A 220,220-nucleotide genomic window follows, 5' to 3' on the forward strand; every position below is an offset into this window, starting at 1 on the left:
GGGTGGGGAAGATGCGCCGCAAGCTGCGCGTGATCTCCGAGGGCGCCTACGACCGGGAGACGCTGGCGGGGCTGATCGAGATCCAGGAGCGCACGGCCGAGCGGGTCGCGAAGGCGCCGGTGCTCAGCCCGCTGGAGGCGTCCGACCGGGAGGACCTCCTCTCCGACTGGCTGGACGACCACGGCGTGACCGAGGGCTGGCGGATCGCCCCGACGTTCGTGCAGGCCGGACTGGATGTGGACTGGCTGGAGCAGGTGGCCGCGGCCGTGGACGAGGAGACGCTGCCCAGCGCGGTCGGCTGGCTCAACTACACCGTGGAGACCGAGCTGCTCATGGACGAGATCCAGGACAGCGCGGCCCGCATCTCGCACCTGGTCGACGCCGCCAAGCAGTACTCGCAACTCGACCGCGCCCCCTTCCAGGTCGCCGACGTGCATGAACTCCTCGACAGCACCCTGCTGATGCTGTCCGGGAAGCTCAAGGGCATCCGGGTGGCCAAGGAGTACGACCGCGCCCTGCCCCGCGTCCCGGCGTACCCGGCGGAGCTGAACCAGGTGTGGACCAACCTCGTGGACAACGCGGTCGCGGCGATGCGCGAGGCGGACGGGGAGGGCACGCTGACCGTGCGCACGGCGCGGGAGAACGACCGGCTGCTGGTGGAGTTCGGCGACACCGGCCCCGGCATCCCGGCGGAGATCCGCGACCGGGTGTTCGACCCGTTCTTCACCACCAAGCCCGTGGGCGAGGGCACCGGGCTGGGCCTGGACATCTCCTGGCGGATCGTGGTCAACAAGCACCACGGCAGCCTCCGGTTCGAGTCCGAGCCGGGCGACACCCGCTTCCAGGTGCTCCTGCCGCTCACCGCTCCCGCCTCCGGCCACCCACAGGAGGAGCCCGTATGACCACCGAACACGCCATCGACCCCAGCGTGCCGCCCTCGGGCGCGGGCTGCGCCGAGTGCGACGCCGCCGGCGGCTGGTGGTTCCATCTGCGGCGGTGCGCGCAGTGCGGCCACGTCGGCTGCTGCGACAGCTCGCCGGGACAGCACGCCACCGCCCACTTCCAGGCCACCGGGCACCCGGTGGTGCGCAGTTACGAACCGGGCGAGGACTGGTTCTGGAACTACGCCACCAACGAGCTGTACGAGTCGGGGCCGTCCCTGGCGCCGCCGGTCAGCCACCCGGCCGGCCAGCCCGCCCCCGGACCCGCCGACCGGGTGCCGGCCGACTGGGCGCGGGCCCTGCACCGCTGAGCCGCCGCGCCCCGCCCGCCGCCCCGGGAACCCGCGGGCCCCGCCCGTCGTTGTCCGGACACCCCCACACCGGTCGGACGACGACGAACAGGGCGGTGCCATGAGCGAGTTGGTCCCCGGCGGCAACATCCGGCTCCCGGGCGGTGCGGTGACCGTCCGGGTGCCGGGGCCGTTCGACGTGTCCGCGCTGATCACGGACGACGGCCGGAAGGTGTCCGGGGACGCCGACTTCGTCTTCTACAACCAGCCCGCCGCGCCCGGCGCGCGGCTCGGCGGCGACACGCTCGTCGTCGACCCGGCGGCGCTGCGCGCGGGCGCCACCCGGGTCACGGTCGCCGTGAGCCCCGAGGAGCCCGGCACCCCGCTCAGCGCCCTCCCCGCCCCCGTCCTGGAGGTCACCGGCCCCGGCGGGCGCGCCCTGGCCCGCTTCCGCCCGCCGCGCCCCGACCGGGAGACGGTGCTGCTGCTCGCGGAGATCTACCGGCGCGGCGACGGCTGGAAGCTGCGCGCCCTCGGACAGGGATACGCGGACGGACTGGCCGGTCTCGCCCGGGACTTCGGCGTCGACGTGGAGGACGACGAGGGCGCGGTGTCCACCCGTACCGCCCCGGTCGTCACCGGCAGGGCGCCGGTCAGCCCCGGCACGACGCCCCAGGCCGCCCCGCGGACGCACCCGGTGGTGCCGCCCCGTCCGGCGGCCCCGCCGTCCGCCGGGGACGACTTCCTGACCCTGGTCAACTCCGCCCGCCGGGCCGCCGGTTCGCCGCCGGTGTCGCACGACGGGCGGCTGGCCGAGGCGGCCCGGGAGCACGCGCGGGCGATGGCGCGCGGGGGGCGTCTCGGCGTCGAGGGCCCGGACGGCGTCTCCGTGCACCAGCGCGTGGTCCTCGCCGGCTACCCGTACCTCACCGTCGGCGAGCACCTGGTGTCCGGGCCGCTGTCCGTCGACCGGTTCGTGGGCCACTGCCTGCGCCACGAGGCGGCCCGCCGCACGGTGTGCGACCCGGCGTTCACGCATGCCGCCGTCGCCTCCCGCGAGGGCGCCGGGGACACGTACTGGACGGCGCTGTGGGCGCGTCCGCTCACCCCGGAGGGCCTGGACCGCACGGTGGCGGAGGTCGTCGAGCTGACCAACCGGGAGCGCACGCGGGCAGGCCTGCGGCCGCTGTCCCGCGACCCGCTGCTGGCCACGGCCGCGCAGGCGCACAGCGCCGACATGGTGGCGCGCGACTTCTACGCGCACACCGCGCCCAACGGCAGCAAGCCCTGGGACCGGGCGGCCGCCGCGGGCTCCCGGTGCCGCACGGTCGGCGAGAACATCGCGTGCGGGCAGCGGTCGGCCGCCGAGGTGGTGCGCGGCTGGATGAACAGCCCGGGGCACCGGGCGAACATCCTCAAGCCGGAGTTCACGCACATCGGCGTGGGCTTCGCGGGCGGCGGCCGGGCGGGCACGTACTGGACCCAGCTGTTCGGCGGCTGAGCGCGCGGCCGGATCCGGTGCCGTGTCGTACACGCCGGCTTCTGGCGGGGGCGGAGCCGGCCGGGTGAGGATGGCCCTCATGAAGGGTGACCTGTTTTCCAGTGAGCACATGGTGCAGCCGGCCACGGCCCCGGGCATGGCGGTGGAGAACGCCAAATGCCTGCGTTACACCGTCGACGGCGAGATGCTCGCCCGCCAGGGCGCGATGGTCGCCTACCGCGGCAACCTCCAGTTCGAGCGCAAGGGCCAGGGCGTGGGCGGCATGCTCAAGCGCGCGGTGACCGGCGAGGGGCTGCCGCTGATGGCCGTGCGCGGGCAGGGCGAGGCGTGGTTCGCGCAGGAGGCGCAGAACTGCTTCGTCGTCGAGATCGGCCCCGGCGACGAGTTCACCGTCAACGGCCGCAACGTGCTGTGCTTCGACGCCACGCTGTCCTACCGCATCTCCACCGTGAAGGGCGCCGGCATCACCGGCGGCGGCCTGTTCAACAGCGTCTTCACCGGGCACGGCAAGCTGGGCCTGGTCTGCGAGGGCAGCCCGCTGGTGATCCCGGTGACGCCGCAGAGCCCGGTGTACGTGGACACCGACGCGATCGTCGGCTGGACGGCGGGCCTGTCCACCTCGCTGCACCGCTCGCAGTCGCTGGGCTCGATGCTGCGCGGCGGCTCCGGCGAGGCCGTTCAGCTGGTGCTCCAGGGGCAGGGGCACGTCGTGGTCCGGCCGAGCGAGGCGCCGCCGCACAAGGCGCAGCAGCGCTGAACCGCGTTGACCCCGGCCGCCCGCCGGGTGAGGCTGGGGCACGGCGCGGATCACGCCCCCCGCGCCGGAAAGGTGACAGTCGTGATCGAGATCGCCGACATCGAAACCGCTGCCGAGCGGATCGCCGGGCACGTGGTGCGCACCCCGACCGTGCCGAGCCCCGGTCTGTCGGCACTGCTCGGTGTGCCGGTGACGGCCAAGCTGGAACTGCTGCAGCACACCGGGTCGTTCAAGGTGCGGGGCGCGGCGGCGAAGCTGCTGGCGCTGAGCGAGGCGGAGCGGGCCGCCGGGGTGGTCGCGGTGAGCGGCGGCAACCACGGCATCGCGCTGGCGGTGACGGCCGCCGCGCTCGATGTGAAGGCGACCGTGGTGATGCCGCGTTCGGCGCCCGTGCGGGCCGTGGAGATCGCGCAGGCGTCGGGCGCCACGGTACGGGTCACGGACGACATGGCCGGGGCGTTCGCCCTCACCGCCGAGCTGCGGCAGGAGGGCCTCACCCTGGTGCACCCCTTCGACGACCCGGTGGTGATCGCCGGTCAGGGCACCGTGGGACTGGAGTTCGCCGAGGACGCCGGTGAGCTGACCGACGTGCTGGTCAGCATCGGCGGCGGGGGCCTGATCTCCGGGGTCGCGGCGGCGCTGCGCGCTCGCCGGCCCGGGGTGCGGGTGTGGGGCGTGGAGACCGAGGGGGCGCAGGCGATGTCCGAGGCGCTGGCGGCGGGCGGCCCGGTGCCGGTCGCGCTCTCCTCGATCGTCTCCACCCTCAGCGCGCCCGCCGTGTCGCAGCTGACGTACGACCATGTCGCGGAGCTGGTCACCGAGGTGCTGGTGGTGCCGGACCGGGACGCGGTGCGGGGCTCGCTGGACCTGGCGGACCACGCCAAGGTGTGGGCGGAGCCGGCCGCGGGCTGTCTGCTCCCGGCCGCCCGCAGGGTGCTGGAGCGGGCCGGCGAGGACGTCCGCCTGGGTCTCGTGGTGTGCGGCGGGAACGCCACCACCGCCGACATGGCGGCCTGGACGGACCACTTCTCCCTGCGCTGAACCCGGCGGTGCGTGAAGGGCGTCGCGCCCGGCGTTGAACGCACCGGCCCCTTCCTCGCGTATGAGGGGGGACGGAAGTCAGCGGTTCGACGAGGGATCACCATGGGCTGGGCGCACGCCTCCACCGATCGGCCGGTCGCCGGCCGCTACCGGCTGGTCGAGATCACGCACCGCGAGACCAACCGGGTCAGCTGGTACGCCGACGATCTGCGGACGGGCCGGCCGTGCCTGGCCACCCGCATCGAGCTGCCGGCGGACGCCGCGGAGGGCGTGCGCCACGCCTCCTCCCGGATCCTGCGGGCCACCGAGAACGTGGCCCGGCTCTGCCCGGACCGGATCGCGGGCGTCGTCGACGCGGTCGGTGAGGGCGGCTGCCTGTGGACGGTCACCGCCTGGATCGACGGCACCCCGCTGGACGAGGTCCTGCTGCAGCACGGCACGTTCACGCCCGCGCGGGCGGCGCGCGTCGGCCTGGACCTGCTCGACGTGCTGGACGCGGCGCACGCGGAGGCCGTCACCCACGGCGAGCTGAGCCCCGGGCAGCTCCATCTGCGCGAGACCGGCCCGGTGGTCGTCACCGGTTACGGGGTGGCCGGCACGACGTCGGCGCCCCGGCTCACCGCGCCGTCGTACGCGGCGCCGGAACAGGCTCGGAACGAGCAGGTCGGCCCGGCGGCCGACCTGTGGGCGCTGGGCGCGATCCTCTACACGATGCTGGAGGGGCGCCCGCCGTTCCGGGACCGGGGCAGGATCGCGGCCACCCTGCGCGGGGTGGACCGGCTGCCGCTGCGCCCGCCGGTGCGCTGCGGGCCGCTCACCGAGGTCGTCACGGGGCTGCTGCGCAAGGAGCCCCGGGAGCGCCCGGGCCGCCAGGCGGTGCGGGACGTGCTCACCCGGGTGCTGCGCGAGGCCCCCGGCGACGGTGCCGAGCCGGGGGAGGCGTACGCGCCGGCCCGGCGGGGGTGGACGCGGAAGGGCGTGCTCGTCGGCACGTCCCTCGCGGTGGTCACGGTGACGGCGGCCGTGGTCGCGGCGGCGACGGGGCTGCCCGGCGGCGACGGCCGGGCCGGCGCCGGACCCGCGGCGTCGGTGTCCGCGTCGGCCGGAGGGACCGGTGCGGCGGACACCGCCCCGCGCGTCCCGCCGTCGTCGGGCGCCGCCCCTCCGTCGTCCGCGGCTCCCTCGCCGTCCCCGTCGTCCTCCCCGTCGTCCTCCGCGTCCCGGACCGCCTCACCGTCCCCGTCGGATCCCGGCGCCCTGCCCGCGGGCTTCCGCACCTACCGGGCGCCGGAGGGGTTCTCCGTCGCGCTGCCCGAAGGCTGGGAGCGGCAGCGGACCTCCCGCGCCACCCGGCTGTCCTACCGCGTCACCTTCGGCGCCGACGACGACCCGCGCACCCTCGCCGTCACCTACAGCGAGCGCGTGGGACCGGACCCGGTCGCCGTGTGGCGGGACACCGTGGAGCCGGGCCTCGCGCGCGCCGGCGCCTACCAGCGGATCGGCGCCATCGAGCCCACGACGTACCTGGGCCGTGAGGCCGCCGACATGCAGTGGATCACCACGGGCGACGGCGCCCCGGTGCGCACCTTCGGCCGCGGCTTCCTGCTGGGCGACGGCCGGGGCTTCTCCCTGCGCTGGACCACCCCGGCCGCCGACTGGGCGAGCGCGGACAGCCAGGAGGCCCTGCGCACGGTGCTTCGGACCTTCCGGCCCGGTACGGCGGGCTAGCCCCGCGGGGCGCGCAGCGCGCGCAGCGGCCAGGGGACCAGCGGTGTGGTGAGCCAGTGCGCGCGGAAGGTGCGGTCGGTGAGGGAGCAGGTGACGCGCAGCCGGTGCGGGGTCTCCAGGAAGGCGATGTCGGCGGTGAGGGCGTCCGGGCCGTCCCAGCCGCCGGTCACCGCGACCGGCACCCTGCCCTCGGTGACGGTCCAGTCCGTGCCGGTCCAGCGGGCCGCCAGCCGGTGGCCGTCCTCGTCGAGGGTCAGCGTCCAGCCGCCGTCCTCGTCCGCCGTCAGCTCGGCGGCGGTCAGCTTGGGCTGCCCGGCGCAGAGCCCGCCCTCCGGGGTGAAGGCCGCCCCGGACCAGTCGCCGGTCCCCCCGGCCGGTGCGGGGGCGCCGTCCGTCGCCGGCAGGGCGAGGCGCTCCAGGCGCTCGCGCAGGGCCGCGTCCTCGGCGTCGCGCCCGGTCAGCGGGGCGTCGCCGAAGGCGGGCAGCAGGTGCCGCCACACCAGTTCGAGGTAGCGCTGCATCTCCGCGGTGGCCGACGTCGCGGCGATCACCGCGTCGTGCTCGGGCAGCACCAGGCAGTACTGGCCGTAGGCGCCGTCGCCGCGGAAGCCGTGCCGGCCCCGCCAGAACTGGTAGCCGTAGCCCTGGTCCCAGTCGGAGCGGTCGTCGCCGCCCATGGCCCCGGCGGTGTCGATGTGCGCGCGGGTGGCGCGCTCCACCCATCCCTCGGGCAGCAGCCGCTCTCCCTGCCAGACGCCGTCGTTCAGGTACAGCAGTCCGAAGCGCGCTATCGCGTCGGTGGTGGTGTGCAGCCCGGCGAAGCCGATGTCGCGTCCCGCGCGGTCGCGGGACCACAGCGCCTCGCCGATGCCCAGCGGGTCGAACAGCCGCGGCCGCAGATACTCCACGAGTGTCTGCCCGGTGACCCGCTGCACGATCGCGCCGAGGGTGTACGTACAGGGCTGGTTGTAGGTGAACAGGGTGCCCGGGTCGTGCTGCGGCGGCTGGAGCAGGAAGCCGCGCACGGGTTCGGCCGGGTCGGCGCCGAACGCCTCGTCGACGGTCTCGTGGTCGTGTCCGCTGGCCATGGACGCCACGTGGCGCACCAGCATCGACCGGCTGCGCGGGTCGGTGATGTCCGCGTCGATCTCCGGGAAGTACGACAGCACGGGGGCGTCGAAGTCGATCAGCCCTTCCGCCTCGGCGAGCCCTGCGGCGGTCGAGGTGAAGCTCTTGCTGAGCGAGTACAGCAGATGGGGGCGCGCGGCGGTGTAGGGCGCCCACGACCCCGAGGCCACGACGCGGCCGTGGCGCACGATCGTCAGTCCGTGCGGCTCGATGTCCGGGTCGGCCTCGAGTGCGTCGAGGAAGGCGCGGACGCCGGACGCGTCGACGCCCTGGGTCGCGGGGTCTGCGGTCGGAAGGGCTCGCTGGGTCATGGGGGCATCCTGCCCGGGGCACGGGCGGGTGATCCACCGTTTTCGCCGGTCGCCGCGGGGGACCCGGACGCCATGGTGCGAATCGGGTACACGATGATGACCGAGCAGGCCGGGCCGCGTGAGCTGGTGGAGCACGTGGTGCGCGCCGAGGAGGCGGGCTTCGACTTCTCGGTGACCTCGGACCACTACTTCCCGTGGCTGTCCGAGCAGGGTCACTCGCCGTACGCGTGGAGCGTGCTTGGCGCGGCCGCGCAGGCCACCTCGCGGATCCCGCTGATGACGTACGTGACATGTCCGACGATGCGCTACCACCCGGCGGTGGTGGCGCAGAAGGCGGCGACGATGCAGCTGCTGTCGGGCGGCCGGTTCCGGCTGGGCCTGGGGTCCGGCGAGAACCTCAACGAGCACGTGGTGGGCGGCGGCTGGCCGCCGGTGGACGTGCGCCACCGGATGCTCGAGGAGGCGGTGGAGATCATCCGCGCGCTGTTCGAGGGCGGTCATGTCAACCACCGGGGCGAGCACTTCGACGTGGAGTCGGCGCGGCTGTGGGACCTGCCGGACCAGCCGCCGCCCCTCGGGATCGCGGTGTCGGGGAAGCGGTCGTGCGCCCTCGCGGGGCGGCTGGCCGACCTGGTGATCGCCACCGAGCCGAAGCCGGAGCTGCTGGAGGCGTTCGACCGGCACGGCGGCGAGGGCAAGCCGCGGGTGGGCCAGCTTCCGGTGTGCCACGACCCGGACCGGGACGCGGCGGTGGAGCGCGCGCACGCCCAGTTCCGCTGGTTCGGCAACGGCTGGAAGGTGAACTCCGAGCTGCCGCACCCCGATGCCTTCGCGTCGGCGACGCAGTTCGTGCGCCCCGACGACGTCGCCGCGTCCATTCCCTGCGGCAGCGACCCGGACGACTTCGTCGAGGCGGTGCGCCCGTACGCCGAGGCCGGGTTCACGGAGGTCGCCCTGGTGCAGATCGGCGGGGAGTCGCAGCCGGCCTTTCTGGACTGGTCGGCGAGGACCCTGCTGCCCGCGCTCCGGAAGGCCTTCGGCTGAGGGTCTGTGCGTGAGGTGTGACGGATTCACCCGGAGAGCTGAGCATCTCGCGGGGATCCGGGGTACTAGAGGGCTCTACGTCGGTACGTCCCGGAGGCACCTCGTGAACTCGTTCGTGCACAAGACCCTGGTGGTGGAGCTCCAGGCGGGCGACACGGAGCGCTTCCCCGTGCTCGCCCACCTGAGCTACGACCCGTCGGACCCGTTCGCCGTCACGGTCGTGTTCACCCTCGACGGCCGGGTGCTGGCGCGCTGGCAGCTGGACCGGGAGATGGTCACCGACGGTCTGACCCGCCCGGTCGGCATCGGCGACGTGCGGCTGCGCCCGCAGGTCCGCGGTGTGGGGCGGGAGCTGCGCATGGAGTTCCTGGGCGAGGCGCGCGCCGACGGCGGCCGGCACCACGCGGTGGTGTTCGCCTGGGCGGAGGCCGTCGGGGGGTTCCTGACCGAGACCCACCGGATCGTGCCGCCCGGGTGCGAGGAGGTCCGGGTGGACGACTTCCTCGCGGACGTCTTCGCGGGGAGCTGAGCCGAGCCGGGGCGAGCTCCCCGCGCTCCTTCAGGAGTTCAGCGCGTGGTGTGGCGGTAGCGGGCCCACATCGGCAGCCCGAGCCAGCACAGCAGGTACCAGCACACCACCCCGGCCACCAGGTACGGCACGTAGTCGTCGTGGGTGGCCACCCGCAGGATGAGCAGCAGCGAGGAGCTGGTGGTGACCAGCAGCAGCGCGAGTCCCAGCAGGGTGAGCCGTGAAGCCCACCGCACCGCCTGCGGTTTGATGCGCCGTCCGCTGACGAGCCGGTGCAGCGACACCGGTCCGATGAGCGCCCCGGTCGCGCAGGCGCCGAGCACCACCGTGACGATGTAGATGGTCTTGTCGGCGTCGGACAGGTCCGCGTAGGTCGGGGTGAACACGACCGTCAGCAGGAAGCCGAACAGGATCTGCACGCCCATCTGGGCCACGCGGACCTCCTGGATGAGCTCGGTCCACATCCGGTCCGCTCTCTCCTCCTCGGTCTCGTTCCGCCCTCGGCGCCTGCTCCCGCCCTGCTCCGTGTCCGGCACGGTGCCTCCTTCGATCGGGTCTCCCCTTTCGGTTTCCCCGAAAAGGGAGCCTCCTCCCACCGCCGGTTTGGCGGCGCGGGGCACGGTTACACGGTCGGCGACACGACCAGGCCGGACGAAAGTGGGACATATGTCGGACACCCAGCTCACCGTGACACTCAGCGGCGGGGACGCCGACGACGCCCGGGCGGTCGTCGGGGCGCTGGAGGGCACGTTCGGACCGCCGCAGGAGCGGCCCTCGGACACGGACGCGACCGTCCGCATGGCGACGTTCGGCGGCGAGGGCCGGGGCACGGGCGCGGGGCGGGCGGACACGCGGCCCCTGTCGGAGCCGGTGACCGTCACCGTGCAGGGCACCCCGGAGGCGGTGCGCCGGGCGAGCGACGCGCTGGCGCGGTCCTTCACGGCCCGCGACGAGGGCGCCGCCGCCGGCGACCAGGAGCAGGAGCGTCAGCTTCTGCTGGAGTCCTGACGCACCCTCGCTACCAGCGGCTCTCCACCTGCTCGCGGATCCGCCGGTCGTACAGGCCGGCGATCGCGGTGAGGGTGGCGTCGGACAGCTCCGGCAGCCGGGCGGCGGCCGCATTGGCGCGGGCCTGCTCGGGCGAGCGGGCGCCCGGGATGACGGTGGTGACGCCGGGCTGCCGGACGATCCAGCGCAGCGCGAGCTGGGCCGGGGTGTATCCCTCGGGGGCCAGCGCGGCGAACTCGGCGGCGGCCTCCACGCCGGTCGCCCAGTCCACGCCGGAGAAGGTCTCGCCCTGGTCGAAGGCCTCGCCGTGCCGGTTGAAGGTGCGGTGGTCGTTCTCCGGGAAGACGGTGTCCTTGGTGTACTTGCCGGACAGCAGGCCGGAGGCGAGCGGGACGCGGGCGATGACGCCGACGCCGGCCTCGCGCGCGGCGGGGAGCACCTCGCGCAGCGGCTTCATGCGGAACGGGTTGAGGATGATCTGCACGCTGGCCACGTTCGGCCGGGCGATGGCGGTCAGCGCCTCGGCGCAGGTCTCCACGCTCACGCCGTAGGCGGCGACGCGCTCCTCCTCGACCAGGGTGTCGAGGGCGTCGAAGACCTCGTCGGTGGAGTAGACGGGGGTGGGCGGGCAGTGCAGCTGCACCAGGTCGATGCGGTCGACGCCCAGGTTGCGCCGGGAACGGTCGTTCCAGGCGCGGAAGTTGTCCAGGACGTAGTTCTCGGGGATCTGGTCGACGCGGCGGCCCATCTTGGTGGCCACCAGCACGTGCAGGTCGGGCCGTCCGCTGAGGAACGAGGCGATGGTCTGCTCGCTGCGCCCGTCGCCGTAGACGTCGGCGGTGTCGAAGAAGGTGACGCCCGACTCGGCGGCGGCCTCCAGCACCGCGAGGGCTTCCTTGTCGTCGACGTCGCCCCAGTCGGCGCCGAGCTGCCATGTGCCGAGGCCGATCACGGAGGCGTGCTGACCCGACCTGTCGAAAGTGCGCTCTTCCATGCCGGTCAGTCTGTCATCCGTCCCGGCCCGGCGACCGGCGGCTCCCCCGCCGGAGCGGCGGCTCAGGCGCCGACGGCCGTCCGGCACTCGGGGTGGCCCCAGCCCTTGTCGTTCTTGGCGATGGGCTCGCCGGCCGCGTACGTCCGTCCGCACGGGCAGCGGCCGGGGAACTTCGCCTTGATGGTGCGGGAGGAACCCCCGGACCTGCGGGCCGGCTTGGCGCCGCCCGAGGCGCGGCGGGCGGAACCGCCGGAGGACGGGCGCGGGACGGACGGCGGCGGCTCGGGCGAGCCCTGTGCGCTGCCCGCGTCCTGCTGGGCGGAGGCCGCCTGGCCGGCGGCGCGGTCGGCGAAGTCGTTGAGCCGGTCGCCGTCGACCTGGTGGGCGGGCACGTAGCGGAACTCGACGGAGCGGTCCTGGAGCAGGCCGTCGATGCGGACGACGAGTTCCTGGTTGGCGACGGGCTTCCCGGCGGCGGTGCGCCAGCCGTTGCGCTTCCAGCCGGGCAGCCAGGTGGTGACGGCCTTCATGGCGTACTGCGAGTCCATCCGCACCTCGAGCGTCACGCCGGGGTCGGTGGCCGCGAGCAGCCGCTCCAGGGCGGTGAGTTCGGCGACGTTGTTGGTGGCGGTGCCGAGGGCGCCGGCTTCCCAGCGGTCCGGGGTCCCGGAGCCGTCCGCGATGACCCAGGCCCAGCCGGCCGGCCCGGGGTTTCCCTTCGAGGCCCCGTCGCACGCGGCCACCACACGTTCACCCATGCGCCCGATCATGCCATGACCGGGCGGGTGTCCCGGTTCCGCTCAGTCGACGGTGCTCGTGCCCGGCATCTCCCCCGTGGTCCTGGTGAGGTCGATGACCGAGAAGTGGGCGCCCTGCGGGTCGCTGATCGCCGCGAACCGGCCGAACGGCGAGTCCATCGGCCCGAACCGCAGCACCCCGCCGCGGTCGGTCGCCCGGGCCACCGCCGCGTCGCAGTCGTCCACCGCGAAGTACACGTTGATGTACGGCGGCACCTCGGGCGGGAAGTCGTCGGTCATCCGCATCCGGCCGAGGACGCTGCGCTCCCCCAGGTCGTAGAGGCGGAAGTCCGTCTCGCCCTCGAGCTGCTTCGAGCGGTAGGAGAAGACGGCGGGGAAGAACGCGTCGGACTTCTCCGCCTCGCGGGTGAAGACCTCCGCCCAGCAGTACGCGCCCGGCGTCCCCGTCGTCCGGAACCCCTCGTGGGTGCCGGCCTGCCACACCCCGAAGACGACTCCGCCGGGGTCGCGGGCGAGACACATGGTGCCGTAGTCGGCCACCTGCACGGGCTCCATCAGCAGTTCGCCGCCGTGCTCGCGGATGCGGGCGGCGGTGGCGGAGGCGTCCCGGGCGGCGAGGTAGAGGCACCACTGGGAGGCGCCCTCCTGGCCGGGCATCGGCGGGACGACGGCGGCCACCGCCTTGCCGTCGGCGTACGCCTGCGTGTAGCCGCCCTGCTCGGACGACGTCTCGCCGAAGGTCCAGCCGAGGACGTGACCGTAGAAGTCCTTGGCCGCGTCGAGATCGTCGAACATGGCGTCGGCCCAGCAGGGGGTTCCTTCCGGTGGTGCGGCCATGGCTGCGGCCCTCCGCGTCACGGGTGGTCTGTCGTCTCCTCACGCTAGCCACGGCCGGGCGGACCCGCGCGCCGGACGTCTTCCGCCGGGGCGCGGTCTGTGCTTGCCTGGTGAGCCGTTTCGCCGGCCGGGCGGGGGACGCCGAATGCGCAGAGCGTGGACCGTGACCGTGGCGGCGCTCGCCGCCGGGCTGCTGGGGGCGTGCACCGATCCGTCGTCGGCGCCGGGCGCGCCGCCGACGTCCGCCGCGGCGCCGCGGCCGTCGGCCACCACCCATCAGCGTCCGGCCGCCTCCCCGGCCCCGTCCCCCTCCGTCGAACCGCCCACGGTGTTGTACCTCGGGGACTCCCTGGCCGTGGAGGCCCAGGAGGTGCTCGGCCGGGAGCTGCGCCGGCAGGTCCGCGCCCGGTACACCGCCGCTCCCCACTCGGGCACCACGCTGTGCGACTACCTGGAGGGCACGGGCGGGCGGTCCCTGGTCCCGCCGCGGGACAAGGCGGCCACGCTGGTGCGGGCGCTGCGCCCGGACTACGTGGTGCTCCAGTTCTGGGGCAACGCGTGGGGCTACACGCCGTGCATGGACGGGATCACCCATGACGCCGCGCCGGAGCGCTACCTGGAGCGGTACGCGGCGGACGCGCGGCGGCTGACGGAGCAGATCGCCGAGGCGGGCGGCGACCGGCGGCCCCGGATCGTCTGGGTGCTCCAGGGTCCCGACCCTCTCGTCCCGGACCGGGTGCGCCGGGTGAACGGGATCTACGAGCGCCGGGCGGCCGCCTCGGGCGACCTGGTCGCCGACGCGGGCCGGGCGGTGACCGCGCCGGGCGCCCGTCACGCCTGGACGCGGTACGTGCCGTGCGACGCCGTCGAGCGGGCGCACCCGGACCTCTGCACCGATCCGGCCCGCGGCCGCACGGCCCTGCACCGCGCGGACGACCCGCTGCACTTCTGTCTCGCGCCCACGACGTCCGCCCCGCGGCCGTGTCCGGTCCCGTCCCCGGGCGTCCTGCGCACGGCCGGCGAGATCGCCCGCGTGGTCACGGAGGACGCGGGCGGGCCGGGGTGAGCGCGGGGCGGCGCGGGGCCGGGAGCGTGCACCGGCCCCCTGCCGTCGTCACGCCTCGCCCGCGTACGCCTTCTCCAGCTCCGCGACGTCCAGCTTGCCCATCGTCATCATGGCCTTCAGCGCGCGGTCGGCCTTCTCGCGGTCCGGGTCGCCGATCATCTGCGTGAGCCGCTTGGAGTTGACCTGCCAGGAGACGCCGTAGCGGTCCTTGAGCCAGCCGCACGGGCCGTGCTCGCCGCCGCCCTCGGCCAGCTTCTCCCAGTAGTGGTCGATCTCCGCCTGGTCGTCGCAGTCGAGCTGGAAGGAGATCGCCTCGTTGAACGTGAACTCCGGCCCGCCGTTCAGGGCGACGAACCTCTGGCCGTTGGCCGTGAACTCCACGGTGAGCACGGAGCCCGCCTCGCCGGGGGTGGCGTCGGTGTTGCGGACCACCTCGCCGAGCTTGGAGTTGCCGAACACGGAGACGTAGAACTGCGCCGCCTCCTCGGCCTGGCCGTCGAACCAGAGGCAGGTGGTGAATCCGTCGGTGTCCATGAGTACCTCCCGGGTGGGGCGTTCCCCTCGGGAACGCGGTCACCGGTGCAGACCGTCGTGGGCGGCGGAACTCATCGGTGACCCGCACACCGGCCGTCACGGCCTGTCCGGGGCCGCTCTGCCCTGGGCGAATCTGCCGCGGGCAGAGATTCCCCCGGCGGCGGGTCCCGCGCGCCGACAGTGGACGCACACGGCCGTCCGGCCGTGCTCCGACCAGTGATCCACGGGAGCGTCCATGTCACCACTCACCGCCGGCCCCCGGCCGGCCGCACCCCGCGCGGAGGACGGCGACACCCCGCCGACCCGCTTCGACGACCACCTCGCCGCCCAGTTGCTCGCCCAGCGGATCGTGCTGCTCGGCACCCAGGTCGACGAGGTGTCCGCCAACCGGGTGTGCGCGCAGCTGCTGCTCCTGTCCGCCGAGGACCCGCGCACCGACATCAGCCTGTACATCAACAGCCCCGGCGGCTCGGTGCACGCGGGGCTCGCCATCTACGACACGATGCGGCTGATCCCCAACGACGTCGCCACCCTGGCCATGGGCTTCGCGGCCAGCATGGGGCAGTTCCTGCTCTGCGTCGGCGCGCCCGGCAAGCGCTACGCCCTGCCCAACGCGCGGATCATGATGCACCAGCCGTCGGGCGGCATCGGCGGGACCGCCGCCGACATCGAGATCCAGGCGGAGAACCTGGAGTTCACCAAGCGGACCATCGAGCGGATCACCGCCGAGCACACCGGTCAGACCCCGGAGACCGTCTCGCGGGACGGCGACCGGGACCGCTGGTTCACGGCCGAACAGGCCCGCGCGTACGGAATGGTCGACCGGGTGCTGGACTCGCTGGACGACGTCCGTCCGGCGGCCACGCGACCCAGGATGGGGCTGCGCTGATGGGGACGTACACGATTCCGAACGTCGTCGAGCGCACCGCGCGCGGCGAGCGGTCCTACGACGTGTTCAGCAGGCTGCTGGCCGAGCGGATCGTCTTCCTGGGCACGGAGATCGACGACGGCGTCGCCAACGTGGTCGTGGCGCAGCTGCTGCATCTGGAGTCGGAGGCGCCGGAGAGCGAGATCGCGGTGTACCTCAACTCCCCCGGCGGCTCGTACACCTCGCTCATGGCGATCTACGACACCATGACGTTCGTCCGGGCCCCGATCTCCACGTTCTGCGTGGGGCAGGCGGCGTCCACGGCGGCCGTGCTGCTGGCCGGCGGGGACCCGGGGCGGCGGTTCGTGCTGGAACACGCGCGCGTGCTGCTCGGCCAGCCGGCCTCCGGCGGGATGCAGGGCACGGCGTCCGACCTGGCGCTGCGCGCGAAGGAGATGACGCGGATCCGCGCGCAGGTCGAGGAGGTGCTGGCCCGGCACACGCACCACGACGTGGCGACCCTGCGGGCGGACATGGACCGCGACAAGGTGTTCACCGCGCAGGAGGCCGTGGCGTACGGCCTGGCGGACGAGGTGCTGACCCGGCGTCCGGCTCCGGTCTGAGCGGCCGCCGGGCCGTGGAGCGCTTCCCGGTCAGGCGGCCAGGCAGAGCCCGTCGTGCGCGGAGCCGTTCCGCACGGCGCGGGCGGGGACGGCGGACCGGCGCGACGTGACCCGGACCAGCTCCGCGTGCGTACGGGCGAGCAGATCGCCGAGGCCGAGGCCGAGCGCCCCGGCGGCGGCCGCGAGGACCTCCGAGGACGCCTCCTTGCGGCCGCGCTCCACCTCCGACAGGTAGGGCATGGAGATGCGCGCCGCGTCGGCGACGTCCTTGAGGGTCCGCTCCTGGGCCTGCCGCTCCTTGCGCAGCACGTCGCCGACGAGGTGGCGCCACAGCGGCTCCCTGGGCGCGGCGGCGGGCGGGGCCGGCGGGCCGGAGGCGGCCGGGCCGGGTCGCAGGGGAATGACGCGGGCTTCGTTCGGCGTGTGATCGGTCACGTCCTCAGCCTAGGAATCCCGCTCCCGCGGGCAAGGGAGCGGGATTCCGCCCTGAGTGAAGCCGGAAAAGCGGACGGATTCCCTCCGCCCTGATGGTGCTGTGCCGCACCCGCGGCCGTACCATCGGACGAGCAGGTGTGACGGCCGGTGCGCACCGCGTCCCCCCGAGCGGTCCGGCGCCTTCCGGCCACGGAGAAAATCGACGGGCATAGGTCCGCGGAACCGGGGTAGTCGAGTGACCCAGTCGCGTGGCAGCCATGACGTTCGTGGGGAGAGGGCAATGAGGACCGCCGTGATCCGGTCGCAGGAGCGGACCGTCGACGGGCATACCAGGGCCGGCGCCGTCGACGAGGACCTTCGCGGTCCCGGCGACCCGCGCGCCGTCGCGCCCCACGACGCCCGCGAGCTCTCCCGGCAGTTCTTCCGCCGCCTCGCGGAGCTGGAGGAAGGCACCCGCGAGTACCAGTACGCGCGCAACACGCTGATCGAGATGAACATGTCCCTCGTGCGCTTCGCGGCCGGGCGGTTCCGCGGCCGGGGCGACGACATGGAGGACGTGGTCCAGACCGGCATGATCGGCCTGATCAAGGCCATCGACCGGTTCGAGCTGTCCCGCGAGGTCGAGTTCACCTCCTTCGCGCTGCCCTACATCGTCGGCGAGATCAAGCGCTTCTTCCGCGACACCACCTGGGCCGTGCACGTGCCGCGGCGGCTCCAGGAGCTGCGTGTGGAGCTGGCCAAGGCCCGCGAGGAGCTGTCGAGCCGACTGGACCGCGAGCCCACCGTCCCCGAGCTGGCGACCCTGATGAACATCAGCGAGCAGCAGGTCGTCGAGGGGCAGATCGCCGCGAACGGCTACAACTCCTCCTCCCTGGACGCCGCGCTCACCGGGGACGGCCCGGAGCACGGCGAGGCCGTCCTCGCCGACTTCATCGGCGTCGAGGAGGAGCGGCTGGCCCTGGTGGAGGACTTCCACGCGCTGGCCCCGCTGATGGCGGAGCTGAGCGACCGGGACCGCGAGATCCTCCACATGCGGTTCGTCGAGGAGGCCACGCAGGCGGAGATCGGCGAGCGGCTGGGCTGCTCGCAGATGCACGTGTCCCGGCTGATCAAGCGGATCATCACCCGGCTGCGGACCGGCATGCTCGGCGAGCTGGGCTGCGCCTGACGACCGCCCCGACGGCACACCGAAGGCGCCCCTGACGGTCCCGGTCCGGTCCAGGGGCGCTGCTGTGGGAAAGGGCGCGCCGCCGGTCAGCCGCCGGTGAGGTCGATCACCGCGCGGACGCGTTTGCCGACCGGTACGCGCTCCACGCCGACGTCCCGCGCCAGCGCGCGCACGATCTCCAGTCCATGGCGTCCGATCCGCTGCGGGTCGCGCGGGAACACGCGGGGCAGGGTGCCGTTGCTGTCGTAGACGGCCACCGTGAGGGTGGTGTCCGTGCCCTCCAGCTCCAGGATGTACGGCCCGTCGCTGTGCCGGTCGGCGTTGGTGACCAGCTCGCTCACCACCAGGAGCACGGCTCCTTCCGCCTTGGCGCCGATCGTGGCGCACCACTCGGTCCTCAGCTGCTCGAGGAACTGTGCCGCGACATGCCGCGCCTCGGCGATGCACCCCGGCTCGCCGGTGAAGTGTGCCGCCCGCCGCAGCGGTTCCACGGGCACGTCGAAACCAGTCGGTATCACTACCCCGTCCAAGCGATAGGTCATGCGTTTCCCTCTGCGACGCCGGGCCGGCCGGACGATCCGCACCGGTCCTGGTACCCCGAGTCGGCCGGGGCAGTCCTCCTGATCCGCGTCCGGATTTCCCGGGGCCGCGGACCCGCGCGGACGGACCCTGCCGACGGGCGGGCGGGGAGGACGCTGCTTAGCGTGCACACGTGAGCGCACACTCCCCTTCTCCTCCGCGGTCCCCCCTTCACGGCTGGATTCCGGCGCTGGTCGCGGTGGTCGGGTCACTGGCCGCGATGACCGCGGTGGCGGCGCTGGGGGTCTGGGCGGCCGGGGCCGCCGACCTCCCGGAGGGCGCCTTCGGGCCGGTGCTCGCCGCCGTGCTGGTGCTCGCCGTCGGCGGCACGGTACGGCTCTCCGGGGACGCCGGCGGCCTGGCCGGGACCGAGGGCGGCCTGACGGCGATCCCGCTGACCGTCACCCTCACCGGGGCGCTGCTGCTCGGCTGGTTCTTCCTGCGTCCGCTGCGCCGCCGCACGGTGGTGGGCGCGCCCGGGCTGGCGGGGTGGGCGGCGCGGATCGCCGTGCTGTGGCTGCTCGCCGTCCTGGGTCTGGCTCTGGCGGCGCGGCGCACGTTCGAGGTGTCGCTCGGGGACGACCTGCTCGGCGACCTGGGCGAGCTGTTCGGGGTGACGCCCGTGGTCGGCTTCGCCGCGGACGTGCTGCCGACCGTGCTGATCGGCCTGGTGTGGCTGGCGGGCGTGCTGGTGGTGGCGGTCCTGGTGTCGCGCGGCGCGCCGCTGCCGCCCGAGCTGATGCGGTTCCAGGCGGGGGCGCGGCCCGCGGCGCGCGCGACGCTGGGGCTGCTGCTCGCCGCCGTGGCCGTGGCGCTCGTCGTCGCCCTGGTGGTGGCCGCCACCGAGGGACACACGGCCGAGACGTTCGCCGTGATCCTTCTGGGGCTGCCCAACGTGGCCTGGCTCGGGCTGACCGTCGGGCTGGGGGCGACCTGGGAGGGCAGGGTGGAGGGGCCGTTCGGACTGCCCATGCCGCAGGTGCTGGACGAGGTGCTGCGCACCCCGGACGTCTCCGAGCTGAACCTGGGCTCGCTCGTCGACCACGACGGCGGCCGCTGGTGGTGGCTGCTGGTGGGCGCCGCGGTGCTGGTGGCGGCCGCGGCCTGTTTCATGGCGGCCGCCTCCCCCGCGCGGGTGCCGCCCTGGCAGCAGGCCCTGCGGCTGGCGGTGGCGCTGGCGCTGGCGGTGCTGACGATCGGGCCGACGGCCCGCGTCTCCGCGCGGATCGGCCTGTCGGTGCTCGGCATCGGCGACCTGGGCGAGGGGCTGACCGGGCAGGTGCTGCTGGAGCCGCAGCTGTGGGGCGCGCTGGGGCTGGCCCTGCTGTGGGGCCTGGTGGCGGGCTTCGCGGGCGCCTGGGCCGTACGGGGTGTGCGGCGGCGCAGGCGCTGAGGAGCGGTTCTGTCTCAGGCGACCGGGACGCCGAGGACACGGGCGGCCCGCTGCATCCGCAGGGCGTCGACGGACTCGGCGAGGAGTTCGTACTCCGTGGTGTCGTCGCCGGTGGCGACCCGCACCATCCGTCCGGCGGCGAGCGCCTCGGCCACTTCCTCCTGCCGGTCGACGTCACCGCACCAGGTGCGCAGCACGGTGGGCACGTCGGTCACGTCGTCGGCCACGGGGACGAGCGCGCCCGGGGGTAAGTGCTCGGCGTCGGGCTGCGGGTCGAGCCGCTCGGCGATCCACAGGGCGCGGTCGCGCAGCCACCACAGGGCGAGCGCGAGGGTCGGCGCCCGGTAGGTGCCCAGCGGCACCCCGATGCGCCGGCCGTCGCAGACCCCGTACGCCGTGACGTGGCAAAGGAATTCGTCGTGCACGTTCCCTCCCCCGCTGCGTGCTCGCCCGCCGGTTCCGGGCCGGCTGCCCGCTCCGTGGCTCGCGTGCTGTGCGTGAGGGCGCCGTCGCTCGGGGTGAAGCGCTCTCGTTGTCGAGTATGTTCACCGCTGAAACACTGTCACCATGTGTTTCCGGCCAGTCTCCTGGCATATGCGCCCCGCTTCCTGGCCGAAACGGCACGGGTCCGCGCATCACCCGAGGTGACCGCCGTGCGGCCGGTCCCACGGGGAGGAACGCACCGGCCGCCGCCCCCGTGCGGGGGACGACGGCCGGTGACGAACGGGGCTACGGCTCGACGATCGCGTCGATCCGCGCCAGCTCCTCCTCGGAGAAGTCGAGGTTGCGGGTGGCCGCGACGCTGTCCTCCAGCTGCCGCGGGCTGCTCGCGCCGACCAGGGCGGAGGTGAGGCGGCCGCCGCGCAGCACCCAGGACAGGGCCATCTGCGCCAGGCTCTGGCCCCGGGCGGACGCGATGTCGGCGAGCGCGCGCAGCCGGCCCACCAGCTCCTCGGTGAGGGCGTCCGTGTCGAGGAAGGGGCTGTCGCTCGCGGCCCGGGAGTCCTCGGGGATGCCGTCCAGATAGCGGGAGGTCAGCAGGCCCTGCTCCAGCGGGGAGTAGGCGATCGACCCGACCTGGAGCTCGTCGAGGGCGTCCATCAGCCCCTCGTCCTCCGGGCGCCGGTCGAGCATCGAGTAGCGCGGCTGGTTGATCAGCAGCGGGGTGCCCAGCTCGCCGAGGATGCGGGCGGCCTCCCGGGTCTGCTCGGCGTTGTAGTTGGAGACGCCGACGTAGAGCGCCTTGCCCTGCTGCACCGCCGTGTGCAGGGCGCCCATCGTCTCCTCGAGCGGGGTGTCCGGGTCGAAGCGGTGCGAGTAGAAGATGTCGACGTGGTCGAGGCCCATGCGGCTCAGGCTCTGGTCCAGCGAGGACAGCAGGTACTTGCGCGAACCCCATTCGCCGTACGGCCCCGGCCACATCAGGTAGCCCGCCTTGGTGGAGATCACCAGCTCGTCCCGGTACCGCGCGAAGTCGGCCTTCAGCGCCTCGCCGAGGACGGACTCGGCGGCGCCGGGCGGCGGGCCGTAGTTGTTGGCGAGGTCGAAGTGGGTGACGCCCAGGTCGAAGGCCCGGCGCAGGATGGCCCGCTGGGTCTCGACCGGGCGGTCGGGACCGAAGTTGTGCCACAGGCCGAGCGAGAGCGCGGGGAGCTTCAGGCCGCTGCGTCCGGCGCGCCGGTAGGGCATGTCCGCGTAACGGTCGGGGTGTGCGGTGTACAACGCGACTCCAGGGGGTTGGCACACGTCGAGACGTTCGTCGTGGCGGTTCGTCGGACCGCCCGTCCACTCTGTCGTGACCTGCGGGGAGTGGTCCAACAGGAGAATCCGATGGAATTCAGCGGCTACGCTTCTCAATCATGGAACTGCGCCATCTCCAGCACTTCGTGGCCGTCGCCGAGGACCAGCACTTCACCCGTGCGGCGGAGCGGCTGATGGTCTCCCAGTCGGGCCTGTCGGCGTCCGTCCGGGCGCTGGAGCGCGAGCTGCAGACGCCGCTGTTCGTGCGGACCACCCGCAGGGTGACGCTCACCGAGGCGGGGCGGGCGCTGCTCGCGGAGGCCGAACGCATCCTGGCACAGGTGCGGGCCGCGCACGAGGCGGTGGCCGCGGTGCAGGGGGTGCTGCGCGGCACCCTCGCGGTGGGGACGGAGCAGTGCATCGCCGGGGTGAACGTGGCGGAGCTGCTCGCCGCGTTCCGGCGGCGCCACCCGGGCGTGGAGATACGGCTGCGGCAGTGGGGTTCGGCCGCGCTCGCCGAGGAGGTCGCGGCCGGGCGGCTGGACCTCGCCTTCGCCTACCGCACCGACGCCGACCCGGACCAGCTGCGCGCCGTGCCGCTGACCGGCGAGCCGATGACGGTGCTGTGCCACCCCCACCACCGGCTCGCCCGCGCCGGGGCGCCCGTCACCCCGCGGGACCTGGCCGACGAGGTGTTCGTCGACTTCCATCCCGACTGGGGTCCGCGCCGCGCCACGGACGCGGCGTTCGCGGTCGCGGGCGTACGGCGCACGGTGGCGCTGGAGGTGAACGACGTGCACAGCCTGCTCGACCTGGTCGACGAGAACCTCGGCGTGGCGGTGGCGCCGAGCCACTTCCGGCACAAGCGCCCCTCGCTCACCGCGCTGCCGCTGAAGGACACCGGCGAGGCGGCGTACGAGACGGTGGCGCTGGTGCCGTCGCCGCGCGCCACCAGCCCGGCGGCGCGGGCGCTGATGGAACTGCTGGACACCGGGGCGCGCGACGCCGGGAGGTGAGCGAGTCTGGAGGCATGCATGCCAAGGACATCCTCATCGACGGCTTCGGCCGCGTCCGGGAAGAGGTCCACGCCGCCGTCGGGGGCCTCGGCCCCGACGAGCTCGCCGCCCGGCCCACGCCGGAGGCCAACAGCATCGTGTGGCTGGTGTGGCACCTCACCCGGATCCAGGACGACCACGTCGCGGACGCCTTCGGCCTGGAGCAGGTGTGGCCGGCCGACGGCTGGGAGAAGCGGTTCGGGCTCGGTCTGCCGCGCGGCTCGACCGGGTTCGGGCACACCCCGGCGCAGGTCGCCAAGGTGCGCGTCGACTCCCCCGACCTGCTGACCGGCTACCACGACGCCGTCCAAGCGCAGACCCTGGGCGCGCTGCGGACGCTCACCGCGAAGGACCTGGAACGCGTCGTCGACGAGAACTGGGACCCGCCGGTCACCCTGGGCGTACGGCTGGTCAGCGTCCTGTCCGACGACCTCCAGCACGTCGGACAGGCCGCCTACGCCCGCGGGCTGCTCGGGAGCACGGCGTCGTAACCGGGCAGGACGACGTCCCGGATCAGCGCGACGCGCTCGTCGTACGGCAGGAACGCGCTCTTCACCGCGTTCAGGGTGACCGTGCGCAGGTCCTCGGCGGTCCAGCCGGCCTGCTCCGCCAGCAGGGTCATCTCGCGGGTCATGGTGGTGCCGGAGACCAGGCGGTTGTCGGTGTTGACGGTGACGCGGAAGCCGAGGTCCTTCAGCGGGGTGATCGGGTGCTCGGCGATCGAGGCCGCGGCGCCGGTCTGGAGGTTGGAGGTGGGGCACATCTCCAGGGCGATGCGGCGGTCGCGGACCCAGGAGGCGAGCGGGCCGAGCTTGCCGCCCGCGAGGTCCGGGATGTCCTCGGTGATGCGCACGCCGTGCCCGATGCGCTGGGCGCCGCACACCTGGACGGCCTGGTGGATGCTGGGCAGTCCGTGGGCCTCGCCGGCGTGGACGGTGAACGGCACGCTCTCGCGGCGCAGGTGCTCGAAGGCGGCGAGGTGGTCGGCGGCCGGGAAGCCGTCCTCGGCGCCGGCGATGTCGAAGCCGACGACGCCGGCGTCCCGGAAGGCGACGGCCAGGTCGGCGGCCTCGCGGACCCGGTCGAACATCCGCATGCCGCACAGCAGCGTGCCGACCCGGACGGGCGTCCCGGCGGCGGCCGCCTTGGCCATGCCGGCGGCCAGCCCCTCCTGGACCGTCTCCACGACCTCGGCCATGGTGAGCCCGCCGCGGGTGTTCAGCTCGGGGGCGTAGCGCACCTCGCCGTAGACGACGCCGTCGGCGGCGAGGTCCAGGACGTACTCCTCGGCGGTGCGCAGCAGGCCCTCGCGGGTCTGCATCACGGCCAGGGTGTGCTCGAAGGTGGCGATGTAGCGCACCAGGTCGCCCGAGTCGGCGGCCTCCACGTACCAGGCGGCGAGCTCGTCCGGGTCGGTGGTGGGCAGGCTGTGGCCGACGGACTCGGCCAGCTCCACGACCGTGGCCGGGCGCAGGCCGCCGTCGAGGTGGTCGTGCAGGACCGCCTTGGGGAGGCGGCGGATCGTGTCGGCGTCTATGCGCGTAGATGACATGGCTGGCGGTTCCTCGGCGTGTGGTTCGGCGTGATGGATCAGTCGGCGGACTGGAGCAGGTCCCAGCGGTTGCCGTAGAGGTCCTGGAAGACGGCGACCGAGCCGTACGGCTCGTGGCGCGGCTCCTCCAGGAAGGTCACCCCGGCGGCCGTCATGCGGGCGTGGTCGCGGGCGAAGTCGTCGGTGTGCAGGAAGAAGCCCACACGGCCGCCGGTCTGGTCGCCCACCCGGGCCCGCTGCTCGTCCCGCGCGGCGCGGGCCAGCAGCAGCGCGGCGCCGGTGTGCCCGGCGCCGGGCTCGACGACGACCCAGCGGCCGCCGTCCGGCCGGGGCGTGTCCTCGGCGAGCCGGAAGCCGAGGGACTCGGTGTAGAAGCGGATCGCCTCGTCGTAGTCGTGGACGACGAGGGTGACCAGGGCAATGCGTCTCATCGTCACCTCTCGCAGGGGTTGACCGGAGAGGTTATACGTAAAACTGCGGGAAACGCCAGTCCCGCCCCGACAGCTGTGCCGGGGCGGGACTGGCGTTTCCCTCACGGGTAGGTGTAGGTGTTCAGCGCGTCGACGGCGGCCGCGGGGTTGCCCAGGTCGTAGCGGTCGACGGCGAGGTACGTGGGCTTCTTGCGGGCGGCCGGCTGGCAGAACCGGCGGGCGCGGTCGGCGAGCTTGGCGTTGTCGGTCGCGACGGTGGAGGCGACGGCGGCGTCCCGGAAGTGGTTCATGACGAAGAGGGGCCGGAAGCCGGGCTCGGTGCGGGTCAGCGGGATCGTGGTGTTCGCGTCGTACCAGCGGCTGTAGCAGGACCAGTCGGAGGAGCCGACGCCCGGTCCCATGGACCAGTGATTCTCGACGGTCCACTCCCGCTGGTACATCACGCCGAAGGTGTCCCGCGTCAGCCCGGCCGAGCGGTCGGCCTCCCGGCTGTGGTCGGTGAAGATCAGCAGCCGGTGCCCGTCTGCGGCCAGTTCGCCCGTCGTGGGCCAGCCGTTCTCCCGTACCCCGGTCCGGTCAGGGCGGTACAGCACCTCCGACAGCCCTTGGACCCGGTCCAGTTCGGCGCGCAGGACGCCCGGGTCCACGTAGTCCTCCAGGAAGACGGTGACGAACTCGTCCGGGCGGGCGCGCAGGAAGTCGACGATCCGCTGGAGGTCGACCCACAGGGCGACGGGTCTGCGCACCAGGGTGCAGCTGTTGTGGCAGAGGATGGCGCCGTCCGGCGTCTGGTGGACGTCCAGCATGAAGCCGCGGACGCCGTCGGCGAGTTGCTGCTGGATGCCCCGGCTCTGGTTGGGGAAGAGGTAGACGAAGGGCGGGGCGAAACCGCCGTCGACGCCGTTCGCGTAGGCGTTGTGGGCGGTGAGGAACGTGACCTGGTCCAGGGTGCGTTGCCCCCGCGGCGGCATCGGGCCGCCGGGCGCGTCGGCCGGGGTGAGGTACCAGGCGGCCAGGTCGCCGGCGCCGCTGCCGACGGACAGCGGGGCGGGGTGGGTGGCGCCGGCGGGCTTGGGCGCGACGGTGAGGCGCCGGTCGGCGCCGGGGTCGGCGAGCGCGTACCGGTCGGCGCCGAGTGGGGTGATCTGCCAGCGCGCCTCGGCGGCCGTGCAGGAGACGGTGCGGGCCCGGTCGCCGGCCCGTCCGAGGCAGGAGCCGGGGCTGTCGGTGTTCTCCAGCAGGTGTCCGGCGCCGTCGGGGCGCAGGGTCCACTGCTGGCGGTCCTCGTTGCCGCGCGGGCGGTGCTGTTCGACCGTTCCGGAGGCGTCGGCGGCGTTGAGGCCGGTGACGACGCTCTGGACGTAGTACGTGCCGGGCGGCGGCACGGCGTCGGCGCCCGCGGCGGGCGCGGGGGTCACGGCCGCCGCGGCGAGCGCGGCGGCCGTGACGGCGGTGGCGAGCAGGGCGTGGGGGGTGCGCATGCGGTTCCCTTCGTCCGGAGGGGCGGGCCGTGCACGGGGGCGAGGCCCGCCCCGGAGTTAGGTCAGGTGCATGACACCACGCCGCGCCGTCCGCGTCAGCAGTACAGGTTGCCGCCGGGGGTCGTCCCGAGGATCTGGGTGAACTGCTGGTACTTCGTCACCCGGCTCTGCACCTGCGCCGGGTTCCTGCCGTCGCACTCCAGGGAGCCGTTGATGCTGCGGATCGTCTGGCCGAAGCCGGCGCCGTTCACCATGGCGGCGTGGCCGGTCATGGTGCCCGGACCGGACTGCGTGTTCCAGTACCAGAGGGCGGTCTTCCAGGCGACGGCCGCGTCGTTCTGCACCAGCCAGGGGTTGCCCAGCAGGTCGATGCCCAACGCGTCCCCCGCGGCCTTGTAGTTGAAGTTCCAGCTCAGCTGGATCGGACCGCGCCCGTAGTAGGCGGCCTGGCCGGCCGGGCATCCGTACGGCTGGCTCCAGTCGCAGTAGTGCGGGTAGTTGGCCTGGTTCTGCTCCACCACGTGCACCAGACCGCCGGTCTCGTGGCTGACGTTGGCCAGGAAGGCGGCGGCCTCCTGCTTCTTCACCGTGTCGCTGCCGGTGTTGGCGAAGCCGGGGTAGGCGCTCAGCGCGGCGGTGAGGCCGCTGTACGTGTAGAAGGGATTCCGGTTCGGGAACATCTGGTTGAACTGCGCCTCGGTCACGACGAAGTTCCCGACGGGCGTCCCGGGCCCGTTGTCACAGGCGTAGGGCTCCCAGTACCAGGTGCTGATGGTCGGGTCGTAGCCCGGGTTGGCGTGCTCGGCGATGTACGCCTTGCCATCGGTGTAACGGACGACGGCGCCCGCCTCGTACCACTGTCCGGCGACCCAGGCGGGGTAGCTGGAACAGGCGGCCGCGGCGGCGGCCGAGGCGGTGCCGGCCGCGGCGGGGAGCAGCAGCGGCGCGCTGCCGGCGAGGACGAGGGCGGCGGTCACGGCGGCGATACGACGTCTCGACAAGGGATCAACTCCTTCGCGGAACACGGCCGCTCCCGCGACGAGGACATGCCGGGGCGAGGCCTCGCCCGCACGCGCCGACGGGGCCGGTCACGGCGTGGGGGCGGCCGTGGTGGGGGGTGTGCAGCACACTCAAGCGCTTTGGTCTGTACCAGTCAAGGGTTTAGACCAGTCACCGTGGCGCATACATGCCCACGCGGCGGCGTCACGAGATGCGGCGGCTCGCCCTCACGGCGCCGGCCGGCCTGCCATGATCACTCGATGGCCCGCCGCGCACGCCGTCCCGGCGGCCCGGGCCGCACCCGACCGCCCGACAACGGAGAAGGACCCCGCATGCGCAAGCTCGTCCATTACGTCGCCATCACGCTCGACGGCTTCATCGCGGGCCCCGACGGCGCGGACCCCACCGGCCCGGACGGCTTCTGGCCGATACCGGAGGACTACGTCCAGCACCTCGCGGCCGAGTATCCGGAGACGCTGCCCGTCCACGCCCGGCAGGCGCTGTCGGTCACGGCCGAGGGCACGCGCTTCGACACCGTGCTGGAGGGGCGGCGCAGCTACGAGATCGGCCTCGCGGCCGGCATCCCCGACGCCTACCCCCATCTGCGGCACCTCGTCTTCTCCCGGACCCTGACCGAGAGCCCGGCCCCGGCCGTCGAACTGGTCGCCGACGACCCGGTGGCCACCGTGCGGGAGCTCAAGCGGCAGGAGGGCAAGGACATCTGGCTGCTCGGCGGCGCCGAACTCGCGGGCTCCCTGTACGCCGAGATCGACACGCTGATCCTCAAGGTCGGCCCGGTGACGATCGGCGACGGGATCCCGCTGTTCTCCCGCAAGGCCGCCTTCGACCCGCGCACCTGGACGCTCGCGGACCACACGGTGCTCAAGGGCGGCGCGGTGTTCCTCACGTACACACGGACCGGCGAGTAGCCGCCGGCGCGGGGCCGGCGGCCAGGCGCTCCGGGCGGGCCGCTCCCCCCCTACACATAAAGGAGAAATAAGAGCACAATGGGACTAACGCGGCGCTTACCGCATACCGCACCAGCCGCGGCCAGGCCTGCTAGTCGAAGGAGACGACCATGGCCAACGTCTCTCACCAACGCGGAGATCTCTCCAGCCATCCGGACGCACCGGAGATGCGGGCACGCTACGAACGCGTCCTCGGCAGCCGTGACGTGGCCTTCGTGGACGGGCCGGTGTTCCTGCTCGGCCTCTACTGCGCGGTGTCACCGTGGATCCTCCACTACACGACGAGCCAGCCGCCGCTCGTGACGCACAACCTGATCGTCGGCATCGCGATCGGTCTGCTCGCCCTCGGGTTCACGGCGGCCCCCTCGCGCATGTACGGCCTCAGCGGAGCCATGTGCGCGCTGGGCATCTGGATGATCATCTCTCCATGGGTCGTGGGCACCAACCCTGATGCCGGGGTGATCTGGAACAACGTCGTCATCGGCGCCCTCACCGTGATCCTGGGCACGGCCTGCGCCGCCACGGCGGCCAGGGCGGCATCCAAGTCGTCGTAGAGGCCCGACCCCCGCTCCCCCCGGCCGGTCCGCGTCGCCTCGCGGGCCGGCCTCTCTGCGACTGCCGCCACGGGCAGCGGGAAGACGCTCCTCAGCGGAGGACAGGGAAAGGGGAGACATGGAGATCGACGGCATCATCAGCGCCCTCGTCATCGGCATCGTCATCGGCGTCCTGGGCCGCCTGGTCGTCCCGGGCCGCCAGCGCATCGGCATCCTGTGGACCATCCTCGTCGGCATCGCCGCCGCCCTCATCGGCTCGGCCCTCGCGTCGGCGCTCGGGGTGGCGGACACCAACGGCGTGGACTGGGTGGAGTGGCTGATCCAGATCGCCCTCGCGGCGGTGGGCGTGGCGGCCCTGGACCGGGCGAAGCTGAACCGCTGAGACGCGGCGTCCTTTCCGGCGGCGGTGGCTGTCCCACGGGCGGTGACGTTTCACGCCTCGTGGGACAGCCACCGTTCGTGCGCGTCCCCCCGGCCGGGTCCCGGTCTACGGGGCGTAGACGTACGGTGTCGTCACCGTCAGCTCGGTGAAGCCCAGGCGGCTCAGGATGGGGCGGCTCCGGGGGGACGCGTCCACATGGAGGCGGGAGTAGCCGCGGGCGGCGGCCATACGCGCCCGGTGGGTGATCAAGGCGCGGTAGACGCCTCGGCCCCGCCACTCCGGCACCGTGCCGCCGCCCCACAGGCCCGCGAAGCTCGTGCCCGGGGTCAGTTCCATGCGGGCCGCGCCGACCGGGACGTCGCCGGCCAGGGCGAGGACGGCGACGACCGTGTCCGGGGTGCCGGTCAGGGCGTCGAGCAGCTGGCGGCGGAGGCGGGACGCGTCGTCGCCGAAGGCGCGTTCGTGCACCTCGGCGACCTGGTCCACGCCGGTGCGGTCGGTGACCGGGAGGACGCGGACGCCGTCGGGGACCTCCGCGGTCAGCGCGAGCGCGTCGATCTCCGCCGCCATCAGCGTCTCGTCCGGCCCGGGCGTGAAGCCGGCCGCCACGAGACGCCGGCCCAGGTCCGCCGGGAGGTCGTGGGCGTACAGCTTCCACTCGAAGGGGAGGCCCCGGGCCGTGTAGTGCGCGATCTGCTCCGTGATCGCCGCGTCCGCCTCCTCCGCCGAGGTGAAGCCGGACCAGACGACTCCGTTCCAGCCGTGTGCGGGGGCTGTGCGGCGTACCACCCGGCCCACGCGTTCCACGACGTCGTCGGGGCCGTCGGCGTGGGCTCCCTGGCGTGTCTCGCGGTCGTAGAGGGTGAGCAGGGCGGCCGGTGCGCTGGTGGAGGGCATGGCGGGAGTGCATCATCCGCCGGTCGCGGCGGCAACGGATTAAGGTGGCCGGCGATCACGCCGTCGAGAGGACGGCCGGAGGGACGGGACGACGACCATGGCTGTGCGGGACGACGAACTGCCGTACCTGCGGCGCTGCGTGGAGCTCGCCGCCGAGGCGCTGGAGGCGGGCGACGAGCCGTTCGGGTCGGTGCTGGTGTCCGGGGACGGCACCGTGCTCGCCGAGGACCACAACCGGGTGGCCTCCGGCGACCGCACCCGGCACCCCGAGTTCGAGCTGGCGCGCTGGGCGGCCGCGCACATGACGCCCGAGGAGCGGGCCGCCGCCACCGTCTACACCTCGGGCGAGCACTGCCCGATGTGCGCCGCCGCCCACGCCTGGGTGGGCCTGGGACGCATCGTGTACGTCGCCTCCTCCGAGCAGCTGACGTCCTGGCTGACGGAGCTGGGCGCGGCCGCGCCGCCCGTGCGGCCGCTGCCGGTCTCCGCGATCGCCCCGGAGGTGACCGTGGACGGGCCGGTGCCCGAACTGACCGACGCGATCGCGGCGTTGCACCGGCGGTTCCATCGGCAGGGCGACTGACGCGGCCCGCCCCCGGTCCGGCCGGCGCGGCGGACCCGGGGGCGGGGGGAGCGTTTGTGTGAGGGCGGTCAGACGCCCGCGCGGAGCCGGGCGCGGCGGTAGAGGGCGACTCCGCCCAGGAACATCGCGGCGCCGCTGGCCAGCACCGGGAGCGTGTGGTCGGCGCCGGTCTCGGCGAGCGCGACCTGCTCCGCCGGGGCCGCGTGCCGCGGCGCCGGGGCGGGCAGCGTGCGGGCCGGCACGGTCCGCTCGGGCTCGGGCTCCGGGTGCTCACCAGGGGTGTTGACGGAACTGTTGTCCGTCGACGGGTTGCCGATGCCGACCACGTTCACGCTGTTCCCCGTCACGTTGACCGGGGCGTGCACCGGGAGCTGCACGCCGTTGCCGGACAGCAGGCCCGGCGAGCCGTGCGCGTCGCCCTCGGCGGAGGCGCCGGACACGCCGGAGGCGCCCTGCGCGGAGCCGGACGAACCGTGCGAGGCGTCCTCGTGCCGTACGTCCTCGTTGACGCAGGTGTTGCCCGCGGCCGGGTTGAGGAGGCCCACCACGTTCACCGTGTTCCCGCACACGTTCACCGGGACGTGCACCGGGAGCTGAACGCTGTTCCCGGACGCCACTCCGGGCGATCCGGCCGCGACGCCCTCCGCCCCGGAATCGGCGTACGCCGGCATCGCCACGGCCATCGCGCCGGACGCGGCGGCGACGGCGATCACACCGTTTCGGGTAACCCTTCGCATAGGTTCCCTGCCCTTCCAGACTTGGTCGCGAGCGTTCGCCCGCCACCGGATAGAACGCGGACGTGGCATCCGGGTTATGGCTCCTCCGTATGCCGCAGCCGGTTCACCCCATAGGGGGTCCCGGGGTTCGAACCTCCGGCAAAGCGCGTCGAACTCCCGGTGCCCGAACGCGGGGACGCGGGCCGGTCACCGGCGGCGCACGGCCGACGGGCGGGCGCGGCGGGGCCCGCTTATGGTGGGCGAGGGCGCCGGTCGGGGCGCCTTGGGAGGCTTCGATGCTGGGCGAGCTGTCCGAGCGACTCCGGGGCGGTCACCACGCGAACGCGCTGCCGCCCTCCTTCCGGCGCGGCGCGGCGGCCGGAGCGGCCGGGCTGGTCCTGCTGGCGACGGGTCTGACGGCCACCGCGCGCGACGAGCCCGGCCTGAGCCGCTTCTACGACCAGAAGATCGAGTGGGCCGCCTGCGAGGGCACGGAGCTGCCGCAGGACCTCCAGTGCGGGACGGTCACCGTGCCGCTCGACTACGCCGACCCCGGCAAGGGCACCCTGGAGCTGGCGCTCGCCCGCTACCGCGCGTCCTCCGACGACCCTCGCGGCTCGGTGCTGCTGAACTTCGGCGGTCCGGGCGGCTCCGGGGTGCAGGGCCTGGCCTACGGCCGCGAGGACTTCCTCGGTCTGACCGACGACTACGACGTGGTGTCGTTCGACCCGCGGGGTGTGGGCCGTTCCTCCCCCGTGAGCTGCGGGGCCGATGCCACCAGCCGCGCGCTGGAGGCGACCGGCGGCGAGGAGACGGACGATCCGCGCGACGCGCTGCGGCAGTTGCGCGAGGTGGCGGCGGAGTGCGAGAAGCGCTCCGGGCCGGTCCTCGCCCACATGGGCACCGTGGACGTGGCCCGCGACCTGGACGTGATGCGCCAGGCGCTGGGCGACAGGAAGCTCAACTACCTCGGGTTCTCCTACGGGACCCGGCTCGGCGCGGTGTACGCGGCCCGGTTCCCCGACAAGGTGGGCCGGATGGCGCTGGACGGCGTGGACACGCTCACCGAGCCCCTGGCCGAGCAGGGGCTCGCCGGCGCGCGGGGGCAGCAGACGGCGCTGGAGAACTTTCTCGCCTGGTGCACCGAGGAGCTCGCCTGCCCGTTCGGGCAGGACGCGCGCGCCGCCCGCGAGCAGGTCGTGGACCTGGTGCGCTCCCTCGACGACACCCCGGTGCCGACCGACTTCGGCTACGAGTTCACCGGCCAGGACCTGGCCGGCGCCCTCGCGCAGGGTCTCTACACCAAGGAGATGTGGCCGGTGCTGCAGCAGGCGCTCGCCCAGCTGATGGAGGACGGCGACACCAGCGGTGTGGAGTCCCTCGCCTCCGGCGGGATGGCACCCGCGCCCGCCCCGGCCCCGGCACGCGACGACGAGCCCCTCGCCGACGAGGAGGACATCCCCCTGGACAACCTCCCGGCGGCGCTGATGGCGGTGAACTGCGCCGACGACCCCGACCGTCCGGACGAGGAGCAACTCACCGAGGAGCTCACCCGCTTGCGCGCCGCGTACGAGGAGGCCTCCCCGGTGTTCGGACCGTACCGGCTGGCACAGGTGGTGCTGTGTCACGGCCGTCCGAAGGGGACCGACTACATCCGGGAGAAGGTCAAGGACCTCGACACCCCGAAGATGCTGCTGGTCGGCACCCGCGGCGACCCCGCCACCCCGTACCACTGGACGGAGCAGACGGCGAAGCGGCTGGGTCCGTCGGCCGTGGTGCTGGACAACCGCAACGACGGCCACACCGGCTACGGTTCGTCCGACTGCGTCCACCGCAAGGTCGACGACTTCCTGCTCTACGGCTCCCTGCCGCCGAGCGGGAGTTCCTGCGGCACGGAGGACGAGGACCGCATCTGACGCGGTCCCCGCTACCCGGAGGCCTCCTCGGCACCGCCCGCCTCGTCCCTGTCCGCGTCCCCGCCGGGCCGCAGTGCCCGGGCGGCCTCCCCGGCGTCCGGCACGGACACCGCGAGCCGTACGAACGGCGCCGGGGGCCGGAGGTCCAGGAGCACCACCGGGACGCCCGCCCGTACGGCGACGAAGTCGCGACCCCGCACATGCTCCCGCTCCCCCACGCAGAACCGGCCCGGCCGGCAGCGCCCGACCACCGGCGTGCCGCGCATCGCGCGCCACCAGTCGGGCTCCACCCCGGTCGCCGCCACCCACGCCCGCGGCACCCGCACCGCGCGGCGGCGTGCGAGCAGCGCCTCCCGCCACGCCAGCCGGACGACGACGGTCCACCCGTCCGCGTCCCGCTCCACGACCAAGCGCGCCATCGGCGGTCACCTCCCCCACCAGCGTGCACCCGCGGCCCGCCGGACCGCCGTGCGCCCGGCGGGCGCTTTGCCCCGAATGCCCTACCGCGGATTCCGCCCTATGGTGCTGTCATGGAGCACGATCTGAGTCCCTCCGCCCTCGCCGAGCTTCGCCGGCCGCGCCCCTACCCGGCGGTGTCGGTGCTGACGCCGACCCACCGCCGCGACCCGCTGAGCACCGAGGACGCGGTGCGGCTGCGCACCATGGTGGCCGAGGCGAAGAAGAGGCTGGAGTCCGATCCCGCGGTCCCCCGGGACCGGCGCGCCGACGTGGCCGCCCAGCTGGACCGGGCCCTGGCCGAGGTCGATCTCGCGCACACCGAGGACGGCCTGGTCATCTTCGCGGCCCCGGGCGAGCACCAGGTGTGGTCGCTGGCGCGCAGCGTCCCGGAGCGCGTGGTGCTCTCGGACACGTTTCTGACCCGCAACCTGGTCTCCGCGCAGACGGCGGAGCGCCCGTTCTGGGTGCTGTCCGTCGCCGCCGACCGGGCCACGCTGTGGAGCGGCGGCCCGGACCGGGTGACGGAGGAGCGCGCCGGCGGCTTCCCGCTGATCCGCGAGGAGCCCAACTTCGACCCGGAGCGGCTGGAGCGGGTCGGCGACCAGCCCAGCAGCTACCGGGACGAGGACACCCGCCGCTTCCTGAAGGAGGCGGCCACGGCGCTGACGTCCCTGGTGCGCGCCCATCCGAGGCCGCTGTACCTCACCGGCGAGCCGGCGGCGCTGTCGCTGCTGTGCGAGTTCGGCGGCGCCTGCAAGGACGCCGTGCAGGTGCCGCGCGGCGGACTGGTGCACGGAACGCCGGAGATGGTGTGGCAGGCGGTGCGGCCGGTGCTCGAGGAGCAGGACCGCAGGCGGGCCGAGGACGTGGCGCGGGAGCTGGAATCCGCGCGCAGCCGCAAGGAGTTCGCGGCCGGTGTCGACGAGCTGTGGCAGAACGCCCGCGAGGGGCGGATCCGGCTACTGGCCGTCGAGGAGAACTACCGGATCACGGTCCGCGACGACGGCGAGCATCTGATCGTCGCCGAGGACGGCGACCTCGACGCCCGCGAGGACATCGTGGACGAGATCGTCGAGCAGTGCCTGGAGACCGGCGCCGAGGTGCGTTTCGTGCCGGACGGCGCGCTCGGGGACGCGCAGGGCATGGCGGCGGTGCTGCGCTACTGACGGGCGGGGGTGGTACGCGGAGCGACCGCCGCATACCACCCTCGAACGAACAGCCGAGTATCGAACAGGTGAGTGAGCTGGACAGGGCTGCCTGACGGCCCGTCAGTTCACTTGCGTACCATGGGAGTTGGGGCGTCCGGCGAGCACCGGGTGACTACCTCGCGGTAACTCCGTGAAGACGGTGGCATATGCCAAAGGCACCACCTTATCGTGTGTTGCCGAATCCCTTACAGGCCGTGGCGGGCTGTGCAACAGTCGTAACGGTCCCTCCGCCCGCCCGAAGGCCGTATCGTCCCGCATCGGAGCCCGTCATGCCGTCCCCCCTCTCCGCGGACCGCCCCGCCGCCCGGCCGCCGGGATGCGGCCCGGTCGACGCGCTCATCTCGCAGACCCGGCGGCTCAAGGGCGAGGTGGACGCGGTGCGCCGGGACACCCCGGCCGACGCGGGAGATCCCCGGGAGCGGTGGCGTCGCGCGCTGTACGACCTGGCGATGCACCAGCTCGACGACCTGGACGAGCACCTGGCGCAGCTGCGGGACGACCCGCCGCCCGCGCCCGGCGCGTCCGCCGAGGAGTCGCCCGCGCCGTCGGCCGCGCCCCGCGCCTCCCTGCTCAGCCGGGTCGGCAGCGCGGAGTGGGACCTCCTCACGGACGAGGTGAGCTGGTCCGGCGAGCTGTACCGGATCCTCGGCCGCGACCCGGCCGCTCCCCCGCTCACCCTCGACGAACTGCCCTCCCTCGTGTGCGACGAGGACCGGCCGCGACTGACCGAGATGGTCACCGGCTGCCTGGTCGACGGCCGCCCCATCGACGGGGAGTTCCGCGTGGTGCACGCGGACGACGGCATACGGACCGTGCACATGATGGGCGAACCGGTGCTCGGCGCCGACGGCAGCACCGTCTCAATGTGGGCGGTCCTGCGCGACGTCGGCGAACTGCGCCGCTGCCGGAGAACGGTGAGCGAGACCCGTGACTCGCTGCACCGGCACCGGCACGCCGCCGCGCGGAGCGAGCACCGGCTCGCGGTCGAGCTGCAGGAGGCCGTGCTTCCGGCGTGGCACGGCTCCCTGCGGTTCCCGCGGCGCGGCTCACGCGCCCTGGACGTGGCCGCCGCCCAACTGCCGCCCTCCGCACAGGCGTCGGTCGGCGGCGACTGGTACGACGCCCTCGAACTGTCCGACGGCGCCACCCTGCTCGGCGTCGGCGAGCTGACCGGACACGGCGTGGGCGCCGCGTCCGGCGTGGCCATGCTGCTCGGCGCGGTCCGGGGCATGGCGCTGGCCGGCACCGCGCCCGGCCCGCTCCTTGACTGCCTCGACCGGCTGCTCGACACCACCGCCCAGCCGGCCCTGGCCGGCGCCATCTGCCTGCGCTACCGGCACGACACCCGCACCGCGGTGTGGGCACTGGCCGGCCTCCCCGCCCCGCTGCTCTACCGCGGCCGGGCGGGGCGGGCGCTCGACGCGCCGCAGGGTGCGCTGCTGGGCGCCGCCCCGGGCTCCGTACACGGGCAGGCCGAGGAGACCCTCGAGGTCGGCGACCTGCTCCTGCTGCACACCGACGGCCTGGTGCCCGGGCACACCGGGACGGCCGCCGTCCACCGGCTCCTCGCCCTGGCGCCCCGGTTCGCCGGGGGCCGTTCCGCCCAGGACTGCGTCCGGGAGGTCGTACGGGAGTTCGGTGAAGGGGAGCGTGCCGAGCACGCCTGTGTGCTGGTGGCGCGCGTCGCCTCCTGACGGGGGCGTACGCGTGACAGGTGGCGCGTGACCCTCAGGCCCGCGCGGTCCCGCCCTTGCCCCGCGGTCTGGGCAGCGTCAGCTCGATCTCCTCCCGCAGTTCCTTGATCCGCGGGTACGAGGCGTACTCGGCGGTCAGCCGGTACATCTGGCGCAGCCGGTCCCAGGTGCGGCGCGAGGAGTTCTGGCCCATCGACACCAGGGCGAGCCGCGCGAAGCGGTCGGCCTGCTCGGGGTCGTCGGCGATGAAGCACGCGGAGGCCATCGACAGGAAGTCGAAGATCTTCGACCGCTGCTGGGCGTCCACCCGCAGGGCCAGCGCCTTGTCCGCGTAGTGCTGGGCGTGGACGGCCGCGCCCGGCTCGAACTCCGCGAGCGTGCGGTAGGCGAGGGCCTGCATGCCGTACAGATCCGCCTCGTTGAACAGCTGCATCCAGTTCGGCGGCGGCACGTCGCCCTTGTCGGAGACGAACAGGTCCTCCGCCTGGCCCAGGGTGCGGCGCATGGCCTGGCCCTTGCCCATGGACGCCTGCGCCCAGGCCTCGATGGTGTGGAACATGGCGCGGGTGCGCGGCAGGACCTGCTCGCCCGAGCCGGACTGGGCGAGCTTCATCAGGTCCAGCGCCTCGTCGGGCCGGCCCAGGTGCACCATCTGGCGGGCCGCGCGGGACAGCGCCTCGCCGGCGCGCGGGCGGTCGCCGCCCTCCCGTGCCGCGTGGGCGGCGATGACGAAGTACTTCTGCGCCGTCGGCTCCATGCCGACGTCGTGCGACATCCAGCCGGCGAGGACGGCGAGGTTGGCGGCGACGCCCCACAGGCGCCGCTGCAGATGGGGCGGGTGGTGGTAGGCGAGCATGCCGCCCACCTCGTTGAGCTGTCCCACGACCGCCTTGCGCTGGAGTCCGCCGCCGCGGGCGGCGTCCCAGGCGCGGAACACCTCCACGGAGCGCTCCAGTTCCTCGATCTCCTGCGACCCGATGGGGGCGGCCTCGTAGCGGTCGAACCCGGCGGGTTCGGCGTGCAGGGGATCGTGCAGGCGGGGGGCGTCTGCGGTCAGGGCCGGATCGGTGTGCAGCCAGTCGTGCATGGCGCTGCTGAGTGCGGAGCCCGCGGTGAGGGCGGCGCCCGCACCCACCAGGCCGCGTCGGTTGAGCATGAGGTCCATTCCCGTGAATTCGGTGAGGACCTCGGCCGTCCGCTCGGGCGCCCACGGCATTCCGTCGGGATGTTCCGCACTCCCGGCGCGTGGCCGTTTCCCCGTACGCCCGTGCCGGACCAGACCGAGATCCTCGATGGTCACGACACGGCCGAGACGCTCGGTGAACAGAGCCGCCAGCACCCGCGGCACCGGATCGCGCGGGATCTCTCCCATGTCGATCCACCGCCGCACCCGGGAGGTGTCGGTCGCCAGCTGCGGATGGCCCATGGCCGCCGCCTGCCGGTTCACCAGCCTCGCGAGTTCGCCCTTGGACCAGCCGGCCAGGCCGAACAGGTCCGAGAGCCGGGTGTTGGGTTGTCCGCTCACGTCAAGCCCCCAGGTTCTCGGCTGAGTTGACAGTAGCCCGGTGGGGTGTGCCGGGCGACTATTCGCCAGGGTTCGCCAGGGTCCGCCAGATGGTGTGCCAGGGGCCCTCGGGTGTCGAGTAGGAACGCGCCACCACGACCCCGTCGCCGCAGGGGCATTCCCCCAGGGTGCGGCCGGGCGGCCGGGTTGGGTGGTGCGCTGACGTCGCAGGCACACGAAGGGATCTGTATCACCCATGTACGCAGCATCGTCCTCCGTGTCCGCCCCGCCCCGGCCGCTGCGTCCGCGTCCGTCGGACAGCGGCCCCTACCTCGCCCCCGCGCGCCCGGCGGCCCCCGTGCTCGGCGCGGGCAACGCACGGCGCCTCGCGGGACCGGGCACCCAGCCGCTCAGCGGGAGGCTCGACCTGTCCGGCGCACAGGGCGCGCAGCTGCGCACGGCGCTCGCGTCGGTGCACCGCATCTGTCCGGAGTTCGCGCCGGTCCAGGTGCTGCGCCGCACCGGCCGGTCGGTCCTCCTGGTCGGCACCACGGGCCGCAGCACGGCGGTCGCCAAGTGCTTACTGGACCACTCCCCCGCGTGGAGCGAGCGCATCCGGCACGAGATAGCGGCATACCGCTCGTTCGTCCGGCAGCGTCCGCCCGTACGGGCGCCCCGGCTGATCGCAGCGGACCCGGACAACTGCACGCTCGTCATCGAGCGCCTGCCGGGACGAGTGGCGGCGCTCCAGCGGCATCCGGCTCAGGCGCCGCCGAGGGCGGACATCAGGGCGGCACTCGGCGCGATCTGCCGGCTCAACTCCTGGCGGCCGCCCGCCGGGACGTTCCACGCGCCGCTGGACTACGCGGCCCGCATCAACCGGTACCACGAGCTGGGTCTGCTCACCGACCGGGACCTCGGGGACCTGCAGAAGCTGCTGCACGGCATCGCCGTGGCGACGGGCCGGCAGGGCATGGGGCAGTTCTGCCACGGCGACGCGCTGCTCTCCAACATCCTCATCTCACCGGCCGGTCCGGTGCTGGTGGACTGGGAGCACGCGGGCTGGTACCTGCCGGGCTACGACCTGGCGACCCTGTGGTCGGTGCTCGGGGACGCCCCGGCGGCCCGGCGCCAGATCAGCCAGATCGCCCAGTCGGCCGGCCCCGCCTCGCGCGACGCGTTCCTGGTGAACCTGATGCTCGTGCTGACCCGGGAGATCCGCACCTGCGAGACGGCCGTGCAGCGTTCGATGCACGAGCCGGCGGCAGTGCCCGCGGGGGGCCAGCCGGGCGGCGTGCCGTCCGGTGAGGAGCAGCGGCTGCTGCTGCGCCGGCTGCACGACGACTGCCAGATGGCCCGCAAGGCCGTGCGCGCCGCGGTCGGCACCCGCTGAGCCGCGCGGCGCGACCGCCCCGCCGACGCCCGTACGACTGCCCGCAGGCGACGACCGCCGCGGGCAGTCGGGCCGTCCCGGGGCAGGGACGGTATACGGCCACATACGGCCCTCGCACGAGGGCGGGCGGGGACGCCACCGGTGTAGACCGCTGACGCGCCGCAGGTCCGCCGGGGCCCGCCACGAAACCTCGCCACACCCCGATTGACAAGGGAATTCGCCTCCTCCTGGGCATGATTGACGGATCATCGGCCTGCCGGTACCACTGACGGGTCGCACGACCGTCCCCAGGAGGCTGCATTGCGAGATCTCGCCACCGAGCCCGGCCGTGCGGCCGGGCCGTCCCAACGCGCCGTCCGGGGCGCCCTCGGCGCCCTGGCCGCGGCCGCGTTGACGCTGCCCCTGCTGGGCGCGGCGCCCGACCCGGCCCCGCCGGCCACCGCCCGGCTGCAACAGGCGTTCGCCTCCGCGGCGGCCGCGTACGACGTCCCGGAGAGCGTGCTGCTGGGCGTCTCCTATCTGCAGTCCCGCTGGGACGCGCACGGCGGCGCCCCGAGCGTCACCGGCGGCTACGGGCCCATGCACCTGACCGACGCGCGTACCGCGCTCGCCTCCGCCGGGCACCACGCGACCGGGTCCGAGGACCCGCGCGGCGACGACGCCCGTCCTACGCTGCGCCCCTCGGACCTCGGCCTGGACACGGCCGAGCTGCCGGACCGGCTGACCACCCTGCCGAGGGCGGCCCGGCTGACCGGCCTGGACGCGCAGACGCTGCGCGAGGACCCGGCGGCGAACGTGGCGGGCGGCGCCGCCCTGCTGGCCGAGGCGCAGCGCCGCCTGGGCGAGCCGGCCGGCGACGACCCGGCCGACTGGTACGGAGCGGTGGCGCTGTTCTCCGGCGCCGACGATCAGGCCTCGGCGACGGCGTACGCGAACGAGGTGTTCGCGGTGATCCGGGACGGCGAGGAGCGGGTCACGGACGCCGGGCAGCGGGTCGCCCTGGACCCGGACCCGGACCTGGCGCCCGACCCCTCGGCGCTGGAGCGCGCCGGGCTGCGCGAGGGCTCCTCGGCCGGCACGGAGTGCCCGCGGACGGTGTCCTGCGAGTGGATCCCGGCGCCCTACGAGGAGTTCGGCGACGGCGACTACGGCAACCACGACCTGGGGAACCGGCCCGCCTCGCAGCGGATCCGGTACATCGTCGTGCACGACACGGAGGGCGCCTGGGAGGGCGTCCTCGACATGGTCCAGGACCCGACGTACGTGTCCTGGCAGTACAGCCTGCGCTCCACCGACGGCCACATCGCGCAGCACGTGAAGGCGAAGGACGTCGCCTGGCACGCGGGCAACTGGTACGTCAACGCGGCGTCGATCGGCCTGGAGCACGAAGGATTCCTCACCGACCCGGACGCCTGGTACACGGAGGCCATGTACCGGTCCTCGGCCCGGCTGGTGACGTACCTGGCCGGCAAGTACGGCATCCCGCTGGACCGGCAGCACATCCTCGGCCACGACACGGTGCCGGGCACCACCACGGCCACCATCCCGGGCATGCACACCGACCCCGGCCCGTACTGGGACTGGCGGCACTACTTCGAGCTGCTCGGCAGCCCGCTGAAGGCCACGGGCACGAAGAACTCGGGAGTCGTCACGATCCGGCCCGACTACGCCACCCACCGGCCCGTCTTCACCGGCTGCGAGACCGCAGGGGAGCCCTGCGCCCCGCACGGGTCGAGCGCGGTGCGGCTGTACTCCGACCACGACGTGAACTCCCCGCTGATCAGGGACGTCGGCCTCGGCTCCACGCCCACCACCGGGGTGAACGACCTGTCCTCGCGGGTGTCCACGGGCCAGCAGTACGCGGTGGCGGACCGCTGGGGCGACTGGACGGCGATCTGGTACCTGGGGCAGAAGGCCTGGTTCCACAACCCGGCGGAGAACCCGGTCGCCGTGCCGGCCAGGGCGAGGATGATCACCCCGCGCGAGGGCCTGGAGTCCGTCCCCGTGTACGGGCGCGCGTACCCGGAGGCGTCGGCCTACCCGCCGGGGGTGCCGGCGCAGACCGTGTCGCCGCTGCCGTACAAGGTGCTCGCCGGGCAGCGGTACGTGACCGGCGGCAAGGTGCCGGCCGAGTACTACTACGCGGTGACCTTCGACCCGGCCTCGCACCAGGTGGTGCGCGGGAAGGAGCAGTACTACGAGGTCCAGTTCGGCCACCGGGTCGGCTTCGTGCGGGCGGCGGACGTGGCGGTGGTGTCGTCGTAGCGCGGGAGCGCCACCACGCGGCGGGCGCCCTCGGACCCATGAGGTCCGGGGGCGCCCGCCGTCGTCCGTGGGTGGGGTCAGCCCTGCTGGAACAGCTCCGCCGGCAGCGGCTTGAGGAGGGCGTACAGGTCGTCGGTGATCGGGCGGTCCCAGGCGGCGATGGTCACCAGGACGTTGTCGCTACGGTCGAACTGCACGCAGGAGATCCGGTTCTCGGACAGCTTGACGCGGCGGACGATCAGCAGGTTGTCGCCCTGCATCACGGGCACGTCCTCCGTGCCGACGACGGTGACCTCCTCGTCGTTCTCCAGCGCCAGCAGCAGCTGACCGACCTCGAAGGGCACCTCGCCCTCGGGGACGTCACGCGCCGGGGAGCCCTCGGGGAGGTTGCCGATGATCATCGCGGGACCACGGCCGCCGAACAGGTCGTAGCGCAGGAAGACGCCCTGGCAGGTTCCGTCGGGGGCGGGCAGCAGCCCCGCGCCCAGGTTGCCGGGCCAGTCGCCCGGGTCCATGGCCAGTACGTCGAAATCGGGCCCGGCGGGTGTGGCACTACGGCGGCGGAGGAACGACATGCCGCCATGGTACGTGGCCGGTACGCGATGCGGACGGTCGGGCGGAAGCCTCGTGGCCCCCTCCGGGGCCCGGTCCGGCGGTCCCCGGGTCACTCCTCGGCGGGTGCGGGCGGGACGACCGCGACCGGGCTCCGCGCGTGGAGCAGGACCGCCTGGGTGACCGAGCCCATCATGCGGGCGGGCGCGAACAGACGGCGGCGGTGGCGGCCCACCACGACCACCGAGGCGTCCGAGGACTCGCCGACCAGGTGACCGGCGGCGTCCCCGGGCAGGACGACGACCTCGGCGGCGACCTCCGGGTGCCGCTCGCGGCAGGGGGCGAGCAGACCGTCGGCGAGGACACGCGTCTCGTGCTCCATGGCCTCCTGGTCGACCTGCGCGGGCACCACCTCGCCGGGCAGCAGCACCGTCTGCAGCGGCCACGGGTACGCGGTGACGACGCGCAGGCCGGTGCGGCGCAGGGCGGCCTCGGTGAAGGCGAACTCCAGCGTCGCCGTGTCGGGGCTGTCGGCGCTCACCCCGACGACCACCGGGCCGTCCTGGTGCAGCGGCGCCTCCTCCTCGCCGCCGCGCCCCGGGCGGGGCACCACGACCACCGGGCACCCGGCGTCCCTGGCGGCGGCCAGGGAGTTCGACCCGAGCAACAGGCTGGCGAAGCCGCCGCGGCCCCGCGAGCCGAGCACCAGCAGCCGGGCCTCCGTGCCGGTCTCGGGCAGCAGCGCGCCCGGCACGCCCTCGGTGACGACGTACTCGACGGACGCCGTGCCGCCGAGTTCGTCCACCCGAGCGCGGGCCTGCGCGAGCACCGGGTCCTCGTCCGCGCCGGGGGGTCCGGCGTCCTGTGCGTCCTGCCGGGTGCGGGGCGGGTCCGCGCGGACGTGCAGGACGCGCAGGGTGGCCCTGTGCCGCCGGGCGGCGTCCAGGGCCCACTCCAGGGCGCGCAGTCCGTCCGAGGATCCGTCCACCGCCGCGACCACCGGCTGGTCGTCCATGTGCCTCGCCTCCGGATACGGCATCGGGTCCGCGCCGTTCCCTGGCGGTCCGGCGTGGCTCTCTGCTGATCACGTGTCCGGAAACGCGCGCGGCACACGTCGCGGGGCGGGTCGGGTCAGGTCAGGTCGAAGTCGCCCTCTCGCGCGCCCGACACGAAGGCGCCCCACTCGGCGGGGGTGAAGATCAGGGAGGGGCTCTCCGGCCGGCCGCTGTTGCGCATGGCGATGAAGCCCTCCACGAAGGCGATCTGGACATCGCCCAGACCCCTGCTGCCGGACTGCCACTGTGCGTTGCTGAGGTCCAGCTCGGGCTTGTCCCAGCCCGTGAGCGGGCGCTGCTGGGTGGTGCTCTCGGCCACGTCCGTGCTCCTCCCGGTTGTCGTCCGCGGCCAGCCTAGCGAGGGGTGTGTCCTGCGGACAGTGCACGTGAGGGGGGCGTTGCGGGCGCCACGCCCTTGGCCCCGTCCCTTCGGGAAAAGTGCAGGCCGGGCTCTTGCACCGGGCGGGGGCCGGCTGCGTTACTGGGGCCCGTGGCAAGCGACCGAATGATCGGTCGTCCGGAATGGGATGGTGAAGGGAAGGTCCTGATGACTCAGGCGGCGGACCTGCTGGACCCGGCGGAGCGGCTCGACCTCGACGGGTTGCGGGCCCTCCAGCTGGAGCGGCTGCGGAACTCCTTGCGGCACGCGTACGAGAACGTGCCGTTCTACCGGGAGTCCTTCGACAAGGCGGGCGTCCACCCCGACGACTGCCGTTCGCTGTCCGACCTGTCCCGCTTCCCCTTCACCACCAAGGCGGACCTGCGGGAGAACTACCCGTACGGGATGTTCGCCGTCCCGCGCGAGCGGATCCGCCGGCTGCACGCCTCCAGCGGCACCACCGGCCGCCCCACGGTCGTCGGGTACACGGAGAACGATCTGTCCATGTGGGCCGACATGGTCGCCCGGTCGCTGCGCGCGGCGGGCGGCAGGCCCGGCGACGTGGCGCACATCGCCTACGGGTACGGCCTGTTCACGGGCGGCCTCGGCGCCCACTACGGCGCCGAGCGGCTCGGCTGCACGGTGATCCCCGCGTCCGGCGGCATGACGTCCCGGCAGGTCACGCTGATCCAGGACCTGAAGCCGTCGGTCATCATGGTGACCCCGTCCTACATGCTGACCCTGCTCGACGAGTTCGAGCGCCAGGGCGTCGACCCGCGCTCCACGTCGCTGCGGGTGGGCGTCTTCGGCGCCGAGCCGTGGACGGAGCACATGCGCCGCGAGATCGAGGAGCGGTTCGCGATCGACGCGGTCGACATATACGGGCTGTCGGAGGTGATCGGCCCGGGCGTGGCGCAGGAATGCGTGGAGACCAAGGACGGGCTGCACATCTGGGAGGACCACTTCTTCCCGGAGGTCGTCGACCCGATCACGGGCGAGGGGCTGCCCGAAGGCGAGCAGGGCGAGCTGGTGTTCACCTCGCTCACCAAGGAGGCCATGCCGGTCGTCCGCTACCGGACCCGGGACCTGACCCGGCTGCTGCCGGGCACGGCGCGGGTGTTCCGGCGGATGGAGAAGGTGACCGGGCGCAGCGACGACATGGTGATCCTGCGCGGGGTGAACCTCTTCCCGACGCAGATCGAGGAAATCGTGCTGCGCACCCCGGGCGTGGCGCCGCACTTCCAGCTGCGGCTGACCACGAACGGCCGTATGGACGCGCTGACGGTGCGCGCGGAGGCCCGCCCGGACGCGGACGCGGCGACCCGTGAGGCGGCGGCCCGGTCCATCGTGCAGGCGGTGAAGGACGGCATCGGCGTCTCGGTCGGGGCGGAGATCGTCGACCCGGAGTCGCTGGAGCGGTCGGTGGGCAAGATCGGGCGCATCGTGGACCTGCGGGAGCGGCGGGACTGACTCGCGCCTCTGTCCACAGCCATTGACATCCGACACCCCTGACAGGAAAGTTTCATCCGGCGCGGCGATCTCCGGAAGTTACTTTCAGACGGCTCGGGGACAGGACTCGGGAGGGTGGACGGATGGCGAACGCGAGAGGGATGAGCCGGCGTCAAGTGGGCGTGGGGGCGCTGGCGTTGGGGGGTGCGCTGGCGTTCGCTGCGCTGCCCGCGGATCAGGCCGCCGCGGCGCCGTCCCGCGGGGGCGGCCGTCCCGCGCTGCGGCACGGGTCGGCGCGGGAGGCCGGGCTGCTGCCCGCGCCGCTGAGGCAACTCGTCGCCGACGCCGAGGCGTTCCTCCAGCCGTCCCCGCGACACCCCTGGTACGCGGGCGCCGTTCTGCTCGCCGGGCGGGGGCACACGGTGGCGCTGCACCAGCCCATCGGCATGGCCGTGCGCTACCAGGCGTACGACGAGGAGACGGACACCGGTGTCGAGTTCCCCGCGGACCGGCAGATCCCGATGGCCGAGGACACCGTCTTCGACCTGGCGTCGGTGTCGAAGCTGTTCACCTCGATCCTCGCCGTGCAGCAGATCGAGCGGGGCCGGCTGGCGCTGGAGGCGCCGGTCGCCTCGTACCTGCCGGACTTCGGCCGGGCCGGGAAGCAGGACGTGACGCTCCGCCAGCTCCTCACCCACACGTCCGGGTTCCGCGCGTGGATCCCGCTGTACGAGGCGCCGACGTACGAGGAGAAGGTGCGACGCGTCTACGACGAGGCGCTCGCCGCCCCGCCGGGCACCGCGTACCTGTACTCCGACCTGAACCTGATCTCCCTGCAGCTGGTGCTGGAGCACGTCACCGGCCGGCCGCTGGACGTGCTGCTCCGCGAGGAGATCACCGAGCCGCTCGGCATGCGCCGTACCCGCTACAACCCTCCGGCGTCCTGGAAGCCGAAGATCGCGGCCACCGAGGACGCGCGCAAGCCGTGGTCCGGGCTGGACCGCGGGCTGGTGTGGGGCGAGGTGCACGACGAGAACGCGTACAGCCTCGGCGGGGTCGCTGGCCACGCCGGTGTGTTCTCCGACGCGTGGGACCTGGCGGTCCTCGCGCGGACCCTGCTCGACGGCGGTGTCCACGGCCGGAACCGGATCCTGCGCCCGGAGTCGGTGGAGCTGATGTTCACCGACTTCAACACCGCGTTCCCGGGCGACGAGCACGGTCTGGGCTTCGAGCTCCACCAGCACTGGTACATGGGCGCGATGGCCACCCCGCGCACGGCCGGCCACACCGGTTTCACCGGCACCGCGCTGGTGCTCGACCCGACCACCGACTCGTTCCTCGTGGTCCTCGGCAACTCCGTCCACCCGGTGCGCAGATGGCGCTCCGGTTCGGCGCCCCGGGTGGCCGCCGCCAACCAGCTGGCCCGCGCGGTGCCGGTCCGCCCCGCCCGGGGACGCACGGCGTGGTTCTCCGGGATGGCGAGCGCGGCCACCGCGACCCTCGCCCTGCCGGCGCTGGACACCTCGTCCGGCGCGGCCCGGCTGAGCTGCGCGCTGTGGTGGGACACCGAGCCGAGGGCCGACGTCCTGGTGCTGGAGGCCTCGGCGGACGGCGGGACGACCTGGGAACCGGTGCCGTTCACGACGCGGCGGCGCGGCGCCGGTCCTGAGCAGCACCCCGGGGGCACGGCCACCGGCTGGTCGGGCCGCGTCTGGCACGATCTGACCGCCGATCTGCCGGCCGCGCCCGGCCTGGTCGTGCGCTGGCGGTACACCACGGACCGCCTGTACGTCGGGCGCGGCGCCTACGTCGACGGAATGCGCGTCGAGAAGGGCCGGCGGCCGCTCTTCGACGAGGCCCGCCCCGCCGACGCGGCCCTGCTCCGGGCGGAGGGCTGGAGCCGGGAGGACGGCTGAGGCGGACCCCGGCCGGCCGGGCCCTCAGGCCTGGCCGGCCTCCAGCACGGCCATCGCCGCGTTGTGCCCCGGCACCCCGCTGACCCCGCCGCCGCGCACCGCTCCGGCGCCGCAGAGCAGCACATTGGCGTGGGCCGTCTCCACGCCCCAGCGGCCGGTGCCGTCCTGGGCGTGGGGCCAGGACAGGTCGCGGTGGAAGATGTTGCCGCCGGGCAGCCCCAGGTCGCGTTCCAGGTCGAGCGGCGACTTGGCCTCGATGCAGGGGCGGCCGTCGGCGTCCGTGGCGAGGCAGTCGGCGATCGGCTCGGCCAGATGGGCGTCGAGCTGGGCCAGCGTCGACGTCAGCAGCTCCTCGCGCACCGCGTCGTTGTCCCGCTCGAACAGCCGCGCGGGGGTGTGCAGTCCGAACAGGGTGAGGGTCTGGTAGCCCTGCGCCGCGAGCTCGGGCCCGAGGATGGACGGGTCGGTGAGCGAGTGGCAGTAGATCTCCGAGGGCGGCGCGTCGGGCAGCCGGCCCGCGGCGGCCTGGGCGTGCGCGGTGGCCAGCTGCTGGTAGCCCTCGGCGATGTGGAAGGTGCCGGCGAACGCCTCGCGGGGGTCGACGGAGCTGTCGCGCAGCCGGGGCAGCCGCTTGAGCAGCATGTTCACCTTGAGCTGGGCGCCCTCGGCGTGTGGCGGGGGCGTGTCGCCGGTGAGCCGCGCCAGCTCCTCCGGGGAGGCGTTGACGAGGACGTGGCCCGCGGTGACGACGCCCTCGCCGTCGGCCGTACGGTGGGTGACCTCGGCGGTACGGCCGTCGGTCTCGATGCGCACGGCCTCGTGGCCGGTGGCGATGACGGCGCCGGCCGCGCGGGCGGCTTCGGCGAGCGCGTCGGTGACCGCGCCCATTCCGCCGACCGGGACGTCCCAGGCGCCGGTGCCGCCGCCGATGACGTGGTAGAGGAAGCAGCGGTTCTGCTTGAGGGACGGGTCGTGGGCGTCGGCGAAGGTGCCGATGAGGGCGTCGGTGAGGACGACGCCCCGCACCAGGTCGTCGGAGAAGCGCTCCTCGACGGCGACGCCCAGGGGCTCCTCGAAGAGGATCCGCCAGGCCTCCGCGTCGTCCACCGTGCGGCGCAGCTCCTCGCGGGTGGGCAGCGGCTCGGTGAGGGTGGGGAAGACCCGGCGGGCGACCCGGCCGGTCAGGTCGTAGAAGCCCTGCCACGCCTGGTACTCGCGGTCGGAGCCGGTGAGCCGGACGAACGCCTCACGCGTGCGCTCCTCTCCGCCGCCGACGAGCAGGCCGGTGGGCCGTCCGTCGCGCTCGGTGGGCGTGTACGAGGAGATGGTGCGGGTGCCGAGCCGGACGTCGAGCCCCAGGTCGGTGAGGATCTTCCGGGGCAGCAGGCTGACCAGGTACGAGTAGCGGGACAGGCGTGCGTCGACGCCGGCGAAGGGGCGGGTGGAGATCGCCGCGCCGCCGGTGTGGTCCAGCCGCTCCAGCACCAGTACGGAGCGCCCGGCACGGGCGAGATAGGCGGCGGCGACGAGACCGTTGTGGCCTCCGCCGACGATGACGGCGTCGTACGTCCGGGACTCCTGGGCTGCGGTCATGCCTCTTCGTAACACGTGATGATCGTCCGCGGCCAGAGGGGACCGGGGGCGGACGGCCGGGAGCGGAGGAGAAACGGACTATGCGCCTCCGGCCAGCCCGTGTCCGCGCGGCGACGCCAGCCGTCCGTACAGGTCCGCCGCCTCCCTGAGGTGGCCCAGGCGCTCCAGGCAGTGGGCCTCGTCCTCCCGGGCGGCGAGCGTGTCGGGGTGGTCCGGGCCGAGGGCCCGTTCCCGGGCGTCGGCCACCCGCCGGTACTCGGCGAGCGCGTGCGCCCAGTCGCCCAGCCAGCCCAGCGCGACGGCGACCTCGCGGCGGCTGACCAGGGTGTCCGGGTGCTCCGGGCCGAGCACCCGCTCGCGCAGGGCGGCCACCTCCCGGGACTCGGCGAGGGCGTCCGTCCACCGGCCGAGCCGGCCGAGGCTGACCCCGGCGCCGTGCCGGGCGCGCAGCGTCTCGGGGTGGTGGGGGCCGTGCACCCGGGTGCGGTCCGCGACCAGGCGGCGGTACACGTCGAGGGCCTGACCGGCGCGCCCGAGGCGGCCGAGGCCGACGCCCATCTCGTGCCGGGCGGCGAGCGTGTCGGCGTGGTCGGGACCGAGCACGCGGGTGCGGACCGCGGCCACGTCGCGGTAGGTGTCCAGGGCCTCCTTCCAGCGGCCCAGGCGGCCGAGGACGTAGGCGGCCTCGCACCGGGTGACGAGGGTGTCGGGGTGCTCGGGGCCGAGCACCCGGGCGCGCGCCTCGGCCACTTCGCACGCCATGGCGTGGGCGTCCTCCACGCGGCCGAGTCTGCTGAGGCTGAGGGCGAGGTTGTGCCGGCAGCGCAGGGTGTCGGGGTGGTCGGGGCCCATGGTCCGCTCGCGGGCCTCCAGCACCGACAGGTACACACGGTGGGCGTCGGCCGGGCGGCCCAGCCGGGCGAGGACGTACCCCATCTCCTGACGCGCGGCGAGGGTGTCGGGGTGGTCGGGTCCGAGGACGCGGATACGGGCCTCGGCGACGTTCTTGTAGGCGCGCAGGGCGTCGGCGGGCCGGCCGGTGCGGCCGAGGGCGAACGCCGCCTCGTAGCGGCTGGCGAGGGTGTCCGGGTGCTCCGGGCCGAGGAGGCGCTCGCGTTCGGCGGCGATCTCGCCGTGCAGCTCGCCGGCCTCCTCCCAGCGGCCGAGGCGGCCGAGGCGGAGGGCGGCGTGGTGGCGCTCGGCGAGGGCGGTGAGGACGGTCGGCGAGGGGGTGGGCCGGGGGTCGTCGGCGGAGGCGGGCGGCGCGGCTCCGGCGACGCGGACGGCGTTCACCCCGCGGCTCCAGGACGGCAGCCGCTCGGGGCGTCCCGCCGCGTCGGCCGTAGGTCCGGGGGACGGCCCGCGTGCGGGACCCGGGAGCGCCGGGCGCCCGGCCGTGCCCGGCGCGGACCGTAACTCCTCGATGCGTCCGGCCAGTTCGACGGCGCTGTCCGGACGGTCGGCCGGGTCCTTGGCCAGCAGGTCGAGGATGACGCGCTCCAGCCGCTCGGGCAGCTCCGCGCGGTGGCGGCGCGGCGGCCGGGGCGGGGTGTCGCGGTGGCCGACGAGGACGGCCCAGGGGTCGTCCAGGTCGAACGGCGGCGCCCCGGTGGCGATCTCGTAGAGCACGCATCCGAAGGAGTACAGGTCGCTGCGCCGGTCGACCTCTCCCCCGGCGATCTGTTCCGGCGACATGTAGTGCGGGGTGCCCATGGCGACGCCGGTGCCGGTGAGCCGGGAGGTGAGGCCGATGTCGTGCCCGAGGCGGGCGATGCCGAAGTCGCAGATCTTCACCGTGCCGTCGTCGAGCCGCACGATGTTGGCCGGCTTCAGGTCGCGGTGCACGACGCTTTGGCCGTGGGTGTAGGCGAGGGCGGCGGCGACCTGGGCTGCCACCTCCACCACCTCGTCGACGGGCAGCGGGTGGTGCTTGTTGTCCTCCAGGAGCCGGCTGAGGTCACGGCCCTGGAGCAGCTCCATGACCAGGTGGAGCACGCCCTCCGACTCGCCGAAGTCGTGCACCACGGTGATCCCGCGGTGCTGAAGCGAGGCCGCCACCCGCGCCTCGCGGCGGAACCGCTCGCGCAGCACCCGCCCGGACGTCGGGTCGCGCTGCGAGCCGAGCGGGTCGAGGAACTTCACCGCGACCTGTCGGCCGAGCGCCTCGTCGCGCGCCCGCCAGACCTCCCCCATGCCGCCGCGTCCGATGCGGTCCAGCAGCCGGTACCGGCCGCCGATCAGCCTTGTGCCGTCCCCCATGTCCTACGCCGCCCCCGTCGCAGTCCGTCCGGCCTCCCCCTGTCTCGTCCAGTATGGCGACAACCCGTCCGCATTCGTACGGGGCCGGGCGGCGGCCGGGGCGGGGCGGAAGGGTGGGTCAGTCGAGGGTGTCGAGGAATTCGGTGCAGGCCCGGGCGCAGGCGCGGCAGGCCTCCGCCGTGCGTTCCGCGCCGGGGTGCCCGTCGAAGACCTGGGCGCTCTCCAGGCACACCTGACGGCACCACTCGACCTGCATCCGGATGGTGGCCTCGTCGGCCTGGTTCTGCTCGGACAGCACCCGGCAGGTCGCGTCGCAGACCTCCGCGCACATGATGCCCTTGCGTCGTACGAGTTCCTGGTTCTCGGCGCCGTCGGGGTCCACGAGGCCGGCCCGGCTCGCGCAGGCCCGGGCGCACTCGGTGCAGGCCTGGGCGCAGGCGAACCGGTCCTCGAGGAACCGGAACAGCTCCTCCTGCGATGTCGTCGTCACACCGCGCGGGTTGCCGATGTGCGGGGCGTCAAACCGTCGGACGTCGAACACGGTCTGGTTCGGGGCGGGGTCCCGGGGTACCCGCGAGGACATGATGAACGCGATGGAGACAGCCGACCTGGCGGCGGGACGCGGTGCCATGGGCGCCGGTCTGGTGGTGGCCGGGATCGTGGTCCTGGCGCTGCTGATCGGCATGTTCCTGTTCGGCAGCCGCAGGGTGCGCGCCAACGACTCGCGCCGGCCGCGGCCCGAGGAGCAGCCCCGGATGCCCGAGGGCGGTCCGGTCCGTGAGGTGCGGGAGCACCGGGAGCCGGAGGAGATGCCCCGGACCGACGAGCGGCTGACCCCGCACGAGCTGAAGGGCCACGGCAACGCCGGCACCCGCACCGGCGCCGGTGAGGGGCGTCCCCGCTGGGACGAGGGCGGCAGCGGAGGCTTCGGCAGCGGCGGGCCCGGCGCCCACTGACCCACGGCAACGACGACGGCCCCGGCATCCGCCGGGGCCGTCGTCGTGTCAGCGGCCGAGGTCGACCGGGGGATGGCCGGAGCGCCCGCCCTGCGCACCTCGGCCAGCAGGTCCGGCAGTTGCGGCGGCCACGACGGCTCGTGACCGGCCGTCAGTTCGGCCGGCGAGCGCCACCACGGACACAGCACGCCGTCCTCGGTCATGAGGTCGGTCCACCCGGTCTCCTCCCGCGCCTCCCGCCCGGCGGCCTCCAGCGGTGACCCGCCCGGTTCCGGCTCCAGCACCGCGACGCGTGCTGCTCGTCCGGGCATGCGCGTTTCGGGACGTGAGGCGGGTCACAGCTGTTCGCTGCATCGTTTCCCCCTCCCCAGTGCCTTCTTCCAGGTGCAAGGGCTTGTACGGACACGGGGCGGTAAGGGATGCAGCGGTTTCGGGCCGACGGCTTCGACGAGTTCGTGGCCGCCCGCTGGTCGGCGCTGCTGCATGTCGCGCGTCTGCTCACCGGCGGCGACCGCCAGCGCGCCGAGGACCTGGTGCAGGAGTCCCTGGTGAAGCTGTGGTTCGCCTGGCCGAAGGTCGCCGAGCAGGCGCCGGAGGCGTACGTCCGTCAGGTGCTGGTGCGGCTGGCCGCCCGCTCGGCCCGGCGGCGCTGGTGGGGCGAACGCCCCGTGGGCGAACTCCCCGACCGGCCAGGACCGGGCGACGTGTCCGCGGCCGTCGCCGAACGCTCGCGCCTCGAATCGGCCCTGGCCCTGCTGACGCCCCGGCAACGGGCGGCCGTGGTGCTGCGGTACTACGAGGACCTGCCCGAGGGCCAGGTGGCGCAGGCGCTCGGCTGCCCCGTGGGCACGGCCCGCTCCCACGCGTCGCGCGGTGTGGCGCGGCTGCGGGAGATCCTGTCCGACTCCGCCCGGCCCGTGAAGTGAGGGGAGCAGCGATGGACGACTTCGAGCGCGAGCTGACACGCATGATGCGCGAAGGCCGGGCGCACACCCCCTTCGACCCCGGGCGCCGCGCACGCCTGTACGAGGGCATCCGGGCCCGCCGCCGGACACGGGTGCTGGTGCGGGCGGGCGGTTCCGCCCTCGCGGTGGCCGGGCTGAGCGTCGGTCTGGCCTTCCTGCCGCACCTCGGCTCCGGCCCCGCGCCGGCCGACCTGCCGCTGCCCGCGACCGGGTCGACGGCTCCCCCGCGCTCCGGTGGACCCACCGGGACCGCGTCCGGCACCGCGGAGCCGAGCACGTCGGCGCCGCCGACCCGGGGTACCGGGGCCGGTACGCCGGGCGACACCCCCCCGGGGACGACCGAACCGGCCACGACGGCCCCCGGCTCGACGCCCTCGGGACCCGTGTCCCCGCCGGCGACGGAGCCGGGAACCTCCGGGCCCAGCCCCGGCAGCACCCCGACCTACCCGCCGCCGAGCGGGTGACGCCGCACGGGCGGCCGTAGGCCCGGCCCGGCTCTCCGCACCCCTCCGCCTGCCGCACCCCGGGCCACCCGACGGGCGTACTTGGCATGCCCATACCAATCCCACCGTCCCCTCGACCCCAGGCGTACGCCGGAAAAGGACCCCGTCATGAGAACCGTCCGGCGGCCCGCACCGCCCCTCGAGCCCGTGCTCCCCCACCCCGAGCCCGTCCTGGAGGTGGTCGTGCCCGTGCACAACGAGGAGCACGACCTCGAACCCTGTGTCCGGCGGCTGCACGCCCACCTCGCGGAGACCTTCCCCTACCCGTTCCGGATCACCGTCGCCGACAACGCCAGCACCGACCGGACCCCGTGGATCGCCGCCCGCCTGGCCGCGGAACTCCCCGGCACCCAGTGGGTGCGGCTGGAGCAGAAGGGACGCGGACGCGCCCTGCACACCGCCTGGTCCCGCTCCCCCGCCCCGGTGCTGGCGTATCTCGACGTGGACCTGTCCACCGACCTCGCGGCGCTGCTGCCGCTGGTCGCCCCGCTGATCTCCGGCCACTCGGACCTCGCGATCGGCACGCGTCTCGCCCGTGGCTCACGGGTGGTGCGCGGGCCGAAGCGGGAGATCGTCTCCCGCTGCTACAACGGGCTGCTGCGCGGCACCCTCTCGGTGGGGTTCACCGACGCGCAGTGCGGTTTCAAGGCGGTCCGGCGGGAGGTGGCCGAGCGGCTGCTGCCGCTGGTGGAGGACCGGGAGTGGTTCTTCGACACGGAGCTGCTGGTGATCGCCGAGCGGGCCGGGCTGCGCATCCACGAGGTGCCGGTGGACTGGGTGGACGACCCCGACAGCCGGGTGGACCTCCTCCCCACGGCACTCGCGGACCTGCGCGGCATGGCCCGGCTGGGGCGGGCGCTGGCGCGCGGCCGGCTGCCGCTGGCCGCGCTGGGCGGCGCCGGGACGACGGCCGGCGCCGCCACGGTCCCGCCGCCCGGCCGGCTCGCGCAGCTGCTCCGCTTCGCCGCCGTGGGGGCCGCCGGCACGCTGCTGCACCTCGCCCTGTACGTGCTGCTGCGGCCGGCCGCCGGGGCCCAGGCGGGCAACGCGTTCGCCCTGCTCCTGTGCACCGTCCTCAACACCGCCGCCAACCGGCGCTTCACCTTCGGCGTGCGCGGACGCGCGGGGCTGCCGGCCCACCATCTCGGCGGCCTGCTGGCCCTGCCGGCCGGTCTCGCCCTCACCGGCGGTGCGCTGGCCGTCCTGCGCCACACGGCCCCGGGCGCCGGTCCCGGAACCGAGCTGCCGGTGCTGGTCGCCGCGAACCTCGCCGCCGCCCTGCTCCGCTTCCACCTGCTGCGCGCCTGGATGCTCCCCGGCCGCGGCTCCCGCCGTACGACAGGGACCTCCGCCTCATGAGCAGCACGACGACCCGCCTCCCCGGACCGGGGGCGGCCCCCTCCGCCGCGCCGTCCGAGCCCGCGCCCGGTCCGCGTCAGCGGCTGCGCCGCCTCGCCGCCCGCCTCGGACCCGTGCTCGCCGTGTACGGGGTGCTCAAGCTGGCGGGCTTCACCGTGTTCCTGGCGCTGTTGGACACGGCCGGCGACTTCCGGGAGAAGCACCCCCGGTTCGGCGGCGGCGCGCACCCGTGGGACGTGCTGGGGAGCTGGGACGGCTGGTGGTACCAGCAGATCGCCCTGCACGGTTACGACCCCGCCCTGGAGCCGGTCCCCGGGGCGACCGGGCTGATCACGCTGGAGGGCAACTCGGCGGCGTTCTTCCCGCTGTACCCGGCGCTGATGCGGCTGGTCTCGGAGGTCACCGGGCTCGGCCCGTACGGCGCCGGGATGGCCGTGTCCGTGGTGTGCTCGTTCGTCGCCGCGCTCGGCATCCACGCCGTGACGGCGCGGCTGGGCGGGCGCCGGGCCGGGCTGGTCGCCGTCGGCCTGTGGGCGGTGTGGCCGGGGTCCGGCACGGAGTGGGCGGTGTACTCCGAGTCGCTGTACACGGCGCTGGCCGCCTGGGCGTGCTGGGCCGTGACGACCCGCCGCTGGGCGGCCGCCGGGGTGCTGGTCCTCGCCGCCGGGCTGACCCGGCCGACGGCGGTCGCCCTGGTCGCGGCGCTCGCCGTCGCGGGCCTGGTCGCGGTGGTCCGGCGGCGGGAGGACTGGCGGCAGCCGCTCGCCGCCGTGGCGGTCGCCCCGCTGGGCGTGGCCGGCTATCTGGCCTGGGTGGGGTACCGGATGGGCGACTGGGGCGGGTACACCACGCTCCAGGAGGGCGCCTGGGGCCACACCTTCGACTACGGCCGGCACAGCCTCGACGTGCTGACCTCCGTGCCGGTGGGCCACTTCGACTACCTGTTCGCCATGCCGATGGAGGACACGATCGGCGTCGGGGTGGTGCTGCTGGTGCCGGTGCTGACCGTGCTGCTGGTGCGGCTGCGGCCGCCGTCCGTGCTGGTGGTGTACACGGTGCTGTCGTACCTGACGGTGATGGGCACGCAGCAGTACTTCGGCAACGTCTCGCGCTATCTGCTGCCGCTGTTCCCGCTGTTCGTGCCGCTCGCCGTGGCCATGCGGCGGCTGAGCGGGCCCGTGCTGACCGCGGTGCTGGGCACGGCGGCGGTGGCGTCCGGGTCGTACGCCGGGTACGTGCTGTTCGAGCTGGGTGTGCCGTAGGCCCGGTGGCGGGGCGGGCCGTCCGCCGCCGGGTGGGCGGCAGCCCCGCGCAGTACGCTGAGCGCAGTCGGCCACCGGGAGCCTTCGATGGGGAAGCGCGGGAAGCACGCACGTCGATCCGTCGCCGCCGCGACCGAGCTGTGCGATCTCTGCGCGAGAACGTTCCCTGCTCAGGAGGCGGTGTGCGGTCATGTGGCCGACTCCTCGGCCGTGCATCCCGACGACCCACTGCACGACGGTCTGCGCCGCGTCACCGCGTGCTGCGAGGCCCACCTGGAGCTGGTCCGCGCCGCCTACCGGCAGCGGCCCTTCGTCCAGGAGGAGCTCTGGGCGGGCAAGATCAGCCGCGTCCTGACGTCCCGCCGCCCGGTCCTCGCCCTGAGGGAACTGGCCTGCCGTACGGGGCTGGACGAGCACGACATCCGCAGGGCCATCGCCTGGCACAACGAGCGGCGGCGGCGCATGGACGCCTGACGGCCCGCGCACAGGACCGCGGCCCCGGCCGGACAGATGTCCGGCCGGGGCCGCGGGGTGCCGGCGGAGCGGGCGTCAGGCCGTGGCCGGGGCCGCCGGGCCGACCAGTTCCGTCAGGACGTCCTCCATCGTCACGAAGCCGATGACCTTGCCGTTCTCGCCGACGGCCGCGGCGAGATGGCTGCCCTCCGCGCGGAGCGCGGTGAGCGTGTCGTCGAGCGGGGTGTCGATCCGGACCCGGGTGACCTTGTGCAGCGCGGTGCGCGGGAACGGGCGGTCCCGTTCGGTCACGCCGAGGGTGTCCTTGATGTGCAGATAGCCCAGGAGCGCGCCGTCGGGGCCGGTGACCGGGAAGCGGGACAGGCCCGCCTCGGCGGCCACGCGCTCCAGGCGTGCCGGGGTGACCGTGTGGTCGACGGTGTGCATCCGCCGGGCCGGGACGAGGATCTCGCCGACCGGGCGGGTGCCCAGCTCCAGCGCGTCCCGCAGCCGCTCCCCGTCCGCCGGGGTGAGCAGTCCGGCCTCGCTGGAGTCGACGACCATCCGGGCGAGCTGGTGGTCGGTGAACACCGACTCCACCTCGTCCTTCGGTTCGACCCGCAACAGCCGCAGCAGGACGTTGGCGAAGGCGTTGATGCCGAACACGAAGGGCCGCAGTGCCCGGGTCAGCCACACCAGCGGCGGGCCGAGCAGCAGCGCGCTGGGCACGGGCGCGGCGAGCGCGATGTTCTTCGGCACCATCTCGCCGATCAGCATGTGCAGATACGTGGCGAGGGTCAGGGCGATCACGAACGCGATCGGGTGCACCAGCGCGTCCGGGACGTTCAACGCCTCGAACGGCGGCTCCAGCAGATGCGCGATGGCCGGTTCGGCGACCGCGCCGAGCACCAGCGAGGACACCGTGATGCCGAGCTGAGCGGTGGCCATCATCGCGGACAGGTGTTCCAGCGCCCAGAGGGTCATCCTGGCGCGCTTCTCGCCCGCGAGGGCGCGCGGCTCGATCTGGCTGCGGCGCACCGAGATCAGGGCGAACTCGGCGCCCACGAAGAACGCGTTGGTCAGCAGGGTGAGAACGCCGATGGCGAGCTGCAGGACGGTCATCGGGCCTCCTCCATGACCTCGTCGCGTACGGGGGCGGGGGCGGTGACGCGTATGCGGTCGGCACGGTGGTGCTCGACCTCCAGCACGTCGAGCCGCCAGCCGTCGACGTCCACGGAGTCGCCCTTGACGGGGATCCGGGCCAGGCGGGTGGCGATCAGTCCGGCGACCGTCTCGTACGGGCCGTCCGGGGCGGTGAGGCCCAGGGCGGTGAGCCGGTCGATACGGAGGCCGCCGTCGGCCTCCCACACCTCGCGGCCGTCGGCCGTGGGGAGTGCGGGCGCCAGCTCCGGCACCTCGACGGGGTCGTGCTCGTCGCGGACCTCGCCGACGACCTCCTCGACGATGTCCTCCACGGTGGCGACGCCCGCCGTGCCGCCGTACTCGTCGATGACGACGGCCATGGCGCGGTGGGCGCGCATGCGCTCCAGCAGCCGGTCGGCCGGGAGGCTGTCGGGGACCAGCAGCGGCGGTGTGGTCAGCTCGGTGACGGGCGTGGTGGCGCGCCGCTCGGGCTCCAGGGCCAGCACGTCCCGGATGTGGACGGTGCCGACGACCTCGTCCAGGCTGTCGCGGTACACCGGGAAGCGGGACAGGCCGGTGGCGTGGCTGAGCGCGGCGGCGTCGGCGGCGGTGGCGTGCGCCTCCAGGGCGCGGACGTCGACCCGCGGGGTCATCACGTTCTCGGCGGTCAGCTCGCCCAGGTGCAGGGTGCGTACGAACAGCTCCGCCGAGTCCGCCTCCAGGGCGCCCTCGGCGGCGGAGTGCCGGGCCAGCGCGCTCAGCTCCTCGGCGGTGCGGGCGGACGCCAGCTCCTCCGCGGGCTCGAGGCCGAAGCGCCGCACGAAGCGGTTCGCGGTGCCGTTGAGGTGGTTGATGAACGGGCCGAAGGCGGCCGTGAAGGCGCGCTGCGGTCCCGCGACGACCTTGGCGACCGCCGCGGGACGCGAGATGGCCCAGTTCTTCGGGACCAGCTCGCCGATCACCATCAGCACCACCGTGGACAGCGCCACGCCGAGCAGCGTCGCCACGGTCGGGGCGGCGGAGCCGAGGCCGGCCGCCCGCAGCGGGCCGCGCAGCAGGGCGGAGAGGGACGGCTCGGCGAGCATGCCGATCACCAGGGAGGTGACGGTGATGCCGAGCTGGGCGCCGGACAGCTGGACCGTCAGGCGGCGTACGGCGGCCAGCGCACCGGCCGCGCCCCGCTCACCGGCGTCGGCGGCGCGCTCGAGTTCGGCGCGCTCGACGGTGGTGAGGGAGAACTCGGCCGCGACGAACACCGCGCAGGCCAGCGTCAGCAGCAGGGCGAGCAGGAGCAGCAGGATCTCGGTCACCGTGCCACCCCCGCTCCCTGTCGGGCCGCATGACGCGGACTGCGGGTGGTGGCACGGTTACTACTGGGAGGATCACCCATCGGGGGACCGTCGCTCCTTTTCGAACAGTACGAAGATGTGTGGAAGCAGAATGGACTGCTTCCACACCAACTGTAAAGGACCCGCAAAACATCCCGCTCGCGCGTGCGGGTCAGGGCCGGGTCAGCCGTCCCAGGTCCAGTCGGTGACCTCCGGCAGGTCGGTGCCGTGTTCGCGGATCCACTCGTGGTGGCGCAGCCGTACGTCCTCCATCCGCTGCCGTACCGCGGCGGCCCGCACCGCCAGGCCGGGGACGCGGTCGATGACGTCCATCACCAGCCGGTAGCGGTCCAGGTCGTTGCGGACCACCATGTCGAACGGCGTGGTCGTGGTGCCGATCTCCTTGTAGCCGCGCACGTGCAGGTGCGGGTGCCCGGTGCGGCGGTAGGCGAGCCTGTGGATCAGCCACGGGTAGCCGTGGTACGCGAAGATCACCGGCTTGTCCGCGGTGAACAGGCCGTCGTACTCGAAGTCGGACATGCCGTGCGGATGCTCCTCGCGCGGCAGCAGACGGGCGATGTCGACGACGTTGACGACCCGCACCGCCAGCTCGGGCAGATGCCGGCGCAGCAGCTGCGCGGCCGCCATGACCTCCTGGGTGGGGACGTCGCCCGCGCAGGCCAGCACCACGTCGGGTTCGCGGTCGCCGGTCTCGGTGCCCGCCCAGTCCCAGATGCCGAAGCCGCGCGCGCAGTGCGCCTTCGCCTGCTCCATGGTCAGCCAGTCGAAGCAGGGCTGCTTGCCGGCCACGACGACGTTGACGTAGTCACGGCTGCGCAGCACGTGGTCGGCGACCGACAGCAGGGTGTTGGCGTCCGGCGGCAGGTAGATCCGTACCGCCTCCGGGCTCTTGTTGATGATGTGGTCGACGAAGCCGGGGTCCTGGTGGGAGAAGCCGTTGTGGTCCTGGCGCCAGACGTGCGAGGTCAGCAGGTAGTTCAGGGAGGCGATGGGGGCGCGCCAGGGCAGGCGGCGGGTGACGCGCAGCCACTTGATGTGCTGGTTGACCATCGAGTCGACGATGTGCACGAACGCCTCGTAGCAGGAGAAGAGGCCGTGCCGGCCGGTGAGGAGGTAGCCCTCCAGCCAGCCCTGGCAGGTGTGCTCGGAGAGGATCTCCATCACCCGGCCGTGCCGGTCGAGGTCCTCGTCCACGTCGAGCCTGTCGGCCTGCCACGCCTTGCCGCTGGCCTCGTACACGGCCTGGAGGCGGTTGGAGGCGGTCTCGTCGGGGCCGACCAGCCGGAAGTCGCGGCGGTCCGCGGTGGCCCGCATGACGTCCCGGAGGAGGTCGCCGAGGACGCGGGTCGGCTCGTGCATGGTCGCGCCCGGCTTGTCGACCGGGACGGCGTGCCGTTCCAGCGGCGGCATCGGCAGCTCACGCAGCATCAGCCCGCCGTTGGCGTACGGGGTGGAGCCGAGGCGGCGGGCGCCGGCGGGGACGCAGGCCAGGACGTCGGCGCGGGGGCGGCCGTCCTCGTCGAACAGCTCCTCCGGCCGGTACGACCGCAGCCACGCCTCCAGCTGCCGCAGGTGGTCGGGGTTGTCGCGGACGCCGGACAGCGGCACCTGGTGGGAGCGCCAGGTGTTCTCGACGGGCAGCCCGTCGACCTCGGCGGGTCCCGTCCAGCCCTTCGGGGTGCGCAGCACGATCATCGGCCAGCGGGGGCGCCCGGTCGCGCCGTCCTCGCGCGCGGCGCGCTGGACGGCGGCGATGCGGTCGAGGGCGGTGTCCATGGCGCGCGCCATCGCCCGGTGCACGGCGGCCGGGTCGTCGCCGGTCACGTGGAGCGGGTCGTGGCCGTAGCCGCGGAGCAGCGCGTCCAGCTCGTCGCCGGGGATCCGGGCGAGCACGGTCGGGTTGGCGATCTTGTAGCCGTTGAGGTGGAGGATCGGCAGGACGGCGCCGTCGTGGACGGGGTCGAGGAACTTGTTGGAGTGCCAGGAGGTCGCCAGCGGCCCGGTCTCCGCCTCCCCGTCGCCGACCACGCAGGCCACCACCAGGTCCGGGTGGTCCAGCGCGGCGCCGTACGCGTGCGACAGGGAGTAGCCGAGCTCGCCGCCCTCGTGGATGGAGCCGGGGGTCTCGGGGGCCACGTGACTGGGGACGCCGCCGGGGAACGAGAACTGCTTGAACAGCCGCGCCATGCCCGCCGCGTCCCGCGTGACGTCGGGATACGTCTCCGTGTACGACCCCTCCAGCCAGGACCCCGCGACCACCGCGGGCCCGCCGTGCCCGGGACCCCACACGCACAGGGCGTCCAGCTCACGGGCGCGGATCACCCGGTTGAGGTGGGTGTAGACGAGGTTGAGACCGGGCGACGTGCCCCAGTGGCCGAGCAGCCGCGGCTTCACGTGCTCCGGGCGCAGCGGCTCGGTGAGCAGGGGGTTCGCCATGAGGTAGATCTGGCCGACGGCCAGGTAGTTCGCGGCGCGCCAGTGCGCGTCCAGCGTCCTCAGCTCGTCGTCGCCGAGGGGGGCGGAGGCCTGGTGCCTGTCGACGGACATCGTGTGTCCTTCCGCGTCGGGGGGTCTCAGTTGCCTGAAGGTCGGTGTGCCTGAGGGTGCGTACCCTCCTCACCTTCCCCAGGAGGCGGGGCTCCCGACAGGGCCACGTGAGCCATCTGCGGCCCCCCGGCCTCAGTCCCCCTCCTCTCCGTGCGGGACCACCGCCACCGGGCAGGCGGAGCGGTGGAGGGCCGTGTGGGTGACGCGACCGAGGTGAGGGCTCAGGCGGCCCTCGTGGCGGCGGGCGCCGACGACCAGCAGGTCGGCCGTGTGCGAGGCGTCGACGAGGACCTCGCGTGCGGGCCCCTCGACCGTGCGGGCGTGGACCTCCACGCCCGCCGGGACGTCCGCCAGAGCGGCGTGCAGTTCCTCGGCGGCCCGCTTCTCGTGCAGGTGGGCGGCCTCACCGGCCGCGAGGGGGAGGTCGGTGGTCTCGTACGCCGGGCACCGCCAGGCCCGTACCGCCTCCAGGGGCACCCCGCGCCGGCGGGCCTCGTCGGCGGCGAACCGCAGGGCCGCCGGGTGCTCGCCGACGCCCACGACGACCCGGCCGCGCACCGGCGGCACCGCCTGGCTGTCGTGGCTGCCGCGCAGCACCACCACCGGGCAGCCGGCCTGGGCGGCGACGGCCAGGGCCACCGAGCCGAGCAGCACCTCGGCGACGCCGCCCCGGCCGCGCGTGCCCACGACCAGCACGGACGCCGTGCGTGCCGCGCGCACCAGCGCGTACTGCGGCTCGTCCGGCACGACCTCTTCCTCCACCCGCAGGCCGGGGCGGCGGGTGCGCACCCGCCGGGCGGCGTCGGCGAGGACGCCTCCGGCGGGCGGCGGCGGGACCGTCGCCTCGGCTCCCGGGTACCGGTCCGGCGACGCCGCGTGCACCAGCCGCAACGGCACCCCGCGCAGGTCGGCCTCGTCGGCCGCCCAGTCGACGGCCCGCAGGCTCGGCGCGGACCCGTCCACGCCGATCACCAGCGGCCACGAGGGGTCGGGCGCGGTGACGCCTTCCGGCTCCATGGTCATCGAATCCTTCCGCACGGCGGTCAGTCGTGCGCGACGACGGCGACGGGGGCGGTGGCGTGGTGCAGCACCGCGTGGGTGACGGGCCCGATGTGCGCGCCGACCGGGCTGCGGCGGACCCGCCGGCCGACGACGACCAGCGAGGCGTCGCCGGCGGCCTCGACGATCCGGACGGCCGCGCTGCCGGCGCGGGACACCTCGGCGACCTCGACGTCGGGGAACTTCTCCCGCCAGGGGCGCAGCACCTCGGCCAGGGCCTCGGACTGCTCCCCGCCCAGATCGGCGGCGAGCGCGGGGTAGGCGGGGAGGGCGTAGGCGTAGTACGGCGGGACGGTCCAGCCGTGCACGGCCTTCAGCACGGCGCCGCGGCGGGCGGCCTCCTCGAAGGCGAAGGTGAGGACCGTGCCGTTCGGCTTGTCCGTGTCGACGCCCACCACCACGGGCCCGGCGGCCTTCGCGGACGTGGCATCCCGGACGAGGACGACCGGGGTGGTGGTGTGCGCGATCACCACCATGCCGACGGAGCCGACGAGGAAGCCGCCGATGCCGCCGAGACCGCGGGAGCCGAGGACGAGCAGGTCGGCGTCCTTGGCCACCTCGGGGATGATGTCCATGGGGCCGCCGGGGATCTGTTCGGCGACGACCTCCAGTTCCGGGTGGCGCGCCCGCAGCGTCTCGCCCGCCTCGCGCGGGAGACGTTCGGCGCGCTGCCGGAAGGTGCCGTCGGCCATGAGGTCGGACTCGGCGATGTGCCCGGGGATCGGCTCCCGGACGTTGACCAGCCGCAGCGGCAGACCGCGCAGCAGCGCCTCTCGGGCGGCCCACTCTGCGGCGGCGCGGCTCTCGGACGAGCCGTCGTAGCCCACGGTGACGTTGCGGAGCATGGGATCCACCTCTCGTTTCGGGACCCCTCTGCGTCGGGCGCCCCTCCGCCTCTTACGATCCCGGCACGGCCTCCCCCACGGCAGAGGCCGCCGGTCCCGACCGCCCGGGCCGTTGGGCCCTCCGTCCGGGGCCCGCCCGGACCGGGGCGGCGACCACCCGCCCTCACGGCTCCGCCACGAACGGCTGCTCGGTCCAGATGATCTTTCCGGCCGCCGTGTGCCGGGTGCCCCAGCGGTGGGCGAGCTGGGCGACGATCATCAGGCCGCGGCCGCCCTCGTCCGTGGTGCGGGCGTGGCGCGGGCGCGGTGAGGTGCCGCTGCCGTCGGCGACCTCGCAGATGAGGCCGCGGTCGCGGATCAGCCGCAGGGAGACCGGCCCGGAGGCGTGCCGGATCGCGTTGGTGACGAGCTCGCTGACGATGAGTTCCGTGGTGAACGCCAGGTCGTCCAGGCCCCACTCGGACAGCTTCCGTACCGCGGCCGTGCGGGCGGTGCCGACCGCCGCCGGGTCGCTGGGCAGGTCCCAGGACGCCACCCGGTCCGCCGGCAGCGACCGGGTGCGGGCCAGCAGCAGCGCCGCGTCGTCCGGCGGCGGCCCGGTGAGCAGGGTGTCGACCACGCCCCGTCCGATCTCCCGCAGCGTGGGGCGGGGCACGGCGAGGGCGGCGCCCAGCCGGGCGATCCCCTCGTCGATGTCCCGGTCCGGGGTCTCGACGAGACCGTCGGTGTAGAACGCCAGCAGGCTGCCCTCGGCCAGGTCCCACTCGCACGACTCGAAGGTCAGGTAGCCGAGCCCCAGCGGGGGCCCCGCGGGCAGGTCGAGGATCTCGGCGGTGCCGTCCGGGGTGACGAGGACGGGCGGGAGGTGTCCCGCGCGCGCCATCGCGCACCGCCCGCTGACCGGGTCGTACACGGCGTACAGGCAGGTCGCGCCGAGGAAGGCGGCGCCCGCGGCGGCGGGCTCCTGGTCGTCGTGGGCGCCCATCAGCCCGATGACCAGGTCGTCGAGGTGGGCGAGCAGTTCGTCCGGCGGCATGTCGAGGTTGGCGAGGGTGCGGACCGCGGTGCGCAGGCGTCCCATGGTCGCGGCGGCGTCCATGCCGTGCCCGACGACGTCGCCGACGACGAGGGCGACCCGGGCGCCGGACAGCGGGATGACGTCGAACCAGTCGCCGCCGACGCCGCTCGGGGCGTCGGCCGGCTGGTACCAGGACGCCACGTCCACCGCGGACCCGCCGGTGAGCGCCTGGGGCAGCAGCGCCTGCTGCATGGCGCGGGCGGCGGTCCGCTCACGGGTGTAGCGGCGGGCGTTGTCCACGGCCACCGCGGCGCGGGAGACGATCTCCTCGGCGAGCCGCACGTCGTCGTCGCCGAACGGGCCGGACCGTTCGGTGCGGGCGAAGGTGGCCACGCCGAGGGTGACGCCCCGGGCCTGGACCGGCACGACCATCAGGGAGTTGTAGCCGTACTTGAGGATGGACGCGCCGAGCGAGGGGTCCTCGGTGACCCAGGGGCTGGTCTCGCGGTCGAGGGTGCGCTCGACGAGGGTGCGGCTCTCCAGGAGGCAGCGGGTGACGGGCGAGGAGGGAGCCCGCCGGACGGCCTCCCCGAGGGCGAGGCTGCCGCCGCAGCCTCCCTCCCTCGCCGACGCCTGCCCGGCGCGGCGGATGACCGGGGACAGGCCGACGGGTCCGGGCGCGGGTTCCTCGCCGCGCATCACGGTGTCCAGCAGGTCCACGGCGACGAAGTCGGCCACGTCCGGCACGGCTTCGTCGGCGAGTTCCTGCGCGGTGCGGGGGACGTCGAGGGTGCTGCCGATACGGGCGCCGACGTCGTTCAGCAGGGCGAGTCTGCTCTGCGCCCGCCACCGCTCGGTGACGTCGACGACCATGTACAGGACACCCACGGTGGTGTCGTGGCGGTCGGTCACACCGAAGAACGACACGGAGACCGCGCGGGCGTCCCTGGGTTGCTCCTCCTGGCTGCGGAACTCCCAGTCCATGACGGGCTCGCCGGTCTCCAGCACCCGCAGCATCTGCTCCTCGAAGAGCCGGTACTCGGCGGTCGGCCGCAGTTCGCTCAGCCGCCGTCCGATGCGCCGTTCCAGCGGGATCAGCTGGGCCAGAGGTTCGTTCACCCACACGAACCGCAGGTCCGTGTCGAGCATGGCCAGGCCGACGGGCGCACGCGTGAGGAAGGGGGTGAGCACCACGGAGCTGGTGCCGCCGCCGGGCATCCGCCAGAAGGCGCGTTTCGGCGGCCGTCCGACGTACCGGCCGAAGACGAGGGCGGCGACCGTGGCGACGAGGACGCCCGGGACCATCTCGTAGACGCCGGTCTCGAGCGGGCCGAGCAGCGGGTTGACCCATTCCCACGCCAGGACGGTGCCGGCGCCGGCGACGATGCCCGCCATGGCGCCGGCCCAGGTCATGCGGGGCCAGTACAGCGAGAGCAGCACCACAGGGCCGAAGGCGGCCCCGAATCCGGCCCAGGCGTGGGCGACGATGTTCAGCAGCCCGCCGCCTCTGAGGGCGATGACGTACGCCACCACGATGACCAGGACGACGGCGGCGCGCCCCACCCATACGAGCAACCGGTCGGGGGCTCTGCGGTGGAGGAACGCCCGGTAGAAGTCCTCGGTGAGCGCCACGGAGGACACCAGCAGCTGGCTGTCCGCGGTGGACACGACGGCGGCGAGCACCGCGACCAGCATGATCCCGGCGATCCACGGGTCGAGGAGCAGACGGCTGAGCGCGATGTACACGGTGTCGGGGGCGGACAGCGCCGGGGACAGCTCGCCGATGCCGGCCAGGCCCACGAGGGTGGCGCCGGTGAGGACGAGGACCACCCAGCCGGTGCCGATGCGGCGGGCCGCGGGGATGTCCCGGGTGCTGCGGATGCTCATGAAGCGGGCCAGGATGTGCGGCTGGCCGAAGTAGCCGAGCCCCCAGGCGAGCAGCGAGACGATCGCCAGCACCCCGAGCGGCCCCTCGGGGGTCCAGGACCCTCCCGAGTACGCGACGCGGGAGCTGAACTCGCGCAGCGCGGGCTGTCTGCCGTCGAGGGTGTCCCCGAGCGCGCCGAAGCCGCCGAGGCGCGCGATCGCGACGGCGGGCAGCACGACCAGGCCGAGCAGCATCAGCGCGGCCTGGAGGACGTGCGTGAGGCTCACCGCGAGGAAGCCGCCCAGGCACGAGTAGATGACGATCAGCAATCCGGTGAGGGTGACGCCGACGGTGAAGCGCAGGTCGAAGACGGTCTGGAACAGCAGCCCGCCGGCCACCAGGCCGCTGCCGACGTACACGGTGAAGAAGACGAGGGTGACCGCGGCGGAGACCAGCCGCAGCATGCGGGTGCGGTCCTCGAACCGTTCCTCCAGATAGCCGGACAGAGTCACCGCGTTCCCGGCGCGCTCGGTGTAGGTGCGCAGGCGTGGCGCGACGAACAGCCAGTTCAGGTACGTCCCGACGACCAGGCCGACGGGGAGCCACACGGAGCCGAGCCCGGCCGCGTAGACGGCGCCGGGGAGCGCCAGGAACAGCCAGCCGGACATGTCGCTGGCGCCCGCGGACAGCGCGGCGACCCAGGGACCGAAGCGGCGGCCGCCGAGGGCGAAGTCCTCGAAGGTGTGCGTGCGCGTGTAGGCCCGGATCCCCGTCCCGATCAGGGCGAGCACGTACAGGACGAACGTGGCGATGATCGGCGCGCTCAGCTGGAACATGTGGTCCTCGCCCGGAAGTCCCGCGATGCGCGGCACACCCTCGGTCCGGCGGGCAAAACATGACTTCGGCGCTAAATCTACTCAGGTCGGGCGGGTGCAACCAGGGGAACGCCGGTTCCGGGACCTCCGGCCGTGCGGTGGAAGGAACCTTCGGCTCCCTCGGCCGGCCGTGCCTGCCGTGACCGGGACGGCGGGTGACGCGAAGGGCCCGGGGCGCCTCACGGCACCCCGGGCCCGGTGCGCCGCCGTCAGCGGAGCCAGCGGTGGCGGGCGACGACGGGGACGCGGGCCCACAGACGGCCCAGACCCCACACCGCGCCCGCGCCCGTCGCCGCCAGGGCGACGAGAGCCGCCGCGTACACCAGGTGGTAGTCGGCGAAGGGGTTCGTCGACATGCTCGGTGAGCCGTCGGACAGATGGCGGGCCGGCGGCCACTCCGCCATCCACATGAGCGCCATCATCAGCGTGCCCGCCGCGGCCGCGGGCCACAGCGCCACGCCCGCGAGCAGCGCGGCCCCGACGCCGAGCAGCCCCAGCATGAACAGCCAGTCCGCCCAGGCCGCCCCGGCCCAGGCGTGGAACGTCGACTCCAGCGGCCCGACCGCCACGGAGGACAGGAAGCCCTTCGTGGGCGAACCGCCGTCGATCCAGCCGCGGCCGGACTGCGTCGCGTAGCCCAGCCCGAACGTCTTGTCGACGAAGGCCCACAGGAAGACGAAGCCCGTCAGCAGCCGCAGCCCGGCGAGCGCGTACGCGCCCGTCGCCGCGTGGGTGCCGTCGGCGGACGACGGCCGGTGGAACACAGGCGAGCGGTGCGGGTGATCGTGGACTGCCATGGTGTCCGTCCCCTCCCAGGAACTGCCCGACATCTGAACGCTTCTCGTTGCGTCTTCAATGTCTCGCCGCCGGGGCGCGCGCCCCAGGGACCGCGGGTCCCGGGCCGGGCCCGAACGTCCCTGGGAGGAGGGGGCGGAACGGGGGCGTCACTTCCCCCGCAGCGCGGCGAGCGCACCCTCGAGGTTCGTCCCGCGCGGGCGGTTGTGGGGCAGCTTGCCGAGGACGACGGCCATGCCGCAGGTGTCGGTGAGGGCGGAGAAGACCAGCCCGCCCGCGATGCCCGCGGAGAGGAGCTGGAACGCCGGGTGCACCAGCAGGCCGAGCACCAGACCGAGCAGCACCAGGGTGCCGGCGGTGAAGCGCACCTGGCGCTCCATGCCCCACACCGCGCGGGTGTCGCAGGCCACGGGACGCTCCAGGTCCCGCCCCTCGGACGCCCATGCGGCGGTGCCGCCGGCGAGGGTGGCGGCGGGCACACCCTCGGCGGCGATGAGACCGGACGCCTTCTCCGAGCGCGCCCCGGAGGCGCACACCACGAGGAGGCCGCCGCGCTCGGCGGCCTGCCGGATCTCCGGCAGGGCGCGCTTGACCTGGTCCAAGGGCACGTTCACGGCGCTGGGCAGGTGCCCGGCGGCGTACTCGGCGGGGGTGCGGACGTCGATGACGGTGAAGTCGTCCAGGCGGGCGGCGGCCTGGACGACGGTGAGGGTGTCCGGGGTGACGGGGGTGGTCATGGCGGGTGGGTGGTCCTTCTCGGTCGGCGGTCGACGGGACGGCGGAAGCGGACAGAGTACCCCACGGGGTATTTCGTCCGGGAGTGGACGTGGACCGCCACGGGCCTGCGGAGGTGCATGGCGGATTGACGCCCGCCCCTGTACGACAACGAGCTTTGAGGCCGCTCGCCGCGCGCCCCCCGCTTCCGCAGGCCGACGTCAGTGCGCCCGCGCCGGGCGGTACGGCGGGGAAGCCTCCGCCGACGCCGAGGCCGGTGACCGCGCCGAGCCCCGCTCCCGCGCCGGCCGCCCGGCCGCGGGGAGCCGCCGGGCGGGGAGCCGGCCGGGGAGCCGCGGAGCGTGGCCGTCACGGCGGCGAGGCCCGCCGTCAGCGCCGCTGCGGGCAGGTGCCCGGAGAGGCCCCGGCCCACAGCATGGCCGGGGACCGGTCGCGGCCGCGAAGAGGTGTGCGGCCGGTGCCGTCCGGATCTCAGGTGTGCGGGACGACGGCCAGGGGGCAGCGGGCCTGGTGGATCACCGCGTGGGTGACGGGACCGGTGCGCGGCAGCGCGGGACGGCCGGGGATCCGGTGCCCGACGACCAGCAACCGTGCGTCGAAGGCCGCCTTGAGCAGGGCGCCCGCGGGTTTGCCCTCGGCCACCGTCTCCACCACCTCGACGTCGGGATACTTCTCCCGCCAGACCTGGAGCACGGCGGACAGGAAGCGCAGCCACTCCTCGGCCCGCTCCTGGTCACCGGCCGGGCCCGGGCCGGCCGCGCCCAGGGTGAGCCGGTCGGGCGCGCGCCAGGCGTGCAGGGCGCGCAGCCGCGCGCGGCGCCGGCGGGCCGCCTCGAAGGCGTACGCGAGCACCTCGTCGCAGGGTTCGATGACGTCCACCCCGAGCACGACGTCCCCCCGCCCGTCGCCGCCGGCCCCTGTCCTCTCCCCCGCCGCGTCCGTCCGTACGAGCACGACGGGACGGGTGGCCCGCGCCACGACGCCGAGCGAGACGGAACCGGCGAGGAGACCGGCGACCCGGCCGAGCCCGCGCGAGCCGAGCACCAGCGGATCGGCGTCCTCCGCGGCCCGCGCGAGGGCGGCGGCAGCGGGCCCCTCGGCCTGCGCCTCGCGCACCCGCACGTCCGGCCGGACGGTGCGGACGCGTTCCGCCGCCCTCTCCAGGACCCGCGGCGCCGGACGGTGGCCGGCGGAGCGGGTGGTGTCCGCACCGCCCTGCCGCGGATTCCGGTCCCGTACGTGCAGCAGCCGCAGGTCGGCACCGCGGCGCGCGGCCTCGCGGGCGGCCCATTCGGCGGCCGCGAGACTCTCGGCGGAACCGTCCACACCGACGACTACCGGCGACTCCATGACATGCACCTTTCGCTCGGAGCGTTCCCCCGCCGACGCCCAGCGTCTCCGGGGGCGGTGGCGGAAGGGGAGGGGCCACCAGGTCCCGGCCCGGGTCCGACAGGCCCCGGCGGCGACATCTCGGACATCCGGGCCGTTCGGCCCTGCTCCCCCTGCCCCTGGGGCCCTGGGATCCCCGCGGCGGGCGCCGGAGGCTGAACACAACCGCTCCCGGCGAGGGTCCGTCCCGGCCGCCGGCACCCGACACAGCCAGGAGGTTCAGCGATGAAGACCACCGAGGTCGGCGCCGTGATGACCACGGACGTGGTCACCGCCGCGTACGGCACTCCGCTCAGGGACGTGATCCGCGCACTCGGGGAGCACCGCGTCGGCGGCCTCCCGGTGACGGACGAGGAGGACCGGGTGATCGGCGTGGTCTCCGCGTCGGACCTCACGCGGTCCCGCCCGCACGCGGCGGGGCCGGACGGCACGACTCGCCCCTGGTGGACCCGTCTGCCCCGCAGGGTGCCCGGCCTCCGCCGGGCCCGCACCGCGGGCGTCGTGATGACCGCCCCCGCGGTCACCGTGAGGGCGCGTGCCACCGTCACCGAGGCGTCCTGGCTCATGACCGGGCACGGCGTCGAACGGCTGCCGGTGGTGGACGACGAGGAGCGGCTCGTCGGCATCGTGACCCGCAGCGACCTGCTTCAGGCCGTGCTGCGCACCGACGGCGACATCGAGCGCGCCGTGCGCAGGGACGTCCTCGGGACGACGCTCTGGCTGACGCCGCGGGCGCTCGCCGTCACCGTGGAGGACGGCGTGGTGACCCTCACCGGCCGGCTGGAGCGGCGCAGCGACGTCGACATGGCGGTGCGGGCGGCGAGCCGGCTCGACGGTGTGGTCGCGGTCGTCGACCAGCTGTCGTACCGGGTCGACGACCGGCGTCCGCGGTCGGCCGGAGCGGCGGCCGAGGCCGAGGAGCCGGTCGCCGGGGCGTGACCGGCACCGGTGCCAGGGGTTCCGGGGTACCCGGGTCCCACGACACGTTCCCGGGACTTCCGGCCCTGTGCCCCGCGTCCGCCGGAGTCGGACGGTGGAGGTGAAGCGGCCGGCACATCCCGGGCCGCTCGGCTGAGGAGACAGTCATGTCGCACACCCTGGAATGGAAGACCCGTCTCTACCTCTTCGAGGAGGACGGAACGACGACGGCGCGCGCCACCCTCGACACCGGGACGACGGTCCTCACCGGTCACGGCGCCGCCCACCGGAACCCGGCGGACGCGGACGTACCGGAGATCGGCGACGAACTGGCCGCGGGCCGCGCCCTGCGCGACCTGGGCCGTCAGCTCCTCGACATCGCGGAAGGCGACGTCGGGAGCGCGGACGCGCGGAGCCACGCGGAGGCAGGCCCGGTCCTGGGCTGGTCCCTGTAGCCCGGCCGCCCCCGCGTCAGGACGGACATCGGATCGAGGATCTGCAGGCCCGGATGGACCGGCTGATGCAGACCACGTTCCCCTTCCCCACCCACCCGCTCTCGGAGATCGGGGACGCCCCCTGGGCGCCGCTCGCGGACGTGGAGGACACCGGGGACGCGTACGTGATGGAGCTGGAGCTCCCTGGTGTCGAGAAGGACCACATCACGGTGGAGCTCACCCAAGGCGGCCTCGGCGACGCCCCGCCGCATCGAGATCACGGGCTGACCGTCCGGGGGCCGCCTGAAGGTTGCCCGCGCGGACCGGGCGCCGCCGGTGAAACCCGGCGACGCCCCCTTGGAACGCACCGGCGCAGGGCCGATCCTGAGCTGTGACCGTATCGCCGGCCGAGATCGTCCGGCCCGCCGGACGCCGTCTCGCGTGCCCTCTCCGGGCGCAAGGCCGATACTGCCCCTGTGGGGCTCCTGCCGGTACGCGGTCGCCCCGCGACAGCTCAGCAGCACGGACAGCTCCGACAGCTCGGCACCGCCCGACCGGCGCCACCGGTTCGACGACCCACCTGCTCAGCCCCCAGGAGGTACCCATGAAGATGCTGATCAACGTTCCGGAGACCGTGGTGGCGGACGCGCTGCGCGGTATGGCGGCGGCCCATCCCGAGCTGACGGTGGACGTGGAGAACCGGGTGGTGGTCCGGGGGGACGCCCCGGTGGCGGGCAAGGTGGGCCTGGTGTCCGGCGGCGGTTCGGGGCACGAGCCGCTGCACGGCGGGTTCGTCGGCCCCGGCATGCTGTCGGCGGCCTGTCCCGGCGAGGTGTTCACCTCCCCGGTGCCCGACCAGATGGTGCGGGCCGCGGCGGCCGTGGACAGCGGCGCCGGGGTGCTGTTCATCGTGAAGAACTACACCGGCGACGTGCTCAACTTCGACATGGCGGCCGAACTCGCCGAGGACGAGGGCGTCCAGGTCGCGAAAGTTCTGGTCAACGATGACGTGGCGGTGACCGACAGCCTGTACACGGCGGGCCGCCGGGGCACCGGGGCGACGCTGTTCGTGGAGAAGATCGCGGGCGCGGCGGCCGAGGAGGGGCAGCCGCTGGAGCGGGTGGCGGCGCTCGCGAAGCAGGTGAACGAGAACTCCCGCAGCTTCGGCGTGGCGCTCAGCGCGGTCACCACGCCCGCCAAGGGCGCGCCGACGTTCGACCTGCCGGCCGGCGAGCTGGAACTGGGCATCGGCATCCACGGCGAGCCGGGCCGCGAGCGGCGTCCGATGATGACGTCCGGCGAGATCGCCGACTTCGCCGTCGGCGCGATCCTCGACGACCTCACCCCGCGCAACCCGGTGCTGGTGCTGGTCAACGGCATGGGCGCCACGCCGCTGCTGGAGCTGTACGGCTTCAACGCCGAGGTGCAGCGGGTGCTCGGCGAGCGCGGCGTCCCGGTGGCCCGGGTCCTCGTCGGCAACTACGTCACGTCCCTGGACATGGCGGGCGCCTCGGTCACCCTCTGCCAGGTCGACGAGGAGCTGCTGCGCCTGTGGGACGCGCCGGTGCGTACGCCCGGGCTGCGCTGGGGTATGTGATCCACCCGGGAAAGATCCACACCGGGGCCGGCGCCCCGGTCACCTACCACGCGAGGAGTTCCCGTGCTGGACGCCGACTTCTTCCGCCGTTGGATGACGGTCACCGCCGCATCCGTGGACCGCGAGGCGGAACGGCTCACCGCCCTCGACTCGGAGATCGGCGACGCCGATCACGGCAGCAATCTGCAGCGCGGATTCCGGGCGGTGAAGGACGCGCTGGAGAAGGAGCCGCCCGCCACGCCCGGGGCGGTGCTCACCCAGGCCGGACGCCTGCTGGTGTCCACGGTGGGCGGCGCGTCCGGTCCGCTGTACGGGACGCTGCTGCGCCGCACCGGCAAGACGCTGGGCGAGGCCGCCGAGGTGGACCGGCAGCAGTTCGCCGAGGCGCTGCGGGCCGGGGTGGACGCCGTGATGAAGCTGGGCGGAGCAGCGGCGGGCGACAAGACGATGATCGACGCGCTGCTCCCCGCGGTGGACGCGCTCGGCGAGTCGTTCGCGGCGGCGCGGGACGCCGCGCGGGAAGGCGCGGTCGCGACGACGCCGATGCTGGCCCGCAAGGGCAGGGCGAGCTATCTCGGCGAGCGCAGCATCGGACACCAGGACCCCGGCGCCACCTCGTCGGCGCTGCTGATCTCCGCGCTGCTGGACGCCGGACCCGGCGACGCGGAAGCGGGCGGCGGTGAGTGAGGTGAGCGACGAGAAGCTGGTCGGGATCGTCCTGGTGTCGCACAGCGCGGCGGTCGCGGCCTCCGTGGCGGAGCTGGCGCAGGGGCTCTCCGGCGCGGGGGCGTCGGTGCCGGTCGCGCCCGCGGGAGGCACCGGGAGCGGCGAGCTCGGCACCAGCGCGGAGCTGATCGCCGCGGCGGCGGCGTCCGTGGACCGGGGCGCGGGCGTCGCGGTGCTGACCGACCTGGGCAGCGCGGTGCTCACCGTGAAGGCGCTGCTGGCCGAGGGCGACGAACTTCCCGGGAACACGCGGCTGGTGGACGCGCCGTTCCTGGAGGGTGCGGTGGCCGCGGTGGTCACCGCCTCCACGGGCGCCGACCTCGCCGCGGTGGCGGCGGCGGCCTCGGAGGCGTACGGCTACCGGAAGGTGTGAGGGGCCCGGGGCGGTCCCGTACGCGGGTCAGTCCGCGGCGTCGACGAACTCCCGCGCGAGACGCTCCCCTTGGGTCTCCGCGGCCTCCCGGTCCTCCAGCGGGGTGACCCGGCTGTCCTTGAACACGATGTACGTCACCCCGGACGGAGTACCGCCGGAGCGCGGGTCCGGGTCGATGCCCAGGGACGTGGCCGCCGCGTAAGACGCCTCGCCGATGATGTCGGCCGGACCGGTGTCGCCGACGACCGCGTAGCTGACCCGGTCGTGGTAGACCACGGCCGCGACCGATCCGCCGCGCACGCCGTGCTCGCGGTAGTCCCAGATGCCGCTGGGCGCGGGGACCACGACGTAGGGCAGCTTCTCGGAGCTGAGCGCGCGGCCGTCGGACTGCGCGAACGCCGTGGACGAGGAGAAGTTTGGGTCGGTGCCGGCGTTGCAGTGGCGGCCCGGGCGGCCGTCGCAGTCGATGTCCATGTCCGCCTTCCAGTACACCGCCTCACGCGTGCCGCACACCGGCACGGTGGCCGCGCGGCCGCGGTCCTTGCGGTAATGCCCCTGTGAGACGGGGGTACAGCCGCTCACCCTGGCCAGCAGGTCGGCGGCGGTGACGGGGGCGGGGGAAGCGGGGGCGGAGGCCTCGGAGCCCGACGGGGCGGGGTCGGGGGCCGTAGGGCCCGGAGTGGCCGAGGCGGGGGCGGGCGTGGCGGAGCCCGCCGTCGTCGCGGAGCCGGAGGCCGCGGCGTCCGAGGTCGCGGGGCCGGCGATGCCGGGACCGTGCGTCCCCGGTCCCGGGGTCGCGGAGCCCCCCGGCCCCTCCCCCGGCGTCAGCACCTCCCGCGTCCCGTCCCGGGCGACCGGCTCGATGCGGTCCCGGTGCGGTACGGCGACGTGCGTCAGGGCGGTGGGGAAGGCGGAGCCGGCGGCGACGCGCCGCGCCTCGGCCCTGGACGGACGGATGTGGACCGACTCCGCGGCGGAGGACGCCGAGGGGGCCAGCAGTGCCACGCCGGCCACGGCGACGGTGAGCGTCTGGACACGGGACACGGTCAGATGAGCCTCTCGTCGGGAACAGGGACGCACACCCAGGGAACTTTGCCCCATTTCGTCCCGTCGCGAGGAGGGTGACCGCCCCGAAAGGGGCCGGACGGGGCACCCGGACACCGCTGGAGGCGGAGGGCGCCGGAGGCCCGGGCGCGCGTCGGCCCGGACCGTCCGGCCTCCCGTGGCGGCGCGGGATCAGCGACGACAGCGGTCCGCGCCTCGGGCCCGAACACGCGGTATTCCAAAGGCGGTTCGGTCCGTTTCGTGTTCAGGATACGTAACCCGCCGCCGCGTTCGACCCGCACCATCCCCTTGATGTGGGCGCGTCAGTGGGCTCATATTGGTACGGACCTTTGAATGGACCGGTCCTCCGTGGACCCCCAGGAGGCGAAGTCGTGCGTGGCGTTACCCCAACCGCGTCATCCGGCCGCCTGCTCGCGCTCTGCGCGGTCGTGCTGCTGGCCGTCTCCTGCCGCTGGGGCGGTCAGGACGACCCCGGCGGCGAACGGCCGCCCGGGGCGCCGACGGGTGTCACCGCGGAAGCGGGCAGCTCCACCAGCGTCCACGTCATGTGGAACCGGGCCGCCCCGGCGGGATCCGAGGTGACCGGCTACGAGGTGTACCGGGGCCCCACCAAGGTCAAGGACGTACCCGCTTCCACCCACATGGTGGACGTCACCAGGCTCCGCCCCGCCACCACCTACGTCTTCACGGTGCGCGCCCGGGACGCGGACGGGCGGCTCGGACCGCCCAGCCGGGAGGTGCGGGCCACGACCCCCGCGGCCGTCCGGGCGGACACCGCGCCGCCCACCGGTCCCGGGGACCTGGAAGGACGCGCGGCCGGCAGCCGGGCGGTCCAGCTCTCCTGGACCGCGGCGCGGGACGACCGCGGTGTGGTGTCGTACACCATCTACCAAGGGGATTCGCCCATCCACAGTGTGGGCGGGAACCAGACGGCCGCCGTGGTGACGGGGCTGCGGCCAGGCACCCGGTACGTCTTCACGGTCCGTGCCAGGGACGCGGCGGACAACCTCTCGCCGCCCGCCCCCGCCGTCCGCCTCACCACGGCCGAGGGCGCGGACGGAGGCGCCACGGCCACGGCGCCCGCCGACTTCCGCGCGACGACCCGGAGTTCGGGCGGGGCCTACTACATCGTGCTCTCCTGGACGCCGCCGCGCGTCGACGGGACCGTCGCCGAGTACGAGGTCCGGCTGGACGGACGGCCCGTCACCTCACTGGTGTACGGCGGCGCGGCGCCCCGCGACCGGGCGACGTACCGCTTCTACGCGGGCGAGGAGGCGGGGGTCACGCACCGGATCCGGATCAGGGCGCTGCTGCCCGACGGCACCTGGGGCGCCTTCTCGGCCGAGCGGACGGTGACGACGGGCGCCGGCGGGTGACGCCGGCACGGCCTCGCTGAGCCGCCCGGAGGACGCCGTCACCTGCACGGATGCAGCCGGAGTGCGCGGCGGGCGGGCTGCCCGTTGGCTGGCGTCGTGGCGGCACGGGCGCTCCCCGACCTCGGCGGCGCAAGGGATGTACCGCCGGCCGTGCCGCCGGAAGGCAGTCCACATGAGCATCTCGAAGCCTCTGCTCCGCCTCGGACCGACCGTGGCAGCCGCCGCCGCGCTCGCCCTGATGCCGGCCGGACCGGCGGCCGCGGACGGAATCTCCGTCAGCACCACCGGGAACACGGTCTCGGTGAGCACCACCGCGTGCAGCCAGATCAACGGCCACTGGGGCACCGCCTCGCTGCTCAGCAGCGGTCAGGCGAATTTCTCGCAGGGCCGCCAGGTGGCGCTGTCCGGGACGTCCGCGGGGCAGTCCGCGGCCTGGTCCAACGTCAGCGCGGGCACGTACACGGTGATCGTGGTGTGCTCCAACGGCAGCACCGCGGGCACCCAGTCCGTGGTCGTGTCCCCGGCGCCCAGCCCCTCGGTCTCCCCCACGGCGTCGCCGTCCCGCGGTGTGATGGGCGGTGTCGGCGGCGGTTCGAAGGACTACGGCACGGTCACGGCGGTGGCGGGCGGCGCGCTGGTCGGCGCCGGTGTCCTCGGCACGGTCTGGTACCTGCGCCGCCGCACCACCGCCCGCCCGGGCCACCTGTAGACCCGGCGCCGGCCACCCACGTCCGATGCGCTCCGGCCGGGCGGCCGGCGTCGACTCCCGCGCCCCTCAGGGGCGCGGGGAACGGCGCGACCAGCCCCCACGCACCCGCACGTGGCCCTCTACTCCGGCCGGCCCGGCGCATCCGGCATCTCGGCGAACTCCGTCAGCGCGTGATCGAGCCACTGCGTCCAGAAGGTCTCGAGATCGATACCTGCCCGCAGCACCAGATGCCGCAGCCGGTCCTCCGGCTCATCCCTCCCGGGAGGAAAATCCCGCCGCTCGATCTCCCGGTACGTCTCCAACTGCCGTGCGTGCAGTTCCCGATGACGCCGGAGATCGTCTTCCAGCCCCTCCGTCCCCACCACGGCAGCGGCCCGCAGCCGTAGCAGCAGCGCGTCCCGGTGCGGCTTCGGGTCCTGGGACGCGGCCGTCCAGCGGGCCAGTTCCTCCCGTCCCGCCGGCAGCACCTCGTACGCCTTCTTCTGCCCGCGCGCGGGCTGCTCCGAGGGGAGGGCCCGGATCAGGCCCTCCCCCTCCAGCCTCCCCAGCTCCCGATAGATCTGCTGATGCGTCGCGGACCAGAAGTAGCCGATCGACCGGTCGAAGCGGCGGGTCAGCTCCAGGCCCGACGACGGCTTCTCGAGCAGGGCGGTGAGGATCGCGTGCGGGAGTGACATGCGCTCATCCTAGGGACGGGCCGCGCCGGCCCTAGAGGGCCGCCGCGAGCTCGGTGCCCTGCTTGATGGCGCGCTTGGCGTCGAGTTCGGCGGCCACGTCGGCGCCGCCGATGAGATGGACGGGGCTGCCCGCCGCGACCAGCTCCTCGTAGAGGTCCCGGCGCGGTTCCTGACCGGTGCACAGCACGACCGTGTCGACCTCGAGGACGGTGCTCTCGTCGCCGACGGTGATGTGCAGTCCGGCGTCGTCGATCCGGTCGTAGCGCACGCCGGGGACCATGGTGACACCGCGGTGGCGCAGTTCGGTGCGGTGGATCCAGCCGGTGGTCTTGCCGAGCCCGGCGCCGACCTTGGAGGTCTTGCGCTGGAGCAGGTGGACGGTGCGCGGCGGGGCGGGCCGCTCGGGGGCGGCGAGGCCGCCGGGCGCGCGGTAGTCGAGGTCGACGCCCCACTGGCGGAAGTACGTCTCGGGGTCCTCGTGCGCCTTGTCTCCGCCGTCGGTGAGGTACTCGGCGACGTCGAAGCCGATGCCGCCGGCGCCGAGGATCGCGACGCGGTCGCCGACGGGCGCGCCGTCGCGCAGCACGTCGAGGTAGCCGACGACGCTCGGGTGGTCCACGCCGGGGATGTCGGGGAGGCGGGGGGTGACGCCGGTGGCGACGACGACCTCGTCGTAGCCGGTGACGTCGCCGGCGGTGACGCGCGTGCCGAGGCGGACGTCGACGGCGAGGTCGGCGAGGCGGGTGCGGAAGTAGCGCAGGGTCTCGTCGAACTCCTGCTTGCCGGGGACCTTACGGGCGACGTTGAGCTGCCCGCCTATCTCGCTCGCGGCGTCGAACAGGGTCACGTCGTGGCCGCGTTCGGCGGCGGAGACCGCGCAGGCCAGGCCGGCCGGGCCGGCGCCGACGACGGCGACGCGCTTGCGGCGGCGGGTCGGCGAGAGCACCAGCTCGGTCTCGTGGCAGGCGCGCGGGTTGACCAGGCAGGAGGTGATCTGGCCGCTGAACGTGTGGTCGAGGCAGGCCTGGTTGCAGCCGATGCAGGTGTTGATGGCCTCGGGGCGGCCGTCGGCGGCCTTGGCGACGAAGTCGGGGTCGGCGAGCATCGGGCGGGCCATGGACACCATGTCCGCGGTGCCGTCGGCGAGCAGCTGCTCGGCCAGCTCGGGGGTGTTGATGCGGTTGGTGGTGACCAGCGGGACGGACACCTCGCCCATGAGCCGCTTGGTGACCCAGGTGTAGGCGCCGCGCGGGACGGAGGTGGCGATGGTGGGGATGCGGGCCTCGTGCCAGCCGATGCCGGTGTTGATGATCGTGGCGCCGGCCGCCTCGACGGCCTTGGCGAGGGTGACGACCTCGTCGAGGGTGGAGCCGCCGGGCACCAGGTCGAGCATGGAGAGCCGGTAGATCAGGATGAAGTCGTCGCCGACCGCCTCGCGGACACGGCGGACGATCTCGACCGGGAAGCGCATCCGGTTCTCGTAGGAGCCGCCCCAGCGGTCGGTGCGGTGGTTGGTCTGCCGGGCGATGAACTCGTTGATGAGGTAGCCCTCGGAGCCCATGATCTCGACGCCGTCGTAGCCGGCCTGCCGGGCGAGGCGGGCGGCGCGCACGTAGTCGTCGATGGTCCGCTCGACGTCGGCGTCGGTGAGCTCGCGCGGCGGGAAGGGGCTGATGGGCGCCTGGACCGGGCTCGGGGCGACCAGGTCCCGGTGGTAGGCGTACCGGCCGAAGTGCAGGATCTGCAGGGCGATGCGGCCGCCCTCGCGGTGGACGGCCGCGGTGACGACCCGGTGCTGCTCGGCCTCCTCGTCGGTGGTGAGCTTGGCGCCGCCCTCGTAGGGGCGTCCCTCGTCGTTGGGGGCGATGCCGCCGGTGACGATGAGGCCCACGCCGCCGCGGGCGCGCGCGGCGTAGAACTCGGCCATGCGGGAGAAGCCGCCCTCGGCCTCCTCGAGACCGACGTGCATGGAACCCATGAGGACTCGGTTGGGCAGCGTGGTGAAGCCCAGGTCCAAGGGGGTCAGCAGGTGGGGGTAACGGCTCATCTGGCCCTCCGTGCGCGGTGTGGTGCCTGTAGTTGTAGGGCACGCGCACCGGCTTATGCAACTAGTTGCACAATGGAGGTGACGGAGGGCACAGCGTTCCGGCTCGCTCGTCCGCCGCACTCACCTGCTCTCGAGGCGGACGTGCAGTTCGCGCTCCTGGTCGCCGGAGACCCCGCTCAGTTCGCTCACCCGGAACAGGTCGTCCAGCGTGCTGCGGAACCGGTCGATCGCCCAGTAGCCGCCGTACACGTCGGCGTCGACCGAGGAGGACAGCCGTGCGGGCCTGGCCTTCCCCTCGCGCGCGTCGGCCACGTCGAACGTGCCGAGCCACACCGTGGGCCGGGTCTCGTGCAGTTCCTCGGGCACGTCGTCGGCGCACCGGTCCGACGAGAAGCAGGCGCACAGGGTGTCGAAGACGATCCGGGCGTCGTCCTTGCCGCATCCGCTGATCTCGACCGACACGGATTCCGGGTGCTTGGGTTCGTTGACCATCGTGATCGCTCCTTCCGTGGTCGCACCGCCGCCCCCGCCCTCCCTCAGCAAAGCACCGCACACCGGAACGCACTACCCGCGCGCCCCCCGCGCGCTCCTCCCACGGTGACGCGGCCGCCGTCACCGGCGAGGATGGGGGGAGCGCGGGAACGGGACGGCGGGAGCGGCGGAAAATCGCCCTCGCGCGCGGTACAACAAAGGGACGGCGGCGCGGCGACGGCGTGCCGCGGACTCGGCGAAGGCGGGGCGTGGGATGAGCGCAGCGTGGTCACTCCCGGCCGGCGGGGACGGTCCGGCGCGTCCCAGCGGGCTGCTCGACGTCCTGCGCGTGGCCTCGGTCGTCCTGGACGCCGAGGGGCGGATCGTGCTGTGGAGTCCCCAGGCGGAGGAGCTGTTCGGCTACACCGCTCAGGAGGCGCTGGGCCGGTACGCCGCCCGGATCATGGTGCACGAGGAGCACCTCGACCTGGTCAAGAAGCTGTTCGCCGAGGTGATGCGCACCGGACGGAGCTGGGCGGGCGCCTTCCCGATCCGGCGCAAGGACGGCGGGACCCGGCTGGTGGAGTTCCGCAACATGCGGCTGCTGGACGACCGGGGGCAGGTGTACGCCCTCGGTCTCGCGGTCGACCAGTCGACAGTGCGGCGCCTGGAGCAGGACGTGGCGCTGTCCACCCGGATCGTCGCCCAGTCCCCCATCGGACTGGCCGTCCTGGACGCGGAGCTGCGCTATGTGTCGGTGAACCCGGCGCTGGAGCAGATGAACGGCCTGCCGGCCGACGAGCACCTGGGCCGCACGATGCGGGAGACGCTGCCGCTGGTGGACGCGGCGGCCATCGAGGAGGCGGCCCAGGAGGTGCTGCGGACCGGGCGGCCGGTGGTGGACCGGTCGATGACCGGCCGTACCCCGGCCGATCCGGACGCCGACCACGCCTGGACGGTGTCCCTGTACCGGCTGGAGAACACCCTCGGCACGGTGCTGGGCGTGGCCGTGTCGGTGGTGGACATCACCGACCAGCACCGCGCGAACGCCGAGGCGGAGACGGCGCGCCGGCGGATCGCGCTGATCGCCGACGCCTCCGTACGGATCGGCACCACGCTGGATCTGGACCGCACGTCCGGCGAGCTCGCCGACGTGGCCGTCCCCGAACTGGCCGACGCGGCCGCGGTGGACCTGCTCGACGCGGTCGTACGGGGCCGGCGCACCGTCCTCGGCCCGGCCGAGCCGGCGCTGATGCGGGCGCTGGCGGTGCGCTGGGCCGGCGCGTCCGACGTGGTGCCGGCCGCCGACCCGCCGGGCCGGGTGATCCGGTACGCGCCGGACCGGCTGATCACCGAGTGCGTGCGCACGGGGCTGCCGGTGATGGTGCCGCAGGTGAAGGACGAGGACCTGCTGCGGATCGCCCGTTCCCCCGAGGCCGCCGAGATACTGGCCCGGGCGGGCGTCCACTCGTACCTGGCCGTGCCGCTGATCGCGCGCGGGGAGGTGCTGGGCGCGCTCGACCTGATCCGCACGCGCGATCCCCGACCGTTCGACGAGGACGACCTGCTGCTCGCCCGGGAGCTGGCCTCGCGGGCGGCCTTGCAGATCGACAACGCGCGCTGGTACCAGAACGCCCGCGACACCGCGCTCACGCTCCAGCGCAGCCTGCTGCCCAGCCATCCGTCCGTGACGGGCGGTCTCGAGGTCGCCTCCCGCTACCAGCCGGCGGGCGCCACCAGCGAGGTCGGCGGCGACTGGTTCGACGTGATCCCGCTGGACGGCGACCGTACGGCGCTCGTCGTGGGCGACGTGATGGGCAGCGGCATCCCGGCCGCCGCCACCATGGGCCGGCTGCGCACGGCCACCCACACCCTGGCGTCCCTCGGCCTCGACCCCGCGGTCCTGCTGGAGCACCTGAACCGGATCACCGTGGAGCTGGACGAGGCGATCGCCACGTGCGTCTACGCCGTCCACGACCCGCGCGAGCGGCGCTGTGTCATCTCCAACGCGGGGCATCTCCCCCCGGCCCGCATCCGCGCCGGCCGGACGCCCGAGCTGCTGGACCTGCCCACGGGGGTGCCGCTGGGCGTGGGCGGGGTCGCCTTCTCCACGACCGAGGTGGACCTGGAGCCGGGCGACCGCCTCGTCCTCTACACCGACGGCCTGGTCGAGACCCGCCGCGACCCCCTCGACGCCCGCCTCGACCGCCTTCTCACCCTGCTCGACACCCCGGCCCACTCCCTGGACGAGGTCTGCGAACTCCTCCTCCGCACCCTGCACGAGCCGGACAACTTCGACGACGTGGCGCTGCTGATCGCCCGGGTCACGGCACCCGGGTACTGAGAACGCGGGACGCGTCGGGGGCGCCCACGAGGGGCCGCCCACGGCGGTGGCCGGACGCGCGGGGCGGCGGAGGCGGGACCTGCGGGGCTGAGGGCGACTCCTGGCGGGCGGCGGGGGCGGCCCGGGCGGATCGCGCGAGCGGAGGGCGTGGGTCGCGGACGGGACGTCCCACTCCCCCGAGAACGCACACCCGTCGAGCAGCCGTACGTCCGGGTGGACCGCGGCGGCGAACCAGGCGAAGCCGCGCGCCTGGGCGGCGGCCCGCAGGCCGAGCACGGGCAGCGGCCGGCGCTCCGCGAGCACCTCGCGCGGATGCCGCGGCAGCGTGAAGCGGCGGGCTCGCGGGCCGGCCGGTCCGCGCCCCGGGGCCCCCGGGGGAGGCCCCGAGGCGCGGGGACGCCTGGCGCGTCACCGCGTTGTGCGCCCCTCACAGCCGTGTGCCGATCACCACCTGGGCCGGGCGGTCCTCGCAGACCTCGACGTATGCCTGGAGACCTGCCCCGATGAAGGCGGACAGGGCCCTTCGGGCCTGGTGCGGGCTTGTCTCGACCAGGAGCCGGCCGCCCGGCGCCAGCCACGCCGGCGCCTCCGCGGCGACGCGGCGGAGGATGTCGAGGCCGTCGGCGCCGCCGTCGAGGGCGACGCGCGGCTCGTGGTCGCGGGCCTCCGCCGGGAGGAGGGCGATCTCGTCGCTGGGCACGTACGGGACGTTGGCGGCGAGGATGTCCACCCGGCCCCGCAGCCGTGCGGGCAGCGCGTCGAACAGGTCGCCCTGGTGGACGTGTCCGCCGAGGGACGCGACGTTGCGCCGGGCGCAGCGCACGGCGGCCGGCTCGATGTCGGCGGCGTGCAGGTCCACCGTGCCGAGCGCGGCCGCCAGCGCCGCGCCGACCGCGCCCGAGCCGCAGCACAGGTCCACGACGACGGAGGCGTCGGGCGCGAGGGCGAGCGCCTGCTCGACGAGGAACTCGGTGCGTCGGCGCGGCACGAACACGCCTGGTTCCACGAGGATCCGCCGGCCTCCGAACTCGGCCCAGCCGACGACGAGTTCGAGGGGCAGTCCGGCGGCGCGGCGGTCGACCATACCGTCGACGGCGCACGGATCGCCGCCCGCCGCGGCGAGGATCATGTCGGCCTCGTCCTCGGCGAAGACGCAGCCGGCCGCGCGCAGCGTGGCCGCGACCGCGTCACGGGACGGGAGGGCGGGAGAAGAGGGGGAAGGGTCGCAGCGGTGGGGCAAGAGCCTGGCCTTTCGGGAGCCGAAGGGCGCTCTCGGAGTCACCCGCTCCGGGTGGACCGTGTCGCTCGGACGTGAGAGCACCTGACCTGACTAGCGGTAATGGGTCTCACCTCCTCGGTGGACGGCCGGGTCGGTCCGCGGCCGGACGGCCACCCTATCCGACGATCACCGCGGCGGGTACGGCCCCCGCACAGGACGGTCGCGGACCGTCACGGGCCCTCCCCGTGCACGGCGCCACACCGCCCCGTGCCGTGCGAGCGGCGGGCACCCCGTACCGTGGAGCGCGGAAACGCACCAGCACCACCCGCAACGGAAAACGCCGATCACGTGAACATCACCCGAGGCTTCACCGGCCGTCCCCGCGCGCACAACCCCGGGCTGCCGCCCGGCCAGTACGACGCGCGGGACGAATGGCCCGTCCTGTCCGCCGAGGTCACCCCCGACCTGGCGCCCGAGGACTGGACCTTCCGGATCGACGGCCTGGTGGCCGAGGACCGCACCTGGGACTGGGAGCAGGCCCACGCGCTGCCCGCCGACGCGTACGAGGGCGACATCCACTGTGTGACCGGCTGGTCGAAGTTCGGGGTGCGGTTCGGCGGTGTCTCCCTGGACGCCTTCCTGGACCAGGTCCGTCCGCTGCCGTCGGCCACGCACGTGGTGGCGTACGCGCACACCGGGTACACCACGAACCTCCCGCTCGCCGACGTGACCGGCGGTCGCGCCTGGATCGTCTGGGAGTACGGCGGCGAGCCGCTGCCCGCCGAGCACGGCGGCCCGGCGCGGCTGATCGTGCCGCACCTGTACTTCTGGAAGAGCGCCAAGTGGATCGCCGGGCTGCGGCTGCTGGACCACGACGAGCCGGGCTTCTGGGAGGGCAACGGCTATCACGCGCGGGGCAACCCGTGGGAGGAGCAGCGGTACTCCGGTGACTGAGCAGATGACGCGGCCGACGGCGCCGGCCACACGCTTCGCCGTGCCCGGGCGCATCGGCGTGAGCGAGCGGACCGCGTCGGTGTGGCGGACGGCCACGCTGACGGAGATCCGCCGGGAGACGCCCCGCGTGTCGACCTTCCGGTTCGCGGTGCCCGGCTGGCCGGGGCATGTGCCCGGCCAGCACCTGATGGTGCGGCTGGTCGCGGAGGACGGGTACACGGCGCAGCGCCACTACTCGATCGCCTCGGCGCCGGACGACTCCGGGCACATCGAGCTGACCCTCGACCATGTGCGGGACGGCGAGGTCTCCGGGTGGTTCCACACGGTGGCCCGTCCCGGGGACCGGATCGAGATGCGCGGCCCGCTCAGCGGCTTCTTCGCCTGGCCGGGCGACCGGCCCGCGTTGCTGCTGGGCGCCGGCTCGGGCGTGGTCCCGCTGATGTCGATGGTGCGGCACCACCGCGCCCGCGGTCTGACCCTGCCCCTGCGCCTGCTGGTGTCGGCGCGTGGTCCGGAGGACCTCATCTACGCGGACGAGTACGGGCCGGAGACCACACCGGTGTTCACCCGGACCGCCCCGGAGGGTGTGGCCGTCGGACGTCTGGCCGCCGCACATGTGGCGCCGCTCCTGGCCGAGCAGCCTCCCGGTGGGTGGGAGGCCTATGTGTGCGGCTCCAACTCCTTCGCCGAGCACGCCTCCAGGCTGCTGGTGGCCGCCGGCCAGCCCGTCGAGCGCATCCGCATCGAACGCTTCGGCTGACCCGGTCCCACCCGTACGCCGGACCTGCGGACGGCGTCGTTTCGCGCGCCCGCCGCCGGGGCACCCGGCCCGGACCTGTTCCGCGGGTGCCGTGAGACGCGCCCCGGAGCCGCTGGGTCCGCCGCCCCGCCCGGCCTGTCACCCTCCTCGGCCGCGGTGGACGGCGAGGGGAGGCAGAAGATGCGAACGCGGGTGCTGTCCCGGCGGCGGCGCGGCCCGCTGTGCCGCCGGTCGGACGTCGTCGAGGCGTGGACGGCCGTGGCCGTGGCCGTGCTGCTGTGCCTGACGGTTCCGTCGGCGGGCGTGCTCACCACCCGGTGGGCGTACGAGGACGCGCGGGCGGCCGCCGACCAGCAGCGCGCCGAACGCCACCGGGTGCGCGCCGAGGTCCTGGAGCGCCCTTCGAGGGCACGCCCCCCGTCGGAGGCGGAGTCCGGTTCGGAGCGGCGGCGCGCCTCCCGGGCGGCCGTCCGCTGGGCGGACCCGGACGAGGGCACGCGGACGGCCCTGGTGCGGGTCCCGGCCCATGCCCGCCCGGGCGACCCGGTGCACGTCTGGCTGGACTCGCGGGGCCGCGAGGTGCTGCCGCCGGTCGACGACGCGTCGGTGTGGCAGTACGGGGTCGGCATGGGCACCCTGGCCGGAGGCAGCACGGCGGCCGTGCTCCTGCTCGCGCACCGCGCGGTGCGGCGGGTGGCGCTGCGCCGCCGGCTCGGGGAGTGGGAGCGGGACTGGGCCCGCACCGGACCGCTGTGGACGCACCGCGGCGTCTGAGAGCCCCTCGCGCCCCTGCACGGAGCAACCGCTTTCCAGACCGTCCACCAGCGCCTTCTCCGCCGAACCCTGGCGAGGCGCCGCATGATCCACGTACCGTGTCCTCGCTTCGCACGGTCCCTTCACGAAGGCGGTCCCAGATGGCCCTGTTCGACCTTTCCCTCGACAAGCTGCGCACGTACCGCAGCGCGTCCACGGAGCCCGAGGACTTCGACGCGTTCTGGTCCGGCACGCTCGACGAGGCGCGCCGGCACGACCTGGACGCGCGGTTCGAGCCGGTCGACACGGGACTGACGACCGTGGAGGTCTTCGACGTGACGTTCGCCGGGTTCGGCGGCCACCCCGTCAAGGGCTGGCTGACCCTGCCCGCCGGCGCCGGCGCGCCGCTGCCGCTGGTGGTGGAGTTCGTCGGGTACGGCGGCGGCCGCGGGCTGCCGCACGAGCATCTGCTGTGGGCGTCCACCGGGCGGGCGCACTTCGTGATGGACACCCGCGGCCAGGGCAGCGCGTGGGGCGGGGGCGGGGGCACCGAGGACCCGGTGGGCTCCGGTCCGGCGTTCCCCGGTTTCATGACGCGCGGCATCGACGCCCCGGAAACCTACTACTACCGGCGGGTGTTCACCGACGCGGTGCGCGCGGTGGAGGCGGCGCGGTCGCACCCGCTGACCGACGCGAGCCGTACCGTGGCCATGGGCGGCAGCCAGGGCGGCGGCATCACGCTCGCGGTGGGCGGCCTCGTCCCGGACCTGGCGGGCATCGCGCCGGACGTGCCGTTCCTGTGCGACTTCCCGCGCGCCACGACCCTCACCGACCGCAACCCGTACCGGGAGATCGGCAGCTTCCTCAAGACGCACCGCGGCCGCGCGGCGGACGTCCGGCGCACCCTGTCGTACTTCGACGGCGTGCACTTCGCCGCCCGCGGCACCGCGCCCGCCCTGTTCTCGGCGGCGCTGGAGGACCAGACGTGTCCGCCCTCCACGGTGTTCGCCGCCTTCAACGCCTGGGCGCACGAGGACAAGACGATCGAGGTGTACGACTTCAACGACCACGAGGGCGGCGGCCCCTACCAGGAGGCGGCGCAGCTGCGCTGGATGCGGGACCGCGCCTGACGTACCGCACGGTTCCGGCCGAACTGCCGGACCGGCCTTCCCTGTTGGTGTAGACCACTGCTAGATCTGGTGGCTCAACGGGCCCGCACGGCCACGGAACGTCACCTACAGGAGGGCGCGGCATGGCCCGCACCACCCCGCACCAGCATGTCCATCCCCGACGGACCCTCGGCGACGGGGAGCCGCTCTACCGGAGGGTCGCCGCCGAACTGCTCGGCGAACTGCGCACCGGCGCCGTACCGCCCGGCGAACGGCTGCCCGGCGAGCGCCAGTTGGCCGAGCACTTCGGGGTCAGCAGGGAGACCGTACGGCAGGCGCTGCAACTGCTGCGGCGGGAGGGGCTGGTCGCCACCGACCGGCGGGGCAGCCATGCCGCGCTGCCGGGCGTGCCGGTGGAGGCGCCGGCCGCCGCCGGTTTCCCGCTCGGCGCACGGCAGGCGGGGCGGGACACGGTGGCGCGGGCCACCGTCGCCTGGGAGGTCCCGCCGCCGGGCCACGCGGAACCTCTCGGGCTCACGCCCGGCCGGCCCACGCTCGTGCACCGGTACTGGTCCGCGTCGCCCGGCGGGCGGGAGCGGCGCACGGCGGTGACATCGTTTTCCGCGGTGGCGCTCGCGGAGGTGGAGGAGCTGGCCCGCTACCGCGACCGGGCCGACGGCACCGGCGCCGCCGAACTGCGCCGGACCTACGACTGGATGCGCCGGGCGGGCCTGTCGCTGCACCACCGCGACACCATCACCCGCATCGCGAGCACCCCGTCGGTGCGGGTCACCCGGCAGGTGCACGACCAGCACGCCCGGCCGCTGGAGCTGACGGAACTGGTGATGGACGCCCAGCAGGACGTGCTGGTCTACGAGTTCATGGTGCCGGCGGCGGTCTGAGGGGCCATCGGCTCGCGCACCACGCGGGCCTGCCGGGCCGCCGCGAGGAGGCGCCGGTCCGCCGACCACACGGCGCTGTCGTCGACCGCCCAGCCACCGCCCGCGTGGTCGGTGCGGATGCGGACCAGGCTCCAGCCGTGCGCCGCGCCGTCGTCGAGGGCGTCGGTGAAGTGCACGGTCATCTCGGCGGTCGGGACCGGGCGCGGGGTCTTCCAGCGGGCGTAGAGAGCGGGCGGCAGGACGTCCGCGAGCGTGGCGACGGCCGCCGCGTCCACCGGCCGGTCGTCCCGGAAGCGCACCCACGCGACGAGCACGGCCCGGGGGCCGCCGGCCAGCGGGAGGTCGGCGGTGGCGGGGCGTATCTCCAGCTGGCGGGCGAAGAGCGCGAGGTCGGCGGGGAGTTCGACGGGGACGCAGTCGTCCGGGCCGGGCACCTCGGGGGCGGTGAGCCCGGCGTGCGCGGGGCCGCCGCGGCCGGTCCCGAACAGCGCGGAGCCGAGGACGACCGGCTCGCCGTCCTGGTGCCCGGTGAAGAGGCAGGTGGCGGTGCGCCGGCCGGCGGCGGGCGCGGTCCCGGAGAAGCGCAGCGGACCGGTCCCGACCGGGGCCAGGTAGTGCGTGGTCAGCGAGCGCACCGGCCGGTCCCGGCCGGCGAACGAGTCGCGTACGGCGGTCAGCGCCGCACCGGCGACCCAGCCCCCGTGCATGCCCTCCCAGGACCACCAGCGGGGGTCGGTCTGCGTCGCGTCATAGGCAGTCGTCGTCACGCGAGCCACTCTAGGCGGGTGAGTTGGAAAATCCAACTGATTCGTGGAATCTGCGTGTGAAGAGCAGACTCAGGAGGTGAGCGGCGGCCCGGCCTCCCGCTTCTCCGCCACGATCAGCCGCACCTTGGGGCTGCCGTCCCGTCTGCGGCCGAACTCGGGGAGAGCGAGGAACTCCACACGGAACCCCGTGCGCTCCAGCCCGCGCCACAGGTCGCCGAAGCGCACGGCGCGGTAGTACATGACGAACGGCGGGCGCCACACGGCGTTGCGCACCCGCATGACGGCGTCGAACCCGAGCAGCATCGCGTGGGCGAGGGAGCCGGGCCGGGGCGGCGCGACGACCGGCAGGACGAACCGGCCGCCGGGCCGCAGCACCTTGTGCACCTGCGCGAACAGCCGCGGCAGCTCGGACGGCAGGAAGTGTCCGAGCGCCCCGAAGCTGACCACGAGGTCGAACTCCGGCCCGAACGGCAGCGCCCGCGCGTCCGCCCGGACCCAGGACACGTCGGGGCCCTCGGGCCGCCTGCGCGAGCGGGCGACCTCCAGCATCCCGGCGCTGAAGTCCACGCCGGTGACGGGGTCCCGGCACACCTGACGCAGCACGTCGACGCCCGCGCCGGTGCCGCAGCACAGGTCGAGCCCGGTGCCGTAGGGGCCGGACTCCAGCAGCGCGGCGACGGTGGCGTCCAGCACGGAGTCGGGGGTGCGGAAGGGGGTGTGGTCGAACTTCGGGGCGAGAAGGTCGTAGCCGCGCTCGACGGACGACAGCGCCTGGACGGCCAGTTCGCTCAGTCGGGGGCCTTCGGGGCTGAACATCCGCCCAGCCTAGAGCGCGCTCTCCGCGGTCGCCCCGTGAATCTCGCGTACCGGGGGCGAGCCCGGTCGTCGGGCCGCCGCAAGCCGGGCAGCGCATCCGAGTGCTCGCGCGCGGCTCCCGGCCGGGGCAGCACGGTGTTCGGGCTACCCCTTCCTACGTTTGCGATATGACTATCGGATTTGCTTCGCGGGCTGCCGTGTCGGGGTGCGTGCTCTGCGCGGCGGGCCTGCTGGCGCTCGCGCCCGCCGCGGCGACCACCGGTCCCGGCGTCGACCCCGGGCCGCGGACGAGGGACGCGCCCGCGTCCCTGCTGTACCGGCCCGGCACGCACGTCCGTCCGCGCGCGGGGGCGCCCGAGGTCCCGGACCTGTCCGCCCGCTCCTGGCTGGTCGCAGACGCGGACACCGGCGCGGTGCTCGCGGCGCACGACGCGCACCGCAGGCTGCCGCCCGCCAGCACCCTCAAGACGCTCTTCGCGCTGACCGTGATGCCGGCCCTGCCGTCCGGCATCCGGCACCGCGTCGACCCGGAGGAACTGGCGGACATCGGCCCGGGGAGCAGTCTCGTCGGGGTCGCCGAGTACCGGACGTACCGGGTCTCCGACCTCTGGAACGGGGTCTTCCTCAACTCGGGCAACGACGCCGTGCGGGTGCTGGCGGCCCTCAGCGGCGGCTGGCGGGCCACGGCCGAGCGGATGGAGGAGAAGGCGCGGGCCCTGGGCGCCCGCGACACCCAGGTGAGGTCGCCCGACGGCTACGACGCGCCCGGCCAGGTGTCGTCGGCGTTCGACCTGGCCGTGTTCGGCCGGGCGGGGCTGCGCAACCCCGAGTTCGCGGAGTACTGCGCACGGGCGGAGGCGAGCTTCCCGGCCCGCGACGGCGGCAGCTACCCCATCGTCAACACCAACCGGCTGCTCACCGGGGCGGACGGGGTCGCCCCGTACCGGGGGCTGATCGGCGTGAAGAACGGCTACACCAGCCACGCGGGGAACACCCTGGTCGCGGCCGCCCGCCGCGACGGCCGGACCCTGGTGGCGACGGTCATGAACCCCCGCTCGGACGGCGGGCACGCGGTGTACGAGGAGACGCGCGCGCTCCTCGACTGGGGCTTCGAGGCGGCCGGCCGCGTGAACCCGGTGGGCTCCCTGGACGCCCTGCGCAGCGCCCCGCCGGGCGGCCCGGAGGCGGACGCGGTGGCCGTGTCCGCGTCCCGCCGGGACGACACGGACGACCGTCCGGTGTGGTGGACGATCACCGGGTCGGGTCTGCTGGGCGGCGCGGGCGTAGCGGTGTACCTGCGGCTCAGGTGGGGGCCGGTGCCGAAGGACTGAGTACGGTCGGCCGACCCCCCGCGGGGGCCCGCCGCAGTGAGCGGCGGCCCGATGCGAAGAACTCGACGGGGCCGCCGGAGGCACGGCTGCTGACCGGCAGCCGCCTGCCCTGCCGCCTCGGACGCACAACCACCCGGCCTTGCCGCCTCGGACGCACAGCGGCCCGGTGCCCGCCGGACTCAGGCTCGCGCCACGAGCGCGGGCCGCACCCGCCGCGGACGCGGACGGCGCGGCGCCGGGAACCGGCCTGCCCCCCGCCGCCCCGGACCCGGCCGCCTCACACCGCGGAGCGGCCCACTGCCGAAGCCCCCTCCTGGCCCACCAGGCCACGTCCGTTCAGACGCACACCGCGTCCGCCGCCGCACCCAGCCCCGCCACCGGCCGCACCCCGCCCACAGGGCGGCCTCCGCCCAGGACCGTCTCGCCCGCGAACGCGGTGAGCAGGGCCGGGTCCACGCCCGCGTGGGTGAGGGCCGCCGCGGTGACCGGGACGCGGGCGCGGCCGGCGCCGTCGGCGATCTTCACGGCGACGGCGCGGCCGTCGGGCAGCGCGGCGACCTGGACGCCCTCGAAGCCGTCCTTGGCGAGCAGCCCCGGCACCGCGCGCATCAGCGCGGCCACGTCCCGGCCCGCGCCGGACGCCATCTCGGCGTGCGTGCGCATGGCGTCGGCGACCCGGCCCTCGGGGGTGCCGGGCGCGCCGCCGGCGATCCGGGCGGCGGCGCGGGCCAGGCCCTCCAGGGACACCGCGAACAGAGGCGCGCCGCACCCGTCGACGGTGACCGTGGCGACGCGCCGTCCGGTGAGGTCCTCGACGGTCTCGGCGACCGCCTGCTGAAGGGGGTGGGCCGGGTCGAGGTAGTCGTCCAGCGGCCAGCCGTTCAGCTTCGCGGTGTACAGCATCGCGGCGTGCTTGCCCGAGCAGTTCTGGGCGAGCCGGGAGGGGCCGCGGCCCGCGCGTACCCAGGTGTCCCGGACGGCGGGGTCGAAGGGCAGGTCGGGGACGTTGCGCAGGTGCTCCTCGGCCAGGCCCGCCTGCTGGAGGATGCGGCGCGCGCCGTCCAGGTGGCGTTCCTCGCCGGAGTGGCTGGCCGCCGCGAGGGACAGCAGTGCGCCGTCGAGCGGGAGGCCGGCGCGGACCATGGCCACCGCCTGGACGGGCTTGAGCGCGGAGCGCGGGTAGAACGCCGCCTCCGGGTCGCCGAGGCGGAAGCCGGCCGTGCCGTCGGCGTCGAGGACGACGACGGAGCCGTAGTGGACGCCTTCGACGACCCCGCCGCGTATCAGGTGGGCGACGGGGGCGTGGCGGGGTGTGCGGACCGGGGGTGCGGCCGCGGGGAGACTGCTGTGCATCACACTGCCTGCGGGTTGTCGTGGCGGGCCGGCTCGGGGGTGGTGCGCGGGCCCGGTGTGCGTGCGGAGCGCACGATGTCGGTGAGGGTGGTCCCGACACGGTCGAGGTGGTGGGTCATGGCCCGCACGGCGTCCTGTTCGGAGCCGGCGGCCAGGGCTTCCACGATGGCCCGGTGCTCGCGGTCGGAGTGGGCGCGACGGCCGCCGAGCTCGTTGAGAAAGGCGGACTGGCGGGCCAGCGCGTCCCGGATCTCCTCGATGACCCGACGGAACACGGGGTTCTGCGCGGCCTCGGCCACGGCGAGGTGGAACAGGGTGTCCATGGCCGCCCAGGCGGTGGTGTCGGTCTCCCGCTCCATCCGCGCCAGCAGGCCCCGCAGCCGGGCCAGGTCCTCCGGGGTGCGGCGGCGTGCGGCGTACCCGGCGACCGGGATCTCGACGTGCCGGCGCACCTCCATGAGGTGTCCGGCCGTGTAGTCGCCGAAGGTGGGGTCCTGCACGGCGTCGGCGACCACAAAGGTGCCCTTGCCGGTGCGGGACACGGTCAGGCCCATGGTCTGCAGCGCCCGCAGCGCCTCGCGCAGCACCGGGCGGGACACCTCGAGTTCGCGGCAGAGCTCGGCCTCGGAGGGCAGCTTGTCGCCGATCGCGTAGTCGCCGCGCTCGATGGCGTCGCGGAGGTGGACGAGCACCGCCTCCGTCGCGCTGACGCGCCGCGGTCCCGTACCACCTGTCTGGCTGTCTGACAGGTTCACGGGCCGATCGTGCGGTCCGTCCGCACGCACTGTCAAGCGGGGGCGGGTGCGGGGTGGTGCCGGCCACACCGTCGCCCGGGGGGCACCACCCCTCTCCCCCTGGGGGCGACCGTCCCTCCTCATGCGGGTGCCACCGCCCTTCTTCGCCCAGGAAATCACCCCCCATACTGAGCGCATGGCGCATTCGACGGCACTGGCCGGCATTCATTCCCTCGCCGAGGACGAAAAGCAGACAAACCCTCGGGGGGACGGACGGAAAAGGGAGCGGGAGAAAAGCTCCGGAAGAGGGAGTGACTTCTCCGAATTGTCCCGGCGAATAGCCGAGGCGGATCTGCTGCGCCGCCGTCCGTTGTACTACACGGTGCGTTTCACCGCCGTGGGCCTGGCGCTCGCCGGAGGCGTCGCCGCGTTCCTCGTCCTCGGCGACAGCTGGAGCCAGCTGCTCGTCGCCGCCGCACTGGCCGTCGTGTTCGGGCAGCTCGGGCTGGCCGCGCACGACCTGGCGCACCGCCAGGTGTTCTCCCGCCGGCGCCCCAGCGAGATCGGCGGTCTGGTGGTGGCCGACGTGCTGCTCGGCATGAGCTACGGCTGGTGGATGAACAAGCACACCCGCCACCACGCGAACCCCAATCACGAGAACAAGGACCCGGACGTCGCGCCCGACATCCTCGTGTGGTCACGCCGTCAGGCGCGGCAGGCCAAGGGGCCGGCCCGGTTCATCGGGAAACACCAGGCGGCGCTCTTCTTCCCGCTGCTGACCCTCGAGGGCCTGAATCTGAGTGTCAGCAGTTTCCGGGCGCTGCGGAGTCCGTCGATGAAACGGCCCGTTCTGGAGGGCGCCCTCCTCGTCGCGCATTTCGCCGTCTATTTCGGCGGACTTTTCACACTTCTCTCCCCCGGCAAGGCGCTCGCGTTCATCGCCGTCCACCAGGGGCTGTTCGGCCTCTACCTCGGTTCCGTGTTCGCCCCGAACCACAAGGGCATGCCGATGATCGAGGAGGGGACCGAGCTGGACTTCCTGCGCCGTCAGGTGCTGACCTCCCGCAACGTGGACGGCGGTGCGCTGACCGACGTGTTCATGGGCGGCCTCAACTACCAGATCGAGCACCACCTCTTCCCCAGCATGCCCACGCCGGCCCTCGCGAAGGCCCAGGTGATCACCGAGCGGTACTGCGCCGAGCTGGGCATCCCGTACTGCCGGTCGGGTCTGATCGCCTCGCACCGCACGGCGCTGCGCCATCTGCGGGAGGCGGGCGAACCCCTGCGCGAGGCCGGACACTGACCCTACGGCCACACCGCCCCGGCCAGCGCTGCCCCCGCGAAGGCGGCGCCCAGGCCGGCGGCCGTGCTCACCAGGACATTGGCCGCCGCGTACCCGAGGGCGCCGCTCCCGGCCAGGCGGAGGGTCTCGTAGGAGAAGGTCGAGTAGGTGGTGAGGGCGCCGCACAGACCGGTGCCGAGCAGCGCCTGGGCACCGGGTCCCGCGACGCCCGCGGCCGCCGCACCGGTGAGCAGGCCGAGGACCAGACTGCCGGCGACGTTGACGGTGAAGGTCCCCCAGGGAAGGTCCGACCGGGTCCGGGACTGCACGGCCCGGTCGGTGAGATACCGCAAGGGCGCCCCGGCCATCGCGCCGACCACCACGTACAGCCAGGTCACCCCCGGCCCTCCCGCACCGCGTCGTCGCGCCCTGGCCGGGGGACGATCTCGCACCGCTCGAGGAACACCAGCCCTTCCGGGACGAGCGCGTCGACCTCCGGCAGGAAGGCCCGCACCCGTTCCTCGGTGTCGACGACGACGACCGCCACCGGCATGTCCTCGCTCAGCGACAGCAGCCGGGAGGTGTGCACGAGTGACGACGCGCCGAAGCCCTCGATGCCGCGGAACACGCTGGCTCCGGCCAGTCCCGCCGCGTGCGCCCGGTGGACGATCTCCGAGTAGAGCGGCCGGTGGCGGCGGGTGTCGCACTCGCCGACGAGCACGGTGAGGCGCAGCGCGCCGGTGGTCGGAGTGGTCATGACTGCCTCCTGAACAGTGCCCGGCGGGTGGCCGCGGTGGCCGCCCAGACGGCGGCCAGGGCCACGACGGGGGTGGCGGCCAGGTAGAGGAGCGCGCTCGCGTGACGGCCGGCCTCGAACAGGCCGCGGACGTCCACCGCGTACGTCGAGAAGGTCGTGAAGCCGCCGAGGACGCCGGTGCCGAAGAAGGGGCGGAGGAGGCGGTGCGCGGTGCGCGCCTCGGCGACGATCACCATGAACGCGCCGATCACGGCGCAGCCGAGAACGTTGACGCAGAGGATCGTCCACGGGAAGGAACCCGCCGGGGTCGGCCACCAGACGACGGCCGCGTACCGGGCCGCGGCTCCCACTCCGCCGCCCACCGCGACCACGCCGACGACGGGTGCCTGGGCCCGTACGGCGGAGCGGACCCGGGGTCGCCCGGCCTCCGCCGCGGTCACGGTCGTACGTCTCCTGCTCGCACGGGATCAGCGTAGTCCAGGCCGCGGAGGCGAGGCGTCCGGGCCTGCCCGCGGAGGCCGGGACGGGCTACCAGCCCTTCTCGAACAGCTGGGTCACCTCGGCGAGGCGGATCTCGTCGCGGTGGTAGCGGGGGTCGTCGTCCTGGCCGGTGAGGCGGAGCAGGCCGAGGGAGGTGAGCAGCCGGAGGTGGGCGAGCGCCGCGGTGCGGGGCACGCCGAGGCGGGCGGCGACGTCGTCCGCGGTGAGTCCTCGTCCGGCGGTGTCCGGTTCGCCCAGCCAGGCGAGGATGCGCAGTCGTGTCCCGTCGGCGGGAGTCCTCAGCATGTCGTCCACCTCCCCGCCGGGCTTCCTCGTCTCCGGCACCCTCCCACTGTGCCGCGCCCGGGGTCCCCGTGTCGCGTGCCGCGGGAAGCTTGTCCGGAGTCAACGCCCTTGCTGGGCAAGGTGGTTGAACGTGGGAACGGTGACCGGGGGCCAGGCCCCCGGTCACCGCGCCGGTGTCAGCGGTGACGGAACCACTCCATGGCGGGCAGCGCGCGGTCGTCGTAGTCGAACAGCGCCTGGTTCTCCCAGCCGTTGCCGGAGGACGGGTCGGCCGGGTCCCAGCCGTTGCCGGGGCGGGCCGTCCAGGTGGCCTCCCAGTGGAAGACGCCGAGGCCGCGTCCGCCGGGGACCGCCTCCACGACGGCGGCCACGTCGTTCATCCAGCGGGTCTGCCCGGCGGGGGTGGCCGGGTAGCCGGGGACGAGCTCGCTCTCGCGGTCGATGATGTTCTCCAGCGCGTCCTCGCTGTCCAGGCGGAACGGGTAGGCCGTCTCGGCGACGAACACGGGTCTGCCGTAGCGGGCGGCCGCGTCGTCCAGGGTGGTCTGCACGTCGTGCAGGGTGCCGTGCCAGTAGCCGTAGTAGGACAGCCCGATGACGTCGAAGCGCACCCCGTGGGAGACCGCCCGGTCGAACCACCAGCGGGTGCCGTCGCGGTCGCCGCCCTCGGCGAGGTGCAGCGCGACGGACGTGGACGGGCTGACCGCCTTCACGGCGGCGTACCCGGAGTTGAGCAGTCCGGCGAGCTGGGGCCAGTTCGAGGTGGAGCCCTCGCTCCAGAGCATGCCGCCGTTGATCTCGTTGCCGACCTGCACCATGTCGGCCGTCGTGCCCTGGGTCTCGAGGGCGTTCAGCACGTCGTAGGTGTGGTCGTACACGTCCTTCTTGAGCTGCTCGTAGCCGTGTCCGGCCCAGGCGGCCGGCTTGGTCTGCTTGCCGGGATCGGCCCAGGCGTCCGAGTAGTGGAAGTCGACCAGCAGCTTCATGCCCCGCGCCTTGACGCGCTTGGCCAGGGCCAGGACGTGCGCCTTGTCGTTGTAGCCGTCGGCCGGGTTCACCCAGACCTTCACGCGGGCGTAGTTCATGCCGGAGGAGCGGAGAATGGCGAGGGGGTCGCCGACGCTGCCGGACGCCGTGCGGTACACCCCGCCGCGGTCCTCGCTCTTGGGGAGGGAGGAGATGTCGGCGCCCTTGACGCTCAGGCCGGAGGTGCCGCGTTCGAAGGTGAGGTCGTCGACGTTGATCCACTCGCCGGGGCCCGCGTCGCTGACGACGGCGACCGTGCACCGGCCGCCGCTCACCGTGACCGGCACGACGATCCGCAGCCACCCGGAGCCGGAGACGGGCAGACCGGTGCGCTGTTCGGCGCCGCCGCAGTCGCGCAGGGCGAGGTGGGCGGAGTTCTGGCCGCCGCCGGAGCGGACCCAGGCGGTGAGCCGGTAGTCGCCGGCGGCCAGCCCGGTCAGCTGCTGGTACGTCTCGACCCGGTAGGCGGAGGAGGACCAGTGGGCGAGGCGGTGGCCGCCGTCGCGCCCGCCCGCCTCGGTGTACGACGCCGCCGTGTCGCCGGATTCCGACCAGCCTGCCGGGGTCGCGGCGCCGGTGCCGCCGGATTCGAAGCCCGCGTTGGTGAGGGTGCGCGCGGCCGACGCGGCGGGGGCGGGCAGGGCGGTGAGGGTGAGTCCTGCCACGAGCGGCGGCAGCAGGGCCCGGAGTGTGCGTCTGGGATGGAACATCGGTGTTCGTCGTCCCTTCGACGTGGGGGGGAGGAGTGCCCGCGCCCGGTGGGCGAGGGCCCCCTCCGCCCGCGGCCGTACGCCCGCGCGGACGGAGGGGAGTCGGGTCTCAGCCGTCGAGCCGGACGACCCGGACGGCTCCGGCGGGCACCGCGAGCCGTCCGGCGGCGCGCTCGCCGGTCAGCAGCTCGGTGCCGGGGGCCTCCAGCGGGACCTTGGCGTCGGCGGCGGAGTGGTTGATCGCGAAGAGGAAGCGGCCGGATTCGCCGCTGCGGCGGACCACTTCGACGTCGTGCGGCAGGTCGTGGCGCGGGGGGACGCCCGCGTCCTCGGCGGCGCGGGCGAGGACGGTGGCGAGGCCGTCCGTGCCGAGCCGGGTGGAGACGTACCAGGCGGCGCCCTCGCCGAGGCGGTGCCGGGTGACCGCGGGCCGGCCGGCGGCCGGTCCTCCGGTGTACGTCCACACGGTCTCGGCGCCGCGCGGCACCACGAACTCGGTCCACACGTCGGCGTCCAGCTCCGCGCCGCCGGGGCCGGTCAGGCGTACCCGCTCGCCCTCCAGCAGCGGCGAGAACTCCTCGACGGTGAGGCCCAGGACGTCCCGCAGGGCGCCCGGGTGCGGGCCTTCGTGCACGGCGTCGTGCTCGTCGACGATCCCCGAGAAGTACGACACGACGAGCGTGCCGCCGCCCTCGACGTACCGCCGCAGGTTGTCCCCGGCCTCCTGGGTCATCAGGTACAGCGCCGGTGCGACGACAAGGGGATACCTCGACAAGTCGGTGTCGGGGCGGGCGAAGTCGACGGTGAGGTGGTGGTCGTAGAGGGCCTCGTAGAAGGCGTCGGCGCGTTCGCGGGCGTCGTGGTCCTGGCTGGGGCGCCAGTCGAGGTTCTGCGCCCACCAGGACTGCCAGTCCCACAGCACGGCGACGTCCGCCTCGGTGCGGGTGCCGCGCAGGGACGCCAACGACCGCACGGACGCGCCGAGTTCGGTCACCTCGCGGAAGACGCGGGTCTCGGTGCCGCCGTGCGGCAGCATCGCGGAGTGGAACTTCTCGGCCCCGCGCCGGGACTGGCGCCACTGGAAGAACATGGCGCCGTCGGAGCCGCGCGCCACATGGGCGAGGGAGTTGCGGGCCATCTGGCCGGGGGCCTTGGCGGGGTTGCGGGGCTGCCAGTTGACGCCCGAGGTGGAGTGCTCCAGCAGCAGCCAGGGGGCGCCCCCGGCGACGGAGCGGGTGAGGTCGGCGGCCATGGCGAGGTTGACGTGGGTGCGGCGGCCGTCGGTGATCAGGTAGTGGTCGTTGGTGACCAGGTCCACCTCGCGGCCCCAGGCCCAGTAGTCGACGGAGTCGCACTGGCTGAGGGCGGTCATGAAGTTGGTGGTGACGGGGACGCCGGGTGTCAGGCGGTGCAGGATGTCCCGCTCGGCGGTGAAGTTCTCCCGCATGGTGGCGTCGGCGAACCGCCGGTAGTCCAGCGCCTGGGCCGGGTTGCCGACGGTGGGGGTGGCGCGCGGCGGGTTGATCTCGTCGAGCGAGGCGTAGCGCTGGCCCCAGAAGGCGGTCCCCCAGGCCTCGTTGACGGCCTCCACGCCGCCGTACGTCCGCTCCAGCCAGCGGCGGAAGTGTCCGGCGCAGGTGTCGCAGTAGCAGGCGGAGACGGGGACGCCGTACTCGTTGTGGACGTGCCACATCGCCAGCGCCGGGTGGTCGCCGTAGCGCTCGGCGAGGCGGGTGGTGATGTCCGCGGCGGCGGCCCGGTAGGCGGGGTTGCTGTGGCAGATGGCGCCGCGGGAGCCGAACTCCAGGCGCACCCCGTCCGCGGTGACGGGCAGCGCGTCGGGGTGGGCGCGGTAGAACCAGGCGGGCGGCACCACGGTGGGCGTGCCGAGGTCGACGCGGATCCCGGCGCCGTGCAGCAGGTCCAGGCTGCGGTCGAGCCAGCCGAAGTCGTGGGCGCCGGGGGCGGGTTCGAGCAGAGCCCAGGAGAAGATGCCGACGCTCACCAGGGTGACGCCGGCCTCGCGCATCAGCCGTACGTCCTCCTCCCAGACGGCCTCCGGCCACTGCTCGGGGTTGTAGTCCCCGCCGAAGGCGAGCCCGGTCAGGCCCCTGGGGGTGATCTCCGGCATCGATGGTCTCCCGTTTGTGATCGATCGCTTGGGAACGTGCACACACATTCTCGGTGGTGCGGAGCCCACATAACCGCACAGCATCAACCATTGACAAGTGTCCGATGTGTTTCTCTACTGTGAACGCTCACAGATGCAGCGCGAGCCGCGCACCGCACGCATCCGGTCCCCGCAGTCGGCGGGGGCCCCAGGTCAGGGGAGACATCCATGCCGTACACGAAGCGCCGTCGCCTCGTGAGTTCCGCCGTCGCCGTGGCCCTCGGCGCCACCGCACTCGCCGCCTGCGGCTCGTCGTCGGACGACGACGGCGCCGCGTCGGGTCCGGTGACGCTGACGTACTGGAGCTGGGCCCCCGGCATGGACAAGGTCGTGGACTTGTGGAACAAGGGGCCCGGCAAGGAGCAGCAGATCACCGTCACGGTGAAGAAGCAGGCGTCCGGCGACACCCTTGTCACCAAGATCCTCACCGCGCACAAGGCCGGCAAGGCGCCCGACCTGGTGCAGGCCGAGTACCAGGCGCTGCCCACCCTGGTCAGCAACGACGCGCTCGCCGACATATCCGGCGAGGTCGGCGACGCGAAGAAGGAGTTCGCCGACGGGGTCTGGCAGCAGACCACCCTGGGCACGGACGCGGTGTACGCGGTCCCGCAGGACATCGGGCCGATGATGTTCTTCTACCGCGAGGACCTGTTCGAGAAGTACAAGCTGACGGTCCCCACCACCTGGGACGAGTTCGCCGACACCGCCCGCAAGCTGAAGAAGGCGGCTCCCGGCAAGGACCTGACCACCTTCTCCGCCAACGACTCCGGGCTGTTCGCGGGCCTCGCCCAGCAGGCCGGCGCACAGTGGTGGACCACCTCCGGCGACACATGGAAGGTCGGCATCAACGACGCGGCCACCAAGAAGGTCGCCGAGTTCTGGGGCGGCCTGGTCGAGGAGGGCGCCATCGACAACCAGCCGATGTACACGCCCGCCTGGAACAAGGCGCTGGACACCGGGCAGCAGATCGCCTGGGTCAGCGCCGTGTGGGCGCCCGGCACGCTCACCACCGCCGCTCCCGCCACCAAGGGCAAGTGGGCCATGGCGCCGCTCCCCCAGTGGACCAAGGGCGAGAACCGCACGGGCAGTTGGGGCGGATCCTCCACCGCTGTCACCACCGACTCGCCCCACAAGGACGCCGCCGCCACGTTCGCGGCCTGGCTGAACACCGACGCCCGGGCGCTCAACGCCCTGGCGAAGGAGAGCGGCATCTACCCGGCCTCCACGGCCGCCCAGACCAGCGGCGCCTTCGCCGCCCCGCCGGAGTTCTTCGCCAACCAGCCCGACTTCTACACGAAGGCCGCCGAGATCGCGGAGACCACCGCGCCGTCCGCCTGGGGCCCGAACGTCAACGTCGCCTACACGACGTTCAAGAACGCCTTCGGCGCCGCCGCGAAGAACAAGTCCGACTTCACCGCCGCCCTGGACGCCATGCAGGAGGACACCGTCGCCGACCTGAAGAAGCAGGGCTTCGGAGTCGCGGAGTGAAGTCCCCCGCCCGCCGTGCGCGCCGCGCCCCCTACCTGTTCCTGGTGCCGGCGATCACGCTGTTCCTGCTGTTCTTCGCGCTGCCCATCGGCTACGCGGTGTGGCTCAGCTTCCGCAAGGTCCAGGTCTCCGGGCTCGGCCTGGGGGCCGGGGCCCGCGAGGAGGTGTGGGCCGGGCTGGAGAACTACACCGGCGCGCTGTCCGACAGCGAGCTGCTGCACGGCGCGCTGCGCGTGCTCGGCTACGGCTGCATCGTGGTGCCGGTGATGCTGGGGCTCGCGCTGCTGTTCGCGCTGATGCTGGACGCCGAGCGGGTGCGGCTCGCGCCCTTCACCCGCCTCGCGATCTTCCTGCCGTACGCCGTGCCGGGCGTGGTCGCGGCGCTGCTGTGGGGCTTCCTGTACCTGCCGGGCGTCAGCCCGTTCCACTTCGTGCTGGACGCCCTGGGGCTGCCGCAGCCGGACCTGCTGGACGGCGGCCCGCTGTACGCGGCGCTGTCCAACATCGCGGTCTGGGGCGGCACCGGCTTCAACATGATCGTCATCTACACCGCGCTGCGGGCCGTCCCCGCCGAGGTGTACGAGGCGGCGAAGCTGGACGGCGCGACGCCGCTGCAGATCGCGCTGCGGATCAAGATCCCGATGGTGGCGCCGTCGCTGGTGCTCACCTTCTTCTTCTCGATCATCGCGACGCTGCAGGTGTTCAGCGAGCCCACCACCCTCAAGCCGCTCACCAACTCCGTCTCCACCACCTGGAGTCCGCTGATGAAGGTCTACCAGGACGCCTTCGGCAACGGCGACATCCACGCCGCCGCCGCGCAGGCCACGCTGATCGCGGTCGCCACCCTGGTGCTGTCCTTCGGGTTCCTGCGCACCGCCGACCGACGCACGAAGCAGGAGGCGGGCCGATGAGTTCCCTCACCCTCGACCGGGCCGCAGCCACGGGCTCCGGCCCGGGACCGGGCCGCCCCCGCCGCCGGATCGCGCTGATCCCGACGGTGACCCTGCTGCTCGGGGCGGTCTACTGCCTGCTGCCGGTGATGTGGGTGGTCATCGCGTCCACCAAGTCCGGCCGCGAGCTGTTCTCCACGTTCACCTTCTGGCCGGGCACCGGCTTCGCCGAGAACCTCACGGACCTCGACTCCTACCGCGAGGGCGTCTACTGGCAGTGGATGGCCAACTCCGCCGTGTACGCCGGGCTGGGCGCGCTGCTGTCGACGTGCGTGTCCGCCGTCAGCGGCTACGCCCTGGCCACGTACCGCTTCCGGGGCCGCGAGACGGTGTTCGGCATCCTGCTCGCGGGGGTGCTGATGCCGCCGGTGATCCTGGCGATCCCGCAGTACCTGCTGATGGCGGAGGCGGACCTCACGGACTCGTACCTGTCCGTGCTGCTGCCGCAGATCCTCTCCCCGTACGGGGTCTACCTGGCGCGGATCTACGCCGCGGCGGCGGTGCCGTCGGACGTGGTGGAAGCCGGCCGGATGGACGGGGCGGGCGAGTGGCGGATCTTCACCCGGGTCGCGCTGCCGATGATGCTGCCGGGGCTGGTGACGGTGTTCCTGTTCCAGTTCGTGGCCGTGTGGAACAACTTCCTGCTGCCGTTCGTCATGCTCAGCGACGACGAGAAGTTCCCGATCACCCTGGGCCTGTACACGCTCCTGGAGCAGGGATCGAGTCAGCCCGCCCTCTACACCCTGGTGATCACGGGCGCGTTCCTCGCGGTGGTGCCGCTGGTGGCGCTGTTCCTGGTCGTGCAGCGGTTCTGGAGTCTGGATCTGCTGTCCGGGGCCGTAAAGTCGTGACCATGAGCAACACGGGGGGCAGGCGCAAGCCGCCGACGATCCACGACGTGGCGCGCGAGGCGGGGGTCTCGCGCGGCACCGTCTCGCGCGTGCTCAACGGCGGCCACTACGTCAGCCCCGCCGCGGCGGAGGCGGTCAACGCCGCGATCCGGCGCACCGGGTACGTCGTGAACCGGCACGCGCGCTCCCTGATCACCGGCCGCTCCGACTCGGTGGGGTTCCTGCTCACCGAGCCGCAGGAGCGGTTCTTCGAGGACCCCAACTTCAACGTGCTGCTGCGCGGCTGCACCCAGGCGCTGGCCGCGCACGACATCCCGCTGCTGCTGATGCTCGCCGGCACGGACGACGAGCGGCGGCGGATCACGCGGTACATCACCGCCGGGCACGTGGACGGGGTGCTGCTGGTGTCGAGCCACTCCGGCGACCCGGTCGCGGAGGAGCTGCGCGCGGCGGGCGTCCCGCTGGTCGCGTGCGGCAAGCCGATCGGGCTGGGCTCGAAGGTCAGTTACGTGGCGGCCGACGACCGGGACGGCGCCCGTGACATGGTGCGGCACCTGCTGGGCCTGGGGCGCCGCCGGATCGGCGTGGTGACCGGCCCGCTGGACACCCCGGGCGGGGTGGAGCGGCTGGCCGGCTACCGGGAGGTGCTCGCGGAGGCGGGCGTCGAAGAGGACGAGCGGCTGATCGTCCCCGGCGACTACAGCCGGGCGAGCGGTGAGGCGGCCGCGGAGCGGCTGCTGGCGCGGGCGCCGGAGGTGGACGCGGTGTTCGTGGCGTCCGACCTGATGGCCCAGGGTGTGCTCGCCGCGTTGCAGCGGGCGGGCCGCCGGGTGCCGGAGGACGTGGCGGTGGGCGGCTTCGACGACAGCCCCGCGGCCGTCGCGGCCAGCCCCGCCCTGACCACGATCCGCCAGCCCTGGGACCGCATCAGCGCCGAGATGGTCCGGGTGCTGCTGGCACAGATCTCCGGCGAGGACACGGCGGCGGTCATCCTGCCCACGGAGCTGGTGAAACGGGCGTCGGCCTGACCCGCCGGGCCGTTCATTGAATTTCGAACAAATGTTACGGTTCCCGTATGGCAGGGACGACCGACGAGGCGCGGCTCGAGGAACGGTGGCGTGACATCCTCGCCGTGCACGCCCGCACCCAGGGCGAGATCGACCGCGCCCTGCACCCCTACGGCCTGGGCGCCTCGGACTTCGAGGTGCTCGACCTGCTCGCGTCCGCCACTCCCCCGCGCGGGGAGCAGTGCCGGGTGCAGAACCTGGTCGGCCGGGTGCATCTGAGCCAGAGCGCGCTGTCCCGGCTGATCGCCCGCCTGGAGAAGCACGGCCTGGTCGAGCGCAGCGCCTGCCCGACGGACCGGCGCGGCGTCTACGTGCAGCTCACCGCGCGGGGCCGCGAGCTGCACGCCGAGACCCTCCCGGTCCAGCGCGCGGCCCTGGCCCGGGCGCTCGGGGACTGAGCGAAGGGATCGGCCCGTGCCTGACGCGCGGGCACGGGCCGACGGGTCACCGCCCGGCTCAGGGGCGGGCCAGCAGGGTGCGGACCCCCTCCGAGGTCAGGGTCAGGCGGTGTTCGGAGCTGCCGTCGATGGTGAGGGACAGGTCGTCGGTCGGCCACTGGGCGGCGAGGGCGCCGAGCGGGACCAGCCGGTAGCGGGAGACGAACGGGAGCAGTCCGGCCATCTCCAGCTCGGAGGTGAAGACGGGCACCACCTGGGTGCCGCCCGGCTGCTCCAGCACGGGCAGCGCGACGGCGCCGGGGTCGGCGGCCTCCTCGTCGCCCGCGTCGTCGGGGACCGGGATCAGTACGTCGCTGTTGGCCAGGGCGTCCAGCGCGGCCGTGTCCTCGGTGTTCTCCGACAGTGCGTCCAGGGCCCGCTGCGCGGGCGTGGGGGCGTTGTTCTCGTGCGCGGGTGTTTCCATGACGAATTCCCTGGTAGCGGCGGTTGTCGGGCCGCCCGGGGCCCGCTCGGGCCCGGGCACAGTAGGGGACGCGTACCCGTTCGCCTCTCGCGCAACCCTGCGACGGGCGAGCCTCCCGCGCGGCCCGCCGAGTCCCTCCGCACCTCGGGGACGGGCCCCCTCCGAACCCCTCCGAGCGGCATGACTATCATATGAGCACCCTCTAGCTCGAAAGATGATGCTGTGACTGTCAACGAAGACTCGTTCACGAACTGGAAGCACCGCGAGGAGATCGCGGAGTCGATGATCCCGATCATCGGGAAGCTGCACCGGGAGCGGGACGTCACCGTCCTGCTGCACAGCCGCTCCCTGGTGAACAAGTCGGTGGTCAGCATCCTCAAGACGCACCGCTTCGCCCGGCAGATCGCCGGCGAGGAGCTCTCCGTCACCGAGACCCTGCCGTTCCTCCAGGCGCTCACCACGCTGGACCTCGGCCCCTCGCAGATCGACATCGGCCTGCTCGCGGAGGCCTACCGCGCGGACGACCAGGGCAAGTCCGTCGCCGAGTTCACCGCCGAGGCCGTCGCCGGCGCGACCGGCGCGCACAAGATCGAGCGCCGCGAACCGCGCGACGTCGTCCTCTACGGCTTCGGCCGCATCGGCCGGCTCCTCGCCCGGCTGCTGATCGAGAAGTCCGGCTCCGGCAACGGCCTGCGGCTGCGCGCGATCGTCGTCCGCCGGGGCGGCGAGCAGGACATCGTCAAGCGCGCCTCGCTGCTGCGCCGCGACTCCGTGCACGGCCAGTTCCAGGGCACGATCACCGTCGACGAGGCGAACAGCGCCATCATCGCCAACGGCAACGTCATCAAGGTCATCTACGCCAACGACCCGGCCGAGATCGACTACACCGCGTACGGCATCGACAACGCGATCCTGATCGACAACACCGGCAAGTGGCGCGACCGGGAGGGGCTGTCGCAGCACCTGCGGCCCGGCGTCGACAAGGTGGTGCTGACCGCGCCCGGCAAGGGCGACGTGCCGAACATCGTGCACGGGGTCAACCACGACACCCTCAAGCCGGACGAGCGCATCCTGTCCTGCGCGTCCTGCACCACCAACGCGATCGTGCCGCCGCTGAAGGCGATGGCGGACGAGTACGGCGTGCTGCGCGGCCACGTGGAGACCGTCCACTCGTTCACCAACGACCAGAACCTGCTGGACAACTACCACAAGTCCGAGCGCCGGGGCCGGTCCGCGCCGCTCAACATGGTGATCACCGAGACCGGCGCCGCGTCGGCCGTCGCCAAGGCGCTGCCCGACCTGAAGGCGCCGATCACCGGCAGCTCCATCCGCGTGCCGGTGCCGGACGTGTCGATCGCCATCCTCAACCTCCAGCTGGGCCGCGCGGCCGAGCGCGAGGAGGTCCTCGACTACCTGCGCAACGTGTCGCTGACCTCCCCGCTGAAGCGTCAGATCGACTTCATCAGCGCGCCCGACGCGGTCTCCAGCGACTTCATCGGCTCGCGGCACGCGTCGATCGTCGACGCCGGCGCCCTGAAGGTCGACGGCGACAACGCGATCCTCTACCTCTGGTACGACAACGAGTTCGGCTACTCGTGCCAGGTCGTCCGCGTCGTCCAGTACGTGTCCGGCGTGGAGTACCCGACGTACCCGGCCCCCGCGGCCTGAGTCACGCGCGACGGACGGGGCGGGGCCGGCGAGTTGTCCGGCCCCGCCCCGGTCTGCCCGGCTGACCGGCGGCAAGGGCCAGATCGATAACGATCACCCCGTTCCGGTTGAACGGACCGATCCGCTTCCTAGTCTTCGGATATGCCCCTCTTCAGCACGCGCCCCGGCCGACGTCCCCGCCTCTCCCGTTCTCTCGGGGACGCCCAACTGGCCAAGGTCCTGGGCAAGCTGAGCAAGCGCGGCAGTGGCAAGGCCGCCGACGCCGATCTGATCGCCGGCCTGCTGGAGGAGACCGGGAGCGACTGGGACCTCCGCGGTCACCGGGTGTCCGTGCTGGCCGCGGCCGCCGCCGGCACGGGCATCGCCCAAACCTGGCTGGAGCGCGACCCGGACGACGTGAACGCGCTGGTGTTCCACTCCTGGACCGCGCTGGTGCGCGCCCTGGAGGAGCGGCGTCTGGAGGACACCGACGCGGTGATCTCCCGGTGTCACCGGGCCGCCGAGCTGTGGCCGGAGGACCCGCTGCCCTGGGTGGTCCTGCTCGGCACCGCGCGCGTCGAGCGGTACGACCACAAGGACGTCGACGCCCTGTGGCGGCAGGCCACCGCCCGCGACCCCTGGAACCGCGAGGCGTTCCTGCAGATGCTCGCCCTGCTGTCGCCCGAGGAAGGCGGCTCCAGCGCCTCGGTGCTGGACTTCGTCGACGCGGTCCGCACCCGCATCCCGGCCAACGCCCCGTGCGCCGCCGTCGAACTCACCGCGGCTGTGCGGCAGTACCAGGGGCTGCTCGCGCAGGGCGGGATGCGGGCGATGACCGCGGGCCAGCTCTTCGAGACCGGACATCTGGCGGCGGCCCTGCACCAGGCCGCGGCGCTGTGGCCGAAGCCGGGGTTCTTCCAGCACGCGGCGGCGCCGGCCGACCTCAACGTCCTGGCGTACGCGCTGTGCGCCGCCGGACGCGCCGCCGACGCCCATCCCGTGTTCCAGGCCCTCCAGGGCATGGTCACGTCCTGGCCCTGGGATGTCGACGGCCCCGCCCTCCAGCGCTTCGAGCAGCATCTGGCCAAGTCGGAACGGGGCCGCCAGGGCGGCATCGGCGGTTCGTGAGCGACGGGTCCGGCGCCCTCGCCGGTCGCGTCAGGGACGGCTCAGGATCGTTTCGACCGCCTCGCGCAGGGCCTTCGCCGGGTCGGCAGGGCGCGCCGGGTGGCGCCAGGCGACGAAGCCGTCGGGACGGACCAGGACCGCGCCGTCCTCGGTGATGCCGTGGGCGCCGGCCCAGTCCGTGTCCGGGTCGGGGGTCAGGTCGGCGTGGGGCCCGTCGCCGATCCGGTACGCGTCGAGCGGTACGGACAGCTGCGCCGCCACCTCGGAGGCCGCTGCCTGCCAGGGGCCGTTCTCCGCGCTGAGCAGGACCAGCGACCTCTCGTACAGGTCGAGGGTGGAGACGCGGGTGCCGGCGCGGTCCAGCCAGAGGTGCGGGGCACGGCTGCCGGGCTCGCCGTTCAGCACGACGCCGTCGGGGACGACCGGCGTCGCGGGGTCGGTGCCCAGGACCGCGCCGCGCGGATAGCGGTAGGCGAGCGCCACGTTGAGGATGCCGCCCTTGCGGCCACCGGGGCCACCGCCACCGGGACCGCCGGGGCCACCGGGGCCGCCGGGACCGCCGGGGCCGCCGGGACCAGCAGCACCGGGACCACCGGGACGGCCCCCGGGACCTCCTGGGCCGGCGGCACCGGGCCCACCGGGCCCACCAGGACCAGCGGCACCGGGACCGCCAGGCCCACCGGGCCCACCGGGCCCACCCGCGGGCGTGTACCCGGGGTGGCTGTGCTCGCTCGAGCGGGAGGAGGCACGGGCGCCGGTCGCCTCCGCCACAGGGCGCCGTTCGGCGTCGTAGGACTCCAGCAGGCCGGGCCCGGCCCAGCCGCCGAGCACGGCGGCCAGCTTCCAGGCGAGGTTGTGGGCGTCCTGGATGCCGGTGTTGGAGCCGAAGGCCCCGGTGGGCGACATCTCGTGGGCCGAGTCCCCGGCCAGGAACACCCGGCCCTGTCCGTACCGTTCGGCGACCCGCTCGGCGGCGTGCCAGGCGGCCCGGCCGGTGATCTTCACGTCGAGGTCCGGCACCCCGACGGCCTTGCGGATGTGGGCGACGCACCGCTCGTCGGTGAACGACTCGAGGGTCTCGCCGTGCTCGGGGTGCCAGGGGGCGTGGAACACCCAGTTCTCCCGGTTGTCGACCGGCAGCAGGGCGCCGTCCGCCTCCGGGTTCGTGAGGTAGCAGATGATGAACCGCCGGTCCCCGACGTAGCCGGCGAGGTCACGCGAGCTGAACGTGAGGCTCACGTTGTGGAACAGGTCGCCCGGACCCTTCTGCCCGATGCCCAACGCCTCACGCACCGGGCTGCGCGGGCCGTCGGCGGCGACGAGGTAGTCCGCCCGGATCCTGGTGTGCTCACCGGTCTCCCGGCTCTTGACCAGCGCCGTCACGCCCTCCGCGTCCTGCTCGAAGGACAGCATCTCCGTCCCGAAGCGCAGGTCCCCGCCGAGCTCCCGGGCTCCCTCGAGAATCACCGGCTCGAGGTCGTTCTGGCTGCACAGGCACCACCCGGCGGGGCTGAAGCGGGCGATGCCGCCGCCCGGGTCGATCTCCTGGAGCAGCCACTCCCCCTCGTCGCCCACCAGGCTCGAGGTCTGCAGGATGCCGTGGTTGTCCGCCAGGGTCGACGCGGCCCGGCCGATGCGCTGCTCAAGACCGGCCGTCCGGAACAGCTCCATGGTGCGCACGTTGTTCCCCCGTCCGCGGGGGTGGTGCGACGTGCCCGCGTGGCGTTCGACGAGCGTGTGCGGCACGCCGAGGCGTCCCAGGAACAGGGACATGGACAGGCCCACCAGGGAGCCGCCGACGATGAGGACCGGCGTGCGGTGATCCGCCCGGCCGGCCGTATCCGATCGATGCATTGAAACGCCTCCAGCGTCGCCCTCGACGGGCTGTGGAAAGGGACGCCCCATTTCATCCCCGGTACCGGGGAGTTCGCGTCCCGGCGGCACCCGTATGACACGCGGTTCACCCACCTGCCCCGTGTCGCTCGCGCGTACCGGAAGGTCGCGTCAACGATCGACACATGGCGACCCCGGCCCTCCGGACACGGCGGTCGTTCCTGACCTTCCGACCAAGAGGAGAGGTGCGCCGGATGACCAAGTCGGCACGCATTTCGCAGTCGGCGTTCGACGGCTCGAGGCTGCGGGTGATCCTTCTGCTCGACCTGTACGAGGGCGCCCAGCAGCAGTTCCTCGACGCGTACGAGCACATGCGCAACACGGTCGCGTCCGTCCCCGGACACATCAGTGACCAACTGTGCCAGTCGATCGAGAACCCCTCGCAGTGGCTCATCACCAGCGAGTGGGAGAGCGCCCTGCCGTTCCTCGACTGGGTGAACAGCGAGGAGCACATCCAGATCGTCCGGCCGATGCACAGCTGCGTCCGGGACACCCGGTCGATGCGCTACAGCGTCCTGCGTGAGACCCGCCCGGAGCAGCCGCTCACTCCCGAGGCGGCGCGGGCGAACCTCCAGACGGTGGCCCGCGTGGGCGCCGGCCGGACCCGCCACGCCCTCACCTTCACCGTCAAGCCGGGCTCCGAGTCCAAGGTCACGGACATCCTGGCCAACTACGACGCGCCCGAGGCGCGGATCAACGGCATCACGCGGCTGCACCGCACCTCGCTCTTCATGCACGGCAACCGCGTGGTGCGGGCCGTGGAGGTGGAGGGCGATCTGCTGGCCACCCTGTGCCACGTGGCCGCACAGCCCGAGGTCCAGGCCGTGGAAGAGGCCATCAACCCCTACCTCGAGCAGGACCGGGACCTGTCCGACCCCGACTCCGCGCGGGTGTTCTTCACCCGGGCGGCGCTCCCGGCGATGCAGCACGTGGAGGCCGGCCGCCCGGAACCCGCCGGTCTGCGGCGGCACATGCTGTACTACCCGGCCGTGGCGGGCCAAGGGCTGGAAATGGCCCGATTCCTCGCCCGGCAGGACGAGGACGCGGCGAACGACCCGGACAGCCTGGTGTACGCGAGCACCGTCTTCCAGCGTCACGACATCGTGACCCGCATGATCGACGTCACGGGTGAACTCGATCTCGACCCGCTCTCCGCCCTCGGCATCAAGGGCCAGGGCAAGGCCGCCGAGCTGGAGCGTCTGCTGGACGGCGCCGCGATCGGCGTCGAGGGCTCTCTGGACTCGGAGCGCACCCTGCACCGGCTTCTGGCGCACGCCGACATGATGCCCGTCACCGACCGCGTCTCGGCGGATTCCTGACGCCGACCGTGGCGACGTACGCGGCCGTCTCCGGCCCCGACGTCGCCGCTCCCACCCGGAGGTATCAACCATGTCCAAGCAGCACCCACGCATCGTGGATCTGAGCGAGACGGAACCCAACCGACGGCGCGGAGGTGACCTCAGGACCTTGCTCACGCCGGCCACTGTGGGCTCCACCAGCGGCTTCATGGGGCTGGCCATCATCAAGCCCGGCGAGCGGATCGGCGAGCACTACCACCCGTACTCCGAGGAGTTCGTGTACGTCGTCAGCGGTGCGCTCGAGGTGGACCTGGACGGCGAGCCGTTCGCGCTCCGCGCCGAGCAGGGGCTGATGATCCCGATCGACATGCGGCACCGCTTCCGCAACGTCGGCGACGAGGAGGCCCGCATGGTGTTCCACCTGGGTCCCCTGGCCCCCCACCCGAGCCTCGGGCACGTCGACACGGAGGAGACCGAAAGCGCTCTGTCCGGCCCGCAGTTGACGGTGGGCGGGCCGGATGCGGGCCGTCCGGCCGAGCCGAGCGAGGTCATAAAATGACCCGGCGGGTGGCCGTCACCGGTATAGGTGTGGTCGCTCCCGGCGGCATCGGGGCGACGGCGTTCTGGGACCTGCTGGCCGCAGGCCGCACCGCGACCCGCGGCATCACCCTGTTCGACCCGGCGGGCCTGCGCTCGCGCATCGCCGCCGAGTGCGACTTCGACCCGTTCGAGCACGGCCTGGACGCGGACCTGTGCCAGCACGCCGACCGCTACATCCAGTTCGCCGTGGTCGCGGCCCGGGAGGCGGTACGGCAGTCCGGGCTCGACACCGGGTCCCTGGACCCGTGGCGCACCGCGGTGTCGCTGGGCAGCGCGGTCGGCGGGACCACCCGGCTGGAACACGACTACGTGCTGGTCAGCGAGAGCGGCCGGCGCTGGGACGTGGACCACACCAAGGCGGAGCCCAAGCTGCACCTGGCGTTCTCGCCGAGCACCCTCGCCTCCACGGTGGCCGAGCAGTTCGGCGCGCGGGGCCCGGTGCAGACGGTGTCCACCGGCTGCACCTCCGGACTCGACGCGGTCGGCTACGCCTTCCACACCGTCTCCGAGGGCCGGGCGGACGTCTGCATCGCGGGGGCGTCGGACTCGCCGATCTCCCCGATCACGATGGCCTGCTTCGACGCCATCAAGGCGACGTCGCCCAACAACGACGACGCCGAGCACGCGTCGCGGCCGTTCGACGCCCACCGCGACGGGTTCGTGATGGGCGAGGGCGCGGCGGTGCTGGTGCTGGAGGAGTACGAGCACGCGCGGGCGCGCGGCGCGGACATCCTCTGCGAGATCAGCGGCTACGCCACCTACGGCAACGCCTACCACATGACCGGCCTGACCAGTGAGGGCCTGGAGATGGCCCGCGCCATCGACACCACCCTCGACCAGGCCCGGATCGATCCCACCCTGATCGACTACGTCAACGCGCACGGTTCCGGCACCCGGCAGAACGACCGGCACGAGACGGCCGCGGTGAAGCGGTCGCTGGGGGCGCACGCGTACGAGACGCCCATGAGCTCCATCAAGTCGATGGTGGGGCACTCCCTCGGCGCCATCGGCGCGATCGAGGTGGTCGCCTGCGTGCTCGCGCTGCAGCACCAGGTCGTGCCGCCGACGGCGAACTACGAGACCCCCGACCCGGAGTGCGACCTGGACTACGTGCCGCGCACCGCCCGCCCGCGGAAGCTGGAGCACGTGCTCTCCGTCGGCAGCGGGTTCGGCGGTTTCCAGTCCGCGGTGCTGCTGTCCGGTACGGGCGGGAGGACACGATGAGCAAGCGGCGTTCCGGGCGTGCGGCCGTCACCGGCATCGGTGTGGTCGCGCCCAACGGACTGCGGACCGACGCCTACTGGAAGTCCGTCCGCGAAGGTCTCGGCGTACTGGACCTGATCACCCGTGAGGGCTGCGGGCATCTGCCGCTGCGGGTGGCGGGCGAGGTGCGGGCTTTCGACCCGGCGGCCCTGATCGAGGACCGCTTCCTGGTGCAGACCGACCGGTTCAGCCATTTCGCGATGGCCGCGGCGGCGCTCGCCCTCGACGACGCCGGGCTGGGCGGCGAGCCCGCCGACCCCTACTCGGTCGGCGTGGTCACCGCGGCCGGCTCCGGCGGCGGCGAGTTCGGCCAGCGCGAGCTGCAGAAGCTGTGGGGCCAGGGCTCCAAGTTCGTCGGCCCCTACCAGTCGATCGCCTGGTTCTACGCGGCGAGCACCGGCCAGATCTCCATCCGCGGCGGCCTGAAGGGGCCGTGCGGGGTGGTGGCGAGCGACGAGGCGGGCGGCCTGGACTCCCTCGCGCACGCGGCCCGGGCGGTGCGGCGCGGCACCGACGTGATGGTGGTGGGGGCGGCGGAGGCGCCGCTGGCCCCGTACTCGATGGTCTGCCAGCTCGGCTACCCCGAGCTCAGCACCCTCGACGACCCCGACCGCGCCTACCGCCCGTTCACCGAGAAGGCGTGCGGTTTTGTACCCGCGGAGGGCGGTGCCCTGCTCGTCGTCGAGGACGAGGAGCGGGCCCGTGACCGCGGGGTGCCCGTACGGGGTGTCGTGGCCGGTCACGCGGCCACGTTCACCGGGGCCTCCCGCTGGGCGGAGTCCCGCGAGGGCCTCGCCCACGCGATCACCGGCGCCCTCGACGAGGCGGGCGTCGCCCCGGAGGAGATCGACGTCGTGTTCGCCGACGCCCTGGGCGTGCCCGAGGCGGACCGCGCGGAGGCGCTGGCGATCGCCGACGCCCTCGGCGCGCACGGCACGCGGGTGCCCGTGACGGCGCCCAAGACCGGTTTCGGCCGCGCCCACTGCGCGGCGCCGGTGCTGGACACGGTGGCGGCGCTGCTGGCCATGGAGCACGGCCTGGTGCCGCCCACGCCCAACGTGTTCGACATCTGCCACGACCTCGATCTGGTGACGTCGCACGCTCGCCCCGCCGAGCTGCGCACCGCCCTCGTCCTCAGCCGGGGACTGATGGGCTCCAACGCGGCGCTGGTCGTGCGCCGCGGTGACGATTCCGCCCGGTGATCCGGGCGGGGAAGGAGCAGTCACCCATGATCACCACCGAAGTGACCTTCGACGAACTGGCCGCCCTGATGAAGCAGGCGGCCGGCATCACCGTCGACCCCAAGGAACTCAAGGACGCCGCGGAGTCCCCCTTCGACTCCTTCGGTCTCGACTCGCTCGGCCTGCTCGGCATCGTCGGCGAGCTGGAGAACCGGTACGGCGCGTCCCTGCCGCCCGACTCGGAGCGGTGCAGGACGCCCCGGGAGTTCCTCGCCCTCGTCAACAGCACCCTCACGGCTGGAGCCTGAAAGTGGCAGGACACACCGAGAACAGCATCACCATCGACGCTCCCTTCGACCTCGTCTGGGAGATGACCAACGACCTCGAGAACTGGCCGCGGCTGTTCAGCGAGTACGCGTCGGTGGACATCCTCTCCCGGGAGGGCGACACGACGACGTTCCGGCTGACCATGCACCCGGACGAGAACGGCAAGGTGTGGAGCTGGGTGTCGGAGCGCACCCCGGACCGCGGGAAGCGGATGGTGCGCGCCCGCCGCGTCGAGACCGGCCCGTTCGCCCACATGGACATCGTGTGGGAGTACGAGCAGGTGCCGGGCGGGATCGAGATGCGCTGGACGCAGGACTTCGCGATGAAGCCCGACGCGCCGGTCGACGACGACTGGATGACGGACAACATCAACCGCAACTCCCGCACCCAGATGGCGCTCATCCGGGACAAGATCGAGCAGGCCGCCCGCGAGTCCGAGACCGCGTCCGTCGCGTCCTCGCGCTGAGCACCGGTCCCTGCGGGGACCCGGAAGGAATCCCATGCACCACGCCCTGATCGTCGCCCGGATGAAGCCCGGTTCGGCGCCGGACATCGCCGACGTGTTCGCCGCGTCGGACCGGGGTGAGCTCCCTCACCTGGTCGGCGTCAGCCGGCGCCGTCTCTTCCAGTTCGGGGACGACGTGTACCTGCACCTCATCGAGTCGGAGCAGGACCCGGCGCCCGCCATCGCGAAGGTGGCCTCGCACCCCGAGTTCCGCCGCATCAGCCAGGAGCTGGAGGCGTACGTCAGCCCGTACGACCCGGCCACGTGGCGCGGCCCGAAGGACGCCATGGCGCAGTGCTTCTACCGTTGGGAGCGCGGCGCCGGCTCCTGAGCCGCCGCACTCGGGACACCGCACCACGAGGCCGCCGGTTCCGCGTCAGTCGCGGAGCCGGCGGCCTCGTGGTGTGCGCCCGTGCGTGGAGGATCAGCCGGGGACGGTGCACTCGAAGGCGTGCAGATACGGGTTGACCGGGCGGATCTCGCCGATGACCAGGCCCGCGCCGGTGAGCCGGTCCACCATGCTCTGCCGGGTGTGCTTGGCGCCCCCGACGTTCAGGAGCAGCAGCAGGTCCATGGCGGTGGTGAAGCGCATGGACGGGGTGTCGTCGACGAGGTTCTCGATCACCACGACGCGGGCCTCGGGGCGCGCCGAGCGGCGGATGGCGGCGAGCACGCGGCGGGTGCTGTCGTCGTCCCACTCCAGTACGTTCTTGATGATGTACACGTCCGCCTCGACGGGGACGTCCTCGCGGCAGTCGCCGGCCACGACGCGGGCCCGGTCGGCGAGCGCGCCGCCGTCGCGCAGCCGGGGGTCGGCGTTCTCGACGACGCCCGGCAGGTCGAGCAGCGTGCCCCTCAGGCGGGGGTGCTTCTCCAGAAGGCTGGCCAGGACGTGCCCCTGGCCGCCGCCGATGTCCACGACGGAGTCGGCGTCGTCCAGGTCGAGCAGCCGGGCGACGTCCCGCGCGGACTGCTCGCTGGAGGTGGTCATGGCCCGGTTGAAGACATGGGCGGACTCGGGCGCCGACTCGTTGAGGTAGGTGAAGAACTCCTGGTCGTACACCTCCTCGAAGACGTTGCCGCCGGTGCGCACCGCCTCGTCCAGCCGCGGCCAGACGTTCCAGGTCCAGGGCTCGGTGCACCACAGGGCGATGTAGCGCAGGCTGTGCGGGTCGTCCTCGCGCAGCAGCCGGGACATCTCGGTGTGCTCGAAGGTGCCGTCGGGGTTCTCGGTGAAGACGCCCTGGCACGACAGCGCGCGCAGCAGCCGCCGCAGGGTGTGCGGCTGGGTCTTCACCGCCGCCGCCAGGTCGTCGACGGTCATGGGGCTGTCGTCCAGCGCGTCGGGCACGCCCAGACGGACGGCCGCGCGTACGGCGGCCGCGCACGCCGCTCCGAATACGAGCTCCCTCAGCCGCATGGGCGGCGGGGGAGCCGGATCAACGGTGGTCATCCGTTGCCTCGCTTCTGCTGTTGCGCCGTGGATGGGGCAGGTCGGTCGGTCAGCACATTCCGGTGGGTTCGGAGAGCGTGCAGGTGTTGCGGCTGAAGGTGTTGGTGGTGGAGGTGTCGCGGTTGGCGAGGTCGGCGGGGCTGTTGCCGGTCACCAGGTTGTCGCGGATGTCGTTGCGCTCGCTGGGCGTGCCGACGAGGCTCTTGAACAGCACGATGCCGCCGGACAGCGGGGAGGTGCCCTTGTTGTTCTCGACCCGGTTGAACGCCACCCGGGTCTCCTCGACGCCGGTGAGGACGATGCCCGAGCCCTGGAGGAAGGGCAGCCGGGGCGTCTTGGCGCAGTACTTGTTGTTGGCGTGGACGTGGTTCCAGGCGACGCTCAGGTTTCCGGCGCGGGGCTTCGACTCGTCGCCGACGACGAACACGGCGGCGCAGTTGCCGGTGGCCTCGTTGTGGTCGACGCTGAGGTTCCGCAGCCGCCGGACGGTGACTCCGACCCGGTTCTCCGCCGTCTCGTTGAAGCGGACCACCGTCCTCTTCGCGTCGCGCGCGCCTTCCTCGGTGTCGACGGTGTTGGCGACGAACACTCCGGCGTCGCCGTTCTTCCGGGTGACGTTGTGGCTGATCACGCTGTGCGTGGAGCGTTCGGTGGCGATGCCCCACTGGCCGTTCTTCTCGGAGGTCACGTAGCGCACCTTGAGGTTCTCGGTGCCGGTCGCCCACACGCCGTTCTTCGCGAACCCGCGCACGGTCAGGGACCGTACGGAGACGTTCTTCACCGGCTTCTTGTCGGTGCCGGTGACGCAGACGCCGTTGCCCGCCTTGGCGCAGGCGGACGTGCCGGCGCTCGCGGGGGGTCGCAGGACGGTGCGGCCGTCGGCGTCGCCGCGCAGGGTGATGCCCGAGCGGGTGATGTCGACGCTCTGCTTGTAGGTGCCGGCCGCGATCAGGACCGTGTCCCCCGGCTTGGCGGCGTCCACGGCCTTCTGGATGGACTGCCCTGGCTGTACGCGGTGCACGGCCCACTGGTGGGTCGAGGTCGAGGGCGCGGCGCCGATCCCCACCGCCACGATGGCGGTGGTGCAGGCGAGATACGCGATGTGACGTTTGTTCATGAGGCCGAAGCTATGAGCGGCCCTGACGGCCCGCCACCGGTGATCGCCCAGCCGGGCGCGGGCCCGTCGGCGTCCTCCGCGGGCCGTGTTCCGCCCGTCCGCGGAACCGGTTCCGAGCCTCCCGATCCGACCGCTCACCCGCTCGGCTGGTGGGCGGGTGCCCCCCGCTGTAGCGTCGGGAACGCGGCCCCGGCGGCGCGACGCCCGGCCGCCCGTCCCGCGCGAACACGTCGGGAGGCGCCCATGGCGACCGGCACCCCTCTCCCTCAGGACCTCGCGGACCAGTCCGTGGTGGTGATCGGCGCGAGCTCCGGCATCGGACTCGCGACGGCACGTCAGGTACGTCGGCACGGCGGCCGGGTCGTGATGGCGGGACGCGATCCGCAGCGGCTGGAGCGCGCGGCGAAGGAGGTCGGGGCCGAGCGGTCCGCGCCCCTCGACGCCGCCGACACGGGCCGCCTCCGGGAGTTCTTCGACACCCTGCCCGGCCCCGTCGACCACGTCGTGTCGACCGCCGGGTCCCCCTTCTACGCGACGCTCGCCGACCTCGACGTCGACGAGGCGCGCGCCCATGTCGGGGAGCGTCTGGCCCTCACCCTCGCAGTCGCCAAGTACGGCGGCGCCGTGGTGCGGGACGCCGGGACGCTGGTGTTCGTCGGGGGGACCGGCGGCCGCCGTCCCGGCGTCGGCGCGTCCGTGACCTCGGCGCTGACGGCCGCCCTGCCCGCGCTCACCTCGAGTCTGGCGGTGGAGCTGGCGCCGGTCCGGGTCAACCTCGTCGCGCCCGGCTTCGTCGACACGCCCCTGTCCGCGTCCCTCCTCGGCGACCGGCTCGAGGCGCGCCGCGAGCGACTGCGCGCCACCCTCCCGATACGGCGGGTCGTCGGCCCGGACGACGTGGCCGCGGTGATCCTGCACCTCATGGTCAACGAGGCCGTGACGGGCGCGACGTACGACGTCGACGGCGGCCAGCAGCTGGTGCCGCCCTGACCACGCGGCGGCGGCCGTGACCGGTGCGTCCCACCCCGCCCGCACGCCGGGCGAGGTCCTGCCCGGAGGTGGACACTGGAAGGACGTCGCCCAGTCGACCATCCGAGATCACGGAGGCGGGCATGAACGGCACTTCCCCGGCCTACGACGTGGTGGTTCTCGGAGCGGGACCGACGGGGGAGAACCTCGCCGACCGCACCCGCGCCGCCGGCCTCACCACGGTGATCGTGGAGAACGAACTGCTGGGCGGCGAATGCTCGTTCTGGGCGTGCGAACCGAGCAAGGCGCTGCTGCGCCCGGTGCTGGCGCGCGCCGACGCCCGGCGCGTCCCGGGTCTGCGCCGGGCGGTCGAGGGCCCCCTCGACGTGCCCGCCGTCTTCGAGCACCGTGACGCGATGGCCGCGCACTGGCAGGACGCGGATCAGGTGGAATGGCTGGACTCGGTCTCCGTGGACCTGGTGCGCGGGCACGGCCGGCTGAACGGCCCCCGCCAGGTCGTCGTGGACACGCCGGACGGGGAGCGTGTGGAGCTGACCGCGCGGCACGCGGTCGGGGTGTGCACGGGCACGGTCACCGCGTTCCCGGACCTGCCGGGGCTCGCGGACGTCCGTGCGTGGACCAACCGGCAGGCGACGGCGGCGCGGCAGGTGCCGGAGCGGCTCGCGGTGGTCGGCGGCGGGGTGGTGGCCGTGGAGTTGGCCACGGCGTTCCGGGCGCTCGGCTCCCGGGTGACGATGCTGGTCCGGGGCGGGCTGCTGGGCCGGATGGAGCCTTTCGCCGGGGAGATGGTGACGGACGCGCTGCGCGAGGCCGGGGTGGACGTGCGGTTCGGCAGGTCGGTGGCCGCGGTGGAGCGCGAGGACGGCGGGGACGGGCCCGTGCGGATCACGACGGACGACGGGGACACCGTGGTCGCGGACGAGATCCTGTTCGCCACCGGCCGCGCTCCGCACACCGGGGACATCGGTCTGGAGACGGTCGGTCTCACCCCGGGCGACTGGCTGCCGGTGGACGACTCCTACCGTGTGCCGGAGGTCCCGGAGGGCTGGCTGTACGCCGTCGGGGACGTCAACCACCGCGCCCTGATGACCCATCAGGGCAAGTACCAGGCGCGGATCGCGGGCGCCGTGATCGGGGCGCGCGCCAAGGGCGAGCCGCTCGACGACGGCAAGTGGGGACGGCACGCCCCGACCGCCGACAGCGCCGCGGTGCCGCAGGTCGTCTTCACCGAGCCGGAGGTGGCGTCGGTGGGTCCGACCGCGCGGGAGGCGGAGCGGGCGGGGCTGAAGGTCGACGTCGTGGACTACGACATCGGGAAGATCGCCGGCGCGGTGCAGTACGCGGAGGGGTACCGGGGCCGGGCGCGGGTGATCGTCGACACCGAGCGGCGGAACGTCGTCGGGGCGACCTTCGTCGGTCCCGGCGTCCAGGAGCTGCTGTACTCGGCGACCGTCGCCGTCACCAGCGAGGTGCCGGTGGACCGGCTGTGGCACGCCGTCCCGGCGTTCCCCACGATCAGCGAGGTGTGGCTGCGCATCCTGGAGACGTACCGGGACAGCGACGGCACGGCGGCCTGAGGGGCCGCGGGGGTCGGCCTGGGGTCAGCCGGGGGTGAGCACCATACGGAAGCGGGCGCTGCCGTCCAGCATCTTCCGGTAGGCCGTGTCCGCCTCGCCGAGCGGCAGGATCTCCGTCATGGGGCGGATCCCGTGCCGGGCGGCGAAGGTCATGGTGTCCCGCACGTCCTGTGCGGTCCCGGAGGGGTGGCCGCGTACCAGCCGTCCCTTGAGGATCAGCTGGAAGGGGCTGATGGGCATCGGGTCGGCGGTCGCCCCGATGACGACCAGCTCACCGCGCGGGGTGAGGCCGTCGACCGTCTCCGCGATGGCCTCGGAGTCGCCCGCGGTGGCGAGGACCACCTTCGCCCCGCCGAGCGCCTGCAGCGCCTCCGCGACGGGCCCCGCCGTGCTGTCGATGTAGTGATGGGCGCCCAGCTGCCCGGCGAGGTCGGCCTTCTCCGCGCCGCGCGCGATCGCGACCGTCTCGTAGCCCATGGCCGCCGCGAACCGCACGGCCAGGTGGCCGAGGCCGCCGATGCCCTGGATCGCCACGAGGTCGTCCGGCCGCGCACTGCTGCGCCGCAGCCCGTTGTACGTGGTGACGCCCGCGCAGGCCATGGGTCCCGCGTCGACCGCGGAGAGCGCGTCGGGGATGCGGGCCAGGGCGTCGACGGGCGCGACGATCGCCTCGGCGAACCCGCCGTCGTAGGCGTAGCCGGGGATCTTGAGGGTGTCGCAGACGATGAAGTCGCCCCGGCGGCACGGGACGCAGTGACCGCAGCTGCCGCCGAACCAGCCGACGGTGACCCGGTCCCCCACCTGCCAGCCCATCTCGTCGGCGCCGTCGCCGAGTTCGTCGATGCGGCCGGCGACCTCGTGCCCCGGCACGAGCGGGAACCGCACGCCGGGCATGCCGGCGGAGACGAACAGGGCGTCGCTGTGGCAGACCCCGCAGGCCTCCACGGCGATGCGTACGTGCCGCGGGCCCGGCCGGGGCACCTCGCGTTCCACGATCTCGAACGTCCCGTTGGCGGCGGGCACTTGGGCGACTCGGTACGTGTTCATGGTGTCACTCCGGGGCCGGCGGCGACCGTGCGGGGGTGTCGTCCGCGCACCGGACGGGTCGGGGCGGACGCAGGGTCCATCCCACCATCGGTGCACGGGGGCGGCAACACGGGACGGCCGGACCGCGCCGGGTGGACCGGCGACGGTCAGTCGCCGCGCCAGATGTTGTCGAAGGCCGCGGTCTCGATGGTGCGGCGCTGCCGTTCACCGGCCAGCTCCGTGACCGCCTGGAGCACCGCGGCCAGCACCGTCGTCCGGTCGTCGGCGAGTCCGTCGGGCGCCTCGGCGCCCTGCTCGGTCAGTCCGGCGGCGGCCGCGAGGACGCCGAGCACGGGCTCGCCCGACGAGCGGCGCTCCCCCGCCGCCCGGGCCGCCGACGGGTCGGCCGGTGCGGTGCGCTGCCGCCGCAGCGGGTTGCGGTTCCGCCGCTCGGGCGCGACGAGTCCCTCCTCCTCCAGGACGGTCCGGTAGCGCCCCGCGAGGTCGCGGCCCCGGCGCCAGAGCCAGTCGTCCACGGTCTCGCCGGGTCCGCCGTCCGCCAGCCACCGCGCGGCCTCGGACAGCAGGGGATCGCCGGCCGGCGCGGGCCCGGCGGGGACCAGGAGGGTGCCGTCGAGGGTGAGGGCCTCGGCGTCGAGGAGGTCGATCAGCTCCGCCCCCGCGAGGGCGAGCGACAGGTCGCCCTGCTCCACCACGGTCCTGTCCTGCGGGTCGGCGGCGACGAGGGCCAGGTCACGCGCTGTGGTCATGGTCAACTCCGGTCCGGGCGGGAGGCCGTCACCTCCACGGTCGCACACCCGTACGCGCCCGGCGCGTCCCGCACGAACTGCCGCTGCCGCACCGAGAGTTCGTCACGCCGTCACGCGGCGAGCGTCTCGTCCCCCTGGCGGAGTCCGGCGGCGCGACCCGTCGTGTACCGGTCGAGCAGGGCGTCGGCGGCGCGCAGGGCCTGCTCGACGGTACGGGAGCCGGTGATCACGCACAGCGTGTAGGTGGCGTCCTCGAGCGCACGGCTGGTACGGCCGGTGGGCAGCACGTCGTGCTCGATCCGCGCCTGCGCGAACCGCGCCAGCACAGCCCGCAGCTCCTTCTCCGCCGGCATGATCATGATCGCTCCGTCTCCCCTCGTCGAAAGCGGCCCCCCGGCGGGGTGCCAGGCTTCCGGTTGCCCCGCGGGGAGAGGTCTATTCCTGTCAGGGTGTGGTGTCCGGTGGTCCGCTCGACGGGTACGTGGTGAGTGGGCCCGCGTTTCGTGCGGGTGCGAGGAGGAGCCATGGCCGTGCGACAGCTCGACGAGAAGACGGTGACCACACTGGTGGCCGAGGCCACGCTGGCGCCGTCCATGCACAACGCCCAGCCATGGCGCTTCCGTTTCCTGACCGGTGAACGCCTCCTGCTGCTCTACGCCGATCAGGAGCGAGCCATGCCCCGCTCCGACCCCGGTGACCGGGCGCTGCACATCGGCTGCGGGGCGGCACTGCTGAACATGCGGGTCGCCGCCGCGCACGCGGGCCTCGCCCCGGAGGTCCGGCTGCTGCCCGAGCCGCAGGATCCGCTGTTGCTCGCCGCCGTCCGTCTGACCGAGCAGACCGGGGGCGGGCGGGACGACGAGCTGGCGCGGCTGCATGCGGCGATCCGGCAGCGGCACACCAGCCGTCATCCCTTCGCGGAGAAGGACGTCCCCGAGGACGTGCGGACCATGCTGCGGGACGCTGCCGCGCGTGAGTCGGCCACTCTGCTCTTCCCGGGTGCCTGGCATGCCGAGACGGTGCTGGATCTGATTCGCGACGCGGAGAGCCGGGACGTCATGGACGCCGACGCCCGTGAGGACCTCATCCGCTGGACCCGGCTGGGGGCGGAGGCGGACACGGCCGTCGACGGCGTCCCCGAGTACGCGTTCGGGCCTCGCAAACGGGACGGCAGAGCTCCGGTACGGGACTTCGCCGGGCGCCGGCCGGTGGCCGACCGCGGCACCACCACCTTCGAGTACACCCCGCACCTGGCCCTGCTGAGCACCTCCGGTGACGGCCCTGCCGACTGGCTGCGCGCCGGGCAGGCGCTCGAACGGGTACTGCTGGAGGCCACTCTGGCCGACCTGGCCACCTCGCTGACGTCCCACGCCCTGGAGACCCCCGAGCTGCGCCTGCTGGTCCGCGACCCGGGATCGGGCACGGGGCAGGTGCAGATGGTGCTGCGCATCGGCTACGGCCCGAGGGGCCCGGCGACCCCCCGCCGCCCGGTGTCGGACGTTCTCGACATCGTGTGACCGGCCCGCCGCCGGCGCGGGCTAGCCGGCGTGACCGGCGGAGAGGCGGGCGTCCACCGCGACGACACCGTCGACGCCCTGGCACAGGCCGACGACCACCGGGATGAGACGCGGTTCCGGGACGTGTCCCCGAAGGGTGACGACCCCGTCCTGGGCCTCGACGGCGACGGTGCCTTCTTCCAGGCCGAGGATGCGCCCCAGGACGTCCTGCTCGACCTCGCCGCGGATCTCGGCGTCCGGGCGGATGAAGGCGTCGAGCAGGTCGCTGCGGGTGACGATGCCGGTGAGAAGCCCGTCGTCGCCGACCACCGGCAGCTGTTTGACGTGTCGCCTGCGGAGTTCCCGCGCGGCCCGGGGGATCGTCCAGTCGGCGCGGGCGGTGAAGACGGGGCTGCTCATGAGCTCGCCCGCGGTCCGTGCCCGGGCCTTGCTCCAGGCGCGCTCGTCGGTCCCGCCCTGTCCCTGCGGATCAGGCGTGCCGGTCTCGTGACGCAGCACGTCGGACGCGGACACGACGCCGACGAGGGCGCCGCCTTCGTCGACGACCGGTGCCGCGACGATGTCGTTCGCGTCCAGCAGGGCGGCCGCCTCCTGGACCGGTGTGGTGGGGCGGAGGGTGACGACCTCCTCGGTCATCACGTCTCCGACCGTGCGACGGTGCAGCATGACATCGGTCTCCTCCGCGTCACGACGGGGCGGCCGCGGTCGGACCGCCCGGGCGGACCACGTGCGGTGCGTCGACACCCCTGCACGCCGCCTTCCCTACCCATGACAACACCGCGCTGCTCAGGTGACCAGTGACGGCCGGCCTGGCAGGGAGGTGCGTGCAGCCGTACGGGCGTGGCCGGGTGCTCACGACGGCAGGCTGACTCCGTAGCAGGTGCGCCCGCCGACCAGCTCCCGGCCCGTGACCAGTTCCGGCTCGATCCGCACGAAGACCTCCACGGGCCAGGGCACCCAGGACCGGGGCCCGGTGCGGACCAGGCGCTCGTGCTCGTCGGGGTCGGTCACCACCGAGGCGGAGCCGGTGACGACGACGCTCCAGCCGGACTGTGCCGCGACGTCGACCTCGTCGGCCTCGAAGGCGACCACGGCGCCGTCGACGGCGCGGACGAGCTCCGAGGAGGCCGAGGTGCGCAGCAGCACGGCGCCGCTCTCCTCCAGGAGGAAGTTGACCGGCAGGACGGCGGGCAGAGCGTCACGCGTGTGCACGATGCGGCCCACGGTCACCTGGGCCAGCCGGCTCAGGCTCTCCTGCCGGTTCAGTTCGCGGAATCCGTCGTTGCGGTACATCAGCCAGTCGTCTTCCCGTGCGTGGTCCGGTGCCGTCTTCCATCCTTCCCGTGTGCGGTGGCCGGCGGCGAGGGCCGACCGTCCCCGGCCTGCCGCGGAACGGCCCTCGCCCGGTCAGGCCGGCGGAGCCGCCCGGCCGACGGCCCCGGGCTCGAGTCGCGCTCAGCCTCCGGCGCCCAGGTCGAACACGATGCGGGCCTTGACCTGACCGCGCAGGACCTCGTCGATGCAGTCGTTGACGGCGGTGAGCGGGCGGGTCTCCAGGATGACCCGTGTGCGGCCCTCGGCGTGGAGCTGGAAGACCTCGGCGAGGTCCTGGCGGGTGCCGACGATGGAGCCGATCACCGATGTGCCGTTCAGGACGGTGTCGAAGATCGGGACCGGGAGGGTGCCGTGTGCCGGCAGGGCCACCATCACGAGCTTCCCGCCGCGCCGCAGCCCGGAGTTGACGGCTGTGAAGGCGGCCGGGTTCACGGCGAGGGCGAGGGCCGCGTGTGCGCCGCCGTGCCGCTTCAGCTCGGCGCCGACGTCCTGGGTGCGGGCGTCGACGAGGATGTCCGCGCCCAGTTCCCGGGCGAGTGCGAGCTTGTCGTCGGTGACGTCGATCGCGGCGACCCGCGCCCCGGCGATCTTCGCGTACTGCACCGCCAGGTGGCCCAGTCCGCCCACGCCCGAGACGGCGACGAGCTGGGCTGGCCGGACGTCCGCGACCTTGAGCGCCTTGTAGGTGGTGACACCCGCGCAGGTCAGGGGGGCGGCGTCGAGGGCACTGACGCCCTCGGGCACCGGCTGGGCGAAGTCGGCCCAGGCGAGCATCTTCTCGGCGTACCCGCCGTCGCAGCCGTACCCGGTGTTGATCTGGCTCTCGCAGAGGGTCTCCCAGCCGGACCGGCAGTGCTCGCACCGTCCGCACGCCTTGCCGAGCCAGGGCACCGCGACGCGCTGCCCCACGGCGAGGTGCGTCACGCCGTCGCCGAGCTTCTCGACGAGGCCGACGCCCTCATGGCCGGGCACGAACGGCAGGGTGGGCTTGACGGGCCAGTCGCCGTGCGCGGCGTGGATGTCGGTGTGGCACAGACCGGACGCCTCGACACGGACACGGACCTGACCGGGGCCGGGTTCCGGGTCGGGGCGCTCCTCGATGACCAGGGGCTTGCCGAACTCCCGGACGACCGCTGCCTTCATGATGCCTTCTCCTTCGGTGTCTCTTGGCCGGCCGCGTCAGTCGTGCGCGACGACGTCGACGGGGGCGGTGGCGTGGCAGGTCGGTGGGACGGGTCCTTGGGAGGAGCCGCCCCACCGGCCGTGTTCAGCGCAGCCACCGGTGGTCACGGACGATCGGGAGCCGGGCCCACAGCCGGCCCAGACCCAGCGCGTCACCGGCCGAGACCGCGGCCAGCGCGATCAGGACCACCGCGTAGATCAGGTGGTAGTCGACGAACGGGTTCGTCGACATGCTCGCCGACCCGTCCGACAGGTGCTTCGCCGGCGGCCACTCCGCCACCCACATCAGCGCCATCATCACCGTCCCCGCCAGCGCCGCCAGGCGCAGCGCCACTCCGGCGGTCAACGCCAGTCCGACCCCGAGCAGGCCGAGCATGAACAGCCAGTCCGCCCAGGCGTCCCCGGCCCAGGCATGGAACGTCGACTCCATCGGACCGACCGCGACGTGCCCGAGGAAGCCCTCGGTGGGCGAACCACCGTCGATCCAGCCCTTCCCCGAGGCGGTGGCGTAACCGAAGCCGAACGTCTTGTCGAGGAACGCCCACAGGAAGACGAACCCCATCAGGACCCGCGCCGAGGCGAGGACGCCGGCCCGTGCGGTGAACGCGCCGGCCTCCGCCGACACCGCCTCCCCCGGCGCGGGAACGGCGCGGTTCCCGCGGAACGACGGCAGATGGAAACCTGAACCACGATGTGTGGGCTGGTGCACGGACATGACGGTGATCCCTACAGACGGACTCCGGTCGGTTCCTGACACCACCCACTCTCCCGGCTCCCGTCACCCCGCGCCCGACGCCGAAGGTCCGCACCCGAAGACTCAACAGCCCCTGACGACAGGGACCTTCGGCCACCCCCCTGCGGCACGGCGGGACGGCGGCGCGGGATCCCGGCTCGGCCGCAGGCGGCTGACGCCGTGCGTCACGAGGCGGGACCGACGTCGTCCGCGGACCGTCCCAGCGGCGCGTGCCACAGGAGCCGTGCTCCCCCTCCTGCCGGGTTCTCCAGCTCCATGTCGCCGCCGAGCTTCCGTGCTCGCTCGGCCATGTTGGTCAGACCGCTGCGGCGGCCTCCGGCCGGGATGCCGACGCCGTTGTCCGTGACCGTCAGGCGGACCTCCTTGCCGTCGGTCTCCAGCACGACGTCGGCGCGGTCCGCGCGGGCGTGCCGGGCGATGTTGGCCAGGGACTCGGTGAGGACGGCCAGGACGTGGTCGGTGGTCTCCGCGGGCACATGCGTGTCGAGCAGGCCCTCCATGCGGACGCTGGGGGCGAAGCCCAGCAGCGGGGTGGCCTCGCCCACCGCGCGCACCGCGCGGGAGCGCAGGCCGGGCGCCGCGTCGTCCTCGCGGGAGCGCAGGCCGAAGATCGTCGACCTGATGATCTTGATGGTCTCGTCGAGGTCGTTCACGGCCCGCTGGACCCGGTCCGAGGCCCCTTCGTGCTGGATGAACCGGTCGGCGCTCTGCAGCGTCATGCCGGTGGCGAAGAGCCGTTGGATCGCCAGGTCGTGCAGGTCACGGGCGATCCGGTCACGGTCCTCCAGCAGGGCGATCTGCTCGGCGTCCGCGCGGCGTTCCGCCAGCTCCATCGCGACGGCGGCCTGGGCGGCGAAGACCTGGAGCGGCTCGGTCTCCTTCTCGGAGAACTCATGGCCACCCGACTGCCGGACCAGCAGAACCACACCGCGGACGTCGTCGCCCGAGCCGATCGGCACGGCGACGGCCGGCCCGAGCCCCTCGAAACGCGGAAGTCCGGCCGAGAGTCGCGCGTCACGTGCGAGGTCCGGGCTGTTGACGGACGCCCGTTGGACGAACGCCTGCCCGATGAGGGTCCCCTCCGCGGGCAGGACGACCCCGCGCCACGCGTCGGACTCCTGGCCCACCGCGAGTTCCACGGCGAGTGTGTCCGTACCCCTCACCGGCATGGCCACCACACTCAGGGCGGAGCCGGTGATCTCCCTGGCCCGTTCGGCGATCAGCGGCAGCACCCCGCCCTGGTCCGCGCCGGACATGAGGGTGTGCGTGATCTCGGCGTTCACCTGGAGCCAGCGTTCGCGCAGCCGGGACTCCTCGTACAGGCGGGCGTTGTCGATCGCCACGCCGGCCGCCACGGCCAGGGTGGCCAGCACCGACTCGTCGTCCTCGTCGAACTGCTGGCCGCCGCGCTTCTCGGTCAGGTACAGATTGCCGAAGACGTGGTCCCGCACCCGGATCGGAACACCGAGGAAGCTGTTCATCGGCGGATGGTGGGCCGGGAAGCCGTACGAGGCGGGGTGGTCGGAGAGCTTCGCCAGCCGCAGCGGCTCCGGACGGCGGATCAGCTCGCCGAGGATGCCGTGCCCCTCCGGGTAGGGGCCGATGCGGGCGATCTGCTCGTCGCTGACCCCCACGGTGTGGAAGGCGGACAGGCGCTCGCCGTCCGGACCGATCACGCCGAGGGCCGCGTACTCCGCGTCGACCAGTGCCGCCGCCGCTTCCACGATGCTGTGCAGCGCCTGCTCCAGGTCCAGCTCACGGCCGACGGACAGCACCGCCTCCAGCAGACTGTGCACCCGGTCCCTGGTGCCGCGGGCCGCGTCCAGCCGGGCCTGCAGCTCCTCCAGCAACTCGTCCAGCCGCAGTTGCGGCAGTCGCACCCGTGCCTCACGGGCTTCCTCGGCGTTCTCCACCGCTACTCCTCCAACGCCTCACCGCGTGCCGGCAGCCGTATCGCTCAACCGTCACGGTAGCGGCTCGAACAGGGAGAACGACAAGGGATCAGCGATCACCCTGCCGCCCGGCCGGCCGGAACTGTCAGTTCCGGCGGCAGGGCCGCCCTGTGCGAGGGAGGAGGACGAGCAGGCGGCCGGTGCGACGCGACCGTTGACGGACCACGCCCCCTATCGGTCTTCGGTCCGCATGCGGTCACGCGCCTGGGTGGCGATGACGGCGGCCTGCACGCGGCGTTCCACGCCGAGCTTGGAGAGCAGCCGGGAGATGTGGTTCTTGACCGTCTTCTCCGCCAGGTACAGCCGCTGACCGATCTGCCGGTTGGTCAGCCCCTCGCCTATGAGGTCCAGGATCTCGCGTTCCCGGTCGGTCAGGCCGGGCAGGACGTCCGGCTCCTCGGCCGGCTGCTCCCCGGCGCTTCGTAGCCGTGCCATCAGTTTGGCCGTGGCGCTGGCGTCCAGCAGCGACTGGCCCCGGGCCACCGTCCGCACGGCCGTGACCAGGTCGGATCCCTGGATCTGCTTCAACACGTACCCGGCCGCGCCTGCCATGATCGAATCCAGCAGCGCCTCCTCGTCGTCGAAGGAGGTCAGCATCAGGCAGGCCAGGTCCGGCATCTTCGACCGCAGCTCACGGCAGACGGTCACTCCGTCTCCGTCGGGCAGGCGCACGTCGAGGACGGCCACGTCGGGGCGCAGGGCAGGAACCCGGATCAGAGCCTGCTCCACCGTCGCCGCCTCTCCGACCACCGTGATGTCCGGTTCGTCGTTCAGCAGGTCGTGCACTCCTCGCCGTACCACCTCATGGTCGTCCAGGAGGAAAACCTTGACCGGGTTCCCCGTGCTGTCGTCCTGCTCGCTGTGCGCCATCGCATGCTCCTCGTGATGCCTCGGTCTCCGTCGGACTCCTCATCCTCCCAGGACCGCCGAGGACCGGGGCCGTCCGGCCCGCTCCCGCCCGCCTCAGTGGGCCGCGAGGCCGTGTCCGCGGAACTGGGCCCGTACCCGCTCCACGAGCGCCCTGTCGGGGACCGGGGTGTCCCGCAGGGTGAAGGGGACGCCCAGCGCCTCGTACTTGGCGGCGCCGAGTTTGTGGAACGGCAGGATGTCGACCCGCTCGACGCAGCCCAGGCCGGAGAGGAATCCGGCGAGTCCCTCGACGGCGTCCTCGTCGTCGGTCCAGCCGGGCACCAGGACGTACCTGATCCACACGCGCTTGCCCAACCGGTCGAGGCGGGCGGCGAAGTCGAGGGTGGGAGCGAGGTCGCCGCCGGTCAGCTTCCGGTAGGTGCGGGCGTCGAGGGACTTGACGTCCAGCAGCACCAGGTCGGTGTCGGCGAGGAGTTCGTCCGTGGCGCGGGCGCCGAGGAAGCCGGAGGTGTCGAGGGCGGTGTGCAGGCCGAGTTCCTTGCAGCGGCGGAGGAGCGCGGCCGTGAAGACCGGCTGGAGGAGGGCCTCGCCGCCGGTGAGGGTCACTCCCCCGCCGGCGGTGGTGACGAAGCCCCGGTACTTCTGGATCTCGGCCATCACCTCGTCGACGGTGGCCGGTTCGCCGTCCCGCATGTGCCAGGTGTCGGGGTTGGCGCAGTACAGACAGCGCAGGGGGCAGCCGCTGAGGAACAGCACGAACCGGGTCCCGGGACCGTCCACCCCCGTGGACAGGTCCCAGGAGTGGATCCGGCCCGTCACCGGTTCGACCGTGGTGTTCACAGCGATCCGTGGAAGGTGCGGCTGATCACGTCGAGCTGCTGCTCGCGGGTGAGGCGGACGAAGTTGACGGCGTACCCGGAGACCCGGACCGTCAGCTCGGGGTACCTCTCCGGGTGTTCCATGGCGTCCTCCAGGGTCGCCCGGTCCAGCACGTTGACGTTCATGTGGAAGCCGCCCGAGGACATGTAGGCGTCGAGGATGCCGACCAGGTGACCGGCGCGTTCCGCGGGGACGTGCCCGAGGCCCTCCGGGGTGATCGTGGTGGTCAGGGAGATGCCGTCCCGCGCCGCCTCGTACGGGAGCTTGGCCACCGAGAGGGCCGAGGCGGCGACCCCGTGCCGGTCACGGCCGTTCATCGGGTTGGCGCCGGGGGCGAACGGGGCGCCCGCGCGCCGGCCGTCGGGGGTGTTGCCGGTGTGCTTGCCGTAGACCACGTTCGAGGTGATGGTCAGCACGGACTGCGTGTGCTCGGCGTCGCGGTAGGTGGGGTGCCTGCGCACCTTCGCCATGAACGACTCCACCAGGTCGACGGCGAGCGCGTCGACGCGGTCGTCGTTGTTGCCGTAGGCCGGGAACTCGCCCTCGGTCCTGAAGTCCACGGCCAGTCCGGTGGCGTCGCGGAACACCTTCACCCGGGCGTGCTTGACGGCGGACAGGCTGTCCACGGCGACCGACAGGCCGGCGATGCCGCACGCCATGAAGCGGTGCACGGGGTGGTCGTGCAGGGCCATCTCGATGCGCTCGTAGGCGTACTTGTCGTGCATGTAGTGGATGACATTGAGCGCGTCCACGTACGTCTGCGCGAGCCAGTCCAGGACGCGGTCGTACGCGGCGGACAGCTCGTCGTAGTCCAGGTACTCCCCCGTCAGCGGCGGCGTCTCCGGGGCCACCTGCTCGCCGGTCATCTCGTCCCGGCCGCCGTTGACCGCGTACAGCAGCGCCTTGGCGAGGTTGACCCGCGCGCCGAAGAACTGCATCTGCTTGCCGACCGCCATCGCCGAGACGCAGCAGGCGATCGCGGTGTCGTCACCGGTGCGCGGGCGCATCAGCTCGTCCGACTCGTACTGGACGGCGCTGGTGTCGATGGAGACCTGGGCGCAGAACTCCTTGAAGCCGTCCGGGAGCCGCGGCGACCACAGCACGGTCAGGTTGGGCTCGGGGGCGGGTCCGAGGTTGTACAGGGTCTGCAGGAAGCGGAAGGAGGTGCGGGTGACCAGCGTGCGTCCGTCGGTGCCGATGCCGCCGATGGACTCCGTGACCCAGGTGGGGTCGCCGGAGAAGAGGGCGTCGTACTCCGGGGTGCGCAGGAACCGCACGATCCGCAGTTTGATCACGAAGTCGTCGATCAGCTCCTGGGCGCGGCTCTCGTCGAGGATCCCTTCGTCCAGGTCCCTCTGGAGGTAGACGTCCAGGAAGGTGGAGGTGCGGCCCAGTGACATCGCGGCGCCGTTCTGCTCCTTCACCGCCGCCAGGAAGCCCAGGTAGAGCCACTGCACCGCCTCGTGCGCGGTGGTCGCGGGCCGGGTGACGTCGCAGCCGTACGAGGCCGCCATCTCGGCCAGTTCGCCCAGTGCGCGGATCTGTTCGGCCAGTTCCTCGCGGTCGCGGACGACGTCCGCGGTGGACGGCCGCGCGTCCAGCAGGGCGCGCTCGGCCCGCTTGGCCTCGATCAGCCGGCCGGTGCCGTAGAGCGCGACGCGCCGGTAGTCGCCGATGATCCGGCCCCGGCCGTAGGCGTCCGGCAGCCCGGTGATGATGCCTGCCTTGCGGGCGGCCCGCATCGCCGGGGTGTAGGCGTCGAAGACGCCGTCGTTGTGGGTCTTGCGGTAGGTCCCGAACACCTTCGACACGAAGGGGTCGGCCTCGTAGCCGTACGCCCTCAGACCGTTCTCCACCATGCGCAGTCCGCCGCCCGGCATGATCGCCCGCTTGAGCGGTGCGTCGGTCTGCAGGCCGACGACCAGTTCGCGGTCCCGGTCGATGTAGCCCGGCGCGTGCGAGGTGATCGTGGAGGGGGTGGCGGTGTCCACGTCGAGGATGCCCCGGCGCCGCTCCTCGGGGAAGAGCGCGCTGACCTTCTCCCAGACGGCGCGCGTGCGGTCCGTGGGGCCGGTCAGAAAGGCGGCGTCACCCTCGTACGGGGTGTAGTTGGCCTGGATGAAGTCGCGCACGTCGATGCGCTCGCGCCATCCGCTTCCGGCGAACTGCCGCCAGGCATCGGCGGTTCGGGGGCCGGCCGGCACCGTCGCGGTCATCAGAGGTCCTCTCGTCGAACGGCCTTGTCACGGTCGATGCTCGTCGTGCGGGCCCGCGGCGAGGAGTGCCGGACAGGGCACAGGGCGGGTCCCTCCGCCCTCGTCCGGCCGGGACCTTCGGCCCCCTGTGCCGAACGGCGCGCAGCGCGGCTCGGGGCCGTCTGGTGGTGGCCGACGACCGGAGAGCACGGTGTGCGCCCGGCCATGACGCGGCAGGGCCCCCGAAGGTCCTTCCGGCACGGACGGCGTGAACCCGGGCCGACCGGTCCCCCGGGCAGGACGGCCGGCACCTCGCGCCGGGCACGCCCCCGCCCGACGCTGGGACCGTCACGCCCCCACGCTTAGGAGCGCAGCGACATGGCCCGTTACGTGTACGACTTCACCGAGGGCGGCCGGGACATGGCCGACCTCCTCGGCGGCAAGGGTTCGAACCTGGCCGAGATGACCCGGCTCGGGCTCCCCGTACCGCCGGGCTTCACCCTCACCACCGAGGCGTGCCGCGCCTTCCTGGCCACGGGCGGCGAGCCCGCCGGCCTGTGGGAGGAGGTCTCCGCGCACCTGTCGGCCCTGGAAGCGTCCGCCGGCCGGGTGCTGGGAGAGCCGGACGACCCGCTGCTGCTGTCCGTCCGCTCCGGCGCGAAGTTCTCCATGCCCGGCATGATGGAGACGATCCTCGACATCGGCCTGAACGACGAGTCCGTGCACGGGCTGGCCAAGGTCTCCGGCAGCGAACGCTTCGCCTGGGACTCCTACCGTCGCCTCGTCCAGATGTTCGGCAGCACGGTCATGGGTGTCGACTCCGCCTTGTTCGAACGCTCCCTCGCCCTTCTGAAGGATCTGCGCGGTGTGCGGGACGACGTGCACCTGACGGCGTCCGACCTGACCGAGCTGGTCGAGACGTACAAGAACCTGATCCACCTGGAGACCGGGGAGCACTTCCCGCAGTCCCCCGCCGAGCAGCTGCGCCGGGCGGTCCTGGCCGTGTTCGGGTCCTGGAACGGCGACCGCGCCCGTCTGTACCGGCGGCGCGAGCACATCGCCGACGACCTGGGCACCGCCGTCAACGTGCAGCGTATGGTCTTCGGCAACCTCGGGCCCGACTCCGGCAGCGGCGTCGCCTTCACCCGTGACCCGGCCACCGGGCGTCCCGGCCTGTACGGCGACTACCTGCCCGACGCGCAGGGCGAGGACGTCGTCGCCGGCATCCGCAACACCGTGCCCCTGAGCGAGCTGGCACGCCTGGACCCCGAGTCGTACGCCCGGCTGCGGGCGCACACGGACACCCTGGAGCGGCACTACCGCGACCTGTGCGACATCGAGTTCACCATCGAGCGCGGCACCCTGTGGATGCTCCAGACGCGGGTCGGCAAGCGCACCGCCGAGGCCGCGTTCGTCCTCGCCGCCGAATTGGCCGACGAGGGGCTGATCACCCCGGACGAGGCACTGGCCCGGGTGAGCGGTGACGGACTCGCCCGGCTGATGTTCCCGCGGTTCGACGCCTCGGCGACCGGCACCGCGCTCGCCCGAGGCGTCCCGGCCTCCCCCGGCGCGGCGGTCGGCGCGGTGGTCTTCGACACGGCCCGTGCCGTACGGCGTGCCGCGGCCGGCGAGAAGGTGGTCCTGGTCCGGCAGGAGACCACCCCCGACGACCTGCCCGGCATGATCGCCGCCCAGGCGGTGCTCACCAGCCGGGGCGGCAAGACCAGTCACGCGGCCGTCGTGGCCCGCGGCATGGGCAAGGTCTGCGTGTGCGGCGCCGAGGAACTCACCGTGGACACGGAGGCCCGCCGCTTCACCACCGCCGACGGCGCCGTCGTGGAGGAGGGCACGGTCGTCTCGGTGGACGGCTCCGCGGGAGCGGTGTACGCGGGGGCCGTACCGCTGGTGGACTCGGCGGTCATCCGGTACCTGGAGGACGGCCGGGGCGACGAAGGCGCGCGGCACATGGTCGGCGCGGTGGCCCGGGCGCTGTCCCGGGCGGACACCGTCCGGCGCCTGGAGGTGCGGGCCAACGCCGACACCCCCGAGGACGCCGCCCGTGCCCGCCGGTTCGGGGCGCAGGGCATCGGCCTGTGCCGCACCGAGCACATGTTCCTCGGCGAGCGCCGCAAGCTGGTCGAGCAGATGATCCTGGCCGGCACGGACGCCGAGCGCGACCGGGCCCTTGCGGACCTGCTGCCCCTCCAGCGGCGGGACTTCGCCGGCATCCTGGAGGCGATGGACGGCCTGCCGGTCACCATCCGCCTCCTCGACCCGCCGCTGCACGAGTTCCTGCCCGACCGCACCGACCTGGCGGTGCGGATCGCCGCGGCCGAGGCCCGTGGCGAGGAACCGGACGCCCACCACGTCGCGCTGCTGACCGCCGTGAACCGCATGCACGAGGAGAACCCGATGCTCGGGCTGCGCGGTGTGCGGCTGGGGCTGGTCGTCCCCGGCCTGGTCGCCATGCAGGTCCGGGCGATCGGTGAGGCCGTCGCCGGGCGTCTCCTGTCCGGCGGCGCCCCCGAGGCGGAGATCATGGTCCCGCTCGTCGGTGACGTGCGGGAGCTGCGCCTGGTACGCGAGGAGGTGCGAGAGGTGCTGGCCGACGTCTCGCGGGCGACGGGCGTCACCGTCGACTGCCCCGTCGGCACCATGATCGAGCTGCCCAGGGCCGCGCTGACGGCCGGCCGGATCGCCGAGGAGGCCGAGTTCTTCTCCTTCGGCACCAACGACCTGACCCAGACCACGTGGGGCTTCTCCCGCGACGACGTCGAGGCCGAGTTCTTCTCCGCCTACCTCGACAAGGGCGTCTTCCCCGCGTCGCCGTTCGAGACGCTCGACCGCGACGGGGTCGGCCGGCTGGTGGGCATCGCCGTCGCCGAGGGCCGCGCCGCCCGCCCGGACCTCAAGATCGGCGTGTGCGGCGAGCACGGGGGTGACCCCGACTCGGTGCACTTCTTCCACACCGCGGGACTGGACTACGTCTCCTGCTCGCCGTTCCGGGTGCCGGTGGCGCGCCTGGAGGCGGGCCGGGCGGCGCTGGAGGGGACCGAGGGGAGCGACAGCAGGTGAGCCCCGGGGCTCCTCGGCCCTGTGGTCAGGGGCCGAGGAGCCCCCGGTCCCGGGGCCGACCGCCTCTGGGGCGCCGACGGGAAACGCAGCAGTCTTGAGGTGTTCGCAGAACGATCAGAGGGAGCGGAACACATGACTGCCAAGGACATCGGCGCCCAGGGGACCACCGCCGCCGTGCGGGTGCGTGCCGACGGCGGGCTGGACGAGGAGTCCCTCGCCTATCTCCGCGAGAAGGTCGCCGCCGCCCTGGACCGGCCGGGACTGCCGCCCGTGAGTGGTGAGGTGCGCGTCCAGCGGGCCGAGGCCCACCACGTGGACCTGCCCTGGTCCGCCGTCGCCGACATCCGGGTCGGACGCCGCCTCGTGACCGTCCACGCCCGCGAGGCGAGCGCACGCGAACTCGCCGACCGGCTCCACGACCGGCTGTGCGCCGGTACCGGACGCGCCGTCCACCGGGACGACGCCGGCCGCCGGGCGGCCGCGCCGCCCCCGTGGCGCGGCGGCCCGCGAAGGTAGGCGCCGCGCGGCGTCCGCCCGGACCGGCGGGGGAGCCGGCCTCCGGCGCCGGCCCTCCCCGTCCCGCTTGTGAAGGAGAATCCGCCATGACCGCTCACACCGTCGGTGAAGTGATGACCAGGGACGTCGTGCAGGCCCGCCGGACGACGCCGTTCAAGGAGGTGGTGCGCCTGCTCGACCTCCACCGGATCAGCGGACTGCCGGTGGTCGACGCCGACGACAAGGTCCTCGGCGTCCTGTCCGGCAGCGATCTGGTACGCGCTCAGGCCTACCGGGACGGCACCGTTCCGCCTCCGGCCGTGACGGCGGGGGACGTGATGTCGAGTCCCGCGGTCACCGTGCACCCGGAGCAGTCCGTCCCGGACGCCGCCCGGCTGATGGAGCGCCGTGGCATCGAGCGGCTGCCCGTGGTGGACGAGGAGGACCGGCTCATCGGCATCGCCACCCGCCGGGATCTGCTCCGGGTCTTTCTGCGCGCGGACGACGACATCCGCCGCCAGGTGACCGCGGAGATCGTCGTCGGCGCGCTGGACCTGCCGTCCGACGCCGTCCGCGTCTCCGTGCGCGACGGTGTCGTCACCCTCGTCGGCCGCGTCGAGCGGCGCAGTCAGGTGCCGGAGCTCGTCCACGCCGTCTGGCGCCTCGAAGGCGTGGTCGGCGTGGTGAACCGGCTCGGCTTCCGCACCGACGACTGCGCGGCGTCCACCCGGCTCGTCCGGACCGGGAATCCGTGAGCGGAGCGGCGAGTGGTCCCGTGGGCTCGGCCGGCCGGGGCCGACGGTCCCTGCGGGGTCGGGCCGGACGGACGCGGGAGGGGTCCTTCGGCGGCCCCTGCGGAGGGCGGGCCCGGAGGACAGTGAAGGCAGAGAGCGCCGCCGTACACCACGGCGGCCCCTGACGACGGAGGCGGACCACCATGACCCGACAGGACGTGCGGACCAGAGACCGCGTCGAGGCCGACGCGCCCTCGGACACCGCGGTCGCCGTGGACCGTCTGGTCACGGCCGGCCTCAAGGCACTCGCCGATTACGAGGGTCTCAGCCAGGAGCAGGTCGACCACATCGTGAAGAAGGCGTCGGTCGCCGCCCTGGACCAGCACACCGCACTGGCCCTTCTGGCGGTCGAGGAGACCGGGCGGGGGGTGTTCGAGGACAAGGCGGCCAAGAACATGTTCGCCTGCGAGCACGTCACGCACAGCATGGGCCCCATGAAGACCGTCGGCGTCATCGCCCGCGACGACATCGAGGACATGGTCGAGATCGCCGAACCGGTGGGCGTCGTGTGCGCGATCACCCCCGTCACCAACCCGACCTCCACCACGATCTTCAAGGCGCTGATGGCCCTGAAGACCCGCAACCCGGTCGTCTTCGCCTTCCACCCCTCCGCCCAGCGGTGCAGTGCCGAAGCCGCCCGCATCGTGCGCGACGCGGCCGTCGCCGCGGGCGCGCCGGAGAACTGCGTGCAGTGGATCGAGCAGCCGTCGGTCGAGGCCACCGGCACGCTGATGCGCCACCCGGGCGTCTCGCTGATCCTCGCCACCGGCGGCAACGCCATGGTCAAGGCCGCCTACTCGGCCGGCAAGCCCGCCCTCGGCGTGGGCGCCGGCAACGTCCCGGCCTATGTCCACAAGAGCGCGAAGCTGCGCCGTGCCGTCAACGACCTGGTGCTGTCGAAGTCGTTCGACAACGGCATGATCTGCGCCTCCGAGCAGGCCGTCATCCTGGACGACGAGATCTACGACGCGGCGCTGGCGGAGTTCCGGACCCTGCACGCCCATCTGGCGACCGCCGAGGAGAAGGCGAAGCTGGAGTCCTTCCTGTTCCCCTCCTCCGGAGGCTCGGGCGCCGGCTGCGAACCCAAGGTCAACGCCGCCGCCGTCGGCCAGAGCCCCGCCTGGATCGCCGAGCGGGCCGGATTCTCCGTGCCGGAGGACACGTCGGTCATCCTCGTCGAGGCCGGACGGGTCGGCCCGGACGAGCCGCTGACCCGGGAGAAGCTCTGCCCCGTGCTGGCCGTGCTCCGGGCCGCGGACGAACAGCAGGGATTCGGCCTGGCCGCCGACATGGTCGCCTTCCACGGCCAGGGCCACAGCGCCGTCATCCACACCGAGGACCGCGCCCTGGCCGAGGCGTACGGCACCCGCATGAAGACCGTGCGCGTCATCGTCAACGCCCCGTCCTCCCAAGGGGCGATCGGCGGCATCTACAACGGCCTGCTGCCGTCGCTGACCCTCGGCTGCGGCTCCTGGGGGAGCACATCGGTGTCCAACAACGTCTCCGCCGCCCAGCTTCTCAACGTCAAGCGGGTCGGTACGCGCCGCAACAACCTGCAGTGGTTCAAGGTCCCGCCGAAGATCTACTTCGAGCCGCAGGCCATCCGCTATCTGACCTCCATGCCGGACGTCCACCGCGTCACCGTCGTCACCGACGCGACCATGACCCGCCTGGGCTTCGTCGACCGGATCACGCGGGTGCTGCAGCGGCGGCGTGAGCCCGTGACCGTGCAGATCATCGACAGCGTCGAACCGGAACCCAGCATCGACTCCGTGCAGCGCGGCGCCGCCCTCATGCGGGAATTCCGCCCCGACACGATCATCGCGCTGGGCGGCGGCTCACCCATGGACGCGGCCAAGGTGATGTGGCTGCTGTACGAGCAGCCCGACGTCGACTTCGCCGACATGCGGCAGAAGTTCTCCGACATCCGCAAGCGCGCCTTCCGCTTCCCGGCCCTGGGCGAGCTGGCCCGCCTGGTGTGCGTGCCCACCACCTCCGGTACCGGCGCCGAGGTCACCCCCTTCGCCGTGATCTCCGACCCCGCCACCGGCAAGAAGTACCCGCTGGCCGACTACGCGCTCACCCCCAGCGTGGCCATCGTGGACCCGCTCCTCACCACCGCCCTTCCCCCGGCGCTGGCCGCCGACAGCGGCTTCGACGCCCTCACCCACGCCATCGAGGCGTACGTGTCCGTCTACGCCAACGACTTCACCGACGGTCTCGCCCTGCACGCCGTCCGCCTGGTCTTCGGCCATCTCGAGGCGGCCGTGAACGACCGTGGGGACGCGGCGGAGGCCCGGGAGAAGATGCACAACGCCGGCACCATCGCCGGCATGGCCTTCGGCAACGCCTTCCTCGGCATCGTCCACGCCATGTCCCACACCCTCGGCGCCACCTTCCACATCGCGCACGGCCGCACCAACGCGGTCCTGCTTCCCCACGTCATCCGCTACAACGGCACCGTGCCCACGAAGCTCACGGGCTGGCCCAAGTACGAGAACTACCGCGCCCCCGAACGCTTCCAGGACATCGCCCGCGCCCTGGGACTGCCCGCCGCCACCCCGGCCGAGGGCGTGGAGTCCCTCGCCGCCGCCGTCGAACGCCTGCGCGACGCCGTCGGCATCGAGCCGACGTTCGCGGCTCTGGGAATCGACGAGCGGACCTTCCTGGACGCCCTGCCGCAGCAAGCCCTCAACGCCTACGAGGACCAGTGCGCACCGGCCAACCCGCGCATGCCGATGCTGGACGACATGCAGGACATCATGCGCGCCGCCTACCGCGGCTGAACACGGTGCTCGTCGGCGGGGAACCCCCGTGCGGGTGCCCCGGCGTCGCCCGTCCGGAGGGGCACCGTCTCCCGGCCGGTCGGCGGGCCGGGTCAGGGCCGAGTGGCCCGGGTCCCGGCCCTGTCGGTCCCTGGCCGGGGTGATCGTCCTGCTGGAGAGTGGAACCGTAAGGCCGCGTCCGCGGCCTGCCTATGAGGGAGAGCACAGTGAGTGATCCGGTGATCGTCGGAGTGGACGGTTCGGCGTCGAGCCTCACCGCGGTCGATGTCGCGGCCCGCGAGGCCCGCCTGCGCGGCACCTCGCTGCGCATCGTCCACGCCATCGGCCGCCCGTCCGCCCACCTGCCGTCCGGCGCGGCGCCGTGGAGTCCGGCCGACCACGGCCTGGAGCCGCTGGTGCACGGACAACTGGCCCAGGCGGAGGAGCGGGCGCACGCGGTCGCGCCGGGAGTCGAGATCACTCGCTCGGTGGTGACCGGTGACGCGATCGAGGTCCTGGAGATCGAGTCACGGTCGGCGGCGCTGACCGTGGTCGGCAGTCGCGGCCTGACGGGCTTCTCCGGGCTGCTGCTCGGCTCGACGGCGGTGCATCTGGCCGCGCACGGCCACGGCCCGCTGATGGTGGTACGCGGCCGTCCGGACCCGGACGGGCCGGTGCTGCTCGCCGTGGACGGTTCCCCGGCCGGGGAGCGGGCGGTGGAATTCGCGTTCGCCGAGGCCGCGCTGCGCGGCGCCCCGCTCGTGGCGCTGCATGTGTGGAACACCTGGAGCGAAGGCGCCTACGAGGGGTCCCTCGATCCGCTGGCCTCGATGGTGGCGAACGCCGACCAGCTGCAAGAGGCCGAACAGCGGGTCCTCGACCGGACCGTGGCCCCCTGGCAGGAGGCCTATCCGCAGGTCACCGTCGAGCGCCGCCTGGTGCGGTCCCGGATCCGCAACGCGCTGATCGACGCCAGCAAGGAGGCCGGGCTGGTGGTGGCCGGCGCCCGGGGCGGCGGCGGCTTCACCGGCCTGCTCCTGGGATCGGTCAGCCAGGCGCTGCTGCACCACGCCCACTGCCCCGTCACCGTCGTCCGCGGCAAGGAGTGACCGTGTCCGAGCGGACCGCGGTCCCCGCCCCGCCCTCGCTTCACTGCGAGGACGCCTACGCGCGGGAGGCCACCGACGTGGCCGACCTGCTGGGCGTCGCTCCGGCCACGGGCCTGACCACGGCCGAGGCCGAGCGGCGGGCCGCCGACCACGGAGCCAACGAGCTGGCCGAACCGGCCCGCAGGCCGCAGTGGCTGCGCCTGCTGGACCAGTTCCGCAGCTGGCTGATCGGCATCCTGCTCGCCGCGGCGGTCGTCGCCGGCGTCATCGGCGAGATCAAGGACGCGGTCGTCATCACCGTCGTGCTGTTCGTCAACGCCGTCATCGGCTACGCGCAGGAACGCCGCGCCGAGCGCAGCCTGGAAGCGCTGCGCCGCATGCTCGTCGCCGTCGCCCGGGTGCGCCGCGACGGCCGGGTGCTGAACATCCCGGCCGGCGCCCTCGTACCGGGCGACATCGTCCTGCTGGAAGCCGGCGACCGCGTACCGGCCGACGGGCGGCTGACGGTCGCGGTGTCCGTCGAGGCCGCCGAGGCCGCGCTGACCGGCGAGTCGCACCCGGTCGCGAAAACGACGGCGCCCGCCGTCGGGGAAGGCGACGGCGAGGCGCCCGTCGCCGAGCGCACCGCCATGCTCTTCATGAACACGGTGCTGACCCGGGGCCGTGCCGAGATGATCGTCACCGCCACCGGCATGCACACCGCGGTCGGCGCGATCGCCGAGGAACTGCGCACGGGGGGCGACGCGCCCAGTCCGCTGCAGATCCAGATGGACAGTCTCGGCAGGAGACTCGCGCTCGTCAGCGGGGCCGCCGTGAGCGCCTACGTGCTCGTGTCGCTCGTCCGCGGCGAACCGCTCGCCGACCTCGCGCTGCGGGCCGTCGCGCTGGCGGTCGCGGCCATCCCCGAAGGGCTGCCCGCGGTCCTCGCGCTCACCCTCGCCCTGGGCGTCTACCGCATGGCCCGCCGCGGCGCCATCGTCAAGCGTCTGGCGTCCGTGGAGGCGCTCGGCTCGGCGACCGTGGTGTGCAGCGACAAGACCGGCACGCTGACGATGAACGAGATGACCACCCGGGCCCTGTGGGTCGCCGGACGCCGGTACGACGTGACGGGTGAGGGCTACGACACCGCCGGGACCGTCCGCGCGGCCGAAGGGCAGCCCGTTCCCGACCTGCGCGACGCGGTCCTGCCCTTCGCCCTGTGCAACGACGCCCGGCCCGGCGCCGAGGGCATGACCGGCGATCCCACCGAGGCCGCCCTGCTCGTCCTCGCCGCGAAGGCGGGCCTCGACACCGGCCTGCACACCCGGACCCCGCGCGTCGGGGAGATCCCCTTCGACCCCGCCGCGAAGTACATGGCCACCTTCCACCCGGGCCCGCACGGATCCGTCCACGTGCACGCCAAGGGCGCGGTCGACGTCCTGCTGGACCGGTGCACCCACCTGATGACCGACCAGGGTCCCGCCCCCCTCACCGCGGAGCGCCGCCGCGAGGTCTTCGACGTCGCACGGCAGATGGGCGAAGAGGGCCTGCGCGTCCTCGGTGCCGCCACCGCCGTGAGCGACCGGCCCGACACCGGTCAGGTGACCGGACTGACGCTCACCGCTGTCGCGGGCATCACCGACCCACCGCGTCCCCAGGCGCGCGACGCCGTCGCCCTCGCCCAGGCCGCCGGCGTCACCGTGAAGATGATCACGGGGGACCATGCCGACACCGCCACCGCCATCGCCCGCGAGCTGGGCATCACCGGCGACGTCGTCACCGGGGCCGAGCTGACCCGGATGGGCGAGCAGGACCTCGCGGACCGCGTCGAGGGCATCGGGGTCTTCGCCCGCGTCGCGCCCGAGCACAAGGTCTCCATCGTCCGCGCCCTCTCCCGGCGCGGGCACATCGTGGCCATGACCGGCGACGGCGTCAACGACGCGGCCGCCCTGCGCGCCGCGCACATCGGCGTCGCCATGGGCGTCACCGGCACCGACGTCGCCAAGGAAGCCGCCGACATGGTGCTCACGGACGACGACTTCTCCACCATCGTGCGCGCGGTCCGAGAGGGCCGTTCCATCTACGACAACATCGTCACCTTCGTGCGCTTCCAGCTGTCCACCAACATCGGCGCCATCCTCACCCTGCTCGCCACCGTGCTGGCCGGACTGCCCGCCCCCATGTCGGCGATCCAGCTGCTGTGGGTCAACATCATCATGGACGGACCGCCCGCCATGGCGCTCGGCATCGACCCGCCACGGGACGACGTGATGCGGCGTCCGCCCCGTCCGCCCGGCGAGCGCATCCTCAACGGCCGACGCCTGATCGCCATCACCCGCTCCGGCGTGGTCATGGCCGCCGGCACCGTGGCCGTGTTCGCCTCCGCCCGTGCCCTCACCGACGACACCGCGACAGCGACGACGATGGCGTTCACCACGTTCGTGCTGTTCCAGCTCTTCAACGCCCTGGCCGTCCGCAGCGAGGGCGGCCCGGTGCTGGGGCGCCATCAGCTGCACAACCGCACCCTCTGGATCTGCCTGGCGGCAGTGCTCGTCCTTCAGGTCATCGCCGTTCAGGCCCCGTTCGCCCAGGACGTCTTCGACACCGTCGCCCTCAGCGCCGCCCAGTGGGCCGTCTGCCTGCTCACCGCCTCCAGCGTGCTCCTGACAGAACACGCCTGGCGCGCCGTGCACGCACGGCGCGGCACCACACGGGACGCGGGCGGGTCGAGCCGCCTCGGGAACTGAACGGACGGCGGGCGCGGGCACCGCACCTCCAGTCGGCCGAGTACGAGCCACGCGTGCCGACGCGCCCGCCGCTCGGCGCCCCTGCGTGACGTCGTCTCGTCCGCCGGTCCGGACGGCCGCCGGCACCGAGGACCGTCCGGATTCCGCCGCTCCAGGTCACGACCAGCTCAGTGCACGTGCGGGCCACCGGTCGACCTCGGTGTGCCTGACGGGACGAGCCCCAGGGACACGGCGGCGCCGAGAGCGGCCGCCACGGCGCACACCGTGAACGCGTCGCCGAAGCCTTCCACCGAGCCGCGCTCGAAGCCGGAGGCTGCCACGGTCGAGACGACGGCGACGCCGACCGAGCCACCCACCTCGTGGAAGGTGTTGACGACTCCGGAGGCGAGCCCTGCCTCCTGGGGCCCGACCATGCCCAGGGCGGTCGTGGTGGCGGTGACGAAGACCGCGCCGAGGCCGAGGGAGGCGATGACGAAGCCCGGCAGAAGCCCGCCGTACACACTGCCGGTCTCGGACAACCGGGTCAGCGGGAGGGTGCCGACGGCCGCGAGGGCCATGCCGGCGACGGCCGTCGGACGGCTGCCGACCCGGCCCACGAGCCGGGAGGCGAGGTGGGCGCCCGTACCGGTGGCCACGGCGACGGGCAGGAAGACCACGCCGGTCTTCAGCGCACTGAGGCCGCGGATGTGCTGGAGGTAGACGGATCCGAGGAAGAAGTACGCGATCAGCAGCCCCGTCGCGATCAGCATCAGGAACGCTCCCGCCAGCACCGGCCGCCGAGTGAACATCCGCAGGTCCATCAGAGGGGCGCGACTGGTTCGTTCGACCGCCGCGAAGGCCGCGTACGCGACCGCCGCACCGGCCAGCGGCAGCAGGGTCGAGGCGTCCGCCCAGCCGGCCTCCCCCGCCTCGACCAGGCCGTAGATCAGAGCGGCCGTGCCCGTGGTGACGAGCAGCGCACCAGGTACGTCGAGCCGCGCGGGCCGCGGGGCCCGGGCCGGCACGAAGGCGGGCAGGGCGGCCAGCAGGAGCAGTCCGACCGGCACGTTGACGAAGAACACCCACGGCCAGCCGGGGCCGTCGGTCAGAGCTCCGCCGAGGAGCACGCCGGCCGCCGAACCGGTCCCGCCGATCGCCGCCCAGACACCGAGGGCCTTGGTGCGTTCCGCGCCGTGGAAGGTCGTGGTGACGATGGACAGCGCGGCCGGGGACAGCAAGGCCGCGCCGACGCCCTGGCCGATCCTGCCGCCGAGCAGTGCCGGGGCGTTCTGAGCCAGACCGGTGACCAGTGAGGCGGCGGTGAAGAGGGCGAGTCCGGCGAGCAGGGTCCGGCGGGCGCCGAGAGCGTCGGCGAGTCGGCCGCCGAGCAGCATCAGCCCGCCGAAGCAGAGGGTGTAGGCGGTGACCGCCCAGGTCAGCGTCTCCCGGCCGAGGCCGAGGTCGGCCGCCATGTCGGGCAGGGCGACGTTCACGACGGTGACGTCGAGGATCAGCATGAACTGGGCGAGGCAGACCAGTGCGAGGGCTGCCCAGCGGCGTGGGTCGGCGGGCGGGTGGTGGCCGTGTTCGGCCGTGTGCGCGGCACCGGCTGCGGAGTGGGTCATGGCGAGTCCTTCTGGTGCGTTGTTCCGGTCGTGTCCGCGCCTCGGGACGGCGCGAGGAGTAGGGCGAGGAGCACGCCGGCCGCGGTGACGCCTGCTCCGGCGGCCATCGCCGGCCCCATGCCGTCGACGAAGGCGCGGCGGGCGGCTTCGGCGAACACGGTCCCGGCGTCGCCGGGCAGGTGCTCGGCGAGGGCGAGCGCGGTGCCCAGGGAGTCCATGGCGGAGTCGAGGAGCCCCTCGGGAACAGGGGCAGGGACGGCTCCGGCTTCGAGTCCGCTGCGGTAGCGGTCGGAGAGCAGGCTGCCCATGACCGCGACTCCGGTCGCCGCTCCGAGCTGGATGGCGGCGCTGTTGGTGGCCGAGCCGACGCCGAGGTCGGTTTCCGGCAGCGAGCCGACGATGGCGTCGCTGGTGGCTGTGATGACGAGCCCGGCGCCCGCTCCCAGCAGCAGCGTCGCCACAAGCGCCCGGCCGTAGCCGTCCGTCGCCTCGGTGGTGGCGAGCACCGCGGCGGAGGCAGAGAGCAGGGCGAGCCCTGCGGCCGACACCGCGCGCATGCCGAGGCGCGGTGCGAGCACGCCCGCCAGCGGGCCGGCGACCAGCAGGGCGAGCGCGGCGGGGCCTAGCCGCACTCCGGTCTGTCCGGCGCTGTACCCGAGCACGAACTGGAAGTGCTGTACGGCCACGAACAGCGTGCCGATCAGCGCGAACGCTCCCAGCATGACCAGCAGGTCACCGGCCGCGAGCGCACGGTGCCGGAAGATCCGGGGCGGCAGCATGGGAGAGGCGGACCTGCGCTGCCAGACGACGAAGGCGGTCAGCAGGAGGGCGCCCGCCGCGAAGGCGGTCCGCACCGCGGGGCTGGTCCAGCCGCGGTCGGGCCCTTCGATGACCGCCCACAGCACACTCCCCACGGCCGCGACGGACAGCAGGGCCCCGGCCGGGTCCAGCCGCCCGCTCCCGGGGGCGCGGGAGTCGGGCACCAGCAGCGCGGCGGCGATCAGGCCCGCGACACCGAGGGGGAGATTGATCAGGAACACCGAGCCCCACCAGTAGTGGCTCAGCAGCCACCCGCCGACCATCGGCCCGATCACCGTCCCGACGCCGACGGCCGCCGACCAGATGCCGATCGCCTTGGTGCGTTCGGCACCGCGCGGGAAGACCGTCCCGATGACGGCGAGCGTGGCCGGCATGATCAACGCCTCCCCGGCCCCCATGGCCCCACGCGCGAGCACGAGGGTGGTGACGGAGCCGGCATACGCGGCGAGCACGGACGCCGCCGTGAACAGCGCCAGCCCCGACATGAAGATCCATTTGCGGCCGAGCCGGTCCGCCAGGCTGCCGCAGAACAGCACCAGGCTGCCCGACATCAACGCATAGCTGTCGACGATCCACTGCAACTGGCTGGTGGAGGCGCCGAGTTCACCGACGAGGGTCGGCAGGGCCACGTTCAGGACGGTGGTGTCGAGCCCGACGACCAGCATGCTCACACTCACGACGGCGAGGGTGAGCCATCGCCGGGCCGGCGGGTCGCCGGTCCGTGGCGGGGCGGTCACCGGGTGAGTCACGGAGGGCATGGGGTCCCCTTTCGCACGCATGGCCTTGCTCGACGGACGCTCTTATCTGAACCATACCGTTCAGTTCATTTGAACTCAACAGTTCAGTTCAGTGGGTGTTAGGGTCGAGGCATGAGCGTGGACAGCGTCAAACGGCCCCCCAGCGGGCCCCGCGCGGAGCTCAAGCGGCAGGCCATCCTGCGGGCCGCCCGCGAGCTGTTCCTGCGGGAGGGCTTCGGCGTGGGCATGGACAGCATCGCCGCCGAGGCAGGCGTGTCGAAGGTGACCGTCTACAACCACTTCGGCAGCAAGGAAGCGCTGTTCACCTCGGTGATCACGAGCGCACTCGACGAACCGCTCGCCGGAGAGTCGTCCGCCGCGCTGGAGGGCCTGGCCGACGCCGGGGACCTGCGGGCCGCCCTCGTCGAGGCGGCCCGCACGTGGGTGCACGCCGTCCGCGCCAACCACGAGGTCACCGCCCTGCGCAACCTCGTCGCCGCCGAGCTCCACCGCTTCCCCGAGCTGGGCGAGGCCTGGAGACACCGCGGCACGGAAGGCCACCACCCCGCGGTCGCAGGCGCCCTGCGCACCCTCGCGGATCAGGGCCGGCTCGTGATCCCCGACCTCCAGGTGGCGGTCATCCAGTTCTACGGGCTTCTGGTCTTTCCCCACATGGTCTTCAGTTCCTACGGCACACAGATCGACGAGGATCTGACCGACCGTCTCATCACCGGCGGCGTCGACATGTTCCTGGCCCACTACGGCACACAGAGCACATAGCGGCACACCCGCGTCGAGGCAGGCCGGTGTCCGGACCAGGGTGACGGCGGCGGCTCACTCGGCGGCCCGCCTCCAGGCCGCTTCGCGCAGCAGCCGCAGTCCGTTGAGTCCGACGATGACGGTGGAGCCCTCGTGTCCCGCGACGCCGAGCGGCAACGGCAGGCTGCCGGCCAGGTCCCAGATCACCAGGCCGGTGATGAAGACCCCGGCGATGACCAGGTTCTGCACGACAAGCCTGCGGGCGCGCCGGGACAGGGCGATCACGGCGGGGACGGTGGCGAGCTCGTCGCGGACGACGACGGCGTCGGCGGTCTCCAGAGCGAGGTCGGAGCCCGCCCGTCCCATCGCGACGCCGGTGTGCGCGGCTGCCAGCGCCGGGGCGTCGTTGACGCCGTCGCCGACCACCATCACCTTGCGGCCGGCGTTCTCCAGTTCCCGGACCGCGCTCACCTTGTGCTGGGGCAGCAGTCCGGCCCGTACGTCCTCGATGCCGACCTCGGCGGCCAGGCGGGCGGCAGCGCGCGGGGCGTCACCGGTCAGCAGTACGGGTGCGGTCCCGGTGAGGGACGTCAGCGAGGTGACGGTGGCGGTGGCGTCGGGGCGCAGCCGGTCCGCGATGCCGAGCACACCCGCCGGCGTGCCGTCCACCGTGACCAGCACGGCGGTCCGCCCGCCGTCCTCCAGCTCCCCGGCGAGCACCGCCGCACGGGTGGCGTCCACGTCCGACGCTCCGCCGAGGAACCGCCCAGGGGCCCCGACGGCGACCACGCGTCCGTCGACGGTGGCGATCACCCCGACGCCGGGGGTGGAGCCGAAGTCCTCCGCCACCGGCAGCGCGAGCCCGCGTTCGCGTGCCGCGTCCACGACGGCACGGGCCAGCGGATGCTCGCTCGGGTGCTCCACGGCAGCCGCGAGGCGCAGCAACTCGCCCTCGTCCAGACCGGATCCGGCCAGCGGGCGGACATCGGTGACCCGCGGCGTGCCCTCGGTCAGGGTGCCGGTCTTGTCGAGCGCCACCGCGTCGACCTGCCCCAGCCGCTCCATCACCACCGCCGACTTGACCAGCACACCGTGCCGTCCGGCGTTCGCGATGGCCGACAGCAGGGGCGGCATCGTCGCCAGGACGACCGCGCACGGCGAGGCCACGATCATGAAGGTCATCGCTCGCAACAGCGCGTCGGCGAGGTTCGCGCCGAAGAACAGCGGGACGAGGAACACCGCGAGGGTCGCCACCACCATGCCCAGTGAGTAGCGCTGTTCGACCTTCTCGATGAACAACTGGGTCGGCGCCTTGGTCTCGGACGCCTCCTCCACCATCCGCACGATCCGGGCGATCACCGTGTCGGAGGCGTCGCGCTCGACGCGGATCCGCAGGGCGCCGGTGCCGTTGAGGGTGCCCGCGAAGACCTCGTCGCCCCGCTCCTTGGCCACGGGCAGCGGCTCACCGGTGATGGTCGCCTGGTCGACGTCGCTCGCTCCGTCGAGCACACGGCCGTCGGCGCCGATGCGCTCTCCGGGCCGTACGAGGACGGTGTCCCCGACGGCCAGCTCCGCCACGCCGACGGACGCCTCGCCGCCGTCGGCGTCGACGCGGGTGGCCGTGGCCGGTGCCAGGTCGAGCAGGCCGCGCACCGAGTCGGCGGTCCGTGCCGTGGCCAGGGCCTCCAGCGCACCGGACGTGGCGAAGATGACGATCAGCAGCGCGCCGTCCATCACCTGTCCGATCGACGCCGCCCCGAGAGCGGCGACGACCATCAGCAGGTCGACATCGAGGGTCTTCTCCCGCAGCGCCCGCAGGCCCGCCCACCCCGGCTCCCAGCCGCCGGCCGCGTACGTCACCGCGTACAGCGGACCCCACGCCCAGGCCGGGGCGCCGGCCAGCTGCAGCGGCAGCGCGAGCAGGAAGAAGACGGTGGCCGCGGCAGCCCAGCGCGCCTCGGGCAGGGCGAGGACGCGGGTACGGCGCCGGGGCGCCGCGCCGTCGCGCGGAGAAAGGGCCTGGTCGGCCGGGGCGGGAGCGAGGGCGGAAGTCATCGCAGCGTTGTTCCTTCACGACGGCATGACGGCATGACGGCACAGCGGTCGGCCGGAACGCCGGCGCCGCTCGCTCCACGCTACAGGACCACTTGAAGAGCCATTCATGTGTTCATGGGTTGTACTCGTCGTACTCCGTAGGATGAGGGCCATGGGCCATGGAGCTGACGCCAAGAACACCACCACCGCGCGGGAGCGGCTCGAGACCGTAGGCGCCGCTGACGTGGCCGCCACCCTCCAGGCCCTCGCCACGCCCTCCCGGCTGCGGATCCTGGCCCGCCTCCAGGAAGGCCCGTGCGCGGCGACCGAACTCGCCGACGCCGTCGGCATGGAACAGTCCGCCTGCTCCCACCAACTGCGCCTGCTCCGCAACCTCGGCCTGGTCACCGGCGAGCGCCGGGGCCGCTCGATCATCTACGCCCTCTACGACAACCACGTCGCCGAACTTCTCGAGCAGGCCCTCTACCACGTCGAGCACCTGCGCGTCGGCCTGCGCGACACCCCGGCCTCGGCCCCGACCGCCGTCACGTAAGGCCCGCATCGTCGCTCCGCCGACACCGTCATGGTGCCCCCACGCACTCCCACCTCCAGAACTATGGTGTCCCACCACATACGCCACTGATCTGCGGCTTCCTACGGTATGGCGACACGCAAACGTCCCCGCAACGCCAGGAAGTGGTGCCGATGTCGTCGCCCTCTACCGCCCCACCAGCACCGAGCAACCTCAAGCGCATCGTCGCCGCGTCCCTCATCGGCACCACCATCGAGTGGTACGACTTCTTCCTCTACGGGTCGGCCGCCGCGCTGGTCTTCAACGAGCTGTTCTTCCCGGACTCCGATCCGCTGGTCGGCACGCTGCTGTCGTTCCTGACGTACGCCGTCGGGTTCGCCGCGCGGCCGATCGGCGCGCTGGTGTTCGGGCACTACGGCGACCGGCTCGGACGCAAGAAGCTGCTGGTGCTGAGTCTGCTGATGATGGGCGGGGCGACCTTCGCCATCGGCCTGCTGCCCACCCACGCCACCATCGGCAGCATGGCGCCGGTCCTGCTGACCGTGCTCCGGCTGGTGCAGGGCTTCGCGCTCGGCGGTGAGTGGGGCGGCGCCGTGCTGCTGGTGTCCGAGCACGGCGACGCGCGACGGCGCGGCTTCTGGGCGTCGTGGCCGCAGACCGGCGCGCCGGCCGGGCAGTTGCTGGCGACCGGTGTGCTGGCGCTGCTGACCGCCGTGCTGTCGGAGTCGGCGTTCGGCGCCTGGGGCTGGCGGATCCCGTTCCTGCTGTCCGGTGTGCTGGTGATCGTCGGTCTGTGGATCCGGCTCTCCGTCGACGAGTCGCCGGTGTTCAAGCAGGCGCTGAAGCGTGCCGAGGCGCGCAAGGCGGACGCCCCCGCCGAGCGCATGCCGCTCGTCGCGGTGCTCAAGCACCACTGGCGTGACGTGCTGGTGGCGATGGGCGCGCGGATGGCGGAGAACATCAGCTACTACGTGATCACCGCGTTCATCCTGGTGTACGCCACCACCTCGGCCGGGGTGTCCAAGCAGACCGCCCTCAACGCGGTGCTCATCGCCTCCGCGGTGCATTTCGCCGTGATCCCCGCCTGGGGCGCCCTGTCGGACCGGCTGGGCCGGCGTCCGGTGTATCTGATCGGCGCGGTCGGCGTGGGGCTGTGGATGTTCCCCTTCTTCGCGCTCATCGACACCGGCGGCTTCGGCGCCCTGCTGCTCGCGGTGACCGTGGGTCTCGTCATGCACGGGGCGATGTACGCGCCGCAGGCGGCCTTCTTCTCCGAGATGTTCGCGACCCGGATGCGCTATTCCGGCGCCTCCATCGGCGCCCAGTTCGCCTCGGTCGCGGCCGGCGCCCCCGCCCCGCTGATCGCCACCGCGCTGCTGTCGGACTACGGCACCTCCACCCCGATCGCCCTCTACGTCATCGCCGCGAGCCTGCTCACGGTCGTCGCGATCCTGGCGGCCAAGGAGACCCGGCACCGGGATCTCGCGGACGTGTCCCCCGGGACGGAGGACGGGGCGGACGCCCCCGTGAAGACCGGGGCCGCGGAGGACGCGCGCGCCCTCTGATCACCCGAGCCGCATCCCCGGCCCCCGTGTCCGCCCCGGCGGCGCGGGGGTCAGCGCTGTGCGGGCGGCGGCTGCGTGACGCCGGACAGCCGGTGCAGACGCAGGGCCAGCTGTATCTCCAGGGCGCGCTCCGGGCTCTGCCAGTCGCCGCCGAGGAGCCGGCCGACGCGGTCGAGGCGCTGCGCCACCGTGTTGACGTGGACGTGCAGTTCGTCCTTGGTGCGGGCCGGGCTCATCCCGCACGCGAAGTAGGCGTCCAGCGTGCGCAGCAGCTCCGTGCCGCGCCGCTCGTCGTACGCCACGACCCGGCCGATGGTGCGGTCGACGAAGCCGGCGATGTCCCGCTCCCCCGCCAGCAGCAGCCCGAGGAACCCGAAGTCCTCGGCGGCCGAGCCGTCGCCCGCGCGGCCGAGCAGCCGCAGGGTGTCGAGGCAGCGCCGGGCCTCCGCGTACGCCGAGGCGACCGTGTCCAGGCGGGCGAGGAGCTGACCGACCGGGGCGGAGGCGCCGACCGTGACCGGTTCGTGGACGGCGGTGCCCAGCTCGCGGGCGGTGCGGCGGGCCAGGTCGGTGGCGGTGTGCCCGGGGGCGAGGGGCAGCAGCAGGACCGTGCCGCCGTCGCGGGCGGCGGCGAGGCCGTGCCGGGTCGCGGCGAGGTGGGAGGCGGCGGCCCACAGGCGTCTGCGGGCGTCGGCCTCCTGGTCGGCGTCGGCGGTGCCGCCCTCCAGCCGGGCGGCGAGCACCGCGTGCGTGGCGTCGAGGTCGGCGCGCAGCCGGGTGGCGCGGTCCCGCAGGAGGCGGGGGTCGCGGTCACGGGCGTCGAGCAGGTCGTCGAGCAGCTCGCCGCGGACGCGCTGCTCGGCCTCGGCGGCGGAGCGGCGGGCCAGCAGCAGCAGCGAGGTGACCAAGGCGGCGCGCTCGAGAGTGCGCTGGTCGACGGGGTCGAGGCCCGGGTGACCGCGCAGCACGAGTGCGCCCGGCAGTTCGTCCCCGGCGGCGACGGCGGCGATCCAGTCGTCCCCGTGCCGCACGGCGTGGCCCTCGGCGCGGGAGGACTCCAGGGCGCGCGCGGGCGCCGCCGGGGCCTCGGTGAACTCGACGGTGCCGTCCAGCACCTCGGAGACGGCGGCGGCCACGTCGTGCACCCCGCCGCCGCGCAGGACCAGCTCGGCGAGCCGGTCGTGGACGTCGGAGGCACGCTCGATGACGGCGCTGCGGTCCTGGATGATCTCGTTGGCCCGCTCCAGGCCGGCGAGGGCCTCGCGGGTCTCGGCGAGCAGGTTGGCCGTGTCGATGGCGGCCGCGGCGAGCGCCGCGAACGAGCCGAGCAGGGCGATCTGCTCCCGCTCGAACACCCGGGAGCGGCGGTCGGCGGCGAACAGCACGCCGATGACGTGGTCCCCGAGCGTCAGGGGCACCCCGAGGATCGCGACGAGCCCTTCGTCGCGGACCCCGGTGTCGATGGAGTGGGTGTGCTGGAAGCGGTCGTCGCGGAAGTAGTCGTCCGTGACGTACGGCCGGGCGGTCTGGGCGACGAGGCCGCCGAGGCCCTCGCCCATGCCGAGGCGCAGCTGCTGGAAGCGGGCCGCCACCGAGCCCTCGGTGACCCGCATGTAGGTGTCGCCCCGCTCCGGGTCGTTGAGGCTGAGGTAGGCGACGTCGGTGCCGAGCAGGGAGCGGGCGCGCTGCACGATCGCGCGCAGCACGGCGTCCAGGTCGCGCAGTCCGGCGAGGTCGTGAGCCGTCTCGAACAGGGCGGACAGCTCGGCCTCCCGGCGGCGGCGCCCCTCGATCTCGGAGCGCACGCGCAGGGCGAGCAGCTTGGCCCGCTCCAGGGCCGCGACCCGCTCGGCGGGGCGGCCCTCGGCGCGGGCGAGCAGCACCGGCTGCTCGTAGGCCTCGGCGGGGGCGCCGCGGGCGAGCAGCTCCAGGAACGGCGCCTCGGCGCCGTCGGCGGCGGGCAGGCCGGCGTCGGGGCGGGTCCGGGCCGGCGTGCCGGCGGCGGAGGCGGACCGTTCGGCGTACTGCAGGTGATCGCGGGGCATGGGTCTCAGGATTCCTCATCCGGCGGCCGCCCCGTCAGCCCTGTGGAAAACTCCGCCGGCCGACGGCCGGCCGCGGTCGGTGCCGGGTCTAGTGCGCGGTCCAGCCGCCGTCCAGGACCAGGGAGGTGCCGGTGACGAACGACGCCTGCGGGCCGCACAGGTAGGCCACCGCCTGGGCGACCTCCTCCGGTTCGATCAGGCGCTTGACGGCGCTGTCCTGGAGCAGCACCTCGGCCACGACGCGTTCCTCGGGGATGCCGTGGGCGCGGGCCTGGTCGGCGATCTGCTTCTCGACCAGTGCGGTGCGCACATAGCCGGGGTTCACACAGTTGGAGGTGACGCCGTGGGACGCGCCCTCCAGGGCGGTGGTCTTGGACAGCCCCTCCAGGCCGTGCTTGGCGGTCACGTACGCGGACTTGTAGGCCGAGGCGCGCAGACCGTGCACGGAGGAGATGTTGACGACGCGGCCCCAGCCCTGCCCGTACATGTGCGGCAGGGCGCCCCTGATGAGGCGGAAGGGCGCCTCCAGCATCACGGTGAGCACCGTGTGGAAGACGTCCGGCGGGAACTCCTCGATGGGCCGCACCAGCTGGAGTCCGGCGTTGTTGACCAGGACGTCCGTCCCGGCGGCGGCGGACTCGGCGGCGTCCAGGTCGGTGAGGTCCAGGACGTGCGGCTCGACGGCGCCGCCGAGGTCCGCGGCTGCCGCGGCGAGCGCCTCCAGTCCCGCGGCGTCCCGGTCGACGGCTCTGACCTTGGCGCCGGCGGCCGCGAGGCGCAGCGCGCAGGCGCGGCCGATGCCGCCGGCGGCGCCGGTGACGAGCGCGGTACGGCCGCCGAGGTCGAGAGGGGTGTCGTGGGGAGCCGGGAGGGCACTGGGCGCGGTCATGGGGTTGACCCTAGGCAGCACGCCTCGGTCGACCCATGTGGTCGCACCCCACAGTTCAGCCGTTTCCAGTGGGGTCGAGCCATGTGGGTGCCGGCTCGAACCAGGTGGGGGCGTCGGCCAGGGCCTGCTTGATGCGGAAGCTCGCGAACTCGTTCAGCTGGGGCAGCGCGTCCACCGCGAACCAGGCGACGTCCAGCGACTCGTCGTCGTTCACCCGCGCCTCGCCGCCGACGGCACGGCAGCGGAAGGTGATGTCCATGTACTGGCAGATGTCGCCGTTGTCGTACGTCACCGGCTGCAGGGCCTGGACCAGCACCACCCGCTCCACCGCGCAGCGCACGGCGGTCTCCTCCTCGACCTCCCGCACCGCGCAGGCCGCGGGCTGCTCCCCCGGGTCGGGGATGCCGCCGATCACCGACCACGTGCGGGTGTCGGCCCGGCGGTTGAGCAGCACGCGGCCCTCGTCGTCGAAGACGAGGGCCGTGACGCCGGGCAGCCACAGCAGCTGATGGCCGGCCGAGGCGCGCAGGGTGCGGATGAAGTCAGGAGTAGCCATACCCCGACCCTAACCGGCGCCCGGGGGCGCATCCGGGCACGTCGGGGGGCGTTCCCCTACTGCTCGCCGGTGCGCCGGGCGCGTGCCGCGGCGGCCACGCCCCAGCCGAGGCCGCCCGCGGCGAGGAGGACGACGAGGCCCTCCGGGAGGGCGCCGAGGCGGGTGGCGGGAGTCTGCGAGGTGCGCAGCGGCACCTCCTGCACCAGGGAGTCGGCGACGAACATGCCGGTCCTCTGCGTGATCTCCCCGTCCGGCATGATGACGGCGCTGACGCCGCTGGTGACCGGCACGGTGACCGCGCGGCTGTGCTCGACGGCACGGACCCGGGACATGGCGAGCTGCTGGTAGGTCATCTCGCTGCGGCCGAAGGTGGCGTTGTTGCTGGGCACGGAGATCATCTTCGCGCCGTCGGTGACGGTGTCGCGCACGGCCCAGTCGAAGGCGGCCTCGTAGCAGGTGACCAGCCCGACGGCGGCGCCGTCCCGGTCGAACACGCCCGGCTCGGAGCCGCGGCTGAAGTCCTGGCGGACCATCGAGGTCCACTCCCCGTTGATCGCACCGACCAGGGAGCGCAGCGGGAGGTACTCGCCGAACGGCTGGATCTGCCGCTTGTCGTAGACGTCGACGGGGCCCTTCACCGGGTCCCAGAGGATCTGCTCGTTGAGCAGCTTTCCGTCCCGGGAGACCACGGCGCCGACCGAGATGGGCGCTCCGACGGCCTTCGCGGCGCGGTCGACGACCTCGCGGGCGTCGTCGTTGGCGAAGGGGTCGATGTCGGAGGAGTTCTCCGGCCACAGCACGATGTCCGGGCGCTCGACGCGGCCCGCCGCGACCTCGGCGGCCAGCCGCTCCGTCTCGCGCGCGTGGTAGTCGAGGACGGCCCGGCGCTGGGAGTTGAAGTCGAGGCCGAGGCGGGGCACGTTGCCCTGGATCACCGCGACGGTGACCGTGCCGCTCTCGGCCTTGTCGCCGACCAGCGTGCGCGCCGCGAACGCCCCGGCGACCGGAACGGCGACGCTCAGCACGCCGGCGACCGCGGCGGCCCGGTGCAGGTCTCCCGTGCGCCGCGCCCTCACGGCGAGCCGCACCACCTCGTACAGACCGAAGCCGCACAGCACCACGGCGAAGCCGAGCACCGGCGTGCCGCCGAGCGCGGCGAGCGGCAGGAACACGCCGTCCGCCTGACCGAAGGCGATCTTGCCCCAGGGGAAGCCGCTGAACGGCACGCGCGCGCGTGCCGCCTCGCCGGCGATCCACAGCGCCGCCGCCCACACCGGCCACCCGGGCAGCCGCGACACCACGGTGATGCCCGCGCCGACCAGCGCGACGTACACCGCCTCGATCACCACCAGCGCGATCCACGGGCCGGGGCCGACCTCCACTCCGGTCCACACCAGCAGCGGCAGCAGGAAGCCGAGGCCGAAGAGGTAGCCGAGGCCCAGGCCCGCCTTCCAGCTCCGGCCGCGCAGCACCCGGCCGAGGACGGCGAAGGCGGGCAGGGCCAGCCACCACAGGGTGCGCGGCGGGAAGCTGACGTAGAGAAGGAGGCCCGCGAGCGCGGCGGCGCCGGGCGGGAGGAGGCGCGCGCGCCACTTCTGCCAGGCCGAGGGCGTGGTCTGCGGCGGCATGGGGTCCGACGCGCCGACGGAGGTTGCGGTGACGGTCACCCGGGGAGTCTACGGCGCGTGACCTGGGGCCCGACAGCACGGTCGTACGGCCCCGGGGCGGCGGGACGATGCTCGCCGGCGGCACCCGTCGCCGTTGCCCCGGGAGTCGTCACCAGGCGTCCCCAAACGGGCCACCAGCCGTTACCGTGTGCCGGTGCCTTGTCCGCGCGGCCCGACGGGGGTCCGCGGGCGGGGACCGTCACAGGGGGCCGGGGGCACGACGTGGGCGGGGTGCGGGGTGGGTTCAGGTTCGACGGAGAGGGCGTCCGCGGGTGCGGACGCGGACGGCGGGAGACGGACGGGGCCGGACGCGGCGGGCGTGGTGGTGCTGGGCGCGTGCGCGGCCTGGCCCCTGGTCACCGCGGCGGCCCGTGACGGCCGGCCGGAGGGGATGCTGCTCGCGGTGCTGGCCGTGGCCGCGGGATACGCGGCGGGCCGCATGGGCGGGGCGCTGCTGCCGGTGGCCGCGCCCTGCGCGGGAGCGCTGGCCGGCATCACGCTCATGACATGGGTCCCCCATTTGGCGCCGGGCCCGCAGATCACCGCTCCGCTCGGGCACGCCGGGGCGACGACCGCCATGATCATCCTGTCGGCGGGGGCCGCCTGCTGCGCGGCCTCGGGAGCCTCCGGACCGGCGGTACGGTCCGCGATGCGGCTGCTCGCGGCGGGCATCGCGGTGACGGCGGCGGTGCTGGGCTCGGTCATGGGATGCGTGGCCGCGGCGCTGGTGCTGGCGTGCTCGCTGGCCGCCGGCCGGATACGACGCCGTGGCGCCGCCCTCTCCGGACTGGGGCTTGCCGCCGCCGTGGCGGCCGGGCTGGCCTGGGCCGTCGCCGGGAACGCGGTGCCGGAAGGTTTCGCCGCGTCGCTCGAGGGCCGGCTCACCCCGCACCGCGTGGCGTTGTGGCACGACGCGCTCGACCTGGCCCGTACGCACGCGGGCCTGGGCGTGGGACCGGGACGCTTCGGCGAGCTGAGCGTGGCGTCCCTCAGGTCGCCGCTGTCCGACGGCAAGCCGCACTCCGCTCCGCTCCAGCTCGCGGCGGAACAGGGCGTCGTCGGGGTGCTGCTGCTGGCGGCGGCGTTCGGCTGGCTGCTGTACGCGCTGTGGCGCAGTCCGCGCCCGACGCCGGTGGTGCTGACCGCGGCCGCCGCCCTGACCGCGCTGGCCGTCGTGGCCACGGTGGGCAACGCGCTCAGCTTCACGGCGGTCGCGGTCGGCGCGGGTTACCTCGCGGGCCTCGCCACGTCCCGCCCCTTCGCCCTGGACACGGCCCGCCGTGCGGGGGAGGTGCGGGGCGGGGCCGTCCGATGAGGGCCCAGGCTCGCCGTGCGCCCGAAGCGCCGGCGGCTCACAGCTTGGTGCCCGGCCTCCTCGGCCGCAGGCGGTCGCGGATGACGCGGACCGCCGCCTCCGCGTCGTCCACCGTCACGGTGAACGTGTGGCCGTCGGCGAGACGGAGGACCACGCCCTCGCCGCGGCGGACGACGACCGCCGTGCCCTTCTCGGGGCGCCAGCGGTAACCCCAGCCGCCCCAGTTGCGGGGCGTGACGTGCGGGGCGAAATCGGCGCCGGCGACGTGGGACAGCGGGATGCGGCGGCGCGGCACGCCGATGTGGCCGCAGCGCACCTCGAGGTGGTCCTCGTCGACCCGCAGCGCGACGTGCACGAAGGCGAGGGTGCCGAACAGCACCAGGAGTCCGGCAGCGATGCACCCGACGACGGCCATGGCGAGCGGTGCGACCCCGGACGTCCACGCGGAGTCGACGGCCAGGCCGATGCCGAGCGCCATGCAGGCGGCGCCGATCAGCGCCAGAAGCCACTGGAAGCGGGCGGTGGCGCGACCGGTCCAGACCTCGGAGTACGGGCCGTGCTCGCCTGAGCGGTGGTCCCTCATGCCTCGAGGTTACTCAGGATCCGTTCGGTCGGTACCGCGTCGCAGTGCGTCACTGAGCCGTCCGGGCGGGGACGGCCGCCTGGAGCAGTCCGCCCTCCGGATAGGTGAGGGCGGCCTCGGGCAGCGGGCCCGGGCGTCCGCTGAGCAGCACGGTCAGCGAGCCCGTGGCGGGGGCGTCGGGGGCCGGCTGCTCGCCGAGCCGCCGCAGGGCCTGGGCGGCCACCGCGCCGGCGGAGCCGTGCAGGGCGAGCGGCTGCGGCCCCGGGCTCGGGACGGCGGCCCGGATACGGTCGGCGACCAGTTCGTAGTGGGTGCAGCCGAGGACGACGGTGGTCACGTCGTCCGGGGTGAGCGCGGCGGCCGCGGCGACCGCCTCGTCGATCGCCGTGTCGTCCGCGCGCTCCACGGCCTCGGCCAGTCCCCAGCAGGGCACCTCGGTGACGGTGACGTCCGCGGCGAACCGCTTGATCAGGTCTCTCTGGTAGGGGCTGCCCGTGGTCGCGGGGGTGGCCCAGATGGCCAGCGGGCCGCCGCCGGCCGCGGCCGGCTTGATGGCGGGGACGGTGCCGACGACCGGCAGGTCGGGTTCGTGACGGTCGCGCAGGGCGGTGAGGGCGTGCACGGTGGCCGTGTTGCAGCCGACGATCAGGGCGTCGGGCCGGTGCACGGCGGCCGCCTCGGCGACGGCCAGGGCGCGCCGGGTGAGGTCGGCCGGCGTCCTCGGTCCCCACGGCATGCCGTCGGGGTCGAGGGAGAGCACCAGATCGGCGTCGGGGCGCAGTCGCCGTACCGCGGCGGTGGCCGCCAGCAGCCCGATTCCGGAGTCCATGAGCGCGATTTTCACCCGGCCACGATAGACGATGGGCCGCTGCCGGGCCGTGCCGTGGGGCAGACTGCGCACGTGAGCGCCGTCGTGTGGAGTGCCGCCGTGTCCCTCGCCGCGTGGCTGTGGCTGCTGCTGTTCCAGGGGTGGTTCTGGCGCACCGACGTGCGGCTTCCGGCGTCGCGCGAACCGGACGGGTGGCCGGACGTGTGCGTGGTGGTCCCCGCGCGGGACGAGGCGGCGGTGCTGCCCGCGAGCCTGCCGTCGCTGCTCGCCCAGGACTATCCCGGCCGGGCGGAGGTCTTCCTGGTCGACGACGGCAGCACGGACGGCACCGGGGACCTCGCGCGGGAGCTGGCGCGGCGGCAGGGCGGGCTTCCGCTCACCGTGGTCCCGCCCGGCGAGCCGCCGGCCGGGTGGACGGGCAAGCTGTGGGCGGTGCGGCACGGCATGGAGCTGGCCCGCGCCCGGGACCCGGAGTACCTGCTGCTGACGGACGCCGACATCGCGCACGCCCCGGACAGTCTGCGGCGGCTGGTGGCGGCGGCCGGGACCGGCGGGTTCGACCTCGTGTCGCAGATGGCGCGGCTGCGGGTGGAGAGCCTGTGGGAGCGGCTGGTCGTGCCGGCGTTCGTGTACTTCTTCGCGCAGCTCTACCCGTTCCGCCGGATCTCCCGGCCGGGTTCGAGGACGGCCGCGGCGGCCGGCGGCTGTGTGTTGCTGCGCGCCGACGCCGCCGCGCGGGCGCGGATCCCGGACGCCGTACGGCACGCCGTGATCGACGACGTGGCCGTGGCCCGCGCGGTCAAGCGGAGCGGCGGGCGCGTCTGGCTGGGTCTCGCGGACGGCGTGGACAGCGTGCGCCCCTATCCGCGGCTGGGTGACCTGTGGCGCATGGTGTCGCGCAGCGCGTACGCGCAGCTGCGGCACAGCCCGCCGCTGCTGGCGGGGACGGTCGCCGGTCTGACGCTGGTGTACCTGGTGCCGCCGGCCGCGGTGGCCGTGGGCGCGGCGGCGGGGAGTCCGCCGTGCGTGCTGCTGGGTGCGGCGGCGTGGCTGGTGATGGCGGGGACGTACGTCCCGATGCTGCGGTACTACCGGCAGCCGCTGTGGCTCGCCCCGCTGCTGCCGGTGACCGCGTTCCTCTATCTGCTGATGACGGTGGACTCGGCGGTGCAGCACCGCCGCGGGCGTGGCGCCGCCTGGAAGGGCCGCACCTACGCCCGCCCGGAGGCCGCCGCCGAAAAGGCCTGACCGGCCGTCACTTGCGGCCGGGCGTCCAGTTCATGCCCCAGCCGTAGGCGTGGTCGACGGTGCGCTGCGGGCTGACGCCGCGCTCCGGGACGAGGTAGCGGGCCTCGCGCTGGACGACCAGGTCGCCGCCGTTGTTGGTGATGAGCGCGAGCGCGCACACCGTGGAGGGGACGGTGCACTCGTCGAGGGAGAAGTCGATGGGCGCGCCGTGCTGCGGGCGGAGCGTGACCGTCGCGTGCAGGTCGGCGAAGGAGCGTGCGCCCTCGTAGACGGTGACGAAGACGAGGATGCGCCGGAACTGGTGCTTGTGGTCGAGGTTGACGGTGAGGTTCTCGCCGCTCGCGGCCGCACCGGTGCGGTCGTCGCCGTCGAGATGGATGAACGGCGGCTGGTGCAGCGAGCCGAAGGCGTTGCCGAGGGCCTGGACGACGCCCTTCCTGCCGTCGGTGAGCTCCCACAGGGCGCACAGGTCGAGGTCGAGGTCGGAGTGCATGGCGACCGGGCGGCCCAGCTTGGCGGCCCAGCCGGAGAACTGCTTGCGCACCTCCCAGTTGAGGTTGACGTGCAGGGAGCCCGAGGTGCCGCCCTGCTTGGTCAGCGACACGGAGGGCGCGGCCTTGGTGAGCGTCACCTTGGTGAGCTGGACGGGCGCCGGGGGTGCGACGGGCGGGGGCGGCGGCTGCGGCACGGTGACCGGAGGCGCGACCGGCGTGACCGGCGGGGGCGCCACGGGAGGCGCGGCGTGCTGCGGTTCGTCCACGGTGATGCCGTAGTCGGTGGCGAGTCCCTCGAGCCCGCTGCTGTAGCCCTGTCCGACGGCGCGGAACTTCCAGGCGCCCTGGCGCCGGTAGAACTCGCCGAGCACGAAGGCCGTCTCGGTGGTGGCGCCGGCGCTGTCGAAGCGGGCGGCCACGGCGCCGTTCGCCGCGTCCTTCACCTCGATGAAGAGGTCCGGGACCTGCCCGAAGGCGCCGCCGTCGCTGGAGGCGGCGAGGATGACGGTCTCGATGCCGGGCTCGACGCGCGTGAGGTCGACGAGCAGGGTGTCGGTGACCCGGCCCCCGTCCTGCCGCTTGCCCTCGTGTCGTACGGCGCCGGAGGCGTGGGCCGGCTGGTTGTAGAAGACGAAGTCGCCGTCGGAGCGGACCTTGCCGCCGGCCAGCAGCAGCGCCGAGGCGTCCGCGTCCGGCACGCCGGGGCCGGAGCGCCAGCCCACGTCGACCCGGAGCGCCGTGGCCGGCACCGGTGTGTTCGATCCCTTCGACATGGACATGTCCCGCCCCCATCACAGGTCGCCGCGCCGGGCGAGTCCCCGGCATCCGTCGGTGTGCGTCCGCCCAACCTATTCCCCCGCGCGCGGGACGCCCACGCCCGCGGGTGCGGACCACCCGGGAGCCACCCCCTGCGACCGCCGGTAACGCCCTCGGAACTCGGCCTTTACACGAAATTCGCGCGGCAGTACGCCCGTTTTCCATAAGTTCGCTCACATTGGGGATCGCGAGTCACCCGGGGCGCGGAAAACAACCCTCTTATCGGTCTCCCCAACCAGCACATCGTGGGCTTAACTTATGTGCCATGACCTCCCCCCGCTCCATGTATGGCGGCGGCTACTCCTCCGCTGCTTTCCCGGACACCCCGATCTACGACTCGCTCGTGGCCGAGCGGGGCACCCCGCAGATCGCCCCGATCCGGGTCCCCGCCGCGTACGAGGCGCCGGCCAGTCACCTGCCCGCGCTTCCCTCGGCGTTGCCGGCCCTCCCGGCGGCACCGTCCCAGCCGTCCTACGGCTACCCCCAGCCCTCCGTGCCGCAGCCCGCCCCGCTCCAGCAGGCGCACACGGCGTACATCCCGCAGCAGGCCACCGCGCCGCGCGGCTACCCCGGCCCCCAGCCGCAGCCGCCGCGCCCGCCGCAGCCCGCCGGGTACGAGGCGATGCGCCCCGCGGCCGCCCCGCGGCCGGCGCCCGTGCCGTACCAGGACCCGTACAACAACCAGCAGTACCGGGGGTACTGAGCGGCCGAGCCGCGCCGAACGGGCCGGGGCCGTCGTCCGCCGATGGCACGATGGCCCCATGGGGAACGCTCGTGTGCGCTCGATCCACGTTCATCCGGTCAAGGCCTTCCGGAGCCTGCCGCTCCGGGAGGTCGTCGTGGAGCGCTGGGGTCCGGCCGGTGACCGGCGCTGGATGCTGATCGACGACGGGGGAAAGGTCGTCACCCAGCGCCGCCATCCGCGCCTGGCCCTCGCCGCCGCCGAGCTGCTGCCCGGCGGCGGCGTCGTGCTGTCGGCGCCCGGCCGTGACCCGGTCACCGTGCCCGTGCCGGCGCCCGGCGCGACCGTCCCGGCGGACGTGTTCGGCGACAAGGTGGAGGCCGTCCCCGCGGAGGACGCGGCCGTGCACGCCTGGTGCGGCGACTTCCTGGGCACACCGGTGCGGCTGGTGCACCTCGACGACCCGGCCGTGCGGCGGCCGGTGGACCCCGCGTACGCGCTCCCCGGCGAGACGGTCACGTTCGCCGACGGATACCCGCTGCTGCTCACCACGACCGCCTCCCTGGACCGGCTCAACTCCCTCGTCGCGCAGGGCGAGCACGCGCACGAGGGCCCGCTGCCGATGAGCCGCTTCCGGCCCAACGTGGTCATCGAGGGGACGGAGCCGTGGGCCGAGGACCGCTGGACCCGCGTCACCGTCGGCGAGGTGGCGTTCCGGATCCCCAAGGCCAGCGGACGGTGCGTGGTCACCACCACCGACCAGGACACCGCCCGCCGCGGACGCGAACCCCTGCACACCCTGGGCCGGCACCGGTCCGTCGGCGGCCGGCTCCTCTTCGGCGTGAACCTGGTGCCCCTCTCCCCCGGCACCCTGCGCGTCGGCGATCCGCTGGAGGTCGTGGCCTGACGCGCGCTCAGACCCTCCGGGCGCCGTCCCGCGACGCGGGAACCCGTGCCCGCTCCGGTGCGTTGGGCAGCGTGAGGGAACCGGGGAGGGGGTGCGTGCCGTGCGGGCGGTCAGCGGTCTCTGGCGCTGGCGGCGCAACCCGCTGCGCCGCGCCACCGACCTCGCGGAGGCCTGGCTGGCGCTCACCGCGCTCCTGCTGGTCACGCTCGCCGCGCCGCTGATCGGCGTCCTCTCCGGGAGCGCCGCCCACACGTCGCTGCAGCGGTCGGTCCGCGCCCAGCAGCAGTCCCGGCACCTGGTCACGGCCGCGGTGGTGCGCGAGCTGGACCCGGCCCCGGCGGCCACGGACCCGGAGCTGGTGGGCGGTGCCCCGGGCAGCCGCGTCCTGGCCCGCTGGATCGCCCCGGACGGCACCGCCCGGCGGGAGGCCGTGCAGGCGCGCCTGCCGGATCCCCGGCCGGGCGACACCTTCCGGATATGGACCGACGGGCACGGGGACCGGGTCGCGCGCCCGCTGGACCCCGGCACCGCGACGGCGCACGCGGTGCTGGCGGGCGCGGGGGCCGCGTTGCTGGCCGCCGGACTGTTCGAGGGCGGCCGGCGTCTGGTGCTGCGGCGGATGCTCCTGCGCCGGTACGCCTGCTGGGGCCGGGAATGGGGCCGCGTGGGCCCGGACTGGGGCAGGACGGGCGCCGGCAGCTGACGGCGTTCCGCCTCTGGTCAACTCGCCGCCCCCGCGCACGCTACGGTGGTCCGGCCGAACGGATCGGCAGCGACTCGGTCGGGAACGAGCCACAGGTACGACGAGGTGGGGGCACGGCAACACGATGGCACAGGGCACGGTCCAGGTGACGCACACCGGCACATCGAGGTGGCGCCGCCGCACGGGTGAGTACCCATCGCTCGCCGCCGCCCTGGAGGCCGCGGGCGAGGGCGACGTGCTCACCGTCGCTCCCGGCACCTACCGGGAGAACCTCGTGGTGCGGCGGGCGGTGACCCTGCGCGGCCCCGAGGGGGCGCCCGGCTCGGTGCGCATCGCGCCGCCGGACGGCGTGCCGCTCACCGTGCGCGCCTCCGCGGTGGTGCAGGACCTGCACGTGGAGGGGCAGGACGCCACCGCCCCGGCCGTGCTGGTGGAGGAGGGCACCCCCGAGCTGCGGGACATCCGCGTGGTCAGCCGGTCCGCGGCCGGCATCGAGGTGCGCGGCGCCGCGCGGCCCACGGTGCGCCGGTGCACGGTCGACAACCCGGCGGGCGCCGGCATCGCCGTGGTGGACGGTGGGGGCGGGGTGTTCGAGGACTGCGAGGTGGTCGCCGCCGGACAGGCGGGCGTCGCCGTGCGCGGCGGAGGCCACCCCCGCCTGGAGCGCTGCACGGTGCACCACGCCTCCGGTTCCGGCCTGACCGCGACCGGGGAGAACTCGGCGCTGGAGGCCGTCGGCTGCGAGGTGTACGAGGTGCGCGGCAGCGGGGTGCAGGTGACCGGCCGCGCCACCGCCCATCTCACCGACTGCGACGTGCACCGCACCACCGGGGACGGCGTCACGCTCGACACGGACGCCGTGCTGACGCTGGCCGACTGCCGCATCCACGACATCCCGGAGAACGCGGTCGACCTGCGTTCCCGCTCGGTGCTCACCCTGACCCGCACCACGGTGCGTCGGTTCGGCCGCAACGGCCTGTCGGTGTGGGACCCGGGGACGCGGGTGGACGCCAACCAGTGCGAGATCTTCGACAGCACGGGCGACTACCCGGCGGTGTGGGTGAGCGACGGCGCGACGGCCGTCCTGGACTCCTGCCGGGTGCACGACGTGCCCGACGCGCTGTTCGTGCTCGACCGCGGCTCGCGCGCGGACGTCGTCGACAGCGACCTCTCCCAGGTGCGCAACACGGCGGTCTCGGTGAGCGACGGCGCGACCGCCCAGCTCGACGACTGCCGCATCCGGGAGGCGGCGACCGGCGCCTGGTTCCGCGACCACGGCAGCGGCGGCACCCTCAGCAACTGCACCCTGGACGGCACCCAGACCGGCGTCATCGTCACCAAGGGCGCCGACCCGACCGTCGAGCGCTGCACGGTCGACTCCCCCGCCGAGGCCGGCGTGTACGTGTCCGCGGGCGGCCGCGGCACCTTCGAGCACTGCCGGGTCACCGGCAGCGGCGGCTACGGCTTCCACGTCATCGACGGCAGCCGTACGACGCTGCGCAAGTGCCGCACCGAGCGCTGCGCGCGCGGGGGTTACGAGTTCGCCGAGGGCGCCGACGGGACGTCCGGCTCGGGCGGGCCGGTCGTCGAGGACTGCACGAGCGACGAGTCCGGCAGCCTGCGCGCCGAACCGCCCGCGCCGGAGCCCGCGGTGCAGACGACCGGGCACACCACGGGGCTGCTGGGCACGGTCCCCGCCCCGGCCGGCGCCCCGGTGCCGGCCGCCCCCGCCGCCGTGCCGGAACCGCGGCGAGAGACGCGCACCTCCAAGGACGTCCTCGGCGAACTCGACGCCCTGGTGGGCCTGGAGAGCGTCAAGCGCGAGGTGCGGGCCCTCACCGACATGATCGAGGTGGGCCGGCGCCGGCAGCAGGCCGGGCTGAAGGCCGCGTCCGTGAAGCGGCACCTCGTGTTCACCGGTTCCCCCGGCACCGGCAAGACCACCGTGGCGCGCCTGTACGGCGAGATCCTCGCCTCGCTCGGGGTGCTGGAGCAGGGCCATCTGGTCGAGGTGTCCCGGGTGGACCTGGTGGGCGAGCACATCGGCTCGACGGCGATCCGCACCCAGGAGGCGTTCGAGAAGGCGCGCGGCGGGGTGCTGTTCATCGACGAGGCGTACGCGCTGTCGCCGGAGGACGCGGGCCGGGACTTCGGCAAGGAGGCCATCGACACGCTGGTGAAGCTGATGGAGGACCAGCGGGACGCGGTGGTGGTCATCGTGGCCGGTTACACGGCCGAGATGGAGCGCTTCCTGTCGGTCAACCCCGGTGTGGCGTCCCGTTTCTCGCGGACGATCACGTTCGGCGACTACGGCCCCGAGGAGTTGCTGCGGATCGTGGAGCAGCAGGCCGAGGAGCACGAGTACCGGCTGGCGCCGGGCGCCGCGGAGGCGCTGCTGACGTACTTCGCCGACATCCCCAAGGGGCCCGCGTTCGGCAACGGACGCACGGCGCGGCAGACGTTCGAGGCGATGGTGGAGCGGCACGCGAGCCGTGTCGCCCAGCTCGACGAGCCCACCACCGACGACCTGACGCTGCTCTATGCGGAGGACCTGCCCGCGCTGCCCTGAGCGCGGGCGGTCAGGCCGCCGGGCCGGGCTTCCCGGTCCGGCGCGGGGCGGGCACCTCGGGCCGCAGCCGGGCGAGCAGGCGCCGGCGTTCCTCCGCGAACGCCGGGTCGGCCCGGTAGTCGGAGTGGCCGAGGATCGGCGCGGGCAGCGGGTGTTCCGCGGTGCGGCCGTAGGCGAGGGGGTCCTTCAGCGGCGGGCGGTCCACGTCGGGTCCGCCGTCGCCGGGCAGTCGCACGGGGCCGCCGATGGGGTCGGTGCGCCGGTACAGGTTGCGCCAGCAGACGACGTCGCGGTGCAGGGAGTCCAGCGCGTCCGGCCCGAAGTGCGCGGGGAACCAGCGGCCGTACAGCCGCTCCAGCGGGGAGCCGTAGGTGAGCAGGGCGACGCGTCTGCGGGCGGACGGCGGGAGCTGCCAGGCCGCGGCGGCGGCGAGCACGCTGCCCTGGGAGTGCCCGGAGAGCACCAGCCGTCCTCCGGTGGCGCGGGTCCAGGTGGCGATCCGCCAGGTCAGGTCGGGCACCGCGCGCTCGGCGTAGCAGGGCGGCGCGAAGGGGTGCGCGGCGCGCGGCCAGAAGGTGCCGACGTCCCACAGGATCCCTATGGTGCGGCGGGCGGAGGCGTCCTTGTAGGCGCGCCGGCCCCAGGTGACGAGGAGGACGAAGCCGAGGCCGATCAGCCAGGACCCGAGGGCCTGCGCGGTCTGCGCGGCGCCGTGCACGACGGGGTGGGCGCCGTGCGCCGCCTCGCCCGGCGTCTCCCCGGTGGCCGTCGCGCCGGCCAGGGCCCCGGCGCCCAGCAGCAGGGTGGCGGCGGAGGTGGCGGCGAGGATGCGCGGCCCCCGGTCGGTGAGGGCGGCCATGGCGCGTACGGAGGCGATCCGCCGGGTGCGGCCGGGATCGCCCGTCTCACCGGCGTACTCCTCCTCGACGGCGGCGCGTTCGGCCCGTGCGAGGTGCCAGGCGCGGCGGGCGAGCCAGCAGCACATGACGAGCAGCAGCAGGAGCAAGGGCGGGATGACGGACGCCTGCCAGGTGAGCAGCACCGGCGGCCCCGGGAGGGAGGCACGGGTGCCGTCCAGCCAGTCGGACACCCGCTGCGAGACCCCGCCCGACATCACTCCGCCGAGGGCGCAGGCGAGCATGGCGACCGCCGGCCCGGCCAGCCCGCGCAGCGCGGCGCGCCGGTCGGGGTCGGTGCGGTGCAGGGCGTGCGCGACGCCGGCCAGGACGGTCACCAGCAGGCCCTGCGCGAGGGTGAGGGCGCCGAAGGTGACGTTGCCGGGCAGCCGGCCCGCCGACTCCCAGCCGGGCCGCTCCCACCCCGAGTAGAGCGCGCCGAGGACGAGCAGGGCGAGGGCGGCGAGGGGCAGCCCTCGCACCAGCCGGCGGTCGGCGTCGCCGTCGGGGCGGCGTTCGCTGCGGCCGCGGCGGCAGACCACCCACACCACCGCGCCCGCCCCGGCGGCCAGGGCGGCCTCCAGCAGCACGCCCAGGACGGCGAGGACGGCCGGGCCGCCCGGCTCGCGGTCGTAGCGGGCGGCGGCGGAGCCCACGGCCGCGGCGACCGTCAGCAGCGCGGCGGCGGTGTGGGCGGCGCGCAGCCGGGCGCCCAGGCGGCGGCCGTACCAGAAGCCGGGGCGGCTCAGCGCGGTCGGGCCGGTGTCCTCCTCCGCTTCGGAGCCGCCGGGCGGCTGCTGCGACTCGTACGCGCTCCAGGTGCGCAGGGACAGGAACCACAGCAGCCCGGTCAGGGCGGCGGGCACCACAGCCGCGAGGGCGAGCCGGCGGCCGGGCGCGCCCCACCAGCCGCCCTCGGGCGACAGGAAGCCGAGCCAGGAGTGCCGGTCGGCGCAGGCGGGCGTGCCGGCGCACTGCCAGGCGGTGAGGTCGAGGGCGACCTCGCAGGCGGCGGCGACGAGGAGCACGGTGAGGCTGAGGCCGGTCAGCCGCACCAGCAGCCCGTACAGCCGGACCGTGCGGCGGCGGCCGTGGGCGCTGGGGCGCATCCAGTGGGCCAGGTTGACCACCATGAACGGCAGGAGCAGCAGCCACAGGGCACGGGTGCCGTTGCCGGAGGTGAGGTTGCACCAGACGTACGCCTCGGGGACGGGCCCGTCGCGGCGGGCGCCGGGGTCCCGTTCGGCGTCGGCGTCGTCGGCGCGGCGGAACACGGCGGCGGTGTCGTCGCCGGTGACCCGGACCGTGCGCGGGTCGTCGAGCATCTGCTCAGGGGTGGTGCCGCCCACCCCGTGGACCAGCAGTTCCAGCGCGGTGCCGGGCCCGGCGGGCCCCTCGCCGGCCGGTTCTCCGCCGTGCTCGGCCGGTCTGTGCTGCCGTGCGTTCTCCACCGTGCGGCCTCCCCCGTGACGCCCCGTCGGATCCGTCCGTACGGGACAGGATCTCCCGCGCCCGGACGCTGTGCGTCCGTCGTCACTCAATCTCCCCGGTCCGTGTGACACGCACGCCCCGCGCGGGCCCCCAAAACCGCCATGTACGCGACGAGCGACCGGTGGCGCCGCCGGGGGTCCGGCATGGGAGGATGGGGCGTCCGCGCACCGGTGCCCGGGAGGATGCCGCCCGAGGCCGTGGACGCGCGGGAGTGTGTCGGACGGCTGTGCGGCGAAAGGACCGGAGCGTACGTGAGCGAGAATCAGAACCTGCTCGCCGAGCAGCGGCGCACCCTGATCCTCGACGAGGTCCGGCGGCGGGGCGGGGTCCGGGTCAACGAGCTGACCCGCAGGCTCGGTGTGTCGGACATGACGGTCCGCCGCGACCTCGACGCGCTGGCCCGGCAGGGCGTTCTGGAGAAGGTGCACGGCGGCGCGGTCCCGGTGGTCGAGGCGAGCACGCACGAGCCGGGGTTCGAGGCCAAGTCGGGCCTGGAGCTGACCGCCAAGGAGGACATCGCGCGCACGGCGGCCGAGCTGGTCCCGCCGGGCGCGGCGATCGCGCTGTCCGGCGGCACGACGACGTTCGCGCTGGCGCACCGGCTGACCGACGTCCCCGATCTCACGGTGGTCACCAACTCGGTGCGTGTGGCGGACGTCTTCCACGCGGCGCAGCGCTCCTCGGGCAGCCGGCAGGGGGCGGCCACGGTGGTCCTGACCGGCGGGGTGCGCACCCCGTCCGACTCGCTGGTGGGCCCGGTGGCCGACCAGGCGATCGCGGCGCTCCACTTCGACCTGCTGTTCCTCGGGGTGCACGGGATATCGGTCGAGGCGGGGCTGTCGACGCCGAACCTCGCGGAGGCGGAGACCAACCGGCGGCTGGTCCAGTCGGCCCGGCGGGTGATCGTGGTCGCCGACCACACCAAGTGGGGGACCGTCGGCCTGAGTTCGTTCGCCTCGCTGGAGCAGGTGGACACGCTGGTCACGGACTCCGGGCTGTCCGCCGAGGCCCGCGCGGAGGTCTCCGAGCATCTGCGGCGGCTGGTGGTGGCCGGCGAGTCCGAGCGGTCCGAGGACGAGCCGGCGGCGGCCGCCGACGCCTGACCGGGGCGCCGCTCCCGCTCGCCGTCCCCCGACCTCACCGGACCGCCGGCTCGCGGGGTGATCCCTCGGGCCAGACGCCCGTGCGCAGCAGGGAGTCGATGGCCTCCGCGTACGGCGTCACGTCCAGGCCCTGTCCGGCCAGCCAGGCGTCCGAGTAGTACTTGTCGAGGTAGCGGTCGCCCGGGTCGCACAGCAGTGTGACCACGCTGCCCCGCCTGCCCTCCGCGGCCATCTCCGCCACGATCTTCAGCGCGCTCCACAGCCCGGTGCCGGTGGAGCCGCCCGCCTTGCGGCCGATGACCCGTTCCAGGGCCCGTACGGCGGCGACGGCGGCCGCGTCGGGCACCTTCATCATCCGGTCGACGGCGCCGGGCACGAAGCTCGGCTCCATCCGGGGGCGTCCGATGCCCTCGATGCGGGAGGCGCTGTCGCAGGAGACGTCCGGGTCGCCGGTCGTCCAGCCCTGGAAGAAGCAGGAGTTCTCCGGGTCGGCGACGCAGATGCGGGTGTCGTACTGCATGTAGTGCACGTAGCGGGCGAGGGTCGCGGAGGTGCCGCCGGTGCCGGCGGTGGCGACGATCCACTCGGGCTGCGGGAACCGCTCCATCCGCAGCTGACGGAAGATCGACTCGGCGATGTTGTTGTTGCCGCGCCAGTCCGTGGCCCGTTCCGCGTAGGTGAACTGGTCCATGTAGTGGCCGCCGGTCTCCGCCGCCAGGGCGGCGGACGCCTCGTACATCGTGCGGGGGTCGTCCACGAAGTGGCAGCGGCCGCCGTGGAACTCGATCAGGCGGCACTTCTCGGCGCTCGTCGTACGCGGCATGACGGCGATGAAGGGCACGCCGATCAGCTTCGCGAAGTACGCCTCGGACACGGCGGTCGAGCCGCTGGACGCCTCGATCACCGGGCGGTCCGGACGGATCCAGCCGTTGCACAGGCCGTACAGGAACAGCGAGCGGGCCAGCCGGTGCTTGAGGCTGCCGGTGGGGTGGGTCGACTCGTCCTTGAGGTAGAGGTCGATGCCCCACCGCTCGGGCAGCGGGAAGAGCAGCAGATGGGTGTCGGCCGAGCGGTTGGCGTCGGCCTGCACCCGGCGCACGGCCTCTTTCAGCCAGGCACGGTAGGCGGGGTCGCTGCGGTCGACGTCGAGAGTGGCGCCGGTCGGGGTCTGTTGGGGAGTGCTCACGACTGGGCTCCTTACACTGAGCGCCGACGGCGTCCAGCGCGGCCGACACTCCGATCATAAGCACCTCGCGCACCACCTCTCACCTGCATAAACACATCTTTGGTGGCCTGAAAGCAAGTGCTGGGGCGGCGGGGGCGCGCGGGTGGGGGCGCATGGACGCGAGTGCCCCCCGCGCTCCGGCCGGCGGGGGCGCGGGCTCTGGTGCTCGGCGGCGGGTGCGGGCAGACTGCACCGGCGGGAGCAGGGGCACACTGGTTCTGGACAGTGGCCGGCCCGCGCAGCGCGGTCCGGTACACCGACGCGCACAGAGGGGGCGGGTGGCAATGGCGGAGCCGGAGTTCAAGGCCACGGGCGTGCGGATCGGCCGGCGGCTGCGGTCGCTCACCCGGGCCGGGCAGGTCCGGATCAGCGACGGGCGGCTGGAGTTGCTCACCAGCTACGGCACCGAGATAGACAGCGCGCCGGTGCAGGCCGTGCGGGCCACGCGGCCCTGGTTCGCACCCGACTGCCGGGCGCTGGCCGACCTCAACGGCCACCGGTACCTGCTGACCCTCGGGGACCACGACCCGGCGCCCGGGGAGCCCGGTCCGCCCGCGGCCCGCCGATTCATCGAGGCCGTCCGCCGGGCGGCGGGGCGCGGCGCCTGAGATGTCCGTGAGTTGCGCCACATCATCCGCTGGGTCACGCTGTTCTCACGTCACTCTGGGTTTACCGGCGATAACGCTGCGAACCAGCCCGCCGGCCACGACAGCAGGCGGCAGCGTCACGCAGGCGCCCTGCTGGATCCGTACTCCGTGTTCTTCCGGACCTCACGTCGGGGAGTCGCAGCCGTGATCAGTCACCCAAGCAGGCACTGCACGGTGGAGCTCCAAGCCCTGCCGTCGCGGATCGGCCAGGTCCGCAGAATCGTCTCTGCGCAGTTGCGCTACTGGCACATGGATGTCCTGATAGACCGGGCCTCGCTCGGTGTGACGGAGCTGTTGTCCAACGTCCACCGGCATGCCCAGCCCGACAAGACGTGCACCGTGGAGATCGAACTGCTCCTCGACCGGCTGAAGGTGTCGGTGCACGACCACGATCCGCGGCTGCCGGTCGTCGCGGACGCCGGACCGCTCGCCACCTGTGGCCGCGGACTGGCGATGGTGGCCGCCATGAGCGAGAGCTGGGGCGTGCTGCCGGACGACCCGGGCAAGGTCGTGTGGTTCACCTTGCCGGCGCCCTCGGCGGCCGAACCGGCGGCCTGGGACCGGCGCCCGCACCTCACGGCCGCCGCACCGGACCGGCCACGGTTCACGGAGGTCGCGCTCGGCGACCACGTGGCCGGGGTCCACCGGCCCGAACCCGCTCCCGCCCGGTCCGCCGTTCCGGGCTGACCGGGCGGTGACACAACGGGGCGCCACCGACGGGCGCGGTGTCCGGCGGACCTCCTGTCCGCCGGACACCGCGCCCCGGCCGGCTGCCTCATGCGGCGGCTACCTGATGTAGACCAGACCGTCCGTGGTGATGGTGGGCCGGCCGCTGGTGCCAACAACCACGATCTTCACGGTGTGCTTGGCGTTGGCCGTCCAGGTCCTCGTCCAGATCGCCTGCCGGTAGCTCGTGGCCGTCGACCTCAGGTCCACCGTGGCGGCCTTGACACCGTCGACGTACACGTACGCCTGCCCCGAACTCGACGCCCGGGAGACCACCCAGGCCGCCGAGCGTCCGGTGAACGTCCAGCTCAGGCTGGCGCCCTTGGAGGCGCTGGAGTACGACCTGCCGCCGAGGTAGCCGGTGGAGCTGCGCGTGCTCCAGGTGCCCGTCCGGACCGCGGCGCTCTCCTGGAGGATCACCGGGGTGTAGGTGGCCGCCGCGTCGCGGTGGTTGCCGGCGTAGTCGTACGCCCGCATCGACCAGGTGGATGCGGTGCCCGGCCTCGCGGTCCGGCTGGACAGGTAGGCGGCCGCGCTGAACGTGGCTGTCTGCGGGGCCAGCAACTGCACCTGGCGCAGGGCCTGGTCGTCGGTCGCCTTCCAGCGCAGGGTGACCGGGACGGACCCGGTGTACACGGTGCCGGCACGCAGGCCGAGCGTCGGCGTGGCGGTGAACACCGGCGCGGTCGTCTCCGCCACGACGGTCAGCGCGTCGGTGGTCGAGACGGCGCCGGACTGGTGCGTGGCGCGCACGCTCACGGTGTGGCTGCCGGGGGTGAGGGTGATGCGCTTGGCGTAGCCGGCGCCGGAGGTGCCGGCGACGGACTGGCCGTCGACGAGCACGTCGTACCTCTTGATCAGCGCCGCCGGTGTGGTGGCCGACCAGCGCACCACCGGCGTGCCCTTGGTGTAGTAGGTCGAGCCCTTGGCGGTCGCGTCGGTGAGGGACACGATCCGCAGCCCGTCGACGGGGCCCGCGGCCCAGGTGCGGACGGTCGGCAGCTGGGCGTACAGGGCGTCGCCCGGGCACTGGGTGTTGAAGCCGTCGCGGTGGCCGGACACCCGGTGGAACGTGTACTGCTCGCCCGCGGTGAAGGCGGTGTTGAAGTAGTTGGTCTGCGTCGCGCCGGCGGTGAGCATCACGGAGCCCGCCGGGTCGGCGCCGTACTGGCCGAGCTTCCAGGCCGTCACGCGCGCCACGGACGCCAGGGCGGCGTCGGAGGCGGCGCCGGTGCCGTGCGTGCCGAGGACGGCGATGCCGGCGGACTCACGGTTGAAGCCGTAGGTGTGGGCGCCGAGCACGGGCCGGTCGATGCCGCCCTTGCGGCCCTCGAAGACCGTGCCGCACTTGTCGACGAGGAAGTTGTAGCCGACGTCGTTCCACCCGTTGACCTCGGTGTGGTACGCGTAGATGCCCCGCACGATCGCCGCCGACTCCGCGCAGTCGTAGTCGTTGGCGCCGTCGGTGTGGTGCACGAACACCGCCTTCACCTCGGCGTTGTACTCCGACGGGTCGGGGCTCTTCGACTCGTCCGCGCCCCAGTCGGCACGCGAGGTGACGGGCGGCTGCGGCATCGTGGACGGCGGCGCGGTGGGCTCCGGCGACGGCGACGGGGACGGCGACTCCTCCACGGCGAACGCGGCCGGCTCGGGCGCGTCGACGCGCGTCTCGGCCTCGGTCACCACGCCCGGGTCGACCAGGTTCACCTCCAGGCCCTTGGGCAGCGCGGCGGTGGTGCCGTCCTCGTGGACGACGCGGGCCTCCACACCGTCGGAGGGTCCGACCCACAGCGGCTGGGACGCGCCGCGCATGCCGGCCTCGGCCTCCTCCGGCGGGGCGGCGTTCAGCTCCAGGTCCTGCCAGGTCCCCCACTCGCCCGTCTCCAGGCCTCGGGTGCGCACCTGCGCGGTGCCCTCCAGCGGCTTCAGCGCCCCGGTCCAGGAGACGCCGACCAGCGAGAACTGTTCCGTCTCGGTGCGGGGCAGCTTGCGCTCGCCGGCCGCGGTGCCCTTCAGGGCCAGGCCGTAGACCTCGACCGGCCGCCGTTCCTGCCCGGGGGCGCCGGAACCGCCGGACGGGCTGGCCGTGGCGTAGGTGACGACGCCCCCTCCCCCGATGAGCACGGCGCCGAGCGTCAGCCACGCCCGGCGTCTCATGCTCAGCGGTCTGTACGCGTGCGACACGGCACGACGCCGGCTACGACGGCTCAAAGAGATCCCCACCCTGAGAAGCGGCCCGTACGGGCCGACGGAAGTCACGGCCGTCGCACGGGATTCGTCCGCCTCGTACGACGCCTCACCTCTCCAGCGCCGCCCGTGCCCCGCCCGTCACAGGGTGGGATGGTGATATGGATCACTTGTGCGGGCCGGGGGCCGCGCGGGACCTCTCAGCCGCGTCGTCCGAACTCCTCCTCCAGGACCGACAGACGGCGCCAGTACTCGTCCTCGTCGATCTCGCCGGAGGCGAAGCGGCGGCCGAGGACGGCGAGCGGCGAGTCGTCGCGGGCGGCGGGTCCGTGCGGGCCGCGGCGGCCGCGCCACCCCGTGCGGCGCAGCAGGGCGATGCCGAACCCCACGACGAGGGCCCAGAACAGGGGGAAGAGCAGGATCCACGGGCCGGGCCCGCCGTCACCGAAGTGCGCCAGGGTCTGCATGATCGTTCAACTCCTCGGGTGCGGTGTCCCGTCGCCCCTCGGCGACACTTCGAGACTCGCTCCGACGAGGGGGTCCGGTCGTCGTGCGGCCGGCGGCAGCCGGCGTACCACCCGGGGAGTACGCGGGTGGTGCGCCGGCTGCTCCCGCGACCCGGTTCAGCCGGTCAGCCGGTCTGGTCGCTGTCCTTCATCGCGCCCCAGCCGTGCCACCGCTCGACCTCGACCCAGGCGCTGACGCGGCGGCGCTCACGGTCGGGGTACGCGTCGCCGCCGTAGTGGCGGGAGAGGCGGTCGATGTCGGCGAGGTCCTCGTCGTCGCGCATCTCGGTGACCCGGCCGATCAGGGTGACGTGGGTGTACCAGTTGTCCGCGTCGAGGACGGTGAGGGTGACGCGCGGGTCGCGGCGGAGGTGGCGCAGACGGACCCGTCCCTCGTCGAGGTTGACCAGGACGCGGCCGTCCTCCCAGAGGTACCAGGTGGGGGTGGAGACGGGCGAGCCGTCGGAGCGGAGGGTGGCCATCACGCACGGGTTGGGCTTGCGCAGCAGCGCCTCGGCCTCCGGCGGCAGTGGGGGCTTGGACACGTGAACTCCTCGTTGTACGGGGGGATCGGGGGAGGTGGTGCAGGCGGTCAGGTGGCGGACGCGGGACCGTCGTCGAAGCTCGCGTAGTAGGCGGCGGCCATGTCCTCGTCGCCGTGCCCCTGGGCGGCGGCCCGCTCCAGACGGCGGGCGCTCGCGGCGGCGACGTCGAGGCGGGCGCCGTGGCGCTCACCGGCCCGCACGATGAGTCCGGCGTCCTTGGCGGCGGTCTTCACCGCGAACTGGGCCGGGGACAGCCTCTCCTCGAGGATCAGCCGCGCCTTGGCGTGCAGATAGCCCATGTCGAGCGGTCCGCCGGCGATGAGGCCGAAGAAGTCGTCCGGTGCGACGTCGAGGGCTCGGGCCAGCGCGAGCGTCTCGCCCGCGGCGGCGGTGGCCGCGAGCACCCAGCTGTTGGCGACGAGCTTCAGCCGGGTGGCGCTCGCCGCGGCGCCGTCCTCGCCGGTCCACACGGTGCGGGCGCCCACCACGTCGAACACCGGGGCCACCGTGTCCCGGCCCTCGGCGGGGCCGGCGGCGAGCACGGTGAGCTGCCCGTCCTCGGCGGGCTTGCGGGTGCCGAGAACCGGCGCGTCGTAGAAGCGCAGGCCGTGGTCGCGGGCGAAGGCGGCCATCTCGGCGACGTCCTCGATGCCGCTGGTGGTGCACTGCGCCCAGACGGCTCCGCGCGGGAGCGCCGGGGCGGCGGCGCGCATGGTCTCCAGGGTCGCGGGGCCGTCGTACAGCATGGTGAGGACCACGTCGGCGGACTCGACCGCCTCGGCGGGGGCGCCGACGACGTGGGCGCCGTCGGCGGCGAGCGGGTCCGCCTTGGCGCGGGTGCGGTTCCACGCGCGGACGGTGTGTCCCGCCCTCAGGAGATTGCGGGCCATCGCGGCGCCCATGATGCCGGTGCCCAGGACGGTGACGGTGAGCGTGTCGGTCATACGGTCGGCCTTCCGTCGTGCGGTCGTCGTCCTTACGCCAGTGCCCCGAGAGGATCGTCCAGCACCGGCTGCCAGGCCAGCTCCGCCGCCCCGACCAGACTGTTGTGGTCCAGCGTGCAGGCGAGGATCGGCACCCCGCCACTGCGGCCCCACAGGCTGCGGTCGGCGACGACGGCCCGCAGCCGGTCGGGGTCGGCCTCCAGGAGGGTGCGGTGCAGACCGCCGAGGATGATCCGGTCGGGGTTGAGGATGTTGACCAGCCCGGCCAGTCCGAGGCCGAGCCGGTCGATGAGCTGTTCGGTGGCGGTGCGCACCCGCGGGTCGCCGTACTGGCCGCGGATCAGGTCGCCGGCCTGCTTCAGCAGCGACATCTCCGGGCCCGGCTCGCGGCCGGCCGCGGTGAGCAGGGCCAGCGGGTCCGCCTCGACGTCGAGACAGCCCCGGCTGCCGCAGTGGCAGGGGCGGCCGTCGGGGTTGACACCAAGGTGGCCGACCTCCAGGGCGAGGCCCGAACTGCCGGTGTGCAGGCGGCCGTCGAGGACCAGCGCGCCGCCGACGCCACGGTGGCCGGTGGCCACGCACAGCAGGTCGCGCGCGCCCCGCCCGGCGCCGTGCCGGTGTTCGGCGAGCGCGGCGAGATTGACGTCGTTGGCGGCGAAGGCGGGTCCGTCGAGGCCGGCGGCGCGCACCTGCTCGGCGAAGATCTCCCGCACCGGGGCCCCGGCGGGCCAGGCCAGGTGCAGCGGGTTGAGCGCCAGCCCTTCCGGTTCGGCGACCGCCGACGGCACGGCGAGCCCGGCGCCCACGCAGCGCCGTCCGGTCTCCCGCAGCAGTTCCGCGCCGGCCGCGACGACGGAGCCCAGCACCTTCGCCGGGTCGGGGTCGACGACCTCGCAGCCGGGCGCGGTGGCGACGATCCGGCCGCCGAGCCCGACCAGGGCGGCGCGGAAGCCGTCGGCGTGGATCTGCGCGGCGAGCGCCACGGGACCGTCCTCGGCGACGGACAGCCGGTGCGAGGGGCGTCCCTGGGAGCCGGCGGCCGCGCCGGGCCTGGCGTCCACCCGGATCAGTCCGAGCGCCTCCAGTTCGGCGGCCACCGCGCCGGCCGTGGCACGGGTGACGCCGAGCTCCGCGGTGAGCACCGCGCGGGTCGGGGCGCGTCCGGTGTGCACCAGCTCCAGCGCGGGTCCGAGCGCCCCCCGCCCCCGGTCCAGCCGCGTCCTCGAGGTGGTCCCTTCCCCCGCCGGCCGGGGGTCCGCCTTCCCGCTCATGGGGGCGAGTCTCCCATGATCCGCAACGCTCGCGGACGACAAGGCCGCCAACGTGTGGGGCCCCGGCGGGGCGTACGGGCGCACGGGGCGTGTGCCCGCGGCGGCCGCGCCCGTCCGCCGCACCCGTCCGCCGCGCCGGACCCGTCCGGGGCTCGGCTAGCCTGGCTGCACGATGAACGACCGTATGACGACTCCCTGGGGCGAGCCGGTGCTGTCCCGCTTCCCCGAGGACCCGCGGGACAGGCTGCGCGCCTGGGACGCCTCCGACGAGTATCTCCTCAGGCATCTCGCCGAGCGGCGGACGCCGTTGTCCGGGACGGTCGTGGTGGTCGGCGACCGGTGGGGCGCGCTGGTCACGGCGCTGGCCGCGCACCGGCCGACGCAGATCACCGACTCCTGGCTCGGTCAGGAGGCCACCCGCGCCAACCTCGCCCGCAACGGCGTCGAGCCCGGCACGGTGCGGCTGCTGACCACGCAGGACGCCCCGCCGGAGCGGATCGACGTGCTGCTGGTGCGGGTGCCCAAGAGTTTGGCGCTGCTGGAGGACCAGCTGCTGCGGCTGGCGCCGTCGGTGCACGCGGACACGGTCGTGGCCGGCACGGGCATGGTGAAGGAGATCCACACCTCGACGCTGAAGCTGTTCGAGCGGATCCTCGGCCCGACCCGCACCTCCCTGGCGGAGAGGAAGGCCCGGCTGATCTTCTGCACGCCGGACCCGTCCCTGGTCCGCCCGCCGAACCCGTGGCCGTACCGCTACGCGCTGCCCGGGGACGTCGGTGCCGTGTCGGGCCGTACGGTCGTCAACCACGCCGGGGTGTTCTGCGCGGACCGGCTCGACATCGGCACCCGCTTCTTCCTGCGCCATCTGCCCGCCGGGCGGGACGGCGGCCGGGTGGTGGACCTGGGCTGCGGCAACGGCGTGGTGGGGACGGCGATGGCGCTGGCCGACCCGAAGGCCGAGGTGCTGTTCGTGGACGAGTCCTTCCAGGCGGTGGCGTCGGCGCAGGACACCTACCGGGCGAACGACGTGAGCGGGCAGGCCGAGTTCCGGGTCGGCGACGGTCTGACGGGCGTCCCGGCGGGCAGCGTCGACCTGGTGCTCAACAATCCGCCCTTCCACTCCCACCAGGCGACCACCGACGCCACGGCCTGGCGCATGTTCACCGGCGCCCGCCGCACCTTGCGCCCGGGCGGCGAGCTCTGGGTGGTCGGCAACCGGCACCTCGGCCACCATGTGAAGCTGCGCCGCCTGTTCGGCAACAGCGAGGTGGTGGCGTCGGACCCGAAGTTCGTGATCCTCAGGGCCGTCCGCCGGTAGGTCCTTCAGGGTGCGCCGCCCGCCGGAAGGCCGGCCCCGCTCCCCCTGCCTAAGCTGGCAGGAGGACACGCGCCGGCCGAGGAGGCTGCGATGGACGGGACGACGAACCGGCCGGGCGACGGATCCGGCGGCCGGCGGTACATGCCCATCGCCGACCACGGGCTGATCGGCGACCTGCGCAGCGTGGCGCTGGTGGCGACGGACGGCACCATCGACTGGTACTGCGCGCCGCGCTTCGACGCGCCGAGCGTGTTCGCCGCGCTGCTCGACGCCGACCGGGGCGGCTGCTTCGAGCTGGGGACGGCCGTGCCGGCCCGCACCAAGCAGTTCTACTTCCCCGACACGAACGTGCTGATCACCCGGTACTTCACCGAGGACGGCGTCGGCGAGGTGCAGGACTTCATGCCCGTGTCCGGCGACTCGGTGCAGGAGGACCGGCACCGGCTGATCCGGCGGGTGCTGTGCGTGCGCGGGTCGCTGCCGTTCCGCGCGCTGGTGGCGCCGCGGTTCGGTTACGCGGCGGTGCCGCACACTCTGCGGGTGACCGGGGACGTCGCCGTCTTCGCGTCCGGCGCGCTGGACCTCGCCCTGACCGCCACGGTCCCGCTGGAGCAGGACGGGCTCGACGTGCGGTCCGACTTCAAGCTGGCCGAGGGTGAGACGGCGGTGTTCGCGCTGGACCAGGTCGGCGGGGAGCTGGCGCCACGCGGGTGCGCCCACGAGGAGGCGGAGCAGGAGTTCGCCGCGACGGTGCGCTACTGGCGGGACTGGCTGTCCGCGTCCCGCTACCGGGGCCGCTGGCGGGAGATGGTGCACCGCTCGGCGCTCACCCTGAAGCTGCTCACGTTCGCGCCCACCGGGGCGATCGTCGCCGCGCCGACGACGAGTCTGCCGGAGGAGTTCGGCGGCGAACGCAACTGGGACTACCGGTACATGTGGGTGCGCGACGCGGCGTTCTGCGTCTACGCCATGCTGCGGCTGGGCTTCACCGAGGAGGCGGAGGCGTTCATGGCGTTCGTCTCCCGGCACATCAGCCCCGGCGAGGGCAAACCGTCGGGCCCGCTCCAGATCATGTACGGCATCGACGGCCGCACCGACCTGTCCGAACAGACCCTGGACCACCTGGAGGGCCACTGCGGCTCACGCCCCGTCCGGGTGGGCAACGCGGCGGCCGACCAGCTCCAGCTGGACGTCTACGGCGCGCTGATCGACTCGATCTACCTGTACGACAAGTGGGCCGAGCCGATCTCCAGCGAACAGTGGGACCATGTGACGGCGCTGGTCGACTGGGTGTGCGGGAACTGGGACCAGCCCGACGAGGGCATCTGGGAGACGCGGGGCGGGCGGAAGAACTTCCTGTACTCGCGGCTGATGTGCTGGGTGGCGATCGAGCGCGGCGTCCGCATGGCCCGCCGCCGGGGCCTGCCCGCGGACCTGCCGCGCTGGACGGCGTGCCGGGACGTGATCTACCGGCGGATCATGACCGAGTGCTGGTCGGACGAGCTGCGGGCGTTCGTCCAGCACGAGGGCGGCGAGGTGCTGGACGCGGCGCTGCTGATGATGCCGATGGCGAAGTTCATCGCGCCGAAGGACCCCAAGTGGCTGTCCACGCTGGACTGTCTGACCCGTGAGCTGGTCTCCGACTCGCTGGTCTACCGCTACGACCCGAACGTGAGCCCCGACGGCCTGCACGGTGCGGAGGGCACGTTCTCCATCTGCTCGTTCTGGTACGTCGAGGCCCTCACCCGCGCCGGCCGTCTGGACGAGGCCCGGCTGGCCTTCGAGAAGATGCTCACCTACGGCAACCATCTCGGCCTCTACGCCGAGGAGATCGGCCACACCGGCCGGCAACAGGGCAACTTCCCCCAGGCGTTCACCCACCTCGCCCTGATCAGCGCGGCGTACAACCTGGACCGGGCGCTGGGCTGACCCTCAGTGGCCGTGCCCGTCGGAGTGTCCGGGCGACTCCGTGTGGCCGGGTGAGGTGGAAGCGGGCTTCTCCGGCGTGGCCTTGCCCGCCTCGACGGTGAAGGCGGCCGTGCGGACGACTCCGTCGTGCTTGAAGTCCAGGAACAGGCGGTAGCTGCCGCCGCTGGGCGCCGTGGCGGTGAAGGAGACGTGCGGTCCCGGCCTGGTCGTGCCGTCGCCCGGCTCCCCCTCGGGGTGGACGTGCAGGTAGGCGAGGTCTCCGGCGCGCAGGGCGACCAGGTGGCCGTAGGCGCCCAGGTAGGGCTGGAGGTCGGTGACCGGCTTGCCGTCGCGGGAGACGGTCAGGCGCAGCTCGCCCGCCCGGCCGGGCGTGAGCGCCCCGGTCAGCTTCACGTCGTAACCGTCGACGCGGGCCGTGGCGGAGGGCCGCGGCAGCTCGCGGGGGCTGTAGGGGCCGGAGGCGGCCAGGTCGGCGCCGAGGGTGAGGTTCTCCGCGCCCGGCCGGTCCGGGGTGAAGTCGGCGAACACCCGGTAGCCGCCGGCGCGGGGCAGGTCGACGGGTGTGCTCCAGGTGCCGTCGGGGGCGCGCTCGGGGTGGAGGTGGCGGTAGGTCACCAGGTCGCGGGAGGCCACGATCAGGTGCAGTTCCTTGTCGTGCTCCCGGCGGTACTCGTCGACGGCCCGCCCGTCCGCGTCCCGCACGGTGAACCGCAGTTCGGCGCGCTCACCGGCGGTGACCGCCGGGGTGTCCAGGTCGAGGGTGTAGCCGCCCTCGGAGATCTGCAGCCCGCCGGGCGCCTGCGCGGCGGCGGTCCCGCCGTGTTCGCTCTCCCCCGCCCCCGACGGATGCCGCTCCTCGTGCGCCGGGGGACGTTCCGCGACGACCGGGTCGAAGGTCTGGCCGACCCCGTAGGCGGTGCCGAACGCGCCGGCCAGTGCGGCGGCGAACGCGGTGATCTTCAGTCCGGTCTTCATGGCCGTCTCTCCCCTGGAAGCAGCGGCCCGCAACCCGTCACGAGCCGATCGACACAGCTCACCATACCCCTAGGGGGTACCAAGTCAAGTCGACGGACGCCTTGCGTCGCATACCCCACCGGGGTATACAGGTAACCCCTCGGGCGATACCCCTGCCCCGTATCCGCAAGGAGCCAGCGATGACTGTCCGTACGACAACCGGTGCCGATGCCGAGGTGGAACTCTCCGTCGGAGGGATGACCTGCGCCTCGTGCGCCGCGCGGATCGAGAGGAAGCTCAACCGGATGGAGGGCGTCACCGCCACGGTCAACTACGCCACCGAGAAGGCCCGGATCAGCTACGGCGCCGGCGTGACCGTCCCCGATCTGATCGCCACGGTCGAGGCGACCGGATACACGGCGAGAGAACCCTCCCCGCCCGACGTCGGCGAGCAGCCGTCGGAACCGGACGAGCTCCGCCCGCTGCGCGACCGCCTGCTGACGGCCGTCGTGCTGTCGGCACCCGTCGTCGCGATGGCGATGATGCCGGCCCTGCAGTTCGAGTACTGGCAGTGGCTGTCCCTGACCCTCGCGGCGCCCGTCGTCACCTACGCGGCCTGGCCGTTCCACCGCGCGGCCCTCACCAACGCCCGTCACGGCGCGGCCACGATGGACACACTGGTCTCCGTCGGCACGACGGCCGCGTTTCTGTGGTCCGTCTGGGCCCTGTTCCTGGGCACCGCGGGCACCCCGGGCATGACGCACCCCTTCGAGTTCACAGTGGCCCGCTCGGACGGCGCCGGGAACCTCTACCTGGAGGCGGCGGCAGGCGTCACGACGTTCATCCTGGCCGGCCGTTACTTCGAGGCCCGCGCCAAGCGCAGGGCCGGAGCCGCCCTGCGCGCGCTGCTGGAGCTGGGCGCGAAGGACGTCACCGTCCTCCTGCCGGACGGCGGCGAGGAGACCCGCCCGGTGTCGGATCTGGCCGTCGGGGACCACTTCCTGGTCCGCCCCGGCGAGAAGATCGCGACCGACGGCACGGTCGTGGAGGGCTCCTCCGCGGTGGACGCGTCGATGCTGACGGGCGAGTCGGTCCCGGTGGAGGTCACCGCCGGGGACGCGGTCACGGGCGCCACGGTCAACGCCGGCGGCCGTCTCGTCGTGCGGGCCACCCGGGTCGGCGCGGACACTCAACTGGCGCGCATGGCACGGCTGGTGGAGGACGCGCAGAACGGCAAGGCGTCCGCCCAGCGGCTCGCCGACCGCATCTCCGCCGTCTTCGTCCCCGTGGTCATCGCCCTCGCCCTGGCCACCCTGGGCTTCTGGATCGGCAACGGCGCGGGCACCACGGCCGCGTTCACCGCGGCGGTGGCCGTCCTGATCATCGCCTGCCCCTGCGCCCTCGGGCTGGCCACCCCGACCGCGCTGATGGTCGGCACCGGCCGGGGCGCCCAGCTCGGCATCCTCATCAAGGGCCCTGAGGTCCTGGAGTCCACCCGCCGCGTCGACACGGTGGTCCTGGACAAGACCGGAACCGTCACCACCGGCCGGATGAGCCTGGTGGCCGTCCACTCCCCCGACACCGACGAGACGGACGTCCTGCGCCTGGCCGGCGCCCTGGAGCACGCCTCGGAACACCCGATCGCCCGGGCCGTGGCGGACGCGGCCCTGGCCAAGCTGGGCACCCTGCCCACCCCGGAGGACTTCACGGCCGTGCCCGGCCTGGGCGTCCAGGGCATCGTCGAGGGCCACGCGGTCCTGGTGGGCCGCCCCCGCCTGATGGCGGAATGGTCCCTCCCCCTTCCCGCCCACCTGGCCGGCACCCTCACCGCAACCGAGACGACGGGCCACACAGCCGTCCTGGTCGCATGGGACGGCGAGGTCCGCGCCGTGCTGGAGATCGCCGACACGGTGAAGGAGACCAGCCCGGAGGCGATCCGCCGCCTGCGCGCACTGGGCCTGCGCCCCGTCCTGCTGACCGGCGACAACGAGGCGGTGGCGCACTCGGTGGCCCGCGAGCTGGACATCGCCCCCGACGACGTGATCGCGGAGGTGCTCCCCCAGGACAAGGTGGACGTCGTCAAGCGCCTGCAGTCACAGGGCCACTCCGTGGCGATGGTCGGCGACGGAGTGAACGACGCGGCGGCCCTCGCCCAGGCCGACCTGGGCCTGGCGATGGGCACCGGCACGGACGCGGCGATCGAGGCGGGCGACCTCACGCTGGTCCGCGGCGACCTGCGGGCCGCGGCGGACGCCGTCCGGCTCGCCCGCCGCACCCTGGGCACGATCAGGTCCAACCTGTTCTGGGCGTTCGCCTACAACGTCGCCGCGCTGCCCCTCGCGGCGTCCGGTCTGCTGAACCCCATGATCGCGGGGGCGGCCATGGCGTTCTCGTCGGTGTTCGTGGTGGGCAACTCCCTGCGGCTGCGGACGTTCCGGGCGGCCTGAAGGGCGTACGGGCGGGGCGGCCGGGCCCGTGGCGTGGACCATGCGTACCGTGGGCACCCGGTGCACCCCGCCCCACGGTGCGGGTGGGCCACTGGACGATGTCACCGCGGGAGAGAGAGAGATGAGCGAGCTCACCAGACCCGTACCGCCCGCCGACGGCCTGCGCAGGATCGCCCGCAACGTCCTGAGCGACCTGAGAGCGGTGGACGGCGCGCTGTACGCGGCGGTCGCCGCGACCCCGACGCCGACGCTCGACCGCGCGCTGCGCCGGCTCTCCCACGCGGCCGACCACTCCAAGATCTCGTTCGCCATCGCCGGCGCGCTGGCCCTGGCCGGCTCCCGCCCCCGCAGGGCGGCGCTCGCCGGGGTCGGCGCCGTGGCGGTGGCCTCCGCCTCGGCCAACCTGCTCGGCAAACGGCTCGTCCGCCGGGACCGTCCGGACCGGGAGGCGGCGCGGGTGACGGTGGACCGGCATGTTCCGATGCCGATGTCGGCGTCGTTCCCGTCCGGGCACACGGCCTCCGCGGTCGCCTTCGCGACGGCGGTGGGGACGGTGCTGCCCGCGGCGTCCGTGCCGTTGGGGGCGTTGGCGGGGGCGGTGGGGTATTCCCGTATCCATACGGGGGTGCACTACCCGGGGGACGTGGCGGCGGGGGCGGTGCTGGGAGTGGCGTCGGCGGCCACGGCCCTGGCGGTCGCCTCGGCACGGCTCCCGGCCTCCTACCCACGGGGGCGGCGCCCCAGGTAACCGGGGCGGTCGCCCCCGGGCGGCAGCAGTCGAGAAAGCCCGGTGACGTGCAACCGCCCGCGGCGGGGAGGGGACGGGGTGGGGGTGGGCGCCCGCAGCGGCTGGCGCGTCCACGCCCTGGACCTCTCCAGCACGCACTCTCGCGCCAGACCGAGGACGACCACCCCCGCCGCGGCCCCGCACCACCACCCCACCCCGGGCGCTACCTCAACCCCCACCGGACAGGACACGGCGCCGCAGGCGTCCGTCCACCCGCAGAGGCCCCCGGCAACGGCATCACCACGGCACCCCCGCCAAGAACTCCTCCACCCGCTCACTCCCCCACGCCCCGTCGGCGACCACCACCCGGTACCGATACGCGAACGACTCCCCCGCCGGCAGCCCGAACTCCTCGAAGAACGCCCACGAGAACGCCACCGACGGAATCGGTTCCGACCGCACGAACCAGTGCGACGGATGGCCGGCCCGGCCCTCGTCCAGATTCCCGGGCGCATGCGCGAACACCACCGTCGACGCCCCGTCGACCTCGTCCCGCTCGGCCGTGAACCCCAGCCACGGCCCCCGCGTCCCCATGAACCGCTCCCCCGGCCCACCCCCCTCCACGCCCGGCGCGAACACCGTCCCCCCAGTGAAGTCCCGCGGCCCCCGCCACTGCAGCCCGGTGTACCCGGCCATCTCCCGCCCGGCCGTGGTCGGGGACCCGAACCGCAACTCCTCGCCCCGCACGTTGGTCAGCCGTATCGACCAGTCCAACACCCACACCCCACGCGCCGCGTCCACGGAGTGGACGCTCAGCCCCCGCTCCTCACGCGCCCACTCCGCACCCCCGTTCTCCACCCACGTGAGCTCCTCCACGCAATCGAACCGCTCCTCGGCCACCTCGAACGACGAGAACCCGTCGTGCCGCATCCACCCGATCCGCTCCGGCAGGGGCAGGTAACCCCGGCCGTGCACATACGAGTTGCCTCCCCAGAAGTTCTGCCCGGACAGATGACTGGCCGTCATCTGCAACCCCTTGTGCCACCGGTGATCGTTCGGCCGGTACCCGGTCACCACCCTCCCCCCGAGCGTCCGCACCGGATGCGCGTACGGCTTGCGCGACTCGAACGCAACGGGATCGGGCCGGTACACGTACCGCAGAATCTCGACGTCCCCCACGCTCACGCCCACGGCGTCCCCGTGCGCGTGCACCACCCGAAGCGTCACGCGCTCCCCACCCCGCGCCCGCTCCACGTCTCCCCGAACCCCCCGTGCATGACCTCGTAGAAGGAATCCCCGGGACCGATCTCACCGGCCCGCACCGCCCGCCCCGTGAACGCGGCCTTGTACAGCGCCGCGGCGAACTCCAGCGTGTCCCGCGCCTCCCGCCCGCTCCCCGGCGGCCGCACCCCCGCGTCCCAGGCGTCCAGCACGTACCCCAGCTGGGCGGTATGCGAACTGGGCACGTCCTCCCCCGCCTCACGCCATGCCGCGACCCGCTCCCGCGCCACATGCGGCGCGGGCGTGTACACCCAGTCGGCGTTCCTGTGCCCGTACAGATGCGTCAACTCGACCGTCGCGTCCGCACAGTCCACCCGTACCCGGCTCACCTCGTCCGGGGACAGCACGCTGTTGACGACCGTCGCCAACGCCCCGTCGGCAAAACGCACCAACGCCGTCGACACGTCCTCGCTCTCCGTGTCGTGCACCAGCCGCGCCGCCATCGCCTGCACCTCCTCCCACTCCCCGAGCAGATGCAGCAGCAGGTCGTACTGGTGAATCCCGTGGCCCATCGTCGGCCCGCCGCCCTCGGTGTCCCACCGCCCGCGCCAGGGCACGGAGTAGTACCCGGCGTCCCGATGCCAGGTGGTCTGGCAGTGGGCGACCAGCGGCGCGCCCAGTTCCCCGCTCCGGATCAGCTCCCGTGCGCGCACGGCGCCACTGCCGTACCGGTGCTGGAAGATCACCGACGCGTACGCCCCGGAGGCGGTCTCCGCCGCCGCGATCTCGTCGTACTCGGCGAGCGACAGGCACAGCGGCTTCTCGCACAGCACCCAGGCCCCCGCCTTCAGCGCGGCGACGGTCTGCTCGCGGTGCAGCGACGGCGGCGTGCCGATGAGCACGAGATCCGGCCGTACGGCGTCCAGCATCGCCTCCGTCGAGGCGAACCCGGCCACCTCCTCCCCGGCCTCCGCGCGGAACGCGTCCAGCCGACCGGGGTCGACGTCGACCGCGGCGACGAGTTCGACGCGGTCGGCGTGCGCCCGCAGCGCGGGCAGATGACCGCCGACGACGATGGCGCCGGTGCCGATGACGGCCGCACGACGGCGGCCGGAGGACGGGGTCATGCGGCGCTCCTCGGAACGAAACGGCACTCCACGAGCCGGACCGACAGGGCACTCTGCGAGCCGGAACCTCGCAGAAAGCGCTTACCGTCGCCGCTCGAACCCCGACCCTAGGCCCGGCTCCCCCCGGAGACAACCCCTCGCCCCGCCCCCACGAAGCGGTACCGCCGCTCAGGCCGCCCGGTCGCCCCGTACCGCAACGACACCTCCGCCGCCCCCACGGCGTGGAAGTACTCCAGGTACCGCCGCGCACTGACCCGCGAGACACCGGTCAGCCGCGCGCACTCGCTCGCCGACAGACTCCCCTCCGCCTCCCGCAGCGTCCGCTCCACCAGCCCGGCGGTCTCCGCGCTCATCCCCTTGGGCAGCCTGTGCGGCCTGGGCAGCCCGGACGGTACGGGCATCGCCGCCCCCGCCAGCACCCGGTCGACGTCGTCCTGCCCCCGCACCACGGTGTCCCGCAGCATCCCCCGCTGCACCGCGTAGCGCTCCAGCCTCCCCCGCAGGTCCTCGAAGTCGAAGGGCTTGAGCAGGTAGTCGACGACACCGTGCCGCACCGCGCCGCGCACCGCGTCCGCCTCGCGCGCGGCGCTGACGACCATGACGTCGCATTCATGTCCGGCGGTCCGCAGCCGGGGGATGAGATCGAGGCCGAACACATCGGGCAGATACAGATCGAGCAGCACGAGATCCGGACGGAGTTCGCCGACGGCGCCCAGGGCCTGCTCACCACTGCCGGCGACGCCGACCACCCGGAAGCAGTCGACGCGCTCGACGTATGCCCGGTGCACACGCGCCACCCGGAAGTCGTCGTCCACCACGAGCACTCCGATGGCCCCGGTCGTCCCACCAGGCTCGACGGCCTCGCCGACCCCGACAGCCCCGCCGGCCCCGCGCGCATCCTCCCTGTCCCGCATAAGCCCCATCATCACCCCCGCTCCCCACCGGGCAAAGGGCCTGCGACAGACCTGCACCGGCGGCAACCGCCCCGCTGACACAACGACCACAACCTCCATTGCTTCCGTAACCGCGACAGCCCGCCCCCGCCCAGGCACCATGTGGCCCGCGTCACCCTCCCCCTCCGCGGGTCACGCATCCCGGAACACACCCCGTACAACCCGACCGACAGGTGGTGGCACCCGTGCGCCTGCGCACACCCCTCGCCCTGCTCGGCGCCGCTCTGCTCGTCCTCGTGGGCCCACCGCTGCTCACGACCGGCAGCGGCGCCGGGAGCGGCACCCACATCCCGGGCCTGCGCCTCATGGTTCCCAACTCGCCCGGCGGCGGCTACGACATCACCGCCCGCACCGCCGCGAAGAACGCCGAGGACGCCGGACTCACCCGCTCCGTCGAGGTGTTCAACCTGCCCGGCGCCGGCGGCACGGTCGGCCTGAGCCGCCTGGTGAACGAGCGCGGCAACGGCAAGCTGGCGATGTCGATGGGGCTCGGCGTCGTCGGCGCCGTCCGCTCCAACCACGCGCCGCGCACCCTCGCGGACACCACGCCCATCGCCCGGCTCACCGAGGAGCAGGACGTGGTGGTGGTCGCCAAGGACTCCCCGTACCGGACCGTCGACGACCTCGTCAAGGCGTGGAAGGCGGCTCCCGGCCGGCTCCCCGTGGGCGGCGGTTCGTCCCCCGGCGGCCCGGACCACCTCGCGCCGATGCTGATGGCGCGGGCCGCCGGGATCGCTCCGAAGGACGTCAACTACATCCCGTTCGACGGCGGCGGCGAGCTGCTCGCCTCGATCCTCGGCAGCAAGGTCGCCTTCGGCGTCTCCGGGGTCGGCGAGTACCGCGACCAGATCGAGGCGGGCGAACTGCGGCTGCTGGCGGTGACCGGCCCGGAGCGCGTGCCGGGCCTCGACGCGCCCACGCTCAAGGAGTCCGGCTACGACGTGGAGTTCACGAACTGGCGGGGCGTCGTCGCCCCGCCCGGCCTCACCGACGCCGAACGCGGCAAGCTCGTGCGGCTGCTGGAGGCGCTGCACGACTCGAAGGAGTGGCAGGAGTCCATGAAGCGCAACGGCTGGGACGACGCGTTCCTGACCGGCGACGAGTTCGGCGCGTTCCTGGCTGCCGAGGACAAGCGCGTGGTGTCGGTACTGAAGGAGCTCGGCCTGTGACCACTGCCTCCACCCCGACGCCCGGGCCCGGGGCGAAGCCGGCGCCGGAGACGAAGCCCACCGCTCCCCGAACCCCCCGCTCCTGGCTCCGCGACCACTCCGAACTGGGCGTCGGCGCCCTCCTCCTCGCCCTCGGCGTGCTGGTCCTCAACGACGCCCTCACCATGGACGTCGTCATCACCCAACGCGGCCCGGTCGGGCCGAAGACCGTTCCCGTCGTCGTCGGCGTCGGCCTGCTCGTCGTCGCCGCCCTCCTCGCCGTCGACGTGCTGCGCGGCGGCCGGGGCCAGGCGGAGACCGGGGAGGACGTCGACCTCGGCGAACCTGCCGACTGGCGCACGGTCCTGCTGCTCTCCGGCGTGTTCCTCGGCTCCGCCGTCCTCATCGAGCCGCTCGGCTTCCCCGCCGCGGGCGCCCTGCTGTTCTGGGGCGCCGCGTACGCGCTCGGCAGCCGCCGGGTGGACCGTGACCCGCTGATCGCGGCGGTGCTCTCGCTGGCCGCCTACGTCCTGTTCGACAAGCTGCTCGGAGTGCCGCTGCCCGGCGGTCCGCTGATGGGAGTGCTGTGACATGAACGCCCTCAACTCCCTGATGGACGGCTTCGGTACCGCCCTCACCCCGCTCAACCTCCTCTGGGCCGCGGTGGGCGTGCTGCTCGGCACGGCGATCGGCGTGCTGCCGGGCATCGGCCCGGCGATGGCGGTGGCCCTGCTGCTGCCGGTGACGTACGGGCTCGACCCGACCGGCGCGTTCATCATGTTCGCCGGCATCTACTACGGCGCGATGTTCGGTGGTTCGACGACCTCGATCCTGCTGAACACGCCCGGGGAGAGCGCCGCCGTGGTCGCCGCCATGGAGGGCAACCCGATGGCGAAGTCGGGGCGCGGCGCGCAGGCCCTCGCGGCCGCCGCCGTCGGCCACTTCGCGGGCGGCATGGTGGGCACGCTGCTGCTGGTCGCGCTCGCGCCGACGGTCGCCGAGCTGGCGGTGGACATCGGCGCGCCGGACTACTTCGCCATCATGGTGCTGGCGTTCATCGCCGTGACGTCGGTGCTCGGCTCGTCGCGGATCCGGGGCCTGGCCTCGCTGCTGATCGGTCTGACCATCGGCCTGATCGGCCTGGACCAGATGACCGGGCAGCAGCGGCTGACCTTCGGTTCGCTGCACCTGGCCGACGGTGTGGACGTGGTGATCGTCGCGGTGGGCCTGTTCGCGATCGGTGAGGCGCTGTGGGTCGCCGCCCATCTGCGGCGCCGGCCGCCGGAGGCGATCCCGGTGGGCCGGCCGTGGCTGGGCCGCGCCGACCTGCGGCGTGCCTGGAAGTCCTGGGCGCGCGGTCCGTTCATCGGCTTCCCGTTCGGCGCGATCCCGGCGGGCGGCGCGGAGATCCCGACGTTCCTGTCGTACGTGACGGAGAAGCGGCTGTCGAAGCACCAGGACGAGTGGGGCAAGGGCGCCATCGAGGGTGTGGCGGGGCCGGAGTCGGCGGCGTCGGCCTCGGCGGCGGGCACGCTGGTGTCGATGCTGACGCTGGGTCTGCCGACCACGGCGGTCGCGGCGGTGATGCTGGCCGCGTTCCAGCAGTACGGCATCCAGCCGGGCCCGCTGCTCTTCGAGCGGGAGCCCGACCTGGTGTGGGGCCTGATCGCCTCGCTGTTCGTCGGCATGGTGCTGCTGCTCGCCCTGAACCTGCCGCTCGCGCCGCTGTGGGCGAAGCTGCTGCGCGTCCCGCGGCCGTACCTGTACGCCGGGATCATGTTCTTCGCGGCGGTGGGCGCGTACGCGGTCGGCGGCGAGGTGATCGACCTGGTGCTGCTGCTGGTCATCGGTCTGATCGGGTTCGGCATGCGGCGCTACGGACTGCCGGTGCTCCCGGCCGTCATCGGCGTCATCCTCGGCCCGGCCGCCGAGCAGCAGCTGCGCCGCGCGCTGCAGATCAGCGACGGCAGCGTCACCGGTCTGGTGAACACGCCGTTCTCGGTCACCGTCTACGCGGTCGTGGTGCTGCTGCTCGCCTGGCCGCTGCTCCGCAAGGCACTGCCGCGCCGTACGACCACGACGCCCGAGGCGCCCGAATCCCGTACGCCGTCCGGTCGAAGCGCCTGAGTCGTCGAACGGCGGTCGAACTCCCCGGTACCGGGCCGGGACGCCCCGCGGCGTCCCGGCCCGACGCCTCTCACCCCCACAGGTCACGCGACCGATCCACGCCGCACCTCTTGACGCGTAACCGACAACGGTGGCTTCATGACCCCTTGATGGGAGCGCTCCCACCTCCACTCCGGGAAGGGGACACCATGCGCGACACCCGCCGACTGCGCTTACCCCGCTTGTCCATCCGCTCGTTGCCCGGCCTGCTGGCCGCCCTGCTCCTGCCGCTCGGCCTGCTCACCCCGGCCGCGGCGGCCGCCTCCCCGCCGGACGCGACCGCGGCCGCCGACCCCGTGCGGATCATGCCGCTCGGCGACTCCATCACCGGCTCACCCGGCTGCTGGCGCGCCCTGCTGTGGAACCGGCTCCAGGACGCCGGACACACCGGCATCGACTTCGTCGGCACCCTGCCCCCGCAGGGCTGCGGGATCGCGCACGACGGCGACAACGAGGGCCACGGCGGCGAACTGGTCACCAACGTGGCGAGCCAGGGCCTGCTGCCCGCGCGGCTGGCCGCCACCCGTCCGGACATCGTTGTCATGCACTTCGGCACGAACGACGTCTGGAGCAACATCGCGCCCGACCGCATCCTCGCCGCCTACGACACGCTGCTGGCGCAGATGCGGGAGTCCAACCCGGACATACGCGTCCTGGTGGCCCAGCTGATCCCCATGAACCCCGCCACCTGCGCCGCGTGCGCCCAGCGGGTCGTCGACCTCAACGCCCGCATCCCGGCCTGGGCCGCCGGCGCGCACACCAGCCGCTCCCCCGTCGTCGTCGTGGACCAGTGGACGGGCTTCGACACCGCCACCGACACCTACGACGGCGTCCACCCCGACGCCTCCGGGGACGAGAAGATCGCCGCCCGCTGGTTCCCCGCCCTCGCCGCGCAGTTGGGGAGCACCCCGGGCGACCCCGGTGACCCGGGCGACCCCGGTGACCCCACCCTCACCTGCACCGCGTCCTTCCGGTCCGTTTCCGTCTGGCAGGGCGGCTACCAGGCCGAGGTGACCGTGCGGAACACCTCCGCCGCCCCCGTCCGCGGCTGGACGGTGACGCTGCGGCCGGCCGACGGCGCCCGGGTCACCCAGGTCTGGAACGGCGCGCTGAAGTCGGCCGCCGACGGCACCGCCACCGTCGCCGACGCGGGCTGGAACGGCGCCCTCGCCCCCGGCGCGAGCACGGCGTTCGGACTCATCGCCACCACCACCGCGGGGCCGGCCGCCCCCGCCGCCACCGCCGACTGCGCGGCCACACCCGCCTCCTGACCCGGCGCACACTCCGACACGGGAACATCCCCTCGCCCACCCCTCTCCTGGAGCCGCCATGAGAACCTCCGACCGCACCGTCCCCCGGGCCGCCGCCCTCCTCGCGGCGCTCGCGGGTCTGCTCCTGACGCTGCTCGTCCCGACCACCCCGGCCCACGCGGCGCCCACCGGATTCCGGGTGCAGAACGGACGGCTCCTCGAGGCGTCCGGGAACGACTTCGTGATGCGGGGCGTCAACCACGCGCACACCTGGTACGCCGACCGCCTCGACGCGCTGGACCACATCAAGGCCAAGGGCGCCAACACCGTGCGTGTGGTGCTGTCCAGCGGCGACCGGTGGACCCGCAACGACACCGCCGACGTGGCGAACGTCGTCGCGCAGTGCAAGCGGAACCGGCTGATCTGCGTCCTGGAGGTGCACGACACCACCGGCTACGGCGAGCAGAGCGGAGCGGTGACGCTGTCCCGCGCCGCCGACTACTGGATCGAGGTGCGGGACGCGCTTGCCGGCCAGGAGGACTACGTCATCGTCAACATCGGCAACGAGCCGCACGGCAACACCGACTACACGCGCTGGACCGCCGACACCAAGGCGGCCGTCCAGAAGCTGCGGGCCGCCGGGTTCGGCCACACGCTGATGGTCGACGCCCCCAACTGGGGCCAGGACTGGGCGTTCACCATGCGCGACAACGCGGCTTCCGTGTTCGCGGCCGACCCGGACGCCAACACGGTGTTCTCCATCCACATGTACGGCGTCTTCGACACCGCCGCGGAGGTGAGCGACTACCTCGGCCGCTTCGTCGCCGCGAAACTCCCCGTCGTGGTCGGCGAGTTCGGACACAACCACTCCGACGGCAACCCGGACGAGGACGCCATCCTGTCGGTGACCCGGCAGCTCGGCATCGGCTACCTGGGCTGGTCCTGGAGCGGCAACGGCGGCGGGGTCGAGTACCTGGACATGGTCGAGAACTTCGACCCGGCCCGGACGACCAGCTGGGGGCAGCGCCTCTTCGACGGCCCGGACGGGATCGCGGCCACGTCCGAGGAGGCCGCGGTCTACCGGAGCGGCCCGGGCGAGGACACCACGGCGCCGACCGCTCCGGGCGCTCCCGCGGCGTCCGCGGTGACGTCCTCGTCCGTGACGCTCACCTGGGGCGCGGCCACCGACACGGTCGGCGTGACGGGCTACGACGTCGTGCGGGTCGCCGGCGGCCAGGAGACCGTCGTCGCCTCGTCCTCCGGCACCACGGCCACGGTGACCGGTCTCGCGGCGGACACCTCCCACACGTTCGCCGTCTACGCCCGGGACGCGGCCGGGAACCGTTCGGCGCGCTCCGCGACGGCGACCGTGACCACCGCGTCGGGTCCGGCGGCCGGATCCTGCGCGGTCACCTACCGGGTGACGGGTGAGTGGCCCGGCGGCTTCCAGGGCGAGGTCGTCGTCCGCAACACCGGGAGCACGGCGGTCGACGGGTGGACGCTGCGCTGGACCTTCCCGGACGGCCAGCGGATCACCAGCCTGTGGGGCGGGACGGTGACGCAGAGCGGTGCGGAGGTGAGCGTCGCGGCGGCCCCGTACACCGCGACGATCCCGCCGTCCGGTGCGGTGTCGCTGGGCTTCACGGGCTCAAGGGCGGGGACCAACACCGATCCGACGGTGTTCCTGCTGAACGGCGCGGAGTGCTCCGCGGCGTGACAGAGCCGGCTGCCCGGAGGGTCCCTCCCCCTCCGGGCAGCCGTTCACCGGTCCGGGTCGTCGAGGTCAGACGAGGCGGGCGAAGACCACCAGGTTCTCGGTGTAGTCCTTGGCGGCGTGGTCGTAGGCGCCGGCGCAGGTGATGAGCCGGACCTGCGCGTCGGGGGTGTCGGCGTACACGCGCTCGTTCGGGAAGTCGTCCTTCTCGAAGGACTCCGCCTCGTCGACGACGAACGTGGCCCTGGTGCCGTCGGCGCGCCGCACCTGGAAGCGGTCGCCCTTCTCCAGTTCGCCGAGGCGCGCGAAGACGGCCGCGGAGGTCTTGGTGTCCACGTGCCCGGCGATGATCGCCGTGCCCAGCTCGCCCGGGGAGACGCCCCTGGCGTACCAGCCGACGAGGTTGGTGTCGTTCGCCGGGGGCGCTTCGAGCCGGCCCTCACTGTCGGTGTCGAGTGCGGTGAAGGGGGCGTTCACGCCGATGGACGGGATGACCAGCCGGGTCGGCGCCGAGCGCGGCAGGTGCTTGCGGGGGGGTCGTTCGGCGGGGGACGCCGAGGCGGCGGACCCGCCCTCGGCCGGTCCGGTGGACGCGTCGGCCGAGGGCGCCGCGGCGACCGTGCGGGAGGCGCGCGGTCCGTGGGCGTCGTCGGGCGGGTCCTCGCCGCCGCCCATCAGCGTGGTGGCCAGCAGCAGGCCGGCCCCGCCCCAGAAGACCGCGGTCATGACGGAGCGCACTCTGCGCCTCGTCGGGGACGCCTGGTCGGGTTCGGCGGGAGTGGGGGGACTGGCCGGCATCGGGGGAACCACCTCATTCGGGCGCGGCGGAGGGCTCTTCAGGGGAGGGAGGACTCGGGAGGGGCGAGCGGGGCCGTCGTGCCGCGTGGTGCGCGGGGACGGCCCCGGCCGCTATGTCCCCGGGCATGGCTCAGGCCATGTTCCCGGAGACCTTCTTACGGCGCAGCGCGTAGGCGCCGGTGCCGAGGACCGCGAGCGCGGCCAGGCCGCCCGCCGTGACACCGGGCTGCGAGGCGAGACCGCCGCCGCCGGTGTGCACGCCGCCGTGCGGCTTGTCGTGCTTCCACTCCTTGTCCTTCTTGCTGTAGGACTCCTCGCTCTCCGAGTCGCCCTTCTCCTTGTAGCTCTCGGGGTCGTACTTCGGGTCCTTGGCGGTGCCCCAGTCGTCGCTGCTCACCGCGGACAGGGCGCCGCCGCCCGCGTGGACTCCGCCGTGCGGCTTGTCGTACTTGTCGTCCTTGTCGTGCTTGCTCTCCTTGTCGTACTCCTTGCTGTAGGAAGACTTGTCGTGTCCACTGTCGCCGTCGTGGTCGGCGTAGGCCGCGGGCGCGGCGATGGCGAGAGCCGCCGTGGCCGTCGCGGCGGCGAGCACCATGCGGGCAGAGCGCATCTGAGAGTCCTTCCGCTGGAGGCCGGGCAGCTGACTCCGCGTCAGCACACCACTCCCGGGCTCCTGCCTGATCTACGCTCAGCCATGTCGCGCGGCCCCACCATCCGAGACGATCACACGGGTTAACCCCCCACTCCTCCGGCCGTGCGCCGGCTCACTCAGCCGCGTCCCGCGACCCCTTGCCGCCGCATCGGGGCGCCGCCTAGCCTGCTTTTGTGCCGCTAATAAACAAAACCCGTCCGCACAGTGCCGTGCCGGGTACCGACCTCGTCCGGCTCCGACTCGCCCTGACCGCCTTCTTCGCCCTGGACGGCTTCGTCTTCGCCGGCTGGGTCGTGCGCATCCCCGCCGTCAAGGAACAGACCGGGGCGTCGGCGAGCGCCCTGGGTCTCGCGCTGCTCGGGGTCTCCGCGGGCGCCGTGATCACCATGACGCTGACCGGCCGGCTGTGCCGCCGGTACGGCAGCCATCTGGTCACCGTGGTCTGCGCGGTGCTGCTGAGCGTCAGTGTGGCCCTGCCGCCGCTGACCCACTCCACGCTCGCCCTGGGCGCCGTGCTGCTGGTGTTCGGCGCGGCCTACGGCGGGATCAACGTCGCCTTCAACAGCGCGGCCGTCGACCTGGTGGCGGCGCTGGGACGGCCGATCATGCCGGGCTTCCACGCCGCGTTCAGCCTGGGCGGCATGATCGGCGCGGGGCTGGGCGCCCTGGTCGCCGGCTCCCTGTCGCCGGCCCGGCACCTCACGGGGCTCGCCGTGATCGCGCTGCTGGTGACGGCGGTGGCGGGGCGGGCGCTGATGCGGTGCGAGCCGCTGACCCCGGCGGACGGGGGACGCCCCGCCGAGGGCTCCGCTCCCCGGCGCGACCGGCGTACCCGCGCCCTGGTGGTCGTCTTCGGGCTCATCGCGCTGTGCACCGCCTACGGCGAGGGCGCGCTGGCCGACTGGGGCGCGCTCCATCTGGAGCAGGACCTGGGCGCCTCGCCGGGCGAGGCGGCCGTCGGGTACCTCTGCTTCGCGCTGGCGATGACGATCGGCAGGCTGAGCGGCACCACCCTGCTCGAACGGCTGGGCCGGACCCGCACGATCCTGGCGGGCGGCTCCACCGCCGCGGCCGGCATGCTGCTGGGCGCGCTGGCCCCCTGTCTGTGGGCGGCGCTGCTGGGGTACGCCGTGACCGGGCTGGGGCTCGCCAACCTCTTCCCCGTCGCCGTGGAGAGGGCGGGCGCGCTGGCGGGCCCGAGCGGGGTGGCGACCGCCTCCACGCTGGGCTACGGCGGGATGCTGCTCGGCCCGCCCGCCATCGGTTTCATGGCCGACTGGTACAGCCTCCCGGCCGCCCTGACGAGCGTGGCGGTGCTGGCGGCGGTCGCCACCACCATCGGGTTCACGACGCGGCACGTGCGGACGGACTGAGCGCCCGGCGGGGATCGTCGGGCGGTGCCCGGGTACCCGGTCGTCGGCGTCCGACGGTCCTCCGCCCGGCGGACGCCGCAAGCGACCATCGCGCGGAGCCGGGAGAGAACGTGAGCGAGCAGCAGAACCCCGTCGACCAGCACCCCATCCCCGACTTCCCCTCCCAGGACCAGCCGCACCCGGGCTGGACCGGGCCCATGGACCCGCCGCCGGACCACGGTGAGGACTCCTACAACGGCAGCGGACGCCTGACCGGCCGAACGGCCGTGATCACGGGCGGGGACTCCGGCATCGGCCGCGCGGTCGCCCTGGCGTTCGCCCGCGAGGGGGCCGACGTGGTCTTCACGTACCTGGACAGCGAGAAGGACGAGGCGGACGAGACCGCACGCTGGGTGAAGGAGGCCGGGAGGCGTGCCGTGGCCGTGTCCTGCGACATCCGGGAGGAGGAGAACTGCCGGGCGCTGATCGACCGGGCGGTCTCCGAGTTCGGCGGCATCGACATCCTGGTGAACAACGCCGCGTACCAGATGTCCCAGCCGGACGGCATCGAGGCGATCACCACCGAGCAGTTCGACCGGGTGCTGCGCACCAACCTGTACGGCATGTTCTGGCTGTGCAAGTTCGCCGTGCCGCACATGAACGAGGGCGGCAGCATCATCAACTCGGCCTCCGTGCAGGCGTACAAGCCGAGTCCGCATCTGCTGGACTACGCGACCACCAAGGGCGCCATCGTCACGTTCACCCAGGGGCTGGCGCAGATGCTGATCGGGCGGGGCATCCGGGTCAACGCCGTGGCGCCGGGGCCGGTGTGGACGCCGCTGATCCCGGCGACGCTGCCGGACACCGCGGAGTTCGGCAAGCAGGCCCCGATCGGGCGTCCGGCCCAGCCGGCCGAGATGGCCCCGGCGTACGTGTTCCTCGCCTCGCAGGAGGCGTCGTACATCACCGCCGAGATCGTGAACGCGACCGGCGGGACGCCGCTGCCGTAGGGCACCGGGAAAAGCACTGACCGCACCGGCCCCGCGTGGGGCAGACTCCCGGCCATGGAGACTGCCTGGTACCTGGGAATACTTGAGCGCGAGGGCCGGTCGCTGGCCGACGCCGCGGAGCAGGCGGGGCCCGACGCCCCCGTCCCCGCCTGCCCGGACTGGCGGGTGCGGGACCTGTTGCGGCACACCGGCGTGGTGCACCGGTGGGCGGCGGGCTTCGTCGCCGACGCCTGCCCGACGCCCCGCCCGATGGAGGAGCATCCGGACCTGGACGGTGCGGAACTGGTCGCCTGGTACCGCGCCTGCCACCGCGCGCTGCTCGACACGCTCCGCGAGGCGGAGCCGGACGTGGAGTGCTGGGCCTTCCTGCCCGGCGCGGTCTCCGGCCCGGGCTTCTGGGCCCGCCGCCAGGCCCACGAGACGGCCGTGCACCGTTACGACGCGGAGGCGGCGCGCGGTGGCGAACCGACGCCGGTCGACACGGACTTCGCGGTGGACGGCGTCGACGAACTGCTGCGCGGCTTCCACGCCCGCCGCAGAAGCCGGGTCCGCACCCCCGAGCCGCGCGTGCTCCGGGTGCGCGCGACGGACGCGGACGCGGTGTGGACGGTAAGGCTGTCGCAGGAGCCGCCGGTGACCACGCGGGACGCGGCCGGGGACGCGGAGTGCGAGGTGTCCGGTCCGGCCGCCGAGCTGTACCTGTCGCTGTGGAACCGGCTCCCGGTACCGGAGGTGACGGGCGACGCGGCGCTCGCGGCGCTGTGGCGGGAGACGTCCGCGATCGTCTGAGGCCGTGGCGCTTGCCCGCCGGCCGTCCGCCTGTTTCACTGCCGGAATGCGTGAGCAGGGGGACCATGAGACGCGCGGGGGCGGCCGGCGCGGCCAGGCCGAGCGGGACGCGATCACCGTCGAGACCGGGTACGCGCTGTGCAGCGCGGCCTTCGCGGCGGCCGTGGTGTTCGGCGCCGTGGCGGGTCCGGCGCTGCTGTTCGCGCTGCCGGGGGCGGTGGAGGCCGTGCTGGTGCGCGCGGGCGGTGTGCTCGCGGGAGTGCTGTTCGCCGTCCGGACCGTGTCCGTCCTGGTGCGGTTCCGGCGGTCGGCTCAGCCCAGCCAGCCCGGCCGTACCAGCCCCGACTCGTAGGCGAGGACGACCAGTTGGGCGCGGTCGCGGGCGCCCAGCTTGACCATGGTGCGGCTGACGTGGGTCTTGGCGGTGAGCGGGCTCACCACCAGGCGGCGGGCGATCTCGTCGTTGGTCAGGCCGAGTCCGACCAGCGCCATCACCTCCCGTTCCCGCTCGGTCAGCTCCGACAGGGCGTCCGCGGCGGCCGGTTCCTTGGAGCGGGCGGCGAACTCGGCGATCAGCCGGCGCGTCACACTGGGCGAGAGCAGGGCGTCGCCGTCGACCACCGCCCGTACCGCGCGCAGCAGTTCGCCGGGCTCGGTGTCCTTCACCAGGAAGCCGGAGGCGCCCGAGCGGATCGCCTCGAAGACGTACTCGTCCAGTTCGAAGGTGGTGAGCATGACCACCTTCACGCCGGCCAGGTCCGGGTCCCCGGTGACGCGGCGGGTCGCGGCGAGGCCGTCCAGTGCGGGCATGCGGATGTCCATCAGCACGACGTCGGGCCGCAGCTCGCGGATCAGGCGCAGGGCCTCCTCGCCGTCGGCCGCCTCCCCGGCCACCCCGATGTCCGGCTGCGCGTCCAGCAAGGCGCGGAATCCCGCCCTGACCAGCGACTGGTCGTCGGCGAGCACCACACGGATCACCGGTCCTCCTCGGAGTCGATCGGCAGGAGGGCGAGCACGCGGAACCCTCCGTCCGGGCGGGTGCCCGCCTCGATGGTGCCACCGAGCGCGGCGGCCCTCTCCCGCATCCCGGCGAGCCCGTTGCCGGTGCCGCCCGCGTCGGCGCCGGTGGCGGGCCCGTCGTCGTCGACCAGCAGCCGCAGCCGCCGCTCGCGCCGTTCGATGTGCACGCGCGCCTCACGGGAGCCGGAGTGCCGTACGACGTTGGTGAGGGCCTCCTGGACGATGCGGAAGGCGGCCAGGTCGGCGCCGGGCGACAGCCGGGGCGGCGCTCCCTCGACGGTGACGGTCAGTCCCGCACTCGCGGCCTGTTCCACCAGTTCGGGCAGCCGGTCGAGGCCGGGCGCGGGGGTGCGCGGGGCGGCGCCGGGGGCGCGCAGGGTGTCGAGCACCTGGCGCACCTCGCCGAGCGCCTCCTTGCTCTTGGCCTTGATGGTGGTGAGCGCGGTGCGGGCCTGTTCCGGATCGCTGTCCAGCAGGGCGAGTCCGACGCCGGCCTGCACGTTGATGACGGAAATGCTGTGCGCGAGCACGTCGTGCAGTTCGCGGGCGATGCGCAGCCGCTCCTCGTCGGCGCGCCGCCGCTCCGCACGGGCCCGCTCGGCCCGCTCGCGCGCCCACTGTTCCCGGCGGACGCGGGCCAGTTCGGACACGGCGAGGAGCGCCACCGCCCAGGTGGCGACGACGATCTCCTCGGTCCAGGGGGCCGCGTCGTCGCCCGGCGGGGGCAGCCACCGGTACAGGACGTGGACGATGAGCAGGTGCCCGGCCCACAGCGCCCCCATCGCCGCCCAGGCCGCGTAGCGCCGCCCCGAGACGACGGCGGTGAAACAGGCCACCGCGACGGTCAGGAGGACGGGCCCGTACGGATATCCGGCCCCGAGGTACAGCAGGACGGCGGCCACCGTGCCGCACAGCACGGCGACGGGATGCCGCCACCGCCACAGCAGCAGCGCACCCGACACGAACAGCAGAACCCGGCCCGGCGGGTCGAGGGCGACCCGCTCGCCCGCCTGGGCGTGGTCGGCGAAGCCGGAGCCGATCAGCACGAAGGCGGTGAGCAGCACGGTGGAGGGCCACGGCCACCGGGCGCGGCCGGCCGGCTCCAGGTCCTCGTCCCGTCCGGCGGCGCGGCGGATCCAGCCGGGCGGGCCGTGCCGCCGCCACCGGGGCGGCCCGCCGGGGCGCCACCGCTCCGGCGGGCCGACGCCGGGCCCACGCTGTTCGTCCATGTCCGCCACGCTAGACGCCGCGTCCGCCCGGTGGCGTCGGCCGGACGGCGTGATCACGTCTACTCCCGGGGAAGTACGCCCGGCCGGGGTGCGGAGCCCAGGGCCTTCCGCTCAGGGGTCGCCCCCGTGCGAGCGCAGCCGGAACCCGGGGCGTCGGCGATCGACGGCCAGGTCGCAGACCTGTGTGCCGGGCCCCGCGACGCCGGAACGATCCGGACGACAGACCTCAGGAGGCGTCGGCCGGCCGCAGCCCCACCGTGCGGGCGAGACCGCCGATCGTGTGGCGGAAGAACGCGTCCCGTTCCTCCACGATCCGGGTGAACTGGCCGAACACCTCGAAGCCGATCAGGCCGAGCAGCTGCGCCCAGACGGCCACGCAGGCCGGCGCCACCGCGGGCGGCAGTCCGGGGACGAAGTCCGCCGCCATGCGCGCGGCCTCCGCCTCCAGGTCCGCCGGAACGGACGGGACGTCGAGCTCCCCGGCCCGGTGGGCGTCGCGGACGACGTCGATGAGGGCGAAGCCGACGCGTGAGGCGGCCGGGACGGTGGTGGCCGGCGCGGCATACCCCGGCACGGGCGAGCCGTAGATCAGCGCGTACTCGTGCGGGTGCGCCAGCGCCCAGCCGCGGACGGCCTCGCACACGGCGGTCCAGCGCTCCCCCGGGGCGGCGCCGGCGGACGCCTTCAGGGCCGCCTCGGCCGCCTCGCCGAGGGAGTCGTAGGCGTCGGTGATGAGAGCGGTCAGCAGGTCGTCACGGCTGGGGAAGTAGCGGTAGATCGCGGAGGAGGCCATGCCGAGCGTTCTGGCCACGGCCCGCAGGGACAGCTCGGCGGCGCCCTGCTCGGCCAGCCGCCGACGCGCCTCCTCCTTGATGGCCGCGGTGATCTCGGTCCTCGCCCGCGCGCGGGCGCCGTGTGGGGTGCTCGTCATGCCGTCAGTGTTCCATGAAAGCAGAGCGGTGCACACAAACGAGAGCACTGCTCTTGCAATGCCACATGGGACACGGCACACTCGAAACGAAGCGAGAGCAGTGCTCACAAAATAGAGCGGCGCTCTCACCGCCTGTCCCGGAGGTCCCGATGCCGTCGTCCACGCCGTACTACCTCACCGCCGGTCCCGTCGCCGCCCGCTTCAACCGGATCGTCGGCCGGCTGGCCCGGTACGGCGTCAGTGTCGCCGGCACCGCGGAGCTGTCCGTCCGCGGCCGCAAGAGCGGGCAGATGCAGCGCATCCCGGTCAACCCGCACACCTACGAGGGGGAGCGGTACCTGGTCTCGGCACGCGGGCACTCCCAGTGGGTGCGCAACATGCGGGCCGCCGGCGGCGGTGAGCTGCGCGTGGGCCGCAAGGTGCGCACCTTCACGGCGGTGGAGATCCCCGACGAGGAGAAGCTGACGGTGCTGCGCACCTACCTGGAGAAGTGGGGCTGGGAGGTCAACCAGTACTTCAAAGGGGTCACCGCCAAGTCCTCCGACGAGGAGATCCTGGCGGCGGCCCCCGACCACCCGGTCTTCCGGATCACGGTCCGGGGCTGACCTCGCCGCCGCCCGCGGGACGCCGGTCCAGCGCCATCAGCGCGCGGTGGGCCATCGGATGGGTGCGGACCAGCTCGCCCAGCGTCGTCGAGCCCCGCGTGATGTCCTTGAACGCCTTCCATGCCGGGCGGAAGCCGGTCAGCACCGCGTGGAAGACGCCCGGCCGCTGCTCGAACGCCGCCAGCATCCGCTTGCCCACGCTCATCTCCACGCCCAGGCCCGCCTTCACGGCGAACGCGTAGTTGAGGGCCTGGCGCCGGGCGTCCACGGCGTCGTGCGCCTCGGCGACGCGCACCGCCCACTCCCCCGCCAGCCGGCCGGAGCGCAGCGCGAAGGAGATGCCCTCGCGGGTCCACGGCTCCAGCAGCCCCGCCGCGTCACCGCAGACCAGCACCCGGCCGCGGGACAGCGGCGAGTCGTCGGCCCGGCAGCGGGTCAGATGCCCGGAGGAGATGGCCGGTTCGAAGCCGGCGAGACCCAGCCGGGCGATGAAATCCTCCAAGTAGCGCTTGGTGGCGGCGCCTTCGCCACGCCGCGAGATGACGCCCACGGTCAACGTGTCGCCCTTGGGGAAGACCCAGCCGTAACTGCCGGGCATCGGGCCCCAGTCGATGAGCACCCTGCCCTTCCAGTCCTCGGCGACCGTCTCCGGCACCGGGATCTCCGCCTCCAGGCCCAGGTCCACCTGGTCCAGCTTCACCCCGACGTGCGCCCCTATGCGGCCGGCGCTGCCGTCGGCGCCGACCACGGCCCGCGCGAGCACCGTCTCGCCGCCCTGGAGGACGACGGCGACCGTGCGCCGGTCCGGCACGGCCGAGCCGTGCTGCTCCACGCGCTGCACGGCGACGCCGGTGCGCAGTTCCGCCCCGGCCTTCTGCGCGTGCTCGACGAGCTGCTGGTCGAACTCCGGCCGGTTGATCAGGCCGAAGAGCATCTGCCGTGAGCGGCGGGTACGGGTGAAGCGGCCGTTGCTGGAGAACGTCACGGCGTGCACCCGGTCCTTGAGCGGCAGCTCGAAGCCGGGCGGCAGCGCGTCACGCGACGGACCGATGATGCCGCCGCCGCAGGTTTTGTAGCGGGGCAGCTCCGCCTTCTCCAGCAGCAGCACGCGCCGCCCCGCGACCGCCGCCGCGTAGGCCGCCGACGCCCCCGCGGGTCCCGCGCCCACCACGACGACGTCCCACACCTGCCGCACGTCGTCCGCCGAAGAGTTGTCGCTGCTCACGATGGTCTGCCGCTCCGTCCACGCCGCCTGCCGCTGCTGTCCTCCCGCATCCTACGGCGGCGGTCGTCACGGTCCGCTGTGGGAGGATCGGCGGCGTGAGTGGCCCTTACATGGGTCACTCACGCACACCGACACGATCATCGCGTACCGAGAAGTACGCATCTGCACAACGTCGCACCCACAAGGAGCGTGCCCATGTCGTCGAATCCGGTCGCCGTGACCGTCGCCTCACTGATGCCCAGGGCGAAGGAGGAGCTCACCCAGCTGGTGGCCTTCAAGTCGGTGGCGGACTTCGACCAGTTCCCCCGCGAGGAGAGCGAGGCCGCGGCCCGCTGGATCGCCGACGCGCTCACCGCCGAGGGCTTCCAGGACGTGGCCCTGCTCGACACCCCGGACGGCACCCAGTCGGTCTACGGCTTCCTGCCCGGCCCGGAGGGCGCGAAGACCGTGCTGCTGTACGCGCACTACGACGTGCAGCCGCCGCTGGACGAGGCCGGCTGGACCACGCCGCCGTTCGAGCTGACCGAGCGCGACGGCCGCTGGTACGGGCGCGGCGCCGCCGACTGCAAGGGCGGGGTCATCATGCACCTGCTGGCGCTGCGCGCCCTGAAGGCGAACGGCGGCGTGCCGGTCCACGTCAAGATCATCGTGGAGGGCTCGGAGGAGCAGGGCACCGGCGGCCTGGAGCGGTACGCCGAGGAGCACCCGGACCTGCTCACCGCCGACACCGTCGTCATCGGCGACGCGGGCAACTTCCGCGCCGGCCTGCCGACCGTCACCACCACCCTGCGCGGCATGACGCTGGTGCGGGTGCGCATCGACACCCTGGAAGGCAACCTGCACTCCGGGCAGTTCGGAGGGGCCGCGCCCGACGCGCTGGCCGCGCTGGTGCGGGTGCTGGACTCGCTGCGCGCCGAGGACGGCAGCACGACCGTGGACGGGCTGACCGGCGACAGCGTGTGGCAGGGCATCCAGTACGACGAAGAGCAGTTCCGCAAGGACGCCAAGGTGCTGGACGGGGTGGAGCTGATCGGCTCCGGCACGGTCGCCGACCGCATCTGGGCCCGCCCCGCGGTCACCGTGCTCGGCATCGACTGCCCGCCGGTGGTCGGCGCCACGCCGTCCGTGCAGGCGAGCGCACGGGGGCTGCTCAGCCTGCGGGTGCCGCCGGGTGTGGACGCGGCGAAGGCGACCGAACTGCTGCGCGCGCACGTGGAATCGCACACGCCGTGGGGCGCGCGGGTCACCGTCGAGCAGATCGGCCAGGGCCAGGCGTTCCGCGCCGACCCGGCCAGCCCGGCGTACCAGGCCATGGCGGACGCGATGGCGGTCGCCTACCCGGGCGAGGAGATGCAGTACGCGGGCCAGGGCGGTTCGATCCCGCTGTGCAACACGCTCGCCGCCCTCTACCCGAAGGCGGAGATCCTGCTGATCGGGCTGAGCGAGCCGGAGGCGCAGATCCACGCGGTGAACGAGAGCGTGTCCCCCGACGAGCTGGAGCGGCTGTCGGTCGCGGAGGCGCTGTTCCTGCGCAACTACGCGGGCGGGGCGGCCTGATCGGGCCGCTCACTGTCGAGGGCGAGGCCCCGCTCGGATGGGCGGGGCCTCCGCCGTGCGGGCGTGGGAGCGGACATCGAGGCTGCCCGGCTCGGCCGTCCGCTGCGCAGGCGTGACGCGCCCCGGGCACGGCGACGCGGCACGCGGGCGGAAAGCCCGTCCGCCTGGCCACGGCGACAACGGCGCCCCCGCCGCACGCGAGTCGCAGGCGCACCGCAGGGGCACGTCGGCCCCCGGGCCGTAAGTCCCCCTCACACGTGCGAAATGCGCCACGGCCACGGCGACGGGGCGTGAAGGCGGCAGCCCCGCCCGCCTCGGCCACGGTGACGCTCACGGGGCGCGCGAGTCGCGGAAGCACCGCAGAGGCACCACGGCCCCAGGGCCGTGAGTCCCCTCACCCCACCGGCACTCCGCCCTCCAGGTACATCGCCCGGCCGCGTTCACGGGCCCGCAGCGCCCGCCGCAGGCGTTCGTAGCGGACGGGCGGCAGCAGGTGCGCCGCCTCCGCCTCGGAGGCGAAGCGCCAGGCCCGCAGTTCGGGGCCGGGCAGCAGCATGCGGCCGGCGTCCTCGGAGTCGAGGCGGCCGCCGTCGAACAGCAGCCGGAGTCCGCCGAAGGCGGGCGGCGCGGGCGGCTCCCAGTCCACGACGAGGAGGGCCGGCACGTCGTCGAGCCGTATGCCGGTCTCCTCCGCGACCTCCCGCATGCCGGCCCGCGCCGGGGCCTCACCGCGTTCGACGACCCCGCCGGGGAACTCCCAGCCGGCCTTGTAGGTCGGGTCGACGAGCAGCACCCGGTCCTGCTCGTCGAAGAGCAGCACCCCCGCGGCGACGGTCTCCGCCGTCGGCTCGGGCGTCTGCACGATGTCACAGGCGGGCACCTCTCCGCTGCCGACCGCCTCGGCGATGCGGCGGGCGGTGTCGCGCGGGGTGAGGCAGCCGCTGTCGATCGGATAGGCGTCGGCCGTGAGCCACGCGGCGAGCGCCGCCTTGAACGGCTCGATCCGGTCGTACGACCACTGCCGGACCCGCATCTCCCCGTCGGGGAGGTCGTCCGGGACCTCCCGGCCGGCTATCCGCTCGCGCAGGATCGTTTCGGCCGGGGCGAGCAGGACATGCCGGACCGGTATGCGCCGGGCGGCGAGGCCGCCGAAGATCTCGTCGCGGTACTCCTGGCGCAGCAGGGTCATGGGGACCACCAGGGTCCCGCCGAGCTCGGCGAGCATCGCGGCCGCGGTGTCGATCACGAGGCGTCGCCAGATCGGGAGGTCCTGGAAGTCGCCGACCTCGGCGAGGTGCTTGGGCGGGAGCAGCTGGTCCAGTGCTCCGCCGATGACCTCGGGGTCGAAGAGCGTGCTGTTCGGGATCAGCTCGATCAGTTCGCGCGCGGTGGAGGTCTTCCCCGCACCGTACGCCCCGTTGATCCAGACGATCACGGTTCCCCCTCTTCTGTTGGCCCCCTGAGGCTTGCCCGTTCCACCCTGCCACGGAAACCAGATCACGGTGAGAACACGTGACGGCGGCGCCGGCACCCCGTCACGGAGGGGTGCCGGCGCCGCCGTCGACGCCGCGTGGGGCCGTCAGGCGTTGCCGTCCCGGTCGACGTCCAGCTCCAGCGTGTTGTTCTCCGCGACCATGCGGTCGAGGGAGCCGACCGTGTCCTCGACGTCGAGCGCGCCGAGAGCGGGGGTGTCGGTGAGCGCGTGTGACGGAGTGACGGCCGCGACGACGAAACCGGTGGCCAGGGAGGCGATGGCGAGCATGCTGCGCTTCTTCATGCCCGGCTCAACTGCGGAACCCCCCGTCTGGTCACGCCCGCCTCCGAACGAGCCCCCTGCGGGCCTTGACCGAGCATGCCCGCGCGCCCGGCCGAGTCCGGCCGGACCCCTCGCACCCCCGCGCCCGCCAGGTTTGGACGGGCCCCCCGCCGGGCTCCGACGCGCCCCTGGCAAGGCCCGGACGAACCTCCGACCGGACTCGGACGAGCCCCGACCAGGCCCCGACGCATCCCCGGCCACACCCGCACGAAGCCCCGCCGGACCACTCATCTCCCCACGACCGCCGGGACCGGACGTGGGTCCCGGTGGAGCTGACCGCGTCCCCGGGCGGACTCGGCCGAGCCCGGCCGGACCCCTCACACCCCCGCCACCGCCGCATCCGTGCGGCTGATCAGCGCCGCCGCTGCCGCCCCCACCAGGCCCGCGTCGGTGCCCGTCCGGGCCGGGACGACCGCGAGGCGCTGTACGAAGGACAGCGTGGCGTACTCGGTCAGCGCCTTCCGCAGCGGCGCGAACAGCACCTCTCCCGCCTTGCCCACGCCGCCGCCGATCACCGCGATGTCGATCTCGACGAGCGTCGCCGTGGCCGCGATGCCCGCGGCGAGGGCCCTGGCCGCCCGCTCGAAGGAGGCCACGGCGACCGGGTCGCCGGCGCGGGCGGCGGCGGCCACCGCAGCGGCGGAGGTGTCACCGTCCGGAGCGGGCCGCCAGCCGTTCTCCAGCGCGCGCCGGGCGATGTTGGGACCGCTCGCGATCCGCTCCACGCAGCCGCGCGCGCCGCACGGGCACGGGTCGCCGTCGAGGTCCACGCTGATGTGGCCGATGTGCCCGGCGTTGCCGGTGGGTCCGGGGTGCAGCCGCCCGCCGAGCACCAGGCCGCCGCCGACCCCCGTGGAGACGACCATGCACAGCGCGTTGTCGTGGCCGCGTGCGGCGCCCTGCCAGTGTTCGGCGGCCGTGATGGCGACCCCGTCGCCGATCAGCTCGACGGGCAGGCCGCCGGCCGCGTCCCGCACCTTGGCGACCAGCGGGTAGTCGCGCCACCCGGGGACGTTGACCGGGCTCACCGTGCCGGCGGAGGCGTCGACGGGGCCCGCGCTGCCGATGCCGACCGCGCCCGCGCGCTCCCAGAGGGGGGACGCGGTGAGGCCGCCGATCACCTCCTCGACGGCCGCCATGACGGTGTCACCGTCCTCCCGTGCGGGGGTCGGCCGCTGGGCGCGGGCCAGGATCCGGCCCTCACGGTCCACCAGCGCGCCGGCGATCTTGGTGCCGCCGATGTCGAGCGCAGCCACGAGGTCGGTGTGCATCAGAGTCGGATCTCCCCGTCAACCATCGGAAACCATCAGAGAACACGCTGGGAGCGGCCATGCGCGACCAGGAGGCAACACATGGAGCACGGGCAACGGCCCGGTCGGGCGGTGAGGTGCGGGCCGAAGTGTGCGTCGGACAGTGTCCCCCGAGCCTGACAACGTTGTCCAGGCTCTATGCTCGACGCCACATCCTCATACAAGCCCATGGACTCACGCATCCCCGTGGCCGACAGGACAGGACACCGCAACGTGCCGGAGACGACCCGCCGCACCGACCGCTTCCCAGGGACCCGCTACGGCAACCGTCCGACGATGAAGGACGTGGCCGCCCGCGCCGGAGTGGGCCTGAAGACGGTCTCCCGTGTGGTGAACGGCGAGCCGGGCGTGACGCCGGAGACCGAGAGGCGGGTGCAGGAGGCGATCGAGGCGCTCGGCTTCCGCCGCAACGACAGCGCGCGGGTGCTGCGCAAGGGCCGTACGGCCAGCATCGGCCTGGTCCTGGAGGACCTCGCGGACCCGTTCTACGGCCCGCTGAGCCGGGCGGTGGAAGAGGTGGCCCGCGCCCACGGTGCGTTGCTGATCAACGGGTCGAGCGCGGAGGACGCCGACCGTGAGCAGGAGCTGGTGCTGGCGCTGTGCGCCCGCCGGGTGGACGGCCTGGTGGTGATCCCGGCCGGCGACGACCACCGCTATCTGGAGCCGGAGATCAAGGCAGGCGTCGCCACGGTGTTCGTGGACCGGCCGGCCGGGCACATCGACGCCGACGTGGTGGTGTCGGACAACTTCGGGGGCGCGCGCGACGGCGTGCGCCATCTGATCGCGCACGGGCACCGCAGGATCGGCTTCATCGGCGACATGCCCCGCATCCACACGGCGGCCGAACGGCTGCGCGGCTACCGCACCGCCATGGAGGACGCGGGAATACCGGTGGCGGACGCATGGATGTCGCTGGGCGTCACGGACCCCGAGCGGGTCCGCCGGGCCGCGCAGGAGATGCTCACCGGACCCGAGCCGGTCACCGCGATCTTCACCGGCAACAACCGGGTGACGGTCACGGTGATCCGGGTGCTGGCCGGACACGCCCGTCCGGTCGCCCTGGTCGGCTTCGACGACATCGAGCTGGCCGACCTGCTGCAGCCCGGTGTCACGGTCGTCGCGCAGGACGCCGCCGCCCTCGGCCGGACCGCCGCCGAGCGGCTGTTCCGCCAGCTGGACGGGACGCTGATCGCCCCGGAGCGCATCGAGCTGCCGACCCGGCTGATCACCCGCGGCTCGGGCGAGCTGCCCCCGGCGGACTGAGCGGGGCGATGCCGATGGAGGACCGTACGCTGCGGGCGCTGGGGCTGGACGTGGTGCCGCGCGAGCATCCGCTGGAGTATCCGGGCGCCTGGCCGCGCGAGTCGGGGCTGCTCGACGGGGACCGGCTGCTGCCGCTGGACCGGTGGGCGTTCGAGGACCGGGTGCCGGTGATCTCGATCGGCTCCAACGCCTGCCCCGCGCAACTGCGCCACAAGCTGGCCGAGTCGGGGATCACCTCCCCGCTGCCCATGGTGCGGGCCCGGGTGTCGGGCATCGGCATCGGCGTCTCGGCGCACGTGAGCCTCACGGGCTACGTCTCCAACTCCCCCGTGGCGACGCCGAAGCGGGTGAGCGAGCTGTTCGTGCTCTGGCTGGACGCCCGGCAGCTCACGGTGATCGACGCGAGCGAGGGCGTCCCGCTGCCGCACGGCAACTTCCGCCGCGCCTGGCTTCCCGCGCCCGACGTCCGCGTCGAACTCCCCGACGGCAGCACGCTCCCCGGCGCGTACGCCTACGTCAACCGCCGGGGCGTCCTCCACGACGGCGCCGGCGCCCCCCGCACCCACCCGGGCCAACGCCCTCTCCTGACCGGCCTCCTGTCCACACTCCCCCGCCTGCGGGACCTGTTCGGCACCACACCGGAAGCCTTCTCCGCCCGAGCGCGCGCGGACCGCGGACTCTGCGAGAAGGGGACACGGCTGTTCGCGGAGGAGGGGCTGGTGACGGCGGGGGGCCTGGAGCGGTACGTGACCCCGCACGGGGCCGGCGCTCCGGGCACCTTGCCCGGTGCGGGGCGCCGGCGCTACGCCGGGTTCGTCGCCGGCTCCGCCGGCGCGTGGTCGGGTTCGTAGCGGAGCAGGTCGCCCGGCTGGCAGTCCAGCACCTCGCACAGCGCGGCGAGCGTCGTGAAGCGGACCGCCTTCGCCCGGCCGTTCTTCAGGACGGCCAGGTTCGCCGGGGTGATGCCGACGCGTTCGGCGAGTTCACCCACGGACATCTTGCGCCGGGCGAGCATCACGTCGATGTCGACGGCGATCGGCATCAGATCACCTCGGCCAGCTCGGCCCGCATCCGCGACGCCTCCAGCTCCCGTGCCACGGCCTGGGCCAGCAGCATCCGCAGGACGAGGACGACGAGCGCGATGCCCACGATCGCGAGGCCGACCCCGCCCACCAGGAGCACCACACCGGGCGCGACGGCCTCCCCCGGCGCCAGCAGCGCGCCGAGCGTGAAGACCATCAGGGCCGCGGCGACGAACGCGCCGATCACGATGTGGACGTAGCGGAAGGCGGCGTAGGAGAAGACCGTGCCGCGCCGGGCCATGGTCACCAGCCGCCAGACGCAGATCAGCACGGTCTGGGCCGCCAGCACGGTGAGGACCACGATGACCAGGAGCGGCGTCCGCAGCGGGGCGTACCGCTCGCCGAGCCCGTCCAGGTCGCCCGCCAGCAGCGGCACCATCACCGTCTGCACCGCCAGGGAGCCCGCCAGCAGCACCGCGATCACCGCGCGCAGCGCGAGCACGGTCACGTGTCCCATCGCCTCTCCTCCACTCGAAGTACGATGGGAATCTATCGATTTTCGATAGACACCGCAATCGCCGCCGGAGGACGAGCGTCCCTGCCGTCACGACGCCGGGACCGTCACACCCCGCGTCGCGGCGAGGCGAACGCCTCCAGGTCCGCACGCCCCAGCCCGGTCGCGCGGGACACCTCCGCGTCGTCCAGGGCGCCGCAGTCGAGGCCGCGCAGCAGATACCCGGCGAGGGCCTTGGCGGTGGCGGGCTCGTCCATCACGTCGCCCCCGGTCCGCTCGGCGTACCGGGAGAGCCGGACGGCGGCCTGCTCGAAGCCCTCCCGGTAGAAGGCGAAGACGGCGGCGTAGCGGGTGGGGAGGTGGCCGGGGTGCATGTCCCAGCCCTGGTAGTAGGCGCGGGCGAGGGCGCGGCGGACGAGGCCGTGGTGCAGCCGCCAGGCGTCGTGGACCTGCGCGGTGGGGCCGACCGGGAGCACGTTGGTGGAGCCGTCGGAGAGCCGCACCCCGGTGCCGGCGGCGGCGACCTGCATGACGGCCTTGGCGTAGTCGGCGGCGGGATGGTCGCAGGACTGGTACGCGGCCGGGACGCCGAGGCAGGCGCTGTAGTCGAAGGTGCCGTAGTGCAGCCCGGTGGCGCGGCCGTCGGCGGCCTGGATCATGCGGGCGACGGTCGCGGTGCCGTCGGCGGCGAGGATGGACTGACTGGTCTCGATCTGGATCTCGAACCCGATGCGGCCGGGTGCGAGGCCCCAGGTCTTCTCGAAGACGTCGAGCAGCCGTGCCAGGGCGGCGACCTGCTCGGCGTAGGTGACCTTGGGGAGGGTGAGGACGAGTCCGTCGGGCAGTCCGCCGGCCTGGAGCAGACCGGTGAGGAAGATGTCGAGGGTGCGGATGCCGCGGTCGCGTACGGCCGCCTCCATGCACTTCATGCGGATGCCGGTCCAGGGGGCCGCGGTGGCCGCCGTGCCGTGCGCGGAGGCCTCGGCGACCAGCCGGGCGGCGCAGGCGGCGGTCTCGTCCTCCTCGGCGTCAGGACGGTGGCCGTAGCCGTCCTCGAAGTCGACGCGCAGGTCCTCGACCGGTTCGCGCTCCAGCTTGGCGCGGACCCGGGCGTACACGTCCTCGGCGAGGGCGCCGTCGAGGCCGAGGACGGCGCCGAAGGACGCGGCGTCGGGTGCGTGCTCGTCCAGTGCCGCGAGGGCCTGGTCGCCCCAGGCGCGCACGGTGCCGGCGGTGAACCGGTCGCCGGGGACGTACACGGTGTGGACGGGCCGGCGGGTGCCCGGGTCGCCGGGATACAGGCGCTCCAGTGCGGCGTCGACCGGTGCGAGGGAGGCGCCGATCTCCTCGGCGACGGCGCCCGCGAGACTCGTCGCCACCCGCTCCTGCCGGTCCTGGCCCATGCCACCCTCCCAGACGTCCGCGGCCCTGATCCCGCCGTCGCGTTTCCGCGCTACGGATTCAACAATTCGTTGAAGGACGGTATCCGGCGGTCTCCGTGCCGGTCAACACCGTCCTACGGGCCGGCCCGCCCCGCCACCGCGCCCGGCGCGGGACGACGAGGCCCCCGCGACCGGTGCGGTCGCGGGGGCCTCGGACGGTTCCGGGGTGATCAGCCCTTGCGGGCCTTGACCTCCTCGGTCAGCTGCGGGACGACGTCGAACAGGTCGCCGACGACGCCGAAGTCGACCAGCTCGAAGATCGGGGCCTCGGCGTCCTTGTTGACGGCCACGATGGTCTTCGAGGTCTGCATGCCCGCGCGGTGCTGGATCGCGCCGGAGATGCCGTTGGCGATGTACAGCTGCGGGGAGACCGACTTGCCGGTCTGGCCGACCTGGTTGGTGTGCGGGTACCAGCCGGCGTCGACGGCGGCACGCGAGGCGCCGACGGCCGCGCCGAGCGAGTCGGCGAGCGCCTCGATGATCGCGAAGTTCTCCGCGCCGTTGACACCGCGGCCGCCGGAGACGACGATCGCGGCCTCGGTGAGCTCCGGACGGCCGGTCGACTCACGCGGCGTGCGGCCGGTGACCTTGGTGCCGGTCGCCTGCTCGGAGAAGGTGACGCTCAGGGACTCGACCGCGCCGGCGGCCGGGGCGGCCTCCACGGCGGCCGAGTTCGGCTTGACCGTGATGACCGGGGTGCCCTTGGAGACGCGGGACTTGGTGGTGTAGCTGGCGGCGAACACCGACTGGGTGGCCACCGGACCCTCGTCGCCGGCCTCCAGGTCGACGGCGTCGGTGATGACGCCCGATCCCAGACGCAGCGCCAGACGGGCGGCGATCTCCTTGCCCTCGGCGGAGGACGGGACCAGCACGGCGGCCGGGGAGACGGCCTCGTGGGCGGCCTGGAGGGCGTCCACCTTCGGCACGACCAGGTAGTCGGCGTACTCGGCGGCCTCGTGGGTGAGGACCTTGACCGCGCCGTGCTCGGCGAGCGTGGCGGCGGTGTCGCCGGCGCCGCTGCCCAGCGCCACGGCGACCGGCTCGCCGATGCGGCGGGCGAGGGTCAGCAGCTCCAGGGTCGGCTTGCGGACGGCGCCGTCCACGTGGTCGACGTAGACGAGAACTTCAGCCATGGGACTTCTTCTCTCCTGCTTGCGAAGTATGAGGGGCGGGAAGCGAGCCGTGCCTTGCGGCTCAGATGAACTTCTGGCTCGCGAGGAACTCGGCGAGCTGCTTGCCGCCCTCGCCCTCGTCCTTGACGATCGTGCCCGCGGTACGGGCCGGACGCTCGGACGCCGACTCCACCGTGGTGTAGGCGTTCTCCAGGCCGACCTCGTCCGCGTCGATGTCGAGGTCGGAGAGGTCCCAGGACTCCACCGGCTTCTTCTTGGCCGCCATGATGCCCTTGAAGGAGGGGTAACGCGCCTCGCCCGACTGGTCGGTGACCGACACGACCGCGGGGAGGGACGCCTCGAGCTGCTCGGAGGCGGCGTCGCCGTCACGTCGGCCGGTGACCTTGCCGTCCTCGACGTTCACCTCGGACAGGAGCGTCACCTGCGGCACGCCGAGGCGCTCCGCGAGCAGCGCAGGGACGACGCCCATGGTGCCGTCGGTGGAGGCCATGCCGGAGACGACCAGGTCGTAACCCGCCTTCTCGACGGCCTTGGCCAGGACCAGGGAGGTGCCGATGGCGTCCGTGCCGTGCAGGTCGTCGTCCTCGACGTGGATGGCCTTGTCGGCGCCCATGGACAGCGCCTTGCGCAGCGCGTCCTTGGCGTCCTCGGGACCCACGGTCAGGACGGTGACCTCCACGTCGTCGTCCGAGTTCTCCGCGATCTGCAGCGCCTGCTCGACCGCGTACTCGTCCAGCTCGGAGAGCAGACCGTCCACGTCGTCACGGTCGACGGTCAGGTCATCGGCGAAGTGCCGGTCGCCAGTGGCGTCGGGCACGTACTTCACAGTGACAACGATCCTCAAGCTCACGCCGGCTCTCCTACTGCATCGTCATTTCTGGCTGCCTGCCTGCAGGCAGCATAGGCGCCTCAAGCGGGCGGTCCCGGTCGGGGCGACCCACGCTCCGATCGAAATATTACTCGTCAGTACACTCAGTTCCTGCCCGCTAAGCAAGCGCTTTGAACTGTGACCTTCGCAACGCAGCGTAACCGGAACTCCTCCGGTCCGCGACCGAGGTCCCCGCGTCTCAGCCGGGCAGCCCGCTGAAGCGTCCCTGGTGGTAGACGAGGGGACGGCCGTGCCCCGTGGGGTCGCCGAGCAGCACCTCGGCCACCACGATCCGGTGATCGCCCGCGGGCACCCGCGCCACCACCCGGCACACCATCCAGGCGGGCACGCCGTCCAGCACCGGCACCCCCTCCGGCCCCTCCCGCCATTCCGTGCCCGGACCGAAGCGGTCGGCGCCCCGGCGCGCGAACGTGGCCGCGAGGTCCTGCTGGTGCTCGCCCAGCAGATGCACGCCGACATGGCCGGTGTCCGCTATCGCGGGCCAGCTGGAACCGCCCGTGGACACGCCGAACGACAGCATGGGCGGCTCCGCGGACACGGAGGCGAGGGAGGTGGCGGTGAAGCCGACCGGACCGGAACGGCCGCGCGCCGTGACCACCGCGACCCCCGCCGGGTGCCGGCGGAAGACGGAGCGCAGCAGGTCGGGCGAGGCGGGCCGGGCGGCGCCGAGGTCGGACGTTGCCGTCATGAAACAGTCCTTCTGGGAGGGGTCACGAGCGGGTGCGCGGCTGCTCACCGGCCCGGCCGGAACGCACGCGGGGCGCGGGCGTCGGCCGGGAGGGGGCCGGGTACCCGACGGCGGCGAAGGAGTCCCGACGACCCCGCCGACTTGATGTCAGGCTGACGACAACGAGCGCGCGGCGTCAAGTGGGCCCCTGCGGATGGGAGATGTCTCACCATGATCGCAACGGCCGTCACAGCGCCGCGCCCAGGGCGGCGATCACGTCGGCCTTGCGCGGCTGTCCGGCCGCGCGCCGCACGACCCGGCCGTCCGCGTCGAGGACCAGCACGGTCGGGGTGCGCTCGACGCCCAGCCGCCGTACGAGGTCCAGGCGGGCCTCGGCGTCGATCTCGACGTGGGTCACGCCCGGGACCATGTCCGCGACCTCGCCCAGCACCCGGCGGGTGGCCCGGCACGGCGCGCAGAAGGCGCTGGAGAACTGCACGAGCGTGGCGCGTGCGCCCATCTCCGCGCCGAGTTCGGCCGCGAGACCGGGCCGCGCCCCGCCGTCGCCGGACCGTCCCGTGTCGTCACTGCCTCGCACTCGCCGCTCCCGCCCTGGATGTCACTCCCGAACCACCCCCAGCGTCCCAGGGGCCGCGAACATTCCCGCCCGCACCGCAAAACCCGAGGTGAATCGGTGGAACGTGACGAGAATCTCCGCCTCTCACCGGCACCGGGGCTGGTTCACCGGCCGTTCTTGGGGCAGCATCAGCGACAGGCCGTAAACCTACGGCTGCGTAACTTCGACTGGGAGCGCCCCGTCCCAGGCAGAGAAGGAAGGGTTCCGACCCGCCCATGGCAGAACTTGTCTACCGGCCAGTGATCGGCTTCGCCCGCACCTTGTTCAAGGTCTGGGACCTCAAGATCGATTGCCAGGGGTCGGAGAACATCCCGCGCTCGGGCGGCGCCGTGCTGGTGAGCAACCACATCAGCTATCTCGACTTCGTGTTCAACGGACTGGCGGCGCTTCCGCAGAAGCGGCTCGTCCGCTTCATGGCCAAGGAGTCGGTGTTCCGGCACCGTGTCTCCGGCCCGCTGATGCGCGGCATGAAGCACATCCCGGTCGACCGCACGCAGGGCGAGGCCGCGTACGAGCACGCGCTGCGCTCCCTGCGGTCCGGCGAGATCGTGGGCGTCTTCCCCGAGGCGACGATCTCCCAGTCGTTCACGCTGAAGAGCTTCAAGTCCGGTGCCGCGCGCATGGCCCAGGAGGCGGGCGTCCCGCTGATCCCGATGGCCGTGTGGGGCACGCAGCGGCTGTGGACCAAGGGCCACCCGCGCAACTTCAAGCGCAGCCACACCCCGGTCACGATTCGCGTGGGCGAGGCCGTCGAGGCGTCCAAGGACAAGTACGCGGGCGCGATCACCCGTCAGCTGCGCGAGCGGGTGCAGGAGCTGCTGGAGGCGGCGCAGCGGGCGTACCCGGTGCGGCCGAAGAGCCAGGACGACACCTGGTGGATGCCGGCCCACCTCGGCGGCACGGCGCCCACCCCGGAGCAGGTCCGCGAGACAGAGGCCCGCTGAGCCGTCTCTTCCCAGGTCCCGGGCAGCCGTGCGGAGCACGCGCCCGGGACCTGCCGCGTTCCCGGGGCGTGGCGCGTGGGCTTCCGGCCGCGTCGACCGCTGACCGGACGTCAGAGTTCGGTGGGAAGCGTCCGCCAGAGGTGCGCCCGGTCGGGGGCGTTCCGGAGGGCGTGCAGGACGGCCGGGTGCGGGGCGGCGTACAGGACCGGGTGGTCCCTCTCGCCGTTCGAGGGGTCGGGGGTGAAGGCCAGCCGCTCGCCGTCGAGGGAGAAGCGCGCGTCCACCCCGGGCTTGTTGCCGCGCGGGTCCTGGCGGTGCCAGGCGCCGTGGAAGCGCACGGCGACCAGACCGTGCACCACGCCGAGGTGCTGGTAGCAGAGCGCGGTCGGGATGTCCTCGGCGCGCAGCAGGGCGGCCAGGGCGTGGGCCTTCGCGTAGCAGACGCCGGTGCCCTGCTCCAGCACGTCGGAGGCGCGCCAGGTCACGCGGGGGTCGTCGGCGTCCTGCGAGTGCGTGATGCGGTCGCGCACGTACGAGAAGGCCGACCGCGCATACTCATACGAGTCGCGGACGTCGGCGGCCAGGCGTGCGGACACCTCCCGGACCAGCGGATGGTGATGGTCGATCGCCTCGTCGGCGGCCAAGTAGGCGGAGAGGTCCGGGTTTTCCTGGATGAGCTGCATGGTGCCGGAGCATAGGTATGCGACCGCCCGAGAGTCAATGACTTTTCGGTCGGCCGCATATCTATGCATAGCCTGGGATCCGGCGCGTCAGCGGGCCATCTCCTCCTTGAGAGCGGCCACGAACCGGTCCACGTCGTCCTCGGTGGTGTCGAAGGCGCACATCCAGCGGACGTCGCCCGCCGCCTCGTCCCAGAAGTAGAAGCGGAACCGCTTCTGCAGCCGCTCGCTCACGTCGTGCGGAAGCCGCGCGAACACGGCGTTGGCCTGCACCGGGTAGAGGATCTCCACGCCGTGCACCGCGCGCACGCCCTCGGCGAGGCGCTGGGCCATCTCGTTGGCGTGCCGGGCGTTGCGCAGCCACAGGTCCCGGGCGAGCAGGGCCTCCAACTGCACCGACACGAAGCGCATCTTGGAGGCGAGCTGCATGGACAGCTTGCGCAGGTGCTTCATGTGCTTGATCCCGTCCGGGTCCAGCACCACGACCGCCTCGCCGAACAGCGCGCCGTTCTTGGTGCCGCCCAGCGAGAGCAGGTCGACGCCCACCGCGTTGGTGAAGGTGCGCAGCGGCACGTCCAGCGTGGCGGCGGCGTTGGCCAGCCGGGATCCGTCGACGTGCACCTTCATGCCGTGCGCGTGCGCGTGTTCGCAGATCGCGCGGATCTCGTCGGGGGTGTACACCGTGCCCAGCTCGGTCGCCTGGGCCAGGGAGACGACCTGCGGCATGGCCCGGTGCTCGTCGTCCCAGCCGTACGCCTGCCGGTCGATGAGCTCCGGGGTGAGCTTGCCGTCCGGGGTGGGCACGGTGAGCAGCTTGATGCCGCCGACCCGCTCCGGGGCGCCGCCCTCGTCCACGTTGATGTGGGCGCTCTCCGCACAGATCACCGCGCCCCACCGGTCGGTGACCGCCTGGAGCGCCACCACGTTGGCGCCGGTGCCGTTGAAGACCGGGAAGGCCTCGGCGGTGGACCCGAAGTGGCTCCGGATCACCTGCTGGAGGTTCTCGGTGTACGCGTCCTCGCCGTAGGCGACCTGGTGCCCGCCGTTGGCGAGGGCCAGGGCGGCGAGCACCTCCGGGTGGGCGCCGGCGTAGTTGTCGCTGGCGAAACCGCGGACCTCCGGGTCGTGATGACGACGCGCGTCGGTCCGCGGCGGGTTCACGGCTTCTCGGTCAGCCACAGACGTTTTCCGTTCACTTCCGCGGCGGGCTGGTCCCAGACGCCGACGATGGACTCGGCCAGGTCCTTGACGTCCGTGAAGCCCGCGAACTTCGCGTTGGGGCGGTCGGCGCGCATCGCGTCGTGCACCAACGCCTTCACCACCAGGATGGCAGCAGCCGACGTCGGCCCCTGCTCGCCCCCGGCCTTGCGGAAGTAGTCGGCCATGGCCAGCGTCCACGCCTCGGCGGCCGCCTTGCCGGCCGCGTAC

At 73.8% G+C, this 220,220-nt stretch carries 205 protein-coding genes and 1 pseudogene (2 of these 206 cut by a window edge); 102 read left to right on the forward strand and 104 right to left on the reverse strand.

Annotation, left to right across the window (positions count from 1 at the left end; translation table 11 throughout):
• From ACP7TJ_RS02365 to ACP7TJ_RS02390, 6 genes are all read left to right on the forward strand, one after another.
• Positions 1–902 carry the 3' portion of an ATP-binding protein gene (locus tag ACP7TJ_RS02365; protein WP_093768451.1) on the forward strand. The gene continues 556 nt to the left of window position 1, outside the view, so only the last 902 of its 1,458 coding nucleotides appear in the window; its start codon lies beyond the left edge, outside the window; it ends in the stop codon at positions 900–902.
• Positions 899–1,252 carry a UBP-type zinc finger domain-containing protein gene (locus ACP7TJ_RS02370; RefSeq protein WP_387755175.1) on the forward strand — a complete coding sequence of 118 codons (354 nt, stop codon included), beginning with the start codon at positions 899–901 and terminating at the stop codon, positions 1,250–1,252. The genes ACP7TJ_RS02365 and ACP7TJ_RS02370 overlap by 4 nt, the downstream gene beginning before the upstream one ends.
• Positions 1,253–1,352: 100 nt before the next feature.
• Positions 1,353–2,732: a CAP domain-containing protein gene (locus tag ACP7TJ_RS02375; protein ID WP_427761902.1), complete on the forward strand. Its 1,380-nt coding sequence runs from the start codon at positions 1,353–1,355 to the stop codon at positions 2,730–2,732.
• A gap of 79 nt (positions 2,733–2,811) precedes the next feature.
• Positions 2,812–3,489, forward strand: a complete 678-nt coding sequence (locus tag ACP7TJ_RS02380; protein ID WP_093768496.1) for an AIM24 family protein — start codon at positions 2,812–2,814, stop codon at positions 3,487–3,489.
• An 81-nt stretch (positions 3,490–3,570) separates the two neighbouring features.
• Entirely contained in the window at positions 3,571–4,530 is a 960-nt protein-coding gene (locus tag ACP7TJ_RS02385) for a threonine/serine dehydratase (RefSeq protein ID WP_093768448.1), read from the forward strand.
• 102 nt (positions 4,531–4,632) lie between these two features.
• Positions 4,633–6,258, forward strand: a complete 1,626-nt coding sequence (locus ACP7TJ_RS02390; RefSeq protein WP_427761905.1) for a serine/threonine protein kinase — start codon at positions 4,633–4,635, stop codon at positions 6,256–6,258.
• On the opposite strand, the gene ACP7TJ_RS02395 is transcribed toward ACP7TJ_RS02390, so the two are convergent.
• Positions 6,255–7,697 (reverse strand): serine hydrolase domain-containing protein, encoded by a 1,443-nt coding sequence (locus ACP7TJ_RS02395; RefSeq protein ID WP_427761907.1) that lies wholly within the window; start codon positions 7,695–7,697, stop codon positions 6,255–6,257. The genes ACP7TJ_RS02390 and ACP7TJ_RS02395 overlap by 4 nt on opposite strands.
• A 72-nt stretch (positions 7,698–7,769) precedes the next feature.
• Between ACP7TJ_RS02395 and ACP7TJ_RS02400 the strand changes: the two genes are divergently transcribed.
• Entirely contained in the window at positions 7,770–8,741 is a 972-nt protein-coding gene (locus ACP7TJ_RS02400; protein ID WP_189910488.1) for an LLM class F420-dependent oxidoreductase, read from the forward strand.
• Positions 8,742–8,844: 103 nt separating this feature from the next.
• Complete coding sequence (locus tag ACP7TJ_RS02405; protein ID WP_403450195.1) at positions 8,845–9,270, forward strand: SsgA family sporulation/cell division regulator; 426 nt, start codon at positions 8,845–8,847, stop codon at positions 9,268–9,270.
• Positions 9,271–9,308: 38 nt separating this feature from the next.
• On the opposite strand, the gene ACP7TJ_RS02410 is transcribed toward ACP7TJ_RS02405, so the two are convergent.
• Positions 9,309–9,806: a DUF6328 family protein gene (locus tag ACP7TJ_RS02410; protein WP_167742702.1), complete on the reverse strand. Its 498-nt coding sequence runs from the start codon at positions 9,804–9,806 to the stop codon at positions 9,309–9,311.
• A gap of 130 nt (positions 9,807–9,936) precedes the next feature.
• Between ACP7TJ_RS02410 and ACP7TJ_RS02415 the strand changes: the two genes are divergently transcribed.
• The gene (locus ACP7TJ_RS02415; RefSeq protein ID WP_093768442.1) at positions 9,937–10,278 is read left to right on the forward strand and encodes a hypothetical protein; all 342 of its coding nucleotides are present in this window, start codon (positions 9,937–9,939) and stop codon (positions 10,276–10,278) included.
• A 10-nt stretch (positions 10,279–10,288) separates the two neighbouring features.
• On the opposite strand, the gene ACP7TJ_RS02420 is transcribed toward ACP7TJ_RS02415, so the two are convergent.
• From ACP7TJ_RS02420 to ACP7TJ_RS02430, 3 genes are all read right to left on the reverse strand, one after another.
• Positions 10,289–11,272: an aldo/keto reductase gene (locus ACP7TJ_RS02420; RefSeq protein ID WP_093768441.1), complete on the reverse strand. Its 984-nt coding sequence runs from the start codon at positions 11,270–11,272 to the stop codon at positions 10,289–10,291.
• Positions 11,273–11,334: 62 nt separating this feature from the next.
• On the reverse strand, positions 11,335–12,042 hold the full coding sequence (locus tag ACP7TJ_RS02425) for a ribonuclease H family protein (protein WP_189910487.1): 708 nt from the start codon (positions 12,040–12,042) through the stop codon (positions 11,335–11,337).
• 30 nt (positions 12,043–12,072) lie between these two features.
• Complete coding sequence (locus ACP7TJ_RS02430) at positions 12,073–12,867, reverse strand: VOC family protein (RefSeq protein WP_380883278.1); 795 nt, start codon at positions 12,865–12,867, stop codon at positions 12,073–12,075.
• Between the two features lie 145 nt (positions 12,868–13,012).
• Here ACP7TJ_RS02430 and ACP7TJ_RS02435 point away from each other — a divergent pair, with 145 nt between their 5' ends.
• Positions 13,013–13,933, forward strand: coding sequence for an SGNH/GDSL hydrolase family protein (locus ACP7TJ_RS02435; RefSeq protein WP_193459344.1), 921 nt, complete (start codon positions 13,013–13,015; stop codon positions 13,931–13,933).
• 48 nt (positions 13,934–13,981) lie between these two features.
• Here ACP7TJ_RS02435 and ACP7TJ_RS02440 read toward each other — a convergent pair whose 3' ends face one another.
• A complete protein-coding gene (locus ACP7TJ_RS02440; RefSeq protein ID WP_093768438.1) occupies positions 13,982–14,467 on the reverse strand; it encodes a VOC family protein in 486 nt (161 codons plus the stop codon).
• Positions 14,468–14,702: 235 nt separating this feature from the next.
• On the opposite strand from ACP7TJ_RS02440, the gene ACP7TJ_RS02445 reads away from it, so the two are divergent.
• Both ACP7TJ_RS02445 and ACP7TJ_RS02450 read left to right on the forward strand, forming a co-directional pair.
• Complete coding sequence (locus ACP7TJ_RS02445) at positions 14,703–15,356, forward strand: ATP-dependent Clp protease proteolytic subunit (protein ID WP_093768437.1); 654 nt, start codon at positions 14,703–14,705, stop codon at positions 15,354–15,356.
• Positions 15,356–15,958 carry a ClpP family protease gene (locus tag ACP7TJ_RS02450; RefSeq protein ID WP_093768436.1) on the forward strand — a complete coding sequence of 201 codons (603 nt, stop codon included), beginning with the start codon at positions 15,356–15,358 and terminating at the stop codon, positions 15,956–15,958. Before ACP7TJ_RS02445 ends, ACP7TJ_RS02450 begins: the two co-directional genes overlap by 1 nt.
• A gap of 30 nt (positions 15,959–15,988) precedes the next feature.
• On the opposite strand, the gene ACP7TJ_RS02455 is transcribed toward ACP7TJ_RS02450, so the two are convergent.
• Positions 15,989–16,393 (reverse strand): helix-turn-helix domain-containing protein, encoded by a 405-nt coding sequence (locus tag ACP7TJ_RS02455; RefSeq protein ID WP_193459345.1) that lies wholly within the window; start codon positions 16,391–16,393, stop codon positions 15,989–15,991.
• Positions 16,394–16,673: 280 nt separating this feature from the next.
• Between ACP7TJ_RS02455 and ACP7TJ_RS02460 the strand changes: the two genes are divergently transcribed.
• Complete coding sequence (locus tag ACP7TJ_RS02460; RefSeq protein ID WP_386002389.1) at positions 16,674–17,561, forward strand: SigB/SigF/SigG family RNA polymerase sigma factor; 888 nt, start codon at positions 16,674–16,676, stop codon at positions 17,559–17,561.
• Between the two features lie 86 nt (positions 17,562–17,647).
• Here ACP7TJ_RS02460 and ACP7TJ_RS02465 read toward each other — a convergent pair whose 3' ends face one another.
• Positions 17,648–18,103 (reverse strand): ATP-binding protein, encoded by a 456-nt coding sequence (locus ACP7TJ_RS02465; protein WP_167742696.1) that lies wholly within the window; start codon positions 18,101–18,103, stop codon positions 17,648–17,650.
• Between the two features lie 170 nt (positions 18,104–18,273).
• Between ACP7TJ_RS02465 and ACP7TJ_RS02470 the strand changes: the two genes are divergently transcribed.
• Positions 18,274–19,533, forward strand: a complete 1,260-nt coding sequence (locus ACP7TJ_RS02470; protein ID WP_427761912.1) for a streptophobe family protein — start codon at positions 18,274–18,276, stop codon at positions 19,531–19,533.
• Between the two features lie 14 nt (positions 19,534–19,547).
• Here the strand turns inward: ACP7TJ_RS02470 and ACP7TJ_RS02475 are convergent, their stop codons facing one another.
• Together ACP7TJ_RS02475 and mgrA are read right to left on the reverse strand one after the other, a co-directional pair.
• On the reverse strand, positions 19,548–19,958 hold the full coding sequence (locus tag ACP7TJ_RS02475; RefSeq protein ID WP_093768431.1) for a hypothetical protein: 411 nt from the start codon (positions 19,956–19,958) through the stop codon (positions 19,548–19,550).
• Between the two features lie 304 nt (positions 19,959–20,262).
• Complete coding sequence (mgrA, locus tag ACP7TJ_RS02480; RefSeq protein WP_093768430.1) at positions 20,263–21,255, reverse strand: L-glyceraldehyde 3-phosphate reductase; 993 nt, start codon at positions 21,253–21,255, stop codon at positions 20,263–20,265.
• A gap of 137 nt (positions 21,256–21,392) precedes the next feature.
• On the opposite strand from mgrA, the gene ACP7TJ_RS02485 reads away from it, so the two are divergent.
• Together ACP7TJ_RS02485 and ACP7TJ_RS02490 are read left to right on the forward strand one after the other, a co-directional pair.
• Complete coding sequence (locus ACP7TJ_RS02485; protein ID WP_370162628.1) at positions 21,393–22,289, forward strand: LysR substrate-binding domain-containing protein; 897 nt, start codon at positions 21,393–21,395, stop codon at positions 22,287–22,289.
• 14 nt (positions 22,290–22,303) lie between these two features.
• Positions 22,304–22,819, forward strand: coding sequence for a mycothiol transferase (locus ACP7TJ_RS02490; RefSeq protein WP_427761915.1), 516 nt, complete (start codon positions 22,304–22,306; stop codon positions 22,817–22,819).
• Here the strand turns inward: ACP7TJ_RS02490 and ACP7TJ_RS02495 are convergent.
• From ACP7TJ_RS02495 to ACP7TJ_RS02510, 4 genes are all read right to left on the reverse strand, one after another.
• On the reverse strand, positions 22,783–23,880 hold the full coding sequence (locus ACP7TJ_RS02495; RefSeq protein WP_167742691.1) for an adenosine deaminase: 1,098 nt from the start codon (positions 23,878–23,880) through the stop codon (positions 22,783–22,785). The two genes, ACP7TJ_RS02490 and ACP7TJ_RS02495, sit on opposite strands and share 37 nt — an antisense overlap.
• Positions 23,881–23,918: 38 nt before the next feature.
• Positions 23,919–24,311 carry a VOC family protein gene (locus ACP7TJ_RS02500; protein ID WP_427761918.1) on the reverse strand — a complete coding sequence of 131 codons (393 nt, stop codon included), beginning with the start codon at positions 24,309–24,311 and terminating at the stop codon, positions 23,919–23,921.
• Positions 24,312–24,412: 101 nt separating this feature from the next.
• Positions 24,413–25,792: a phospholipase gene (locus ACP7TJ_RS02505; protein ID WP_427761920.1), complete on the reverse strand. Its 1,380-nt coding sequence runs from the start codon at positions 25,790–25,792 to the stop codon at positions 24,413–24,415.
• Positions 25,793–25,887: 95 nt separating this feature from the next.
• Entirely contained in the window at positions 25,888–26,793 is a 906-nt protein-coding gene (locus tag ACP7TJ_RS02510) for a glycoside hydrolase family 19 protein (protein ID WP_093768424.1), read from the reverse strand.
• A gap of 330 nt (positions 26,794–27,123) precedes the next feature.
• Between ACP7TJ_RS02510 and ACP7TJ_RS02515 the strand changes: the two genes are divergently transcribed.
• From ACP7TJ_RS02515 to ACP7TJ_RS02525, 3 genes are all read left to right on the forward strand, one after another.
• On the forward strand, positions 27,124–27,720 hold the full coding sequence (locus tag ACP7TJ_RS02515; RefSeq protein ID WP_266544271.1) for a dihydrofolate reductase family protein: 597 nt from the start codon (positions 27,124–27,126) through the stop codon (positions 27,718–27,720).
• Between the two features lie 149 nt (positions 27,721–27,869).
• The gene (locus tag ACP7TJ_RS02520; protein ID WP_093768422.1) at positions 27,870–28,313 is read left to right on the forward strand and encodes an SPW repeat protein; all 444 of its coding nucleotides are present in this window, start codon (positions 27,870–27,872) and stop codon (positions 28,311–28,313) included.
• Positions 28,314–28,431: 118 nt separating this feature from the next.
• Complete coding sequence (locus ACP7TJ_RS02525; RefSeq protein ID WP_093768421.1) at positions 28,432–28,695, forward strand: GlsB/YeaQ/YmgE family stress response membrane protein; 264 nt, start codon at positions 28,432–28,434, stop codon at positions 28,693–28,695.
• A gap of 105 nt (positions 28,696–28,800) precedes the next feature.
• Here the strand turns inward: ACP7TJ_RS02525 and ACP7TJ_RS02530 are convergent, their stop codons facing one another.
• Positions 28,801–29,592 carry a GNAT family N-acetyltransferase gene (locus tag ACP7TJ_RS02530; RefSeq protein ID WP_367491468.1) on the reverse strand — a complete coding sequence of 264 codons (792 nt, stop codon included), beginning with the start codon at positions 29,590–29,592 and terminating at the stop codon, positions 28,801–28,803.
• A 97-nt stretch (positions 29,593–29,689) separates the two neighbouring features.
• Here ACP7TJ_RS02530 and ACP7TJ_RS02535 point away from each other — a divergent pair, with 97 nt between their 5' ends.
• Entirely contained in the window at positions 29,690–30,175 is a 486-nt protein-coding gene (locus ACP7TJ_RS02535) for a nucleoside deaminase (protein ID WP_093768419.1), read from the forward strand.
• 68 nt (positions 30,176–30,243) lie between these two features.
• Here ACP7TJ_RS02535 and ACP7TJ_RS02540 read toward each other — a convergent pair whose 3' ends face one another.
• Positions 30,244–30,888: a chaplin gene (locus ACP7TJ_RS02540; RefSeq protein ID WP_093768418.1), complete on the reverse strand. Its 645-nt coding sequence runs from the start codon at positions 30,886–30,888 to the stop codon at positions 30,244–30,246.
• Positions 30,889–31,187: 299 nt separating this feature from the next.
• On the opposite strand from ACP7TJ_RS02540, the gene ACP7TJ_RS02545 reads away from it, so the two are divergent.
• Complete coding sequence (locus tag ACP7TJ_RS02545; protein WP_189910475.1) at positions 31,188–32,807, forward strand: alpha/beta hydrolase; 1,620 nt, start codon at positions 31,188–31,190, stop codon at positions 32,805–32,807.
• An 11-nt stretch (positions 32,808–32,818) separates the two neighbouring features.
• On the opposite strand, the gene ACP7TJ_RS02550 is transcribed toward ACP7TJ_RS02545, so the two are convergent.
• The gene (locus ACP7TJ_RS02550) at positions 32,819–33,226 is read right to left on the reverse strand and encodes a hypothetical protein (protein WP_093768416.1); all 408 of its coding nucleotides are present in this window, start codon (positions 33,224–33,226) and stop codon (positions 32,819–32,821) included.
• A gap of 111 nt (positions 33,227–33,337) precedes the next feature.
• Between ACP7TJ_RS02550 and ACP7TJ_RS02555 the strand changes: the two genes are divergently transcribed.
• Entirely contained in the window at positions 33,338–34,432 is a 1,095-nt protein-coding gene (locus ACP7TJ_RS02555) for a chemotaxis protein (protein ID WP_386002402.1), read from the forward strand.
• A gap of 311 nt (positions 34,433–34,743) precedes the next feature.
• Entirely contained in the window at positions 34,744–36,168 is a 1,425-nt protein-coding gene (locus ACP7TJ_RS02560) for a PP2C family protein-serine/threonine phosphatase (protein WP_427761925.1), read from the forward strand.
• 34 nt (positions 36,169–36,202) lie between these two features.
• Here the strand turns inward: ACP7TJ_RS02560 and ACP7TJ_RS02565 are convergent, their stop codons facing one another.
• Positions 36,203–37,693, reverse strand: a complete 1,491-nt coding sequence (locus tag ACP7TJ_RS02565) for a DNA-binding protein NsdB (RefSeq protein ID WP_093768413.1) — start codon at positions 37,691–37,693, stop codon at positions 36,203–36,205.
• A 235-nt stretch (positions 37,694–37,928) separates the two neighbouring features.
• On the opposite strand from ACP7TJ_RS02565, the gene ACP7TJ_RS02570 reads away from it, so the two are divergent.
• Together ACP7TJ_RS02570 and ACP7TJ_RS02575 are read left to right on the forward strand one after the other, a co-directional pair.
• Positions 37,929–39,065 carry an aminoglycoside phosphotransferase family protein gene (locus ACP7TJ_RS02570; RefSeq protein WP_093768412.1) on the forward strand — a complete coding sequence of 379 codons (1,137 nt, stop codon included), beginning with the start codon at positions 37,929–37,931 and terminating at the stop codon, positions 39,063–39,065.
• A 300-nt stretch (positions 39,066–39,365) separates the two neighbouring features.
• Positions 39,366–41,330: an N-acetylmuramoyl-L-alanine amidase gene (locus tag ACP7TJ_RS02575; protein ID WP_427761928.1), complete on the forward strand. Its 1,965-nt coding sequence runs from the start codon at positions 39,366–39,368 to the stop codon at positions 41,328–41,330.
• 77 nt (positions 41,331–41,407) lie between these two features.
• Here the strand turns inward: ACP7TJ_RS02575 and ACP7TJ_RS02580 are convergent, their stop codons facing one another.
• The 3 genes from ACP7TJ_RS02580 to ACP7TJ_RS02590 all read right to left on the reverse strand — a co-directional run bounded on the left by ACP7TJ_RS02580 (position 41,408) and on the right by ACP7TJ_RS02590 (position 43,256).
• Positions 41,408–41,905, reverse strand: a complete 498-nt coding sequence (locus ACP7TJ_RS02580) for a hypothetical protein (RefSeq protein ID WP_093768411.1) — start codon at positions 41,903–41,905, stop codon at positions 41,408–41,410.
• An 89-nt stretch (positions 41,906–41,994) separates the two neighbouring features.
• Positions 41,995–42,897 carry a universal stress protein gene (locus ACP7TJ_RS02585; RefSeq protein ID WP_189910470.1) on the reverse strand — a complete coding sequence of 301 codons (903 nt, stop codon included), beginning with the start codon at positions 42,895–42,897 and terminating at the stop codon, positions 41,995–41,997.
• 116 nt (positions 42,898–43,013) lie between these two features.
• Positions 43,014–43,256, reverse strand: coding sequence for a DUF397 domain-containing protein (locus ACP7TJ_RS02590; protein WP_006133802.1), 243 nt, complete (start codon positions 43,254–43,256; stop codon positions 43,014–43,016).
• 228 nt (positions 43,257–43,484) lie between these two features.
• Here ACP7TJ_RS02590 and paaK point away from each other — a divergent pair, with 228 nt between their 5' ends.
• Both paaK and ACP7TJ_RS02600 read left to right on the forward strand, forming a co-directional pair.
• Positions 43,485–44,786: a phenylacetate--CoA ligase PaaK gene (gene paaK / locus ACP7TJ_RS02595; protein ID WP_427761931.1), complete on the forward strand. Its 1,302-nt coding sequence runs from the start codon at positions 43,485–43,487 to the stop codon at positions 44,784–44,786.
• A 122-nt stretch (positions 44,787–44,908) separates the two neighbouring features.
• On the forward strand, positions 44,909–46,681 hold the full coding sequence (locus ACP7TJ_RS02600) for a serine hydrolase (protein WP_427761932.1): 1,773 nt from the start codon (positions 44,909–44,911) through the stop codon (positions 46,679–46,681).
• Positions 46,682–46,705: 24 nt separating this feature from the next.
• Here ACP7TJ_RS02600 and ACP7TJ_RS02605 read toward each other — a convergent pair whose 3' ends face one another.
• The 3 genes from ACP7TJ_RS02605 to ACP7TJ_RS02615 form a co-directional block, all read right to left on the reverse strand.
• Complete coding sequence (locus ACP7TJ_RS02605) at positions 46,706–48,274, reverse strand: phytoene desaturase family protein (RefSeq protein WP_427761934.1); 1,569 nt, start codon at positions 48,272–48,274, stop codon at positions 46,706–46,708.
• Between the two features lie 78 nt (positions 48,275–48,352).
• Complete coding sequence (locus tag ACP7TJ_RS02610) at positions 48,353–50,533, reverse strand: tetratricopeptide repeat protein (RefSeq protein ID WP_427761936.1); 2,181 nt, start codon at positions 50,531–50,533, stop codon at positions 48,353–48,355.
• A 118-nt stretch (positions 50,534–50,651) separates the two neighbouring features.
• The gene (locus ACP7TJ_RS02615; RefSeq protein WP_093768493.1) at positions 50,652–51,023 is read right to left on the reverse strand and encodes a ferredoxin; all 372 of its coding nucleotides are present in this window, start codon (positions 51,021–51,023) and stop codon (positions 50,652–50,654) included.
• Positions 51,024–51,126: 103 nt separating this feature from the next.
• Between ACP7TJ_RS02615 and ACP7TJ_RS02620 the strand changes: the two genes are divergently transcribed.
• The 6 genes from ACP7TJ_RS02620 to ACP7TJ_RS02645 all read left to right on the forward strand — a co-directional run bounded on the left by ACP7TJ_RS02620 (position 51,127) and on the right by ACP7TJ_RS02645 (position 56,052).
• Entirely contained in the window at positions 51,127–51,489 is a 363-nt protein-coding gene (locus ACP7TJ_RS02620; RefSeq protein ID WP_244353754.1) for a DUF6479 family protein, read from the forward strand.
• A gap of 419 nt (positions 51,490–51,908) precedes the next feature.
• Positions 51,909–52,415, forward strand: a complete 507-nt coding sequence (locus ACP7TJ_RS02625) for a SigE family RNA polymerase sigma factor (RefSeq protein WP_093768405.1) — start codon at positions 51,909–51,911, stop codon at positions 52,413–52,415.
• A gap of 11 nt (positions 52,416–52,426) precedes the next feature.
• Positions 52,427–52,918, forward strand: coding sequence for a cellulase (locus ACP7TJ_RS02630; RefSeq protein WP_093768404.1), 492 nt, complete (start codon positions 52,427–52,429; stop codon positions 52,916–52,918).
• Between the two features lie 147 nt (positions 52,919–53,065).
• Positions 53,066–54,316: a glycosyltransferase gene (locus ACP7TJ_RS02635; protein ID WP_427761939.1), complete on the forward strand. Its 1,251-nt coding sequence runs from the start codon at positions 53,066–53,068 to the stop codon at positions 54,314–54,316.
• Entirely contained in the window at positions 54,313–55,578 is a 1,266-nt protein-coding gene (locus tag ACP7TJ_RS02640; RefSeq protein WP_093768402.1) for a glycosyltransferase family 39 protein, read from the forward strand. Before ACP7TJ_RS02635 ends, ACP7TJ_RS02640 begins: the two co-directional genes overlap by 4 nt.
• Positions 55,579–55,665: 87 nt before the next feature.
• Complete coding sequence (locus ACP7TJ_RS02645; RefSeq protein WP_266394965.1) at positions 55,666–56,052, forward strand: hypothetical protein; 387 nt, start codon at positions 55,666–55,668, stop codon at positions 56,050–56,052.
• A 75-nt stretch (positions 56,053–56,127) separates the two neighbouring features.
• Here ACP7TJ_RS02645 and ACP7TJ_RS02650 read toward each other — a convergent pair whose 3' ends face one another.
• The 9 genes from ACP7TJ_RS02650 to ACP7TJ_RS02690 all read right to left on the reverse strand — a co-directional run bounded on the left by ACP7TJ_RS02650 (position 56,128) and on the right by ACP7TJ_RS02690 (position 69,614).
• Entirely contained in the window at positions 56,128–57,153 is a 1,026-nt protein-coding gene (locus tag ACP7TJ_RS02650; protein WP_189910462.1) for a hemolysin family protein, read from the reverse strand.
• Positions 57,150–58,484 (reverse strand): hemolysin family protein, encoded by a 1,335-nt coding sequence (locus tag ACP7TJ_RS02655; RefSeq protein ID WP_167742670.1) that lies wholly within the window; start codon positions 58,482–58,484, stop codon positions 57,150–57,152. Before ACP7TJ_RS02655 ends, ACP7TJ_RS02650 begins: the two co-directional genes overlap by 4 nt.
• Positions 58,485–58,685: 201 nt before the next feature.
• Entirely contained in the window at positions 58,686–61,070 is a 2,385-nt protein-coding gene (locus tag ACP7TJ_RS02660) for a phosphoketolase family protein (RefSeq protein WP_189910461.1), read from the reverse strand.
• A gap of 132 nt (positions 61,071–61,202) precedes the next feature.
• Positions 61,203–62,093 (reverse strand): universal stress protein, encoded by an 891-nt coding sequence (locus ACP7TJ_RS02665; protein WP_244353753.1) that lies wholly within the window; start codon positions 62,091–62,093, stop codon positions 61,203–61,205.
• Positions 62,094–62,113: 20 nt separating this feature from the next.
• Positions 62,114–62,974, reverse strand: a complete 861-nt coding sequence (locus tag ACP7TJ_RS02670; RefSeq protein ID WP_427761943.1) for a universal stress protein — start codon at positions 62,972–62,974, stop codon at positions 62,114–62,116.
• 163 nt (positions 62,975–63,137) lie between these two features.
• Positions 63,138–66,695 carry a sodium/proline symporter PutP gene (putP, locus tag ACP7TJ_RS02675; protein ID WP_427761945.1) on the reverse strand — a complete coding sequence of 1,186 codons (3,558 nt, stop codon included), beginning with the start codon at positions 66,693–66,695 and terminating at the stop codon, positions 63,138–63,140.
• Positions 66,696–66,943: 248 nt separating this feature from the next.
• On the reverse strand, positions 66,944–67,531 hold the full coding sequence (locus ACP7TJ_RS02680; protein WP_189910458.1) for a hypothetical protein: 588 nt from the start codon (positions 67,529–67,531) through the stop codon (positions 66,944–66,946).
• Positions 67,532–67,678: 147 nt separating this feature from the next.
• A complete protein-coding gene (locus ACP7TJ_RS02685) occupies positions 67,679–68,266 on the reverse strand; it encodes a rhodanese-like domain-containing protein (RefSeq protein WP_370162669.1) in 588 nt (195 codons plus the stop codon).
• A gap of 469 nt (positions 68,267–68,735) precedes the next feature.
• Positions 68,736–69,614, reverse strand: coding sequence for a universal stress protein (locus ACP7TJ_RS02690; RefSeq protein ID WP_401628601.1), 879 nt, complete (start codon positions 69,612–69,614; stop codon positions 68,736–68,738).
• Positions 69,615–69,878: 264 nt separating this feature from the next.
• On the opposite strand from ACP7TJ_RS02690, the gene ACP7TJ_RS02695 reads away from it, so the two are divergent.
• The 6 genes from ACP7TJ_RS02695 (at position 69,879) to ACP7TJ_RS02720 (ending at position 73,701) form a co-directional block, all read left to right on the forward strand.
• Positions 69,879–70,592, forward strand: a complete 714-nt coding sequence (locus ACP7TJ_RS02695; protein WP_093768394.1) for a CBS domain-containing protein — start codon at positions 69,879–69,881, stop codon at positions 70,590–70,592.
• A 146-nt stretch (positions 70,593–70,738) separates the two neighbouring features.
• Positions 70,739–71,026: a DUF1876 domain-containing protein gene (locus ACP7TJ_RS02700; RefSeq protein WP_093768393.1), complete on the forward strand. Its 288-nt coding sequence runs from the start codon at positions 70,739–70,741 to the stop codon at positions 71,024–71,026.
• Between the two features lie 65 nt (positions 71,027–71,091).
• Positions 71,092–71,400 carry a hypothetical protein gene (locus tag ACP7TJ_RS02705; protein ID WP_266394990.1) on the forward strand — a complete coding sequence of 103 codons (309 nt, stop codon included), beginning with the start codon at positions 71,092–71,094 and terminating at the stop codon, positions 71,398–71,400.
• Between the two features lie 209 nt (positions 71,401–71,609).
• The gene (gene dhaK / locus ACP7TJ_RS02710; RefSeq protein ID WP_093768392.1) at positions 71,610–72,602 is read left to right on the forward strand and encodes a dihydroxyacetone kinase subunit DhaK; all 993 of its coding nucleotides are present in this window, start codon (positions 71,610–71,612) and stop codon (positions 72,600–72,602) included.
• A gap of 63 nt (positions 72,603–72,665) precedes the next feature.
• Entirely contained in the window at positions 72,666–73,289 is a 624-nt protein-coding gene (dhaL, locus tag ACP7TJ_RS02715) for a dihydroxyacetone kinase subunit DhaL (protein ID WP_093768391.1), read from the forward strand.
• 1 nt (position 73,290) lies between these two features.
• Entirely contained in the window at positions 73,291–73,701 is a 411-nt protein-coding gene (locus ACP7TJ_RS02720; RefSeq protein ID WP_093768390.1) for a PTS-dependent dihydroxyacetone kinase phosphotransferase subunit DhaM, read from the forward strand.
• A 27-nt stretch (positions 73,702–73,728) separates the two neighbouring features.
• Here ACP7TJ_RS02720 and ACP7TJ_RS02725 read toward each other — a convergent pair whose 3' ends face one another.
• Positions 73,729–74,466 (reverse strand): glycoside hydrolase family 75 protein, encoded by a 738-nt coding sequence (locus ACP7TJ_RS02725; protein ID WP_427767263.1) that lies wholly within the window; start codon positions 74,464–74,466, stop codon positions 73,729–73,731.
• A gap of 671 nt (positions 74,467–75,137) precedes the next feature.
• Here ACP7TJ_RS02725 and ACP7TJ_RS02730 point away from each other — a divergent pair.
• Together ACP7TJ_RS02730 and ACP7TJ_RS02735 are read left to right on the forward strand one after the other, a co-directional pair.
• Complete coding sequence (locus ACP7TJ_RS02730) at positions 75,138–76,142, forward strand: fibronectin type III domain-containing protein (protein ID WP_370162677.1); 1,005 nt, start codon at positions 75,138–75,140, stop codon at positions 76,140–76,142.
• A 172-nt stretch (positions 76,143–76,314) separates the two neighbouring features.
• Positions 76,315–76,851: a hypothetical protein gene (locus tag ACP7TJ_RS02735; protein WP_093768387.1), complete on the forward strand. Its 537-nt coding sequence runs from the start codon at positions 76,315–76,317 to the stop codon at positions 76,849–76,851.
• A gap of 119 nt (positions 76,852–76,970) precedes the next feature.
• On the opposite strand, the gene ACP7TJ_RS02740 is transcribed toward ACP7TJ_RS02735, so the two are convergent.
• The 3 genes from ACP7TJ_RS02740 to ACP7TJ_RS02750 form a co-directional block, all read right to left on the reverse strand.
• Complete coding sequence (locus tag ACP7TJ_RS02740) at positions 76,971–77,528, reverse strand: PadR family transcriptional regulator (protein WP_189910454.1); 558 nt, start codon at positions 77,526–77,528, stop codon at positions 76,971–76,973.
• Positions 77,529–77,559: 31 nt separating this feature from the next.
• Positions 77,560–79,575: an NADPH-dependent 2,4-dienoyl-CoA reductase gene (locus ACP7TJ_RS02745; protein WP_266544377.1), complete on the reverse strand. Its 2,016-nt coding sequence runs from the start codon at positions 79,573–79,575 to the stop codon at positions 77,560–77,562.
• A gap of 120 nt (positions 79,576–79,695) precedes the next feature.
• On the reverse strand, positions 79,696–80,067 hold the full coding sequence (locus tag ACP7TJ_RS02750; protein WP_093768384.1) for a hypothetical protein: 372 nt from the start codon (positions 80,065–80,067) through the stop codon (positions 79,696–79,698).
• Positions 80,068–80,320: 253 nt separating this feature from the next.
• Here ACP7TJ_RS02750 and ACP7TJ_RS02755 point away from each other — a divergent pair, with 253 nt between their 5' ends.
• The gene (locus tag ACP7TJ_RS02755; RefSeq protein WP_167742658.1) at positions 80,321–82,390 is read left to right on the forward strand and encodes a SpoIIE family protein phosphatase; all 2,070 of its coding nucleotides are present in this window, start codon (positions 80,321–80,323) and stop codon (positions 82,388–82,390) included.
• Positions 82,391–82,582: 192 nt separating this feature from the next.
• Here ACP7TJ_RS02755 and ACP7TJ_RS02760 read toward each other — a convergent pair.
• Both ACP7TJ_RS02760 and ACP7TJ_RS02765 read right to left on the reverse strand, forming a co-directional pair.
• Positions 82,583–82,693 (reverse strand): annotated as a pseudogene (locus ACP7TJ_RS02760) (MurR/RpiR family transcriptional regulator); the annotation flags it as partial.
• 124 nt (positions 82,694–82,817) lie between these two features.
• On the reverse strand, positions 82,818–83,630 hold the full coding sequence (locus ACP7TJ_RS02765; protein WP_167742657.1) for a putative protein N(5)-glutamine methyltransferase: 813 nt from the start codon (positions 83,628–83,630) through the stop codon (positions 82,818–82,820).
• A gap of 327 nt (positions 83,631–83,957) precedes the next feature.
• Between ACP7TJ_RS02765 and ACP7TJ_RS02770 the strand changes: the two genes are divergently transcribed.
• From ACP7TJ_RS02770 to ACP7TJ_RS02790, 5 genes are all read left to right on the forward strand, one after another.
• Complete coding sequence (locus tag ACP7TJ_RS02770; protein WP_189910451.1) at positions 83,958–84,563, forward strand: sulfite oxidase-like oxidoreductase; 606 nt, start codon at positions 83,958–83,960, stop codon at positions 84,561–84,563.
• Positions 84,564–84,567: 4 nt separating this feature from the next.
• Entirely contained in the window at positions 84,568–85,323 is a 756-nt protein-coding gene (locus ACP7TJ_RS02775; protein ID WP_167742720.1) for a ferredoxin reductase, read from the forward strand.
• A 180-nt stretch (positions 85,324–85,503) separates the two neighbouring features.
• Positions 85,504–86,097 carry an Rv1733c family protein gene (locus ACP7TJ_RS02780; protein ID WP_193459377.1) on the forward strand — a complete coding sequence of 198 codons (594 nt, stop codon included), beginning with the start codon at positions 85,504–85,506 and terminating at the stop codon, positions 86,095–86,097.
• Positions 86,098–86,237: 140 nt separating this feature from the next.
• Positions 86,238–87,206, forward strand: coding sequence for an acetylxylan esterase (locus tag ACP7TJ_RS02785; RefSeq protein WP_093768378.1), 969 nt, complete (start codon positions 86,238–86,240; stop codon positions 87,204–87,206).
• Between the two features lie 122 nt (positions 87,207–87,328).
• A complete protein-coding gene (locus ACP7TJ_RS02790; protein WP_266544387.1) occupies positions 87,329–88,087 on the forward strand; it encodes a GntR family transcriptional regulator in 759 nt (252 codons plus the stop codon).
• Here ACP7TJ_RS02790 and ACP7TJ_RS02795 read toward each other — a convergent pair.
• Both ACP7TJ_RS02795 and ACP7TJ_RS02800 read right to left on the reverse strand, forming a co-directional pair.
• Entirely contained in the window at positions 88,057–88,854 is a 798-nt protein-coding gene (locus tag ACP7TJ_RS02795) for an acyl-CoA thioesterase (protein WP_093768376.1), read from the reverse strand. The two genes, ACP7TJ_RS02790 and ACP7TJ_RS02795, sit on opposite strands and share 31 nt — an antisense overlap.
• A gap of 69 nt (positions 88,855–88,923) precedes the next feature.
• Positions 88,924–89,670 (reverse strand): class I SAM-dependent methyltransferase, encoded by a 747-nt coding sequence (locus ACP7TJ_RS02800; RefSeq protein ID WP_367491682.1) that lies wholly within the window; start codon positions 89,668–89,670, stop codon positions 88,924–88,926.
• A 167-nt stretch (positions 89,671–89,837) separates the two neighbouring features.
• Between ACP7TJ_RS02800 and ACP7TJ_RS02805 the strand changes: the two genes are divergently transcribed.
• Positions 89,838–91,001 carry a D-alanyl-D-alanine carboxypeptidase family protein gene (locus ACP7TJ_RS02805; RefSeq protein WP_189910447.1) on the forward strand — a complete coding sequence of 388 codons (1,164 nt, stop codon included), beginning with the start codon at positions 89,838–89,840 and terminating at the stop codon, positions 90,999–91,001.
• Positions 91,002–91,337: 336 nt separating this feature from the next.
• On the opposite strand, the gene ACP7TJ_RS02810 is transcribed toward ACP7TJ_RS02805, so the two are convergent.
• Together ACP7TJ_RS02810 and ACP7TJ_RS02815 are read right to left on the reverse strand one after the other, a co-directional pair.
• A complete protein-coding gene (locus tag ACP7TJ_RS02810) occupies positions 91,338–92,354 on the reverse strand; it encodes an asparaginase (RefSeq protein ID WP_167742652.1) in 1,017 nt (338 codons plus the stop codon).
• Entirely contained in the window at positions 92,354–93,109 is a 756-nt protein-coding gene (locus ACP7TJ_RS02815) for a FadR/GntR family transcriptional regulator (RefSeq protein ID WP_189910446.1), read from the reverse strand. The genes ACP7TJ_RS02810 and ACP7TJ_RS02815 overlap by 1 nt, the downstream gene beginning before the upstream one ends.
• Positions 93,110–93,470: 361 nt before the next feature.
• Here ACP7TJ_RS02815 and ACP7TJ_RS02820 point away from each other — a divergent pair, with 361 nt between their 5' ends.
• Positions 93,471–94,391, forward strand: coding sequence for a fatty acid desaturase family protein (locus ACP7TJ_RS02820; RefSeq protein WP_370166816.1), 921 nt, complete (start codon positions 93,471–93,473; stop codon positions 94,389–94,391).
• 2 nt (positions 94,392–94,393) lie between these two features.
• Here ACP7TJ_RS02820 and crcB (ACP7TJ_RS02825) read toward each other — a convergent pair whose 3' ends face one another.
• From crcB (ACP7TJ_RS02825) to ACP7TJ_RS02850, 6 genes are all read right to left on the reverse strand, one after another.
• The gene (crcB, locus tag ACP7TJ_RS02825) at positions 94,394–94,768 is read right to left on the reverse strand and encodes a fluoride efflux transporter CrcB (RefSeq protein ID WP_193459383.1); all 375 of its coding nucleotides are present in this window, start codon (positions 94,766–94,768) and stop codon (positions 94,394–94,396) included.
• Complete coding sequence (locus ACP7TJ_RS02830) at positions 94,765–95,127, reverse strand: DUF190 domain-containing protein (RefSeq protein ID WP_167742648.1); 363 nt, start codon at positions 95,125–95,127, stop codon at positions 94,765–94,767. The genes crcB (ACP7TJ_RS02825) and ACP7TJ_RS02830 overlap by 4 nt, the downstream gene beginning before the upstream one ends.
• Positions 95,124–95,567: a fluoride efflux transporter CrcB gene (crcB, locus tag ACP7TJ_RS02835; protein WP_367532747.1), complete on the reverse strand. Its 444-nt coding sequence runs from the start codon at positions 95,565–95,567 to the stop codon at positions 95,124–95,126. The genes ACP7TJ_RS02830 and crcB (ACP7TJ_RS02835) overlap by 4 nt, the downstream gene beginning before the upstream one ends.
• Before the next feature lie 88 nt (positions 95,568–95,655).
• Complete coding sequence (locus ACP7TJ_RS02840; RefSeq protein WP_401408290.1) at positions 95,656–95,952, reverse strand: helix-turn-helix domain-containing protein; 297 nt, start codon at positions 95,950–95,952, stop codon at positions 95,656–95,658.
• A 137-nt stretch (positions 95,953–96,089) separates the two neighbouring features.
• Complete coding sequence (locus ACP7TJ_RS02845; protein ID WP_427761954.1) at positions 96,090–97,649, reverse strand: glycosyl hydrolase 53 family protein; 1,560 nt, start codon at positions 97,647–97,649, stop codon at positions 96,090–96,092.
• A gap of 109 nt (positions 97,650–97,758) precedes the next feature.
• Positions 97,759–99,780, reverse strand: coding sequence for a beta-galactosidase (locus ACP7TJ_RS02850; RefSeq protein ID WP_367548577.1), 2,022 nt, complete (start codon positions 99,778–99,780; stop codon positions 97,759–97,761).
• Positions 99,781–99,987: 207 nt separating this feature from the next.
• Here ACP7TJ_RS02850 and ACP7TJ_RS02855 point away from each other — a divergent pair, with 207 nt between their 5' ends.
• The 5 genes from ACP7TJ_RS02855 to ACP7TJ_RS02875 are packed head-to-tail and all read left to right on the forward strand — an operon-like array spanning position 99,988 to position 104,573.
• On the forward strand, positions 99,988–101,307 hold the full coding sequence (locus ACP7TJ_RS02855; protein WP_427761956.1) for an ABC transporter substrate-binding protein: 1,320 nt from the start codon (positions 99,988–99,990) through the stop codon (positions 101,305–101,307).
• Positions 101,304–102,218: a carbohydrate ABC transporter permease gene (locus ACP7TJ_RS02860; protein ID WP_167742644.1), complete on the forward strand. Its 915-nt coding sequence runs from the start codon at positions 101,304–101,306 to the stop codon at positions 102,216–102,218. Before ACP7TJ_RS02855 ends, ACP7TJ_RS02860 begins: the two co-directional genes overlap by 4 nt.
• Positions 102,215–103,108 (forward strand): carbohydrate ABC transporter permease, encoded by an 894-nt coding sequence (locus ACP7TJ_RS02865; RefSeq protein WP_427761959.1) that lies wholly within the window; start codon positions 102,215–102,217, stop codon positions 103,106–103,108. Before ACP7TJ_RS02860 ends, ACP7TJ_RS02865 begins: the two co-directional genes overlap by 4 nt.
• Positions 103,105–104,136, forward strand: coding sequence for a LacI family DNA-binding transcriptional regulator (locus tag ACP7TJ_RS02870; RefSeq protein ID WP_427761961.1), 1,032 nt, complete (start codon positions 103,105–103,107; stop codon positions 104,134–104,136). Before ACP7TJ_RS02865 ends, ACP7TJ_RS02870 begins: the two co-directional genes overlap by 4 nt.
• Positions 104,137–104,183: 47 nt before the next feature.
• Positions 104,184–104,573, forward strand: coding sequence for a MarR family winged helix-turn-helix transcriptional regulator (locus ACP7TJ_RS02875; protein WP_093768362.1), 390 nt, complete (start codon positions 104,184–104,186; stop codon positions 104,571–104,573).
• Between the two features lie 58 nt (positions 104,574–104,631).
• Here ACP7TJ_RS02875 and ACP7TJ_RS02880 read toward each other — a convergent pair whose 3' ends face one another.
• Positions 104,632–105,036: an SseB family protein gene (locus ACP7TJ_RS02880; protein WP_093768361.1), complete on the reverse strand. Its 405-nt coding sequence runs from the start codon at positions 105,034–105,036 to the stop codon at positions 104,632–104,634.
• Between the two features lie 222 nt (positions 105,037–105,258).
• Between ACP7TJ_RS02880 and ACP7TJ_RS02885 the strand changes: the two genes are divergently transcribed.
• Entirely contained in the window at positions 105,259–106,704 is a 1,446-nt protein-coding gene (locus tag ACP7TJ_RS02885; RefSeq protein ID WP_189910440.1) for a glyceraldehyde-3-phosphate dehydrogenase, read from the forward strand.
• Positions 106,705–106,845: 141 nt separating this feature from the next.
• Complete coding sequence (locus ACP7TJ_RS02890) at positions 106,846–107,811, forward strand: hypothetical protein (RefSeq protein ID WP_387585627.1); 966 nt, start codon at positions 106,846–106,848, stop codon at positions 107,809–107,811.
• 30 nt (positions 107,812–107,841) lie between these two features.
• On the opposite strand, the gene ACP7TJ_RS02895 is transcribed toward ACP7TJ_RS02890, so the two are convergent.
• On the reverse strand, positions 107,842–109,665 hold the full coding sequence (locus ACP7TJ_RS02895) for an FAD-dependent oxidoreductase (RefSeq protein WP_367548579.1): 1,824 nt from the start codon (positions 109,663–109,665) through the stop codon (positions 107,842–107,844).
• A 233-nt stretch (positions 109,666–109,898) separates the two neighbouring features.
• On the opposite strand from ACP7TJ_RS02895, the gene ACP7TJ_RS02900 reads away from it, so the two are divergent.
• From ACP7TJ_RS02900 to ACP7TJ_RS02930, 7 genes are all read left to right on the forward strand, one after another.
• A complete protein-coding gene (locus tag ACP7TJ_RS02900; RefSeq protein WP_167742639.1) occupies positions 109,899–111,023 on the forward strand; it encodes a SchA/CurD-like domain-containing protein in 1,125 nt (374 codons plus the stop codon).
• Positions 111,024–111,093: 70 nt separating this feature from the next.
• Positions 111,094–111,561 (forward strand): cupin domain-containing protein, encoded by a 468-nt coding sequence (locus ACP7TJ_RS02905; protein ID WP_167742638.1) that lies wholly within the window; start codon positions 111,094–111,096, stop codon positions 111,559–111,561.
• Positions 111,558–112,826 carry a beta-ketoacyl-[acyl-carrier-protein] synthase family protein gene (locus ACP7TJ_RS02910; RefSeq protein WP_167742637.1) on the forward strand — a complete coding sequence of 423 codons (1,269 nt, stop codon included), beginning with the start codon at positions 111,558–111,560 and terminating at the stop codon, positions 112,824–112,826. The genes ACP7TJ_RS02905 and ACP7TJ_RS02910 overlap by 4 nt, the downstream gene beginning before the upstream one ends.
• Positions 112,823–114,067: a ketosynthase chain-length factor gene (locus ACP7TJ_RS02915; RefSeq protein WP_093768354.1), complete on the forward strand. Its 1,245-nt coding sequence runs from the start codon at positions 112,823–112,825 to the stop codon at positions 114,065–114,067. The genes ACP7TJ_RS02910 and ACP7TJ_RS02915 overlap by 4 nt, the downstream gene beginning before the upstream one ends.
• 26 nt (positions 114,068–114,093) lie before the next feature.
• A complete protein-coding gene (locus tag ACP7TJ_RS02920; RefSeq protein WP_093768353.1) occupies positions 114,094–114,354 on the forward strand; it encodes an acyl carrier protein in 261 nt (86 codons plus the stop codon).
• A 2-nt stretch (positions 114,355–114,356) separates the two neighbouring features.
• Positions 114,357–114,839 (forward strand): SRPBCC family protein, encoded by a 483-nt coding sequence (locus ACP7TJ_RS02925; protein ID WP_093768352.1) that lies wholly within the window; start codon positions 114,357–114,359, stop codon positions 114,837–114,839.
• Between the two features lie 34 nt (positions 114,840–114,873).
• Complete coding sequence (locus ACP7TJ_RS02930; RefSeq protein ID WP_167742634.1) at positions 114,874–115,209, forward strand: TcmI family type II polyketide cyclase; 336 nt, start codon at positions 114,874–114,876, stop codon at positions 115,207–115,209.
• A 93-nt stretch (positions 115,210–115,302) separates the two neighbouring features.
• On the opposite strand, the gene ACP7TJ_RS02935 is transcribed toward ACP7TJ_RS02930, so the two are convergent.
• Both ACP7TJ_RS02935 and ACP7TJ_RS02940 read right to left on the reverse strand, forming a co-directional pair.
• Positions 115,303–116,331 (reverse strand): methyltransferase, encoded by a 1,029-nt coding sequence (locus tag ACP7TJ_RS02935; RefSeq protein ID WP_167742633.1) that lies wholly within the window; start codon positions 116,329–116,331, stop codon positions 115,303–115,305.
• Positions 116,332–116,380: 49 nt separating this feature from the next.
• Entirely contained in the window at positions 116,381–117,448 is a 1,068-nt protein-coding gene (locus ACP7TJ_RS02940; RefSeq protein WP_093768349.1) for a right-handed parallel beta-helix repeat-containing protein, read from the reverse strand.
• Positions 117,449–117,691: 243 nt separating this feature from the next.
• Between ACP7TJ_RS02940 and ACP7TJ_RS02945 the strand changes: the two genes are divergently transcribed.
• Together ACP7TJ_RS02945 and ACP7TJ_RS02950 are read left to right on the forward strand one after the other, a co-directional pair.
• Entirely contained in the window at positions 117,692–118,438 is a 747-nt protein-coding gene (locus ACP7TJ_RS02945) for an SDR family oxidoreductase (RefSeq protein ID WP_367491675.1), read from the forward strand.
• A gap of 122 nt (positions 118,439–118,560) precedes the next feature.
• Entirely contained in the window at positions 118,561–120,015 is a 1,455-nt protein-coding gene (locus tag ACP7TJ_RS02950) for a dihydrolipoyl dehydrogenase family protein (protein ID WP_370162704.1), read from the forward strand.
• A 24-nt stretch (positions 120,016–120,039) separates the two neighbouring features.
• Here ACP7TJ_RS02950 and ACP7TJ_RS02955 read toward each other — a convergent pair whose 3' ends face one another.
• From ACP7TJ_RS02955 to ACP7TJ_RS02965, 3 genes are all read right to left on the reverse strand, one after another.
• A complete protein-coding gene (locus ACP7TJ_RS02955) occupies positions 120,040–121,062 on the reverse strand; it encodes an alcohol dehydrogenase (RefSeq protein WP_427761968.1) in 1,023 nt (340 codons plus the stop codon).
• Positions 121,063–121,208: 146 nt separating this feature from the next.
• Positions 121,209–121,811, reverse strand: coding sequence for a GOLPH3/VPS74 family protein (locus ACP7TJ_RS02960; protein WP_367474098.1), 603 nt, complete (start codon positions 121,809–121,811; stop codon positions 121,209–121,211).
• A gap of 110 nt (positions 121,812–121,921) precedes the next feature.
• The gene (locus tag ACP7TJ_RS02965) at positions 121,922–122,170 is read right to left on the reverse strand and encodes a DUF5133 domain-containing protein (RefSeq protein WP_093768345.1); all 249 of its coding nucleotides are present in this window, start codon (positions 122,168–122,170) and stop codon (positions 121,922–121,924) included.
• A gap of 165 nt (positions 122,171–122,335) precedes the next feature.
• Between ACP7TJ_RS02965 and ACP7TJ_RS02970 the strand changes: the two genes are divergently transcribed.
• Positions 122,336–123,328: an Acg family FMN-binding oxidoreductase gene (locus ACP7TJ_RS02970; protein WP_427761970.1), complete on the forward strand. Its 993-nt coding sequence runs from the start codon at positions 122,336–122,338 to the stop codon at positions 123,326–123,328.
• Positions 123,329–123,349: 21 nt separating this feature from the next.
• On the opposite strand, the gene ACP7TJ_RS02975 is transcribed toward ACP7TJ_RS02970, so the two are convergent.
• From ACP7TJ_RS02975 to pflB, 8 genes are all read right to left on the reverse strand, one after another.
• Complete coding sequence (locus ACP7TJ_RS02975) at positions 123,350–123,994, reverse strand: CBS domain-containing protein (protein ID WP_189910432.1); 645 nt, start codon at positions 123,992–123,994, stop codon at positions 123,350–123,352.
• 186 nt (positions 123,995–124,180) lie between these two features.
• Positions 124,181–124,621 carry a pyridoxamine 5'-phosphate oxidase family protein gene (locus tag ACP7TJ_RS02980; protein ID WP_167742626.1) on the reverse strand — a complete coding sequence of 147 codons (441 nt, stop codon included), beginning with the start codon at positions 124,619–124,621 and terminating at the stop codon, positions 124,181–124,183.
• A gap of 162 nt (positions 124,622–124,783) precedes the next feature.
• The gene (adhP, locus tag ACP7TJ_RS02985) at positions 124,784–125,806 is read right to left on the reverse strand and encodes an alcohol dehydrogenase AdhP (protein ID WP_189910431.1); all 1,023 of its coding nucleotides are present in this window, start codon (positions 125,804–125,806) and stop codon (positions 124,784–124,786) included.
• 124 nt (positions 125,807–125,930) lie between these two features.
• A complete protein-coding gene (locus tag ACP7TJ_RS02990) occupies positions 125,931–126,560 on the reverse strand; it encodes a hypothetical protein (protein ID WP_386001799.1) in 630 nt (209 codons plus the stop codon).
• Positions 126,561–126,763: 203 nt separating this feature from the next.
• Positions 126,764–128,512 (reverse strand): GAF domain-containing protein, encoded by a 1,749-nt coding sequence (locus ACP7TJ_RS02995; RefSeq protein ID WP_427761973.1) that lies wholly within the window; start codon positions 128,510–128,512, stop codon positions 126,764–126,766.
• A 210-nt stretch (positions 128,513–128,722) separates the two neighbouring features.
• A complete protein-coding gene (locus ACP7TJ_RS03000) occupies positions 128,723–129,421 on the reverse strand; it encodes a response regulator transcription factor (RefSeq protein ID WP_367463475.1) in 699 nt (232 codons plus the stop codon).
• A 93-nt stretch (positions 129,422–129,514) separates the two neighbouring features.
• Positions 129,515–130,261 (reverse strand): pyruvate formate-lyase-activating protein, encoded by a 747-nt coding sequence (gene pflA, locus ACP7TJ_RS03005; protein ID WP_427761976.1) that lies wholly within the window; start codon positions 130,259–130,261, stop codon positions 129,515–129,517.
• The gene (gene pflB, locus ACP7TJ_RS03010) at positions 130,258–132,516 is read right to left on the reverse strand and encodes a formate C-acetyltransferase (protein WP_189910427.1); all 2,259 of its coding nucleotides are present in this window, start codon (positions 132,514–132,516) and stop codon (positions 130,258–130,260) included. The genes pflA and pflB overlap by 4 nt, the downstream gene beginning before the upstream one ends.
• A gap of 357 nt (positions 132,517–132,873) precedes the next feature.
• Here pflB and ppdK point away from each other — a divergent pair, with 357 nt between their 5' ends.
• From ppdK to ACP7TJ_RS03040, 6 genes are all read left to right on the forward strand, one after another.
• Positions 132,874–135,570, forward strand: coding sequence for a pyruvate, phosphate dikinase (gene ppdK / locus ACP7TJ_RS03015; RefSeq protein ID WP_387624697.1), 2,697 nt, complete (start codon positions 132,874–132,876; stop codon positions 135,568–135,570).
• A gap of 132 nt (positions 135,571–135,702) precedes the next feature.
• Positions 135,703–136,086 (forward strand): hypothetical protein, encoded by a 384-nt coding sequence (locus tag ACP7TJ_RS03020; protein WP_093765504.1) that lies wholly within the window; start codon positions 135,703–135,705, stop codon positions 136,084–136,086.
• A gap of 86 nt (positions 136,087–136,172) precedes the next feature.
• The gene (locus ACP7TJ_RS03025; RefSeq protein ID WP_189910425.1) at positions 136,173–136,820 is read left to right on the forward strand and encodes a CBS domain-containing protein; all 648 of its coding nucleotides are present in this window, start codon (positions 136,173–136,175) and stop codon (positions 136,818–136,820) included.
• A 182-nt stretch (positions 136,821–137,002) separates the two neighbouring features.
• Complete coding sequence (adhE, locus tag ACP7TJ_RS03030; RefSeq protein WP_380877987.1) at positions 137,003–139,645, forward strand: bifunctional acetaldehyde-CoA/alcohol dehydrogenase; 2,643 nt, start codon at positions 137,003–137,005, stop codon at positions 139,643–139,645.
• A 206-nt stretch (positions 139,646–139,851) separates the two neighbouring features.
• A complete protein-coding gene (locus ACP7TJ_RS03035; protein ID WP_246532051.1) occupies positions 139,852–140,733 on the forward strand; it encodes a universal stress protein in 882 nt (293 codons plus the stop codon).
• 2 nt (positions 140,734–140,735) lie between these two features.
• Positions 140,736–143,459, forward strand: a complete 2,724-nt coding sequence (locus tag ACP7TJ_RS03040; RefSeq protein ID WP_427761981.1) for a cation-translocating P-type ATPase — start codon at positions 140,736–140,738, stop codon at positions 143,457–143,459.
• 167 nt (positions 143,460–143,626) lie between these two features.
• On the opposite strand, the gene ACP7TJ_RS03045 is transcribed toward ACP7TJ_RS03040, so the two are convergent.
• Together ACP7TJ_RS03045 and ACP7TJ_RS03050 are read right to left on the reverse strand one after the other, a co-directional pair.
• A complete protein-coding gene (locus ACP7TJ_RS03045) occupies positions 143,627–145,063 on the reverse strand; it encodes an MFS transporter (protein ID WP_427761983.1) in 1,437 nt (478 codons plus the stop codon).
• Positions 145,060–146,640 carry a DHA2 family efflux MFS transporter permease subunit gene (locus ACP7TJ_RS03050; protein ID WP_387624710.1) on the reverse strand — a complete coding sequence of 527 codons (1,581 nt, stop codon included), beginning with the start codon at positions 146,638–146,640 and terminating at the stop codon, positions 145,060–145,062. The genes ACP7TJ_RS03045 and ACP7TJ_RS03050 overlap by 4 nt, the downstream gene beginning before the upstream one ends.
• A gap of 111 nt (positions 146,641–146,751) precedes the next feature.
• On the opposite strand from ACP7TJ_RS03050, the gene ACP7TJ_RS03055 reads away from it, so the two are divergent.
• Positions 146,752–147,399, forward strand: a complete 648-nt coding sequence (locus tag ACP7TJ_RS03055) for a TetR/AcrR family transcriptional regulator (RefSeq protein ID WP_093765509.1) — start codon at positions 146,752–146,754, stop codon at positions 147,397–147,399.
• A 54-nt stretch (positions 147,400–147,453) separates the two neighbouring features.
• Here ACP7TJ_RS03055 and ACP7TJ_RS03060 read toward each other — a convergent pair whose 3' ends face one another.
• Entirely contained in the window at positions 147,454–149,433 is a 1,980-nt protein-coding gene (locus ACP7TJ_RS03060) for a heavy metal translocating P-type ATPase (protein ID WP_427761985.1), read from the reverse strand.
• 151 nt (positions 149,434–149,584) lie between these two features.
• On the opposite strand from ACP7TJ_RS03060, the gene ACP7TJ_RS03065 reads away from it, so the two are divergent.
• Together ACP7TJ_RS03065 and ACP7TJ_RS03070 are read left to right on the forward strand one after the other, a co-directional pair.
• Positions 149,585–149,965: an ArsR/SmtB family transcription factor gene (locus ACP7TJ_RS03065; RefSeq protein ID WP_093765511.1), complete on the forward strand. Its 381-nt coding sequence runs from the start codon at positions 149,585–149,587 to the stop codon at positions 149,963–149,965.
• A 152-nt stretch (positions 149,966–150,117) separates the two neighbouring features.
• Entirely contained in the window at positions 150,118–151,509 is a 1,392-nt protein-coding gene (locus ACP7TJ_RS03070; RefSeq protein ID WP_266544451.1) for an MFS transporter, read from the forward strand.
• A gap of 50 nt (positions 151,510–151,559) precedes the next feature.
• On the opposite strand, the gene ACP7TJ_RS03075 is transcribed toward ACP7TJ_RS03070, so the two are convergent.
• From ACP7TJ_RS03075 to lnt, 4 genes are all read right to left on the reverse strand, one after another.
• Positions 151,560–153,554: a helix-turn-helix domain-containing protein gene (locus ACP7TJ_RS03075; protein WP_427761988.1), complete on the reverse strand. Its 1,995-nt coding sequence runs from the start codon at positions 153,552–153,554 to the stop codon at positions 151,560–151,562.
• 88 nt (positions 153,555–153,642) lie between these two features.
• Positions 153,643–154,443: a 3-hydroxybutyrate dehydrogenase gene (locus ACP7TJ_RS03080; RefSeq protein WP_093765514.1), complete on the reverse strand. Its 801-nt coding sequence runs from the start codon at positions 154,441–154,443 to the stop codon at positions 153,643–153,645.
• Positions 154,444–154,498: 55 nt separating this feature from the next.
• On the reverse strand, positions 154,499–154,999 hold the full coding sequence (locus tag ACP7TJ_RS03085; protein WP_167742374.1) for an NUDIX hydrolase: 501 nt from the start codon (positions 154,997–154,999) through the stop codon (positions 154,499–154,501).
• A 56-nt stretch (positions 155,000–155,055) separates the two neighbouring features.
• Entirely contained in the window at positions 155,056–156,666 is a 1,611-nt protein-coding gene (lnt, locus tag ACP7TJ_RS03090) for an apolipoprotein N-acyltransferase (protein WP_427761991.1), read from the reverse strand.
• A 319-nt stretch (positions 156,667–156,985) separates the two neighbouring features.
• Between lnt and ACP7TJ_RS03095 the strand changes: the two genes are divergently transcribed.
• Positions 156,986–157,981: an O-antigen ligase family protein gene (locus ACP7TJ_RS03095; protein ID WP_427761993.1), complete on the forward strand. Its 996-nt coding sequence runs from the start codon at positions 156,986–156,988 to the stop codon at positions 157,979–157,981.
• Positions 157,982–158,018: 37 nt separating this feature from the next.
• Here ACP7TJ_RS03095 and ACP7TJ_RS03100 read toward each other — a convergent pair whose 3' ends face one another.
• Together ACP7TJ_RS03100 and ACP7TJ_RS03105 are read right to left on the reverse strand one after the other, a co-directional pair.
• On the reverse strand, positions 158,019–158,564 hold the full coding sequence (locus tag ACP7TJ_RS03100; protein ID WP_093765518.1) for a hypothetical protein: 546 nt from the start codon (positions 158,562–158,564) through the stop codon (positions 158,019–158,021).
• A gap of 49 nt (positions 158,565–158,613) precedes the next feature.
• A complete protein-coding gene (locus ACP7TJ_RS03105) occupies positions 158,614–159,408 on the reverse strand; it encodes a glutamate racemase (protein WP_167742376.1) in 795 nt (264 codons plus the stop codon).
• A gap of 39 nt (positions 159,409–159,447) precedes the next feature.
• Here ACP7TJ_RS03105 and ACP7TJ_RS03110 point away from each other — a divergent pair, with 39 nt between their 5' ends.
• Positions 159,448–160,641, forward strand: a complete 1,194-nt coding sequence (locus tag ACP7TJ_RS03110) for a glycosyltransferase (RefSeq protein WP_427761995.1) — start codon at positions 159,448–159,450, stop codon at positions 160,639–160,641.
• A gap of 7 nt (positions 160,642–160,648) precedes the next feature.
• Here the strand turns inward: ACP7TJ_RS03110 and ACP7TJ_RS03115 are convergent, their stop codons facing one another.
• On the reverse strand, positions 160,649–161,908 hold the full coding sequence (locus ACP7TJ_RS03115; protein WP_367548598.1) for a TerD family protein: 1,260 nt from the start codon (positions 161,906–161,908) through the stop codon (positions 160,649–160,651).
• Between the two features lie 308 nt (positions 161,909–162,216).
• On the opposite strand from ACP7TJ_RS03115, the gene ACP7TJ_RS03120 reads away from it, so the two are divergent.
• From ACP7TJ_RS03120 to ACP7TJ_RS03135, 4 genes are all read left to right on the forward strand, one after another.
• Entirely contained in the window at positions 162,217–162,654 is a 438-nt protein-coding gene (locus ACP7TJ_RS03120; protein ID WP_093765522.1) for a DUF6643 family protein, read from the forward strand.
• A gap of 58 nt (positions 162,655–162,712) precedes the next feature.
• Entirely contained in the window at positions 162,713–163,540 is an 828-nt protein-coding gene (locus ACP7TJ_RS03125) for an MOSC domain-containing protein (RefSeq protein ID WP_093765523.1), read from the forward strand.
• A 91-nt stretch (positions 163,541–163,631) separates the two neighbouring features.
• Positions 163,632–164,243, forward strand: a complete 612-nt coding sequence (locus tag ACP7TJ_RS03130; protein ID WP_387753756.1) for an Rv1733c family protein — start codon at positions 163,632–163,634, stop codon at positions 164,241–164,243.
• Between the two features lie 124 nt (positions 164,244–164,367).
• The gene (locus tag ACP7TJ_RS03135) at positions 164,368–166,812 is read left to right on the forward strand and encodes a right-handed parallel beta-helix repeat-containing protein (protein WP_427761998.1); all 2,445 of its coding nucleotides are present in this window, start codon (positions 164,368–164,370) and stop codon (positions 166,810–166,812) included.
• 10 nt (positions 166,813–166,822) lie between these two features.
• Here the strand turns inward: ACP7TJ_RS03135 and ACP7TJ_RS03140 are convergent, their stop codons facing one another.
• Complete coding sequence (locus tag ACP7TJ_RS03140; protein WP_427762000.1) at positions 166,823–169,159, reverse strand: hypothetical protein; 2,337 nt, start codon at positions 169,157–169,159, stop codon at positions 166,823–166,825.
• 291 nt (positions 169,160–169,450) lie between these two features.
• Between ACP7TJ_RS03140 and ACP7TJ_RS03145 the strand changes: the two genes are divergently transcribed.
• Positions 169,451–170,302, forward strand: a complete 852-nt coding sequence (locus tag ACP7TJ_RS03145; protein ID WP_427762002.1) for a DeoR/GlpR family DNA-binding transcription regulator — start codon at positions 169,451–169,453, stop codon at positions 170,300–170,302.
• Positions 170,303–170,336: 34 nt separating this feature from the next.
• Here ACP7TJ_RS03145 and ACP7TJ_RS03150 read toward each other — a convergent pair whose 3' ends face one another.
• Positions 170,337–171,488, reverse strand: coding sequence for a PLP-dependent cysteine synthase family protein (locus ACP7TJ_RS03150; protein ID WP_093765527.1), 1,152 nt, complete (start codon positions 171,486–171,488; stop codon positions 170,337–170,339).
• A 323-nt stretch (positions 171,489–171,811) separates the two neighbouring features.
• Between ACP7TJ_RS03150 and ACP7TJ_RS03155 the strand changes: the two genes are divergently transcribed.
• Positions 171,812–172,135 (forward strand): hypothetical protein, encoded by a 324-nt coding sequence (locus tag ACP7TJ_RS03155; RefSeq protein WP_427762004.1) that lies wholly within the window; start codon positions 171,812–171,814, stop codon positions 172,133–172,135.
• A 183-nt stretch (positions 172,136–172,318) separates the two neighbouring features.
• Complete coding sequence (locus ACP7TJ_RS03160; RefSeq protein WP_189910410.1) at positions 172,319–172,861, forward strand: ATP-binding protein; 543 nt, start codon at positions 172,319–172,321, stop codon at positions 172,859–172,861.
• 99 nt (positions 172,862–172,960) lie between these two features.
• Here ACP7TJ_RS03160 and ACP7TJ_RS03165 read toward each other — a convergent pair whose 3' ends face one another.
• From ACP7TJ_RS03165 to ACP7TJ_RS03185, 5 genes are all read right to left on the reverse strand, one after another.
• On the reverse strand, positions 172,961–175,057 hold the full coding sequence (locus tag ACP7TJ_RS03165; protein ID WP_266395121.1) for a peptidoglycan recognition protein family protein: 2,097 nt from the start codon (positions 175,055–175,057) through the stop codon (positions 172,961–172,963).
• Positions 175,058–175,287: 230 nt separating this feature from the next.
• On the reverse strand, positions 175,288–175,554 hold the full coding sequence (locus ACP7TJ_RS03170; RefSeq protein ID WP_266395122.1) for an SHOCT domain-containing protein: 267 nt from the start codon (positions 175,552–175,554) through the stop codon (positions 175,288–175,290).
• Between the two features lie 164 nt (positions 175,555–175,718).
• Positions 175,719–176,138: a PPOX class F420-dependent oxidoreductase gene (locus tag ACP7TJ_RS03175; RefSeq protein ID WP_093765531.1), complete on the reverse strand. Its 420-nt coding sequence runs from the start codon at positions 176,136–176,138 to the stop codon at positions 175,719–175,721.
• A 47-nt stretch (positions 176,139–176,185) separates the two neighbouring features.
• Entirely contained in the window at positions 176,186–177,082 is an 897-nt protein-coding gene (locus tag ACP7TJ_RS03180; RefSeq protein ID WP_427762008.1) for an NAD(P)-dependent oxidoreductase, read from the reverse strand.
• 32 nt (positions 177,083–177,114) lie between these two features.
• Positions 177,115–178,353 carry an ROK family protein gene (locus ACP7TJ_RS03185; protein ID WP_367474145.1) on the reverse strand — a complete coding sequence of 413 codons (1,239 nt, stop codon included), beginning with the start codon at positions 178,351–178,353 and terminating at the stop codon, positions 177,115–177,117.
• A 184-nt stretch (positions 178,354–178,537) separates the two neighbouring features.
• Between ACP7TJ_RS03185 and ACP7TJ_RS03190 the strand changes: the two genes are divergently transcribed.
• Together ACP7TJ_RS03190 and ACP7TJ_RS03195 are read left to right on the forward strand one after the other, a co-directional pair.
• Positions 178,538–179,671 (forward strand): methyltransferase, encoded by a 1,134-nt coding sequence (locus ACP7TJ_RS03190; protein ID WP_390923598.1) that lies wholly within the window; start codon positions 178,538–178,540, stop codon positions 179,669–179,671.
• Between the two features lie 90 nt (positions 179,672–179,761).
• Entirely contained in the window at positions 179,762–181,600 is a 1,839-nt protein-coding gene (locus ACP7TJ_RS03195) for a glycoside hydrolase family 15 protein (RefSeq protein WP_189910405.1), read from the forward strand.
• A gap of 3 nt (positions 181,601–181,603) precedes the next feature.
• On the opposite strand, the gene ACP7TJ_RS03200 is transcribed toward ACP7TJ_RS03195, so the two are convergent.
• Positions 181,604–182,575 (reverse strand): hypothetical protein, encoded by a 972-nt coding sequence (locus ACP7TJ_RS03200; protein ID WP_370162758.1) that lies wholly within the window; start codon positions 182,573–182,575, stop codon positions 181,604–181,606.
• A gap of 179 nt (positions 182,576–182,754) precedes the next feature.
• On the opposite strand from ACP7TJ_RS03200, the gene ACP7TJ_RS03205 reads away from it, so the two are divergent.
• Both ACP7TJ_RS03205 and ACP7TJ_RS03210 read left to right on the forward strand, forming a co-directional pair.
• Entirely contained in the window at positions 182,755–185,001 is a 2,247-nt protein-coding gene (locus ACP7TJ_RS03205; protein ID WP_427762011.1) for a heavy metal translocating P-type ATPase, read from the forward strand.
• 121 nt (positions 185,002–185,122) lie between these two features.
• Positions 185,123–185,749 (forward strand): phosphatase PAP2 family protein, encoded by a 627-nt coding sequence (locus ACP7TJ_RS03210; RefSeq protein ID WP_167742389.1) that lies wholly within the window; start codon positions 185,123–185,125, stop codon positions 185,747–185,749.
• Between the two features lie 276 nt (positions 185,750–186,025).
• Here the strand turns inward: ACP7TJ_RS03210 and ACP7TJ_RS03215 are convergent, their stop codons facing one another.
• From ACP7TJ_RS03215 to ACP7TJ_RS03225, 3 genes are all read right to left on the reverse strand, one after another.
• Positions 186,026–186,955, reverse strand: a complete 930-nt coding sequence (locus ACP7TJ_RS03215) for a PmoA family protein (RefSeq protein ID WP_367532803.1) — start codon at positions 186,953–186,955, stop codon at positions 186,026–186,028.
• Positions 186,952–188,076, reverse strand: coding sequence for a Gfo/Idh/MocA family protein (locus ACP7TJ_RS03220; RefSeq protein WP_427762013.1), 1,125 nt, complete (start codon positions 188,074–188,076; stop codon positions 186,952–186,954). The genes ACP7TJ_RS03215 and ACP7TJ_RS03220 overlap by 4 nt, the downstream gene beginning before the upstream one ends.
• Positions 188,077–188,183: 107 nt before the next feature.
• Positions 188,184–188,990: a response regulator gene (locus ACP7TJ_RS03225; RefSeq protein WP_427762015.1), complete on the reverse strand. Its 807-nt coding sequence runs from the start codon at positions 188,988–188,990 to the stop codon at positions 188,184–188,186.
• Positions 188,991–189,214: 224 nt separating this feature from the next.
• On the opposite strand from ACP7TJ_RS03225, the gene ACP7TJ_RS03230 reads away from it, so the two are divergent.
• From ACP7TJ_RS03230 to ACP7TJ_RS03250, 5 genes are all read left to right on the forward strand, one after another.
• A complete protein-coding gene (locus tag ACP7TJ_RS03230; protein ID WP_167742391.1) occupies positions 189,215–190,198 on the forward strand; it encodes a Bug family tripartite tricarboxylate transporter substrate binding protein in 984 nt (327 codons plus the stop codon).
• Complete coding sequence (locus ACP7TJ_RS03235; protein ID WP_427762017.1) at positions 190,195–190,767, forward strand: tripartite tricarboxylate transporter TctB family protein; 573 nt, start codon at positions 190,195–190,197, stop codon at positions 190,765–190,767. The genes ACP7TJ_RS03230 and ACP7TJ_RS03235 overlap by 4 nt, the downstream gene beginning before the upstream one ends.
• Position 190,768: 1 nt before the next feature.
• Positions 190,769–192,304 carry a tripartite tricarboxylate transporter permease gene (locus ACP7TJ_RS03240; RefSeq protein WP_427762019.1) on the forward strand — a complete coding sequence of 512 codons (1,536 nt, stop codon included), beginning with the start codon at positions 190,769–190,771 and terminating at the stop codon, positions 192,302–192,304.
• A gap of 188 nt (positions 192,305–192,492) precedes the next feature.
• On the forward strand, positions 192,493–193,614 hold the full coding sequence (locus ACP7TJ_RS03245) for a cellulose binding domain-containing protein (protein ID WP_401628682.1): 1,122 nt from the start codon (positions 192,493–192,495) through the stop codon (positions 193,612–193,614).
• Positions 193,615–193,672: 58 nt separating this feature from the next.
• Positions 193,673–195,310: a cellulase family glycosylhydrolase gene (locus ACP7TJ_RS03250; RefSeq protein WP_427762021.1), complete on the forward strand. Its 1,638-nt coding sequence runs from the start codon at positions 193,673–193,675 to the stop codon at positions 195,308–195,310.
• 66 nt (positions 195,311–195,376) lie between these two features.
• Here the strand turns inward: ACP7TJ_RS03250 and ACP7TJ_RS03255 are convergent, their stop codons facing one another.
• On the reverse strand, positions 195,377–196,033 hold the full coding sequence (locus ACP7TJ_RS03255; protein ID WP_093765579.1) for a class F sortase: 657 nt from the start codon (positions 196,031–196,033) through the stop codon (positions 195,377–195,379).
• Positions 196,034–196,235: 202 nt separating this feature from the next.
• The gene (locus ACP7TJ_RS03260; protein ID WP_093765545.1) at positions 196,236–196,715 is read right to left on the reverse strand and encodes a hypothetical protein; all 480 of its coding nucleotides are present in this window, start codon (positions 196,713–196,715) and stop codon (positions 196,236–196,238) included.
• A gap of 251 nt (positions 196,716–196,966) precedes the next feature.
• Here ACP7TJ_RS03260 and ACP7TJ_RS03265 point away from each other — a divergent pair, with 251 nt between their 5' ends.
• The 4 genes from ACP7TJ_RS03265 to ACP7TJ_RS03280 all read left to right on the forward strand — a co-directional run bounded on the left by ACP7TJ_RS03265 (position 196,967) and on the right by ACP7TJ_RS03280 (position 200,260).
• Complete coding sequence (locus ACP7TJ_RS03265) at positions 196,967–198,130, forward strand: MFS transporter (protein ID WP_427762024.1); 1,164 nt, start codon at positions 196,967–196,969, stop codon at positions 198,128–198,130.
• A 110-nt stretch (positions 198,131–198,240) separates the two neighbouring features.
• Entirely contained in the window at positions 198,241–199,119 is an 879-nt protein-coding gene (locus tag ACP7TJ_RS03270) for an SDR family oxidoreductase (RefSeq protein ID WP_427762026.1), read from the forward strand.
• Positions 199,120–199,173: 54 nt separating this feature from the next.
• A complete protein-coding gene (locus ACP7TJ_RS03275; protein ID WP_189910395.1) occupies positions 199,174–199,908 on the forward strand; it encodes a maleylpyruvate isomerase family mycothiol-dependent enzyme in 735 nt (244 codons plus the stop codon).
• 46 nt (positions 199,909–199,954) lie between these two features.
• Positions 199,955–200,260, forward strand: a complete 306-nt coding sequence (locus tag ACP7TJ_RS03280; RefSeq protein WP_266395161.1) for a DUF6332 family protein — start codon at positions 199,955–199,957, stop codon at positions 200,258–200,260.
• Here ACP7TJ_RS03280 and ACP7TJ_RS03285 read toward each other — a convergent pair.
• From ACP7TJ_RS03285 to ACP7TJ_RS03295, 3 genes are all read right to left on the reverse strand, one after another.
• The gene (locus ACP7TJ_RS03285; RefSeq protein ID WP_093765550.1) at positions 200,221–200,886 is read right to left on the reverse strand and encodes a response regulator; all 666 of its coding nucleotides are present in this window, start codon (positions 200,884–200,886) and stop codon (positions 200,221–200,223) included. The two genes, ACP7TJ_RS03280 and ACP7TJ_RS03285, sit on opposite strands and share 40 nt — an antisense overlap.
• Entirely contained in the window at positions 200,883–202,157 is a 1,275-nt protein-coding gene (locus ACP7TJ_RS03290; RefSeq protein WP_427762028.1) for a sensor histidine kinase, read from the reverse strand. The genes ACP7TJ_RS03285 and ACP7TJ_RS03290 overlap by 4 nt, the downstream gene beginning before the upstream one ends.
• A gap of 226 nt (positions 202,158–202,383) precedes the next feature.
• Entirely contained in the window at positions 202,384–203,088 is a 705-nt protein-coding gene (locus ACP7TJ_RS03295) for a TetR/AcrR family transcriptional regulator (protein WP_189910392.1), read from the reverse strand.
• A gap of 149 nt (positions 203,089–203,237) precedes the next feature.
• Between ACP7TJ_RS03295 and ACP7TJ_RS03300 the strand changes: the two genes are divergently transcribed.
• Entirely contained in the window at positions 203,238–203,693 is a 456-nt protein-coding gene (locus tag ACP7TJ_RS03300) for a nitroreductase family deazaflavin-dependent oxidoreductase (protein WP_367548608.1), read from the forward strand.
• On the opposite strand, the gene ACP7TJ_RS03305 is transcribed toward ACP7TJ_RS03300, so the two are convergent.
• Positions 203,677–204,918: a geranylgeranyl reductase family protein gene (locus tag ACP7TJ_RS03305; RefSeq protein WP_376725046.1), complete on the reverse strand. Its 1,242-nt coding sequence runs from the start codon at positions 204,916–204,918 to the stop codon at positions 203,677–203,679. The genes ACP7TJ_RS03300 and ACP7TJ_RS03305 overlap by 17 nt on opposite strands.
• Before the next feature lie 195 nt (positions 204,919–205,113).
• Here ACP7TJ_RS03305 and ACP7TJ_RS03310 point away from each other — a divergent pair, with 195 nt between their 5' ends.
• Entirely contained in the window at positions 205,114–206,475 is a 1,362-nt protein-coding gene (locus ACP7TJ_RS03310; RefSeq protein WP_404715740.1) for a dipeptidase, read from the forward strand.
• A gap of 394 nt (positions 206,476–206,869) precedes the next feature.
• Here ACP7TJ_RS03310 and ACP7TJ_RS03315 read toward each other — a convergent pair whose 3' ends face one another.
• The 3 genes from ACP7TJ_RS03315 to ACP7TJ_RS03325 all read right to left on the reverse strand — a co-directional run bounded on the left by ACP7TJ_RS03315 (position 206,870) and on the right by ACP7TJ_RS03325 (position 209,562).
• A complete protein-coding gene (locus tag ACP7TJ_RS03315) occupies positions 206,870–207,910 on the reverse strand; it encodes an NUDIX hydrolase (protein ID WP_093765555.1) in 1,041 nt (346 codons plus the stop codon).
• Between the two features lie 144 nt (positions 207,911–208,054).
• The gene (locus ACP7TJ_RS03320) at positions 208,055–208,252 is read right to left on the reverse strand and encodes a hypothetical protein (RefSeq protein WP_167742404.1); all 198 of its coding nucleotides are present in this window, start codon (positions 208,250–208,252) and stop codon (positions 208,055–208,057) included.
• A 356-nt stretch (positions 208,253–208,608) separates the two neighbouring features.
• The gene (locus ACP7TJ_RS03325; protein ID WP_093765557.1) at positions 208,609–209,562 is read right to left on the reverse strand and encodes an ROK family protein; all 954 of its coding nucleotides are present in this window, start codon (positions 209,560–209,562) and stop codon (positions 208,609–208,611) included.
• Between the two features lie 207 nt (positions 209,563–209,769).
• Here ACP7TJ_RS03325 and ACP7TJ_RS03330 point away from each other — a divergent pair, with 207 nt between their 5' ends.
• Positions 209,770–210,864, forward strand: a complete 1,095-nt coding sequence (locus tag ACP7TJ_RS03330; RefSeq protein ID WP_176710717.1) for a LacI family DNA-binding transcriptional regulator — start codon at positions 209,770–209,772, stop codon at positions 210,862–210,864.
• A 14-nt stretch (positions 210,865–210,878) separates the two neighbouring features.
• The gene (locus tag ACP7TJ_RS03335; protein WP_246532048.1) at positions 210,879–211,715 is read left to right on the forward strand and encodes a hypothetical protein; all 837 of its coding nucleotides are present in this window, start codon (positions 210,879–210,881) and stop codon (positions 211,713–211,715) included.
• Here the strand turns inward: ACP7TJ_RS03335 and ACP7TJ_RS03340 are convergent.
• The 7 genes from ACP7TJ_RS03340 to ACP7TJ_RS03370 all read right to left on the reverse strand — a co-directional run bounded on the left by ACP7TJ_RS03340 (position 211,667) and on the right by ACP7TJ_RS03370 (position 217,129).
• Positions 211,667–211,906 (reverse strand): helix-turn-helix domain-containing protein, encoded by a 240-nt coding sequence (locus ACP7TJ_RS03340; protein WP_093765559.1) that lies wholly within the window; start codon positions 211,904–211,906, stop codon positions 211,667–211,669. The genes ACP7TJ_RS03335 and ACP7TJ_RS03340 overlap by 49 nt on opposite strands.
• Positions 211,906–212,403 carry a DUF2975 domain-containing protein gene (locus tag ACP7TJ_RS03345; RefSeq protein WP_093765560.1) on the reverse strand — a complete coding sequence of 166 codons (498 nt, stop codon included), beginning with the start codon at positions 212,401–212,403 and terminating at the stop codon, positions 211,906–211,908. The genes ACP7TJ_RS03340 and ACP7TJ_RS03345 overlap by 1 nt, the downstream gene beginning before the upstream one ends.
• A gap of 104 nt (positions 212,404–212,507) precedes the next feature.
• Complete coding sequence (locus tag ACP7TJ_RS03350; RefSeq protein WP_427762034.1) at positions 212,508–213,803, reverse strand: DUF6986 family protein; 1,296 nt, start codon at positions 213,801–213,803, stop codon at positions 212,508–212,510.
• A 209-nt stretch (positions 213,804–214,012) separates the two neighbouring features.
• Positions 214,013–214,975, reverse strand: coding sequence for an electron transfer flavoprotein subunit alpha/FixB family protein (locus ACP7TJ_RS03355; protein WP_093765562.1), 963 nt, complete (start codon positions 214,973–214,975; stop codon positions 214,013–214,015).
• A 61-nt stretch (positions 214,976–215,036) separates the two neighbouring features.
• Positions 215,037–215,825, reverse strand: a complete 789-nt coding sequence (locus ACP7TJ_RS03360) for an electron transfer flavoprotein subunit beta/FixA family protein (RefSeq protein WP_093765563.1) — start codon at positions 215,823–215,825, stop codon at positions 215,037–215,039.
• A 217-nt stretch (positions 215,826–216,042) separates the two neighbouring features.
• Entirely contained in the window at positions 216,043–216,552 is a 510-nt protein-coding gene (locus ACP7TJ_RS03365) for a flavin reductase family protein (protein ID WP_093765564.1), read from the reverse strand.
• 226 nt (positions 216,553–216,778) lie between these two features.
• Entirely contained in the window at positions 216,779–217,129 is a 351-nt protein-coding gene (locus ACP7TJ_RS03370; RefSeq protein WP_189910387.1) for a TlpA family protein disulfide reductase, read from the reverse strand.
• A 254-nt stretch (positions 217,130–217,383) separates the two neighbouring features.
• On the opposite strand from ACP7TJ_RS03370, the gene ACP7TJ_RS03375 reads away from it, so the two are divergent.
• Positions 217,384–218,112: a lysophospholipid acyltransferase family protein gene (locus ACP7TJ_RS03375; protein ID WP_093765565.1), complete on the forward strand. Its 729-nt coding sequence runs from the start codon at positions 217,384–217,386 to the stop codon at positions 218,110–218,112.
• A gap of 110 nt (positions 218,113–218,222) precedes the next feature.
• Here ACP7TJ_RS03375 and ACP7TJ_RS03380 read toward each other — a convergent pair whose 3' ends face one another.
• From ACP7TJ_RS03380 to ACP7TJ_RS03390, 3 genes are all read right to left on the reverse strand, one after another.
• Complete coding sequence (locus tag ACP7TJ_RS03380; RefSeq protein ID WP_386000627.1) at positions 218,223–218,795, reverse strand: transglutaminase domain-containing protein; 573 nt, start codon at positions 218,793–218,795, stop codon at positions 218,223–218,225.
• An 87-nt stretch (positions 218,796–218,882) separates the two neighbouring features.
• Positions 218,883–219,953 carry a threonine aldolase family protein gene (locus ACP7TJ_RS03385; protein WP_386000742.1) on the reverse strand — a complete coding sequence of 357 codons (1,071 nt, stop codon included), beginning with the start codon at positions 219,951–219,953 and terminating at the stop codon, positions 218,883–218,885.
• Positions 219,950–220,220, reverse strand: partial view of an SDR family NAD(P)-dependent oxidoreductase gene (locus ACP7TJ_RS03390; RefSeq protein ID WP_093765568.1) — the 3' end only. It continues 476 nt past the right edge of the window; 271 of the gene's 747 nt are visible here — the last part of the coding sequence; the start codon falls outside the window, past its right edge; the stop codon is at positions 219,950–219,952. Before ACP7TJ_RS03390 ends, ACP7TJ_RS03385 begins: the two co-directional genes overlap by 4 nt.

Source organism: Streptomyces sp. DSM 41931 (assembly GCF_050271085.1).
In the GTDB taxonomy this organism is placed as follows: Bacteria; Actinomycetota; Actinomycetes; order Streptomycetales; family Streptomycetaceae; genus Streptomyces; species Streptomyces albogriseolus.

What these genes read in the sequence shown, in the direction of transcription:
- ACP7TJ_RS02690 (WP_401628601.1), bottom strand. Translation starts at nt 69,614, where the DNA reads ATGGAGTCGCCGGTAGTCGTCGGTGTGGACGGTTCCGCCGAGAGTCTC.
- ACP7TJ_RS02635 (WP_427761939.1), top strand. Translation starts at nt 53,066, where the DNA reads ATGAGAACCGTCCGGCGGCCCGCACCGCCCCTCGAGCCCGTGCTCCCC.
- ACP7TJ_RS02785 (WP_093768378.1), top strand. Translation starts at nt 86,238, where the DNA reads ATGGCCCTGTTCGACCTTTCCCTCGACAAGCTGCGCACGTACCGCAGC.
- ACP7TJ_RS02500 (WP_427761918.1), bottom strand. Translation starts at nt 24,311, where the DNA reads ATGAGACGCATTGCCCTGGTCACCCTCGTCGTCCACGACTACGACGAG.
- ppdK (WP_387624697.1), top strand. Translation starts at nt 132,874, where the DNA reads ATGGCCCGTTACGTGTACGACTTCACCGAGGGCGGCCGGGACATGGCC.
- ACP7TJ_RS02525 (WP_093768421.1), top strand. Translation starts at nt 28,432, where the DNA reads ATGGAGATCGACGGCATCATCAGCGCCCTCGTCATCGGCATCGTCATC.
- ACP7TJ_RS02460 (WP_386002389.1), top strand. Translation starts at nt 16,674, where the DNA reads ATGAGGACCGCCGTGATCCGGTCGCAGGAGCGGACCGTCGACGGGCAT.
- ACP7TJ_RS02845 (WP_427761954.1), bottom strand. Translation starts at nt 97,649, where the DNA reads ATGTTCCATCCCAGACGCACACTCCGGGCCCTGCTGCCGCCGCTCGTG.
- ACP7TJ_RS02750 (WP_093768384.1), bottom strand. Translation starts at nt 80,067, where the DNA reads ATGGTCAACGAACCCAAGCACCCGGAATCCGTGTCGGTCGAGATCAGC.
- ACP7TJ_RS02915 (WP_093768354.1), top strand. Translation starts at nt 112,823, where the DNA reads ATGAGCAAGCGGCGTTCCGGGCGTGCGGCCGTCACCGGCATCGGTGTG.
- ACP7TJ_RS02370 (WP_387755175.1), top strand. Translation starts at nt 899, where the DNA reads ATGACCACCGAACACGCCATCGACCCCAGCGTGCCGCCCTCGGGCGCG.
- adhE (WP_380877987.1), top strand. Translation starts at nt 137,003, where the DNA reads ATGACCCGACAGGACGTGCGGACCAGAGACCGCGTCGAGGCCGACGCG.
- ACP7TJ_RS03200 (WP_370162758.1), bottom strand. Translation starts at nt 182,575, where the DNA reads ATGAAGACCGGACTGAAGATCACCGCGTTCGCCGCCGCACTGGCCGGC.
- ACP7TJ_RS02570 (WP_093768412.1), top strand. Translation starts at nt 37,929, where the DNA reads ATGTACGCAGCATCGTCCTCCGTGTCCGCCCCGCCCCGGCCGCTGCGT.
- ACP7TJ_RS02810 (WP_167742652.1), bottom strand. Translation starts at nt 92,354, where the DNA reads ATGCACAGCAGTCTCCCCGCGGCCGCACCCCCGGTCCGCACACCCCGC.
- ACP7TJ_RS03220 (WP_427762013.1), bottom strand. Translation starts at nt 188,076, where the DNA reads ATGACCCCGTCCTCCGGCCGCCGTCGTGCGGCCGTCATCGGCACCGGC.
- ACP7TJ_RS03320 (WP_167742404.1), bottom strand. Translation starts at nt 208,252, where the DNA reads ATGAAGAAGCGCAGCATGCTCGCCATCGCCTCCCTGGCCACCGGTTTC.
- ACP7TJ_RS02505 (WP_427761920.1), bottom strand. Translation starts at nt 25,792, where the DNA reads ATGCGCACCCCCCACGCCCTGCTCGCCACCGCCGTCACGGCCGCCGCG.
- ACP7TJ_RS03245 (WP_401628682.1), top strand. Translation starts at nt 192,493, where the DNA reads ATGCGCGACACCCGCCGACTGCGCTTACCCCGCTTGTCCATCCGCTCG.
- ACP7TJ_RS02800 (WP_367491682.1), bottom strand. Translation starts at nt 89,670, where the DNA reads ATGTTCAGCCCCGAAGGCCCCCGACTGAGCGAACTGGCCGTCCAGGCG.
- ACP7TJ_RS02600 (WP_427761932.1), top strand. Translation starts at nt 44,909, where the DNA reads ATGGCGAACGCGAGAGGGATGAGCCGGCGTCAAGTGGGCGTGGGGGCG.
- ACP7TJ_RS02550 (WP_093768416.1), bottom strand. Translation starts at nt 33,226, where the DNA reads ATGGCGCGCTTGGTCGTGGAGCGGGACGCGGACGGGTGGACCGTCGTC.
- ACP7TJ_RS02490 (WP_427761915.1), top strand. Translation starts at nt 22,304, where the DNA reads ATGCATGCCAAGGACATCCTCATCGACGGCTTCGGCCGCGTCCGGGAA.
- ACP7TJ_RS03170 (WP_266395122.1), bottom strand. Translation starts at nt 175,554, where the DNA reads ATGCAGACCCTGGCGCACTTCGGTGACGGCGGGCCCGGCCCGTGGATC.
- ACP7TJ_RS03340 (WP_093765559.1), bottom strand. Translation starts at nt 211,906, where the DNA reads ATGCCGATCGCCGTCGACATCGACGTGATGCTCGCCCGGCGCAAGATG.
- ACP7TJ_RS03295 (WP_189910392.1), bottom strand. Translation starts at nt 203,088, where the DNA reads ATGACGAGCACCCCACACGGCGCCCGCGCGCGGGCGAGGACCGAGATC.
- ACP7TJ_RS03125 (WP_093765523.1), top strand. Translation starts at nt 162,713, where the DNA reads ATGGGGAACGCTCGTGTGCGCTCGATCCACGTTCATCCGGTCAAGGCC.
- ACP7TJ_RS02585 (WP_189910470.1), bottom strand. Translation starts at nt 42,897, where the DNA reads ATGGACGACCAGCCGGTGGTCGCGGCGGTGGACGGATCCTCGGACGGA.
- ACP7TJ_RS03080 (WP_093765514.1), bottom strand. Translation starts at nt 154,443, where the DNA reads ATGACCGCGCCCAGTGCCCTCCCGGCTCCCCACGACACCCCTCTCGAC.
- ACP7TJ_RS03365 (WP_093765564.1), bottom strand. Translation starts at nt 216,552, where the DNA reads ATGACGGCAACGTCCGACCTCGGCGCCGCCCGGCCCGCCTCGCCCGAC.
- ACP7TJ_RS03180 (WP_427762008.1), bottom strand. Translation starts at nt 177,082, where the DNA reads ATGACCGACACGCTCACCGTCACCGTCCTGGGCACCGGCATCATGGGC.
- ACP7TJ_RS02375 (WP_427761902.1), top strand. Translation starts at nt 1,353, where the DNA reads ATGAGCGAGTTGGTCCCCGGCGGCAACATCCGGCTCCCGGGCGGTGCG.
- ACP7TJ_RS03250 (WP_427762021.1), top strand. Translation starts at nt 193,673, where the DNA reads ATGAGAACCTCCGACCGCACCGTCCCCCGGGCCGCCGCCCTCCTCGCG.
- ACP7TJ_RS03190 (WP_390923598.1), top strand. Translation starts at nt 178,538, where the DNA reads ATGACGACTCCCTGGGGCGAGCCGGTGCTGTCCCGCTTCCCCGAGGAC.
- ACP7TJ_RS02485 (WP_370162628.1), top strand. Translation starts at nt 21,393, where the DNA reads ATGGAACTGCGCCATCTCCAGCACTTCGTGGCCGTCGCCGAGGACCAG.
- ACP7TJ_RS03195 (WP_189910405.1), top strand. Translation starts at nt 179,762, where the DNA reads ATGGACGGGACGACGAACCGGCCGGGCGACGGATCCGGCGGCCGGCGG.
- ACP7TJ_RS02790 (WP_266544387.1), top strand. Translation starts at nt 87,329, where the DNA reads ATGGCCCGCACCACCCCGCACCAGCATGTCCATCCCCGACGGACCCTC.
- ACP7TJ_RS03205 (WP_427762011.1), top strand. Translation starts at nt 182,755, where the DNA reads ATGACTGTCCGTACGACAACCGGTGCCGATGCCGAGGTGGAACTCTCC.
- ACP7TJ_RS02610 (WP_427761936.1), bottom strand. Translation starts at nt 50,533, where the DNA reads ATGGGGGACGGCACAAGGCTGATCGGCGGCCGGTACCGGCTGCTGGAC.
- ACP7TJ_RS02970 (WP_427761970.1), top strand. Translation starts at nt 122,336, where the DNA reads ATGGCCGTGCGACAGCTCGACGAGAAGACGGTGACCACACTGGTGGCC.
- ACP7TJ_RS02680 (WP_189910458.1), bottom strand. Translation starts at nt 67,531, where the DNA reads ATGGCAGTCCACGATCACCCGCACCGCTCGCCTGTGTTCCACCGGCCG.
- ACP7TJ_RS02450 (WP_093768436.1), top strand. Translation starts at nt 15,356, where the DNA reads ATGGGGACGTACACGATTCCGAACGTCGTCGAGCGCACCGCGCGCGGC.
- ACP7TJ_RS02520 (WP_093768422.1), top strand. Translation starts at nt 27,870, where the DNA reads ATGGCCAACGTCTCTCACCAACGCGGAGATCTCTCCAGCCATCCGGAC.
- ACP7TJ_RS02535 (WP_093768419.1), top strand. Translation starts at nt 29,690, where the DNA reads ATGGCTGTGCGGGACGACGAACTGCCGTACCTGCGGCGCTGCGTGGAG.
- ACP7TJ_RS03300 (WP_367548608.1), top strand. Translation starts at nt 203,238, where the DNA reads ATGCCGTCGTCCACGCCGTACTACCTCACCGCCGGTCCCGTCGCCGCC.
- ACP7TJ_RS03280 (WP_266395161.1), top strand. Translation starts at nt 199,955, where the DNA reads ATGCGTGAGCAGGGGGACCATGAGACGCGCGGGGGCGGCCGGCGCGGC.
- ACP7TJ_RS03075 (WP_427761988.1), bottom strand. Translation starts at nt 153,554, where the DNA reads ATGCCCCGCGATCACCTGCAGTACGCCGAACGGTCCGCCTCCGCCGCC.
- ACP7TJ_RS03135 (WP_427761998.1), top strand. Translation starts at nt 164,368, where the DNA reads ATGGCACAGGGCACGGTCCAGGTGACGCACACCGGCACATCGAGGTGG.
- ACP7TJ_RS03100 (WP_093765518.1), bottom strand. Translation starts at nt 158,564, where the DNA reads ATGAGGGACCACCGCTCAGGCGAGCACGGCCCGTACTCCGAGGTCTGG.
- ACP7TJ_RS02395 (WP_427761907.1), bottom strand. Translation starts at nt 7,697, where the DNA reads ATGACCCAGCGAGCCCTTCCGACCGCAGACCCCGCGACCCAGGGCGTC.
- ACP7TJ_RS03000 (WP_367463475.1), bottom strand. Translation starts at nt 129,421, where the DNA reads ATGGCGCACAGCGAGCAGGACGACAGCACGGGGAACCCGGTCAAGGTT.
- ACP7TJ_RS03115 (WP_367548598.1), bottom strand. Translation starts at nt 161,908, where the DNA reads ATGTCGAAGGGATCGAACACACCGGTGCCGGCCACGGCGCTCCGGGTC.
- ACP7TJ_RS02380 (WP_093768496.1), top strand. Translation starts at nt 2,812, where the DNA reads ATGAAGGGTGACCTGTTTTCCAGTGAGCACATGGTGCAGCCGGCCACG.
- ACP7TJ_RS03120 (WP_093765522.1), top strand. Translation starts at nt 162,217, where the DNA reads ATGACCTCCCCCCGCTCCATGTATGGCGGCGGCTACTCCTCCGCTGCT.
- ACP7TJ_RS02855 (WP_427761956.1), top strand. Translation starts at nt 99,988, where the DNA reads ATGCCGTACACGAAGCGCCGTCGCCTCGTGAGTTCCGCCGTCGCCGTG.
- ACP7TJ_RS02670 (WP_427761943.1), bottom strand. Translation starts at nt 62,974, where the DNA reads ATGCTCCGCAACGTCACCGTGGGCTACGACGGCTCGTCCGAGAGCCGC.
- ACP7TJ_RS02955 (WP_427761968.1), bottom strand. Translation starts at nt 121,062, where the DNA reads ATGAACACGTACCGAGTCGCCCAAGTGCCCGCCGCCAACGGGACGTTC.
- ACP7TJ_RS02780 (WP_193459377.1), top strand. Translation starts at nt 85,504, where the DNA reads ATGCGAACGCGGGTGCTGTCCCGGCGGCGGCGCGGCCCGCTGTGCCGC.
- ACP7TJ_RS02650 (WP_189910462.1), bottom strand. Translation starts at nt 57,153, where the DNA reads ATGACCGTCCTGCAGCTCGCCATCGGCGTTCTCACCCTGCTGACCAAC.
- ACP7TJ_RS03055 (WP_093765509.1), top strand. Translation starts at nt 146,752, where the DNA reads ATGAGCGTGGACAGCGTCAAACGGCCCCCCAGCGGGCCCCGCGCGGAG.
- ACP7TJ_RS03260 (WP_093765545.1), bottom strand. Translation starts at nt 196,715, where the DNA reads ATGCGCTCTGCCCGCATGGTGCTCGCCGCCGCGACGGCCACGGCGGCT.
- ACP7TJ_RS02400 (WP_189910488.1), top strand. Translation starts at nt 7,770, where the DNA reads ATGGTGCGAATCGGGTACACGATGATGACCGAGCAGGCCGGGCCGCGT.
- ACP7TJ_RS02495 (WP_167742691.1), bottom strand. Translation starts at nt 23,880, where the DNA reads ATGTCATCTACGCGCATAGACGCCGACACGATCCGCCGCCTCCCCAAG.
- ACP7TJ_RS02740 (WP_189910454.1), bottom strand. Translation starts at nt 77,528, where the DNA reads ATGTCACTCCCGCACGCGATCCTCACCGCCCTGCTCGAGAAGCCGTCG.
- ACP7TJ_RS02945 (WP_367491675.1), top strand. Translation starts at nt 117,692, where the DNA reads ATGGCGACCGGCACCCCTCTCCCTCAGGACCTCGCGGACCAGTCCGTG.
- ACP7TJ_RS03375 (WP_093765565.1), top strand. Translation starts at nt 217,384, where the DNA reads ATGGCAGAACTTGTCTACCGGCCAGTGATCGGCTTCGCCCGCACCTTG.
- ACP7TJ_RS02420 (WP_093768441.1), bottom strand. Translation starts at nt 11,272, where the DNA reads ATGGAAGAGCGCACTTTCGACAGGTCGGGTCAGCACGCCTCCGTGATC.
- ACP7TJ_RS02640 (WP_093768402.1), top strand. Translation starts at nt 54,313, where the DNA reads ATGAGCAGCACGACGACCCGCCTCCCCGGACCGGGGGCGGCCCCCTCC.
- ACP7TJ_RS02775 (WP_167742720.1), top strand. Translation starts at nt 84,568, where the DNA reads ATGACGCGGCCGACGGCGCCGGCCACACGCTTCGCCGTGCCCGGGCGC.
- ACP7TJ_RS02415 (WP_093768442.1), top strand. Translation starts at nt 9,937, where the DNA reads ATGTCGGACACCCAGCTCACCGTGACACTCAGCGGCGGGGACGCCGAC.
- ACP7TJ_RS03225 (WP_427762015.1), bottom strand. Translation starts at nt 188,990, where the DNA reads ATGCGGGACAGGGAGGATGCGCGCGGGGCCGGCGGGGCTGTCGGGGTC.
- ACP7TJ_RS02705 (WP_266394990.1), top strand. Translation starts at nt 71,092, where the DNA reads ATGCAGACCACGTTCCCCTTCCCCACCCACCCGCTCTCGGAGATCGGG.
- ACP7TJ_RS02665 (WP_244353753.1), bottom strand. Translation starts at nt 62,093, where the DNA reads ATGACCATGGAGCCGGAAGGCGTCACCGCGCCCGACCCCTCGTGGCCG.
- ACP7TJ_RS02555 (WP_386002402.1), top strand. Translation starts at nt 33,338, where the DNA reads ATGGAGCACGATCTGAGTCCCTCCGCCCTCGCCGAGCTTCGCCGGCCG.
- ACP7TJ_RS03020 (WP_093765504.1), top strand. Translation starts at nt 135,703, where the DNA reads ATGACTGCCAAGGACATCGGCGCCCAGGGGACCACCGCCGCCGTGCGG.
- ACP7TJ_RS03240 (WP_427762019.1), top strand. Translation starts at nt 190,769, where the DNA reads ATGAACGCCCTCAACTCCCTGATGGACGGCTTCGGTACCGCCCTCACC.
- ACP7TJ_RS02530 (WP_367491468.1), bottom strand. Translation starts at nt 29,592, where the DNA reads ATGCCCTCCACCAGCGCACCGGCCGCCCTGCTCACCCTCTACGACCGC.
- ACP7TJ_RS02975 (WP_189910432.1), bottom strand. Translation starts at nt 123,994, where the DNA reads ATGCTGCACCGTCGCACGGTCGGAGACGTGATGACCGAGGAGGTCGTC.
- ACP7TJ_RS02930 (WP_167742634.1), top strand. Translation starts at nt 114,874, where the DNA reads ATGCACCACGCCCTGATCGTCGCCCGGATGAAGCCCGGTTCGGCGCCG.
- ACP7TJ_RS02935 (WP_167742633.1), bottom strand. Translation starts at nt 116,331, where the DNA reads ATGACCACCGTTGATCCGGCTCCCCCGCCGCCCATGCGGCTGAGGGAG.
- ACP7TJ_RS02805 (WP_189910447.1), top strand. Translation starts at nt 89,838, where the DNA reads ATGACTATCGGATTTGCTTCGCGGGCTGCCGTGTCGGGGTGCGTGCTC.
- ACP7TJ_RS02830 (WP_167742648.1), bottom strand. Translation starts at nt 95,127, where the DNA reads ATGACCACTCCGACCACCGGCGCGCTGCGCCTCACCGTGCTCGTCGGC.
- ACP7TJ_RS03325 (WP_093765557.1), bottom strand. Translation starts at nt 209,562, where the DNA reads ATGCACACCGACCTCGTGGCTGCGCTCGACATCGGCGGCACCAAGATC.
- ACP7TJ_RS03330 (WP_176710717.1), top strand. Translation starts at nt 209,770, where the DNA reads ATGGACTCACGCATCCCCGTGGCCGACAGGACAGGACACCGCAACGTG.
- ACP7TJ_RS02580 (WP_093768411.1), bottom strand. Translation starts at nt 41,905, where the DNA reads ATGTCGTTCCTCCGCCGCCGTAGTGCCACACCCGCCGGGCCCGATTTC.
- ACP7TJ_RS02865 (WP_427761959.1), top strand. Translation starts at nt 102,215, where the DNA reads ATGAGTTCCCTCACCCTCGACCGGGCCGCAGCCACGGGCTCCGGCCCG.
- ACP7TJ_RS03070 (WP_266544451.1), top strand. Translation starts at nt 150,118, where the DNA reads ATGTCGTCGCCCTCTACCGCCCCACCAGCACCGAGCAACCTCAAGCGC.
- ACP7TJ_RS03050 (WP_387624710.1), bottom strand. Translation starts at nt 146,640, where the DNA reads ATGCCCTCCGTGACTCACCCGGTGACCGCCCCGCCACGGACCGGCGAC.
- ACP7TJ_RS02910 (WP_167742637.1), top strand. Translation starts at nt 111,558, where the DNA reads ATGACCCGGCGGGTGGCCGTCACCGGTATAGGTGTGGTCGCTCCCGGC.
- ACP7TJ_RS03065 (WP_093765511.1), top strand. Translation starts at nt 149,585, where the DNA reads ATGGGCCATGGAGCTGACGCCAAGAACACCACCACCGCGCGGGAGCGG.
- adhP (WP_189910431.1), bottom strand. Translation starts at nt 125,806, where the DNA reads ATGAAGGCAGCGGTCGTCCGGGAGTTCGGCAAGCCCCTGGTCATCGAG.
- ACP7TJ_RS02965 (WP_093768345.1), bottom strand. Translation starts at nt 122,170, where the DNA reads ATGATCATGCCGGCGGAGAAGGAGCTGCGGGCTGTGCTGGCGCGGTTC.
- ACP7TJ_RS03185 (WP_367474145.1), bottom strand. Translation starts at nt 178,353, where the DNA reads ATGAGCGGGAAGGCGGACCCCCGGCCGGCGGGGGAAGGGACCACCTCG.
- ACP7TJ_RS02735 (WP_093768387.1), top strand. Translation starts at nt 76,315, where the DNA reads ATGAGCATCTCGAAGCCTCTGCTCCGCCTCGGACCGACCGTGGCAGCC.
- ACP7TJ_RS02390 (WP_427761905.1), top strand. Translation starts at nt 4,633, where the DNA reads ATGGGCTGGGCGCACGCCTCCACCGATCGGCCGGTCGCCGGCCGCTAC.
- ACP7TJ_RS02895 (WP_367548579.1), bottom strand. Translation starts at nt 109,665, where the DNA reads ATGCATCGATCGGATACGGCCGGCCGGGCGGATCACCGCACGCCGGTC.
- ACP7TJ_RS02545 (WP_189910475.1), top strand. Translation starts at nt 31,188, where the DNA reads ATGCTGGGCGAGCTGTCCGAGCGACTCCGGGGCGGTCACCACGCGAAC.
- ACP7TJ_RS02465 (WP_167742696.1), bottom strand. Translation starts at nt 18,103, where the DNA reads ATGACCTATCGCTTGGACGGGGTAGTGATACCGACTGGTTTCGACGTG.
- ACP7TJ_RS02990 (WP_386001799.1), bottom strand. Translation starts at nt 126,560, where the DNA reads ATGTCCGTGCACCAGCCCACACATCGTGGTTCAGGTTTCCATCTGCCG.
- ACP7TJ_RS02430 (WP_380883278.1), bottom strand. Translation starts at nt 12,867, where the DNA reads ATGGCCGCACCACCGGAAGGAACCCCCTGCTGGGCCGACGCCATGTTC.
- ACP7TJ_RS02630 (WP_093768404.1), top strand. Translation starts at nt 52,427, where the DNA reads ATGGACGACTTCGAGCGCGAGCTGACACGCATGATGCGCGAAGGCCGG.
- ACP7TJ_RS02560 (WP_427761925.1), top strand. Translation starts at nt 34,744, where the DNA reads ATGCCGTCCCCCCTCTCCGCGGACCGCCCCGCCGCCCGGCCGCCGGGA.
- ACP7TJ_RS02875 (WP_093768362.1), top strand. Translation starts at nt 104,184, where the DNA reads ATGGCAGGGACGACCGACGAGGCGCGGCTCGAGGAACGGTGGCGTGAC.
- ACP7TJ_RS02745 (WP_266544377.1), bottom strand. Translation starts at nt 79,575, where the DNA reads ATGAGCCGTTACCCCCACCTGCTGACCCCCTTGGACCTGGGCTTCACC.
- ACP7TJ_RS03085 (WP_167742374.1), bottom strand. Translation starts at nt 154,999, where the DNA reads ATGGCTACTCCTGACTTCATCCGCACCCTGCGCGCCTCGGCCGGCCAT.
- ACP7TJ_RS02920 (WP_093768353.1), top strand. Translation starts at nt 114,094, where the DNA reads ATGATCACCACCGAAGTGACCTTCGACGAACTGGCCGCCCTGATGAAG.
- ACP7TJ_RS03045 (WP_427761983.1), bottom strand. Translation starts at nt 145,063, where the DNA reads ATGACCCACTCCGCAGCCGGTGCCGCGCACACGGCCGAACACGGCCAC.
- ACP7TJ_RS02445 (WP_093768437.1), top strand. Translation starts at nt 14,703, where the DNA reads ATGTCACCACTCACCGCCGGCCCCCGGCCGGCCGCACCCCGCGCGGAG.
- ACP7TJ_RS02755 (WP_167742658.1), top strand. Translation starts at nt 80,321, where the DNA reads ATGAGCGCAGCGTGGTCACTCCCGGCCGGCGGGGACGGTCCGGCGCGT.
- paaK (WP_427761931.1), top strand. Translation starts at nt 43,485, where the DNA reads ATGACTCAGGCGGCGGACCTGCTGGACCCGGCGGAGCGGCTCGACCTC.
- ACP7TJ_RS02620 (WP_244353754.1), top strand. Translation starts at nt 51,127, where the DNA reads ATGGAGACAGCCGACCTGGCGGCGGGACGCGGTGCCATGGGCGCCGGT.
- ACP7TJ_RS03290 (WP_427762028.1), bottom strand. Translation starts at nt 202,157, where the DNA reads ATGGACGAACAGCGTGGGCCCGGCGTCGGCCCGCCGGAGCGGTGGCGC.
- ACP7TJ_RS03335 (WP_246532048.1), top strand. Translation starts at nt 210,879, where the DNA reads ATGGAGGACCGTACGCTGCGGGCGCTGGGGCTGGACGTGGTGCCGCGC.
- ACP7TJ_RS02890 (WP_387585627.1), top strand. Translation starts at nt 106,846, where the DNA reads ATGCCCCTCTTCAGCACGCGCCCCGGCCGACGTCCCCGCCTCTCCCGT.
- pflB (WP_189910427.1), bottom strand. Translation starts at nt 132,516, where the DNA reads ATGACCGCGACGGTGCCGGCCGGCCCCCGAACCGCCGATGCCTGGCGG.
- ACP7TJ_RS02960 (WP_367474098.1), bottom strand. Translation starts at nt 121,811, where the DNA reads ATGACCACAGCGCGTGACCTGGCCCTCGTCGCCGCCGACCCGCAGGAC.
- ACP7TJ_RS03345 (WP_093765560.1), bottom strand. Translation starts at nt 212,403, where the DNA reads ATGGGACACGTGACCGTGCTCGCGCTGCGCGCGGTGATCGCGGTGCTG.
- ACP7TJ_RS02980 (WP_167742626.1), bottom strand. Translation starts at nt 124,621, where the DNA reads ATGTACCGCAACGACGGATTCCGCGAACTGAACCGGCAGGAGAGCCTG.
- ACP7TJ_RS02660 (WP_189910461.1), bottom strand. Translation starts at nt 61,070, where the DNA reads ATGTCCGTCGACAGGCACCAGGCCTCCGCCCCCCTCGGCGACGACGAG.
- ACP7TJ_RS02605 (WP_427761934.1), bottom strand. Translation starts at nt 48,274, where the DNA reads ATGACCGCAGCCCAGGAGTCCCGGACGTACGACGCCGTCATCGTCGGC.
- ACP7TJ_RS02625 (WP_093768405.1), top strand. Translation starts at nt 51,909, where the DNA reads ATGCAGCGGTTTCGGGCCGACGGCTTCGACGAGTTCGTGGCCGCCCGC.
- ACP7TJ_RS03350 (WP_427762034.1), bottom strand. Translation starts at nt 213,803, where the DNA reads ATGGGCCAGGACCGGCAGGAGCGGGTGGCGACGAGTCTCGCGGGCGCC.
- ACP7TJ_RS02900 (WP_167742639.1), top strand. Translation starts at nt 109,899, where the DNA reads ATGACCAAGTCGGCACGCATTTCGCAGTCGGCGTTCGACGGCTCGAGG.
- ACP7TJ_RS02950 (WP_370162704.1), top strand. Translation starts at nt 118,561, where the DNA reads ATGAACGGCACTTCCCCGGCCTACGACGTGGTGGTTCTCGGAGCGGGA.
- ACP7TJ_RS02515 (WP_266544271.1), top strand. Translation starts at nt 27,124, where the DNA reads ATGCGCAAGCTCGTCCATTACGTCGCCATCACGCTCGACGGCTTCATC.
- ACP7TJ_RS03155 (WP_427762004.1), top strand. Translation starts at nt 171,812, where the DNA reads ATGGCGGAGCCGGAGTTCAAGGCCACGGGCGTGCGGATCGGCCGGCGG.
- ACP7TJ_RS03355 (WP_093765562.1), bottom strand. Translation starts at nt 214,975, where the DNA reads ATGGCTGAAGTTCTCGTCTACGTCGACCACGTGGACGGCGCCGTCCGC.
- ACP7TJ_RS02425 (WP_189910487.1), bottom strand. Translation starts at nt 12,042, where the DNA reads ATGATCGGGCGCATGGGTGAACGTGTGGTGGCCGCGTGCGACGGGGCC.
- ACP7TJ_RS02880 (WP_093768361.1), bottom strand. Translation starts at nt 105,036, where the DNA reads ATGGAAACACCCGCGCACGAGAACAACGCCCCCACGCCCGCGCAGCGG.
- ACP7TJ_RS03255 (WP_093765579.1), bottom strand. Translation starts at nt 196,033, where the DNA reads ATGACCGCGGTCTTCTGGGGCGGGGCCGGCCTGCTGCTGGCCACCACG.
- ACP7TJ_RS03275 (WP_189910395.1), top strand. Translation starts at nt 199,174, where the DNA reads ATGGAGACTGCCTGGTACCTGGGAATACTTGAGCGCGAGGGCCGGTCG.
- ACP7TJ_RS02700 (WP_093768393.1), top strand. Translation starts at nt 70,739, where the DNA reads ATGTCGCACACCCTGGAATGGAAGACCCGTCTCTACCTCTTCGAGGAG.
- ACP7TJ_RS02850 (WP_367548577.1), bottom strand. Translation starts at nt 99,780, where the DNA reads ATGCCGGAGATCACCCCCAGGGGCCTGACCGGGCTCGCCTTCGGCGGG.
- ACP7TJ_RS02685 (WP_370162669.1), bottom strand. Translation starts at nt 68,266, where the DNA reads ATGACCACCCCCGTCACCCCGGACACCCTCACCGTCGTCCAGGCCGCC.
- ACP7TJ_RS03060 (WP_427761985.1), bottom strand. Translation starts at nt 149,433, where the DNA reads ATGACTTCCGCCCTCGCTCCCGCCCCGGCCGACCAGGCCCTTTCTCCG.
- ACP7TJ_RS03165 (WP_266395121.1), bottom strand. Translation starts at nt 175,057, where the DNA reads ATGAGACGCCGGGCGTGGCTGACGCTCGGCGCCGTGCTCATCGGGGGA.
- ACP7TJ_RS03025 (WP_189910425.1), top strand. Translation starts at nt 136,173, where the DNA reads ATGACCGCTCACACCGTCGGTGAAGTGATGACCAGGGACGTCGTGCAG.
- dhaK (WP_093768392.1), top strand. Translation starts at nt 71,610, where the DNA reads ATGAAGATGCTGATCAACGTTCCGGAGACCGTGGTGGCGGACGCGCTG.
- putP (WP_427761945.1), bottom strand. Translation starts at nt 66,695, where the DNA reads ATGTTCCAGCTGAGCGCGCCGATCATCGCCACGTTCGTCCTGTACGTG.
- ACP7TJ_RS03380 (WP_386000627.1), bottom strand. Translation starts at nt 218,795, where the DNA reads ATGCAGCTCATCCAGGAAAACCCGGACCTCTCCGCCTACTTGGCCGCC.
- ACP7TJ_RS02645 (WP_266394965.1), top strand. Translation starts at nt 55,666, where the DNA reads ATGGGGAAGCGCGGGAAGCACGCACGTCGATCCGTCGCCGCCGCGACC.
- ACP7TJ_RS02905 (WP_167742638.1), top strand. Translation starts at nt 111,094, where the DNA reads ATGTCCAAGCAGCACCCACGCATCGTGGATCTGAGCGAGACGGAACCC.
- ACP7TJ_RS03310 (WP_404715740.1), top strand. Translation starts at nt 205,114, where the DNA reads ATGTCGTCGAATCCGGTCGCCGTGACCGTCGCCTCACTGATGCCCAGG.
- ACP7TJ_RS02440 (WP_093768438.1), bottom strand. Translation starts at nt 14,467, where the DNA reads ATGGACACCGACGGATTCACCACCTGCCTCTGGTTCGACGGCCAGGCC.
- ACP7TJ_RS02940 (WP_093768349.1), bottom strand. Translation starts at nt 117,448, where the DNA reads ATGAACAAACGTCACATCGCGTATCTCGCCTGCACCACCGCCATCGTG.
- ACP7TJ_RS03210 (WP_167742389.1), top strand. Translation starts at nt 185,123, where the DNA reads ATGAGCGAGCTCACCAGACCCGTACCGCCCGCCGACGGCCTGCGCAGG.
- ACP7TJ_RS02695 (WP_093768394.1), top strand. Translation starts at nt 69,879, where the DNA reads ATGAAGACCACCGAGGTCGGCGCCGTGATGACCACGGACGTGGTCACC.
- ACP7TJ_RS02435 (WP_193459344.1), top strand. Translation starts at nt 13,013, where the DNA reads ATGCGCAGAGCGTGGACCGTGACCGTGGCGGCGCTCGCCGCCGGGCTG.